201 protein-coding genes, 2 tRNA genes, 3 pseudogenes and 2 riboswitches (2 of these 208 only partly in view) are annotated in these 227,022 nt (G+C 66.1%); of the genes and pseudogenes, 103 read left to right on the top strand and 103 right to left on the bottom strand.

Annotation, left to right across the window (positions count from 1 at the left end; all coding sequences use genetic code 11):
• Positions 1-341 carry the 5' portion of a 5'-nucleotidase gene (locus tag AB3X98_RS08955; protein WP_368605982.1) on the bottom strand. It extends 580 nt beyond the left edge of the window, so the window shows 341 of its 921 coding nt (coding positions 1-341); the start codon lies at positions 339-341; its stop codon lies beyond the left edge, outside the window.
• A gap of 12 nt (positions 342-353) precedes the next feature.
• Positions 354-1,880, bottom strand: coding sequence for a threonine ammonia-lyase, biosynthetic (ilvA, locus tag AB3X98_RS08950; protein ID WP_368610233.1), 1,527 nt, complete (start codon positions 1,878-1,880; stop codon positions 354-356).
• Positions 1,881-2,429: 549 nt separating this feature from the next.
• On the opposite strand from ilvA, the gene AB3X98_RS08945 reads away from it, so the two are divergent.
• From AB3X98_RS08945 to AB3X98_RS08860, 18 genes and pseudogenes are all read left to right on the top strand, one after another.
• Complete coding sequence (locus AB3X98_RS08945) at positions 2,430-6,476, top strand: FAD/FMN-binding oxidoreductase (protein WP_069262914.1); 4,047 nt, start codon at positions 2,430-2,432, stop codon at positions 6,474-6,476.
• A gap of 41 nt (positions 6,477-6,517) precedes the next feature.
• Positions 6,518-6,943, top strand: coding sequence for an HIT family protein (locus AB3X98_RS08940; RefSeq protein ID WP_069262913.1), 426 nt, complete (start codon positions 6,518-6,520; stop codon positions 6,941-6,943).
• A 78-nt stretch (positions 6,944-7,021) separates the two neighbouring features.
• Positions 7,022-7,435 (top strand): gamma-butyrobetaine hydroxylase-like domain-containing protein, encoded by a 414-nt coding sequence (locus AB3X98_RS08935; RefSeq protein WP_069262912.1) that lies wholly within the window; start codon positions 7,022-7,024, stop codon positions 7,433-7,435.
• 90 nt (positions 7,436-7,525) lie between these two features.
• Positions 7,526-8,257, top strand: a complete 732-nt coding sequence (gene ubiE, locus AB3X98_RS08930) for a bifunctional demethylmenaquinone methyltransferase/2-methoxy-6-polyprenyl-1,4-benzoquinol methylase UbiE (protein ID WP_158758634.1) — start codon at positions 7,526-7,528, stop codon at positions 8,255-8,257.
• A gap of 36 nt (positions 8,258-8,293) precedes the next feature.
• A complete protein-coding gene (locus tag AB3X98_RS08925; protein ID WP_368605545.1) occupies positions 8,294-9,310 on the top strand; it encodes a Tim44 domain-containing protein in 1,017 nt (338 codons plus the stop codon).
• Positions 9,311-9,481: 171 nt separating this feature from the next.
• Positions 9,482-10,117, top strand: a complete 636-nt coding sequence (locus tag AB3X98_RS08920; protein WP_069262909.1) for an SCP2 domain-containing protein — start codon at positions 9,482-9,484, stop codon at positions 10,115-10,117.
• 18 nt (positions 10,118-10,135) lie between these two features.
• The gene (gene ubiB, locus AB3X98_RS08915) at positions 10,136-11,713 is read left to right on the top strand and encodes a ubiquinone biosynthesis regulatory protein kinase UbiB (protein WP_368605546.1); all 1,578 of its coding nucleotides are present in this window, start codon (positions 10,136-10,138) and stop codon (positions 11,711-11,713) included.
• 27 nt (positions 11,714-11,740) lie between these two features.
• Positions 11,741-12,391: a methyltransferase domain-containing protein gene (locus AB3X98_RS08910; RefSeq protein WP_368605547.1), complete on the top strand. Its 651-nt coding sequence runs from the start codon at positions 11,741-11,743 to the stop codon at positions 12,389-12,391.
• 228 nt (positions 12,392-12,619) lie between these two features.
• Positions 12,620-12,979, top strand: coding sequence for an FmdB family zinc ribbon protein (locus tag AB3X98_RS08905; protein WP_368605548.1), 360 nt, complete (start codon positions 12,620-12,622; stop codon positions 12,977-12,979).
• A gap of 97 nt (positions 12,980-13,076) precedes the next feature.
• Positions 13,077-13,718 (top strand): DUF502 domain-containing protein, encoded by a 642-nt coding sequence (locus AB3X98_RS08900; protein ID WP_042266455.1) that lies wholly within the window; start codon positions 13,077-13,079, stop codon positions 13,716-13,718.
• Between the two features lie 63 nt (positions 13,719-13,781).
• Positions 13,782-15,587, top strand: coding sequence for an aspartate--tRNA ligase (gene aspS, locus AB3X98_RS08895; RefSeq protein WP_069262905.1), 1,806 nt, complete (start codon positions 13,782-13,784; stop codon positions 15,585-15,587).
• A 148-nt stretch (positions 15,588-15,735) separates the two neighbouring features.
• Positions 15,736-16,212: a dihydroneopterin triphosphate diphosphatase gene (gene nudB, locus AB3X98_RS08890; RefSeq protein WP_069262904.1), complete on the top strand. Its 477-nt coding sequence runs from the start codon at positions 15,736-15,738 to the stop codon at positions 16,210-16,212.
• A gap of 103 nt (positions 16,213-16,315) precedes the next feature.
• Positions 16,316-17,608 (top strand): annotated as a pseudogene (locus tag AB3X98_RS08885) (phosphatidylserine/phosphatidylglycerophosphate/cardiolipin synthase family protein); the annotation flags it as partial.
• A gap of 241 nt (positions 17,609-17,849) precedes the next feature.
• Positions 17,850-18,449 carry a TetR/AcrR family transcriptional regulator gene (locus tag AB3X98_RS08880; protein WP_028206015.1) on the top strand — a complete coding sequence of 200 codons (600 nt, stop codon included), beginning with the start codon at positions 17,850-17,852 and terminating at the stop codon, positions 18,447-18,449.
• A gap of 69 nt (positions 18,450-18,518) precedes the next feature.
• The gene (locus tag AB3X98_RS08875) at positions 18,519-20,306 is read left to right on the top strand and encodes an acyl-CoA dehydrogenase C-terminal domain-containing protein (RefSeq protein ID WP_368605549.1); all 1,788 of its coding nucleotides are present in this window, start codon (positions 18,519-18,521) and stop codon (positions 20,304-20,306) included.
• 129 nt (positions 20,307-20,435) lie between these two features.
• Positions 20,436-22,877 (top strand): 3-hydroxyacyl-CoA dehydrogenase/enoyl-CoA hydratase family protein, encoded by a 2,442-nt coding sequence (locus tag AB3X98_RS08870; RefSeq protein WP_368605550.1) that lies wholly within the window; start codon positions 20,436-20,438, stop codon positions 22,875-22,877.
• Between the two features lie 34 nt (positions 22,878-22,911).
• Positions 22,912-24,111 carry an acetyl-CoA C-acyltransferase gene (locus AB3X98_RS08865; protein ID WP_368605551.1) on the top strand — a complete coding sequence of 400 codons (1,200 nt, stop codon included), beginning with the start codon at positions 22,912-22,914 and terminating at the stop codon, positions 24,109-24,111.
• A gap of 103 nt (positions 24,112-24,214) precedes the next feature.
• Positions 24,215-24,985, top strand: a complete 771-nt coding sequence (locus AB3X98_RS08860) for an enoyl-CoA hydratase (protein WP_368605552.1) — start codon at positions 24,215-24,217, stop codon at positions 24,983-24,985.
• A gap of 14 nt (positions 24,986-24,999) precedes the next feature.
• Here the strand turns inward: AB3X98_RS08860 and fdhD are convergent, their stop codons facing one another.
• A complete protein-coding gene (fdhD, locus tag AB3X98_RS08855; RefSeq protein WP_368605553.1) occupies positions 25,000-25,857 on the bottom strand; it encodes a formate dehydrogenase accessory sulfurtransferase FdhD in 858 nt (285 codons plus the stop codon).
• A 175-nt stretch (positions 25,858-26,032) separates the two neighbouring features.
• Here fdhD and AB3X98_RS08850 point away from each other — a divergent pair, with 175 nt between their 5' ends.
• On the top strand, positions 26,033-26,515 hold the full coding sequence (locus AB3X98_RS08850; RefSeq protein ID WP_342948415.1) for a nitrate reductase associated protein: 483 nt from the start codon (positions 26,033-26,035) through the stop codon (positions 26,513-26,515).
• 248 nt (positions 26,516-26,763) lie between these two features.
• Positions 26,764-30,279 carry an EAL domain-containing protein gene (locus AB3X98_RS08845; RefSeq protein ID WP_368605554.1) on the top strand — a complete coding sequence of 1,172 codons (3,516 nt, stop codon included), beginning with the start codon at positions 26,764-26,766 and terminating at the stop codon, positions 30,277-30,279.
• Positions 30,280-30,324: 45 nt separating this feature from the next.
• Here AB3X98_RS08845 and AB3X98_RS08840 read toward each other — a convergent pair whose 3' ends face one another.
• Positions 30,325-30,720, bottom strand: coding sequence for an acyl-CoA thioesterase (locus AB3X98_RS08840; protein ID WP_028206008.1), 396 nt, complete (start codon positions 30,718-30,720; stop codon positions 30,325-30,327).
• Positions 30,721-31,000: 280 nt separating this feature from the next.
• On the opposite strand from AB3X98_RS08840, the gene AB3X98_RS08835 reads away from it, so the two are divergent.
• Entirely contained in the window at positions 31,001-32,929 is a 1,929-nt protein-coding gene (locus AB3X98_RS08835; RefSeq protein WP_342948416.1) for an ABC transporter ATP-binding protein/permease, read from the top strand.
• Positions 32,930-32,976: 47 nt separating this feature from the next.
• On the opposite strand, the gene murU is transcribed toward AB3X98_RS08835, so the two are convergent.
• Positions 32,977-33,687, bottom strand: coding sequence for an N-acetylmuramate alpha-1-phosphate uridylyltransferase MurU (gene murU, locus AB3X98_RS08830; RefSeq protein WP_368605583.1), 711 nt, complete (start codon positions 33,685-33,687; stop codon positions 32,977-32,979).
• Positions 33,688-33,749: 62 nt separating this feature from the next.
• The gene (locus AB3X98_RS08825) at positions 33,750-34,823 is read right to left on the bottom strand and encodes an aminoglycoside phosphotransferase family protein (RefSeq protein WP_368605555.1); all 1,074 of its coding nucleotides are present in this window, start codon (positions 34,821-34,823) and stop codon (positions 33,750-33,752) included.
• Positions 34,824-35,071: 248 nt separating this feature from the next.
• Between AB3X98_RS08825 and AB3X98_RS08820 the strand changes: the two genes are divergently transcribed.
• The 4 genes from AB3X98_RS08820 (at position 35,072) to rsmA (ending at position 40,805) form a co-directional block, all read left to right on the top strand.
• Positions 35,072-37,456 (top strand): LPS-assembly protein LptD, encoded by a 2,385-nt coding sequence (locus AB3X98_RS08820; RefSeq protein WP_368605556.1) that lies wholly within the window; start codon positions 35,072-35,074, stop codon positions 37,454-37,456.
• Between the two features lie 94 nt (positions 37,457-37,550).
• A complete protein-coding gene (locus tag AB3X98_RS08815; protein ID WP_176732847.1) occupies positions 37,551-38,918 on the top strand; it encodes a peptidylprolyl isomerase in 1,368 nt (455 codons plus the stop codon).
• A 21-nt stretch (positions 38,919-38,939) separates the two neighbouring features.
• Positions 38,940-39,962, top strand: coding sequence for a 4-hydroxythreonine-4-phosphate dehydrogenase PdxA (gene pdxA, locus AB3X98_RS08810; RefSeq protein WP_069262893.1), 1,023 nt, complete (start codon positions 38,940-38,942; stop codon positions 39,960-39,962).
• A 15-nt stretch (positions 39,963-39,977) separates the two neighbouring features.
• Positions 39,978-40,805 (top strand): 16S rRNA (adenine(1518)-N(6)/adenine(1519)-N(6))-dimethyltransferase RsmA, encoded by an 828-nt coding sequence (gene rsmA, locus AB3X98_RS08805; protein WP_069262892.1) that lies wholly within the window; start codon positions 39,978-39,980, stop codon positions 40,803-40,805.
• A gap of 48 nt (positions 40,806-40,853) precedes the next feature.
• Here rsmA and panE read toward each other — a convergent pair whose 3' ends face one another.
• Complete coding sequence (gene panE, locus AB3X98_RS08800) at positions 40,854-41,804, bottom strand: 2-dehydropantoate 2-reductase (RefSeq protein ID WP_368605558.1); 951 nt, start codon at positions 41,802-41,804, stop codon at positions 40,854-40,856.
• A gap of 184 nt (positions 41,805-41,988) precedes the next feature.
• Here panE and gloA point away from each other — a divergent pair, with 184 nt between their 5' ends.
• Positions 41,989-42,375, top strand: a complete 387-nt coding sequence (gene gloA, locus AB3X98_RS08795) for a lactoylglutathione lyase (RefSeq protein WP_342948422.1) — start codon at positions 41,989-41,991, stop codon at positions 42,373-42,375.
• Positions 42,376-42,483: 108 nt separating this feature from the next.
• Here the strand turns inward: gloA and AB3X98_RS08790 are convergent, their stop codons facing one another.
• The 12 genes from AB3X98_RS08790 to AB3X98_RS08735 form a co-directional block, all read right to left on the bottom strand.
• The gene (locus tag AB3X98_RS08790) at positions 42,484-43,383 is read right to left on the bottom strand and encodes a M48 family metallopeptidase (RefSeq protein ID WP_368605559.1); all 900 of its coding nucleotides are present in this window, start codon (positions 43,381-43,383) and stop codon (positions 42,484-42,486) included.
• 169 nt (positions 43,384-43,552) lie between these two features.
• Positions 43,553-44,314: a 1-acyl-sn-glycerol-3-phosphate acyltransferase gene (locus tag AB3X98_RS08785; protein WP_069262889.1), complete on the bottom strand. Its 762-nt coding sequence runs from the start codon at positions 44,312-44,314 to the stop codon at positions 43,553-43,555.
• Between the two features lie 41 nt (positions 44,315-44,355).
• Positions 44,356-44,919: a D-glycero-beta-D-manno-heptose 1,7-bisphosphate 7-phosphatase gene (gene gmhB, locus AB3X98_RS08780; RefSeq protein ID WP_069262888.1), complete on the bottom strand. Its 564-nt coding sequence runs from the start codon at positions 44,917-44,919 to the stop codon at positions 44,356-44,358.
• Positions 44,920-44,969: 50 nt separating this feature from the next.
• Complete coding sequence (gene glyS, locus AB3X98_RS08775) at positions 44,970-47,069, bottom strand: glycine--tRNA ligase subunit beta (protein WP_069262887.1); 2,100 nt, start codon at positions 47,067-47,069, stop codon at positions 44,970-44,972.
• A 16-nt stretch (positions 47,070-47,085) separates the two neighbouring features.
• Positions 47,086-48,093, bottom strand: coding sequence for a glycine--tRNA ligase subunit alpha (gene glyQ / locus AB3X98_RS08770; RefSeq protein WP_083245137.1), 1,008 nt, complete (start codon positions 48,091-48,093; stop codon positions 47,086-47,088).
• A gap of 248 nt (positions 48,094-48,341) precedes the next feature.
• Entirely contained in the window at positions 48,342-50,033 is a 1,692-nt protein-coding gene (lnt, locus tag AB3X98_RS08765; RefSeq protein ID WP_368605560.1) for an apolipoprotein N-acyltransferase, read from the bottom strand.
• Between the two features lie 197 nt (positions 50,034-50,230).
• Positions 50,231-51,124 carry an HlyC/CorC family transporter gene (locus AB3X98_RS08760; protein WP_342948425.1) on the bottom strand — a complete coding sequence of 298 codons (894 nt, stop codon included), beginning with the start codon at positions 51,122-51,124 and terminating at the stop codon, positions 50,231-50,233.
• 184 nt (positions 51,125-51,308) lie between these two features.
• A complete protein-coding gene (locus tag AB3X98_RS08755; protein WP_342948426.1) occupies positions 51,309-51,998 on the bottom strand; it encodes a gamma-glutamylcyclotransferase in 690 nt (229 codons plus the stop codon).
• Positions 51,999-52,007: 9 nt separating this feature from the next.
• Positions 52,008-52,469: an rRNA maturation RNase YbeY gene (gene ybeY, locus AB3X98_RS08750; RefSeq protein WP_028205986.1), complete on the bottom strand. Its 462-nt coding sequence runs from the start codon at positions 52,467-52,469 to the stop codon at positions 52,008-52,010.
• A gap of 35 nt (positions 52,470-52,504) precedes the next feature.
• A complete protein-coding gene (locus tag AB3X98_RS08745) occupies positions 52,505-53,638 on the bottom strand; it encodes a PhoH family protein (protein WP_069262883.1) in 1,134 nt (377 codons plus the stop codon).
• A 45-nt stretch (positions 53,639-53,683) separates the two neighbouring features.
• A complete protein-coding gene (miaB, locus tag AB3X98_RS08740; RefSeq protein WP_342948429.1) occupies positions 53,684-55,057 on the bottom strand; it encodes a tRNA (N6-isopentenyl adenosine(37)-C2)-methylthiotransferase MiaB in 1,374 nt (457 codons plus the stop codon).
• 291 nt (positions 55,058-55,348) lie between these two features.
• Positions 55,349-56,332, bottom strand: a complete 984-nt coding sequence (locus tag AB3X98_RS08735; RefSeq protein ID WP_368605561.1) for a LysR family transcriptional regulator — start codon at positions 56,330-56,332, stop codon at positions 55,349-55,351.
• Positions 56,333-56,445: 113 nt separating this feature from the next.
• On the opposite strand from AB3X98_RS08735, the gene AB3X98_RS08730 reads away from it, so the two are divergent.
• The 4 genes from AB3X98_RS08730 to ribB all read left to right on the top strand — a co-directional run bounded on the left by AB3X98_RS08730 (position 56,446) and on the right by ribB (position 60,144).
• On the top strand, positions 56,446-56,850 hold the full coding sequence (locus AB3X98_RS08730) for a VOC family protein (protein WP_342948431.1): 405 nt from the start codon (positions 56,446-56,448) through the stop codon (positions 56,848-56,850).
• 57 nt (positions 56,851-56,907) lie between these two features.
• A complete protein-coding gene (locus AB3X98_RS08725; RefSeq protein WP_368605562.1) occupies positions 56,908-58,095 on the top strand; it encodes an MFS transporter in 1,188 nt (395 codons plus the stop codon).
• 203 nt (positions 58,096-58,298) lie between these two features.
• Positions 58,299-58,964 carry a helix-turn-helix domain-containing protein gene (locus AB3X98_RS08720; protein WP_069262878.1) on the top strand — a complete coding sequence of 222 codons (666 nt, stop codon included), beginning with the start codon at positions 58,299-58,301 and terminating at the stop codon, positions 58,962-58,964.
• Positions 58,965-59,077: 113 nt separating this feature from the next.
• Positions 59,078-59,251, top strand: a riboswitch (FMN riboswitch).
• A 164-nt stretch (positions 59,252-59,415) separates the two neighbouring features.
• On the top strand, positions 59,416-60,144 hold the full coding sequence (ribB, locus tag AB3X98_RS08715) for a 3,4-dihydroxy-2-butanone-4-phosphate synthase (RefSeq protein WP_069262877.1): 729 nt from the start codon (positions 59,416-59,418) through the stop codon (positions 60,142-60,144).
• Between the two features lie 11 nt (positions 60,145-60,155).
• On the opposite strand, the gene AB3X98_RS08710 is transcribed toward ribB, so the two are convergent.
• On the bottom strand, positions 60,156-60,842 hold the full coding sequence (locus AB3X98_RS08710; protein WP_368605563.1) for an HAD family hydrolase: 687 nt from the start codon (positions 60,840-60,842) through the stop codon (positions 60,156-60,158).
• A 140-nt stretch (positions 60,843-60,982) separates the two neighbouring features.
• The gene (glpK, locus tag AB3X98_RS08705) at positions 60,983-62,518 is read right to left on the bottom strand and encodes a glycerol kinase GlpK (protein ID WP_368605564.1); all 1,536 of its coding nucleotides are present in this window, start codon (positions 62,516-62,518) and stop codon (positions 60,983-60,985) included.
• Between the two features lie 209 nt (positions 62,519-62,727).
• Here glpK and AB3X98_RS08700 point away from each other — a divergent pair, with 209 nt between their 5' ends.
• A complete protein-coding gene (locus AB3X98_RS08700) occupies positions 62,728-63,105 on the top strand; it encodes a hypothetical protein (RefSeq protein ID WP_176732846.1) in 378 nt (125 codons plus the stop codon).
• 266 nt (positions 63,106-63,371) lie between these two features.
• On the opposite strand, the gene AB3X98_RS08695 is transcribed toward AB3X98_RS08700, so the two are convergent.
• The gene (locus AB3X98_RS08695; RefSeq protein WP_028205977.1) at positions 63,372-63,569 is read right to left on the bottom strand and encodes a hypothetical protein; all 198 of its coding nucleotides are present in this window, start codon (positions 63,567-63,569) and stop codon (positions 63,372-63,374) included.
• Between the two features lie 623 nt (positions 63,570-64,192).
• Here AB3X98_RS08695 and AB3X98_RS08690 point away from each other — a divergent pair.
• Entirely contained in the window at positions 64,193-65,026 is an 834-nt protein-coding gene (locus tag AB3X98_RS08690) for a ferritin-like domain-containing protein (protein ID WP_069262874.1), read from the top strand.
• A gap of 66 nt (positions 65,027-65,092) precedes the next feature.
• On the opposite strand, the gene AB3X98_RS08685 is transcribed toward AB3X98_RS08690, so the two are convergent.
• From AB3X98_RS08685 to AB3X98_RS08670, 4 genes are all read right to left on the bottom strand, one after another.
• Entirely contained in the window at positions 65,093-66,730 is a 1,638-nt protein-coding gene (locus AB3X98_RS08685; RefSeq protein ID WP_368605565.1) for a DEAD/DEAH box helicase, read from the bottom strand.
• A 257-nt stretch (positions 66,731-66,987) separates the two neighbouring features.
• The gene (locus tag AB3X98_RS08680; protein ID WP_069262873.1) at positions 66,988-67,608 is read right to left on the bottom strand and encodes a hemolysin III family protein; all 621 of its coding nucleotides are present in this window, start codon (positions 67,606-67,608) and stop codon (positions 66,988-66,990) included.
• 270 nt (positions 67,609-67,878) lie between these two features.
• The gene (locus tag AB3X98_RS08675; protein WP_368605566.1) at positions 67,879-69,174 is read right to left on the bottom strand and encodes a c-type cytochrome; all 1,296 of its coding nucleotides are present in this window, start codon (positions 69,172-69,174) and stop codon (positions 67,879-67,881) included.
• Positions 69,175-69,196: 22 nt separating this feature from the next.
• Positions 69,197-69,964 (bottom strand): c-type cytochrome, encoded by a 768-nt coding sequence (locus AB3X98_RS08670; RefSeq protein WP_069262871.1) that lies wholly within the window; start codon positions 69,962-69,964, stop codon positions 69,197-69,199.
• A 610-nt stretch (positions 69,965-70,574) separates the two neighbouring features.
• On the opposite strand from AB3X98_RS08670, the gene AB3X98_RS08665 reads away from it, so the two are divergent.
• Positions 70,575-71,501: a CopD family protein gene (locus AB3X98_RS08665; protein ID WP_368605567.1), complete on the top strand. Its 927-nt coding sequence runs from the start codon at positions 70,575-70,577 to the stop codon at positions 71,499-71,501.
• A gap of 17 nt (positions 71,502-71,518) precedes the next feature.
• On the opposite strand, the gene AB3X98_RS08660 is transcribed toward AB3X98_RS08665, so the two are convergent.
• Positions 71,519-71,818 (bottom strand): hypothetical protein, encoded by a 300-nt coding sequence (locus tag AB3X98_RS08660; RefSeq protein WP_368605568.1) that lies wholly within the window; start codon positions 71,816-71,818, stop codon positions 71,519-71,521.
• A 283-nt stretch (positions 71,819-72,101) separates the two neighbouring features.
• On the bottom strand, positions 72,102-73,250 hold the full coding sequence (gene dgoD, locus AB3X98_RS08655; RefSeq protein WP_069262869.1) for a galactonate dehydratase: 1,149 nt from the start codon (positions 73,248-73,250) through the stop codon (positions 72,102-72,104).
• 73 nt (positions 73,251-73,323) lie between these two features.
• On the opposite strand from dgoD, the gene AB3X98_RS08650 reads away from it, so the two are divergent.
• Positions 73,324-74,079, top strand: a complete 756-nt coding sequence (locus tag AB3X98_RS08650; protein WP_342948436.1) for an FCD domain-containing protein — start codon at positions 73,324-73,326, stop codon at positions 74,077-74,079.
• A gap of 174 nt (positions 74,080-74,253) precedes the next feature.
• Complete coding sequence (locus tag AB3X98_RS08645) at positions 74,254-75,270, top strand: sensor domain-containing diguanylate cyclase (protein WP_069262868.1); 1,017 nt, start codon at positions 74,254-74,256, stop codon at positions 75,268-75,270.
• 91 nt (positions 75,271-75,361) lie between these two features.
• On the opposite strand, the gene AB3X98_RS08640 is transcribed toward AB3X98_RS08645, so the two are convergent.
• The 4 genes from AB3X98_RS08640 to AB3X98_RS08625 all read right to left on the bottom strand — a co-directional run bounded on the left by AB3X98_RS08640 (position 75,362) and on the right by AB3X98_RS08625 (position 79,953).
• Positions 75,362-75,438: transfer RNA gene (locus AB3X98_RS08640), tRNA-Met, on the bottom strand.
• Positions 75,439-75,549: 111 nt separating this feature from the next.
• Positions 75,550-77,208: an MFS transporter gene (locus tag AB3X98_RS08635; RefSeq protein WP_342948437.1), complete on the bottom strand. Its 1,659-nt coding sequence runs from the start codon at positions 77,206-77,208 to the stop codon at positions 75,550-75,552.
• 321 nt (positions 77,209-77,529) lie between these two features.
• Positions 77,530-79,176, bottom strand: a complete 1,647-nt coding sequence (locus tag AB3X98_RS08630) for a sensor histidine kinase N-terminal domain-containing protein (RefSeq protein WP_368605569.1) — start codon at positions 79,174-79,176, stop codon at positions 77,530-77,532.
• Positions 79,177-79,188: 12 nt separating this feature from the next.
• The gene (locus tag AB3X98_RS08625) at positions 79,189-79,953 is read right to left on the bottom strand and encodes a response regulator transcription factor (RefSeq protein WP_069262866.1); all 765 of its coding nucleotides are present in this window, start codon (positions 79,951-79,953) and stop codon (positions 79,189-79,191) included.
• A 248-nt stretch (positions 79,954-80,201) separates the two neighbouring features.
• On the opposite strand from AB3X98_RS08625, the gene recA reads away from it, so the two are divergent.
• The 8 genes from recA to AB3X98_RS08585 all read left to right on the top strand — a co-directional run bounded on the left by recA (position 80,202) and on the right by AB3X98_RS08585 (position 88,837).
• The gene (gene recA / locus AB3X98_RS08620; protein WP_069262865.1) at positions 80,202-81,278 is read left to right on the top strand and encodes a recombinase RecA; all 1,077 of its coding nucleotides are present in this window, start codon (positions 80,202-80,204) and stop codon (positions 81,276-81,278) included.
• A gap of 32 nt (positions 81,279-81,310) precedes the next feature.
• Positions 81,311-82,219 carry a recombination regulator RecX gene (gene recX, locus AB3X98_RS08615; protein WP_368605570.1) on the top strand — a complete coding sequence of 303 codons (909 nt, stop codon included), beginning with the start codon at positions 81,311-81,313 and terminating at the stop codon, positions 82,217-82,219.
• 119 nt (positions 82,220-82,338) lie between these two features.
• Positions 82,339-83,034 carry a DUF2889 domain-containing protein gene (locus AB3X98_RS08610; protein WP_368605571.1) on the top strand — a complete coding sequence of 232 codons (696 nt, stop codon included), beginning with the start codon at positions 82,339-82,341 and terminating at the stop codon, positions 83,032-83,034.
• Positions 83,035-83,084: 50 nt separating this feature from the next.
• Entirely contained in the window at positions 83,085-84,251 is a 1,167-nt protein-coding gene (sucC, locus tag AB3X98_RS08605) for an ADP-forming succinate--CoA ligase subunit beta (RefSeq protein ID WP_321930262.1), read from the top strand.
• Between the two features lie 97 nt (positions 84,252-84,348).
• Positions 84,349-85,230: a succinate--CoA ligase subunit alpha gene (gene sucD / locus AB3X98_RS08600; RefSeq protein WP_069262862.1), complete on the top strand. Its 882-nt coding sequence runs from the start codon at positions 84,349-84,351 to the stop codon at positions 85,228-85,230.
• A 187-nt stretch (positions 85,231-85,417) separates the two neighbouring features.
• The gene (locus AB3X98_RS08595; protein ID WP_069262861.1) at positions 85,418-86,140 is read left to right on the top strand and encodes a TerC family protein; all 723 of its coding nucleotides are present in this window, start codon (positions 85,418-85,420) and stop codon (positions 86,138-86,140) included.
• Between the two features lie 126 nt (positions 86,141-86,266).
• A complete protein-coding gene (locus AB3X98_RS08590; RefSeq protein ID WP_069262860.1) occupies positions 86,267-86,878 on the top strand; it encodes a pilin in 612 nt (203 codons plus the stop codon).
• A 144-nt stretch (positions 86,879-87,022) separates the two neighbouring features.
• Complete coding sequence (locus tag AB3X98_RS08585; protein WP_368605572.1) at positions 87,023-88,837, top strand: PglL family O-oligosaccharyltransferase; 1,815 nt, start codon at positions 87,023-87,025, stop codon at positions 88,835-88,837.
• A 55-nt stretch (positions 88,838-88,892) separates the two neighbouring features.
• On the opposite strand, the gene AB3X98_RS08580 is transcribed toward AB3X98_RS08585, so the two are convergent.
• Together AB3X98_RS08580 and moaC are read right to left on the bottom strand one after the other, a co-directional pair.
• A complete protein-coding gene (locus AB3X98_RS08580; RefSeq protein WP_133182823.1) occupies positions 88,893-89,243 on the bottom strand; it encodes a nucleotide pyrophosphohydrolase in 351 nt (116 codons plus the stop codon).
• 4 nt (positions 89,244-89,247) lie between these two features.
• A complete protein-coding gene (moaC, locus tag AB3X98_RS08575) occupies positions 89,248-89,727 on the bottom strand; it encodes a cyclic pyranopterin monophosphate synthase MoaC (protein ID WP_368605573.1) in 480 nt (159 codons plus the stop codon).
• Positions 89,728-89,908: 181 nt separating this feature from the next.
• Between moaC and AB3X98_RS08570 the strand changes: the two genes are divergently transcribed.
• Positions 89,909-91,714, top strand: a complete 1,806-nt coding sequence (locus AB3X98_RS08570; RefSeq protein WP_368605574.1) for a M48 family metalloprotease — start codon at positions 89,909-89,911, stop codon at positions 91,712-91,714.
• Here the strand turns inward: AB3X98_RS08570 and AB3X98_RS08565 are convergent.
• The 6 genes from AB3X98_RS08565 to AB3X98_RS08540 all read right to left on the bottom strand — a co-directional run bounded on the left by AB3X98_RS08565 (position 91,711) and on the right by AB3X98_RS08540 (position 96,602).
• The gene (locus AB3X98_RS08565; RefSeq protein ID WP_368605575.1) at positions 91,711-92,343 is read right to left on the bottom strand and encodes a DUF2946 family protein; all 633 of its coding nucleotides are present in this window, start codon (positions 92,341-92,343) and stop codon (positions 91,711-91,713) included. The two genes, AB3X98_RS08570 and AB3X98_RS08565, sit on opposite strands and share 4 nt — an antisense overlap.
• Positions 92,336-93,406 (bottom strand): YheT family hydrolase, encoded by a 1,071-nt coding sequence (locus tag AB3X98_RS08560; protein ID WP_368605576.1) that lies wholly within the window; start codon positions 93,404-93,406, stop codon positions 92,336-92,338. The genes AB3X98_RS08565 and AB3X98_RS08560 overlap by 8 nt, the downstream gene beginning before the upstream one ends.
• A gap of 27 nt (positions 93,407-93,433) precedes the next feature.
• Complete coding sequence (locus tag AB3X98_RS08555) at positions 93,434-93,880, bottom strand: nuclear transport factor 2 family protein (RefSeq protein ID WP_368605577.1); 447 nt, start codon at positions 93,878-93,880, stop codon at positions 93,434-93,436.
• A 311-nt stretch (positions 93,881-94,191) separates the two neighbouring features.
• Complete coding sequence (gene waaF, locus AB3X98_RS08550) at positions 94,192-95,217, bottom strand: lipopolysaccharide heptosyltransferase II (RefSeq protein ID WP_069262852.1); 1,026 nt, start codon at positions 95,215-95,217, stop codon at positions 94,192-94,194.
• Between the two features lie 207 nt (positions 95,218-95,424).
• Complete coding sequence (locus AB3X98_RS08545; protein ID WP_028205950.1) at positions 95,425-95,619, bottom strand: zinc-finger domain-containing protein; 195 nt, start codon at positions 95,617-95,619, stop codon at positions 95,425-95,427.
• A 59-nt stretch (positions 95,620-95,678) separates the two neighbouring features.
• Positions 95,679-96,602, bottom strand: coding sequence for a branched-chain amino acid transaminase (locus tag AB3X98_RS08540; protein ID WP_083245133.1), 924 nt, complete (start codon positions 96,600-96,602; stop codon positions 95,679-95,681).
• Positions 96,603-97,095: 493 nt separating this feature from the next.
• Here AB3X98_RS08540 and AB3X98_RS08535 point away from each other — a divergent pair, with 493 nt between their 5' ends.
• From AB3X98_RS08535 to AB3X98_RS08505, 7 genes are all read left to right on the top strand, one after another.
• The gene (locus AB3X98_RS08535) at positions 97,096-98,295 is read left to right on the top strand and encodes a phosphoglycerate kinase (protein WP_069262850.1); all 1,200 of its coding nucleotides are present in this window, start codon (positions 97,096-97,098) and stop codon (positions 98,293-98,295) included.
• Between the two features lie 429 nt (positions 98,296-98,724).
• The gene (gene pyk, locus AB3X98_RS08530; protein ID WP_069262849.1) at positions 98,725-100,161 is read left to right on the top strand and encodes a pyruvate kinase; all 1,437 of its coding nucleotides are present in this window, start codon (positions 98,725-98,727) and stop codon (positions 100,159-100,161) included.
• 397 nt (positions 100,162-100,558) lie between these two features.
• Entirely contained in the window at positions 100,559-101,623 is a 1,065-nt protein-coding gene (gene fba / locus AB3X98_RS08525; protein WP_069262848.1) for a class II fructose-bisphosphate aldolase, read from the top strand.
• A 215-nt stretch (positions 101,624-101,838) separates the two neighbouring features.
• A complete protein-coding gene (locus AB3X98_RS08520) occupies positions 101,839-102,729 on the top strand; it encodes a phosphoribosylaminoimidazolesuccinocarboxamide synthase (protein ID WP_368605578.1) in 891 nt (296 codons plus the stop codon).
• 26 nt (positions 102,730-102,755) lie between these two features.
• Positions 102,756-103,274 carry a 5-(carboxyamino)imidazole ribonucleotide mutase gene (gene purE / locus AB3X98_RS08515; protein ID WP_028205944.1) on the top strand — a complete coding sequence of 173 codons (519 nt, stop codon included), beginning with the start codon at positions 102,756-102,758 and terminating at the stop codon, positions 103,272-103,274.
• A gap of 56 nt (positions 103,275-103,330) precedes the next feature.
• Positions 103,331-104,548, top strand: coding sequence for a 5-(carboxyamino)imidazole ribonucleotide synthase (locus AB3X98_RS08510; protein ID WP_069262846.1), 1,218 nt, complete (start codon positions 103,331-103,333; stop codon positions 104,546-104,548).
• A 14-nt stretch (positions 104,549-104,562) separates the two neighbouring features.
• A complete protein-coding gene (locus AB3X98_RS08505; RefSeq protein WP_368610232.1) occupies positions 104,563-105,615 on the top strand; it encodes an L-threonylcarbamoyladenylate synthase in 1,053 nt (350 codons plus the stop codon).
• 97 nt (positions 105,616-105,712) lie between these two features.
• On the opposite strand, the gene AB3X98_RS08500 is transcribed toward AB3X98_RS08505, so the two are convergent.
• From AB3X98_RS08500 to dacB, 3 genes are all read right to left on the bottom strand, one after another.
• The gene (locus AB3X98_RS08500) at positions 105,713-107,107 is read right to left on the bottom strand and encodes an SGNH/GDSL hydrolase family protein (RefSeq protein ID WP_069262845.1); all 1,395 of its coding nucleotides are present in this window, start codon (positions 107,105-107,107) and stop codon (positions 105,713-105,715) included.
• 181 nt (positions 107,108-107,288) lie between these two features.
• Positions 107,289-108,263: a sterol desaturase family protein gene (locus tag AB3X98_RS08495; RefSeq protein WP_368605579.1), complete on the bottom strand. Its 975-nt coding sequence runs from the start codon at positions 108,261-108,263 to the stop codon at positions 107,289-107,291.
• A gap of 355 nt (positions 108,264-108,618) precedes the next feature.
• Positions 108,619-110,301: a D-alanyl-D-alanine carboxypeptidase/D-alanyl-D-alanine-endopeptidase gene (gene dacB / locus AB3X98_RS08490; RefSeq protein WP_368605580.1), complete on the bottom strand. Its 1,683-nt coding sequence runs from the start codon at positions 110,299-110,301 to the stop codon at positions 108,619-108,621.
• Between the two features lie 430 nt (positions 110,302-110,731).
• On the opposite strand from dacB, the gene AB3X98_RS08485 reads away from it, so the two are divergent.
• The 6 genes from AB3X98_RS08485 (at position 110,732) to AB3X98_RS08460 (ending at position 116,581) form a co-directional block, all read left to right on the top strand.
• Positions 110,732-111,394, top strand: a complete 663-nt coding sequence (locus AB3X98_RS08485; protein ID WP_368605581.1) for a response regulator — start codon at positions 110,732-110,734, stop codon at positions 111,392-111,394.
• Between the two features lie 67 nt (positions 111,395-111,461).
• Complete coding sequence (locus AB3X98_RS08480; RefSeq protein WP_069262843.1) at positions 111,462-112,763, top strand: ATP-binding protein; 1,302 nt, start codon at positions 111,462-111,464, stop codon at positions 112,761-112,763.
• Positions 112,764-112,899: 136 nt separating this feature from the next.
• Positions 112,900-114,405 (top strand): DegQ family serine endoprotease, encoded by a 1,506-nt coding sequence (locus AB3X98_RS08475; protein ID WP_069262842.1) that lies wholly within the window; start codon positions 112,900-112,902, stop codon positions 114,403-114,405.
• 200 nt (positions 114,406-114,605) lie between these two features.
• Positions 114,606-115,112 carry a carboxypeptidase-like regulatory domain-containing protein gene (locus AB3X98_RS08470; protein WP_256094552.1) on the top strand — a complete coding sequence of 169 codons (507 nt, stop codon included), beginning with the start codon at positions 114,606-114,608 and terminating at the stop codon, positions 115,110-115,112.
• 320 nt (positions 115,113-115,432) lie between these two features.
• A complete protein-coding gene (locus AB3X98_RS08465) occupies positions 115,433-115,798 on the top strand; it encodes a DUF427 domain-containing protein (protein WP_069262841.1) in 366 nt (121 codons plus the stop codon).
• A gap of 33 nt (positions 115,799-115,831) precedes the next feature.
• Positions 115,832-116,581: a CoxG family protein gene (locus tag AB3X98_RS08460; RefSeq protein WP_069262840.1), complete on the top strand. Its 750-nt coding sequence runs from the start codon at positions 115,832-115,834 to the stop codon at positions 116,579-116,581.
• Between the two features lie 59 nt (positions 116,582-116,640).
• On the opposite strand, the gene AB3X98_RS08455 is transcribed toward AB3X98_RS08460, so the two are convergent.
• Positions 116,641-117,627 (bottom strand): helix-turn-helix domain-containing protein, encoded by a 987-nt coding sequence (locus AB3X98_RS08455; RefSeq protein WP_368610231.1) that lies wholly within the window; start codon positions 117,625-117,627, stop codon positions 116,641-116,643.
• Positions 117,628-117,766: 139 nt separating this feature from the next.
• Here AB3X98_RS08455 and AB3X98_RS08450 point away from each other — a divergent pair, with 139 nt between their 5' ends.
• Positions 117,767-118,408 carry a cysteine hydrolase family protein gene (locus AB3X98_RS08450; RefSeq protein ID WP_368607039.1) on the top strand — a complete coding sequence of 214 codons (642 nt, stop codon included), beginning with the start codon at positions 117,767-117,769 and terminating at the stop codon, positions 118,406-118,408.
• Between the two features lie 67 nt (positions 118,409-118,475).
• Here the strand turns inward: AB3X98_RS08450 and AB3X98_RS08445 are convergent, their stop codons facing one another.
• Positions 118,476-119,129 carry a TetR family transcriptional regulator gene (locus AB3X98_RS08445; RefSeq protein WP_069262837.1) on the bottom strand — a complete coding sequence of 218 codons (654 nt, stop codon included), beginning with the start codon at positions 119,127-119,129 and terminating at the stop codon, positions 118,476-118,478.
• A gap of 435 nt (positions 119,130-119,564) precedes the next feature.
• Between AB3X98_RS08445 and AB3X98_RS08440 the strand changes: the two genes are divergently transcribed.
• The 5 genes from AB3X98_RS08440 to AB3X98_RS08420 all read left to right on the top strand — a co-directional run bounded on the left by AB3X98_RS08440 (position 119,565) and on the right by AB3X98_RS08420 (position 126,911).
• On the top strand, positions 119,565-120,827 hold the full coding sequence (locus AB3X98_RS08440; protein WP_069262836.1) for an efflux RND transporter periplasmic adaptor subunit: 1,263 nt from the start codon (positions 119,565-119,567) through the stop codon (positions 120,825-120,827).
• Between the two features lie 15 nt (positions 120,828-120,842).
• Positions 120,843-124,121 carry an efflux RND transporter permease subunit gene (locus AB3X98_RS08435; protein WP_368607038.1) on the top strand — a complete coding sequence of 1,093 codons (3,279 nt, stop codon included), beginning with the start codon at positions 120,843-120,845 and terminating at the stop codon, positions 124,119-124,121.
• Position 124,122: 1 nt separating this feature from the next.
• On the top strand, positions 124,123-125,664 hold the full coding sequence (locus AB3X98_RS08430) for an efflux transporter outer membrane subunit (RefSeq protein ID WP_368607037.1): 1,542 nt from the start codon (positions 124,123-124,125) through the stop codon (positions 125,662-125,664).
• Between the two features lie 252 nt (positions 125,665-125,916).
• Positions 125,917-126,474: a nucleotidyltransferase domain-containing protein gene (locus AB3X98_RS08425; RefSeq protein ID WP_368607036.1), complete on the top strand. Its 558-nt coding sequence runs from the start codon at positions 125,917-125,919 to the stop codon at positions 126,472-126,474.
• On the top strand, positions 126,474-126,911 hold the full coding sequence (locus AB3X98_RS08420) for a hypothetical protein (protein ID WP_368607035.1): 438 nt from the start codon (positions 126,474-126,476) through the stop codon (positions 126,909-126,911). The genes AB3X98_RS08425 and AB3X98_RS08420 overlap by 1 nt, the downstream gene beginning before the upstream one ends.
• A 182-nt stretch (positions 126,912-127,093) precedes the next feature.
• On the opposite strand, the gene AB3X98_RS08415 is transcribed toward AB3X98_RS08420, so the two are convergent.
• On the bottom strand, positions 127,094-128,548 hold the full coding sequence (locus tag AB3X98_RS08415) for a nucleobase:cation symporter-2 family protein (protein WP_069262833.1): 1,455 nt from the start codon (positions 128,546-128,548) through the stop codon (positions 127,094-127,096).
• A 581-nt stretch (positions 128,549-129,129) separates the two neighbouring features.
• Here AB3X98_RS08415 and AB3X98_RS08410 point away from each other — a divergent pair.
• Entirely contained in the window at positions 129,130-130,638 is a 1,509-nt protein-coding gene (locus AB3X98_RS08410) for a xylulokinase (RefSeq protein ID WP_368607034.1), read from the top strand.
• A 68-nt stretch (positions 130,639-130,706) separates the two neighbouring features.
• On the opposite strand, the gene AB3X98_RS08405 is transcribed toward AB3X98_RS08410, so the two are convergent.
• Genes AB3X98_RS08405 through AB3X98_RS08395 form a run of 3 tightly spaced genes read right to left on the bottom strand, consistent with a single transcriptional unit; the run spans position 130,707 to position 133,455 of the window.
• On the bottom strand, positions 130,707-131,489 hold the full coding sequence (locus AB3X98_RS08405; protein WP_368607033.1) for a metal ABC transporter permease: 783 nt from the start codon (positions 131,487-131,489) through the stop codon (positions 130,707-130,709).
• Complete coding sequence (locus AB3X98_RS08400; protein ID WP_342948459.1) at positions 131,482-132,447, bottom strand: ABC transporter ATP-binding protein; 966 nt, start codon at positions 132,445-132,447, stop codon at positions 131,482-131,484. The genes AB3X98_RS08405 and AB3X98_RS08400 overlap by 8 nt, the downstream gene beginning before the upstream one ends.
• Positions 132,448-132,471: 24 nt before the next feature.
• Positions 132,472-133,455, bottom strand: a complete 984-nt coding sequence (locus AB3X98_RS08395) for a metal ABC transporter solute-binding protein (protein WP_368607032.1) — start codon at positions 133,453-133,455, stop codon at positions 132,472-132,474.
• A 327-nt stretch (positions 133,456-133,782) separates the two neighbouring features.
• Between AB3X98_RS08395 and AB3X98_RS08390 the strand changes: the two genes are divergently transcribed.
• The 6 genes and pseudogenes from AB3X98_RS08390 to AB3X98_RS08365 all read left to right on the top strand — a co-directional run bounded on the left by AB3X98_RS08390 (position 133,783) and on the right by AB3X98_RS08365 (position 139,818).
• Positions 133,783-134,586 carry an L-iditol 2-dehydrogenase gene (locus AB3X98_RS08390; protein WP_368607031.1) on the top strand — a complete coding sequence of 268 codons (804 nt, stop codon included), beginning with the start codon at positions 133,783-133,785 and terminating at the stop codon, positions 134,584-134,586.
• Between the two features lie 83 nt (positions 134,587-134,669).
• Positions 134,670-136,004, top strand: a complete 1,335-nt coding sequence (locus AB3X98_RS08385; protein ID WP_342948460.1) for a sugar ABC transporter substrate-binding protein — start codon at positions 134,670-134,672, stop codon at positions 136,002-136,004.
• Positions 136,005-136,237: 233 nt separating this feature from the next.
• Positions 136,238-137,095: pseudogene (locus tag AB3X98_RS08380) on the top strand (carbohydrate ABC transporter permease); the annotation flags it as partial.
• On the top strand, positions 137,092-137,961 hold the full coding sequence (locus AB3X98_RS08375) for a carbohydrate ABC transporter permease (RefSeq protein ID WP_069262826.1): 870 nt from the start codon (positions 137,092-137,094) through the stop codon (positions 137,959-137,961). The pseudogene AB3X98_RS08380 and the gene AB3X98_RS08375, both read left to right, overlap by 4 nt.
• Before the next feature lie 11 nt (positions 137,962-137,972).
• Positions 137,973-138,659 carry an HAD family hydrolase gene (locus AB3X98_RS08370; protein ID WP_368604078.1) on the top strand — a complete coding sequence of 229 codons (687 nt, stop codon included), beginning with the start codon at positions 137,973-137,975 and terminating at the stop codon, positions 138,657-138,659.
• A gap of 49 nt (positions 138,660-138,708) precedes the next feature.
• Positions 138,709-139,818, top strand: a complete 1,110-nt coding sequence (locus AB3X98_RS08365) for a sn-glycerol-3-phosphate ABC transporter ATP-binding protein UgpC (protein WP_342948463.1) — start codon at positions 138,709-138,711, stop codon at positions 139,816-139,818.
• 114 nt (positions 139,819-139,932) lie between these two features.
• On the opposite strand, the gene AB3X98_RS08360 is transcribed toward AB3X98_RS08365, so the two are convergent.
• The 5 genes from AB3X98_RS08360 to mutL form a co-directional block, all read right to left on the bottom strand.
• Positions 139,933-140,880, bottom strand: coding sequence for a sugar-binding transcriptional regulator (locus AB3X98_RS08360; protein ID WP_368604077.1), 948 nt, complete (start codon positions 140,878-140,880; stop codon positions 139,933-139,935).
• A gap of 43 nt (positions 140,881-140,923) precedes the next feature.
• Positions 140,924-142,405: a xylulokinase gene (xylB, locus tag AB3X98_RS08355; protein ID WP_069262822.1), complete on the bottom strand. Its 1,482-nt coding sequence runs from the start codon at positions 142,403-142,405 to the stop codon at positions 140,924-140,926.
• 122 nt (positions 142,406-142,527) lie between these two features.
• Positions 142,528-143,934 (bottom strand): D-arabinitol 4-dehydrogenase, encoded by a 1,407-nt coding sequence (gene dalD, locus AB3X98_RS08350; protein ID WP_368604076.1) that lies wholly within the window; start codon positions 143,932-143,934, stop codon positions 142,528-142,530.
• 239 nt (positions 143,935-144,173) lie between these two features.
• Positions 144,174-145,154 carry a tRNA (adenosine(37)-N6)-dimethylallyltransferase MiaA gene (gene miaA / locus AB3X98_RS08345; protein ID WP_368604075.1) on the bottom strand — a complete coding sequence of 327 codons (981 nt, stop codon included), beginning with the start codon at positions 145,152-145,154 and terminating at the stop codon, positions 144,174-144,176.
• Positions 145,151-147,289 (bottom strand): DNA mismatch repair endonuclease MutL, encoded by a 2,139-nt coding sequence (gene mutL / locus AB3X98_RS08340; protein WP_368604074.1) that lies wholly within the window; start codon positions 147,287-147,289, stop codon positions 145,151-145,153. The genes miaA and mutL overlap by 4 nt, the downstream gene beginning before the upstream one ends.
• A 222-nt stretch (positions 147,290-147,511) precedes the next feature.
• Here mutL and AB3X98_RS08335 point away from each other — a divergent pair, with 222 nt between their 5' ends.
• Positions 147,512-148,198, top strand: a complete 687-nt coding sequence (locus AB3X98_RS08335; protein WP_069262819.1) for a DedA family protein — start codon at positions 147,512-147,514, stop codon at positions 148,196-148,198.
• Between the two features lie 95 nt (positions 148,199-148,293).
• Here the strand turns inward: AB3X98_RS08335 and AB3X98_RS08330 are convergent, their stop codons facing one another.
• Positions 148,294-149,109 (bottom strand): mechanosensitive ion channel family protein, encoded by an 816-nt coding sequence (locus AB3X98_RS08330; protein ID WP_069262818.1) that lies wholly within the window; start codon positions 149,107-149,109, stop codon positions 148,294-148,296.
• Positions 149,110-149,383: 274 nt separating this feature from the next.
• Here AB3X98_RS08330 and AB3X98_RS08325 point away from each other — a divergent pair.
• Positions 149,384-149,998: pseudogene (locus tag AB3X98_RS08325) on the top strand (ParB-like protein); the annotation flags it as partial.
• Between the two features lie 205 nt (positions 149,999-150,203).
• Here the strand turns inward: AB3X98_RS08325 and AB3X98_RS08320 are convergent.
• Positions 150,204-151,133, bottom strand: coding sequence for a LysR family transcriptional regulator (locus AB3X98_RS08320; protein ID WP_069262816.1), 930 nt, complete (start codon positions 151,131-151,133; stop codon positions 150,204-150,206).
• Between the two features lie 112 nt (positions 151,134-151,245).
• Here AB3X98_RS08320 and AB3X98_RS08315 point away from each other — a divergent pair, with 112 nt between their 5' ends.
• The 3 genes from AB3X98_RS08315 to AB3X98_RS08305 all read left to right on the top strand — a co-directional run bounded on the left by AB3X98_RS08315 (position 151,246) and on the right by AB3X98_RS08305 (position 153,109).
• The gene (locus AB3X98_RS08315) at positions 151,246-151,815 is read left to right on the top strand and encodes a cytochrome b (protein ID WP_368604073.1); all 570 of its coding nucleotides are present in this window, start codon (positions 151,246-151,248) and stop codon (positions 151,813-151,815) included.
• A gap of 61 nt (positions 151,816-151,876) precedes the next feature.
• Positions 151,877-152,464, top strand: a complete 588-nt coding sequence (locus AB3X98_RS08310) for a YceI family protein (protein ID WP_342948592.1) — start codon at positions 151,877-151,879, stop codon at positions 152,462-152,464.
• A 54-nt stretch (positions 152,465-152,518) separates the two neighbouring features.
• Positions 152,519-153,109 carry a YceI family protein gene (locus tag AB3X98_RS08305; protein ID WP_069262814.1) on the top strand — a complete coding sequence of 197 codons (591 nt, stop codon included), beginning with the start codon at positions 152,519-152,521 and terminating at the stop codon, positions 153,107-153,109.
• 107 nt (positions 153,110-153,216) lie between these two features.
• On the opposite strand, the gene AB3X98_RS08300 is transcribed toward AB3X98_RS08305, so the two are convergent.
• From AB3X98_RS08300 to ydfG, 10 genes are all read right to left on the bottom strand, one after another.
• Positions 153,217-153,663 (bottom strand): hypothetical protein, encoded by a 447-nt coding sequence (locus AB3X98_RS08300; RefSeq protein ID WP_368604072.1) that lies wholly within the window; start codon positions 153,661-153,663, stop codon positions 153,217-153,219.
• 161 nt (positions 153,664-153,824) lie between these two features.
• Positions 153,825-153,900 (bottom strand) — tRNA-Lys (locus AB3X98_RS08295).
• Positions 153,901-154,075: 175 nt separating this feature from the next.
• A complete protein-coding gene (gene ybgF / locus AB3X98_RS08290) occupies positions 154,076-154,825 on the bottom strand; it encodes a tol-pal system protein YbgF (RefSeq protein WP_069262812.1) in 750 nt (249 codons plus the stop codon).
• A 23-nt stretch (positions 154,826-154,848) separates the two neighbouring features.
• Positions 154,849-155,355 carry a peptidoglycan-associated lipoprotein Pal gene (gene pal / locus AB3X98_RS08285; protein ID WP_042266217.1) on the bottom strand — a complete coding sequence of 169 codons (507 nt, stop codon included), beginning with the start codon at positions 155,353-155,355 and terminating at the stop codon, positions 154,849-154,851.
• An 18-nt stretch (positions 155,356-155,373) separates the two neighbouring features.
• Positions 155,374-156,666, bottom strand: coding sequence for a Tol-Pal system beta propeller repeat protein TolB (gene tolB / locus AB3X98_RS08280; protein ID WP_069262811.1), 1,293 nt, complete (start codon positions 156,664-156,666; stop codon positions 155,374-155,376).
• A gap of 136 nt (positions 156,667-156,802) precedes the next feature.
• A complete protein-coding gene (gene tolA / locus AB3X98_RS08275) occupies positions 156,803-157,789 on the bottom strand; it encodes a cell envelope integrity protein TolA (RefSeq protein ID WP_368604071.1) in 987 nt (328 codons plus the stop codon).
• Positions 157,786-158,232 (bottom strand): protein TolR, encoded by a 447-nt coding sequence (gene tolR / locus AB3X98_RS08270; protein ID WP_035513412.1) that lies wholly within the window; start codon positions 158,230-158,232, stop codon positions 157,786-157,788. Before tolR ends, tolA begins: the two co-directional genes overlap by 4 nt.
• 24 nt (positions 158,233-158,256) lie before the next feature.
• Positions 158,257-158,934 carry a protein TolQ gene (tolQ, locus tag AB3X98_RS08265; RefSeq protein WP_028205324.1) on the bottom strand — a complete coding sequence of 226 codons (678 nt, stop codon included), beginning with the start codon at positions 158,932-158,934 and terminating at the stop codon, positions 158,257-158,259.
• Positions 158,935-159,088: 154 nt separating this feature from the next.
• Complete coding sequence (gene ybgC, locus AB3X98_RS08260; protein ID WP_069262809.1) at positions 159,089-159,583, bottom strand: tol-pal system-associated acyl-CoA thioesterase; 495 nt, start codon at positions 159,581-159,583, stop codon at positions 159,089-159,091.
• Positions 159,584-159,651: 68 nt separating this feature from the next.
• Positions 159,652-160,398, bottom strand: coding sequence for a bifunctional NADP-dependent 3-hydroxy acid dehydrogenase/3-hydroxypropionate dehydrogenase YdfG (gene ydfG, locus AB3X98_RS08255; protein WP_368604070.1), 747 nt, complete (start codon positions 160,396-160,398; stop codon positions 159,652-159,654).
• A 197-nt stretch (positions 160,399-160,595) separates the two neighbouring features.
• Positions 160,596-160,733, top strand: a riboswitch (ZMP/ZTP riboswitch).
• A gap of 160 nt (positions 160,734-160,893) precedes the next feature.
• On the opposite strand from ydfG, the gene glyA reads away from it, so the two are divergent.
• The 7 genes from glyA (at position 160,894) to AB3X98_RS08220 (ending at position 165,534) form a co-directional block, all read left to right on the top strand.
• A complete protein-coding gene (gene glyA / locus AB3X98_RS08250; protein ID WP_069262807.1) occupies positions 160,894-162,141 on the top strand; it encodes a serine hydroxymethyltransferase in 1,248 nt (415 codons plus the stop codon).
• A 15-nt stretch (positions 162,142-162,156) separates the two neighbouring features.
• On the top strand, positions 162,157-162,636 hold the full coding sequence (nrdR, locus tag AB3X98_RS08245; RefSeq protein ID WP_069262806.1) for a transcriptional regulator NrdR: 480 nt from the start codon (positions 162,157-162,159) through the stop codon (positions 162,634-162,636).
• A gap of 157 nt (positions 162,637-162,793) precedes the next feature.
• Positions 162,794-163,330: a GspH/FimT family pseudopilin gene (locus tag AB3X98_RS08240; RefSeq protein ID WP_368610230.1), complete on the top strand. Its 537-nt coding sequence runs from the start codon at positions 162,794-162,796 to the stop codon at positions 163,328-163,330.
• Entirely contained in the window at positions 163,327-163,755 is a 429-nt protein-coding gene (locus tag AB3X98_RS08235; protein WP_368604068.1) for a hypothetical protein, read from the top strand. Before AB3X98_RS08240 ends, AB3X98_RS08235 begins: the two co-directional genes overlap by 4 nt.
• Positions 163,756-163,757: 2 nt before the next feature.
• Positions 163,758-164,549: a PilW family protein gene (locus AB3X98_RS08230; protein WP_368604080.1), complete on the top strand. Its 792-nt coding sequence runs from the start codon at positions 163,758-163,760 to the stop codon at positions 164,547-164,549.
• Complete coding sequence (locus AB3X98_RS08225) at positions 164,546-165,082, top strand: hypothetical protein (protein WP_368604067.1); 537 nt, start codon at positions 164,546-164,548, stop codon at positions 165,080-165,082. The genes AB3X98_RS08230 and AB3X98_RS08225 overlap by 4 nt, the downstream gene beginning before the upstream one ends.
• Positions 165,083-165,102: 20 nt before the next feature.
• On the top strand, positions 165,103-165,534 hold the full coding sequence (locus tag AB3X98_RS08220) for a type IV pilin protein (protein WP_368604066.1): 432 nt from the start codon (positions 165,103-165,105) through the stop codon (positions 165,532-165,534).
• Positions 165,535-165,566: 32 nt separating this feature from the next.
• Here the strand turns inward: AB3X98_RS08220 and AB3X98_RS08215 are convergent, their stop codons facing one another.
• The 3 genes from AB3X98_RS08215 to AB3X98_RS08205 form a co-directional block, all read right to left on the bottom strand.
• Positions 165,567-166,034: a DUF3318 domain-containing protein gene (locus AB3X98_RS08215; protein WP_368604065.1), complete on the bottom strand. Its 468-nt coding sequence runs from the start codon at positions 166,032-166,034 to the stop codon at positions 165,567-165,569.
• Between the two features lie 15 nt (positions 166,035-166,049).
• Entirely contained in the window at positions 166,050-166,436 is a 387-nt protein-coding gene (locus AB3X98_RS08210; protein ID WP_069262800.1) for a phage holin family protein, read from the bottom strand.
• Positions 166,437-166,641: 205 nt separating this feature from the next.
• Entirely contained in the window at positions 166,642-166,944 is a 303-nt protein-coding gene (locus AB3X98_RS08205) for a YqjD family protein (protein ID WP_007584918.1), read from the bottom strand.
• A 358-nt stretch (positions 166,945-167,302) separates the two neighbouring features.
• Between AB3X98_RS08205 and AB3X98_RS08200 the strand changes: the two genes are divergently transcribed.
• A complete protein-coding gene (locus AB3X98_RS08200; RefSeq protein WP_069262799.1) occupies positions 167,303-167,941 on the top strand; it encodes a peroxiredoxin in 639 nt (212 codons plus the stop codon).
• 105 nt (positions 167,942-168,046) lie between these two features.
• Here AB3X98_RS08200 and AB3X98_RS08195 read toward each other — a convergent pair whose 3' ends face one another.
• Positions 168,047-169,237, bottom strand: a complete 1,191-nt coding sequence (locus AB3X98_RS08195) for an acyl-CoA dehydrogenase (protein WP_368604064.1) — start codon at positions 169,235-169,237, stop codon at positions 168,047-168,049.
• A 127-nt stretch (positions 169,238-169,364) separates the two neighbouring features.
• On the opposite strand from AB3X98_RS08195, the gene AB3X98_RS08190 reads away from it, so the two are divergent.
• Positions 169,365-170,165 (top strand): IclR family transcriptional regulator, encoded by an 801-nt coding sequence (locus AB3X98_RS08190; RefSeq protein WP_368604063.1) that lies wholly within the window; start codon positions 169,365-169,367, stop codon positions 170,163-170,165.
• Between the two features lie 79 nt (positions 170,166-170,244).
• Here the strand turns inward: AB3X98_RS08190 and argF are convergent, their stop codons facing one another.
• Entirely contained in the window at positions 170,245-171,174 is a 930-nt protein-coding gene (gene argF / locus AB3X98_RS08185) for an ornithine carbamoyltransferase (RefSeq protein ID WP_069262796.1), read from the bottom strand.
• A gap of 625 nt (positions 171,175-171,799) precedes the next feature.
• On the opposite strand from argF, the gene AB3X98_RS08180 reads away from it, so the two are divergent.
• Positions 171,800-172,147: a DUF3579 domain-containing protein gene (locus tag AB3X98_RS08180; RefSeq protein WP_069262795.1), complete on the top strand. Its 348-nt coding sequence runs from the start codon at positions 171,800-171,802 to the stop codon at positions 172,145-172,147.
• Positions 172,148-172,287: 140 nt separating this feature from the next.
• On the opposite strand, the gene rpsT is transcribed toward AB3X98_RS08180, so the two are convergent.
• The gene (gene rpsT, locus AB3X98_RS08175; RefSeq protein ID WP_069262794.1) at positions 172,288-172,560 is read right to left on the bottom strand and encodes a 30S ribosomal protein S20; all 273 of its coding nucleotides are present in this window, start codon (positions 172,558-172,560) and stop codon (positions 172,288-172,290) included.
• A 436-nt stretch (positions 172,561-172,996) separates the two neighbouring features.
• Here rpsT and murJ point away from each other — a divergent pair, with 436 nt between their 5' ends.
• Together murJ and AB3X98_RS08165 are read left to right on the top strand one after the other, a co-directional pair.
• Positions 172,997-174,547 carry a murein biosynthesis integral membrane protein MurJ gene (murJ, locus tag AB3X98_RS08170; protein ID WP_069262793.1) on the top strand — a complete coding sequence of 517 codons (1,551 nt, stop codon included), beginning with the start codon at positions 172,997-172,999 and terminating at the stop codon, positions 174,545-174,547.
• Between the two features lie 5 nt (positions 174,548-174,552).
• On the top strand, positions 174,553-175,392 hold the full coding sequence (locus AB3X98_RS08165; protein ID WP_035513442.1) for a SirB1 family protein: 840 nt from the start codon (positions 174,553-174,555) through the stop codon (positions 175,390-175,392).
• Between the two features lie 78 nt (positions 175,393-175,470).
• Here the strand turns inward: AB3X98_RS08165 and AB3X98_RS08160 are convergent, their stop codons facing one another.
• From AB3X98_RS08160 to AB3X98_RS08135, 6 genes are all read right to left on the bottom strand, one after another.
• Positions 175,471-176,229: a 3-hydroxyacyl-CoA dehydrogenase gene (locus tag AB3X98_RS08160; protein ID WP_368604062.1), complete on the bottom strand. Its 759-nt coding sequence runs from the start codon at positions 176,227-176,229 to the stop codon at positions 175,471-175,473.
• Between the two features lie 201 nt (positions 176,230-176,430).
• Complete coding sequence (gene adk / locus AB3X98_RS08155; RefSeq protein WP_069262791.1) at positions 176,431-177,093, bottom strand: adenylate kinase; 663 nt, start codon at positions 177,091-177,093, stop codon at positions 176,431-176,433.
• A 300-nt stretch (positions 177,094-177,393) separates the two neighbouring features.
• On the bottom strand, positions 177,394-178,197 hold the full coding sequence (kdsB, locus tag AB3X98_RS08150) for a 3-deoxy-manno-octulosonate cytidylyltransferase (RefSeq protein ID WP_368604061.1): 804 nt from the start codon (positions 178,195-178,197) through the stop codon (positions 177,394-177,396).
• 162 nt (positions 178,198-178,359) lie between these two features.
• The gene (locus AB3X98_RS08145) at positions 178,360-178,563 is read right to left on the bottom strand and encodes a Trm112 family protein (RefSeq protein WP_042266182.1); all 204 of its coding nucleotides are present in this window, start codon (positions 178,561-178,563) and stop codon (positions 178,360-178,362) included.
• Entirely contained in the window at positions 178,544-179,623 is a 1,080-nt protein-coding gene (gene lpxK, locus AB3X98_RS08140; RefSeq protein WP_069262789.1) for a tetraacyldisaccharide 4'-kinase, read from the bottom strand. Before lpxK ends, AB3X98_RS08145 begins: the two co-directional genes overlap by 20 nt.
• A 195-nt stretch (positions 179,624-179,818) precedes the next feature.
• Complete coding sequence (locus AB3X98_RS08135) at positions 179,819-180,061, bottom strand: hypothetical protein (protein ID WP_368604060.1); 243 nt, start codon at positions 180,059-180,061, stop codon at positions 179,819-179,821.
• A gap of 117 nt (positions 180,062-180,178) precedes the next feature.
• Here AB3X98_RS08135 and xseA point away from each other — a divergent pair, with 117 nt between their 5' ends.
• The 3 genes from xseA (at position 180,179) to sodB (ending at position 182,520) form a co-directional block, all read left to right on the top strand.
• On the top strand, positions 180,179-181,555 hold the full coding sequence (xseA, locus tag AB3X98_RS08130) for an exodeoxyribonuclease VII large subunit (RefSeq protein ID WP_368604059.1): 1,377 nt from the start codon (positions 180,179-180,181) through the stop codon (positions 181,553-181,555).
• A complete protein-coding gene (locus tag AB3X98_RS08125; protein ID WP_368604058.1) occupies positions 181,524-181,841 on the top strand; it encodes a hypothetical protein in 318 nt (105 codons plus the stop codon). The genes xseA and AB3X98_RS08125 overlap by 32 nt, the downstream gene beginning before the upstream one ends.
• Positions 181,842-181,941: 100 nt before the next feature.
• Positions 181,942-182,520 (top strand): superoxide dismutase [Fe], encoded by a 579-nt coding sequence (sodB, locus tag AB3X98_RS08120; RefSeq protein ID WP_042266176.1) that lies wholly within the window; start codon positions 181,942-181,944, stop codon positions 182,518-182,520.
• Between the two features lie 106 nt (positions 182,521-182,626).
• Here the strand turns inward: sodB and AB3X98_RS08115 are convergent, their stop codons facing one another.
• Positions 182,627-183,202, bottom strand: a complete 576-nt coding sequence (locus tag AB3X98_RS08115; protein WP_069262787.1) for an isochorismatase family protein — start codon at positions 183,200-183,202, stop codon at positions 182,627-182,629.
• A gap of 63 nt (positions 183,203-183,265) precedes the next feature.
• Here AB3X98_RS08115 and AB3X98_RS08110 point away from each other — a divergent pair, with 63 nt between their 5' ends.
• Positions 183,266-183,916: a TetR/AcrR family transcriptional regulator gene (locus AB3X98_RS08110; protein WP_069262786.1), complete on the top strand. Its 651-nt coding sequence runs from the start codon at positions 183,266-183,268 to the stop codon at positions 183,914-183,916.
• Positions 183,917-183,941: 25 nt separating this feature from the next.
• On the opposite strand, the gene clpP is transcribed toward AB3X98_RS08110, so the two are convergent.
• Positions 183,942-184,586, bottom strand: coding sequence for an ATP-dependent Clp endopeptidase proteolytic subunit ClpP (clpP, locus tag AB3X98_RS08105; RefSeq protein ID WP_321930894.1), 645 nt, complete (start codon positions 184,584-184,586; stop codon positions 183,942-183,944).
• Positions 184,587-184,760: 174 nt separating this feature from the next.
• On the opposite strand from clpP, the gene AB3X98_RS08100 reads away from it, so the two are divergent.
• Positions 184,761-185,873, top strand: coding sequence for a sigma-70 family RNA polymerase sigma factor (locus tag AB3X98_RS08100; protein WP_368604057.1), 1,113 nt, complete (start codon positions 184,761-184,763; stop codon positions 185,871-185,873).
• A 24-nt stretch (positions 185,874-185,897) separates the two neighbouring features.
• Here the strand turns inward: AB3X98_RS08100 and AB3X98_RS08095 are convergent, their stop codons facing one another.
• The 3 genes from AB3X98_RS08095 to AB3X98_RS08085 all read right to left on the bottom strand — a co-directional run bounded on the left by AB3X98_RS08095 (position 185,898) and on the right by AB3X98_RS08085 (position 190,473).
• Entirely contained in the window at positions 185,898-187,169 is a 1,272-nt protein-coding gene (locus tag AB3X98_RS08095) for an EAL domain-containing protein (RefSeq protein ID WP_368604056.1), read from the bottom strand.
• Positions 187,170-187,448: 279 nt separating this feature from the next.
• Positions 187,449-188,891, bottom strand: coding sequence for a multidrug transporter subunit MdtD (gene mdtD, locus AB3X98_RS08090; RefSeq protein ID WP_069262782.1), 1,443 nt, complete (start codon positions 188,889-188,891; stop codon positions 187,449-187,451).
• A gap of 130 nt (positions 188,892-189,021) precedes the next feature.
• Positions 189,022-190,473 carry a PLP-dependent aminotransferase family protein gene (locus tag AB3X98_RS08085; protein WP_069262781.1) on the bottom strand — a complete coding sequence of 484 codons (1,452 nt, stop codon included), beginning with the start codon at positions 190,471-190,473 and terminating at the stop codon, positions 189,022-189,024.
• 226 nt (positions 190,474-190,699) lie between these two features.
• Between AB3X98_RS08085 and AB3X98_RS08080 the strand changes: the two genes are divergently transcribed.
• Entirely contained in the window at positions 190,700-191,080 is a 381-nt protein-coding gene (locus AB3X98_RS08080) for a DUF2917 domain-containing protein (RefSeq protein WP_342948487.1), read from the top strand.
• A gap of 24 nt (positions 191,081-191,104) precedes the next feature.
• On the opposite strand, the gene AB3X98_RS08075 is transcribed toward AB3X98_RS08080, so the two are convergent.
• Positions 191,105-192,355 carry a citrate synthase family protein gene (locus tag AB3X98_RS08075; RefSeq protein ID WP_069262779.1) on the bottom strand — a complete coding sequence of 417 codons (1,251 nt, stop codon included), beginning with the start codon at positions 192,353-192,355 and terminating at the stop codon, positions 191,105-191,107.
• Between the two features lie 144 nt (positions 192,356-192,499).
• On the opposite strand from AB3X98_RS08075, the gene AB3X98_RS08070 reads away from it, so the two are divergent.
• The gene (locus AB3X98_RS08070; RefSeq protein ID WP_368604055.1) at positions 192,500-193,927 is read left to right on the top strand and encodes a CoA transferase; all 1,428 of its coding nucleotides are present in this window, start codon (positions 192,500-192,502) and stop codon (positions 193,925-193,927) included.
• Between the two features lie 21 nt (positions 193,928-193,948).
• Here the strand turns inward: AB3X98_RS08070 and AB3X98_RS08065 are convergent, their stop codons facing one another.
• On the bottom strand, positions 193,949-194,695 hold the full coding sequence (locus AB3X98_RS08065; RefSeq protein WP_368604054.1) for a GntR family transcriptional regulator: 747 nt from the start codon (positions 194,693-194,695) through the stop codon (positions 193,949-193,951).
• Positions 194,696-194,853: 158 nt separating this feature from the next.
• Between AB3X98_RS08065 and AB3X98_RS08060 the strand changes: the two genes are divergently transcribed.
• Positions 194,854-195,699 carry an aldo/keto reductase gene (locus AB3X98_RS08060; protein ID WP_069262776.1) on the top strand — a complete coding sequence of 282 codons (846 nt, stop codon included), beginning with the start codon at positions 194,854-194,856 and terminating at the stop codon, positions 195,697-195,699.
• 237 nt (positions 195,700-195,936) lie between these two features.
• Here AB3X98_RS08060 and AB3X98_RS08055 read toward each other — a convergent pair whose 3' ends face one another.
• The 11 genes from AB3X98_RS08055 to AB3X98_RS08005 form a co-directional block, all read right to left on the bottom strand.
• Complete coding sequence (locus AB3X98_RS08055) at positions 195,937-196,776, bottom strand: hypothetical protein (protein WP_368604053.1); 840 nt, start codon at positions 196,774-196,776, stop codon at positions 195,937-195,939.
• Between the two features lie 543 nt (positions 196,777-197,319).
• Entirely contained in the window at positions 197,320-199,416 is a 2,097-nt protein-coding gene (locus tag AB3X98_RS08050) for a dipeptide ABC transporter ATP-binding protein (protein ID WP_368610229.1), read from the bottom strand.
• Positions 199,413-200,306: an ABC transporter permease gene (locus AB3X98_RS08045; protein ID WP_368604051.1), complete on the bottom strand. Its 894-nt coding sequence runs from the start codon at positions 200,304-200,306 to the stop codon at positions 199,413-199,415. Before AB3X98_RS08045 ends, AB3X98_RS08050 begins: the two co-directional genes overlap by 4 nt.
• Complete coding sequence (locus tag AB3X98_RS08040) at positions 200,303-201,325, bottom strand: ABC transporter permease (RefSeq protein ID WP_342948495.1); 1,023 nt, start codon at positions 201,323-201,325, stop codon at positions 200,303-200,305. Before AB3X98_RS08040 ends, AB3X98_RS08045 begins: the two co-directional genes overlap by 4 nt.
• Positions 201,326-201,357: 32 nt before the next feature.
• The gene (locus AB3X98_RS08035) at positions 201,358-203,034 is read right to left on the bottom strand and encodes an ABC transporter substrate-binding protein (protein WP_368604050.1); all 1,677 of its coding nucleotides are present in this window, start codon (positions 203,032-203,034) and stop codon (positions 201,358-201,360) included.
• 252 nt (positions 203,035-203,286) lie between these two features.
• The gene (locus tag AB3X98_RS08030; RefSeq protein ID WP_368604049.1) at positions 203,287-204,303 is read right to left on the bottom strand and encodes a HoxN/HupN/NixA family nickel/cobalt transporter; all 1,017 of its coding nucleotides are present in this window, start codon (positions 204,301-204,303) and stop codon (positions 203,287-203,289) included.
• Between the two features lie 48 nt (positions 204,304-204,351).
• Positions 204,352-204,858 (bottom strand): cupin domain-containing protein, encoded by a 507-nt coding sequence (locus tag AB3X98_RS08025; RefSeq protein WP_368604048.1) that lies wholly within the window; start codon positions 204,856-204,858, stop codon positions 204,352-204,354.
• Between the two features lie 140 nt (positions 204,859-204,998).
• Positions 204,999-207,107, bottom strand: coding sequence for an elongation factor G (gene fusA / locus AB3X98_RS08020; RefSeq protein ID WP_342948498.1), 2,109 nt, complete (start codon positions 207,105-207,107; stop codon positions 204,999-205,001).
• A gap of 312 nt (positions 207,108-207,419) precedes the next feature.
• Positions 207,420-207,938, bottom strand: coding sequence for a DUF192 domain-containing protein (locus AB3X98_RS08015; protein ID WP_368604047.1), 519 nt, complete (start codon positions 207,936-207,938; stop codon positions 207,420-207,422).
• Positions 207,939-208,171: 233 nt separating this feature from the next.
• Positions 208,172-208,372, bottom strand: a complete 201-nt coding sequence (locus tag AB3X98_RS08010) for a hypothetical protein (protein WP_028213393.1) — start codon at positions 208,370-208,372, stop codon at positions 208,172-208,174.
• 344 nt (positions 208,373-208,716) lie between these two features.
• Positions 208,717-209,298, bottom strand: a complete 582-nt coding sequence (locus AB3X98_RS08005) for a pseudouridine synthase (RefSeq protein ID WP_368604046.1) — start codon at positions 209,296-209,298, stop codon at positions 208,717-208,719.
• A gap of 343 nt (positions 209,299-209,641) precedes the next feature.
• On the opposite strand from AB3X98_RS08005, the gene icd reads away from it, so the two are divergent.
• From icd to AB3X98_RS07990, 3 genes are all read left to right on the top strand, one after another.
• On the top strand, positions 209,642-210,898 hold the full coding sequence (icd, locus tag AB3X98_RS08000) for an NADP-dependent isocitrate dehydrogenase (RefSeq protein WP_368604045.1): 1,257 nt from the start codon (positions 209,642-209,644) through the stop codon (positions 210,896-210,898).
• 93 nt (positions 210,899-210,991) lie between these two features.
• Entirely contained in the window at positions 210,992-211,420 is a 429-nt protein-coding gene (locus AB3X98_RS07995) for a hypothetical protein (RefSeq protein WP_368604044.1), read from the top strand.
• Between the two features lie 130 nt (positions 211,421-211,550).
• A complete protein-coding gene (locus AB3X98_RS07990) occupies positions 211,551-213,155 on the top strand; it encodes a multicopper oxidase family protein (RefSeq protein WP_368604043.1) in 1,605 nt (534 codons plus the stop codon).
• Between the two features lie 79 nt (positions 213,156-213,234).
• Here the strand turns inward: AB3X98_RS07990 and cspD are convergent, their stop codons facing one another.
• Positions 213,235-213,441: a cold shock domain-containing protein CspD gene (gene cspD, locus AB3X98_RS07985; protein ID WP_017776809.1), complete on the bottom strand. Its 207-nt coding sequence runs from the start codon at positions 213,439-213,441 to the stop codon at positions 213,235-213,237.
• Between the two features lie 608 nt (positions 213,442-214,049).
• Between cspD and clpS the strand changes: the two genes are divergently transcribed.
• The 3 genes from clpS to AB3X98_RS07970 all read left to right on the top strand — a co-directional run bounded on the left by clpS (position 214,050) and on the right by AB3X98_RS07970 (position 218,289).
• A complete protein-coding gene (gene clpS, locus AB3X98_RS07980) occupies positions 214,050-214,364 on the top strand; it encodes an ATP-dependent Clp protease adapter ClpS (RefSeq protein WP_028213389.1) in 315 nt (104 codons plus the stop codon).
• Positions 214,361-216,652, top strand: coding sequence for an ATP-dependent Clp protease ATP-binding subunit ClpA (clpA, locus tag AB3X98_RS07975; protein ID WP_069262762.1), 2,292 nt, complete (start codon positions 214,361-214,363; stop codon positions 216,650-216,652). Before clpS ends, clpA begins: the two co-directional genes overlap by 4 nt.
• 221 nt (positions 216,653-216,873) lie before the next feature.
• Positions 216,874-218,289, top strand: a complete 1,416-nt coding sequence (locus AB3X98_RS07970; protein WP_368604042.1) for an amino acid permease — start codon at positions 216,874-216,876, stop codon at positions 218,287-218,289.
• Between the two features lie 54 nt (positions 218,290-218,343).
• Here the strand turns inward: AB3X98_RS07970 and dut are convergent, their stop codons facing one another.
• From dut to AB3X98_RS07940, 6 genes are all read right to left on the bottom strand, one after another.
• Positions 218,344-218,790, bottom strand: a complete 447-nt coding sequence (gene dut / locus AB3X98_RS07965) for a dUTP diphosphatase (protein ID WP_342948503.1) — start codon at positions 218,788-218,790, stop codon at positions 218,344-218,346.
• A gap of 32 nt (positions 218,791-218,822) precedes the next feature.
• A complete protein-coding gene (locus tag AB3X98_RS07960) occupies positions 218,823-219,827 on the bottom strand; it encodes an LLM class flavin-dependent oxidoreductase (RefSeq protein ID WP_342948504.1) in 1,005 nt (334 codons plus the stop codon).
• Between the two features lie 67 nt (positions 219,828-219,894).
• Positions 219,895-221,124, bottom strand: a complete 1,230-nt coding sequence (gene coaBC / locus AB3X98_RS07955; RefSeq protein WP_342948505.1) for a bifunctional phosphopantothenoylcysteine decarboxylase/phosphopantothenate--cysteine ligase CoaBC — start codon at positions 221,122-221,124, stop codon at positions 219,895-219,897.
• 59 nt (positions 221,125-221,183) lie between these two features.
• Positions 221,184-221,699, bottom strand: coding sequence for a signal peptidase II (gene lspA / locus AB3X98_RS07950; protein WP_069262759.1), 516 nt, complete (start codon positions 221,697-221,699; stop codon positions 221,184-221,186).
• Complete coding sequence (ileS, locus tag AB3X98_RS07945) at positions 221,699-224,548, bottom strand: isoleucine--tRNA ligase (RefSeq protein ID WP_368604041.1); 2,850 nt, start codon at positions 224,546-224,548, stop codon at positions 221,699-221,701. The genes lspA and ileS overlap by 1 nt, the downstream gene beginning before the upstream one ends.
• 141 nt (positions 224,549-224,689) lie before the next feature.
• Complete coding sequence (locus AB3X98_RS07940) at positions 224,690-225,685, bottom strand: bifunctional riboflavin kinase/FAD synthetase (RefSeq protein WP_069262757.1); 996 nt, start codon at positions 225,683-225,685, stop codon at positions 224,690-224,692.
• A gap of 188 nt (positions 225,686-225,873) precedes the next feature.
• Here AB3X98_RS07940 and purN point away from each other — a divergent pair, with 188 nt between their 5' ends.
• The gene (purN, locus tag AB3X98_RS07935; RefSeq protein WP_368604040.1) at positions 225,874-226,533 is read left to right on the top strand and encodes a phosphoribosylglycinamide formyltransferase; all 660 of its coding nucleotides are present in this window, start codon (positions 225,874-225,876) and stop codon (positions 226,531-226,533) included.
• On the top strand, positions 226,530-227,022 hold the start of the coding sequence (locus tag AB3X98_RS07930) for an RsmB/NOP family class I SAM-dependent RNA methyltransferase (RefSeq protein WP_069262755.1). It continues 899 nt past the right edge of the window; only the first 493 of its 1,392 coding nucleotides appear in the window; the start codon lies at positions 226,530-226,532; the stop codon falls past the right edge of the window. The genes purN and AB3X98_RS07930 overlap by 4 nt, the downstream gene beginning before the upstream one ends.

Here is a 227,022-nt window from a genome sequence, read left to right as displayed (position 1 = left end):
GGCTTGAGGTAATGCCAGGGCTCGCGCCCGCGCGTGAACACGCCGCGCTGAATGTCGAGCCCGTGCTCGCGGCACGAACTGAACGCGCGCAGACCGCTGATGGGATCGCTGCGCGAGAGGATCACCACTTCCACGTGATGTGCGCCGTTATTGAGCGCGAGCAGCTTGCGGATCAGCGCGAACGCCACGCCTGGCCGCGCGGGCACGTTCAGGCGCTCGCGCTGGAGCGCCTCGTAGGCTCGCAGGTCGCCGGCCTCGAATACGTGGTTTTCCTCCTCGAAATCGAAGAGCGCACGTGACGAAATGGCGACGACGAGCTTGTCGGAAAGCGATACGGACACGATGGCCGCTCGTTACGCGAGGAACAACCGATACGCCGGGTTTTGCGTCTCTTCCCAGTGCGGATAACCGAGCGTGGCGAGGAAGCGGCGGAACTCGGCGTCTTCAGCGGCGGGCACCTGGATGCCCACCAGAATCGAGCTGTAGTCGGCGCCCTGGTTGCGGTAATGGAACAGGCTGATGTTCCAGTTCGGCGCCATCGACGAAAGGAAACGCATGAGCGCACCCGGGCGCTCCGGAAACTCGAAGCGGAACAGGCGTTCGTCGTGCGCGAGCGGCGAGCGTCCGCCCACCATGTAGCGGATGTGCTGCTTCGACAGTTCGTCGCCCGTGAGATCGACGCTCGGAAAGCCGTGATCGACGAAGGTCTTCGCGATCTGCTGCGACTCGCCGCGGTTGCGGATCTGCACGCCCACGAAGATGTGCGCGCGCTCGGCGTCGTCGATGCGGTAGTTGAACTCGGTCACGCTGCGCGTACCGACCAGCTCGCAGAAGCGCTTGAAGCTGCCGCGCTCCTCGGGGATCGTCACCGCGAACACCGCTTCGCGCGCCTCGCCCACCTCGGCACGCTCGGCCACGAAGCGCATGCGGTCGAAGTTCATGTTCGCGCCCGAGGTGATCGCCACCAGCGTCTGCCCCTCGATGCCCTCGCGCTCCGCGTACTGCTTCGCGCCCGCCACGGCCAGTGCGCCTGCGGGTTCGAGCACGCTGCGCGTGTCCTGGAAGACGTCCTTGATCGCGGCGCAAAGGGCGTCCGTATCGACCGTGAGCACTTCGTCGAGATACTGGTGGCACAGGCGGAAGGTTTCCTCGCCCACGAGCTTGACGGCCGTGCCGTCGGAGAACAGCCCGACTTCGGTGAGTTCCACGCGCTTGCCGGCCTTGATCGACTGCGCCATCGCGCAGGAATCGTCGGTCTGCACGCCGATCACCCTGATCTCGGGGCGCACGGCTTTTACGTACGCCGCCACGCCCGCAGCCAGGCCGCCGCCGCCGATCGGCACGAAGATCGCGTGAATCGGGGCCTGATGCTGGCTCAGCACCTCCATGGCCACGGTGCCCTGGCCGGCGATCACGTGGGGATCGTCGAACGGATGCACGAAGGTCAGGCCGCGTTCTTCCTGCAGGCGCACGGCGTGGGCGTAGGCGTCGCTGTACGACTCGCCGGCCTGCACGACCTCGACGGTGGCGCCGCCGTGGGCGCGCACGGCATCGACCTTCACCTGCGGCGTGGTCACCGGCACGCAGATCACGGCCTTCACGCCGAGCTTTGCCGCCGACAGCGCGACGCCCTGCGCGTGGTTGCCCGCCGAGGCGGTGATCACGCCGCGCTCGAGCTGCGCGGGCGAGAGATGCGCCATCTTGTTGTAGGCGCCGCGCAGCTTGAAGGAGAACACCGGCTGGTTGTCCTCGCGCTTGAGGAACACGGCGTTGCGCAGACGCGCCGAGAGGTTCGGAGCGCGCTCGAGTTCGGTTTCGCGGGCGACATCGTACACGCGGGCGGTGAGGATCTTCTTCAGGTAATCGTCGTGGGAGGCCATGCGAGGGCGCGCCGGGCGCGGGTTTAGGGCGGGAAAGCGTAAATGATAGCGCCAACCGCTCCAGCACTGGCGGCGCGGCCTGGCGGGTGGCGCCGGATGCGGCGGCGCGATTCGCCGACCGGCCGGAAGGCAAATCATCGTCAAAGCGCGTGCAATCGGGCGCGAATCGCCCGTCAACGCAAGTGAATCTTGCGTGTTCACCGGGTTCCCACGCAGCGTCAGCGCGGGTGCGGATCATGCGGTAAAATCCTTTTTCGAAACAAGGATCGGATGATGCACTGGCAACCTCGGACAGCCCATTTGATGCCCGCACGGCGCGTAACCCGCCCGGCGGCGCAGCGGCACGCCCGCCACGCACGATCGTGTCGCTAAATCCGAGCGCCGGGGAACCATCGGCGTGAGCGTTGCCGCCATGTGCCTCCCCACCCTTTTCGTCCGCAGCCTGCCACAGGCGGACACGATTTCAGAATAGCGCCCCACGCGCCCCGTCAGTATCCGTCGCAGCGGCCGCGAGCCGTGCACGGGACTGGCCCAAAGAGTCGTCCAACCATGAACGCACCTCAAGTTTTCGATCCTCACGGCGCCGCCGCCGCCGTGGCCGCCGACATCGAACCGCGCCTGCGCGAGATTCCCTATAACTACACGTCGTTTTCGGACCGCGAAATCGTCATCCGCCTGCTCGGCGAAGACGCATGGAACGCGCTCGCCGAGCTGCGCGCGGAGCGCCGCACCGGCCGCTCGGCGCGCATGCTCTACGAGGTGCTGGGCGACATCTGGGTCGTGCGCCGCAACCCGTATCTGCAGGATGATCTGCTCGACAATCCGAAGCGCCGCGCGCTCCTGATCGAGGCGTTGAACCACCGCCTCGCCGAAATCGAGAAGCGCCGCCGCGCCGATCTGCAGGAGCACACGGACAAAGAAGGCGTGGATCGTGCCGCGCGCGTCGAGAAACTGGTCGGCGCCACGCGCCGCGCCATCGACGCCTTCGCGGGCGAGTTCGAGAAGATGGCCGACCTGCGCCGCCGCGCGACGAAGGTGCTCGGCAAGCGCACGGCCAAGGACAACATCCGTTTCGACGGCCTCTCGCGCGTCTCGCACGTGACCGACGCGACCGACTGGCGCGTGGAATATCCGTTCGTCGTCCTCACGCCCGATACCGAAGCCGAAATCGCGGGCCTCATCAAGGCCTGTTTCGAACTCGGCCTCACCGTGATTCCGCGCGGAGGCGGCACGGGCTACACGGGCGGTGCGGTGCCGCTCACGCCGTTCTCGGCCGTCATCAATACCGAAAAGCTCGAGCAGCTCGGCCCCGTCGAGATGACCGACCTGCCGGGCGTGAACCGCAAGGTCGCGACGATTTTCTCGGGCGCGGGCGTGGTCACGCGCCGCGTAACCGAGGCCGCCGACGCGGCGGGCTTCGTCTTCGCCGTCGATCCGACTTCGCTCGATGCGTCCTGCATCGGCGGCAACGTCGCGATGAACGCGGGCGGCAAGAAGGCGGTGCTGTGGGGCACGGCGCTCGACAATCTCGCCTGGTGGCGCATGGTCGACCCGCAGGGCAACTGGCTCGAGGTCACGCGTCTTGACCACAACATGGGCAAGATTCACGACATTCCCGTGGCGCGCTTCGAGCTGAAGTGGTTCGACGGCGAATACGCGCCGGGCGAAAAGCTGCTGCGCTCCGAATCGCTCGATATCGAAGGCAAGCGCTTCCGCAAGGAAGGCCTCGGCAAGGACGTCACCGACAAGTTCCTCGCCGGCCTGCCGGGCGTGCAGAAGGAAGGCTGCGACGGGCTCATCACGTCCGCGCGCTGGGTGCTGCACAAGATGCCCGCGCATACGCGCACGGTGTGCCTCGAGTTCTTCGGCCAGGCGCGCGAGGCGATTCCGAGCATCGTCGAAATCAAGGACTACCTGTTCGAGACGTCGAAGCAGGGCGGCGCGATTCTCGCGGGCCTCGAGCACCTCGACGAGCGCTATCTGCGCGCCGTGGGCTACGCGACCAAGAGCAAGCGCAACGCGTTTCCGAAGATGGTGCTGATCGGCGACATCGTCGGCGACGACGCCGATGCCGTGGCCGCCGCGACCTCGGAAGTCATTCGCATGGCCAACGGCAAGAGCGGCGAAGGCTTCGTCGCGGTGTCCGCCGAGGCACGCAAGCGCTTCTGGCTCGACCGCAGCCGCACGGCCGCGATTGCCAAGCACACCAACGCGTTCAAGATCAACGAAGACGTCGTGATCCCGCTCAACCGCATGGGCGAGTACACGGACGGCATCGAGCGCATCAACATCGAGCTGTCGATCAAGAACAAGCTGCAACTGGTCGACGCGCTCGAAGCGTTCTTCAAGGCGGGCAAGCTGCCGCTCGGCAAGACCGACGACGCGAACGAGATCCCCTCCGCGGAACTGCTCGAAGACCGCGTGCAGCAGGCGCTCGACCTGCTCAAACGCGTGCGCGAGCGCTGGACCTTCGTGGGCGAGAAGCTCGATCTGTCGCTGCGCGAGGCGCAGCACTACCTCGTGCAGCTGGGCTACGAGGCGCTGGCGGAGAAGTTCGCCGACCGCGTGGACGTGCAGCCCGACGCCAACGTCTTCCACGTGACTCAGGACCGCACGGTGCGCATTTCGTGGAAGCAGGAGATCCGCGCGGAACTGCGCAAGATCTTCAACGGCGGCGAATTCAAGCCGATCCTCGACGAGACGCAGGCGATCCACAAGAAGGTGCTGCGCGGGCGCGTATTCGTGGCGCTGCACATGCACGCCGGCGACGGCAACGTGCACACGAACCTGCCGGTCAACTCCGACAACTACGAGATGCTGCAGGACGCGCACCATGCGGTCGCGCGCATCATGAAGCTCGCGCGTTCGCTCGACGGCGTGATCTCGGGCGAGCACGGCATCGGCATCACGAAGCTCGAATTCCTCACGGACGAAGAGATCGCCGAGTTCCGCGCTTACAAGCAACGCGTCGATCCGCAAGGCCGCTTCAACGCGGGCAAGCTGCTCGAAGGCGCCGACCTGCGCAACGCCTACACGCCGTCGTTCGGCCTGATGGGCTACGAGTCGCTCATTATGCAGCAGTCCGACATTGGCGCGATTGCCGATTCGGTGAAGGACTGCCTGCGCTGCGGCAAGTGCAAGCCCGTGTGCGCGACGCACGTGCCGCGCGCGAACCTGCTCTACAGCCCGCGCAACAAGATTCTCGCGACTTCCTTGCTGGTCGAGGCGTTCCTGTACGAAGAGCAGACGCGCCGCGGCGTGTCGATCAAGCACTGGGACGAGTTCAACGACGTGGCCGACCACTGCACGGTCTGCCACAAGTGCGTGACGCCGTGCCCGGTCAAGATCGACTTCGGCGACGTGACCATGAACATGCGCAATCTGCTGCGCAAGATGGGCAAGAAGAAGTTCAACGCGGGCAACGCGGCGGGCATGTTCTTCCTGAACGCCACGAACCCGCAGACCATCAATCTCGCGCGCACCGCGATGATGGGCGTGGGCTACAAGGCGCAGCGCCTTGGCAACGACGTGCTGAAGAAGTTCGTCAAGAAGCAGACGGCGCTGCCGCCCGCCACCACGGGCAAGCCGCCCGTGGTCGAGCAGGTGATCCACTTCGTCAACAAGAAGATGCCGGGCAACCTGCCGAAGAAGACGGCGCGCGCGTTGCTCGACATCGAAGACAACAAGATCGTGCCGATCATCCGCAACCCGAAGACGACGAACGTCGATTCGGAAGCGGTGTTCTACTTCCCCGGCTGCGGCTCGGAGCGTCTGTTCTCGCAAGTGGGCCTCGCCACCCAGGCGATGCTCTGGGAAGCGGGCGTGCAGACGGTGCTGCCGCCGGGCTACCTGTGCTGCGGCTATCCGCAGCGCGGCTCGGGCCAGTACGACAAGGCCGAGAAGATCGTCACCGACAACCGCGTGCTGTTCCATCGCGTCGCGAACACGCTCAACTACCTCGACATCAAGACCGTCGTGGTGTCGTGCGGTACGTGCTACGACCAGCTCGCGGGTTATGAATTCGACAAGATCTTCCCGGGATGCCGCATCATCGACATCCACGAGTTCCTGCTCGAGAAGGACATCAAGCTCGACGGCGTGACGGGCACGCGCTACATGTATCACGACCCGTGCCACACGCCGATCAAGACGATGGATCCGGTCAAGCTCGTCAATGAGCTGATGGGTGCTGAACACGACGGCTACAAGATCGAGAAGAACGATCGCTGCTGCGGCGAATCGGGCACGCTGGCCGTGACGCGCCCGGACGTTTCGACGCAGGTGCGTTTCCGCAAGGAAGAGGAAATCCGCAAGGGCGCGGCGAAGCTGCGCGGCATTCCGATCGTCGGCAACGGCGCGAACGGGGTGCAGCCGGCGACGCAGCAGGAAGCGGGCGGGCAGGGTACGACGCAGGACGTCAAGATTCTCACCTCTTGCCCGTCGTGCCTCCAGGGTCTGTCGCGGTACAACGAGGACGCCAACATCGAAGCCGATTACATCGTGGTGGAAATCGCCCGCCACATACTTGGCGAAAACTGGATGGCGGACTACGTTCAGAACGCGAACAATGGCGGAATCGAGCGCGTGCTGGTCTAATGGCTGCGCTCAATTTTCCGTGAACGGGTTCGAGGACGACGATGACATGCGTATTCTGCAGTGAGGAAGGCGGCGACGTGCTGTGGCAGGACGAGCGCATGCGCGTCGTGCTCGCGACTGCCGAGGCCGACTATCCCGGCTTCTGCCGGGTCATCTGGAATGCGCACGTCGCCGAATTCTCGGACCTGGGCGCGGCCGACCGGGAACATCTGATGCGCGCGGTGTACGCCGTCGAGCGTGCGCTGCGCCGCGTCATGCAGCCTTCGAAAGTGAATCTGGCGAGCCTCGGCAACCAGGTGCCGCACGTGCACTGGCACGTCATTCCGCGCTTCACGAACGATGCCCATTTCCCGCTGCCCGTCTGGGCACCGCGCCAGCGCACAGTGTCCGAGGCAATGCTGGGCCAGCGCCGCGCGCAGGCCACGCTGCTGCGCGACGCGGTGCGCCACGAAATGGAGCAGGCTTAAGGCCTGAGCGGGCGGGGGCGGTGAGCGTCCAATTGCGTCCAATACGCGTCCAACACGCATCCAACAGCGGGAACGATCATGAGTGGACTGAAATCCGATACGCCGGTGCCAAGCGGCGTCGTGGTGCACGCCGTCTCGCGCGTGCTGGAACTCCAGTATGCGAACGGGGAGAGCTACCGCGTGCCCTTCGAGCTGATGCGCGTGTATTCGCCCTCGGCGGAGGTGCGCGGGCACGGCGCCGGCCAGGAAACGCTGCAGACGGGCAAGCGCGAGGTGACGATTACGGCGCTGGAAGGTGTCGGCAACTACGCGCTGCAGCCCACGTTCTCCGACGGCCACAACACCGGCATCTACTCGTGGGACCAGCTCTATGAGCTCGCCACACGCCAGGACGAGCTCTGGGCGGAATATTTCGCCAGACTGAAGGCGGCGGGCGTCGAGCGCGACGCTCCGATGGCGGCGCCTCCTGCCGCGCATGGCCACTGCCACTGACGCTTCCTGTTACGATCCAGCCCCGCCGCATCTCTGACAGACGCGGCGCAGCACACCAATAGAACACCCTTCCGCGAAAGGACGAGCGCGATGAGCAAAACCCACTTCGGCTATCAGACAGTCGACGAACAGGACAAGGCGAAGAAGGTGGCCGGCGTGTTTCACTCGGTCGCCTCGAACTACGACCTGATGAACGATCTGATGTCGGGCGGGCTGCACCGCGCGTGGAAGGCGTTCACGATCGCGCAGGCGAACATCCGGCCCGGTGCGAAGGTGCTCGACATCGCGGGCGGCACCGGCGACCTTTCCATGGCGTTCGCGAAGAAAGCGGGCCCGACGGGCGAGGTCTGGCACACCGACATCAACGAGTCGATGCTGCGCGTGGGCCGCGACCGCCTCATCGACAACGGCGTGATCACGCCGGCGCTCCTTTGCGACGCCGAGAAAATCCCCTTTCCGGACAACTATTTCGATGTGGTGACCGTGGCTTTCGGGCTGCGCAACATGACGCACAAGGACGCTGCGCTCGCCGAGATGCGCCGTGTGCTCAAGCCGGGCGGTCGCGTGCTCGTGCTCGAATTCTCGAAGGTCTGGGAGCCGCTCAAGAAGGCGTACGACGTCTATTCGTTCAAGGTGCTGCCGTGGCTTGGCCGGCGCTTCGCCCAGGACGCGGACAGCTACCAGTACCTCGCCGAATCGATCCGCATGCATCCGGACCAGGAAACACTCAAGACGATGATGGAACAAGTCGGCCTCGACGCCGTCAAATATTACAATTTGTCAGCTGGCGTGGTAGCCTTACACGTCGGCACAAAGTATTAGTGTTCCCAACTCACTGTCTTTAAAGGAATTTTCGCCATGTCTGAGCCCTGCAACGTTGCTTCCAAAAAGCTTTCATCGTCATGGGCCAGACGAATCGGCGTCCTGGCCCTTGCCGGCGTGATGTTTGCCGGCAGCCTCGCATCGTTCGACGCAGAGGCTCGCCGCATGGGGGGCGGCCGCAGTTTCGGCAAGCAGTCGTCCACGGCTACGCAGCGCAGCACCACGCCGCCGCCGGCCCAGCCCACCCCCGCGAATCCCGCGCAGCAGGCCGGCGCCCAGCGCGCTCCCGGCACGCCGGCTCCCACGCCTGCGCCCGCACCGGCGCGCAATCGCTGGCTTGGGCCGATCGCGGGCCTCGCGGCCGGTCTTGGCATCGCCGCGCTGCTTTCGCACTTCGGTCTTGGCGAGGCGTTTGCCGGCATGATGGCCAACATGATCGTCATTGCGATCATCGCCTTTATCGCCGTCTGGCTGATCCGCAAGTTCATGAGCCGCCGCCGTGCCGCGGAACCCGCGTACCAGGGCGGGTATGCGTCGAACAGCATGAACCCGTCGTCGGGCGGGTATCAGCCGCAGGAGCCGCGCTACACCGCGCCGCCCACGGGGCAGTACCTCGCGCCTGAAGCCAATCCGCTGAGCACGCCGCAAATCGATACGCCGGCGGCGGCGTCGATTCCGGCCGGCTTCGACACGGAAGCCTTCGTACGCAATGCCAAGGTTTACTTCGTGCGCCTGCAGGCCGCATGGGACGCGGGCAACATGGACGACATCCGCGAATTCACGACGCCCGAGATGTTCGCCGAAATCCGCGTCGATCTCGCGGGCCGCGGCGCGCAGCCCAACCAGACCGACGTCGTGCAGCTCAACGCGGACCTGCTCGGCGTGGAAGACCGCGGCAGCGAATACCTTGCGAGCGTGCGCTTCTCCGGCCTGATTCGCGAAGCCATGGGTGAGCCGGCCGCGCCGTTCGTCGAGGTATGGAATCTCTCGAAGTCGCGCACGTCGGGCGAAGGCTGGCTGCTCGCGGGCATCCAGCAGGTCGAATCTCACTGAGCCGGTAGCCGGGCCGAGCGTCTCGTGACTTGATCCAGATCGCAGTGCGGTGCCTTCCAGGCGCCCCGCCGCATTCGACAGGGCAGGGCGGCGGCGCGATCCTGTGGCTCGAACGTTACAATAGGAACCCGCCCGGGCTTGTGCCCGTGCGGGTTTTCTTATTCCAAGCCGATGACTCTTGCCGCCAAGCCCTTCGCTGCCGCCGTCAATCACCTGCTCGCCCGCGAAACGTGGGCACGCGAGCGTCTCGCCCCCTATGCCGGCAAGACGGCCCGTCTCACCTGTGCGCCCATCGTGCTCACGCTGCTCGTGCAGCCGGACGGCTATCTGGGCGCGGTCGAGGACCACGATGCGGGCGACGTCGATGTGACGCTCTCGCTGCCCGCAGGCGCGCTCTCGTCGTTCATGCAGGGCGGCCAGGCGGCCGTGATGAAGCACGTGAAGATCGAGGGCGATGCCGAGTTTGCGCAGGTCATCGGCAAGCTCGCCGAGCATCTGCGCTGGGAGCCCGAAGAGGACCTCGCGAAGCTGATCGGCGACGCCCCGGCTTCACGCATCGCCACGCTCGCGCGCGCCGCGAGCGAGCAGGCCCTGCGCACCGGGCGCAACGTGCTCGGCTCGGTCACGGAATATCTGCTCGATGAAAATCCGCAGCTCGTGCGGCGCGCCGAGCTCGACGGCTTCAATGAAGAGCTGTCGCGCGCACGCGACGCGCTGGCGCGCGTGGAAAAGCGCATCGAGCGGCTCGAACAAAAATCACAGGCCGGCGGCGGGAGCCAAAGCGCTGCGCCGCGCGGCTCGCGCTAGTCAACAGGCCCCCCAGACATGCGTTTTCTGCGTTTCCTCAAGATTTTCTTCACCGTCATCCGCTTCGGCCTGGACGAGATGATGTTGAGCCGGATCAACGACCGGCGTGTCGCGCTGCTTCTGCGCATCACCACGATCGGCCGTCGCTTCGACGATCCGCCCGGTTTGCGTCTGCGTCTCGCGCTGGAAAGCCTCGGCCCGATTTTCGTGAAATTCGGCCAGGTGCTGTCCACGCGCCGCGATCTGCTGCCGCCCGATATCGCCAACGAACTGGCAAAGCTGCAGGACCAGGTGCCGCCGTTCGATTCGAACGTGGCGATCGGCCTGATCGAGAAGTCGCTAGGCGCACCGGTCGACACGATCTTCGACGAGTTCGAGCGTGTGCCGGTGGCGAGCGCATCGATTGCCCAGGTGCACTTCGCCAAGGTGAAGTCGGGCCAGCACGCGGGCAAGCCGGTGGCGGTGAAGGTGCTGCGCCCGAACATGCGTCCGGTGATCGACTCCGACCTCGCGCTGCTGCGCGACATCGCCGTGTGGGCCGAGCGCCTGTGGGCCGACGGCAAGCGTCTGAAGCCGCGCGAAGTGGTGGCAGAATTCGACAAGTACCTGCACGACGAGCTCGACCTCATGCGCGAGGCCGCGAACGGCAGCCAGTTGCGCCGCAATTTCGCGGGCCTTGACCTGCTGCTCGTGCCGGAAATGTACTGGGAATTCAGCACGGCCAACGTGCTGGTGATGGAGCGCATGGTCGGCGTGCCGATCAGCCAGGTGGACAAGCTGCGGGCGGCAGGCGTGGACATTCCGAAGCTCGCGCGCGAGGGTGTCGAGATCTTCTTCACGCAGGTGTTCCGCGACGGCTTCTTTCACGCCGACATGCACCCCGGCAACATTCAGGTGAGTCTCGATCCCGTGCATTTCGGCCGCTATATTGCGCTCGATTTCGGCATCGTCGGCGCGTTGTCCGACTTCGACAAGAATTATCTCGCGCAGAACTTTCTCGCGTTCTTCAAGCGCGACTATCACCGCGTGGCGACGCTGCATATCGAATCGGGGTGGGTACCGCCCAACACGCGCGTGGAGGAGCTGGAGAGCGCGATTCGCGCCGTGTGCGAACCGTATTTCGACCGGGCGTTGAAGGACATCTCGCTCGGCCAGGTGCTGCTGCGCCTCTTCCAGACCTCGCGGCGCTTCAACGTGGAAATCCAGCCGCAGCTCGTGCTGCTGCAAAAGACCATGCTCAACGTCGAAGGTCTCGGGCGCTCGCTCGATCCGGAGCTCGATCTCTGGAAAACAGCGAAGCCGTATCTCGAGCGCTGGATGACCGAGCAGATCGGCCTGCGCGGCTGGTACGAGCGCTTCAAGATCGAAGCGCCGCAATGGAGCAAGACGCTGCCGCAATTGCCGCGCCTCGTGCACCAGGCGCTCCTGCATCGCCAGGAACCGGGCGGTTTCGCGAACGACGAGACGATCCGCGCGATGCTCGCCGAGCAACGCCGCACGAACCGCCTGCTGCAGGGCCTGCTCCTGTTCGGCGTTGCCGTGGGCGTGGGCATGGTGGCCGCGCGCGTGTGGCTCGTGTTTGCCTACGGCGGCTGACGGACCACGTGAACAAGGAGTGAGACGATGAGCGACCCGACCCTGCCGCCGCAACCGGGCGAAGTGCCCGAGTTCGAAACCCGCGACCCGGCGTCGCCCTCGTTCTGGAATGAGCGCTTTGCGCGCGGCTTCACGCCGTGGGATCAGGCGGGCGTGCAGCGCCAGTTCGAAGCCTTCGCCACGGCGCACCCTGGCGCCGCGGTGCTGATTCCGGGCTGTGGTAACGCCTGGGAAGCACGTTGGCTCGCCGAGCGCGGCCGTACGGTGCGCGCCATCGACTTCGCGCCGGCCGCGGTCGCGAGCGCGCGCACGGCGCTGGGGCAGTACGCCGGTGTCGTCGAAGAGGCGGACTTCTACGCCTACACGCCGCCGTTCATGCCGGCCTGGGTGTTCGAGCGCGCGTTCCTGTGCGCGCTGCCCAAAACGCAGCGCGCGAGCTACGCCACCCGCATGGCCCAGCTGTTGCAGCCCGGCGCGTTGCTCGCAGGCTACTTCTTCATCGGCGAGACGCCCAAGGGCCCGCCGTTCGCGATCGCGCGCGACGAACTCGACGCCTTGCTCACGCCGTACTTCACGTTGGCCGACGATCAGCCCGTGGCCGACTCGCTGCCCGTGTTCGTCGGGCGCGAGCGCTGGCTCGTGTGGCGCCGCAACGACGTCGCGCCGTCGCCCGTTTGAGCGGGGTTGGAGCTGTCTCGGGCCGGCGCGCCGTGCGCTTGCCGCCTTGCATGGCCGCGCACGCTCTTGATGTGCGCGCAACCTGCCCTCATCTAAACCGAGGCGGCCGCAACCCTCCGACCTTCCCCGCTGGACGCCAACCCCGGTAAATGCCAGGGGCGATCCTGGTTTGCGGCTATAATTCAAGGCTTTGCAAGCAATTATCAGATTTTCATCAGGATAGAGATCATGCCGATCTACGCTTATCGCTGCGAGTCGTGCGGCTTCGACAAGGACGTGCTCCAAAAGATGAGCGATGCGCCCCTGACGCAGTGCCCGAGCTGCGGTGCGGACACGTTTCGCAAGCAGGTGACCGCAGCGGGCTTTCAGCTGAAGGGTTCGGGCTGGTACGTCACCGATTTCCGCGGCGGCAACGGCAGCAAGAGCGCGGCGGCGACCGGCGCGAAGGAGGCTGGCGAAAACGCGCCGTCGTCGGAAGCGGGCAAGCCGGCCGGCGAGGGCGCCGCGAGTGCTTCCAGCGATTCGGGCGCAGCCGCGCCCGCCGCGAGCACCCCAGCGAGTACGCCCAGCCCGGCAGCCTCGACCTGACAACCTGCGGCGCGATTCCTCTATTTCCGGGGACACGCGCCGCGCCGTAGCCGCGCCGGCAGCCCGTTTGCTGCGCACGGCCCGCATGGCGGTGTACATGACGATCAAGAAAGCGACGTTCAAATCGGTATTCCTGACCGGCCTGCTGGTGCTGGTGCCGTTGGCCATCACGCTGTGGGTGCTGAACCTCGTCATCGGTACGATGGATCAGACGCTGCTGCTGCTGCCCGAATCGTGGCGGCCGGAGCGCATGTTCGGCGTGCGCCTGCCGGGACTCGGCGCGGTGCTCACGCTCGCGTTCATCTTCGGGGTCGGTTTGCTCACCCACAACTTCATCGGGCAGAAGCTGGTGGAGTGGTGGAACGCGCTGGTGCGCCGCATTCCGATCATCGGACCGCTGTACGGCAGCATCCAGCAGGTTTCCGATACACTGCTTTCGAGCAACGGCAATGCATTTCGCAAAGCGCTCCTGATCGAATACCCGCGCAAGGGTTCGTGGACGATCGCGTTTCTCACCGGCATTCCCGGCGGCGACGTGGTCAACCACCTGCAGGAAGATCACGTGAGTGTCTATGTCCCGACTACGCCGAATCCGACGTCGGGCTTTTTCCTGATGGTGCCAAAGAGCGAGGTGGTCGAGCTGGACATGACCGTCGACGCCGCGCTCAAGTATATTGTTTCGATGGGCGTGGTCGCGCCGGCAACCTCACCACGCCGCCCCATCGATCCTCCGCTTTAATACCGGACGACGCGCTGCTGCGCGCCGCTCCCGTTCATTCATGCATAACGAAAGACGAACATCATGTCGATGAGATCTGAATACTGCGGTCTGGTGACCGAACAGCTGCTGGGCCAAACTGTTTCGCTGTGCGGATGGGTGCAGCGCCGCCGCGACCATGGCGGCGTCATCTTCATCGACCTGCGCGACCGCGAGGGCCTCGTTCAGGTCGTGTGCGACCCGGACCGCGCGGAGATGTTCAAGATCGCCGAAGGCGTGCGCAACGAGTTCTGCGTGCAGGTCAAGGGTCTCGTTCGCAATCGTCCGGAAGGCACGGTCAACGCGAACCTCACGAGCGGCAAGATCGAAGTGCTGTGCCACGAAATCGTGGTGCTCAACGCGTCGGTCACGCCGCCGTTCCAGCTCGACGACGACAACCTCTCGGAAACCACGCGCCTCACGCATCGCGTGCTCGACCTGCGCCGTCCGCAGATGCAGCACAACCTGCGTCTGCGCTACCGCGTGACGATGGCCGTGCGCAAGTATCTCGACGCGCTCGGCTTCATCGACATCGAAACGCCGATGCTCACGAAGAGCACGCCGGAAGGCGCGCGCGACTACCTCGTGCCGTCGCGCGTAAACGCGGGCCAGTTCTTCGCGCTGCCGCAGTCGCCGCAGCTCTTCAAGCAGCTCCTGATGGTGGCGAACTTCGATCGCTACTACCAGATCGTCAAGTGCTTCCGCGACGAAGACCTGCGCGCCGACCGTCAGCCCGAATTCACGCAGATCGACTGCGAAACGTCGTTCCTCGGCGAGCAGGAAATCCGCGACCTGTTCGAAGACATGGCGCGTCACGTGTTCAAGGAAACGATCGACGTCGAGCTCGACGCGAAGTTCCCGATCATGCCGTATGCGGAAGCCATGAGCCGCTTCGGTTCGGACAAGCCGGACCTGCGCGTGAAGCTCGAATTCACCGAGCTGACCGACGCCATGAAGGACGTCGACTTCAAGGTGTTCAGCGCACCGGCCAACACGAAGGACGGCCGCGTCGCGGCGCTGCGCGTGCCGAAGGGCGGCGAGCTGTCGCGCGGCGACATCGACGGCTACACGGAATTCGTGCGTATCTACGGCGCGAAGGGTCTCGCGTGGATCAAGGTCAACGAAGCCGCGAAGGGCCGTGACGGTCTGCAAAGTCCGATCGTCAAGAACCTGCACGACGCCGCGATCGCCGCGATCCTCGAGCGCACCGGCGCGCAAGACGGCGACATCATTTTCTTCGCGGCAGACCGCGCGAAGGTCGTGAACGACAGCCTCGGTGCACTGCGCCTGAAGATCGGCCACTCGGAGTTCGGCCGTGCCAACGGCCTCGTCGAGAAGGGCTGGAAGCCGCTGTGGGTGATCGACTTCCCGATGTTCGAGTACGACGAGGAAGAAAACCGCTACGTGGCCGCGCACCACCCGTTCACGAGCCCGAAGGACGAGCACCTGGAATACCTCGAAACGGATCCGGGCCGCTGCCTCGCCAAGGCTTACGACATGGTGCTCAACGGCTGGGAAATCGGCGGCGGCTCGGTGCGTATCTATCAGGAAGACGTGCAGAGCAAGGTGTTCCGCGCGCTCAAGATCAATGCGGAAGAAGCGCGCGCGAAGTTCGGCTTCCTCCTCGACGCGCTGCAATACGGCGCGCCGCCGCACGGCGGTATCGCGTTCGGTCTGGACCGCATCGTCACGATGATGGCCGGCGCCGATTCGATTCGCGACGTGATCGCGTTCCCGAAGACGCAACGCGCGCAGGACCTGCTTACGCAGGCCCCGAGCCCGGTGGACGAGCGCCAGCTGCGCGAACTGCACATCCGTCTGCGTCAGCCCGAGCAGAAGACGGCGCAGTAAGCCGCCCTCCTGCTGCGAAGGCCCGTCAGGGCTTTTGCATCGCAACAACAAAGAAGGCGCATCGTGCGCCTTTTTTGCTTTTTGCGTTAAATTACCTTTAGACGCGCCGCTGGCGCGCAGCGCGCGTTCCTCCCCACGCTCCATCACCATGCAGAAGCCGCCGAAGATTCCGGAATCCGTACTCGTCGTCATCCATACGCCGCAACTGGAGGTCCTGATCATCGAACGCGCCGACCGGCCGGGTTTCTGGCAGTCGGTCACCGGCTCGAAAGATCGTCCAGGCGAGCCATTCGCCGAAACCGCCGTGCGCGAGGTGGGCGAGGAGACGGGTATTGCTGTGGGCGCCGGGGACGTTCCGCAGGCGGCGCTGCTCGACTGGCATCACGAGATCGAGTACGAAATCTATCCCGTTTGGCGCCATCGCTATGCGCCCGGCGTCACGCGCAACACCGAGCACTGGTTCAGCCTGGAAGTGCCAACGGGCACAGTCGTCACGCTCGCGCCGCGCGAGCATACGGCTTATCTGTGGCTGCCTTACGAGCAGGCGGCGGCGAAGTGCTTCTCGTGGTCGAACCGCGAAGCCATTCTGCAACTGCCCATGCGGCTACGCGAAGGGCGTGGGTGAACGCGACATGAGCGAAACCAGTACCGATCCCGGCATTGAATCGCAGCGCGTGGTGCGGCTACGCGAGGCGCTGCTTGGCCGGCGCTATCGTTCGCGCTATCGCTTCACGAGCGGCAACGACGTGCGCCTGTTCGGCTCGAGCGCCGGTCTGTTCGGCGCGATGATCGAGCGCATCGACGCCGCCGAGCGGGACGTCGCGCTCGAAACCTATATCTTCTGCGACGACGACATTGGCCGCGCGCTCTCCGATGCGCTCATGCGCGCGGCGTCGCGCGGCGTGCGCGTGCGCGTCATCACCGACGGCATCGGCTCGCCGCGCATTGCGCTGTTCGAGACCTGGCCGGGCGCGGGGGTGGAGCACCGCGTCTACAACCCGCATATCTTCGGGCGCTTCGGTTTTTCGCGCACGCACCGCAAGCTCGCCGTGATCGACGACCAGTTCGCCTTCTGCGGCGGCATCAACGTGATCGACGATTTCGAGCAGGACGGCCACAGGCTGCCCTACGCGCGCTGGGATTTCGCCGTCGAGCTGTACGGTCCCGTGGTCGTGGACGTGCGCCTTGCGATCGAGCAGCAGTGGCGGCGTATCCGGCTCGGCTACCGGCCGCCGCTGCCCCAGCAACTCTCGCCAGGCGTGCCCGCGAGCGCGGGGTTCATGTCGCCGCATCCCACCGGCCACACGGTGGGGCGCCCCACGCAGATCGTCGACGACGCGCTGCGCGCGCTTGCACCCACTGTGAGCTCGCCGCGGGCGAAACGCTTCTTCACGCGTCTGCGCGAGCGCCTGCGCGCGAGCGTGCGCGATCCGCGCGCGGCGCAGGTGCCCTGCGTGGCGTTCGTCGCGCGCGACAACGTGGTGAACCGGCGCGCGATCGAAAAGGCTTATCTCGACGCCATCGGCGAGGCGCGCAAGGAAGTGCTGCTCGCCAATCCGTATTTCATGCCGGGCCGGCGGCTGCGTCGCGCGCTCGTGAGCGCCGCGGAGCGCGGCGTGGCGGTCAAGCTTCTGGTCGGACGAAAGGAATTCAAGGTACTCGACTACGGGGTGCCGTTCCTCTATCACCAGCTTCTCAGCGCGGGCGTGCAGATTGCGGAGTACGAGAAAACGATGCTCCACGGCAAGGTGGCCGTTGTCGATTCGAGCTGGGGCACCGTGGGTTCCTCGAACCTCGACGCGCTCAGCCTCGTGCTCAATAACGAGGCCAACGTGCTGCTCGTGCAGCATCCGCAGATCGAACAGCTGCGCTGCGAGATCCTCGCGGCGTTCGGCGACGCTGCACAGATCGACCGTGCGCGCTACGAGGCGCGGCCGTGGCACGTACGCGCCGTGAACTGGCTCGCCTGGGCGTTCTATCGTGCGCTCATGAAGCTCATCACCGTGGGCGGCTACGACTAGAAACAGAAAGCTGCCATACGAATCCCCGCTCGTGCAATCGAGAGAATGTCGGCTTGCGCGCGGCGCACGAACCTCGAAAATTAGAGTACCGGTTAGAAATCGGTTTCTAATAAAGTCCTTGTTTCGCGGACGGCCGTCCTCAACAATAGTACGGCCGTTCGATTTAATTCAGCCGAGATGTAAGCAGTTAATGAGCAGTTGACAGCGACATCGCGGCCACATCGTTACGGTAAAGAAAGCTATGCGTAAAGGCGAACAGACACGAGCCGCCATTCTGGATGCAGCACTCGACCTCGCAGGTCGCGATGGCCTTGAAGGCTTGACCATCGGCCTGCTCGCCGAGCGCATGCAGATGAGCAAGAGTGGCGTCTTCGCTCACTTCGGGTCTCGGGAAGACCTGCAGGTCGAGGTGGTGCGCGAGTACCACCGTCGATTCGAGGAAGAAGTCTTCTTTCCGAGTTTGCGCGAGCCACGCGGTTTGCCGCGTCTGCGTGCGATGCTGTCGCGATGGTTCGAGAAGCGCATTCACGAAGTCACGACCGGCTGCATCTACATCAGCGGCGCCGTCGAGTACGACGACCGCGCGGACAGCCAGGTGCGCGAGACGCTGGTCGCGAGCGTGTCGATGTGGCGCGCGGCGCTCCTGAGGGCCATTTCGCAGGCAATCGAAGAAGGCCATTTGCGCAAGGAGACCGATCCCGCGCTGATGCTCTTCGAACTGTATAGCGTGACGCTCGGCCTGCATCATGACGGCCGCTTCCTGCATCTGCCGGACGCGGTCGAGCATACGTGGGCTGCGTTCGAGAAGCTGATTGTTTCGTATCAGAGCGAGACCCAGTAGCGCCCGGCCGCAACATCGAAGTCGCGGCGGCGCGCGAGGGACCCGAAGCTCAAATTTTGGAGAGAAGACATGGGACAGTACACCGCGCCGCTGCGCGACATGCAGTTCGTTCTGCACGAACTGCTGAACGTGGAAGGCGAAGTGAAGCAGATGCCGAAGCACGCCGACCTCGACGCCGACACCATCAACCAGGTGCTCGAAGAAGCCGGAAAATTCTGCTCCGAGGTGCTGTTTCCGCTGAACCAGGTCGGCGACCGTGAAGGCTGCACGTACGCCGGCGACGGCGTCGTCACCACGCCTGCTGGTTTCAAGGAAGCGTACAAGCAATACGTCGAAGCGGGCTGGCCCGCGCTCGGCTGCGATCCCGAATACGGCGGCCAGGGCCTGCCCGCGTTCGTGAACAACGCGCTCTACGAAATGCTGAACTCGGCGAACCAGGCGTGGACCATGTATCCGGGTCTCTCGCATGGCGCCTACGAGTGTCTGCATGCGCACGGCACGCCCGAACTCCAGAAGGCTTATCTGCCGAAGCTCGTCGAAGGCGTGTGGACCGGCACGATGTGCCTGACCGAGCCGCACTGCGGCACCGATCTCGGCATCCTGCGCACGAAGGCCGAGCCGAACGGCGACGGCTCGTACGCGATCACCGGCACGAAGATTTTCATCTCGAGCGGTGAGCACGACATGGCCGAGAACATCATCCACCTCGTGCTCGCTCGACTGCCCGATGCGCCGCCGGGAACCAAGGGCATCTCGCTGTTCGTCGTGCCGAAGTTCATCCCCACGGCAGCGGGCGAAGTGGGCGAGCGCAACGGCATCAAATGCGGCTCGATCGAACACAAGATGGGCATTCACGGCAACGCGACCTGCGTGATGAATCTCGACGGCGCGAAGGGCTGGCTCGTCGGCGAACCGAACAAGGGCTTGAACGCCATGTTCGTGATGATGAACGCGGCGCGTCTGGGCGTCGGCATGCAAGGCCTCGGCCTTACTGAAGTGGCTTACCAGAACTCGCTCGTCTATGCGAAGGAGCGCCTGCAGATGCGCTCGCTGACGGGCCCGAAGGCGCCCGAAAAGGCCGCTGACCCGATCATCGTGCATCCGGACGTGCGCCGCATGCTGCTCACGCAGAAGGCCTGGGCCGAAGGCGCGCGCGCCTTCACATACTGGTCGGCGCTGCAGATCGACAAGGAGCTCTCGCACGGCGACGAAGACGAGCGCAAGGAAGCGGCCGACCTCGTCGCGCTGCTCACGCCGATCATCAAGGCCTTCCTCACCGACAACGCGTTCGAGAGCACCAACCTCGGCATGCAGGTGTTCGGCGGCCACGGCTTCATCTCCGAGTGGGGCATGGAGCAGTACGTGCGCGACGCGCGTATCAACCAGATCTACGAAGGCACGAACACGATCCAGTCGCTCGACCTGCTGGGCCGCAAGGTGCTGGGCGATATGGGCGCGAAGCTCAAGAAGTTCGGCAAGCTCGTGACGGATTTCGTCGAAGTCGAAGGCGTCAAGCCGGAAATGCAGGAGTTCGTGAATCCGCTCGCCGACATCGGCGACAAGATGCAGAAGCTCACGATGGAAATCGGCATGAAGGCGATGCAGAACCCGGACGAAGTGGGCGCGGCCGCGGTGCCGTATCTGCGCACGGCGGGCCACCTCGTGTTCGCCTACTTCTGGGCACGCATGGCGCGCATCGCGCTCGACAAGGAAAGCTCGGGCGATCCGTTCTACAAGTCGAAGCTGGCCACGGCGCGTTTCTATTTCGCGAAGCTGTTGCCCGAAACGGCCACGTCGATCCGCCAGGCGCGCGCGGGTTCGAAGACGCTGATGGAAGTCGACGAAGCGCTGTTCTAAAAGCCAACGGGCGCGCGCTTTTCAAAGGCGCGCGCGCCGTCAACACGATGTCCGGAGGCGGCCCACGTTGAAACGCGCCGCCCTCACACCTCAATCCGCTCGACATTGCATACCCGCTGGAGGAACAACGTGAGCAACCTCAATATTCGCAAGGTGGCCGTGCTCGGCGCCGGCGTGATGGGCGCGCAGATCGCCGCGCACCTGATCAACGCCCGCGTGCCCGTGCTGCTGTTCGATTTGCCCGCGAAAGAAGGCCCGAAGAACGCCATCGCGCTGAAGGCGATCGAGACGCTCAAAAAGCTCTCGCCCGCGCCCTTCGGCATGAAGGACGACGCGCAATACATCACGCCCGCGAACTACGAAGACGACATCGCAAAGCTCGCGGAATGCGACGTGGTGATCGAGGCGATCGCCGAGCGCATGGACTGGAAGCACGACCTCTACAAGAAGGTCGCGCCGCACCTCGGCCCGAACGCGATTTTCGCGACCAACACCTCGGGCCTGTCGATCACCGAACTCTCGCATGGCTTCGACGATGCGTTGAAGGCGCGCTTCTGCGGCGTGCACTTCTTCAACCCGCCGCGCTACATGCACCTCGTCGAGCTGATCCCGACAACGCAAACGAAGCCCGAAATCCTCGACCAGCTCGAATCGTTCCTCACGAGCGTGGTAGGCAAGGGCGTGGTGCGCGCGAAGGACACGCCCAACTTCATCGCGAACCGCGTGGGTGTGTTCTCGATCCTCGCGGTGATCGCCGAGGCGAAGAAGTTCGGTCTGCGTTTCGATGAAGTCGATGACCTCACGGGCGCGCGCCTTGGCCGCGCGAAGTCGGCGACGTTCCGCACGGCCGACGTCGTGGGTCTCGACACGATGGCGCACGTCATCAAGACGATGCAGGACAACCTGAAGGACGACCCGTTCTTCCCTGTGTATGAGACGCCGGCCGTGCTCGCGGGTCTCGTGGCGAAGGGCGCGCTCGGCCAGAAGACGGGCGGCGGTTTCTATCGCAAGGAAGGCAAGGCGATCAAGGTGCTCGACGCCAACACGGGCGAGTACGTCGACGGCGGCGGCAAGGCCGACGAACTGGTGGGCCGCATCCTCAAGCGTCCGGCCGCCGAGCGTCTGAAGCTGCTGCGCGAAACGCAGCATCCGCAGGCGCAGTTCCTGTGGTCGATCTTCCGCGACGTGTTCCACTACATCGGCGTGCATCTGCAGTCGATCGCCGACAACGCGCGTGACGTCGATCTCGCGATCCGCTGGGGCTTCGGCTGGAACGAAGGTCCGTTCGAAGGCTGGCAGGCCGCGGGCTGGAAACAGGTCGCAGAGTGGGTGAAGGAAGACATCGATGCAGGCAAGGCACTGTCGAATGCACCGCTGCCCGCCTGGGTGTTCGAAGGCGCGGTCGCCGCGAATGGCGGCGTGCACGGCGCGGAAGGTTCGTGGTCGCCCGCTGAAGCGCGCTTCGTGCCGCGCTCGACGCTGCCGGTGTACGAGCGTCAGGTGTTCCGTGCGGCGCTGTTCGGTGAAACGAGCGCACGCGATCCGAAGACCTACGGCAAGACGCTGTTCGAGAACGACAACCTGCGCGCCTGGGTGGACGACCGCGCGGGCGAGGACGACGTCGTCATCGTCTCGTACAAGAGCAAGATGAACACGATGGGTCCGGGCCTGCTCGACTCGCTCGTGAAGGCCATCGACATCGCGGAAGACGGCTACAAGGGCCTCGTGATCTGGCAACCGACGTCGCTCAAGCTCGGCGCGCCGGGCGGCCCGTTCTCGGCAGGCGCGAACCTCGAAGAGGCGATGCCCGCGTTCATGATGGGCGGGGCGAAGGGCATCGAGCCGTTCGTGAAGAAGTTCCAGGACACGATGCTGCGCGTGAAGTACGCGAACGTGCCGGTGATCACGGCGGTGTCGGGCATCGCGCTCGGCGGCGGCTGCGAAATCATGCTGCAAAGCGCGAAGCGCGTGGCGCATGTCGAGAGCTATGTCGGCCTCGTGGAAGTGGGCGTGGGTCTCGTGCCCGCCGGCGGCGGCCTGAAGGAAGCGGCGATTCGTGCAGCCGAAGGCGCAGCGGCGATCGGCGCGGCCCCGAGCGATCTGCTCCGGTTCCTGCAGAAGTCGTTCGAAAACGCGGCGATGGCGAAGGTTTCGGCCTCGGCGCACGAAGCCCGCGCAATGGGCTATCTGAAGCCGTCGGACACGATCGTCTTCAACGTGTTCGAACTGCTCGACACGGCGAAGAAGGAAGCGCGCGCACTCTCCGCTGCGGGCTACCGCCCGCCGCTGCGCGCCACGCAGATTCCGGTGGCGGGCCGCTCGGCGATCTCGACCATCAAGGCATCGCTCGTGAACATGCGCGACGGCCGCTTCATCAGCGATCACGACTTCCTGATCGCGAGCCGCATCGCGGAAGCGGTATGCGGCGGCGACGTCGAGGCGGGCAGCCTCGTCGACGAAGAATGGCTGCTCAAGCTCGAGCGCCGCGCCTTCGTCGATCTGCTCGGCACGCAGAAGACGCAGGAACGCATCATGGGCATGCTGCAAACCGGCAAGCCGGTGCGCAACTAAGCGGCACGACGCACACCAGATACTGGAGTAAGAGATGAGCAAACAGTTGCAGGACGCATACATCGTCGCCGCGAGCCGCACGCCCATCGGCAAGGCGCCGCGCGGCGTGTTCAGGAATACCCGCCCGGACGAGCTGCTGGTTCACGCGATCAGGTCGGCCGTGGCGCAGGTGCCCGGCCTCGACACGAGCGTGATCGAAGACGCCATCGTCGGCTGCGCGATTCCCGAAGCCGAGCAGGGCCTGAACGTCGCGCGTATCGGCGCGCTGCTCGCGGGTCTGCCGCAAAGCGTAGGCGGCGTGACCGTCAACCGCTTCTGCGCATCGGGCCTCACGGCGCTCGCCATGGCCGCGGACCGCATCCGCGTGGGCGAGTCCGACGCGATGATCGCGGGCGGCTGCGAGTCGATGAGCATGGTGCCGATGATGGGCAACAAGCCGTCGCTTTCGCCGCATATCTTCGATCGCAATGAAGACGTTGGCATCGCCTACGGCATGGGCCTCACGGCCGAGAAAGTGGCGGAGCGCTGGAAGGTGAGCCGCGAGGCGCAGGACGCGTTCTCGGTCGAATCGCATCGCCGCGCGCTCGCCGCGCAGCAGGCCGGCGAGTTCAAGGACGAAATCTCGCCGTACACGATCGTCGAGCGTTCCCCCGATCTCGCTTCGGGCGAAGTGAAGGTGAAGGAGCGCCTGATCGAGCTGGACGAAGGCCCGCGTGCCGATACCACGCTCGAAGGCCTCGCGAAGCTGCGCGCGGTGTTCGCCAACAAGGGCTCGGTCACGGCCGGCAACAGCTCGCAGACGTCGGACGGCGCGGGCGCGTTGATCGTCGTCTCCGAGAAGATCCTCAAGCAGTTCAACCTCACGCCGCTCGCGCGTTTCGTGAGCTTCGCGGTGCGCGGCGTGCCGCCGGAGATCATGGGCATCGGTCCGAAGGAAGCGATTCCGGCGGCGCTCAAGGCTGCGGGCCTGAAGCAGGACGATCTCGACTGGATCGAGCTGAACGAGGCGTTCGCCGCGCAGTCGCTGGCGGTGATCCAGGACCTCGGCCTCGATCCTGCGAAGATCAACCCGCTTGGCGGCGCGATTGCGCTGGGCCACCCGCTCGGCGCGACGGGCGCGATCCGCGCCTCGACGGTCGTCCACGGCCTGCGCCGCCGCAACTACAAGTACGGCATGGTGACGATGTGCGTCGGCACCGGCATGGGTGCGGCGGGCATCATCGAGCGGCTGTAAGCGTTCATCTGATTAGCGCATTGGCGTTATCGACACGGTTCGCAGACTTCGCGGTCTGCGGACCGTTTTTCGTATCACGATTGGGATGCGAGGAGACAGGTTTATGAGCAACGAAATTTTGGTAGCACACGAAAACGGCGTGCTCACGATCACCATCGACCGGCCCGCGCGCAAGAACGCGCTGACGCCCGCGATGTATCAGGCGATGGCCGACACGCTCAACGGCGCGAACAAGGACACCTCGGTGCGCGCGGCGCTGCTGCGCGGCCACGCCGAGATCTTTACGGCCGGTAACGACATCGAAGACTTTCTGAAGGGGCCGCCCGCGGGCGCCGATTCGCCCGTGATCCGCTTTCTCGATGCCATCGCGGCGTTCGAAAAACCGCTCGTCGCCGCGGTGAAGGGGCCGGCGATCGGCGTGGGCACGACGCTGCTCCTGCATTGCGACATGGTCTATGCCGCCGACAACGCGCGTTTCGCTGTGCCGTTCTCGCAACTCGGGCTGTGCCCCGAAGCGGCTTCGTCGCTGCTGCTGCCGCGCATTGCGGGCCACCAGGGCGCGGCGGAAAAGCTGCTGCTCGGCGAGACCTTCGACGCGGCGGAAGCGCACCGCATGGGCTTCGTGAACCGCGTGCTGCCGGCGGCCGAACTCGACGCGTTCGTTAGCGCGCAACTGGCGAAGCTCGTGGCGCTGCCCGCGTCGTCGCTGCGCGTGACGAAGTCGCTCATGAAGCGCGCGGACACGCACGAGGTCAAGACGCGCATGAGCGAAGAGTTCGTGCACTTCGGCAAGATGCTGCTCGCGCCCGAAGCGCGCGAGGCGTTCACGGCGTTCCTCGAAAAGCGCAAGCCGGATTTCCGGCAGTTCGATTAAGCGCTAACGGTGCTTCAGGCCGTTTCGTAATCGACGTACCCGGACTCGCGGCAAAAGCTCACGAGCCGCAGTCCGGCGCGCCTGGCGATGGCGATGGCAAGCGAGGAGGGCGCCGAGATCGTCGCGACCATCGGAATGCCCACGCGCGCGGCCTTGCGCACCAGTTCGTAGCTCGCGCGGCTCGAGAGGAAGACGAAGCCCTGCTGCGTGTCGGCGCGCTCCATCACGAGCTGGCCGATGAGCTTGTCGAGCGCGTTGTGGCGTCCCACGTCTTCGAAGGCGCGCAGGATCGCGCCGTTTTCGTCGCACCACGCGGCCGCGTGCAGGCCTCCGGTGAGCTTCGTGAGCGCCTGATGCTGCGGCAGTTCGCGTGCGGCGCGCGCGATGGCGTCGGGAGCCAGGCGCGCAACGAAGCCCGTATGGGGCACCCGTTCGGGCTCGAGATCGAGCAGGTCGATGCTCTCGATGCCGCACACGCCGCAGCCGCTGCGCCCGGCGAGCGCGCGGCGCTTTTCCTTGAGCTCGACGAACGCCTGTTGCACCACGGTCAAGTGGACTTCGGCGTGCGGCAGGTCCGCATCCTCGTGCCAGTACACCTCGATGTCCTGAATGTCGGCATTGCGCCCGACGATGCCTTCGGAGATCGCAAAGCCCACGGCGAACGCTTCGAGGTCGCGCGGCGTGCACATCATGACGGCGTGCGAAATGCCGTTGAAGACGAGCGCGACGGGCCATTCCTGACCCACGTGGTCCTCACGCGTTTGCACGGCGCCGCCGCGGTGCCGATGCACGCGCAATTCGATGGCGCCGGGCTGGCCTTCGGTTTCGAGGGGATGCGTCGTCGCGATCTGCGGCCGGTCTGCGGTGCTCATTGGCGTGCGGGTAGGGGGGCGAGTTGAGGGGGACAAGCGCAAAACTCCATCGGTCCTTGTGCGGCGCGGTACCGCAGCGCCGCCGGGAGACAGCGGGGCCGCGCCGCGCGCGGAAGGTTCTAAAATACCTCAAGCGGGCCGCCCGCGCTTATGCCCGCCTCGCGAGGACACCGTCATGGCATTGAACGAAGCTCCGCTGCTTTTCCGGTTCGAGGTCGACTCGTCGGAAAATCTCACCTTTATCCCGATGTGCGTGCGCTTCAACCTGGATCGCTTTGGTCTGCGCATTTCGCTCGCGCAATGGCAACTGCTGCCCTACGAGGACCGCCGGCTGCTGGCGTGTTTCCCCGTGGACGAGGACACGCAAATCGAGCCCAATTTCGACCACGCGCTCTTCGAGATGATGCGCACGCACGCGAACGTCGAACCCGAATGGTTCGCGCCCGAAGAAGCGCCGGCCTGGCGCGACGTGAACGCGGTGCCCGGCGGCGTTGCGCTGCAGTCCGAGCTTGCCAGCCTGCAGGCGCCCGACCTCGAAGACTGGGCGCAGCTCGACCCGTTCCAGCGCTACGTGCTGGCAAAGCTCGCGCGCAAGCCCGAGAGCAATCACGACTTCGCGCCGGCGATGCACGAGTTCGGGCTGGCGGTGCCGCGGTGATTTTGACCCGCTGTTTCCCGCCGCGCCTGCCCGCCACGATTCATCGCCGATCCCTACCCGATTCCCGCTGACCGCGGCAGCCTCGCGCCGCCGCGCGTCGTTTTCCGCTTCTTTCTCCACATTGACCCTCAAGACCCGGCCGGCCCTGCCGTTATTTCGGGTTGGCGCGTCAGGCGCCGACCGGTCGCGCGCAGTCGTGACCCATCATCCCGCGCTCACGGCGCGGGCGCGAACGACGCTCGGCATTCATGAACCTTCTTTTTTCGAAGCGCCAACTCATCAATCTGGCCGTCGTCGCGGCGGCCGTTGGCGCGAACGCTTTTGTCGCGTGGACGCAGATCGACGGTCAGCGCGAGATCGACCGGCGCGCGAGCCAGGCGGCGACGATCCGTCACAACCTCGACCGCTATCGCGATGCGCTTGGCAGCGGCGTGAGCGCGCTGGGCCGTTTCGCCGTGCGGAGTCAGCCGGAGTCGGCCGCCGCGCACGACGCGCGCGCCGCGATGCTCGACGAAACCACCCGCGCCCTGCGCGCTGAGCTGGCCGGCAACGCCGACCTCGCAGCCCGTTTCGACGCGCTGGCGCGGCAGGCCAGTGCCATTGTGAGCGAGATCGACGTGACGCTTGCGCGCGCCGAGCAGCGCGTTGCCGACGAGCGCGGGCAGGTTGCCGTGGCGGCGGGGGCAAGCGGGACCGTGGCAACGCAGGCTGTGCCGGCCGACGGTGCGGCCAGCCAGGAATTCGGCACCGCAACGCCCGCAAATGCCGCGCGTTCGCCCGCAGCGCCGTGGGGCGACCGCGTGGCGCTCGCCCGCAACGTCGCGGCAGCGAAGACGATGCAACCCGGGAACCCCGCCGACGCGCGCATGGCCGGTCATGTCGTGACCGGCACCATCTTGCCGCTGCACGCCGCGGCGGATGAGGCGGCGAGCGCCGTGACGCTGGATACGCTAACAGTCGCACCGGCTGTCACGAACGGCGCCCAGAACCCCATCACGCCGACCGCTGCGCTGCCTGACACGGCAATGCCGTCGCCCGCCACTGCCGCGTGGCTCGCCGGCGAATACATCCGCATCGACAACCTCGTGGACCAGCTCGACGGGCAGCTCGCGGCGCTGCAACGCGCCCAGGATCTGGCGCTCGCCGCCGCGCTCGCCGACTCGGCGCGCTCGGGCGGCCGCGCGCTGTTGCTGCTGATCGTGACGATGCTCGCGGGCGGGACGCTCCTCATCTACACGTTCGGCGCGCGCGAGAGCGCGGCCCGCGAGAAGCTGCGCGCCGTGAGCGGCATGCGCCTGCGCAGCGAGCGCTTTCAGGGTCTGTTCGACGCGCATCCGGTGCCGATGTACGTGTTCGACCGCGAGACGCTGCGCTTTCTCGCCGTGAACGCCGCCGCGATCCAGCAGTACGGCTACAGCGAGGAAGAATTCCTCACGATGACGATCCGCGAAATCCGTCCCGCCGAGGACGTCTCGCGGCTCGAGCAGCACCTCACGCGCTCGGACATGGTCACGCAGAACGTGCGCATGATGGCCGGCATCTGGCACCATCGCCGCCGCGACGGCTCCATCATCAGCGCCGACATCTCGCATCACTCGCTCACCTTCCTCGGCCGCGACGCCGTGTTCGTGCTCGCCGACGACGTGACCGAGCAGATCAAGGCCGAAGCGGAGGCGCAGCGCTCGAACCAGATGCTCGAGTCGGTGATCGACAACATCCCGCAGCGCATCTTCTGGAAAGACGCGCAGTCGCGCTATCTGGGCTGCAACATGACCTTCGCGCGCGACGCGGGCCTCGCGTATCCCGAGCAGATCATCGGCAAGTCCGACGACGACCTGCCGTGGCGCGCCTACGCCGACGGCATGCGCGAGCAGGACCGCGAAGTCATCGAGTCGGGGCTGCCGCGCATCAACTACGAGGACAACCACACGATCGACGGCCTGCACCGCACGACGCTCACGAGCAAGCTGCCGCTGCTCGACGGCGACGGCCGCGTGATCGGCGTGCTCGGCTCGTACTCGGACACCACCGAAAGCAAGCGCGCCGACCTCGCGCTGCGCCTGCAAAGCCGCGCGCTCGACGCGTGCGTGAACGCCATCCTGATCACCGCGCCGGGCCCGGGCGGCAGCAATCTGATCGAGTACGCGAATCCGGCGTTTCGCCGCATCACGGGCTTCGATCCGGCCGAGGTGATCGGCCAGGACTGCCGCCTCCTGCAGCGCGACGACCGCGATCAGGACGGACTCATCGCGGTGCGCAAGGCGCTGCTTTCCAATCGCGAAGTGAGCGCCGTGCTGCGCAACTACCGCAAGGACGGCGCGCTCTTCTGGAACCAGCTGCTGATCGCGCCGGTGCCCGATCTCGATGGGCGCATCACGCATCACATCGGCATCATCAACGACGTGACCGAGCTGATCCGCTATCAGGAGCAGCTCGAATACCAGGCGAACTACGACAGCCTCACGCTGCTGCCCAACCGCAACCTGCTGCGCGACCGTCTCCAGCACGCGCTGCTCGCGGCGCAGCGGCACGACACGGGCGTGGCCGTGGTCTTCATCGACCTCGACGGCTTCAAGAACGTGAACGACAGTCTCGGCCACAGCGTGGGCGACCGGCTGCTGGGCGTGGTGGCCGAGCGGCTCCAGCGCTGCACGCGCACGACCGATACGGTCGCGCGCCACGGCGGCGACGAGTTCGTGATCGTGCTCACCGACACGATCGACGAAAAGTCGCTGATCGGCTGGATGGAGCGGGCGCGTTCGCTGATCTCGGAGCCCGTGTGGATCGACGGCACCGAGCTGTATGTGGGTTGCAGCATGGGCGCGAGCGTCTACCCGCAGGACGGCAACGACGCCGAAACGCTCATGAAGAAGGCCGACGTCGCGATGTACCGCGCGAAGGACATGGGCCGCAACACGTTCCAGTTCTTCGAGCCCGAAATGAACGCGAATGTGGGCGCGCGCCTGAATCTCGAGCGGCGCCTGCGCCGTGCGCTGCGCGACAGCGAGTTCCTGCTGCACTACCAGCCGCAGGTGGAGATCGAGGGCGGGCGCATCATCGGCATGGAGGCGCTCGTGCGCTGGCGCGATCCGGAGGTGGGGCTCGTCTCGCCCGCGCAGTTCATTCCCGTGGCCGAGGAGAGCGGCCTGATCGGCCCGCTTTCCGACTGGGTGCTACGCGAGGCCTGCCGGCAGAATCGCGCGTGGCAGCTCGCGGGGCTGCCGCCCGTGCGCGTGTCCGTGAACTTCTCGGCGAAGACGTTCCACCAGCGCGACATTGCCCAGCTCGTGAAGGACGTGCTGCAGGAAACCGGCCTGGAAGCCTGCTGGCTCGAAATCGAGCTGACCGAGAGCACGCTCATGCGCAACGCCGAAGAAGCCGTGTCGATGTTGAATGAGCTGCACGCGCTGGGCATCGGCATTGCCATCGACGACTTCGGCACCGGCTATTCGAGCCTGAGCTACCTGAAGCGTCTGCCAGTGGACCGGCTCAAGATCGACCGCTCGTTCGTGGCCGACATCGGCACGAGCGGCGACGACGAAACGATCACGGCAGCCATCATCGCGCTTGCGCACGAGCTGCAGTTGCAGGTGATCGCGGAAGGGGTGGAGACCTCGGCGCAGTTCGCCTTCCTGCGCGAGCGCGCGTGCGACGAGCTGCAAGGCTACTTTTTCGCGCCGCCGCTGCCTGGCGACGAGGCGGCGGCGCTGTTGCGCGCGAGCGCGACCTACGAGGAAACGCCCGGGCTCGCGTGGACGGATTGAGCACCGCGCTCCGGCCGGGCGTTCGCGATGGCCTCGGCGTTGCCGTTATTCGATCGGCGGCAACTGACGCGGGCGGCGGTCCGCGCCGGTGGCGACATAGGTAAGCGTGGCTTCCGTCACCTTGACGACTTCCTCCTGGAGGCGCATGCGCTGCGCGTACACCTCGACCTCGACGGTCACCGAGGTGTTGCCGGTCTTCACGATGTCGGCGTAGAAACTCAGCAGATCGCCTACGAACACCGGTTGCTTGAACACGAACGAGTTCACCGCGACGGTCGCGACGCGTCCGTTGGCGCGGCGGCTCGCCGGAATCGAGCCGGCGATGTCGACCTGCGCCATGATCCAGCCGCCGAAGACGTCGCCGTGAACGTTGGCGTCCGAGGGCTGCGGCACGACGCGCAGCGCGGGCGATTTTTGGGGGAGCGGGAAGGAGTCGGTCATCGGGCTTCCATGAAAAGGGATCGAACGGCGCAAGGCGTTGCGGCGCGGGGCGCCCAGCGGCGCGTGCCGCCTTCTGCGACAATACGTTGATCAGGAATTGTACGGGAAAGCCTGAGGCGCGGCGGGCGGTCGATTAGAGCCCTCCACCTTCGCGAAACCCGTCGCCAGGAACCTCACATTCGCCCCACATGACTCGCCGGGCCGTTTGCGCCGCGCCAGCTTCCGGTCCCCGAACCGGCCTTGGCGCGCCGCACGGCGCTGGCATCTCGCCGCTCGCCCCATGCGCCGCTTTCCCGCTTCCAACGAACCCGCGCTGCCCGCCACCGGGCCGCGCAACGACTGGCAGACGATCGTTTCGCTACTGCCTTACCTCACGGCCTACAAATGGCGCGTGGCGTTCGCGCTCACCTGCCTGATCGGCGCGAAGGTGGCCAACCTCGGCGTGCCGATCGTGATGAAGCACATCGTCGACGGTCTCGCCTCGGTGCGTCATCTCACGGCGCTCGGTCGTGCGGAGCACGCACCCGGCATCGTGCTCGCGGGCGGCATCGGACTGCTCGTGGTGGCGTACGCCATCGTGCGTCTGTCGACGTCGCTGTTCACCGAACTACGCGAAATCCTCTTTTCGAAGGTGACCGAGAGCGCCGTGCGCCAGCTCGCGCTCAAGGTGTTCCGCCATCTGCATGCACTCTCGCTGCGCTTTCACCTCGAGCGGCAGACGGGCGGCATGTCGCGCGACATCGAGCGCGGCACGCGCGGCATCACGCAGCTCATTTCATACTCGCTCTACAGCATCCTGCCGACGCTCGTGGAAGTGGGCCTCGTGCTCGGCTTCTTCGTGGTGAAGTACGAGGCGTACTACGCGATCGTCACGCTCATCGCGCTCGTGGCGTACATCGTGTTCACGGTGAAGGTGACAGAGTGGCGCACGCATTTCCGCCGCACGATGAACGAGCTCGATTCGCGCGCCAATGCGCGCGCGATCGATTCGCTCATCAACTACGAGACCGTGAAGTACTTCGGCAACGAAGAGTGGGAGACGAAGCGTTACGACGAAAACCTGCACCGCTACCGCCAGGCCGCGATCAAGTCGCAGCACTCGCTTTCGGCGCTCAACTTCGGACAGCAGGCGATCATCGGCACCGGGCTCGTGTTCATCCTCTGGCGCGCCACCCAGGGCGTGATGGCGGGGCGGCTCACGCTCGGCGACCTCGTGCTCATCAACACCTTCATGCTGCAGCTCTACATTCCGCTGAATTTTCTCGGCGTGGTGTATCGGGAGCTCAAGCAAAGCCTCACCGACATGGACCGCATGTTCACGCTGCTCACCGTCGAGCGCGAAGTGGCCGACGTGCCCGGCGCGCAGGCGCTTGCGGTGCGCGGCGGCGAGGTGCGCTTTTCTCACGTGAACTTCGCGTATGAACCGTCGCGCCAGATTCTGCACGACCTGAGCTTCACGATTGCTGCGGGCACGACGACGGCCGTGGTGGGGCATAGCGGCTCGGGCAAGTCCACGCTCGCTCGGCTCCTGTTCCGCTTCTACGATCTCGACCGCTCCGATCCTGGCAAAAGCGGCGGTGCGATTACGATCGACGGCCAGGATATCCGCGACGTCACGCAGGATTCGTTGCGCGCCTCGATCGGCATCGTGCCGCAGGACACGGTGCTGTTCAACGACTCGATCTACTACAACATCGCCTATGGACGGCCCACGGCAAGCCGCGAGGAAGTAATCGCCGCGGCGCGCGCGGCACACATTCACGCGTTCATCGAGAGCCTGCCCAAGGGCTACGACACGTCCGTGGGCGAGCGCGGCCTCAAGCTTTCGGGCGGTGAGAAGCAGCGCGTGGCGATCGCGCGCACGCTGCTCAAGAATCCGCCGATCCTGCTGTTCGACGAGGCGACGTCAGCGCTCGATTCGCGCTCGGAGCGCGCCATCCAGCACGAGCTCGACCAGATCGCGCGCGAGCGCACCACACTCGTGATCGCGCACCGGCTGTCGACCGTCGTGCACGCGCAGCAGATCATCGTGATGGATCATGGGCGCATCGTCGAGCGCGGCACGCATGCGCAATTGCTGCAAGCGGGCGGACACTATGCGCAGATGTGGGCGCTTCAGCAGCAGAAGGCGGGTGAAGCGCCCCAGTCGCAGTCACAGTCCCAGGCACAACAGGGGCAGGTGGAGTTGCCGGCGGCGGGAGGAAACTGACGAAGCGCGCCGCGCCGGCGTTGGCGCGGCGCTTTGCGTTGCCGGTCTCAGCCGTGGTGCGCGCTCGTCGAATCTCGCAGCGCGGCGTCGAGCGCCTCGAGCTGCGCGGGCGTGCCGACGTTTTCCCAGACGCCTTCGTATAGCTCGCCGCTCACGCGTCCTTGCGCGATCGCCTCGCGATAGTACGGCGTGAGCGCGCGCTTCGTGCCGGGCGCGAGATCGCGGAACATACGCGTGTCATAGAGGCCGATATTGCCGAACGTGTAGCGCGGCGCGCCGTCGAGCGCGAGCCGGCCGTCGGCGCCCAGCGCGAAGTCGCCCTTCGGGTGGAACGGCGGATTCGGCACCATCACGAGATGCATGCCCGGCTGTTCTTGCGCCGCAAGCGCTTGCGCGTGCGTGTTCAGGCGCGCGAAATCGTAGGCGCTGTAGACGTCGCCGCTCACCGCGAGGAACACCTCGGGCGCGCCAGTCGACTCGATGAGCGGCAGCGCCTGGGCAATGCCGCCCGCCGTTTCGAGCGCGTCGTGCTCGGGCGAATAGTGGAGCGTGACGCCGAAGCGCGCGCCGTCGCCGAGCGCGGCTTCGATCTGCGCGCCAAGCCATGCGTGATTGATGACGATGCGCGTGTAGCCCGCCGCGGCGAGCCGCTCGATCTGCCACACGACGAGCGGTTTGCCGCCCACGGCGAGGAGCGGCTTCGGGCAGGTGTCGGTGAGCGGACGCATGCGTTCGCCGCGTCCGGCGGCGAAGATCATGGCGGTGCGGCCGTGGCTCGCCCTGGCCGGCGTGTGATTCGATTGGGTCATGACGGCCCGTTTCAGAAGGTGTAAGCGACTTCGACGGCGCTGCCCTGCAGCTCGTCGATGAGCCGTGCGAACGGCGCGAGCGGGCGGTAGCGGTGCGCGACCTTGCTCGCGTAGGCGAGAAAGCGCGGCAGGTCGGCCATGTAATGCGGTTTGGCGTCGCGATAGTTGATGCGGCAGAAGAGGCCAAGCACCTTGATGTGGCGCTGCAGGCCCATCCACTCGAGCTGGCGGTAGAACTCGCCGAAGTCGGCATCGACGGGCAGTCCCGCCTTCTTGGCGCGCTCCCAGTAGTGCGCGAAGCAGTCGAGCTCGAACGCCTCGTCCCAGCTCAGGAACGCGTCGCGCAGCAGCGAGACGACGTCGTACGTGATCGGGCCGTACACGGCGTCCTGGAAGTCGAGCACGCCGGGGTTGGGCGTGGCGATCATCAGGTTGCGGGGCATGAAGTCGCGCAGCATGAAGCTTTGCGGCTGCGCGCGGGCGCTCGCCACGAGCAGGGCGAAGGTGCGATCGAGCACGCCGCGCGTGGCTTCGTCGACCTTGCGGCCCAGATGGCGCTCCAGATACCACTCGGGCATCAGCTCCATCTCGCGGCGCATGAAGGCTTCGTCGAAGTCCGGCAGCACGCCCGGCCGCGAGCTGAGCTGCCAGCGGATCAGCGTGTCGATGGCGTCGCGCATCAGCTCGCGCGAACGCGTGCCGGGGCCGGCTTCCTGCAGCGCATTCAGGTAGGGCGCCGTGCCGAGATCGGTCACGAGCATGAGGCCCGCGTCGAAATCGGCTTCGAGCACGCGCGGCACGTGCACGCCGGCCGCCTCGAGCAACTGCGCGATCTGGGCGAATTCGCGGCTCTTTTCGGGCGGCGGGGCGTCGACGGCGATCAGCGACGCGCCGTGCGCGCCCGCGCTCGCGAGGCGGAAATAGCGCCGAAAGCTCGCGTCGGCCGAGGCCGGGGCGAGCGTCGCGAGGTCGAGGGCGTACTGGCCGGCGTGGCTGCCGAGCCAGGCGGCGAGCAGGTCGCGGCGATTGTCGGTCGGAGCGGCGCCAGGGGAAGCGGCGGGAGAATGCGCGGCAGAAAAGGTCATGAAAGCCAGAGGCAAAATCAGTGGATCAACGTCTTGCCATATAATACCCCACGACTTTTTTGACGCGACTCGCGCCAAAGCCCGCATGACGGTTCGCTCGCCGCATTCATCGTCGCTCCAGGGGGGCGATGAATTGTAATTATTTGTTTGCAGCCCGGCCTCGATCCGGTTCATCGGGAGGCGGGTGCCCAGGCGGGCCACCATCATGGAGAGGGCAGGCGGCCCGGGCCGATTCGCCAAAACCATACATGCCGCCCAGACAGTTTTTCCAGACGATCTCCCCTAGTGACGACGGCGTGCCGGGCAAGCGGCGGCTCATCGCGGCACTCCTGGCCGTACCGGGTCTGGTGCCCGCGCTCGCGCACGCCCAGCTCTCGGGCGCGGCCGCGCAGCCCGAGCAGCTCGACGGCCCGTGGAGCCTGCGGCTCGCGCCGCAACTCGAGGATCACCCCAATGCGTCGGGCCAGCACCCGGCAACGTTCGTGCTCGGCGATTCGACGACCGGCACGGTGGATACCGACCTCGCCGTGAAAGGGGCGGGGGAGTTGCGTCAGGGTTCGAACGTGGTGAAGGGCGACGCCCTGCATTACGACCAGGACACCGACATGGCCAATGCCTACGGCAATGTCACGGTCGTGCAGAACGGCACGACGTTCTCGGGGCCCGAGGCGCATTTGAAGGTCGAGGCGAACGAGGGCTTCATGCCCGCGCCGAAGTACCATTTCACGCTCACGGGCGGCTCGGGCAGCGCCGCGCGCGCCGACCTGCTGGACAGCGAGCGCTCGGTGCTCACGACCGGCACCTACACCGCGTGCCACTGCTCGACCAATCCGGCGTGGTACATCAAGGGCAGCGAGTTCGATTTCGACACCGGCAACGACGAAGGTGTCGCGCACAACGCCGTGCTGTTCTTCCAGGACGTGCCGATCTTCGCGAGCCCGTGGCTGTCGTTCCCGCTTTCGGGCGACCGCCGCAGCGGCCTGTTGCCGCCGACGTTCTCGGTCAGCTCGACGAACGGCTACGAAATCTCGCTGCCGTATTACTTCAACATCGCGCCGAACCGCGACTTCACGTTCACGCCCGAGATCATCTCGAAGCGGGGCGTGTTCCTGCAGGGCAACTACCGGTATCTCTCGACGAATTACTCGGGTTCGATCACCGGAACGTTCCTGCCGGACGACGCGATCACGAAGACGAACCGCTACGCGCTGTTCATCCAGCACAACCAGAACTTCGGCAACGGCTTCGGCGGTTACGTCTACTACAACAAGGTCTCGGACAACACCTATCCGTCGGACCTGTCGTCGCCGGCCAACCAGTTTCTGAACGGCACGCAGACGCTGTACCAGCAGGAAGCCGGCCTCACGTACAACAACGGGCCGTGGTCCGTGCTGGGCCGCTACCAGCACTGGCAGACGGTCGAGTCGTCGACGCCGCCGTATGGCCGCGAGCCGCAGTTGAACGTGAAGTACGCGAAGTACAACGTCGGCGGCTTCGACTACGGCATGGAAGCCGACTACTCGCGCTTCCGCATCACGGAAGACAATGCGACCGAAGGCGACCGCGTCGTCTTCAATCCGTACGTGTCGTACTCCTTGATGGGGCCGGGTTACTTCGTCACGCCGAAGGTTCAGTGGCACTTCGCGTCGTACAACCTGAGCAACATCGGCCCGGCGGGCACGACCTTCGGCTCGCCTGTGGGCACGCCGAAGAGTTTCACCGAATCGATCCCGACCTTCAGCTTCGACACGGGCCTCGTGTTCGACCGCTCGGTCCATCTGTTCGGTCAGGACTACATCCAGACGCTGGAACCGCGCCTGTACTACGTGTACACGCCATATCGCAACCAGCAGTTCGCGCCCCTGTTCGATACCGCCGAGTCGGACTTCGGCCTCGCGGAAATCTTCACGCCGAATACCTTCGTCGGCAACGACCGCATTGCCGATGCGAACCGCCTGACGGCCGCGCTCACCACGCGCTTCATCGACCCGGCTTCGGGCGACGAACGCGCGCGCTTCGTGATCGCGCAGCAGTACTACTTCCAGGATCAGCGCGTCACGCTCAACTCGGGCGAAAGCACGAGTCAGGCGACGCATTCGGACCTGATTGCGGGCGCTGCACTGAAAATCGGGGCCGGTTTCGCTTCGGAAACGGCGTTCCAATATAATGCCGACAGCAACCAGCTCACCAAGGCGAGCATCGGTTTCGGGTACAGCCCGGGAACGAGCCGCGTGCTGAACGTGGCTTACCGCTACACGCGCGCGAACACGACGCTCGACTTCCAGCCGATCAATCAGGTCCTGATCTCGGCTCAATGGCCGTTCTCGCACCGGGTGTACGCCGTGGGCCGCTTCAACTACGATCTGAACGGCCATCGGATCGTCGACGGCCTGGTCGGCATGCAGTACGACGCCGACTGCTGGGTGCTCGGGGTCGGCCTGCAGCGTTACGCGAACGGGCTCAATACGTCGGGCACGCCGAATTCGTCAACGCGGTTTCTCGCGCAGCTTACGCTCAAGGGACTGTCGAACGTCGACAACGGGCTGGTGGCGGCGTTCCGCACGGCAGTGCCGGGGTACACGCAGCTGCCGGCTCAGTCGCCGCCGGACTCGCGCTTCACTGATTATCAATAACGCGTGATCCGGAGCGCATTGCTTGCGCATCGGGGCAACGCGGTGTCGGTTGCATAGAGACGGGCGAAGCGTGCCCGCCAACATTGGAGTATCTGTGGGAATCATGAAAAAGCTTCGCCTGGCAGCGTACGCTGCGAGTCTCTTCGCCGTTGCAGGCGTGTTGCCGGCCGCGCCGGCGCAAGCTCAAGGTCTCCCGGCCGGCAACGGCCAGACGGTCGATACGATCGCCGCAGTCGTCAATGACGGCGTGATCACGCAGCGCGAGCTCGACAGCCGCGCCGAAATGATCGCTCACCGGCTGCAGCAGCAAAACGCGCCGGTTCCGCCCGATGAGCAGTTGCGCGCGCAGGTACTCAACCAGATGGTGCTCGAGCGCATTCAGCTGCAGAAGGCCAAGGAAGACGGCATCACCGTAGACGACGCCGCCGTGCAGCGCACGCTGGAGCGCCTCGCCCAGGCCAACGGCATGGATCTCGCGACCTATCGCGCGCGCATCGAGGCGGCTGGGGTGCCCTGGACCACGTTCCAACGCGACGCGCGCACGGAGCTCACGCTCTCGAAGCTGCGCGAGAAGGAAGTGGACAGCAAGGTCACGGTGACGGACGCCGAAGTCGCGAACTACATCGCGAGCCAGCGCGGACCGAACGCGGGCCAGTCGAACGACCTGCATTTCCAGCACATCTTCATCAAGGCGCCGCTGAACGCCTCGGAAACCGACATCGAAGCGGCGCAGGCGAAGGCCAATGCGCTGCTCAAGGAAGCCCAGTCGGGTAGCAAGTTCGAGAGCCTCGCGAAGTCGAACTCGCAGGCGAGCGACGCGGGCAAGGGCGGCGACATGGGCTTCCTGCCGCAGTCGAAGCTGCCGCCCGAATTCGTGACCGCCGCTGCCACGCTGCGTCCGGGCGAGGTGAACCCCTCGGTGATCCGCACCAACGACGGCTTCGAGATCGTGCGCCTCGTCGAGCGCCGCCAAGGCCAGGGCACGGCCGCCGACGCGCCCAAGCTCGTGCAAACGCACGTGCGCCACATCCTGCTGCGCGTGGGCGACGGCATGTCCGAGCCCCAGGCGCGCCAGAAGCTGCTCGAGATCCGCCAGGAAATCGCAGCGGGCGGCGACTTCGCCAAGTTCGCGCGCACTTACTCGCAGGACGGCTCGGCTTCGCAGGGCGGCGACCTCGGCTGGATCAGCCCGGGTGAAACCGTGCCTGAATTCGAGCGCGCCATGAATACGCTACAGGACGGCCAGCTGAGCGAGCCGGTACGCACCGAGTACGGCTACCACCTGATCCAGGTGCTGGGCCGCCGCGACGCCGAAGGCTCGATCGCGCAGCAAATGGAACTCGCGCGCCAGGCCATCGGACAGCGCAAGGCGGAGCAGGCCTACGCCGACTGGCTGCGTCAGCTGCGCGACAGTGCCTACGTCGATTACAAGATCGCGGGCATGACGCCGCCGCACAACTAAGCGTCACCAGGGGATCGAGCCATGAACGCCTCCGCATCGTCGTCGCCGGCTCCGCGGAGGGCGGGGCCGATCCGCATTGCCATCACCACGGGTGAGCCGGCCGGCGTCGGCCCCGAGCTGACCGCCGCCGCACTGGCGGGTGCCTCGGCGCACTGGCCCGACGCGCAGTTCGTCGTGCTCGGCGACAGTGCGCTACTCGAAGCGCGCGCGCAGGCCGCGAGCGTCGACTGGGCCGCCGTGCTGGCGAACCAGCCCGTGCAGGTCGAGCATGTGGCGCTGGCTACGCCCGCGAAGCCAGGCAAACTCGACGCCGCCAACGGTCGCTATGTGCTGGCGCTGCTCGACCGTGCCATCGACGGCGCACTGGCAGGCGAATTCGACGCCATCGTCACCGCGCCGCTGCAAAAGAGCACGATCAACGACGCCGGCGTGCCCTTCACCGGCCACACCGAATACCTCGCCGAACGCACGCACACGCCGCGCGTGGTCATGATGCTGGCGGGCACCGGCGCTCGCCCGCTGCGCGTGGCGCTCGCCACGACGCATTTGCCGCTCAAGGACGTGTCGGCGGCGCTCACGGTCGAGGGGCTCGTCGAAACCCTGAGCATCATCGACCATGACCTGCGCCATCATTTCGGCGTGCCCCTGCCGCGCATCCTCGTGACCGGCCTCAACCCGCATGCGGGCGAGAACGGCTACCTGGGGCGCGAGGAAATCGACACGATTTCGCCGGCACTGGCCGCCGCCGCCGCGCAAGGCATCGACGCGCGCGGCCCGTACCCCGCCGACACGCTGTTCCAGCCGCGCTACCTCAAGGACGCCGACTGTGTGCTGGCGATGTTCCACGACCAGGGCCTGCCGGTCCTGAAATACGCGACGTTCGGCGAAGGCATCAACGTCACGCTCGGCTTGCCGATCGTGCGCACGTCGGTCGATCATGGCACCGCACTCGACCTCGCCGGCACTGGCCGCGCGGACGCGGGCAGCCTGATCGCCGCCCTCGACACCGCCGTTTCGATGGCGCGCCACCGGCGCGCCATCTGATTGATTCCAGAGAAGATGTCCAACAGCAGCAGACAGCACCAGGGCCACTTCGCGCGCAAGCGCTTCGGCCAGAACTTCCTCGTCGATACGGGCGTGATCGATTCGATCGTCGACGTCATCCGCCCGCAGCGCGGCGAGCGCATGGTCGAGATCGGGCCGGGTCTCGGCGCGCTCACCGAGCCGCTCATCGAACGGCTCGCCACGCCCGAATCGCCGCTGCACGCGGTCGAGCTGGACCGCGACCTGATCGCGCGCCTCACGAAGAAGTTCGGCCCGCTGCTCGAACTCCACGCGGGCGACGCGCTCGCGTTCGACTTCGGCTCGCTCGCGGCGCCGGGCGAGAAGCCCTCGCTGCGCATCGTCGGCAACCTGCCGTACAACATTTCGAGCCCGCTGCTGTTTCACCTCACCACGTTCGCCGAGCGCGTGATCGACCAGCACTTCATGCTGCAGAACGAAGTCGTCGAGCGCATGGTGGCGGAGCCGGGCAGCAAGGCGTTCGGCCGTCTCACGGTGATGCTCCAGTACCGCTATGTGATCGACAAGCTGATCGACGTGCCGCCCGAATCGTTCCAGCCGCCGCCCAAGGTGGATTCGGCGATCGTGCGCATGATTCCCTACGCGCCGCACGAACTGCCGAAGGTCAACGACGCCGTGCTCGGCGAACTCGTGACGGCCGCCTTCTCGCAGCGCCGCAAGATGCTGCGCAATACGCTCGGCGATTACCGCGAGCGCCTCGACTTCGACGCGCTGGGCTTCGATCTGGCGCGCCGCGCCGAGGAAGTGCCCGTCGAGGAGTATGTGAGCCTCGCGCAGGCGCTGGAAGCGGCTGGCGGCGCGTGATATGCGCGTGGCGCGCCGCCGCCTTGCCGGTGCACCAAGCGTCGTCGCTCAGGCAGCCTCGGCGCGCTGCGCCTCGTAGGCCTTGAGCTGGCTGTAGACGACGCGCAGCACCGAAAGCTCGGCCGACGCCTGCTGCGCCGCGCCGCCGCGCTGGATGAGGTCGCCGAGCACGTGATCGGCCTCGATGCGCGAACCGTTCTGCACGTCGCGCAACATCGAGGCGGTGAGCGCCGATCCCTTGGCGAACAGCATCGCGCGCGAGCGCTCGAGGAAGCTGTCGCGCACGGCATGGCCGTGTGCGGCTGCGATCGCGCGGCATTCGGCGAAGAGTCGCTCGATGATCGTGGCGCCGTCGGGCGTGGCGAGAATCACGCCAATGGGCGCGCGGAAAAGACACGTGCTGCCCGCGAGCGACGCGAGGAACACCCACTTCTCCCACATCTCCTGAAGGATGTGATCGCTCGCCTTCACGTGAAAGCCGGCATTGCCGAACTGATCCGCCACGGCTTGCGCGCGCGCCGAGACGCCGCCGCCGAGTTCGCCGAACGTGATGGCCTGCACGTCGTTCAGATGGACGATTTCGCGCTTGTCGTTGAGCGTGGACGCGATCAGGCAGACACCGCCCAGCACCGCCTGCGTACCGAAGCGCGCCTGCAGGACTTCGAGATGATGCATGCCGTTGAGGAGCGGCAGGATCAACGTGTTGGGACCGACGGCCGCGGCGAACGAATCGATGGCATTGTCGAGGTCGTAGGCCTTGCAGCTCAGCAGGACGAGATCGAACGGCTGGCCGCCTTCTGATTCGAGCGCTTCGCGCGTGACGGTCTTGACCTCGCGCAGCGTGAGATCGCCCGCCGGACTGCGGATGACGAGGCCCGCTTCGCGCAGTTGCGCGGCGCGCGCCTCGCGTACCAGAAACGTCACGTCACGCCCCGCAGCGGCAAGCCGGCCGCCGAAATAGCCGCCCGTCGCACCCGCACCGACTACCAGAATTCGCATGTCTCCTCCTCGGTTCTCACGTTCATTGCTCGCACGCTTTGCTTACGCGTGGCTGGGGAAATTGCCGCGGCAATTTCGCGATGGCGTCCATGCTAGAGCAAATCGGCGTATCTTGCCGGCGCCGGCAGGGCTGGCCCGTTTTTGGTACAGTCCGTTTTTTGACGACGGCAAAACGGAGTACACCATGCGCCTGCTGCACACGATGATCCGGGTCGGCGACCTCGATCGCTCGATCAAGTTCTATACCGAACTGCTCGGCATGAAACTGCTGCGCCGCGAAGACTACCCCGATGGCAAGTTCACGCTGGCCTTCGTCGGGTACACGGATGAGCGCGACGGCACTGTGATCGAGTTGACCCACAACTGGGATACGGCTTCCTACGATCCTGGAACGGGCTTCGGCCATCTGGCGGTCGAGGTGGAAGATGCCTACGCTGCCTGCGCGAAGATCAAGGAACAGGGCGGGACGGTGGTGCGCGAAGCCGGCCCGATGAAGCACGGGAGCACGGTGATCGCGTTCGTGACCGATCCGGACGGATACAAGATCGAGTTCATTCAGCGCAAGAAGTAAGGACGTTGGTAGTACAGGCTGGCAATCCAGCCTGTTTCTTCGGTGAATTGTTTCGAACTGCGAATGAATTGAAATTCAGCTGGAATTCGCGAACTCGCAATGGGGATATCACATCCCCGGCACCATCTCCGGCGGATGCTGCTTAAGCTGCTTTCTCGCCTCGCGAAACTCCGGAAGAATCGACTCCACCGTCTGCCAGAACCTTGGACTATGGTTCATCTCGCGCAAATGCGCGAGCTCATGCGCCACCACATAGTCCACGACGGAGAGCGGAAAATGAATCAGCCGCCAGTTCAGGCGAATTCTCCCTTCGCTTGAACAGCTGCCCCATCGCGTCGCTGCCGAAGAAAGCGCGTAAGACCGGAACGAGACGCCGAGCTTCTCGGCATACACCTCGAGCCGCTCGCCGAAAATCCGCGTCGCTTCGCCCTGCAGCCACCCCGTCACGCGGTCCTTGATCTGCTGCGCGTCGGCATGCGGCGGCAGCGGCAACGCAAGCACGCGCGTCTCCTGATCGAACGCGAGCAAGGAAGCCCCCAGCTTCACCGTAATCGGCTTGCCAAGATAAGGCAGCTCGGCCCCATCGCTCCATTCCACGCGCGGCAAGGCGCGCTGCTCCGTGCGCGTCTGCCATTCGGCGAGCTTGGCGAAGATCCACCGCTGCTTCTCGGCGATAGCGGTCTCGATATCGGCGATCGCGACCCACCTGGGCGCCGTGATGCTGAGCCCGGTGCCGTCGATCACGAACCCGATCGATTTGCGCGACGAGCGCTTGAGCCGGTAATGCAGCGTACGCGCGCCAAGCGCGACAGAACGCAGCCGCGTGCCATCGGGTGCAAGCGGTGCCTTGCCGGGCTTTTCAGGCGAGGGCGGAGTCCCGCGCTGCGGTGTGAGGGAGGGAGAGGATGCATCGGGCGCCACGACAGGCGCCGGTTCAGCAAAGAGCGGCAAGTCGAGTTGCCGGTTGTCGAGTGCCGCGGTTGGGCGCGGCGCGGGGGACTTCTGCATCGTCAGGCCTGGTGCGGATGGGCGTGCGCGGCGTGGACGTGTGCCGTTCGCGGGGCGTTTGCGCGGAGCTTCTGGCGCAGTGTTGCGCGGCGCGCCCAGCCGTGCAGCGAGCAGCGCCCACATCCGCGCCACCACGCTTCGCGCGGCGTGAGCGAGCCCGCTCTGTGCCTCAAATCCGTGCCGCCTTCGCCGCTGCGCCATCCGTTCCGCGATAAGCCTCAGGATCGATCCGCCGCATTTCCGTTTCGATCCACGTTTGCACGCGCGTGTTCACTTCGTCGGGCGTGAGTCCGGTCGTCTCGATCGGCTTGCCGATCGACACCGTGACTATACCCGGATATTTGATGAACGAGTTTCGGGGCCAGACGTGGCCCGCGTTGTGCGCGATCGGCACCACGGGCGCGCCCGTTTCGATGGCGAAGCGCGGGCCGCCGGTCTTGTACTTGCCTGTCTTGCCCACCGGGATGCGCGTGCCTTCGGGGAACATGATCACCCAAGCGCCTTCGGCCATGCGCTGCTTGCCCTGGCGGATCACCGAGGTGAATGCGTTCTTGCCTTCCTTGCGGTTGATGTGAACCATCTTCAGCATGCCCAGCGCCCAGCCGAAGAACGGCACGAACAGCAGCTCGCGCTTGAACACGTAGCACATGGGCCGCGGCATGAGCGCGGGGAACGCCAGCGTCTCCCATGCGGACTGGTGCTTCGAAAGCAGCACAGCCGGCCCGTCGGGCAGGTTCTCCATGCCCTCGATGCGGTAGCGAATGCCACAGAGGTGGCGCGCAACGAAGAGCGTGGAGCGGCACCAGCCCACGGCCATCCAGTAGCGCCGCGTCGCGTTCAAGAATGGGAACGCGATAAAGCACGCCGTGGCGTACGGCATCGTGTAGACGATGAAATAGATGAACAGCAGCAGGGAGCGGAGAAAGCGCATCGGTCGAGCCGGTTTAAAGTTCGCGTAAGCCGCCTGCGCCTCTACGCAGTGACGTTCGCGAGAAAGTCGAGCGCGAAAGCGCGCAGGTCGTCGTGGATCAGCGTGCCTTCGGGCAGGCCGCCGGCGGCGAGCGTCTTCTCGCCCTTGCCCGAACGCACGAGGTGCGTGCGAAAGCCGAGCGCCGCGCCTGCCTGCAGGTCACGCAGCGAGTCGCCCACCACCGGGGTACCGGCCGGATCGATCTCGAAGCGTTCCGCAATCATCTTGAGCAGGCCCGGTTGCGGCTTGCGGCACTCGCAGTGGTCCTGCGCCGTGTGCGGGCAGAAGAACACGGCGTCGATGCGGCCGCCCACGGCTGCCGCCTGGCGGTGCATCTTCGCGTGCATGGCGTTGAGCGCGGCCATGTCGAATAGTCCGCGCCCGATGCCCGACTGGTTCGACGCCACCGCGACGCGATAGCCCGCCTGATTCAGGCGTGCGATCGCTTCGAGGCTGCCGGGTATCGCGACCCATTCGTCCGGCGACTTGATGAACGCGTCGGAGTCGACGTTGATCACGCCGTCGCGGTCGAGGATCACGAGTTTTCTGGTGGTGCTGGTCGGCATGGCGTTTCGCTCAGTTCCCCTTGTTTCCGCTTGTTTCCGCTTCTTTGCGCTTATGCAGCGAGTCGCGAGATGTCCGCGACGCTGTTCATCTGGCGATGCAGCGCCTTGAGCAGCGCGAGACGGTTCGCACGCAGCGCCGGGTCTTCGGCGTTGACCATCACGTCGTTGAAGAACGTGTCCACGGTTTCGCGCAGCGCCGCGAGCGCGGTGAGCGCGCCCGTGTACTCGCGTGCGGCGAGTTGCGTTTCCACGCGCGGCGCGACCTGTTCGAGCTGCGCGAAGAGCGCCTTCTCGGCGGATTCGACGAAAAGGGCGATCTGCACGCCGGCGTCTTGCGCACCCTCGGACTTCTTGAGGATGTTCGAGATGCGCTTGTTGGCCGCCGCGAGCGAGGCCGCTTCCGCGAGCGCTGCGAATTCGCGCACTGCGTCCAGACGCGAGACGATGTCGTCGAAGCGCGTGGGGTTCAGTGCGAGTACCGCGTCCACTTCGGTGGCCGCGAAGCCGCGTTCGCGCAGCATGCCGCGCAGGCGGTCCATGCAGAACTCGTAGATGGCCTGGGTCGACTCCGTCACGGCCTCGATGCCGGCAAATTGCGCGGAGGTAGCGCGCAGCAGCTCGACGAGGTCGAGCGGCAGCTGCTTCTCGACGAGAATACGCAGCACGCCCAGCGCGTGACGGCGCAGCGCGAACGGATCCTTTTCGCCCGTGGGCGCGAGGCCGATGCCCCAGATCCCGACGAGCGTTTCCAGCTTGTCCGCGAGCGCGACGATCGTGCCCGTCGTGGTGGCGGGCAGGGCGTCGCCGGAGAAGCGCGGCTGGTAGTGCTCGGAGCACGCAATTGCCACGTCTTCGGGCTCGCCGTCGTGGCGCGCGTAGTAGGTGCCCATGGTGCCTTGCAGCTCGGGGAATTCGCCCACCATGTCGGTCAGCAGGTCGGCCTTCGCGAGGCGCGCGCCGCGTTCCGCGAGCGCGATATCGGCGCTGCACATCAGGGCGATTCGACCGGCGAGCGCTTCGAGGCGCTCCACGCGTTGCAGCTGCGAGCCGAGCTTGTTGTGATACACCACGTTCGCGAGCAGTGGCACACGGTCGGCCAGCGGCTTCTTCTTGTCCTGCTCGAAGAAGAACTTCGCGTCGGCCAGACGCGGGCGCACCACGCGCTCGTTGCCCTCGACGATCTCGTCGGGCGCTTGTGTCGCGATGTTCGAGACGATCAGGAAGCGCGAGCGCAGCCGGCCCTGGTCGTCGGTGAGCGCGAAGTACTTCTGGTTCGTCTGCATCGTGAGGATCAGGCATTCCTGCGGCACTTGCAGGAATTCGTCCTCGAACTTGCACGCGTAGACGACCGGCCATTCGACGAGCGAATTCACTTCGTCGAGCAGCGACTCGGGCATCACGACCTTATCGCTGCCAGCCTGTTCGATCAGTTGCGCGCGGATCGACTCGCGGCGGTCGGCGTAGCTCGCGATCACGAAGCCCTTGTGCTGGAGCGTGTGCGCGTACTCGTCGGCGTGCTGGATGGCGATCAGGCCTTCGGATAGGAAGCGGTGGCCGCGCGTGGTGTCGTCGGCGTCGACGCCGAATGCCGTGACCGGCACGATCTGGTCGCCGTGCAGCACCGTGAGGCGATGTACCGGGCGCACGAACTGCACGTTGCTGCCGTCCGGGCGCTGGTAGGTCATGACCTTCGGGATCGGCAGCTTGCCGAGCGCTTCGTCGAGCACGGCCTGAAGCCCGTCGGCGAGCATGGCGCCCGGCGCCGAGTAGCGCAGGAAGAACGCTTCGTTCTTGCCGTCGCTCGCGCGTTCGAGGTCGCTCACGGGGAAATCGGGGAAGCCGAGCGCCGCGAGCTTTTTCGCGAGCGGCGCGGTGGGCTGGCCGTTGGCGTCGAGGGCGACCGAAACGGGCAGCACTTTTTCGCGCACCTGCTTTTCGGGCGCGACGCTGCGCACGTTCCTGATCGTGACGGCGAGGCGGCGCGGCGTCGCGTAACGTTCGAACGAGAGATCGCCTTCGATCAGGTCGCGCGCGGCGAGGCGCTGCGCGATGCCTTCGGCGAACGCGTCGCCCAGGCGCGCGAGGGCCTTCGGCGGCAGCTCCTCGGTCAGCAGTTCGACGAGGAGAGTGGCGTGATGAGCTTGCGTCATTGTTCTTGAGATCCGGTCATGCCTCGTCGAACTTGCGTTCGACCTTCAGCGGCGGCGCCCAGGCGGGCATCGCGGCGTCCTGTTCGTCGGTGGTCAGGCCTGGCACGCCGTGCACGGGGTTGCCGAGCATCGGGAAGCCGAGCTTCTCGCGCGACTCGTAGTACGACTGCGCCACGCTGCGCGACAGCGCGCGAATGCGGCCGATGTAGGCTGCGCGCTCCGTCACGGAGATCGCGCCGCGCGCGTCGAGCAGGTTGAACGTGTGGCCGGCCTTGAGCACGAGTTCGTACGCGGGCAGCGCGAGCTGCAGATCGATCATGCGCTTCGCTTCGCTTTCGTACGCGTTGAAGAACGTGAACAGCAGGTCGACGTTCGCGTGCTCGAAGTTGTAGGTCGATTGCTCGACTTCGTTCTGGTGGTAGACGTCGCCATAGGTGAGGCGGCGCATTTCCGGGCCGTTCGGGCCCGGCTCTTCCCACTCGGTCCAGACGAGGTCGTAGACGTTCTCGACCTTCTGCAGATACATCGCGAGACGCTCGAGACCGTAGGTGATTTCGCCGAGCACCGGCTTGCAGTCGATGCCGCCCACCTGCTGGAAGTAGGTGAACTGCGTGACTTCCATGCCGTTGAGCCACACTTCCCAGCCGAGGCCCCAGGCGCCGAGCGTGGGGTTCTCCCAGTCGTCTTCGACGAAGCGCACGTCGTTCTGCTTCAGGTCGAAGCCGAGCGCCTCGAGCGAGCCGAGGTACAGGTCGAGAATGTTCTCCGGCGCGGGCTTGAGCACCACCTGGTACTGGTAGTAGTGCTGCAGACGGTTCGGGTTCTCGCCGTAGCGGCCGTCCTTCGGGCGGCGCGAGGGCTGCACATAGGCCGCGCGCCACGGCTCGGGGCCGATTGCGCGCAGGAAGGTGTGGACGTGCGAGGTGCCGGCGCCGACTTCCATGTCGATCGGCTGGAGCAGTGCGCAGCCCTGCTTGTCCCAGTAAGACTGGAGCGTCAGGATGATTTGCTGAAACGTGAGCATGTGTGCCTGCAGTGTCTTTCGGGCTTTCGGGGGCGGAATGCGGCGGTCGGAGCCAGGCGAGCGCGCCGGCGGGGCGGCGATGCTCCGCTTTGCCCCTTCCCCTTGCGTGGCCCGGGCCGGGAGGCGGCCAGGTGCTAAAACGTTGAATTTTACCGGATTGCCGGAGCCTTGAGACCTGGACGGGGTTCGGGCGGCCGGCAGCGGTGTGGTTGCGTCTTCAGCGCGAGGTTTCGTGTGCTTTGCGCGGCTTATTTTCCGTTGGTCGGCTTGCGTTCCTTCGCGCCCTTGAAAGCCGGTCCGAACGCAAAGCCGAGCGCCAGCAGCAGCAACGAAATGGCGATCACGGTGTTGTTGCCGCTCGTCACGTAGGGCGTGAAGCCGCTCGTGCCTTCAACCTTCACGTCGAGGGAACCGACCGTGAACGTCGGCAGGCGTGCGATCACGCGGCCTTTTGCGTCGATGGCGGCGGTGGCGCCCGTATTGGTCGCGCGCAGCATGGGGCGGCCGGTTTCGAGCGAACGCATGCGCGCGATCTGCAGGTGCTGGTCGAGCGCGATGGTGTCGCCGAACCACGCCAGGTTCGTCGAATTGATCAGGATGCCCGGCGAGGTCGGGCTCTCGCGCACGGTGCGCGCGATCTCCTCGCCGAAGATGTCCTCGTAGCAGATGTTCACGGCCACGAGCTCACCGTGCACATGGAAGGGCGGCTGCACGGGCGCCCCGCGCGCGAAGTCGCCGAGCGGGATGTTCATGAGATTGACGAACCAGCGGAAGCCCCAGGGCACGAATTCGCCGAAGGGCACGAGGTGATGTTTGTCGTAGCGATAGAGGCCGTTCTGGCCCGGCGTGATGCCCAAGAGGCTGTTGGTGTAGTCGATCACGCGCCCGTCGGACGTGATCGTGCCGCCCACGGCGCCGAACAGGATGGCCGTGTTGGTGCCGTCGGCGAAGGCGCGAACATCGCGGCCGAACTTCTGGGGAATTTCCTCCACGAGCACCGGCACCGCGGTTTCGGGCGTGACGACGAGATCGGCGGCCTTTTCGGTAATCAGCTTCTGGAATTCGTTGAGGGCGTCGATCGTGCCCTGCTCGGAGAACTTCATGTCCTGCTTGACGTTGCCTTGCAGCAGCCGCACGTTGAGCGGCGTGCCGGAGGGTTGCGTCCACGAAACGAGCGAGAGCAGCAGGCCGGCGGCGATCACGGCGAGTGCAAGCAGCGCCGGCGTCGCCACCGCGCCGCGCCGGGGCGACGTGCCGCCTTGGCCTTTTACGTCGCTCGCACGCAAAACCGCCTGAGCGATGAGCGCCGCGACGAGCGCGAGCACCCAGCCCACGCCAATTACGCCCAAGATCGGCGCAAAACCGGCGAGTGGACCGTCCACTTGCGCGTAGCCGCTCGAAAGCCAGGGAAAACCGGTGAACACATAGCCGCGCGCCCATTCGCCGAGCGCCCATGCACTCGCGAACGCGAACGCGCCGTGCCAGGTGGGCGAGAACGGCAACTCGCCGCTGCGACCGTTCTTCGCATGCCCCGCGCAAAACGACCAGACGAGCGAGGCGAGCGCCGGATATAGACCGAGGTAAAGCGAGAACAGCACGAGCGCGGCGCCCGCGAGCACCGCGGGCATGCCGCCGTAGAAGTGCATGCTCACGTAGAGCCACCACACGCCGCTCACGAAGTTGCCGAAGCCGAACGCCCAGCCCGTAAAGAGCGCGCTTTTCCAGCCGGTGGTGCGCGTGAGCCAGAAGTAGAACAGCGCAAAGATCGCAATGGCGAGCCAGCCGCCGTGCGGCGTGGGCGCGAACGACAGCGTGTTGAGCGCGCCCAGCGCGGCGGCGGCGAGATAGTGCCAGAAGGGCAGCGCGCGGCGCGCGGCGCCGTTGGTGGTTTCGCTCGCGCGCGTCTCGGTGTGCGTGCGGGTATCGATCGGTTCGGCCATGCGGTGCGGTGGAATGCGATGGAAAGCGCGCTGAAAAGCGCGAGCGCGGATTGCGCGACGAGCGCAACGATAGCACTTTCGTGCGACGGTACCGGGATGGTCTCCTGGGGACGGATCGGAGCGTCGGCGCGCCTGAAGCAAAAACGCCAGCCGCAAGGCTGGCGTCGTCTAAGCGTAGGCTGCGCGCTCGCGCTTCCTCAGGTGCCCGGCGGCTGCAGCGCGGCTTCGCGCTGTCCTGCCATCGGGTCGCGCCGCACCAGCAGCATGTGAACCTGACGTGCGTCGGCGCGCAGCACCTCGAAGATCAGGTCGTCGATGCGCACCTTCTCCCCGCGATGCGGCACGTGCCCGAAGTGATTCGTGACGAAGCCGCCGATCGTATCGACTTCTTCATCCGGGTAATGGGTGCCGAACGCCTCGTTGAACTGCTCGATTTCGGTGAGCGCGCGCACGCGGAACCGCCCGTCGGGCGAGGCGATGATGTTGCCGCTTTCCTCGTCGAAGTCGTACTCGTCCTCGATGTCGCCCACGATCTGCTCCAGCACGTCCTCGATCGTGATGAGACCGGCCACGCCGCCGTATTCGTCCACGACGATGGCGATGTGATTGCGGTTCTGGCGAAAGTCGTGCAGCAGCACGTTCAGGCGCTTGGACTCGGGGATGAACACGGCCGGGCGCAGCATGCCGCGCACGTCGAATTCCTCTTCGGCGTAATAGCGCAGCAGGTCTTTCGCGAGCAGCACGCCGATCACGTTGTCGCGGTTGCCGTCGTACACGGGGTAGCGCGAGTGCGCTTTCTCCAGCACGTACGGAATGAATTCGTCAGGACTGTCGGCGATGTTGATCGCGTCCATCTGGGCGCGCGGGATCATGATGTCGCGCGCGCAAAGCTCGGAAACCTGGAACACGCCTTCGATCATCGAAAGCGAATCGGCGTCGATCAGGTTGCGCGCGTGCGCGTCCTGGAGGATTTCGAGAAGCTCGCTGCGAGAGTCGGGCTCGGGCGAGATGAAGTCGGTCAGCCGCTCGAGGAGCGAGCGCTTTTCCTGCGGTTTGTCGGTCTGGCGTCGACTGGGATAAGAGTCGTTCATGGTGGTGCGCCCTTTGCCGCTGGGGGCAGGGCGCGCTGTTGCGGAGGGTTAAGGATACAACATGCCTGTGGCGCGACCGTGTAATGCCACACACACACCGGCAGATCCATCCTAACGCAGATGCGGCGTGGCCGCCCGGTGGACGAAAAAGCGGCGCGCCGTGACGTCACCCGTGACGCCGACCTCAAGCGCAGCGCGCGAGCAGCCGCTCCAGGGCGCGGTCGCGCATGCCGCTCTCGCGCAGCGCATCGACGGTGCGGCGCACGTAGTCGAGTGTTGTGCCATAGCGCCCCGACGCGCAGCCGAACACGGTGCGCACCGTGGCTTCGGAAAGCTTGCCGGTGTAAGTCGCCACATCACGGCGCATGACGAAGGCGAGCGCGTCGACGCGGCGGCCGTCTGCGAGCACACAGGGCAGCCAGGCGGGGCGGTACGAGCCCATCGGCATCTCGCGGCGCCAGAGCGCTTCGAGGTGCGGCATCACGCCCTCGGCGGCGAGGCGGAACGCGACGCCCGCGCACGAGCCGCCGCGGTCGAGCGCGAGGACGAGGCCGGGCTGCTCGGGCGTGCCGCGGTTCACGCGCGACCACAGGTACAGCCCGCGATGGTAGCCGTGCACGCGCGAACGCACGTTCTCGACGGTGGGCAGCCCTGGGTTCCAGATCAGCGAGCCATAGCCGAACAGCCAGATGTCGCTCGCGCCGTCCCAGCCTTGCGCCTTTAGCGTGCAGTCGAGCGAGGCGCTCAACTCGTCTTCGCTCAGGAGCCGCGACTCGCCGAGCGCCGGCGGGTAGCCGGGGCAGGGCACGCTCGCATCGCCCGCCTCGGGCAGTGCTGAGGGTTCGGCGAAATCGGGCGTGCGTTTGTCGTTCATGGCGGGGGCTTACTTGTACGGATCAGGAAAGCCTAGCGAGTTGAGCACCTCGGTCTCGATGCCTTCCATCTCTTCGGCTTCGGTCTCGTCTTCGTGATCGTAACCCTGCGCGTGCAGCGCGCCATGCACGAGCAGATGCGCGTAGTGCGCGGCGAGCGGCTTGCCCTGCTCGGCGGCTTCCTTTTCCACCACGGGGCAGCACAGGATCAGATCGCCCGTGACCGGGTCGTCCTCGCTCTCCGCGTACGCGAAGGTGAGCACGTTGGTCGCGTAGTCCTTGCCGCGATAGGTGCGGTTCAGCGTGCGGCCTTCCTCGGCGTCGACGAAGCGCACGGCCAGTTCCGCGTCCGCGAAGAGCGCGGCCTTGAGCCACGCCGCCACGGTGGCGCGCGGCAGCGCGGCCTTGTGCTCGGGGAACGCCTTCGCGGCGGGGAACTGCACGGTCAGTTTGAGTTTTGGTGCGCGGGGCATGGGGCTCGAGCTATGAAGCGACGCAGGCGGCGGCGTTAGCGCGCGTCGCCAACGCCTTCGTCCTTTTTCGAATGCGCGTCATACGCCTCGACGATACGCGCGACGAGCGGATGGCGCACGACGTCCGCACTCGTGAAGTGCGTGACGGCGATGCCGCGCACGTCCTTCAGCACATGCTGCGCTTCGATCAGGCCGCTCTTGTGGCCGCGCGGCAAGTCGATCTGCGTGGTGTCGCCGGTCACGACCGCCTTCGAGCCGAAGCCGATACGCGTGAGGAACATCTTCATCTGCTCGGGCGTGGTGTTCTGCGCCTCGTCGAGAATGATGAACGCGTGATTGAGCGTGCGCCCGCGCATGTAGGCGAGCGGCGCGATTTCGATCATCTGGCGCTCGAACATCTTCGCGGTCTTGTCGAAGCCGAGCAGATCGTAAAGCGCGTCGTAGAGCGGACGCAGATACGGATCGACCTTCTGCGACAGATCGCCGGGCAGGAAGCCGAGACGCTCGCCCGCTTCCACGGCCGGACGCGTGAGCACGATGCGCTTGACCTGGTCGCGCTCGAGCGCGTCCACGGCGCAGGCCACGGCGAGATAGGTCTTGCCGGTGCCCGCGGGCCCGATGCCGAACGTCACGTCGTGCGAGATGATCTGCTTCAGATATTCGCGCTGCGCAGGCGTGCGGCCGCGCAGGTCGGCACGGCGCGTGTAGAGCTTCGGGCCCAGTTCCTCGACGTCGACGCCTTCGCTCGCCGGCTCGTCGAACGGATGATCGGGGTCGCCGCGAAAACGCGGGTCGATCTCGGAAGCGTCGTTGCCGCCGCTATTGCCGCCATTCACATTGCCGCGCATGCCGCCGCTGCCGTTGCCACGCGGATCGTTCGCCGAGTTGCCGCCAAAGTTCGCAGGGTGCCGGGCTTCGACGAGCGCGAGCTGAATGTCGTCGACGGAGAGCGGATCGCGCGCCTGGTTGTAGAAGTTTTCGAGCGCCGCGAGCGCCAGCTTGGCGCCACGCCCGCGAATCGTGATGCGATGGCCGCGCCGCGCGAGCGTCACGTCGAGCGCTTGCTCGATCTGCCGCAGGTTTTCGTCGAGCGGGCCGCAGAGGTTGGCGAGCCGCGCGTTGTCGTCGCGCGGCGCGGTGAATTCCAGATGCTGCTGATTGGGCTTCAAGGTGTCTCTGAACTCCTGAATTCCTGGCTGGGTGCGCCGAGCCGATTAGTGCGCGAGCGTCGATGCGTCTTCGTGCGCGAGCACGAGTTCGCCGCGCAGCGAGTGGGGGTAGGCGTGGTTGATCTTCACGTCGATCATCTGGCCGATCAGGCGCGCGTGCGAAGCGAGCGGCGCCGGGAAGTTCACCACACGGTTGTTCTGCGTGCGGCCCGAGAGTTCGCTCGGGTCCTTGCGCGAAGGGCCTTCCACGAGAATGCGTTCGACATTGCCGACCATCGACTGGCTGATGCGCGCCACGTTCTCTTCGATCGTGGCCTGCAGGTGCTGCAGGCGCTTGAGCTTCACCTCGCGCGGCGTGTCGTCTTCGAGATTCGCGGCGGGCGTGCCCGGGCGCGGGCTGTAGATGAACGAGAAACTCGTGTCGTAGCTCATCTCCTCGACGAGCGCCATCATCTTCTGGAAGTCCTCTTCGGTCTCGCCGGGGAAGCCGACGATGAAGTCCGTGGAGAGCGACAGGTCCGGGCGGATCGCGCGCAGCTTGCGGATGATCGACTTGTACTCGAGCACGGTGTAGCCGCGCTTCATCGCCATGAGCACGCGGTCCGAGCCGTGCTGAACCGGCAGATGCAGGTGGCTCACGAGCTTGGGCACCTTCGCGTAGGTGTCGATCAGGCGCTGCGTGAATTCCTTCGGGTGCGAAGTCGTGTAGCGGATGCGCTCGATGCCGGGGATTTCGGCGACGTATTCGATGAGCGTCGCGAAGTCGGCCACGTCGTGCGCGCCATTCGTGAGCGCGCCACGATAGGCGTTGACGTTCTGGCCGAGCAGCGTGACTTCACGCACGCCCTGGTCGGCGAGGCCCGCGATTTCGGTGAGCACGTCGTCGAGCGGGCGCGAGACTTCCTCGCCGCGCGTGTAGGGCACGACGCAGTAGCTGCAGTATTTCGAGCAGCCTTCCATGATCGAGACGAACGCGCTCGGGCCTTCCACGCGCGCGGGCGGCAGATGGTCGAACTTCTCGATTTCGGGGAAGCTGATGTCCACCTGCGCGCGGCCCGAGGCGCGGCGCGCGTCGATCATCTGCGGCAGGCGGTGCAGCGTTTGCGGGCCGAACACGAGGTCCACATACGGCGCGCGCGCGACGATCGCCGCGCCTTCCTGGCTCGCCACACAGCCGCCTACGCCGATCAGCAGGTTCGGGTTCGCTTCCTTGAGCTCGCGCACGCGGCCCAGGTCGGAGAAGACCTTCTCCTGCGCCTTTTCGCGCACCGAACAGGTGTTGAAGAGGATGACGTCCGCGTCTTCGGGGGTGTCGGTCTTCACGAGACCTTCGGCGGCGCCGAGTACGTCGACCATCTTGTCGGAGTCGTACTCGTTCATCTGGCAGCCAAAGGTCTTTACATAAACTTTCTTGGTCATCGGGTTTCGCCGTTCGCAGTGGTTGACCTGGGGGCGTCGTCCGCTTGATGCACGCGCGTGATGCACGGTCTGCACGTCAGGACTACGGTGTTTTATGAGGGCCGAATCGGGATGCGAGGAGACCGGCTATGAGGCCGGCGTTGGCATCCTGCTTCTGGCAATGCGTTGGGGACGATCCGCGTTGCTTTTCACTTCTTTTTCGCTTTTTTGCCGGCACCGCCGCATTGGCCAATATTTGCAATATGGGTCAACGCGTATGCGGCTGCGGATCGCTTTCTGCGCAATCCAACATTATATCCGTTTGCGTCTGCGGCTTTGCGTCGCTTCGGCCGGATCCGTGCAGGGGACGAGCGCCTCCAGTTCGCCCGAAGTCTGCGCGAAACGCTCGGTGAGGAAATCGAGCAGCGCCCGCACGCGCGGCGCGAGAAAGCGGTTGCGGTGATAGAGCGCGTGCAGCGGCGCGTCGGGGTAGCGCCACTCGGGCATCACGGTCTTGAGCCGCCCGGCGCGCAGATCGTCCGCGACGTCCCAGATCGACTTCACCGCGAGGCCGTAGCCGCACAGCGCCCACTGGCGCGCCACTTCGCCATCCGTCGATTCGAGCGCGGCGTCGAGCGGCACCGTATAGGTTTGCGTTTCCGTCTGCGATCCGCTGCCGCGCGTGAAGCGCCATTCGTTTACCGGCCCCGCCGCCGAGCCGATCACGATGCAGTCGAAACGGGCCAGATCGTTCGGCTCCCGCGGTTCGCCGCAGCGCGCGAGGTACTCGGGCGAGGCGCACAGCACACGGCGGTTCGGCGCGAGCCAGCGCGCCACGAGCGAGCTGTCCTGCGGCGTGCCGAAGCGGATCGCGAGATCGATGTCTTCGAGCACGAGATTCGAGAGCGAGTCGGTCAGCATCAGCGCGAAACGCACGTCGGGATAAAGAGCGCGGAACTCGTCGAGCCAGGTCATCAGCAGATTGCGGCCAAAATCCGAGGTCGCCGATATGCGCACCTTGCCGCGCACCGCGTTCTGGCCCTCCTGCAAGGCCGCTTTGGCGTCGTCGAGCGAGCGCAGCGCGTGCTCGCTGCAGGTGAGATAGACGCGGCCTTCGTCGGTGAGGCGCAGCTGGCGGGTGGTGCGGTCGAACAGACGCGCACGCAACTCCGCTTCGAGCCGCGCGAGCCGGGCACTGGCCGCCGCGGGCGTGAGGCCGAGCTTGCGGCCCGCCGCGGAAAGGCTGCCGAGGCGTGCCGCCTCCACGAACAGGCGCACGTCGCCGAGGTTGTCCATCGCGATTATTAGAAATGAATTGAAAATGATTCAAATGCTACGCCAATTATCAAATTCGAGCGTAGCCGCGACAATGCGCGTGTTTTCAGGACAACGGCCTCGGCTCGCACGCCATGCACCTCGATCACGTCACCCTCGTCACGCCCGACCTCGAAGGCACATGCCGCTTCTTTCGCGACATCGTCGGCCTCGAAGACGGCACGCGTCCGCCGTTTCGCGTGGGCGGCCACTGGCTCTACGCGAACGGCCGCCCGGTCATCCATCTGGTCGAGGCGACCGAGCCGGCCCGGTTGCCAGGCGGATCGTCTGCGCTCGTGGCGCCGCGCATCGACCACGTGGCGTTTCGCGTGGCCCCCGGTGTTGAATGGCGCGCACTCGTCGAACGGCTGGCCGCGCGCCGCGTGCCGTACCAGCTGGCGGAGGTGCCCGCGAGCGAGGAAGTGCAGTTGTTCGTTGCGCTTGCGCCCGGTGTCGTCGTCGAGTTCGTGACGTCGCTGGCGGCTGGCGCGGCGGCTTGATGGCCGCGCGTTGCCACTGAAGCCCATTTGAATCCAGGCTGATTTTCGGAGATTTCGATGCCTATCCCCTTGCTCGCATTGGCCATCAGCGCCTTTGCCATCGGCACCACCGAGTTCCTCATCATGGGCCTGTTGCCCGATGTGGCGCGCGATCTGCACGTGACGATTCCCGCCGCGGGTCTGCTCGTGACCGGCTATGCGCTCGGCGTGGCGGCCGGCGCGCCGCTGCTCGCCGCGCTGACGAGCCGCATGCCGCGCAAGCTCGCGCTGCAACTGCTGATGGGCGTGTTCATCGTCGGCAACGTGATGTGCGCGGTCGCGTCGAACTATTCGCTCTTGATGGTCGCGCGCGTCGTCGCTTCGTTCGCGCACGGCTCGTTCTTCGGCATCGGCGCCGTGGTGGCCGCCTCGCTCGTGCCGCAGGAAAAGCGCGCGAGCGCCATCGCGCTGATGTTCACGGGCCTCACACTCGCCACCGTGCTGGGCGTGCCGTTCGGCACCGCCATTGGCCAGCAGTTCGGCTGGCGCGTGGCGTTCTGGATCGTGAGCGGCTTTGGTGTGATTTCGCTCGCCGGCGTGACGGCTCTGGTGCCCAATCATCACGACAGCGGCCCGGCCGGGCTCGGCCACGAAGTGCGCGTGCTGCGCGACCCGCAGGTGTGGCTCGCCCTCGGCATGACGGTGCTCGGCTTTGGCGGCGTGTTCGTCGTGTTCACGTATATCGCGCCGATTCTCGAACAGGTGGGCGGTTTCTCGCCGCGCGGCGTGACGCTGATGCTCGTGCTGTTCGGCGTGGGCCTGACGCTTGGCAACACACTGGGCGGCAAGCTTGCGGACCGCGCGCTGATGCCTTCGCTCATGGGCATTCTCGTGGTGCTCGCCGTGGTCATGGCCATCTTCACGAAGACGAGCCACGTCATGTGGCCGGCCGCGATCACCGTCTTCGTGTGGGGCATCGCCGCGTTCGCGACCGTGCCGCCGTTGCAGATGTGCGTGGTCGCGAAGGCCGCGGCGGCGCCGAATCTCGCCTCGACGCTGAACATCGGCGCGTTCAACGTGGGTAACGCAATGGGCGCGTGGATGGGCGGGCTCGCCATTGCGCACGGCGCGGCGCTCGACTCGCTGCCGTGGGTGGCTGCGGCCGTCTCGGTGGCGGCGCTCGTGCTCACATGGGCGGCGGCGCGGCTCGATACGCGTGCCGTAACGCTGCGCGACGCGCACGTGGCGGCGCGGCAGAGTACGTGAGCGCCTGACGAGGGCAAGGGCGCAACGCCGTGCAGATGGCAATGCGCCTTATGCGCAGGGCGCGAAAGCAATCCACGATTTGCGCTCTGCAATGCTGATAACAGTGTGAAGATAACTTCGTTGGGCGCGGCAAATCGCGATGCTAGTCTTGCCTCCATTCATGCTCTTGCGCCGCAATGACGCGGCGCTGCCTGGAGGCAGCCATGCATTCACCCCTCGCGCTCGTACGCGATGCACAACCCGATATTGCGCACACCGAAGGATCTTACGAGACGCTTGAACATCTCGTGGGCGTCAACCTCGCCCGGCTGCGCGCCGAACGCCAGCTTTCGCTCGATGCGCTCGCACGCGCCTCCGGTGTCTCGCGCGCGATGCTCGCTCAAGTCGAGTCGGCGCGCAGCGTGCCGTCGATCAAGGTGCTGTGCAAGGTGGCGGCGGCGCTCAAGGTCTCGGTTTCGGCGTTCCTGCGGCGGCATGCCGTGAACGGTTTCGAGCATTTGCCCGCCGAGCGGGCATCGCGCCTCGTTTCCGCCGACGGTCGTTATTCGGCGCGCGCGCTCTATCCGGAAGGCGAGCCCGCCGCCGCCGAATTCCACGAACTGCGCATCGCGCCGCTGCATACCGAGTCCGGCGTGCGCCGCCCGCCCGGCACGACGGTGAACCTCGTGGTGAGCGAGGGCACGCTCGAAGTGAGCGTGCACGATCGGCGCCAACTGCTCGCCACCGGCGACGCGATCGTCTTCGACGCCGACCAGCCGCACAGCCTGCGCAACCCGGGCGACACCGAGGCGCGCGTGTTTCGCGTGACGCTCAACGCCGAGACGCCGCCGCGCTGGGACGTGCCGGCCGGGACGGCGCAGCCGGCATGAGCCGCGTCGCGCCTTCGAGAACATCGTCTAGTCGCAAGTTTTCGCGCTGCACAGTTGCGCAGCCTGTTGTATCCTTTGCCCGCCGGTCAAGTCAGGTAACAAGCCGGTAATCAGTGCGTCTTCAGGGCGGGGTGAAATTCCCCACCGGCGGTATGCCGGCCGCGCCGCAAGGCAAGGCCGACGAGCCCGCGAGCGCCTGCGCGAGCTTCAGTGTGTCGTGCGCAGGGTCAGCAGATCTGGTGCGAAGCCAGAGCCGACGGTCATAGTCCGGATGAAAGAAGATGTGCAGATGGTCATGTTTGCCCATCCGCCGCGGCGTTTCGGCCGGTGCGTGTGCGTCTCCGTTTTCGAGGCGCGCCACGTCACTGCCGAATCACGCGTGCCGGGGATTCCTGCCTGTTTGCAATGCCCTGAAACGTTTTTCGCCTAACTCTCGCGAGGAGCGTTTCACATGTCCCTTACTGCCAGTACCCCTCTCGCTTCATCCCAGGGCGCGCCGCTCGACGCCGCCGCCGATCTCCCGTTCATCGATTCCGAGCCGGTGCCGCCGCGCATTGCCGCCGCGTTGCAAGCCATGCGCGAAGGCCGCCCGGTCGTGCTGCAGGACGACCACGACCGCGAGGATGAGGCCGACCTGATCGTCGCCGCCGAACGCCTCACGCCCGAAACGATGGCGCTCTTCATCCGCGAATGCAGCGGCATCGTATGCCTGTGTCTCTCAGACGAAAAAGTGCGCGCGCTCGAACTGCCGCCGATGGTGGCCCACAACGAGAGCCGCAACCGCACCGCGTTCACGGTCTCGATCGAAGCGCGTGACGGGGTGAGCACGGGCGTGTCGGCCGCCGACCGCGTGACGACGATCCGCGCCGCGATCGCCCCGGACGCCAAGCCTGCCGATATCGTGCGCCCCGGCCACGTGTTCCCGCTGCGCGCGCAGAGGGGCGGCGTGCTGGCGCGCCGCGGCCATACTGAAGGTACCGTCGATCTGGCGGTGCTCGCGGGCCTCGCGCCCGCCGGCGTGCTGTGCGAGCTGATGAACCCGGATGGCACGATGGCGCGCGGCAAGCAGGTCGACGACTTCGCCAGGCTGCACAATCTGCCGGTGCTTTCGATTGCCGAGCTGGTGGCGTTTCGCGAGTCGCTCGCCGTGGCGCGCGAGCGCTGCGCCGAGCCGGCCTGAGGCGCGCAGTCTTACGACTGCACGTCGCCGAATTCGCCGCGCACGCCGGCCTCGACGAGCGCCGGCAGTTCTTCCATGTGGGCCATGATGCGCGTGATGCCCATCTCGCGCAGCACGTCGGCGTAGCCCGAAGGAATGTGGCTCGCGCCCACGAACGCAATCGTCTTCATGCCTGCCGCGCGCGCGGCGTTCAAACCCGAAATGCTGTCTTCGACGACGATGCAGCGCGCCGGCTCCACGCCGAGCTGCTTCGCCGCATGCAGGTACACGTCCGGATAAGGCTTGGGCCGCGCAACCTGCTCGGCGCTGAAGATGCGCTCGCCGAAGATCGTGTCGTGGCCGGCGCGCCGCACCGAAGCGTGCACGCGCGTGAGCCGGCTGTTCGAGACGACGGCGGCAGGCAGCGTCACCCGGCGCAAGGCGTCGCGCACGCCGTTGATCGGGCTCACCGATTCGGCAATGGCGGCTTCGCAACGATGTTCGATGGTCTCGAGAAAGTCCTCGGGCATCGTGAGGTCGAAGCGCGCGGCGACGTCGGCGAGAAAGCGCGAGGTCTGCTGGCCGAACGCCGCATTCACGGCGGCGTGAAAATCGATGCCGGGAAAGGTGCTGCTGAGCGTATCGAACAGAACGCGGTCGGCGATGACTTCGCTGTCGACGAGCACGCCGTCACAGTCGCAGATGAGATGGTCGATCATGCGTGAAACGAGAGGCCGGGCAGCGCGCGGCCAGCGGTCGGCGGCCGTGCATGCGCCTGAGCCAGGCAGGGGACAAGGTGGAAACCCCAATCATACGTGCTTTTGCTTTTTGAAAGCAGCGCACACGCGGCCTGGGATGCTCAGCCGGCGTCTGCTGCGTTTGCCTCGCGGGTGTCGGCCCACGCCTTTGCTGCGCCAATCGCGCGCTGCCAGCCGGCGAGGCACCTTGCCGCCTCGTCGCGCTGCAACGAGGGCGTGAAGCGGCGCTCGAGGCTCCAGTGCCGCTGGAGTTCCTCGATATCGCGCCAGAACCCCACCGCGAGCCCGGCCAGATATCCCGCGCCCAGCGCGGTGCTTTCGCTGGAGCGCGGCCGCAACACATCCACGCCCAGCAGATCGGCCTGGAACTGCATGAGCAGATCGTTCGCGCTGGCGCTGCCATCCACGCGCAGCTCGTTCACGCGCATGCCGGAGTCGGCCTCCATGGCGGCGAGCACGTCGAACGACTGATAGGCAATCGAATCGAGCGCCGCGCGTGCGATATGCGCCGCGGTCGTGCCGCGCGTGAGCCCGAACAGCGTGCCGCGCGCATGCGCGTTCCAGTGCGGCGCGCCGAGGCCGGCGAACGCGGGCACGAGGTACACGCCGTCGCTGTGCGGCACGCTGGCCGCGAGCGGTTCGATTTCCGCTGCACTGCGAATGATGCCGAGTCCGTCGCGCAGCCATTGCACCACCGCGCCCGCGATAAAGATGCTGCCCTCAAGCGCGTATTGCGTTTGCCCGAGCGCTTGCCACGCGATGGTCGTGACGAGGTTGTGGCTCGATTCGACAGGCTGCGCGCCGGTATTCATCACGAGAAAACAGCCGGTGCCGTAGGTGTTCTTCACCATGCCGGGGCGCATGCACATTTGCCCGAAGAGCGCCGCATGCTGGTCGCCGGCCACGCCGGCAAGCGGGATTTCGGCCGCGAAAAGCGACGCCGCCGTGCGCGCATAGACCTCCGACGACGAACGCACCTCCGGCAGCATGCTGCGCGGAATCTCGAAGAGCGCGAGCAGGTCGTCGTCCCAGCGCAGCGTGTGGATGTCGAAGAGCATGGTGCGCGCGGCATTGGTGACGTCGGTGGCGTGCAGCGCGCCGCGCGTGAAGTGCCACAGCAGCCAGCTGTCCACGGTGCCGAACGCGAGACGGCCTGCGCGCGCCTTATCGCGCGCGCCCTCGACATGATCGAGAATCCAGCGGATTTTCGTGGCCGAAAAGTACGCGTCGATCGGCAGGCCGGTTTTCGTGCGCACCGTCGGCTCGAGGCCGCGCGCTTTCAGCTCGTCGCAATAGCCGGCCGTGCGGCGGTCCTGCCAGACGATCGCGTTGTACACGGGCTGACCTGTTGCCCGGTCCCATACGAGGGTCGTTTCGCGCTGGTTCGTGATGCCGATGCCCGCAATCGCGGCGGCCCCGACGCCCGCGCGCGTGAGCGCTTGCGCCGCGACGCCTGCCTGGCTCGACCAGATGTCGCGCGGGTCATGTTCGACCCAGCCGGGTCGCGGGTAGCGTTGCGCGAACTCCTTCTGGGCGAGCGCGACGATTGCACCGCTGCGCTCGAGCAGCAAGGCGCGCGAACTCGTCGTGCCCTGGTCCAGCGCGAGGATGTACGACTCGGCGTGCGACTGAGGCATCGTGCAGTCTCCCTGGAGGGTGTGCGGGGTACGCGCGTCGACCGGCGCGCAACGAGGCGCGTGCCATCGGTCCCAGCATAGCCCGAAAGCGATTTGCGCTCGATTCGGCGCAACGGAACGGTCAAGGTGTCGCTCGCACGGCGCGGTGCGACAATAATCGAGTCGGGATGCAGTCGTTCCAACCAGTCGAAAACGATAACGAGGCAATCATGCGTGCAATTGCGATGATCGGTGCAGCCGTGCTGCTCACGGGGTGCGTGGGCGCGCCGCCGGGCCCGGAAGGCGGGGGGCGCGCGCCGTCGCTCGCCGCTTTGCAGCAGATGTGCGGCGGCCAGGCGGTCGATTTCGGTGCCTATGCGCCGGGCGTCTACGCGGCCATTTTCGACGCGTGGGTCGCCAATCGCCGCGGCAGGCTGCCCCAGGACCAGTTTTGCGGTTTCCAGGCTCAGCTCGCGCAGCAATACACCACGCTCGGCAAGAGCGGCAACGGCGAGGCGCGGGGTGAGTGGGTGAACTTCCTCAACGCACAGCGCGCCCAGGCGCTGAGCTGGCGGTCGGCGGTCGACCCCACGTTGAGAGCCGGGTAGGCGAATAGGCGAAGGGTGCCGCGGCAGGGTGCGCGCATTCGCGCGTGCGAGCAGTGCAAACAGGCATGCGCAAAAAAATGGTCACGCGGGCATGAAGCGCGCGGGTCCGCGTGACCATGCACTGCAGGCGCGTACGTCTACTGCCGTGCGCCTGCATCGGGGACGTGCCCGACAAGCCGGGCTCGCGGACGACCCATGCGTCCGCGCAAATCGATAAAGGGCAATGGAGCCTGTGGCTGCGCGGGTACTCGGCCCGCGGGATCAGGCTACGAACACCGTTTGATGGCGCGCAACGCAGAGTCGCCGATTTCGGTTAGTCGCCATTGCTGAAGGCCGGATGCAAGGCGCTCCAGTTGGACGAGCTGTCGTTCGAGCAAGGCGTCCAGTTCTTCTCGCTCCATGTCGAGCTGGTTGGGGGCGTCCTGCACTAGCAGCAGGGTGGCGAATTCATGCGGACTCAGCATCGTTCTCTCCGTGTTGCCGCATCAGAGGTCGCCGGTTGCGGCCCGCAGGGCGGCGCAGCGACAGGAATGCGGTGGTATGAGCGAAAGCCTGCGACCGGGCAGATCGACTGGCTGGAGGGACCGGCCATCAGGCCCGCCTATGCGCGGCCCAAACGGCATCCAGCCCGGGATCTACCTCGGGGAACTGGAGTGTAGTCAACGCCGCTGCGTTGTACAAACCACGCCCCGAAAATTTTCCCTTTGACATTCGAGCCCGCACGCAGCGGTGCTGCGAGCCGCCTGGATTCGCGAAATCACTTGAAGTTCGTGCCGCAGCGCGGCACGCAGCGAGCGAATGCGCTTCGATACGCTACGCATCAAACGCACGGTATGCCCGTGGGTATTGCGTTTGCGCGTCGGTTAGTGATCGTCACATGACGTAACGCGAAGAGGTCGTCAATTTCCGGAACTGCGGGAACTGGGCCCGGTCTGTGCTTTGTGACTGCAGCTGCGCGAAAGTACAGCTAAGATGGAAATAGGGATGGCTGGTAACGTTCACTGCACGTGACTGGCGCAGTTCGCCGGGCCTCCGGCCGGACGCCGCGCGTCGTGAGCGTAAAACGCCGCTTCGGGAGTAGGACACAATGCGTAACGACAATGAGCCTCGCCATGTGATGCCCTGGCGCATCGAAGACATCGATCTCACACGTATCGACCGTCAACGCGCCGCAGCCAACGAAGATCTGCTGCTGCTCCTCGCCGCCTCTTCGTTCATTGAAAGCGGCTCCGACCTCTACACGAGCAACCTGAACGTGTTCTTCAAAGGCGACCCCGAGGTCTCCGAGTGGCTCGTTCGCGAATGGGAGCCCGAAGAGCTTCAGCACGGACGCGCGCTGAAGACGTACATCCAGTACGTGTGGCCCGAGTTCGACTGGGACGCGGCGTTTCAGACCTTCATCGAAGAGTATTCGAAGACCTGTTCGTTCGAGGAGTTCGAGAAAACGCGCGCGCTCGAAATGGTCGCGCGCTGCGTGGTCGAAACCGGCACCGCCACGCTCTATCGCGCGATCGGCGAGTATTCGGATGAGCCCGTGCTCAAGGAAATCACCGACAACATCCGCAGCGACGAAGTGCGCCACTACAAGCACTTTTTCCGCTATTTCAAGAAGTACAACCAGATAGAAGGGCACGGGCGTCTCGCCGTGCTCGGCGCGCTCATGCGCCGCGTGATGGAGATCAAGAACGAGGATTCCGAGATCGCGCTGCGTCATGTCTACGCGGGCCGCTATCCCGAGCGCGTGCGCGACGAGGCCTATAGCCGCGAACTGACCGCGCGCGTGAACAGGCTGGTACGCCACAATCTGTCCGCCGACATGTGCGTGAAGATGCTGCTCAAGCCGCTCAACCTGCCCGCGAAGATCCGGCCCGGCGTGCACTATCCGCTCGCGAAGATCACGCAACACGTGTTCTTCCGCTAGGACATCGGCGCACGAAAACAAAAAGCCCGCTGCGGGAGCGGGCTTTTTCGTTTCTGGACGCGAAGATCAGCGATCGCGCTGGCCGTTGCCGTCGCGGCGCGAATTGCCGCCTGGGCGGCCGCCGAGCAGCGCGCCCGGGTTGCCTTGCGGCTTGCGTTGTTGCGGGCGGCCCAGTGCGCTCTCGTGCGAAACGCCGCGCTGGTTTTCGCGACGCGTATGCTCGCCGCGCGCGCCTTGTGCGCCGTGATTCGCGCCTTGCTGTTTCACGGGCTTGGCGGTGCGCACGCCGCCGTTCGAAGCCGGCTTGGCCGGGCGCTGACCGACGTTGCCGCCTCCGTTGGCTGCTGCCTGCGCGCGGTTGCCGTCGCGGCCGCCTTCGCGCTTGCCTTCGCGGCCACCTTCGCGACTACCGCCGCGCGATTCACGCGGTTCACGCGCCTGCGCGGGCCGTCCGCCGTTCGTGGCATTGGCGCCATTCGACGCACCGCGGCCCTGGCCTTGCCCTTGGCGCGGCGAGCGCCCTTGGGGCTGGCTGCGGCGCTGGATCGGCTCCGGCTTCGCGTTCGGGTCTGGCTCGAAGCCCGCAATGACCTCCTGGGGCACCGCACGCTTGATGAGCTTCTCGATGTCCTTGAGCAACTGATGCTCGTCCACGCAGACGAGCGACACGGCTTCACCCGTCGCGCCCGCGCGGCCAGTGCGGCCGATGCGGTGCACGTAGTCCTCGGGCACGTTCGGCAGATCGTAGTTGACGACGTGCGGAAGCTGGTCGATATCGATCCCGCGCGCGGCGATGTCGGTCGCGACGAGCACCTGGAGCGTGCCGTCCTTGAACTCGCTCAAAGCGCGCGTGCGCGCCGACTGGCTCTTGTTGCCGTGAATCGCGAGCGCGCTGATGCCGTCCTTCGTGAGCTGCTCGGCGAGGCGGTTCGCGCCGTGCTTGGTGCGCGTGAACACGAGCACCTGAAACCAGTTGTGCTGGCGGATCAGGTGCGTGAGCAGATCGCGCTTGCGGTCGCGGTCGACGGGATAGATCTTCTGCGCAACGGTTTCGGCCGTGGTGTTGCGGCGCGCGACTTCGATCAGCGCGGGCGAGTCGAGCAGGCTGTCGGCGAGCGCCTTGATCTCATCGGCGAAGGTGGCCGAGAAGAGCAGGTTCTGGCGCTTGGGCGGGAGCTTCGCGAGCACGCGCTTGATGTCGTGGATGAAGCCCATATCGAGCATGCGGTCGGCTTCGTCGAGCACGAGAATCTCGAGCTGCGACAGATCGATCGTCTTTTGCTGCATGTGATCGAGCAGGCGACCCGGCGTCGCGACCACGATATCCACGCCGCGCCTGAGCGCGTCGATTTGCGGATTGATGCCCACGCCGCCGAACATCACCGTGGACTTGAGCTTCAGATACTTGCCGTAGGCGCGCACGCTCTCTTCGACCTGCGCGGCGAGCTCACGCGTGGGCGTGAGGATCAGTGCACGCACCACGCGCTTGCCGTTCGCTGCCGGCGGCATGTCCGTGAGGCGTTGCAGGATCGGCAACGTGAAGCCGGCGGTCTTGCCGGTGCCGGTTTGCGCGCCGGCGAGCAGGTCGCCGCCGCCGAGCACGGCGGGAATCGCTTGCGCCTGGATGGGCGTGGGCGTGCTGTACCCCAGTTCGTTGACTGCGCGGACCAGCGGTTCGGACAAGCCGAGAGAATCGAAAGACATAAACACCTGTTGTATTGCAGTAGCGCGGGCGTCGCTTCGCGGCCCGAAGGCGCGCTGCGCAGCCAAAGCGGTGTTGCCGGGTTCGAATGCGCCCGGTGAAGCCGCCTTTTCGCGTTGTTCGGACGGCGCGCCAGTGCGCGCGCCGCGTTTTTTCTTCATGGAACGGACAAGTCTATCGAGACCCGTCGTCTGGCGTTAAGTTGCATCACGCGGCCGCGGACACTGCGGCGGCCGTACGATGTCTTCGCATTGACGCGTCACGCGACGTAGCGCGCGACGCTCACGAATTGACAGACGCTCCCGGCGAGCACGAACAGATGCCAGATTCCATGTCCGTGCCGGATGCGCTCGTCATTGATGAAAAAATAAATGCCGACGCTGTAAATGACGCCGCCGGCCAGCAGCCACGCCGTGCCCGCGGCCGGCAAGGCTTCGACGAGCGGGCGAACCGCCACCACCGCGAGCCAGCCCATCACCACGTAGAGCGCCATCGAAAGCATTCTCGTGCGCCGCCCGAGCGTGAGTTCCTGGACGATGCCAAGGGCCGCGAGCCCCCAGCTCACGCCGAAGAGCGACCAGCCCCAGGGTCCACGCAGCGTCACCAGCGTGAACGGAGTATAGCTGCCCGCGATGAGCAGATAGATCGCGGCGTGGTCGCACTTTTGCAGCACGGCCTTCAGGCGGATGCCGCGCACGCCGTGATACAGCGTCGAGATCGTGTACAGCGCGCACAACATCGCCCCGTATACCGCAAAGCTCACGACCTTGTACGCGTCGTGATCCAGCGCCGCGAGCGTCACGAGCGAGACGAGCCCCGCTACCGACAACATCGCGCCCACGAGGTGAGTAATGCTGTTCAGACGCTCACCGGCGTGCATGACGACCACTCCTTGTTCTTCCTGAGCGCAGCGCGCGCCGGCGGAACAGTGTTCCACCGCGTGCGGCGCCGTGCTCGAGCGCAGCGTTCAAAACCAGGCCTGACGGGCCACGGAGCCGCTTTCACCGCACGGCCCCGGCGCCAAATAGCGAAGGGCGCAGCCCGCGCACCGCGGACTGCGCCCTTATCAGGCAACCGTCACTATAACAGTAACCACTTGCGTGGGACCGCCGTAAGGGCGGAGGCCCTTACGGCGGTGGGCTGCTTTGCGTCAGTCGAGCGGAGACGAGCGCAGGTCCGCGACCTGTTGCGGGGACACCGGCGTGCCCTTGTTGCCCCAGGACATGCGGATGAACGTCACCACCGCCGCGACCTCCTGGTTCGAGAGCGACTGTCCAAACGGCGGCATGCCGTACGGGCGCGGATTGCCCCCCGTGCTTGGCGGATAGCCGCCGTTGAGCACCATGCGGATCGGGTTCACGGCCGAATGCATCTGGATCGACTGGTTGTTCGCAAGCGGCGGGAAGTTCGGCGGCATGCCGAGACCGTTCTCCGCGTGGCACTTTGCACACTGGTCATGGTAGATCTTCTGACCTTGCTGCAAGAGTTCGCCGCCGAACGCTTCCGACGTCTCCATCTGCATCGTTTCGGGCGCTTCCTTCTTCTGCGGGATGGTCTTCAGATACGAGGCCATCGCGTGGATGTCGTCGTCCGAGAGGTATTGCAGGCTGTTGTGGATCACGTCCGCCATCGGGCCGAACACGGCGCCGCGCTCGGAAACGCCGGTCTTCAGGAGGCTTGCGATGTCCCTGATGTCCCAGTCGCCGAGGCCGCCTTCACTGCCCGTGAGCGACGGCGCGTACCAGTTCTGCAGCGGGATCAGGCCGCCGGCGAAGGCCGCCGAGTTGACCGGGCCGCCCACCGCGTTGATCGACGTGTGGCACATGCCGCAGTGGCCGAGGCCTTCCACGAGATACGCGCCGCGGTTCCATTCGACCGACTTGGTCGGATCGGGCTTGTATTCGCCTTCGCGGAAGAACAGCGTGCGCCAGCCGATCAGCAGGTTGCGGTTGTTGAACGGGAACTTGAGTTCGTGCGGGCGGCTAGGCACGTTGACCGGCGGGACCGAGCGCAGATAGGCGAAGATCGCGTCGGCGTCGGCGCGCGTGACCTTGGTGTAGCTCGCGAACGGGAACGCCGGATAGAGCAGGCTGCCGTCCTTCGAGCGGCCCGTGTGCATGGCGCGATAGAAGTCGTCGGCGCTCCACTTGCCAATGCCGTACTGGTCGTCGGGCGTGATGTTCGGGGTGTAGAGCGTGCCGAACGGCGTGGCCATCGGCAGGCCGCCCGCGAACATCTGGCCGCCGCGCACGGTATGGCAGGCGATACAGTCGCCGGCGCGCGCGAGGTACTCGCCCTTCTTGATGAGATCGGCCTGGTCGACGGGCGTCGCGGCCTGCGCCGCAGCGTTGTGCAGATAGTGGGTGCCCGACCAGAGCACTGGTACGAGGGCCGCGGCGGCGGCCACGATCACGGCGGAAAGTGCGAACAGGGACTTGCGGTTCATATTGGCTGTCTCCCCCGGCGCCTTATTGCGGTTCGCTGCCGCAGGCAAGCGGCGTCTTGAGTGAGCCAGCCGGCGCCGGCACGGGGTTCTGCGGCGCGCTCTGCGTGGAGAGCCAGGCCGCGACCGCGTTCACGTCTTCGTCGGTGAGACGCGTGGCGATCTCATGCATGCAGTCGGGCGCCTTCGCATGCCGCGAGCCCGAGCGCCAGGCGCCGATCTGCGCACTGATGTAATCCATGTGCAGACCGACCAGACCTGGAATGGCCGGCTCCATGCCGGTGAGCTTCGCGCCGTGGCAGGCCGCGCAGGCGGGCACCTGTTTGGCCGGGTCGCCGTGCAGGACGATCTGCTGACCGCGTGCGAGCGTGTCGCTGCCGACCGAAGGTTTCGCGGGCGGCGGGTAGGGCGGCCGCTGCTGCGAGAAGAACGTTGCGATCTCGTGCAGGTAGTCGTCGGAGAGATAGGTGACCAGATAATTCATCGGAGGGTACTTGCGGCGCCCCTCGCGAAAGTTCATTAGCTGGTTGAACAGGTACTCGGCCGGTTTGCCGGCGAGACGCGGGAAGTAGTCGTTGTCGGTGCCCTGCCCATGCGAGCCGTGGCACGCGGTGCAGCCCTGCACGCGTGCGGCGATCGTGTCCGGGGCTTTGGCCTGCGGCGCGGAGGCCGCCGTCTGGGCATGTGCAGCGCTGAGAACGCCTGTCGTCCCGAGCAAAAGTGCTGCTGCCAGAGGCGCGACGAGCGGAATGAGCGGTCGGAAGATACGTCTTGGGGACACGCGTAACTCCATCTTTATCGTGGACCTGACCAGGCTTCGAACGGCCCGGCTTCCAGGCTGCGCGCGATGAAAGCAGCAGACCGTGCGCGCTGCGGCGACGCAGCAGATTCTAGCATCGGGAACTCATAGTGACCATTTGCCGCATGCACCACAAACGCTCTCCGATGGCTTCGAGGCGCCACCGCGACGTGCTTGCGGCCGATCGTCGCGTCGGTGCCGGTTATGATTCTGCACCTGTTCGCCAATCGGTGACACGGGGTTGTCCCGCACCCGCGCCCCATTCGGCGAGCCGCTCGTTGCCCGGTGCATGCATGTCATCATGCCGGGCGCATGCCGCCGCCACTTCCGGTCTCGTGCCTCGGCTCGATGCTCGCGCATGGAATGCGCGTTGAAGCCGCATCGAGCCCGCATTGAACCGAATGGCGCGGCGGCTATCGAAGCAGGCACCCTTGCGGGTCACGCGACGTGATGCTTGCGCGTGCTGCTGTTGCCGTTTTCATGTTGTTTCCTTGCCACTTGTCTCGATGACTCCAATTGCACTTTCCCTATCGTTGCATCCAGCCGACCGATCCCCTTCGCGCGAAGTCCGTGCGACCCGCAACACGCGGGAGGGCGAGGTCCGATGAAAGCTGACTGGCTCTGGATCGGGCAGGTCGCCATGGCGGCCATCGTCAACATCGCCTACGCATTCGCGCTCGGCTCGGCGTTCTATGGCGCCTGGCTCGACAAGGACGGCCGCACGCACGTCGCGCCCGCACGCCTCGCATGGCTGCGTGCGCAACGCTCGCTGCGCGCCGCGGCGTTCGTGCTCGTGGCGGCGCTCATCATGTGGATGCTCTACGAGAGCGCGTCGGTCAGCGGCGAACCGTTGCCCAGCGCGTTCGGCGTGGTCGGCACGGTGCTCTCGCAAACGCACGTCGGACACGCGTGGACCGTCGCGTTCGTCGGTGCGCTCGTGCTGCTCGGCTGCGCGTTCGCGGCTTCGAGCGTGGCGCGCGACGGTGTGCTGTGGCTCGCGCTCGTCGCCATCGCCGCGGGGCGCGCGGGGCTCGGACACGCCGCCGATGCGGGCTTCGCCTCGGCTGCGCTCGGGCTGCATACCCTCCACTTGCTCAGCGCGAGCGCGTGGAGCGGCGTCGTCATGGCGGGAGGGCTTGCCGTGCTGCCGGCGCTCGGCGCATCGACGGCACGCGGCGTGCTGATCCGCACGGCGGGCCAGATTTCGAATGTGGCGTTCTTCGCAGTGGGCTTCGTGATCGCGACGGGCGTGTTCGATGCGCTGCGCGGCAGCGGCGGCTCGATCGACGCCATCGTCGGCAGCACCTGGGGCCGCGTGTTGATGCTCAAGGCTGTGCTCGTGCTGCTCGCGCTCGCGATGGGCGGCTTCAACCGGCTCGTGGCGATGCCCGAGTTGCGGCGCGCGGCGTCGACGGCGGCGGCGCGCCGGTTCGTCAACGTGATCCATCTCGAAGCCATCGTGATGATCGGCGTGCTGGTGGCCGCAGCCGCGCTCGCGCACAGCGTGCCGGCCTACGTGTTGCAGGGCTGAAACGTCGTCGCCGCAACTTATTCGTAGCCGAGCCGGTGACTGAGGATCGGTGAGAAGAAGAGGGCGAGGGCGCAGCCCGTGGCGTTGCCTTCGAGCTCCGCGAGCGCAGCCACGGAGGTTGGATTAGCGATCAGCGCGATCAACTGCGGCGCACACCATAGCGCCGCGGCGCCGATCGCGGCGTACTCGACCCAACGAATGCGCCAGCCGCGCGTGAAGGCGATTGCGGCAGCGAGCACGCGCAGGAAGCCGAAGGCGACGAGTGCGCCGACGGCGGCTTGTTCGCGGATCAGATAGTCGGGAAGCGACGCGTCCATGGAGTCCTTTGCAACACCGAGGTTGGGTTGCAAAGGAATCTGCAAGGAGCAGGCCAGTGGCTGGCGTTCGCGTTCGGCGCGTGTCTTCGATGATGGCCGCGCCTTGCGCGGCGCGGCATTCCATGAACTGGCTGTGTGCGCAAACGACATAAGGCGTGCGCGCGTCTCGCGAGCGCGCGCGCCGAAGCCCGCAAAGCCACGCGAAATGTTACGTCGCCGAAACGCGCAGCATCGAGCGCGTCACTTCATGCCGCGCGCCGCGCGTTCGGCGTTCATTTGCGCATCACCATTCGGCGACGCTGCCATCTTCGTGACGCCAAACCGGATTGCGCCAGCGGTGACCGGTCTTCGCCATCTCGCGCACCTTCTCCTCGTTCACGTCGATGCCGAGACCCGGGCCCTGCGGAATCGAGACGAAGCCGTCTTCGTACTTGAAGACTTCGGGATTCCTGATGTAGTCGAGCAGGTCGTTGCCCTTGTTGTAGTGGATGCCGAGGCTCTGCTCCTGGATGAACGCGTTGTAGCTCACGGCATCGATCTGCAGGCAGGTGGCGAGCGCGATCGGTCCGAGCGGGCAGTGCAGCGCGAGCGCGACGTCATAGGCTTCGGCCATCGCGGCGATCTTGCGGCACTCGGTGATGCCGCCCGCGTGCGAGGCGTCGGGCTGGATGATGTCCACGTAGCCGCCCGCGAGAATGTGCTTGAAATCCCAGCGCGAATACAGACGCTCGCCCAGCGCGATCGGCGTGCTGGTCTGGTTGACGATGTCGCGCAGCGCCTCGACGTTCTCCGAGAGCACGGGCTCTTCGATGAACATCAGCTTGAACGGATCGAGTTCCTTCGCGAGCACCTTGGCCATCGGCTTGTGCACACGGCCATGGAAGTCCACGCCGATGCCGACGTTCGGGCCCACGGCCTCGCGCACGGCCGCGACGTTGTTGATGACGCCCTGCACCTTGTCGAAGGTGTCGATGATCTGCAGTTCTTCCGAGCCGTTCATCTTCACGGCCTTGAAGCCGCGCTCGACTACGGCGCGCGCGTTGTTGGCGACGTCGCTCGGACGGTCGCCGCCGATCCACGAATACACCTTGATCTTGTCGCGCACCTGGCCGCCGAGCAGCGCGTGAACGGGCACGCCATGATGCTTGCCCTTGATGTCCCAGAGCGCCTGATCGACGCCGGCAATGGCGCTCATCGAGATCGGGCCGCCGCGGTAAAAGCCCGCGCGATACATCACCTGCCAGTGATCCTCGATGAGGAGCGGGTCCTTGCCGATCAGATAATCGGCGAGTTCATCGACGGCGGCGGCTACCGTGTGCGCGCGCCCTTCGACGATCGGCTCGCCCCAGCCGACGATCCCCTCGTCCGTTTCGATCTTTAGAAAGAGCCAGCGCGGCGGGACGACGAAGGTTTCGAGCCTGGTGATTTTCATGCGGTGTCTCCATGACCTTGAGCGGTAGGGCGGCGCTCGCATCACGCGCGAGCGGCAACGTCTTCATCCGCCCATGCTACTGCAAAATTCGCCTTTAAGTGCTATTAATAGTATTATTTCGCAACGCTTCCCAATATCCAGGAGAACGGCGATTCAACGCGATCTGCACGGCACGGTGGCCTACGAACTCGGCAGCGCGATCCTGCGTGGCGACTACCCGCCCGCGACGGTCCTGCCGCGCGAGGCCGAACTCATGGCAACGTTCGATGTGAGCCGAACGGTGCTGCGCGAGGCGCTGCGCACGCTCACCTCGAAAGGGCTCGTGGAGTCGCGTCCGCGCGTGGGCACGCGGGTGCGTGCGCGCGAAGCGTGGAATCTGCTCGATGCCGACGTGCTCGACTGGTACGCGCGCGTGGCGCCGCCGCTTGCTTTTGCGCTCAAGCTCCAGGAAATGCGCGAGATGATCGAGCCGTTTGCGGCAGGGTTGGCCGCAAACGCGCATGATTCCGATGCGCTTGCGTCGATCGCCGCCGCGCACGAGGCCATGGCACAAGCGCGCAATGTGGACGAATGGGTGCGCGCCGACCTGCGCTTTCATCTCGCGGTGCTGGGCGCTTGCCGCAACGAATTGCTGGTGCCGCTCGGCACGCTGATCGAGCGCACGCTCGAAGGCCAGTTGCGCGTGAACGCAAAGCGCGCCGAGGTGTTCAACGCCGCGCTGCCCGACCACACCCTCGTGTACGAGGCGATCGTGCAACGCGACGCCTATGCGGCGAGCCGCGCAATGGCGGCGTTGCTGCGCCTCACGCGCGAGCGCATCGAGCGATGAACGCGTATGCCGGATGGGTGTCTTCGCAACGAATCGCGAAAAACGCAGCGAATTGCAGATGTAAAACGATTGCGCTGGCGCATGCAATGACGTTTGCTATGCTTTAGCTCGATCGAACGGCGCCGTAGCTTTCAGTGCCGTCAGCAAGTCAAAGGCAACGCTAACGGTTAAGCGATGAAGAAGAGCGAAGCGAAGGACACCCAACTGGACAACGCAACCCTGCTGGAAATCATCAAGGCGCAGTCGGACATCGCGAAGCTCGGGCTCGATCTCGGCGGCGTGATGGCCTACGTGGCGGAGCGCACCGAGCAGCTCACGCGAGCCCAGGGTGCGGTCGTCGAACTCGCCGAGGGTGAGGACATGGTCTACCGCGCGGCCTCGGGCAACGTCGCGAACCTCCTCGGATTGCGCCTCGCGCGTGAAACGAGCCTGTCGGGCCTGTGCGTGCGCGAGGGCGAGATCCTGCGCTGCGACGACTCGGAAACCGACCCGCGCGTGGACCGTGAAGCGTGCCGGCGCGCCGGCCTGCGTTCGATGATCGTCACGCCGCTCAAGCATCTCGAGACGACGGTCGGTGTTCTGAAAGTCACGAATTCGGAAGTCGACGCCTTCAAGGACGAGGACATCCGCACGCTCTCGCTGATGTCCGAACTCATCGCCGCAGCCATGTTCCACGCCGCGCGGCACGAGACGAGCGAGCTCTATCTGCGCGCGACGCATGACGCACTCACCGGTTTGCCCAATCGCGCGCTCTTTTACGATCGCCTGCGCCAGTCGGTGGACCTCGCGCTGCGCTCGTCGGGCGGACTCGGCGTGCTCAATCTCGACATGGACGGCCTCAAGCCGATCAACGACCGCTACGGGCATCGCGCCGGCGACGCGGCGATTCGCGAGACCGCGACGCGCATTGCGCGCCACAGCCGCCGCGTGGACACGGCCGCGCGCGTGGGCGGCGACGAGTTCGCCGTGATCCTGCCCGGCATCGCGGGGCGCGGGGACGCCGAGGCGTATAGCCGCCGGCTCGTGGACACTGTGGGCGAGCCGTTCGAGTTCGAAGGACATCGCATCGATCTCGGCGTGAGCGTGGGCGTTGCCATCCTGCCCGACGACGGCACCGAGATGACGGCGCTGATCGAATACGCGGATCGTTCGATGTACGAAACGAAGCGGGAGCGCAAGCAGATCAGGTGAATGCCGTGCGGTCCGGCGGACTCCGGTTCGCCACGCACGCGGCAATGAAAAAAGCCGCTGTCCTTGTGGGACAGCGGCTTTCTTTTGCAACTGGTGGCGAATCAGGGATTCGAACCCCGGACCTGCGGATTATGATTCCGTCGCTCTAACCGGCTGAGCTAATTCGCCGAAGAAAAGAATTATCGCGGTACAGCCGGAGGCTGTCAACCCCCTTCGTCATCTTTTTTGCAGGGAAGGCGGCCGCCGGGCGAGAAGCCCCACCCGGCAGCGCTCACAGCCTCAATCCTGCGCGTAAATATCCGAGTCCTTGGTTTCCTTCACGAACAGCATGCCGATCACGAAGGTGCCCAGCGCGATGATGATCGGATACCAGAGGCCCGAGTAGATATCGCCGCGCGCCGCCACGATCGCGAAGGCCGTCGCCGGCAGGAAGCCGCCGAACCAGCCGTTGCCGATGTGATAGGGCAGCGACATCGAGGTGTAGCGGATGCGCGTCGGGAACATCTCCACCAGCATCGCCGCGATCGGCCCGTACACCATGGTCACGAAGATCACGAGGATCGTGAGCATCACCACCGTCATCGGCCAGTTGAGCTGCGCGGGATCGGCCTTGAGCGGATAGCCCGCCGCTTTCAGCGTAGCCGCGAGCGTCTTCTCGAACAGCGCGCCGGCTTCCTTGGCGCCGGGCGCCCGGCCGTCAAACGTGTCGATGGTCGTGTCGCCCACCTTGATTTGCGCGAGCGTGCCTGCCGGGGCGGCCACGTTCTCGTAGTTCAGGCCGGCCTTTGAAAGTGCGCTCTTGGCGATGTCGCACGAACTCGTGAATTTCGAGGTGCCGACCGGGTTGAACTGGAACGAGCATTCGGCCGGATCCGCGATCACGACGATGGGTGCGCGTGCGGTCGCGGCTTCGAGCGCGGGGTTCGCGTAGTGCGTGATCGCCTTGAAGATCGGGAAGTAGGTGAGCGCCGCGATCAGGCAGCCAGCCATGATGATCGGCTTGCGGCCGATCTTGTCGGAGAGCGCGCCGAAGAACAGGAAGAACGGCGTGCCGATCAGCAGCGCCACCGCGATCAGGATGTTGGCGCTGGCGCCGTCCACCTTGAGCGTCTGCGTCAGGAAGAAGAGCGCGTAGAACTGGCCCGTGTACCAGACCACGGCCTGGCCGGCCGTGACGCCGAAGAGCGCGAGCAGCACGACCTTGAGGTTCTTCCACTGGCCGAACGCTTCAGTAAGCGGGGCCTTCGAGACCTTGCCCTCGGCCTTGATGCGCTTGAACGCCGGCGATTCGTCGAGTTGCAGACGGATCCACACCGAAACCGCGAGCAGCAGGATCGAGGCGACGAACGGAATGCGCCATGCCCATGCGGCGAACTGCTCTTCGCCGGTGAAGGTGCGCACGCCGAGGATCACGAGCAGCGAGAGAAACAGGCCAAGTGTGGCGGTCGTCTGGATCCACGAGGTGTAGAAACCCCGTCGTCCGGCCGGCGCGTGTTCCGCGACGTAAGTCGCGGCGCCGCCGTACTCGCCGCCGAGCGCGAGGCCCTGCAGCAGCCGCATGCCGATGAAGATCACCGGCGACGCAATGCCGATCGACGCATAGCCGGGCAGGAAGCCGACCACGAAGGTCGAGATACCCATGATGACGATCGTGACGAGGAACGTGTGCTTGCGGCCCACGAGGTCGCCGAGGCGACCGAACACGATCGCGCCGAACGGACGCACGGCAAAGCCCGCAGCGAAGCCGAGCAGCGTGAAGATGAAGCCGGCAGTGGGATTGACGCCGGAAAAGAAGCTCTTGCTGATGAAGGCCGCGAGCGATCCGGCCAGGTAGAAGTCATACCACTCGAACACGGTGCCGAGCGACGACGCGAAGATCACGCGTTTTTCGTCGCTGGTCATCGGCGCGTGCGAGACTTGTCCGCCAACGGTTGCCATAGATGTCTCCAGTATTGATATGCGTGTGGTCCGTCGGGCAGGCGACTCGTAGACCCGCGGTCCTGCGGAGCATTATTGGAATGGAAACTTACGGGCTTCTGACGCGGGTGTGGGTTTTCGAGTGTAGCGTCGGTGTGGGGTGGGGTCGGCTAACGTCGCTGAATTCGCAATCAAAATACTGCATTTATGGGTAAATATATTCTAACGTGCAGATTTTGACTCGCTCGAAGCGTATCGGGTAAGGGTAAGTCCCATCCCGGTTTTCTGACGCGGTCCGTCAGTTTCGCGGTGGTTTCGCCGCCAAAGCGCCGGCAATGCCGCTCAGGCCTGCGTACGCAAGCGCAGCGTCACGCGCACGAGCGTGCCGGCGAGGCGCGGCGTGTCCTGATAGACGTGATCCTCGATGGCGAGCATGCCGCCGTGCATCGTGGCGATCTCGCGCACGATCGCGAGCCCGAGTCCGCTGCCTTCGCCGTCGCGCCCGAGAATGCGGTAGAAGCGCTCGAGCACGCGTTCGCGCTCGGCGCTCGGAATGCCTATGCCCGTATCTTCCACCTCGAGATGGACCATGCCCGCCGAGGGCTCGGGCCGCACGCGCACGGTGATGCGCCCGCCCGCGGGCGTGTAGCGGATCGCGTTGTCGATGAGGTTCGAGAGCATCTCGCGCAGCATCACCGGGTTGCCGTCCACTTCGATGCGCGCCCCCGCTTCGCCATCGTCTTCCTCACTGCCGCCGGCCGTTTCGGGGCCTTCGTAGCCGAGGTCCATCTGCTTGGCGAGCGCCGGCTGCACCCAGTCGCGCACGGCGTGGCGCGCCACGTCGGCCACGTCCACCGAGGTGAAGACCTGTCCGGACATGCGGTTCTCCGCGCGCGCGAGTGCGAGCAGCTGGGTGACGAGCCGTGCGGCGTGCTCGGAGCTCGTCGCGATCTGCTCGAGCGAGCGGTGCACTTCGGCGGGGGCGTCCTGGCGCAGCGCGAGCTCGGCTTGGGTGCGCAGGCCCGCGAGCGGCGTTTTCATCTGATGCGCGGCGTCGGCGATGAAGCGCTTTTGCAGCTCCATGTTCTGTTCGAGGCGCGTAAGCAGGTCGTTGAACGAGGTGACGAGCGGCTCGATTTCGGGCGGCGCGCGGCGCGCTTCGAGCGGCGAAAGATCGTCGGGGCGACGCATGCGGATGTTCGACTGCAGCGCGTGCAGGGGAGCGAGGCCCCGCGAGAGCCCGAACCACACGAGCAGGATCGCGAGCGGCAAGATCACGAACTGCGGCAGGATCACGCCCTTGATGATGTCGTTGGCGAGCTGGCGGCGCTTGTCGAGCGTTTCCGCGACCTGCACGAGCACGGGTTGACCTTGCCGATCGCCGACGCTCGGATGCGTTGGCTCCACGGTCGTATAGGCGACGCGGATGTCGATGCCACGCAGCGTGTCGTCGCGGAATTCGACGAGGCCCGGCGGCGGGCGGTCGTCGTCGTGCGGCAGCGGCATGTCGCGATCGCCGCCGATCAGCTCGCCACGGCTGCCGAGCACCTGATAGAACACGCTGTCGACGTTATCGGCGCGCAGGAAGTCGCGCGTGGAGGCGGGCAGTGTCAGCTCGGCCACGCCGTTGACGGGCTGGATCTGGCGCGCGAGCACATAGGCGTCGGTTTCGAGCGCGCGGTCGAACGGGGCGTTGGCGATCGATTTCGCCACGAGATACGTGACCGCGATGCTCATCGGCCAGAGCAGCAGCAGGGGCGCGAGCATCCAGTCGAGAATCTCGCCGAAGAGCGAGCGCGGGCGGGCCTCGGCGGCGGCTTCGGCTTCGTCGGGCGGGGCGAACGGATTGGCGTAGCGGGCGTCGCGCGCGTCGTCGTCGAGGGCGTCGGCCGCGGATGCGGTCGCGCCCGAGACGCTGTCGGCCGGGCCGGCCACGCCTGCGGCGCCCTTGGGCGGCACGGCGCGCGCGATGGGAGGACGCCCGGCCATCGTCGATCCTGCCTACTTGAAGTGGTGGCTGGCGGGCATCGCCGGCGCGGCGTCGGGCGTGCCGGCCTCGGTCCGGGCGGGCGTCTGGCCTGCGCCGGCCTGCGCTTCCTTCGCCTCCTTTTCGAGGCAGTAGCCGAGCCCGCGCACGGTCACGATGCGCACGCCGCCCGCTTCGATTTTCTTGCGCAGCCGGTGCACGTAGACTTCGATGGCGTTGTTGCTGACTTCTTCGCCCCATTCGCACAGGTGGTCGACGAGCTGCTCCTTCGAGACGAGCCGCCCGAGCCGCTGCAGCAGCACTTCGAGCACGCCCAGTTCGCGCGCGGAAAGATCGAGCACCTGGTCGTTGATGCGCGCAATGCGCCCCACCTGGTCGAACGCCAGCGCGCCGTGCCGCACGACGGTCGGGCCGCCGCCCGCACCCCGCCGCGTGAGCGCACGCACGCGCGCTTCGAGCTCGTTGAGCGCGAAAGGCTTGGCCATGTAGTCGTCGGCGCCGAGGTCGAGGCCTTTGACGCGCTCGTCCACGCTGTCGGCGGCGGTGAGGATCAGCACGGGCAGGTTGGAATTGCGCGCGCGCAAACGGCGCAGCACTTCGAGGCCCGGCATTTTCGGCAGGCCCAGATCGAGGATCAGGAGGTCGAACGACTGCATCGACAACGCGGTATCGGCATCCACGCCGCTACGCACGTGATCAACGGCATAGCCCGATTGGCGGAGTGATCTCACGAGTCCATCCGCGAGTATGCTGTCGTCTTCGGCAATGAGGATTCGCATGTTGCGCCAGCGTCGCCTTCGAGGCTTTTAGACCTCGTAGTCAGGCTCGTAACACCCGCGCCGCGCCGCGTCCTTGAAGGCGCGGCCAGGCGACGCGCGGCGGTCTCCCGAAATTCGCGGTTCTGGATAGCCAGAAAGGCTTGCCAAAACCACTGTTTTTTTATACAGTGTCTGCGTTCGTGTGCATTAGCCCGAATGAGGCGTGCGCATGGTCACGAGACGCCGTTCATCATAGCAAAGGACGATTCATGGAAGATAGCAAGAAAGGCTCGGCTGGGCTGACTGCTGAAAAGAGCAAGGCGCTGGCCGCCGCGCTCGCGCAGATCGAAAAGCAGTTCGGCAAGGGGTCGATCATGCGACTCGGCGACGGCGAGGCGGTCGAGGACATCCAGGTAGTCTCCACCGGTTCGCTCGGCCTCGACATCGCACTTGGCGTGGGTGGTTTGCCGCGCGGCCGGGTGGTCGAGATCTACGGTCCGGAATCGTCGGGTAAGACCACGCTCACGCTGCAGGTCATCGCCGAAATGCAAAAGCTCGGCGGCACGGCGGCGTTCATCGACGCGGAACACGCGCTCGACGTGCAATACGCCGCCAAGCTCGGCGTGAACGTGCCCGAACTGCTCATCTCGCAGCCGGACACGGGCGAGCAGGCGCTCGAAATCACCGACGCGCTGGTGCGCTCGGGCTCGATCGACATGATCGTGATCGACTCGGTCGCGGCGCTCGTGCCGAAGGCCGAAATCGAAGGCGAAATGGGCGACTCGCTGCCGGGTCTGCAGGCGCGTCTGATGTCGCAGGCGCTGCGCAAGCTCACCGGCACGATCAAGAAGACGAACTGCATGGTGATCTTCATCAACCAGATCCGCATGAAGATCGGCGTGATGTTCGGCAACCCGGAAACCACCACGGGCGGCAACGCGCTCAAGTTCTATTCGTCGGTGCGTCTGGACATTCGCCGCATCGGTTCGATCAAGAAGAACGACGAAGTGATCGGTAGCGAAACGCGTGTGAAGGTCGTGAAGAACAAGGTCTCGCCGCCGTTCCGCGAAGCCGTTTTCGACATTCTCTACGGCGAGGGCATCTCGCGTCAGGGCGAAATCGTCGACCTCGGCGTGCAGGCCAAGATCGTCGACAAGGCGGGTGCGTGGTACAGCTATAACGGCGAGCGCATTGGCCAGGGCAAGGACAACGCACGCGAATTCCTGCGCGAGAACGCGGACATTGCTCGCGAGATCGAAAACCGCATCCGCGAGTCGCTTGGCGTGAGCACGATGCCGGACGGCGTCAAGGACTCCGGCGAAGTCGAAGTCGCTGACGAAGAGTAAGTCCACCAGGCTCTCGTAGATAAGGCAAGCTGATGCGCAAGGGCGGGTCACCCACGTCCTCGCCTTCCGGCGAGCAGGCGAACCCGCATGCGGGTTCGCCTGCGGACAGGGGCGTCGAACGGCGCTCCGCCGTCAAGCCTGCCGACTCGCGCACGAGCCGTTCTGGCCATTTGAGCCGCGACGCCCAGGCGGGCGATCGCGGTTTTGCGCATTCTGGCGCCGCGTTTTCTTCGCCCGCCGATCTCAGCGACGATGGCGGCGCGGTCTTCGAAGTCCCGTTCGAGGCGTTCTTCAGCGGGGCGGATGAAGAGGCGGCAAACGTGCCGCCAGAACCGCTGTCCGAACCCACATTCAAGCGATCGCGTCGCGCGCCGCTCGAAACAGCGCGCGAATCCAGCGCGCCGCAAGCCGACCAATACGAGCGCAGCTCGGCCAGCCGCGCCGCACGCGCCAGCGAGCGCGAAAAGTCGTCCACGGCGAAGCAGCGCCCCGAGCGCTCCCTCAAGGGCCGCGCGCTCGGCTATCTTTCGCGCCGCGAATACAGCCGCGCCGAACTCTCGCGCAAGCTCATGCCGTACACCGAGGACGCCGACGCACTCGAAGTGCTGCTCGATTCACTCGAACGCGAGGGCTGGCTCTCCGACGCGCGCTTTGCCGAAAGCGTCGTGCACCGGCGCGCGTCGCGCGTGGGGGCAGGGCGTATCGTCAGCGAACTCAAGCGCCACGCGGTGGGCGAAGCGCTCATCGAAGAGGTGAGCTCGCAACTGCGTGAGACCGAGCTCGTCCGCGCCCGCACGGTCTGGCAGAAGAAGTACGGCCAGTTGCCCGAGACGCCCGCCGAACGCGCGCGCCAGGCGCGCTTTCTCGCGGCGCGCGGCTTCTCGATGTCGATCATCGGCAAGATCCTCAAGGGAATCGACGAAGACTGGTCCGATAACTGAGCCGGCCGTCTCGAAAAATCCGCTCAGGCAAGTCCCCGCCCGGCCTGTGTGTTCGCGGCTGTCTCAAATACTCGGTATGTTAAAATCACGAGGTTTTCCAATCCGGTCTTACCTTTAGCATGCCGCTTTCTCCGCCCGTGCCCCGCCAGTTGCGCCATCAGCGCGCCATCCGGGCGGTTGCCTATGAGCGCGAAGACGGCCTGTGGGACATCGACGCGTGCCTGACCGACCACAAGCCACGCGACGTGCCGCTCGCCGCCGGTGTCCGGCCCAATGGTCTGCCGATCCATGAACTCTGGCTGCGTATTACGATCGATCGCAAGCTCAATGTCGTCGACGCCGAAGCGTCGTCCGACTGGGTGCCTTACGACGGTCAGTGCCAGAACGCCAATCCCGCCTATCGGGCCCTTATCGGGCTCAATCTCCTCGACAATTTCCGCCGTGAAGCGGGCCGGCTCCTCGCCGGCACGGTCGGCTGCACACACCTCACAGAAATGTTGGGCGTTTTGCCGACCGCTGCGATCCAGGCGTTCGTCGGGGCAGTGTGGGACACATCGAATGGCTCGCCGGGTGAAGCGCCCGGACCGGAACTCGGCAAGACCGCCGGAGGCAACGAGGCCGCCGGTGAAAAGCCGCCCTTCCAGCTTGGCCGCTGCCACGCGCTGCGGTTCGACGGGGAGGCGGTGAAGCAGTTTTATCCGCGCTGGTATGGCCATGTGCCGCGTTCGATAGAGCGTGGCGCGGAAACCCCCGGCGTGCGCGACAGCCGGAGCCCGGGCCAAGAGGGCAGGGCCGACGCCGTCTCGCATGAATAACAACAGCGGAATCGAAGTTCACTCCAACTCTCAGACTGAAGGAATCACGCATGAAGATTCACGAGTACCAGGGTAAGGAAATCCTGCGGAAATTCGGAGTCGCGGTCCCGCGCGGCATCCCGGTGTTTTCGGTGGATGACGCGGTCAAGGCCGCTCAAGAGCTGGGCGGTCCGGTTTGGGTCGTCAAGGCGCAGATCCACGCTGGCGGCCGCGGCAAGGGCGGTGGCGTGAAGGTTGCCAAGACGATCGAGCAAGTCCGCGAATACGCGAACCAGATCCTCGGCATGCAGCTCGTCACGCACCAGACCGGTCCGGAAGGCCAGAAGGTCAACCGTCTGCTGATCGAAGAAGGCGCCGACATCAAGCAGGAACTGTACGTCAGCCTCGTCGTCGATCGCGTGTCGCAAAAGATCGTTCTGATGGGTTCGAGCGAAGGCGGCATGGACATCGAAGAAGTCGCCGAAAAGCACCCGGAACTGATCCACAAGGTCATCGTCGAGCCGTCGACGGGTCTGCTCGACGCTCAGGCCGACGACCTCGCCGCGAAGATCGGCGTGCCGGCTGCTTCGATTCCGCAAGCCCGCGCCATCCTGCAAGGCCTGTACAAGGCATTCTGGGAAACCGACGCATCGCTGGCTGAAATCAACCCGCTGAACGTCTCCGGCGACGGCAAGGTCATCGCGCTCGACGCGAAGTTCAACTTCGACTCCAACGCGCTGTCCCGTCATCCGGAAATCGTCGCTTACCGCGACCTGGACGAAGAAGATCCGGCTGAAATCGAAGCCTCGAAGTTCGACCTCGCATATATCTCGCTCGACGGCAACATCGGCTGTCTGGTGAACGGCGCAGGCCTCGCCATGGCGACGATGGACACCATCAAGCTGTTCGGCGGCGAGCCGGCGAACTTCCTCGACGTGGGCGGTGGCGCCACGACCGAGAAGGTCACGGAAGCGTTCAAGCTCATGCTCAAGAACCCGGGCCTGAAGGCGATCCTCGTGAACATCTTCGGCGGCATCATGCGCTGCGACGTGATCGCAGAAGGCGTGATCGCTGGTTCGAAGGCCGTGAACCTGAACGTGCCGCTCGTCGTGCGCATGAAGGGCACGAACGAGGACCTCGGCAAGAAGATGCTGGCCGAATCGGGCCTGCCGATCATTTCGGCAGACAGCATGGAAGAAGCCGCGCAGAAGGTCGTCGCGGCTGCCGAAGGCAAGTAATTCTCACCGGACACGAATGGCGGCGTGCCGGCGCGAAATCCGCAACGCAAGGCGCGGATGACGCGACGCGCGGCGCCAAACGAAAAGAGGTCAATACATGTCGATTCTGATCAACAAAGACACCAAGGTCATCACGCAGGGCATCACCGGCAAGACCGGTCAGTTCCATACCCGCGCGTGCCGTGAGTACGCAAACGGCCGCGAAGCGTTCGTCGCTGGCGTGAACCCGAAGAAGGCCGGCGAAGATTTCGAAGGCATTCCTATCTACGCGAACGTGCGTGAAGCGAAGGACGCCACCGGCGCGACCGTTTCGGTCATCTACGTGCCGCCGGCAGGCGCTGCTGCTGCGATCTGGGAAGCCGTCGAGGCCGACCTCGATCTCGCGATCTGCATCACGGAAGGCATTCCCGTCCGCGACATGATCGAAGTCAAGGACCGTATGCGCCGCGAAGGCCGCAAGACGCTGCTCCTCGGCCCGAACTGCCCCGGCACGATCACGCCGGACGAGCTGAAGATCGGCATCATGCCGGGTCACATTCACCGCAAGGGCCGCATCGGCGTCGTGTCGCGTTCGGGCACGCTGACGTATGAAGCGGTTGCCCAGCTGACCGCGATCGGCCTCGGCCAGTCGTCGGCAGTCGGTATCGGCGGCGACCCGATCAACGGTCTGAAGCACATCGACGTCATGAAGATGTTCAACGACGATCCGGATACGGACGCCGTGATCATGATCGGCGAAATCGGCGGTCCGGACGAAGCGAACGCCGCTGAGTGGATCAAGGACAACATGAAGAAGCCGGTGGTTGGCTTCATCGCGGGCGTCACGGCGCCTCCGGGCAAGCGCATGGGCCACGCCGGCGCGCTGATCTCGGGCGGTGCGGATACGGCCGACGCGAAGCTGGAAATCATGGACGCGTGCGGCATCAAGGTGACGCGCAACCCGTCGGAAATGGGTCGTCTGCTGAAGGCGATGCTGTAAATTCGAAATGCGCCTCCACTCGTGCATCATGTATGCGCGGGCGGCCGGCGTTTTTTGATATGCTTGCGGAATCCTTTCACGAGGTTTCCGAACAAAGAGCGAGGGAGCCAGTCATGGCCTCCTCGCTTTTTTATTTGGCTCGCCGTATGAGCCGCCTATCCTGAGTCACGGCTGAGTCTTCGTCTCCATGCTCGAGTTTTTCGCGACGCTCCACTGGGGCGCTGTCATCCAGATCATCGTCATCGACATCCTGCTCGGCGGCGACAACGCCGTGGTGATCGCGCTCGCCTGCCGCGACCTGCCTTCGCAGCAGCGCATGCGCGGCATTCTGTGGGGCACCGCGGGCGCGATCGCGCTGCGCGTGGTGCTGATCGCCTTCGCCGTGGTGCTGCTCAACGTGCCGTTCCTCAAGTTCACAGGCGGCCTGCTGCTGCTGTGGATCGGCGTTCGGCTGCTCGCGCCCAGTCAACTCGAGCACGCCAACGTGAAGCCTGCCGAAAAGCTGATGGGCGCGATCAAGACGATCGTCGTTGCCGACGCGGTGATGAGCCTCGACAACGTGGTCGCGATTGCGGGCGCTGCCGAAGCGGCCGATCCGCGCCATCGCATCGCACTCGTGATCTTCGGGCTGATGGTGAGCATTCCGCTCATCGTGTGGGGCAGCCAACTCGTACTCAAATTGCTCGACCGCTACCCGGTGATCGTGACGCTCGGCGCCGCGCTGCTCGGCTGGATTGCGGGCGGGCTCATCGTCAACGATCCCGCCGGCGACCGCTGGCCGCTGCTCGATACGCCAGCGGCCGAATACGGCATGTGCGTGGCGGGGGCCGTGTTCGTCGTCGCGCTCGGCACCTGGCTTCGGCGCCGCAACGCGCAGCGCAGCGCGACGCAGGGGCCGCAGTCGCACTGAGCGCGCATGGCTGTGCCATAGCGCCTGGGCCATCTGGCCGACTGCTGCGCGGCACGGGCCGCCGATACGATCAAGACGCCTGTTCACGACTGTGAGCAGGCGTTTCTTGTTTCAGGAGCCCTGACGATGATCGTATCCGCACTTCCCATGAGCCCGCCGCCGCGCAACGGCTGCGCGTGTTTTGCCAGACTCTCGCGCCTCGCGAGCATTGCCGGGCGCTGGACCGCGCGCGGCTTCACGCTGATCGAACTGATGATCGTGCTCGCGATCGTCGGTGTGATCGCGGCCTACGCCATTCCCGCGTACCAGGATTACCTCGCCCGCAGCCGCGTGGGCGAGGGCCTTTCGCTCGCGGCTTCCGCGCGCCTCGCCGTGGCGGAGAACGCCGCGAGCGGCAACGCGTTCGGCGCGGGCTACACGGTGCCGCCCGCCACGCGCAACGTGCAGTCGCTGCATATCGATGACACGACCGGTCAGATCACGGTCGCTTTCACCTCGCGCGTGGCGCCCGAGGGCAGCAACACCATCGTGCTCGTACCCTCGGTGCCCGACAACGCCGATGCGCCCACCGCGCGCGTCGTGCTCGCCCAGGGCAGTGTGCAGGGCGGCACGCTCACGTGGGAGTGCTTCGCAGCGGGCAAGACGGCTTCGTCCCTTGGCGCGCCCGGCACGGGCCCATCGCCCACGGACGCCGCAACGCTGGCGGGCAACCTCGCACCGCCGGAGTGCCGCGCATAAGGTTTGCGCATCGGTGCGGGGGCAACCGTGAGCGCTTTCAAGCCCACTCGCGCAGCGCACGCGGATGCGACCCGACCGGCCGCACCCGCACAGCGGGGGAAAAGTTTTGTATAGTGCCCCGTTGCTGAACGCCCCCGCCCAACCATGCCTTCCAATTTTGCGCGTTACCTTACGTTCGTCTTGCTGGCCCTCGCGTTGACGCTGCCCTATGCGGTCGTCAACCACACCTATCCGATTCCGACTTTCTACGCGGAATTCGTTGCACTGACACTTTATGTGCTGATGGGCGCCGCGACGTTGCTGCTCATTCGCCCGGCGCGCGCAGGCGAGGGCTTCGCATCGCCCACGGTCGCGCTCGTGCCGCTCTTCTTCGGTCTGTTGCTGATCGTGCAGACGTTCGCACTGCCGCTTGCCGAGCCTTCGATGAACTGGCTCGGCGCCGGTTATCTGCTCGCCGCGTTCCTCGCGACGCACGCGGGCTACACCATCACGCGCGCGCGCCTCATGCAATCGGCGCTCGTGTGGGCGGCTTTCGCGCTGCAGTTCGGCGGCCTCTTCGCCGTATTCACCCAGGTGATCCAGCTCTTTCACCTGGAGACGAAGGTCACGCCGCTCGTGGTGGCGTACAACATCACGGTCGATCGCCGGCCGTTCGGCAACATGGCGCAGGCCAATCACCTCGCCACCTATATCGCCTTTGCGATGGCGGGTGCGATGTACCTCGTCCTCACACGGCGTTTGAACATCCTGCTGTGGGGAGTGCTGACCGTGATCTATTCGGGCGGTCTCGCGCTCACCGTGTCGCGCGGGCCGTGGCTGCAGATGGGCGTGATTTTCGTCGCGGGTCTGTGGATCGCGCTCACGGGCTGCCGCAGCGAAGGCGACGAGGGACGCGGTGCGGGTGCGGGCCGCAAGGCCGGCGGCGTGCGCGCCTGGGCCATCCCGTTCGTGCTCGTGCTGATCTTCTTCGGCATGAATGCATTCGTGCGCTGGGCCAACGTCCACTACGGCCTGGACCTTGCGCAGTCCGCCGCCGAGCGCATGAAGGACGCCAGCCAGATCGCGCCGCGCCTCGCACTGTGGCGCTACGGCTGGACGATGTTCAAGTCGCATCCGGTGCTAGGCGTCGGCTGGGGCGATTTCCCGGTGCACCAGTTCGAGCTGGCGCGCTCGCTTGGCGGCGTCGAGATCGCCAACAACGCGCACGACATCTTCCTCGACCTGCTCGCGAAGACCGGCCTCGTCGGTCTTGCCATCGTCGTGATCGGGCTCGTCGCGTGGTTCGTGCGCGGGCTGCGCGCGCCGCATACCGCCGAGCGCGTGTTCGGCTTCATGCTGATCGGCGTGCTCGTCATGCATGCGCTCGTCGAATATCCGCAGCAGTACATGTTCTTCCTGCTGCCGGCGATGTTCGTGTTCGGCCTGCTGGAGACGAAGCCGCTGCGTGTCGTGCCGCCGCGCGTCTCGCTCGGCGTGTATGCGGTGGTCGTGTTCGGCGGCGTCGCGGCGCTGTACCCGGTGCTGCGCGACTACAACCGCGCCGAGGTGCTGTATTACGGTCAGCACCCGGCGCGCGACTACGGCGACGATCCTTCGCGCCTGTTCGGCGCTTGGGGCGACTACGGTATGGCCACGCTGTTGCCGATGAACGCTGCGAGCCTGCCGAGCAAGCTTTACGCGCACCAGCGCGCCATCGCGCTGCTGCCCGGCGAAACGGTGCTGCGCCGCTACGCGGTCTTGCAGGCGCTGGATGGCGATGCGGCGGGCGCTTTCGATACGGTGGAGCGTCTGCGCATTTTCGCCACGGAACTGCACGACTGGCAGACGCAACTCGCTTCGCTCTACGGCCTGCTCGACGAGCAGCCCACGCTCGCGGACTTCAAGGCGCAACTCGTCAAGAAGTACGGGACGCCGGCGAAATCGGTCGAACAGGACGACGAGGACGATTCGGACGATTGAGTCTCACAGCGCGCGCGTGAAGGGGCGGTGAGTCAGCTCGCCGCCGCTCCGGCAATCAAAGCTCGGAGTACTTCGCGGCGCTGCCTTTTGCCTTCTCCACGGGATAGCGCTGCGCGTTCAGCTTGAGCTTTTCCGCCGCCGCTTCGACCAGATCGATCCCGGCGGTATGGGCGACCAGCAACAGGTAGATGAACACATCCGCGCATTCGTGCTTGAGATGCGTGAGCTGCGCGGGATCGGCGAGCTGTGCGTCGATCTGCGCGTCGGTCTTCCACTGGACCGTTTCCAGCAGCTCGCCTGCCTCGATGCTGGTGGAGACGATCAGGTTGCGCAAGGTGTGAAACTGCTTCCAGTCGCGCTCGTCGCGAAAGGCCAGAACCTGCGCGAGCAGTTCGTCGAGCGTCATGGCATCAGCGCTCCGCCACCCAGTCTCCCGACTTGCCGCCGTGCTTTTCCAGCACGCGCACATCGGTGATCGTCATGCCGCGATCCACTGCCTTGCACATGTCGTAGACGGTCAGCAGTCCGACCTGCACGGCGGTCAGCGCTTCCATTTCCACGCCCGTGCGGCCGAGCGTTTCCACCTGCGCCGTGCAGTGAACCCCGGGCAGCGCTTCGTCGAGCGCGAAGTCCACTTTCACGCGCGTGATGGCGAGCGGGTGGCACAGCGGAATCAGATCCGAGGTGCGCTTCGCCCCCTGGATCGCGGCGATGCGCGCAACGCCGATCACGTCACCTTTTTTCGCGTGGCCGTGGCGGATCAGCGCGAAGGTTTCCGGCAACATGCGGATCGTGCCGCTCGCGAGCGCGATGCGCTTCGTCTCTGCCTTGCCGCCGACATCGACCATATGGGCGTCGCCGGCTGCGTCGAAATGCGTGAGTTCAGGCATGGTGGTTCTTCCTTGAGGGGTACCTATCTTAACAGTGCGGCACGCCGCGCTTTCTACGCGTCTTGCCGTGTCGCAAGTGTTGTAAGGCGGGCTACAATCGATGGATTGGCGCAAGGGCGCGGGCGGTCCTCACCGGGCGCGCCGCCGCGCCGGTGTTCCGCATTCCCCGATCCTGTCATCAATGCGTCTGAAACGGCTGCTTGCTGCATGGTTGTGCGCGTCGCTTACGGTTTCGCCGCAAGCGTACGCGCAGGCGTCGAATGCCGCCGTCCTCAAGCCCGGCGCGGCCCCGCCGATGGCCGCGCAGCCGGCACCGGCCCCCTCCAGCCCGGCACCGAACGCGGCCAATGCGGCGCCCGCACTCGTCAGCGGCCCGTTCGACGACTCGGCGGACCCCGTCGTCCCCGCCTCGATCGCGCAGGGCGTGTTCGGCACTTACGGCGGCGCGCAGAGCCGCTTTTCGGCCCAGGGCCAGGCAGGCGCAGCTTCCTCGTCGTCGAGCGGCAATACCAGCGTGCGCGCCCCCGCCTGGGTGCCGCAACTGCCCGACCTCGGCGACGGCTCCGGCGGCGCGCTCACGCCGCAGGCCGAGCGCCGTATCGGCGAGCGCGTGATGCGCGAGATTCGCCGCGACCCCGACTATATCGGCGACTGGCTCGTGCGCGACTACCTCAATTCGGTGGCCGCGCGCCTCGCGGCGGCCGCCAGCGCGCAGTTCATCGGCGGCTATCGGCCCGACTTCGATCTGTTCGCGATCCGCGACGGCCAGATCAACGCCTTCTCGCTGCCGGGCGGCTTCATCGGCGTGAACTCGGGGCTCATCGTCGTCACCCAAACGGAGTCCGAACTCGCCTCCGTGCTCGGTCACGAAATGGGCCACGTCTTGCAGCGGCACATCGCACGCATGCTTTCGCAGAGCGAGCGCACGGGCCTGGCCGCGCTGGCCGGCGTGCTGTTCGGCATTCTCGCGGGCGTGCTCGCGCATAGCGGCGATCTCGGCGCCGGGATTGCGCTCGGCAGCCAGGCGTATGCCGTGGACAGCCAGTTGCGTTTCTCGCGCGCCGCGGAGCACGAGGCCGATCGCGTGGGCTTCCAGCTGCTCACGGGCGCGGGCTACGACCCGTGGGGCATGGTGGCGTTTTTCGAGCGGCTCGAGCGCGATTCGATGGAAGACACGGGCGTGCCGGCCTACGCGCGCACGCACCCGCTCACCGGCGAGCGCATCGCCGACATGCAGGACCGCGCGCGCCGCGCCGCTTACCGTCAGCCGCGCCAGGCGCCCGAGTACGGTTTCGTGCGCGCACGCGTGCGTGTGCTTCAGGACCGCACGCGCAACGAGTACATCGACGAGGTTTCGCGTCTGCGCTCGGAGCTCGAGGACCGCACGGCGCTCAACGTCGCCGCGAACTGGTATGGCATTGCCTACGCGCAGTTGCTGCTGGAGCGCTACGACGACGCCACGGCGTCGCTCGCGAACGCGCGCGCGGCGTTCGCGAAGTTCGAGGCCGCGGATGGCAGCAAGACGCGCAGCTCGCCGAGCCTCGACGTGCTCGCCGTGGATATCGCGCGCCGCTCAGGCCGTACCGACGACGCCGTGCGGCTGGCCGAGGCCGCGCACAAGGCGTGTCCAGGCTCCCACGCGGCTACCGATGCGCTGCTGCAGGCGCTGATCGCGGCGCGGCGCTTCAAGGAGGCGCAGACGCTCGCGCGCAGCGAAACCGAGGCCGAACCGCAGCAGGACGCCTGGTGGCTCTATCTGGCGCAGGCGAGCGCCGGACTCGGCGACGCGCTCACTCAGCATCGGGCGATGGCGGAGAAGCTGGCGCTCGACGGCGCGTGGCCCTCGGCTATCCGTCAGCTCAAGGAGGCGCGCGACATGAAATCGGTGGGCTACTACGATCTGTCGACGATCGAAGCGCGCCTGCACGACTTCGAGGCGCGCTACCAGCAGGAGCGCCAGGACGAGAAGGATGAGGGCCGCGGCTAAGTCGGGCTCAGTCCGCGGATGCAGGCGGCGTGCCCCGCGGCCTGCGCTTCGCGCTCGGCGCGCGCCGGGCTCGCCACGAAGGCGAAGCGCGTGCTTACGTCGGCGCGCTTGACCGGCTGCAGCGGCAGCGCGGCGCCGGCGCGCCAGTGGAAGGTGCCGCTGTGGGCGTCGTCCGCGAGCGTGGCGTGGTCGGTGAAGAGGTCGAGGTCGTGGTCGTGCAGCAGCGCCGCGCGCGGCGGCGAACTCGCATCGGCGAAGATCACGCTGCCCGCTTCGTCGAGGTAGGCGGCCACGGGCTCGAACGCTTGACCGCCCTGATCGGTGAGCGTCAACGCGTCGTCGCCCTCGTGAGCCGCGGCGAGACGCACGATCCACGGCGTGTATTCGAGTTCGACGTACACGCGCTGCGGCCCGTTCTGGAAGTACCACTGGCCGTGTTCATCGCGCTCGTAATTGCGGTTGATGAAGCCGAGCAGCGCTTCGTGGCGGATCGCGGTGCCGGGTGCGTTCTGCGCCTGGGCGGCCTCGTCGCGCATGCGCCAGTTGCCGCGTGCGTCGAGCAGCAGCCAGCCCGTGCAATGCGGGACGTTGGGCCAGCGCGCGAGCGCCTGTTTGACGATGTCATCCATGAGAGACGAAAGGCGAGAGATAAGCGAACACGCGCTGCGAAAGCCAGTCGCTGCGGCCAGGGAACGGTCCCGTCATGAAGCCGACGTGGCCGCCGTGCGCGGGCTGATCGAGCTCGACGGCGGCGCTCACTTCGTGGCGCGCGGGCAGCGCGCGGCCCGGCAGGAACGGATCGTTGCGCGCGTTCAGAATGAGCGTGGGGACGGCGATTTCGCCGAGCTTCGGGCGGATCGTCGCCTGCGTGTAGTAGTCGTGGGTGTCGCGAAAACCGTGCAGCGGCGCCGTCACGACATTGTCGAATTCGTACATCGTCCGGCTGGCGAGCACGGCTTGCGCGTCGAACAGGCCGGGGTACTGCTCGAGTTTCTGGAGCGCCTTCACTTTCAGCGTCTTCAGGAAGCTGCGCGTGTAGATCATGCCGAAACCCTGCGTCAGCATCTCACTGCCTGCATGCACATCGAGCGGCGTGGAGATCGCCGCGGCGGCCGCGACGATCGCGGCATCTTCCCGACGCTGGGCAAGCCAGTGCAGCAGCACGTTGCCGCCGAGCGACACGCCCGCGACCACGAGCGGCCCCGCGTGGCGGGCAGCGAAGCGGCGCAGCACCCAGTCGACTTCGGCGGAATCGGCCAGATGGTAGAAGCGCGGCAGCAGGTTCAGCGGTCCGCTGCAGCTGCGAAAGTGGGGGATCGCCGCATGCCAGCCGCGCGCCTGCGCGGCGGCAGCGAGCGCGCGCGCGTAGTGGGAGCTCGAGCCGCCTTCCAGGCCGTGGAACAGGACGAAAAGCGGGGCGTTGTGTGAATCCGCACCGGCACGCTTGCCGTCCAGCCAGTCCACTTCGATGAAGTCGCCATCCGGCGTGTCCCAGCGCTCGCGGCGGTAGGCTGGCGCGGGCAGGCGCGAGAACAGCGCCGGCACGATGGTCTGGATGTGCGCACCGGGCAGCCAGAACGGCGCGCGGTAGTCGTTGTCGTAGTGGGGGCCGAGCAGGGCGGTCTGGGCATCGAGCGCGGCCGCGACGCGGGCTGCGTCGCCGGGCCTGCTGGTGTCGTCGGTCGTACTCATCACTGCCCCCTGCTTTGCGCCCTTATGTCAGTGCAGCGCGCCCTGGCCGTGGCGCAATCTGGCCGAGAACTGGGTGGCTGCGTCGTCGGGCATGCGGCTCGCGTGAATGTGCGCAATGCGCCACTCGCCGCGCTCGTGAACCATCACGTAGGTCGTGAAGACCATGGTGGGAATCGCACTGGGATCGACCGGGCGGTGCGCTTCCACGATCGCGTAGACCACGGTGCCGAGGCTGTCGTACACACGGATGTCGAGCGGCTCGATCGACACCGGCGCCGCTTCGAGCTGTGCGGCGAGGCCCACGCGGATGCTCGGCAGGCCGTGCAGGTGCGCGCCTTCCGCCGTGATGCAGCTCACGAACTCTTCATCGATCCACAGACCCATCAAGCTGTCGATGTTGACTTCCGCGACGGCCTGGTAGTACGCGTTGAGGGTGTCCGCGGCGGCTTCGAAGATGTGGGCAAAACGTGGCATGGCTCGTTGGTCTTGTGCGCTCGGTGTCGCATTCGGCGTCTACCTGGGCGCGGGTTGGCGATTGATCGGTCGCGTCGTTGTGCGGCTGTCGCTGCGTGCCGCGCGTTTGCCGCGAGCATGCCGCTTTCGCGAGACAGGCCTGTGACGTGCTCCGATGCGGCGCATGGGTCCCTCCCGCGCCTCGTTGCCTCTATTGGGCGCGCGCAACGCGCATGGCGTCCGTTGCGTGGCGCACATCCATTTGTGTGCGCGATGTTTTCAGCGTGGCGGGCGGCACATAGCCGCCCAACGCTGCTGGCGATGCCTGTTGCTTATCGCTGCCCGAGCAGCATGCCGCGTAGATCGCCGAAAACCTGCTCCGGGCTCAGTTCGCGCAGGCAGTTCAGATGCCCGAGCGGACACTCTCGCGCAAAGCAGGGACTACATTCGAGATGGAGCCATTGTACCTTTGCAAGCTCGGACAAGGGCGGCGTGTGGCGCGGATCCGTCGAACCGTACAGCGCGACGAGCGGCCGACGCAGCGCGGCGGCCACGTGCATCAGGCCCGAATCGTTGGTCACTACGGCGTTCGCGCGCGAGATCAGTGCGCACGCCTCGCCGAGCGCGGTCTGCCCGCACAGGTTGCGCACGTTCGGCGCGCGATCGGCAATCGCCTGGGCGAGCGGGGCGTCCTTCGGCGAGCCGAGCGCGACGATCTGCGTGTACGGGAACGACTGCCCCACCATCTTCGCGAGCGCCGCGAAATGCTCGGGCGGCCAGCGCTTGGCCGGGCCGTACTCGGCGCCGGGGCAGAACACGAGCAGCGGCACGCGCGTATCGAGATTGAAGCGCGCCGACACGCGCGACGCCTCGTTCGGGTCCGACTCGAGGCGCGGCATCGGCAGGTCGTCGGGCACGCTCGCGCCGGGCGCGTAGGCGAGCGCGGCGTAGTGGCTGACCATCGGCGGGCGCTCGTCCTTGGGCGGATTCGCATGGCGCACATTCAAGAGGCCGTAACGGTTCTCGCCCGTGTAGCCAATGCGCAGCCCGATATTGGCGAGCCACGGGATCAGTGCGGACTTGAGCGAATTGGGCAGCACGTAGGCGGCGTCATAGCGCTCGGCGCGCAGATCGCCCGCCAGTTGCCAGCGGCGCAGCAGTTGCAGCTTGCCGTGGCCGAGGTCGGTGGCGTAGACGTCGCGGATCTCGGGCATGCGCTCGAGCACGGGCGCAACCCAGGTTGGCGCGAGCGCATCGATCTGAATGCGCGGGTGCAGTTTCACGAGCCGCGAAAAAAGCGGCTGCGCCATCAGTGCGTCACCGATCCAGTTCGGTGCGATTACCAGCGCGCGGCGCATCGGGAGTCAGGGTCCGGAGAGGGTAAAGGTTGCACGTGCGGCTTGCCCGCCTCGCGCCGGCTCGGGCCGGCATGGGGGCGGATTGGGCCGCGCGCGAAACACGGTTGGGAAAATGGCGAGAAGCCGCGCGCCGGTGAACGGGCGGCGGCAGCACGTAGAACGCGCCGCCGCATGCGCGACGGCGCGCCGCGAGTGAGGCGAAACGCGTCAGTGGCCGTGGACGACCTCGCCCGCGCGCAGCTTGTAACGCGTGCTGCAGTACGGGCACTTCGCTTCGCCGTGCGTCACGTCGAGGAACACGCGCGGGTGGTTGCTCCAGCGCGGCATCGACGGATTCGGGCAGTAAGCGGGCAGATCCTTGGCCGAAAGTTCGACCAGCGGCATTTCCTTGATTTCGCTCATGAGGACGATTCTCTGTGTAGCTGTGGGGGCCAGGCGTTGGCGCGCCCGGACCTTTTGTCTTAGACCTTCGCGAGCCAGCGCGCGTACTTGTCGTTCTTGCCCGAAACGACGTCGAAGAAGGCCGATTGCAGCTTCTCCGTGACCGGGCCGCGCGAGCCGCTGCCGATGGTGCGGTTGTCGAGCTCGCGGATCGGCGTGACTTCGGCGGCGGTGCCCGTGAAGAACGCTTCGTCGCAGGTGTACACCTCGTCACGCGTGATGCGTTTTTCGATCACGGGAATGCCCATGTCGCGCGCGAGCGTGATGACCGTGTCGCGCGTGATGCCGTCGAGGCACGACGCGAGGTCCGGCGTGTACAGCTTGCCGTTGTTCACGAGGAAGAAGTTCTCGCCCGAGCCTTCCGAGACATAGCCGTCCACGTCGAGCAGGAGCGCTTCGTCGTAGCCGTCGGCGGTGGCTTCCTGGTTGGCGAGGATCGAGTTCACATACCAGCCCGAAGCCTTGGCGCGCACCATCGACACGTTCACGTGATGGCGCGTGAACGACGACGTCTTCACGCGGATGCCCCGGGCGAGGCCGTCTTCGCCGAGATAGGCGCCCCACGGCCATGCGGCGATGGCCACGTGGATGGTGTTGCCCTTGGCCGAAACGCCGAGCTTTTCCGAGCCGACCCAGATGATCGGGCGGATGTAGCACGACTCGAGCCTGTTCGCGCGCACGACTTCGAGCTGCGCGTCGGCGAGCGTCTTCGCGTCGAACGGCACGTCCATCTGGAAAATCTTGGCCGAGTTGAGCAGACGCCTGGTGTGCTCGGCGAGGCGGAAGATCGCGGTGCTGCCGTCGGCGGTCTGATAGGCGCGTACACCTTCGAAGACACCCATGCCGTAGTGCAGCGTGTGGGTCAGCACGTGAATGTTGGCGTCGCGCCAATCAATCAGCCTGCCGTCCATCCAGATCTTGCCGTCGCGGTCGGCCATTGACATACGAATCTCCAGACAAGTGCAGTAAATATCGGGCTTATATAGGGTTTCGCCGCGCGCCGCGTGGCTGCGGTTGGCAAAGACGATTATTTTAGCGTCATTTGACGCCTTCCAGCGCGCCCGCGGGCGCTTGGGGCGGGGATTTCGGGCGATTTTAGGGTCGTTTCGCGCGCGTTCCGCCTGAATATTTTTTGGGTTTAGCCCATGCTGCATCGCAGCAAATCGCGCGAACGCCCGCCCGGCGAGCAGCGTCTGCCCAAATACGGGAGATTCGCCTGGACACGTCTCTGATCGTCCTGGCTATCAGCTAAAATACCGATCTCGCAATCGATGCCGGCTCGTGCCAGCGACGAGCAGCGACATGGAGCCGCGACCCGAAACAGCGTTCAAACCGGATCCCGCGCCGTGCCGTCCCGCACGTCTTGCCGCGCCAGAATGAGGCCCGCGGCGCCGCATCGCCTTGCCACCGCCTTCCCACCATCAAGATGACATGCCCATGAACAAGGTTCTGCGTCTTTCCGATCTGATCTCCGAAGGCAAATTGAAGGGCAAGCGCGTATTCATCCGCGCCGACCTGAACGTGCCGCAGGACGACCACGGCAACATCACCGAAGACACCCGCGTGCGCGCCTCCGTGCCGGCCATCAAGGCCGCACTCGACGCCGGCGCGGCCGTCATGGTCACCTCGCACCTGGGCCGCCCGACCGAAGGCGAGTTCAAGCCCGAAGACTCCCTCGCGCCGGTCGCGAAGCGTCTGGCCGAACTGCTCGGCCGCGACGTGCCGCTGGTCGCGAACTGGGTTGAAAACGGCGTGAACGTCGAGCCGGGCAACGTGGTGCTGCTCGAAAACTGCCGCGTCAACAAGGGCGAGAAGAAGAACTCGGACGAGCTTTCGCAAAAGATGGCGAAGCTCTGCGATATCTACGTGAACGACGCGTTCGGCACCGCCCATCGCGCCGAAGCCACGACCTACGGCATCGCGAAGTACGCGAGCGTCGCCTGCGCGGGTCCGCTGCTCGCGGCTGAACTCGACGCGCTCGGCAAGGCGCTCGGCGCGCCCAAGCGTCCGCTGGTGGCCATCGTGGCGGGCTCGAAGGTTTCGACCAAGCTCACCATCCTCAAGTCGCTGGCCGAGAAAGTCGATCAGCTGATCGTCGGCGGCGGCATCGCCAACACGTTCATGCTGGCCGCGGGCCTGAAGATCGGCAAGTCGCTCGCCGAAGCCGATCTGGTGGACGATGCGAAGGCCATCATCGACGCGGCGCGCGCGCGCGGCGCCTCCGTGCCGATCCCGACCGACGTCGTGACCGCCAAGGAATTCTCGCCGACGGCCAGGGCCGAGACGAAGAACGTGGCCGACGTGGCCGACGACGACATGATCCTCGACATCGGTCCCGTCACCGCCAACGCGCTCGCCGCGCAGCTCGCGCAGGCCGGCACGATCGTGTGGAACGGCCCGGTCGGCGTGTTCGAGTTCGACCAGTTCGGCAACGGCACGAAGACGCTCGCGGATGCGATCGCCAGTTCGGGCGCGTTCTCGATCGCGGGCGGCGGCGACACGCTCGCAGCCATCGCGAAGTACAACATCGCCGACAAGGTCAGCTATATCTCCACCGGCGGCGGCGCCTTCCTCGAGTTCCTCGAAGGCAAGAAGCTGCCGGCGGTCGAAGTGCTCGAAACGCGGGCGGCTGGTTAAGTGGCGCCGCGCGCCCCGGCCGGGAAGGCCATGAGCAAACTTCCTCGTGCAGGCGCACAGAAGTCGCGCAGCGCAGCCGGGGCCGCAGCAAAACAGAAGGGGCGCGCAGCGCCCCAGGCAGAGACGGACCAGGCGGGGGCCGACGCGACCCCCGCCGCCGCTGCCGAAAAGGACCTTGCGGCGACGCAGTCGACTGCTGAATCGACAGCCGCACAGAATCCGACAGGGCGCACAGCCACGCCCGCATCGAATACGACTACGCATGTAGACAGCGCCGTAGCGGCTCATGTGAGCCCTGCGGTGTCCTCCAAGAAAGCGACGCCGGGTACACCCGGTGCGCGTTCCGGCGCATCCGCACCCGCGGCGCAGCCGGCCAGCACTTCTCGCAGCAACGGTTTTCCCAGCGATCCTATCCAGACGAGGAGACTCATGCATCGCGCCACCAAGATTGTCGCCACCATCGGTCCGGCTTCCAGCACGCCGGACATCCTGCTGAAAATGATCCGCGCAGGACTGGACGTGGTGCGCCTCAACTTTTCGCACGGCACCGCCGACGACCATCGTCAGCGTGCTGAAATGGTGCGGGACTGCGCCCGCCAGGCTGGCCGCGAAGTTGCGATCATGGCGGACCTGCAAGGCCCGAAGATTCGCGTCGGCAAATTCGAGAATGGCAAGACGACGCTCGAGCCGGGCCATCCGTTCATCCTCGACGCCGAATGCGAGCTCGGCAATGACGAGCGCGTCGGTCTCGACTACAAGGATCTGCCGCGCGACCTGAAGCCGGGCGACATCCTGTTGCTCAACGACGGCCTGATCGTGCTCGACGTCGCGCGCGTGATCGGCAGCGAGATCCACACGATCGTGCGCGTGGGCGGCGACCTGTCGAACAACAAGGGCATCAACCGCCAGGGCGGCGGCCTGACGGCGCCCGCGCTCACCGCGAAGGACATGGAAGACATCCGCACGGCCATGTCGCTGGGCGCGGACTTCGTCGCCGTGTCGTTCCCGAAGAACGCCACCGACATGGAAATGGCGCGCCAGCTCGCGAACATCGCGGGCGCGCCGTACGGCATCAAGCCGAAGATGATCGCGAAGATCGAGCGCGCCGAGGCGATTCCGGCGCTGCAGGAAATTCTCGATTCGTCGGACGGCATCATGGTCGCGCGCGGCGACCTGGCCGTGGAAGTGGGCAATGCCGCCGTGCCGGCGCTGCAAAAGCGCATGATCCGCATGGCGCGCGACTCGAACAAACTCGTCATCACGGCCACGCAGATGATGGAGTCGATGATCCACGCGCCGGTGCCTACGCGCGCCGAAGTCTCGGACGTCGCCAACGCGGTGCTCGACGGCACGGACGCCGTGATGCTCTCGGCCGAATCGGCCGCGGGCAAGTACCCGGTGCAGACCATCGAGGCCATGGCCGCGATCTGTCTGGAAGCGGAGAAGTCGGAGCAATCCGAACTGGACAAGGACTTCCTCGACCGCACCTTCACGCGCATCGACCAGTCGATCGCCATGGGCGCCTTGTTCACGGCCTATCACCTGGGCGCGAAGGCGATCGTCGCGCTTACCGAGTCGGGCTCGACCGCACTCTGGATGTCGCGTCACTGGACCCATGTGCCGATCTTCGCGCTCACGCCGCGTGCAGGCAGCGAGCGCGCCATGTCGCTCTATCGCAATGTCACGCCGCTGCACCTCGATACGAGCAGCGACCGCGACACGGCGCTCCAGCAAGCCATCGAAGTGGTGGTCAGCAAGGGCTACGCGTCGCACGGCGACATGGTCGTGCTGACCGTGGGCGAGCCGATGGGGCAGCCGGGCGGCACGAACACACTGAAGATCGTGCGCGTCGGCGACGTGCTCTAACTTCGGTGCGGTAACCTCGCGGCGATTTTTTTCGCTTTATTTTCGCGACTCCCGAAAATAAATGCGGACGGCTTCGACTGGTACCACACTGGTATCAGATCGACGCCAAATCGGTGCCGTTTAGACGCTTTTTCCCCGCAATTGAAGCCCGTACGCCATAGAAACGGCGCACGGGCTGTCAACGCTTTTTGCATCTTCTCGCGGTTCTGACGCTCCGATACGCCAATTTCATGCCAGTTACGTGCCTGGTGCCGGGATCGGACGCGCTTCGCGATAAAATCACGCCATCGAGCCCGCGGCAGGTCACGCGGGCGGCGGCTGCCAGGCCGCCCTCGACCGGCTGCGCAAGACAGTCGGCGGCAGAAGCATTTCGTTTCAAATCAAAGGAGTAGCAACAATGCCTCTCGTATCAATGCGTCAACTGCTGGACCACGCGGCTGAACACGGTTATGGCCTGCCCGCGTTCAACGTGAACAACCTGGAACAGGTCCAGGCGATCATGGAAGCCGCGAACCAGGTCGGTTCGCCGGTGATCATGCAGGCATCGGCCGGCGCGCGTAAGTACGCGGGTGAGCCCTTCCTGCGCCACCTGATCGAAGCTGCGGTCGAGTCGTATCCGCATATTCCGGTCGTGATGCACCAGGACCACGGCCAGTCGCCGGCGGTCTGCATGGCAGCGATCCGCAGCGGTTTCACCAGTGTGATGATGGACGGCTCGCTCGAAGCCGACGGCAAGACAGTCGCATCGTACGAGTACAACGTCGAAGTTTCGCGCAAGGTCGTCGAAATGGCGCACTCGATCGGCGTGACGGTCGAAGCGGAACTGGGCGTGCTCGGTTCGCTGGAAACGATGAAGGGCGACAAGGAAGACGGTCACGGCGCCGAAGGCACCATGACGCGCGAGCAGCTCCTGACGGACCCGGAGCAGGCCGCCGACTTCGTGAAGCTCACGCAGTGCGACGCGCTGGCCATCGCCATCGGCACCTCGCACGGCGCGTACAAGTTCTCCAAGAAGCCCACGGGCGACATTCTGTCGATCCAGCGCATCAAGGAAATCCACGCGCGCATTCCGAACACGCACCTCGTGATGCACGGTTCGTCGTCGGTGCCGCAGGAACTGCTGGCCGAGATCCGCGAATTCGGCGGCGACATGAAGGAAACGTACGGCGTGCCGGTGGAAGAGATCCAGGAAGGCATCCGTCACGGTGTGCGCAAGATCAACATCGACACTGACCTGCGTCTGGCGATCACGGGCGCGATCCGTCGCTATATGTATGAAAATCCGTCGAAGTTCGACCCGCGCGACTACCTGAAGCCGGCTCGCGAAGCCGCGAAGAAGGTGTGCCTGGACCGCTTCCTCGCGTTCGGCTGCGAAGGCCAGGCCGGCAAGATCAAGCCGGTTTCGCTCGACAAGATCGCCGAGAAGTACAAATCGGGCGAACTCGCGCAGATCGTTCGCTAAGCGAGCTTCTGTGCCGGGCGCTGTGCGCCTCGAGTAGCAAACATCGCCGTTTCCGCTTGTTTTGGGGGAACGGCGATGGGCTTTTCCGGGAAATTTGCCGGTTTTTGGTTTACCCTCGCATTACCTTCGGTTTTACGGTTTCCGCGCGCGGTTGCAACCGCGATTCTGGACCGAACCCGCCTCCGTTTCGATTGTCCTTTTAGCGAATCACGACGATGTCTACCCTCTACGAATCCACGCTCCGCTCGCTGCCGCTTCTCGGCCGCGGCAAGGTCCGCGACAACTATGCCGTGGGCAATGACAAGCTGCTGATCGTCACCACCGACCGTCTGTCGGCGTTCGACGTCATCATGGGCGAGCCGATTCCGCGCAAGGGCGAGGTGCTCAACCAGATGGCCGACTTCTGGTTCGAAAAGCTCAAGCACGTCGTGCCGAACCACCTCACGGGCGTCGCGCCTGAAACGGTGGTGGCCGTCGACGAAGTCGAGCAGGTCAGGGGCCGCGCCGTCGTGGTGAAGCGCCTCGAGCCGATCCTCGTGGAAGCCGTGGTGCGCGGCTATCTGGCCGGCAGCGGCTGGAAGGACTATCAGGCAACGGGCGCCGTGTGCGGTGTCGAACTGCCGCCGGGCCTGCAGAATGCACAAAAGCTGCCCGAGCCGATCTTCACGCCGGCAGCCAAGGCCGAAATGGGCCACCACGACGAGAACATCACGTACGAAGAGATGGAGCGCCGCATCGGCACCGAGCTCTCGCGCACCATCAAGGATATTTCGATCAAGCTGTACAAGGAAGCCGCCGACTACGCGGCCACGCGCGGCATCATCATCGCCGACACGAAGTTCGAATTCGGTCTCGACAACCACGGCCAGCTGTATCTGATGGACGAGGCGCTCACCGCCGACTCGTCGCGCTTCTGGCCGGCCGACCAGTACCAGGTGGGCTCGAACCCGCCGTCGTTCGACAAGCAGTTCGTGCGCGACTGGCTCGAAACCCAGGACTGGAAGAAGGAGCCGCCGGCGCCGAAGCTGCCCGACGAAGTGATCGCCAAAACGTCGGCAAAGTATCAGGAGGCGCTCGAGCGTCTTACGGGTCAAAAGCTCGCGTGAGCGAGAAGAGGGAAAAAGGAAGCACAATGAGCGAAGTTCAGACGGCTCACCAGCATGCGGCGCCGCTCGTCGGCGTGTTGATGGGCTCCAGCTCCGACTGGGACACGATGAAGCACGCGGTCGCGATCCTGCAGGAGTTCGGCGTCGCGTACGAGGCCAAGGTGGTCTCGGCGCACCGCATGCCCGACGAGATGTTCGAGTACGCGGAAAAGGCGCGCGAGCGCGGCCTGCGCGCGATCATCGCTGGCGCGGGCGGCGCGGCGCACCTGCCGGGCATGCTGGCGGCCAAGACCACGGTGCCCGTGCTGGGCGTGCCGGCGGTCAGCAAGTATCTGAAGGGCGTGGATTCGCTCCACTCGATCGTGCAGATGCCCAAGGGCGTCCCGGTCGCGACCTTCGCCATCGGCGAGGCGGGCGCGGCCAATGCGGCGCTCTTCGCCGTCTCGATCCTGAGCGTGACCAACACCGAATACGCGAACAAGCTCGCGGCCTTCCGTGTGCGCCAGAACGAAGCGGCGCATGCCATGGTGCTGCCCCCGCTTTGATCGTCCCGCTTTGATCGTCCCCACGCGCCGCGGCCACCCCGCGGCCGACCACGAAGATGACTCCTGACAATTCACCGGTTTCACCGATCCTGCCCGGCGCCTGGCTGGGCATGGTGGGTGGCGGCCAGCTCGGCCGCATGTTCTGCTTTGCCGCCCAGGCGATGGGCTATCGCGTCGCCGTGCTCGATCCCGACGCGACGAGCCCCGCGGGCACCGTGGCCGACCGCCACATCTGCGCCGCGTACGACGACGAAGCGGCGCTCACCGAACTCGCGCGTCTGTGCGCGGCCATCTCGACCGAGTTCGAGAACGTGCCCGCGGCGAGCCTCGACACGCTCGCGAAGTCGACCTTCGTGAGCCCGGCTGGACGCTGCGTGGCGGTGGCGCAGGACCGCATCGCCGAGAAGCGCTTTATCGCGGCGGCCGGCGTGCCGGTCGCGCCGCACGTGGTGATCGAGTCGTCGCAGGCGCTCGCCGGCATCGACGACAAGACGCTCGCCGCCGTGCTGCCGGGCATTCTCAAGACCGCGCGCATGGGCTACGACGGCAAAGGCCAGATTCGTGTCTCCAACGCCGAAGAAGTGCGCGAGGCGCATGCGTCGCTCGGCGGCGTGCCGTGCGTGCTGGAAAAGCGCCTGCCGCTGAAGTTCGAGGTGAGCGCGCTGATCGCTCGCGGCACGAACGGCAAGGCCGTCGTTTATCCGCTCGCGCAGAACACGCACCGCAACGGCGTGCTCTCGCACACCATCGTGCCCGCGCCGGACGCAAGCCCGGCGCTCGTGCAGCAGGCCCAGCAGGCGGCGATCCAGATCGCGGCGAAGCTCGGCTATGTGGGCGTGCTGTGCGTGGAGTTCTTCATCCTCGAAGACGGCTCGCTCGTCGCCAACGAAATGGCGCCGCGCCCGCACAACTCGGGCCACTACACGACCGATGCGTGCGCCACGAGCCAGTTCGAGCAGCAGGTGCGCGCCATGACGGCCATGCCGCTCGGCGACACGCGCCAGCACTCGCCGGCCGTGATGCTGAACATTCTCGGCGACGTGTGGTTCCCCTGCGCCGTGGGCGAGGCGAAGCCCCAGAAGGGCGCCGCGCCCGTCACGCCGCCGTGGGACCAGGTGGCCGCGATGCCGGCCGCGCGCCTGCATCTGTACGGCAAGGAAGAAGCGCGTGCGGGCCGTAAGATGGGCCACGTGAACTTCACTGCGCCGACGCTCGACGAAGCGCGCACGGCCGCACGCGACTGCGCGCGCCTGCTGCACATCGCCACGAGCTGAGGTTGAGCCGCATCATGTCTGATCAGCAGAACGCGCCGCACGATGGCGCGCCGACTCTGACCGATGCCGACATCGAGCACGCCGCCGCGCTGCTCGACGCGGGCGAGCTGGTAGCGTTCCCGACCGAGACCGTCTATGGTCTGGGCGGCGATGCGGCGAGCCCCGAGGCAGTCGCGCGCATTTACGCGGCCAAAGGGCGGCCGGCGAACCATCCGGTGATCGTGCACTTGCCGCCGGGCGGCGACCCGCAGTACTGGGCAGCGGAGTGGCCCGAGGCGGCGCAAAAGCTCGTCGATGCATTCTGGCCCGGCCCGCTCACGCTGATCGTCAAACGCCACGAACGCATTCCCGATGCCGTGAGCGGCGGTCAGGACTCGGTGGGGCTGCGCTGCCCGTCGCATCCGGTCGCGCAGCAGCTGCTGGCGGCGTTCTCCGCGCGTCGCGGCGGTCATGGCGGCGTGGCGGCGCCGTCGGCGAACCGCTTCGGCCACGTGAGCCCGACCACGGCGCAGCACGTGCGCGACGAATTCGGCGCGGCGGTGCATGTGCTCGACGGCGGCGCATGCGACGTGGGCATCGAATCGACGATTCTCGATCTCTCCCGCGGGTTCCCCGCGTTGCTGCGGCCCGGCCACGTGACGCCGCACGACATCGCGCGCGTGCTGGGCGAGGCGCCGCGCTTGCCCGACGGCTCGGACGCCACGGCGCCGCGCGCCTCGGGTACGCTCAAGGCGCACTATGCGCCGCGCACGCCGCTCGCGCTGCTGCCGTTCGAGGCGCTGGAGCCGCTGCTGGCGGCAGCGCGCGATGCGGGCGAAACGGTGGCGCTCGTGGCGCGCGCCTCGCGCGCGGGCGATTGGGCGCAGGCCAAGGGCGTGCATTTCGTCGCCGCGCCGGAAGAGCCGCAGGAATATGCGCGTGAGCTGTATGGCTTGCTGCGCGCGCTCGATCGCGCGAATGTCTCGCGCATTCTCATCGAGAAGCTGCCGGAGACGATCGAGTGGATCGCGGTCAATGACCGGTTGGGGCGGGCGGCGGCGGCGTTCGAGGCGCAGCAGCAAGGCTGATCATCTTCTTGCGCGTTCAATGAAAAACACCCCACGAGCCTGACGGTTCGTGGGGTGTTTTTTCTTGCACCGGGAGGCCCGGTGCAAGCGACGCTTATCAGGGCGCCTTGCCGATGCCCGCAGCAGCCAGCTGCTTTTCGACGTACGTCGCGAACTGCGAGTGCAGCGCCGTGGTCGGGTGCACGAGATCCGCGAACATGTAGGTCGTCGGCGCGTTGGCCGTCGTCAGCGTTTGCGGCGAGCAGAACAGCGAGCTGCCGAAGTTCTGGCCGTAGGCCGCGGCGTACGCGTTGATGGTGGCTTGCGGCGTCGTGGCCGGGTCCAGCCCCAACGTAGCCTTCGGATTGGCGAGCGCGTAGTTGGTCGCGCTGTTCGTCATGGCCGTGAGGTTACAGGCCGTATCCGTGTTCGTCACGGTGAAGCCGAGGCTGGCCGCGTTCGCGATCGACTGATCGAGCCACGAGAACGTATCGACCAGCACGACCTTCTTCGCCTGCACGTCGGCTGCGGTCGCCTTGATCAGCGTCAGGTTGTACATCGCCGAAATGAGCGAGAGCGCCTGGTCGGCCGAGCTCGCGGAGCCGGGCGTTGCGCCGATGGCGGCATCAGCCTTCAGCGCCGCCGGCGTCTTGCCGATGTCGGGCACCGTGACGACCGCGATCTTCGGATTGCCGGGGACGATATCCGCATGGACGAGCGCGCCCAGCGTGCCCGCTGCTGTGAGGACCGGGGCGATCGAGGCGAAGCTGGAGGCGTAGTTCGGGTTCGTGACGATACCGAGCGCGATGGCGGCGGGCACCAAGGCTGTTGCCTGCGCTTGGGTGAAGCCCGACTGCATCAGGCTCGCAACCGTGCTCTGCTGCGTCGCGGGATCGTTGACGAGCGTCGAAAACGGAGTGGCCGCGAGCGCCGCGCCGAACAACGCCAGGCCCGTGGGGCTGCCGTTAGTGGGCACGTTCAGCAGATTCAGGATTTCATTCGCGCCGCCTTCCACGAGCACGAGCTGATTCGCATTGAAGCTGCCGTGCTGCGCCAGGTACTGCTGGAGCTGCCACGTGACCGGCTGCTCGCTCGCGGCGGAGATCACGGCGCTGGTATTCGCCACGCCGCCGCCCGTCACCAGCGCGCCGCCTTGCGCGTAGTCGAGCCCGCCCGTGGCCGTGAGCGGCAGACCGAAGCCGCCTTCGAAGGCGGGCGATAGCGTGTTGCCGAAGTACTCGGACACATGCTGCGCCCAGACCTCGCCCGGGTTGGTCGTGAAGCGGCCGCCGCCGAAGCCCGGCAGAATCTGCTCCGAATACGTGCCCGCGTCGGTCAGGCTCGTGCCGAACGCCACCACCTGCATGTTGACGCCCGAGGGCGGCGGCGTGCTCGCGTTGTTGTTCCCACTGCTGCCACCACCGCAGGCGGCGAGCAGCGCAAAGGCGGCGCTCGCGGCAGCGATCTGGGTGGCGCGCAACAGCTTACGGTGTCTCGGTCCTTGATGCTTCATATTCACTTCATCTCCTCTGTGTGTGGCCTTTGATGCCATGCCTGCCTACTCATGCAACGGGTGCTCGTGGCACGAGCAGCTGCCCCGTTGTCGATGTTTTTCTCGATCGCCGGCCTTGCATGCACCCCCTGTGTGCTGCTGTCCCAGGGTCAGGGCCAAGGCCGACAGACTACGCAATCTCTCAGCTATTGCGCGACCCGAACTCACCCTCGGTGTTGTTTTCCGGCACGCCGTAGCGCGTTCCCACGGGTGTCGCCGGCGCCGTCACGGATGCGAGGCCGAGCGCGTCGTGGCGCTCGCACCAATCGGGCGGTGCGAAGAGCGCGGCGAGGCGCGAACGCCAGTCGGGCATGCGCGCGAAGTCCCGCGCCATCGCGAGCCATTCGTGAAACGTCGCCTTGAGCGGATTGCATGACGCAAGCGGCTTGACGATGCCGTAATCGGGCGCGTCGTGTGCGTCTTCCTCGACATAGCTGCCGAACAGGCGGTCCCAGATCGCGAGCACGCCGGCGTAATTGCGGTCGATATAGCGTGCGTTACGCGCGTGATGGACGCGATGCATCGACGGCGTGTTGAATACGTATTCGAGCCAGCCGAGCTTGCCTACGGCCTGGGTATGCACGAAGAACTGAAACGCGAGATTGACGAGCACGATCGCGACGATCTGCTCCGGCGTGAAGCCGAGCATGGCGAGCGGAACCCAGAACAGCCACATGCCCGCCACGGGGTACATGAGGCTCTGGCGAAACGCCGTGGAAAGGTTCAGGCGCACCGACGAATGGTGGACGACGTGCGCGGCCCAGAGCCAGCGCACGCGATGGCTCGCGCGGTGAAACACGTAGTAGAGCAGGTCCTGCGCGATAAAGAGTGCGAACCATGCGACGAGCCCCGGCTGCCACGAAACGAGCCGGAAGTGCCGGTAGACGTAGGCATAGACGGGCACCGCGACGAGCCACGCAAGTTTGTCGGCGCCCTGGTGCATGAGCGCGAGCGCGGCGTTGCACAGCGTATCGGGCCAGGCGTAGCGGGCGCTGTCGGGGGTGGCGTTCGATGCAGTGCGCGGCCGCGTGTGGGAGAGATGCCACGCTTCCCAGCCGATGCAGGCGAGAAATACGGGGGCGAGGGCGAGCAGCAGCCATTGCGCATCGAACTGCACGAACGTCGTCCTCCTTGTCCCGTGGGCGGCGCTGGTGGACAGCGCGGCGGTTGTAGTCTCATGTCTTGTCGGCCGCGTTAGTGCGCGTTCTTACGGGCGCGCGGCTCGATTGGCGGGCGCGTATGACAGATTTTTATGACGCGCCTTCGGCCTTTGCCCGTCAGGGTACACGCCTCGCGCCCAGGACGGGCGGCGCTTTGCTAGAGGAAAGATTCGAGCCCGGCGCGCGGCGGCGCGCTCGGGTGAGGCGCACGGGGACAGGTCCGCGGCGCCCGCCGGGCGTGCACACAGCGTGCTCGCCGGGTGCAATCAGCGTGCTCCCGGCACGTGGTCAATGCGTGGTCAATGCGCGTGGTCAATGCGCGCCGCGTCGTCTGGCCGGAGTTTTGTGCGTGGCCTTCTCGGCCTTCGACGCTTTCGCCGCGCGCTTCGGATGCGGCTCGACATACACGGGTTTTTCTTCGGGCATGCCCTTGTAGACCCACTCGAGCAGCGCGTCGTGCGCGGCGCGTGCGGCCTCGGCGCGCGGATCGTTGATGAGGCTCACCACGATCCAGCTCTCGCCATTCTCGGCCGCCACGTAACCGGCGATCGCGCGCACGTCGCGCAGCGTGCCCGTCTTGATATGCGCGTTGCCTTCCACGCCTGCGTTGGTGAGGCGGTTGCGCATCGTGCCGTCCACGCCGACGATCGGCAGCGAGTCGATGAACACCTGCGCGACCGGGCTCGCGTTCGCGTTCTGCAGCAGGTTGGCGAGCGAGAGCGCGCTGACGTGCTCTTCGCGCGAGAGGCCGCAGCCGTTGTCGAGCACGAGTTCGGGCATGTTCAGGCCGCTGCGCCGCAGGTACGTATTGACGGCCGTGGCGGCCTTGGCCGTAGTCGCAGGCGCTTTGCCCTCGACGGCGCCGAGCGTGAGGAACAGGTTGCGCGCCATCACGTTGTTGCTGAACTTGTTGATGTCGTGCACGACGTCCGAGAGCGGCGGGCTCTGGTGCACGGCGAGCAGACGTGCGCGCGGCGGCACGACGCCTTCGCGCACCGCGCCAGGCGGCGTGGCGAAGAGGCTGCTGCCCGTTTGCTGCCAGAGGGCGAGCAAGCCGTCCGCGAAGAACGTGCTGTGGTCCACGGGCGCGGCCATGTTGAGCGTGCGCTCGCCGCAGCGCATGGCGTAGCTGCCCGCGAAGCTCGCGGTGACGACGCCGTTGCCGCCCGGCGAAACCTGCGGGCTCGGCAGCATGCCGCCGCACGCGCCGGCGCGCTCGCGGATCTGGTTGTCGATCTGCCACTGCGCAACGGGCGGCACCACATCGATCGACACCCCCTCGCGGGAGGGCGAGAACGTGAACGAGACCGACTTGAACGCGTACATCAGCGGATCGGGGCCGACGTTGTAGGGCGCGCTGTCGTCGCCGTCGAACGAGGGCAGGTCGCGCGTGGACGGATCGAACTCGCTCTTGTCGAGCACGAGTGCGCCGTCGATGCGCGCGACGCCCGCGGCGCGAATCTTCTGCACGAGGTCGATCAGCTCTTCGGGCACGAGCTTCGGGTCGCCGGTGCCCTTGATATAGAGGTTGCCGTGCAGCGTGCCGCTCGCATCGACTTCGCCGTCGGTATAGGCGCTCGTTTTCCAGCGATAGTCGGGACCGAGCATCGCGAGGCCGCTCCACGTCGTGACAAGTTTCATCGTCGAGGCGGGCATCATCGGCTGGCCGGCATTCACGGCGACGCTCGGCTGGCGGTCGCCGACCTTTTCGATCACCACGCTGACCGACGAGAGCGGCACGTGTGCGCGTTCGAGGCCTGCCATCACGGTGGGCGGCAGCACCGTGGTCACGTTGACCGTGGGAATGCGCGCGCCTTCGGGCTGCGCGTACGCGGCCGGCGCGGCGGCGAAGCCCGCGGCGAGCGCGGCGCAGGCGAGCGTGAGGGCGAGCGGTCGAGGCAGGCGCGCAGTGGCGGCGGTGCGATGCGTGCGGTCGGAGCGCGAGGCAGGCAGTCTGAGCAAAGAGCGTAGGCGGGACAGCGAAGCGGGCAGCATGAAAAGCGTTCGGGCGAGTGCAGGGGCGGTGCTTGGGCCGGGCGCGGCGCACGGAAAGAGGGGACTCACCGGTGCTGCGCGCGGGCGCGAAAATCAGGGCGGCGTGTGATTCTCGGTGCGCGCGCGATGCGCTCGCTTGAACGTACTGTACAAGCCTGCACGCGCGCATCGCGGCCGAATCACGAGTGGAGCGCCGCAAAAGCGCACATTGTAAAGACCTCGCGCCGCGTGCGCGCATTGCCGCAAGAAAACGTTGCACATTGCGTGGCGTGATTCAAACACTGCCCTTAATGTGCCCATGCCGCGCGCCATTGCCTCGCGACCGGCTGCGTGCCGCAGCGGCGCGGCGCCCTTGTTCAGGCGCTAGAATGCTCGCATCCTCATCCACTCACGCAGCGTGGCGCAGCAGCGCCGCCCGGCCAATATTACGATGCGCATACTGCTAGTCGAAGATGACCGCATGATCGCCGAAGGCGTGCGCAAGGCGCTGCGCGGCGAAGGCTTCGCGGTCGACTGGGTCGAAGACGGCGAAGCCGCCCTCTCGGCCGCGAGCGCGGATTCTTACGATCTCATGCTGCTCGATCTCGGATTGCCGCGGCGCGACGGTCTCGACGTGCTGCGCACGCTACGCGCGCGCGGCGCGGCACTGCCCGTGCTGATCCTCACGGCGCGCGACGCCGTGGCCGATCGCGTGAAGGGTCTCGACGCCGGTGCGGACGACTACCTCATCAAGCCCTTCGATCTCGATGAACTGGGCGCACGCATGCGAGCGCTGATCCGCCGCCAGGCGGGCCGCAGCGATTCGACCATCCGCCACGGCTCGATCACGCTCGATCCGGCTTCGCACCAGGTCACCCAGGACGGTTCGCCCGTCGCGCTCTCGGCGCGCGAATTCGCGCTGCTCGAAGCGCTGCTCGCGCGACCGGGCGCGGTGCTCTCGAAAACCCAGCTCGAAGAGAAGATGTACGGCTGGGGCGAGGAGATCGGCAGCAATACCGTCGAGGTCTATATTCACGCGCTGCGCAAGAAGCTCGGGGCCGACCTGATCCGCAACGTGCGCGGCCTCGGCTACATGATCTCCAAAGACGCATGAAGCAGGTAATCAAGTGCGTAAGCGCCAAAGCGCTAGCTCCGGATCGACAGGGAGACCCCGTTAGCCGATGAGTTCCATCCGACGACAACTGCTGTTCTGGCTGCTCGCGATCGTCGTCGCGGGCGTTGGGCTCGCGGGCTGGCTGATCTATCGCCAGGCGCTCGCCGAAGCCAACGAGCTGTTCGACTACCAGCTGCAGGAAATCGCCGAGGCGCTGCCCTCCGAGCCATTCAACGAGATCCTCAGTTCGCGCGATACGGGCGACGAAGGCATCGTGCTGCAGATCTGGAATCGCAACGGCGTGCTCATGTACTACTCGCATCCGCGCGCGCCGCTCGCGCCGCGCGCGGAACTCGGCTTTTCGACGGAGCGCACCGACCGCGGCGACTGGCGCGTGTACGGCGCGATCGTCGGCGACAACGTCGTGCAGCTCGCGCAGCCCGTTTCCGTGCGCAACCGTCTCGCCGCGAACGTCGCGTTGCGCACGCTCTGGCCGCTCATCGTGGTGCTGCCGTTTCTCGGCATCGCGGTCTGGATCATGGTGGGGCGTGGGCTCAGGCCGCTCTCGCGCGTCGCGCGCGCGCTCGACACGCGTCATCCCGAAGCGCTCGATCCGCTGCCCGAAGAGCGTCTGCCGCGCGAAGTCACGCCGCTCGTGCATGCGTTGAACGCGCTGCTCGAACGCCTCGCGCAAGCCATCGACACACAGAAGGCCTTCGTCGCCGACGCTGCACACGAGTTGCGCACGCCGCTGGCGGCCGTGCAGATCCAGGCGCAACTCGTTGCGCGCGCAAAGGATGACGAAACGCGTCGCGAAGCGCTCGTCGATCTGCAGGCGGGCGTGACGCGCGCCACGCGTCTTGCCGAGCAGCTGCTCGCCCTCGCGCGCTCCGAACCCGACGGTCACGCGCGCGCGCAGAACGTCGATCTGCATGCGCTGCTCGATGATTGCGTGCTCAACCATGCGCCGCTCGCGCAGCAGCGCGGCGTCGATCTCGGCATCGAGGAAAGCGCGGCGGCGAGCGTGCATGGCGATGCCGATGCATTGCGCGTGATGCTCAACAACCTGCTCGACAACGCGACCAAGTACACGCCCGCGGGCGGCCGCGTGGACGTGAGCCTCGCCGTCGTCGACGGGCGTGCGCACGTGCGCATCGCGGACAGCGGGCCGGGCATCCCGGAAGAGGAGCGCGCGCGCGTGTTCGATCGCTTTTATCGCGTGGGCGCAGGCGCGAATCGCGCGCGCACCGATATCGCCGGCACGGGACTCGGGCTCGCTATCGTGCGCCGAATCGCGGATCAGCACGACGCGACCATCACACTCGGCGATTCGCCCGCAGGCGGCCTGCTCGTGGACGTGCGGTTCTGACTCCGAATCGCCCGCAAATGCCCGCCGCGCGGGCGTTTGCGCGATTATTGCGATTTCCGCGTACTTAAGACTCCTTTAAGCGACACGGCTTACTCTTCGGTACGTCGTGATGAGTACCCCGCGCAAGGAGTCCGCAATGAATACAAAAGTGCTTTCCCGCAGTGCCGTGGCAGCCGCCGTGGTCGTCGCATTGTCGGCGGGCTATGTAGCAGGGCACCGTGATCTGCCTGCTCCGCAGGTCATTTCGCAGGCCCAGGCCGCGGCGATGATGCCCGCCGAAGCCGCAGCCAAGACTGGCATTCCCGACTTCTCGGGTCTCGTGGAAACCTACGGGCCCGCGGTGGTCAACATCAGCGCCAAGCACGTCGTGAAGCAGACGGCGCTGCGCAGCGGCGGCAGCGGCTCGCAGCAACTGCCGATCGATCCGAGCGATCCGTTCTACCAGTTCTTCAAGCACTTCTATGGCGGCGCGCCCGGCATGGGCGGCGGCGACAATGGTCCGCAGGCCGACCAGCCGAGCGCGAGCCTCGGCTCGGGCTTCATCGTCAGCCCGGACGGCTACATTCTCACGAACGCGCACGTCGTGGACGGCGCCAACGTCGTGACGGTGAAACTCACCGACAAGCGCGAATACAAGGCGAAGGTCGTGGGCGCGGACAAGCAGTCGGACGTCGCTGTGCTCAAGATCGACGCGAAGGATCTGCCGACCGTGAAGATCGGCGACCCGCGTCAAAGCAAGGTCGGCCAGTGGGTGGTGGCGATCGGCTCGCCGTACGGCTTCGACAACACGGTGACCTCGGGCATTATCAGCGCGAAGTCGCGCTCGCTGCCGGACGAAAACTACACGCCGTTCATCCAGACCGACGTGCCGGTCAACCCCGGCAATTCGGGTGGCCCGCTGTTTAATCTGCAGGGCGAAGTCATCGGCATCAACTCGATGATCTATTCGCAGACGGGCGGCTTCCAGGGCCTTTCGTTCGCAATCCCGATCAATGAGGCGATCAAGGTCAAGGACGAACTCGTCAAGACCGGCCACGTGAGCCGCGGACGTCTCGGCGTCGCGGTGCAGTCGATGAACCAGACGCTCGCCAACTCGTTCGGCATGGACAAGCCGCGCGGCGCGCTGGTGAGCTCGGTGGACGCGAGCGGTCCGGCCGCGAAGGCGGGTTTGAAGCCCGGCGACGTGATCCTGTCCGTGAACGGCCAGGCCGTGGATGATTCGTCCGCTTTGCCGTCGCTCATCGCGGGCATGAAGCCGGGCACGAAGGCCGATGTTCAGGTGTGGCGTGACAAGAGCACGAAGGACCTCACCGCAACCATCGGCGCGCTGGGCGACGCCAAGGTGGCTTCGAACGACGCTCCGCAGGCGCAGATGCAGGGTCGCCTCGGCGTCGCGGTGCGCCCGCTCACGCCGCAAGAGAAGAGCAACGGCTCGCTCGATCACGGTCTGCTCGTCGAGCAGTCGGGTGGCGCGGCCGAAAATGCGGGTGTCCAGCCCGGCGACGTGATTCTCGCCGTGAATGGCCGCCCGGTGACGAGCGCCGATCAGCTCAAGCAAATGGTTTCCAAGGCTGGCAACAGCATTGCGCTCCTGATCCAGCGAGACGACGCACAGATTTTCGTGCCCGTCGATCTCGGCTGATCCCTGCTGTCGCGAATCCGGCTCCGTGCGCCGGATTCGCGGCGAGAGCAGGTTTCATTACGTTGTACTTGCGCTGCCCCCGTTGGCCTTTGGCCTCGGCGGCGGCGATTTTTTTTGGGGCGCACAAAACCTTTTACGCGCGCTGCCCGGGCACGCGTCTTGCGCGAGCATTACATCGGACAAACTGAAAGGAGCGATCGATGAAGCGTTTCCGCAACTCGCGCCCCATCCATACGACCGCTTACGCGACGATTCTCGCGGCCACGCTTGCTCTCGGCTACGCGGGCGGCGCGGCGGCGCAGCAGGCCGATGCCTCGGGCACCGTCGGCGGCACGACCACCGACAACACGAGCGCCGGCAACACGAATGGCGGCGGCATGCCGCAAGTCCAGCAGCAGGGCGACGTGTCGTTCGTTTCTGGCGGCGTGGGTCTGGACGAATCCAGGGCGCTGCTCGGCGCGGAACACCAGTGGCCGCTTGCGTTGCGCTTTACCCAGCGCAGCGGTGAGTACGTCGCGGACGTGCACGTGCAGATCACCGACTCGCACGGCGCGAGCGTGCTGGATACCACTTCGCGCGGGCCCTATATGCTCGTGAGGGTGCGTCCTGGCCGCTACAGCGTGCATGTGAGCCATGCGGGCGTCGACAAGACGAGCGCCGTGACGGTGGGCTCGAACGGCAGCGCGCGGGCGGCGTTCATCTGGTAAGCCGCGTGGCCGGGCCGGCCGTGTTGGGGCGCTCCCGCACGCGTGCCGCGCATAAGATTCACGCAGCCAGGACGAGTTTGGCCGATAATGAAGCCGATGGGAGGCTGCGATCGCTCAGGCGTTTCGCGAGCGGGTTGGCGCGTTGCCGTCGGTCGCCGTCGATTGCGTGACCGGTACGGCGGCAGGCGACTGGCGAGCGGCCATCCCGTGGGACTGCACGGCACGCGCCTTCCTGGCGGCGTGCCACGCGAACCGGTGCGGCCTGCCGCCCGGTGAGCGCAGGGCGCCGCAGGCGCCGCCAACCAACAGGGGAACCGAACATGGCGGTCGAACCGGATGCGGACCATCGCATCGAACTCGTTGCGAACCGTCACCGCGTGCGCGTGATTCATGGCGGCATCACCATTGCCGATACGCTGCACGCCGTCACCCTTTGCGAAACCGGCTACCCCGACGTCTTCTACTTTCCGCGCGCAGACGTGAACATGGCACGACTCGAACGCTCCGGACAGACCTCGCATTGCCCGTTCAAGGGCGAGGCGACGTATTTCCATTTGCGTACCGAAGACGGGCGCGTCGACGACGCGGCCTGGAGCTACGAAGCGCCGCTCGATGACGCAAGCGGCATCAAGGGGTATCTGGCTTTCTACGCGACTCGCGTGGACCGGATCGACCAGACCTCCTGAAATGGCCCGGTAGCTTGCATAGGGGGAGCCGCCATGGAACTGAACGACGCGTTGAGAATTCCGCTCGAACCGGCCGCCGTCTGGGCGGCGCTGCAGGACGTCGCGCTCGTGCGCGCGAGCATGGAGCATTGCGAGTCGTTCAGGCGGCTCGGCCCCGGCGAATACGCGATCACCCTCACGGTGCCGCTCGGGCCGCTGCGCGCACGCTATGAAGTGCGCGCCCACATTGCCAATGACACGGCGCAGGTGCCCCTCACGCCCCGGCGCGTGCTGAGCTTTCGCGCCCGCGCGGACGGCATCGGCTCGCTGCGCGGCCAGATCGACGTCGCGCTGCGCCCCGAAGAGCGCGCCACGGCGCGGGAGCCGGGTACGGGCAAGGATGTGAGCACGCGGATCGACTACTCGGTGTGGGCCACGCTCACGGGCCCGCTTTCCGAGTTGCCGCCGCGCCAGATCGAGAACGCGCTGCACGAACTGGCCGACGACTTCTTCACGGAGTTCTGCGCCGTGGTTGCGGTCAAGCACGGCCAGGCGCCGAACCGCGTGGCGGGCGAGCAGCCGCGCCGGCAGCATGTGTTCCTGCGGCCGATCAACCTCGCCGGTCTCGCCCGGCGTGCGCATATCCTGCCACAGCACCACGCGGGCGGAACGCTCTCGGGCCGCGCCGCAAGCACGCTGAATCACGAGCCGCCGCAGCACGCCATGCCCTATTGGGCGTGGGCTGCGATGATCTTTTTCGTGGCGTTGCTGCTTTATGCTGCGCGCTGGTTCACCGGGACCTGAATTCGGCGCTGCCCGGCGCGCGCAAGGTGCGCCGAGCGTCGAACCGCTCATCGAACCGCTTACACCCCCCGAAACTCCCGCCGCCACGCCGACGGCGAAATCCTGAACGCTTCCACGAAATGCTGACGCAGCGACGCGGCCGAGCCAAAGCCCGCGCGCTGGGCGATCGCGTCGATCGGCTGATCGGTGCTTTCGAGCAACTGCTGCGCGCGGGCGAGGCGCTCGCCGAGCAGCCACGCGCTCACCGTCGTTCCCGTCGTCGAACGAAACTGGCGCGTGAAGGTGCGCCGGCTCATCAGGGCGCGCTGCGCGAGCGAGTCGAGCGTGTGGGGCGCGTCGAGGTGGGCGCGAATCCAGTCGAGCAGACCCGGCAGCCGCTCGCCGCGCCCGGGCGCCGCAAGCGGCTGTTGTACGTACTGGGCCTGGTTGCCCTGGCGATGCGGCGGCACGACGAGCCGCCGCGCCACGTAGTTCGCGGCGCCCGAGCCGCACAGCCGCCGCATGAGATGCAGGCAGCAATCGAGTCCCGCCGCGGTGCCCGCCGAGGTCAGCAGGTCGCCGTCGTCGATGTAGAGCACGCCGGGATCGAAGCGTACGGCCGGAAAGCGCTGCGCGAAGTCGTCCGCCGCGGCCCAGTGCGTGGTGCCCGGGCGGCCGTCGAGCAGGCCCGCATGCGCGAGCACGTAGGCGCCGAGGCAGAGCCCGACGAGGATCGCGCCGCTCGCGTGCGCGTCACGCAGCGCGTCGCAAAGCGCGGCGGGTGGCGCCTCGTGGGTGTCGCGCCAGCTCGGCACGACGATCACGTCCGCGCCGCGCAGCCCCTCGAGGCCCTGCGGCGCGCCGATCGTGAAGCCTGCCGTGGTGGTGAGCGTGCCGGGCTCCGCCGCGCAGACTGCGAGTTCGAACGGCGGCACGCCGCCTTCGCTGCGGTCTTCGCCGAACACGACGCAAGGCACCGAGAGATGGAACGGACTGATGCGGTCGAAGGCGATCACGGCGACGCGCAAGGGGGCCGGTGACGGAGCCTGACGAGTAGCGGTGGCCATGACGAGTCCCGAAGAGGAATGGCCCGATTCTAGCGAAAGTTGTCGTCCGGGCCACTGTCGCGTGGGCGCTCGCGGCGCCACAATCCCGCCATCGACTTCGCGTCTTCGGACCGGTCGGTTCCTTTCAAACCCAGGAGGCATGGCCATGTCCGCGAATCCGCGCCGGGCGCTCGTCGTCATCGACGTGCAGAACGAATATGTCAGCGGCGATCTGCCGATCGAATATCCCCCCATCGAGACGTCGCTTGCCAATATCGGCCGCGCGATCGACGCTGCGCGCGCGGCCGGCGTGCCGGTCGTGGTGATGCAGAACTTCGCCCCGGCGGACTCGCCGCTCTTTGCGCGCGGCAGCGTGGGCGCCGAACTGCATCCGGTCGTGGCCTCGCGCGAGCGCGATCACTACGTCGAAAAAGCGCTGCCGAGCGCCTTCGCGGGCACCGATCTCAAGGCCTGGCTGACCGATCGCGGCATCGACACGCTCACGGTAGTGGGCTACATGACGCATAACTGCGACGCCTCGACGGTGTTCGAGGCGACCCACGCGGGTCTTGCCGTGGAGTTTCTCGCCGATGCGACCGGTTCGGTGCCGTATGCAAACGAGGCGGGAACGGCGAGCGCCGAGGAGATCCACCGCGTATTCAGCGCAGTGATGCACACGCGTTTCGCTGCGGTCGTGAACACGGATGCCTGGCTTGCCGCCGTCGAACAAGGCGTGCCGCTCGCGCGCGACAACATCTACGCGTCGAATCAACGGGCCCGGGCGACCCGCGTGCCGGCCTGAGCGCTCAAGAAAAAGGCGGCCCGTCGGTGGGCCGCCTGGTTCGATCCGGGAACTGCGCGCGTAGGCGTCAGGCTTGCGACGCGCTCGCGCCGATGCGCAGCGACGGGCTGAAGCGCAGCGCGTCGAGCATCGCGTCGACGTGCAGTTCGGCGTTGCTCGCCACGTCGAACGCGTCCGGCAGGATCGCCATATCGCGCAGCGCGCCGCCGATGAACGAATGGAGCACGCGCGAAGCGCGCTTGGCGTCGAGGTCGGCGGGCAGCTGGCCCTTCGACATCGCATTGCGCAAACCCTGTTCGATGCTCGCCAGGCCCTCGCGCATATCGGTCTGATGGCGCGCCATCACCGGGCCCATCTCCTCGACGAACTCACACTTCAGGAACAGGATCTCGAACACGCGGCGGCGGCGCACGTCGGTCGCCGTATTGCGCAGACACAGAATGCAGAGATCGCGCATGCGCCCGAGCGGGTCGGGCTCGCCGGGATCCGTCGATGCCACCTTCAGCTCGTCGAGCGGCAGCACCACGCGGTCGAACATGGCCGTGAACAGGTCGCCCTTGTTCTCGAAATGCCAGTAAATCGCGCCGCGCGTCACGCCCGCGGTCTGGGCGATGTCGGCCAGCGAAGTGCGCGACACGCCCTTCTCGTAAAAGACGTGTTCGGCGGCGTCGAGGATCCGGTTGCGCGTCTCCAGCGCTTCCTCTTTCGTGCGGCGGGCCATTTTGTAAAGTCGGTGCGTTGCAGCAGGTTGGGGGTGAATGAACGTATTTGGGGTGCGAACCGTAATGTATTGATTTGTAATATGGAGGTGATGCGCGGATCGCTCCTGAAGCACCCCTCAACGGTTAAGTAACGTCCTTTTACATTCGTTCGCGAATGTATCTATAATAGCACCCCACCACCTGGGTGCCTCAAATGGTGATGTCCGGTTAATATCCGTCCTTGGCCAAGTGGTCGTAGAAACCCCAATGCGCGACGCCTCTCGCGGCGGCGCGTGGCAGTATCGCCCGGACGGATGTGCAGACCGGAACGCGCCTTCTAGAAGAAGTACCGGGTTTATCCGTCAGGTATTTGCCAGATGCTGGCGTGCGTGGTCGTCCTCCTCGTTGCAGGACGCCGCACGCTTTTATTGTCAGTTATAGACAGAGGTCGCTCCATGCGCGTCGAACGGGTTCCATTCCGCCTAATCAGTGTCGCGACGGCTGCCATCGTGCTCGCAGCCTGCGGGCAAAAGCAGTCGGCGCCGCCGCCGCAAACCCCCGAAGTGGGTATCGTCACCGTCCAGCCGTCCGCCGTGCCGGTCGTCTCCGAGCTTCCCGGCCGCACCAGTGCCTATCTCGTCGCGCAAGTGCGCGCACGGGTGGACGGCATCGTGCTGCGCCGCGAATTCACCGAAGGCGCGCTCGTCAAGGCCGGTCAGCGGCTCTACAAGATCGATCCGGCGCCGTACATCGCTGCGCTGAACAATGCCAAGGCCACGCTCGCCAAGGCGCAGGCCAACCTCGTCACGCAGAACGCGCTGGTCGCGCGCTACAAGGTGCTGGTGCAGGCCAACGCGGTGAGCAAGCAGGACTACGACAACGCCATTTCCGCCCAGGGCCAGGCCGCAGCCGACGTCGCCGCCGGCAAGGCCGCCGTCGACACGGCACAGATCAACCTCGGCTACACCGACGTCACTTCGCCGGTCTCGGGCCAGGTCGGCATCTCGCAGGTCACGCCGGGCGCGTACGTGCAGGCGAGCGCGGCCACGTTGATGTCGACGGTGCAGCAGCTCGATCCGATGTACGTGGACGTCACGCAGTCCAGCCTCGAAGGCCTGAAGCTGCGCCGCGAGATCCAGGAAGGACGCCTGAAGACCAACGGCCCGAACGCCGCCAAGGTCTCGCTCGTCCTCGAAGACGGCCGCACCTATTCGGAAAAGGGCAAGCTCCAGTTCTCCGACGTCACCGTCGACCAGACCACGGGCTCGGTCACGGTTCGCGCGATTTTCCCGAACGCCGACCGCGTGCTGCTGCCGGGCATGTTCGTGCGCGCGCGCATCGAAGAAGGCATCAACAACAACGCGTTCCTCGTGCCGCAGGTCGGCGTACAGCATGACCAGAAGGGGCAGGCCTCGGTGTACGTCGTCAACCAGGACAACAAGGTCGTGCCGACGCCGATCACCACGGCGGGCACGCAGGGTCAGGACTGGGTCGTTCAGAGCGGTCTGAACGCCGGCGACCGCGTGATCGTTCAGGGCACCGACAAGGTCAAGCCGGGTGCGCAGGTCAAGCCGGTTCCCGCGCAGCTGCCGCCGCCGCCGCCGCAGGGCGCGCCTTCGGCCGACATGGCAACGGCTTCGGGCTACGCGAACGCCGCCAGCGCCGCATCGGGGCCGAAGGCTGCCTCGGCTGCACCTGCCGCCTCCGCAGCGCAATAACGGGGAGCCTGCTTCATGGCAAAGTTCTTTATTGATCGCCCAATCTTTGCATGGGTGATCGCCATCATCCTGATGCTGGCGGGTGTGGCCTCGGTGTTCACGCTGCCGGTCGCGCAGTATCCGACCATCGCGCCGCCTTCCATCCAGATCAGCGCGAACTATCCGGGCGCATCGGCCAAGACGGTGGAAAACACGGTCACGCAGGTGATCGAGCAGCAGATGAGCGGTCTCGACCACCTGCTGTACATCTCGTCGACTTCCGATGACTCGGGTACGGCTACGATCACGCTGACTTTCGCGGCGGGCACCAACCCCGACATCGCGCAGGTGCAGGTGCAGAACAAGCTGCAGCTCGCCACGCCGATCCTGCCGCAGGTGGTGCAGCAGCTCGGCATCAGCGTCACGAAATCGAGCAGCAGCTTCCTGCTGGTGCTCGCGTTCGTGTCCGAAGACGGCAGCATGACCAAGTACGACCTCGCGAACTACGTGGCGTCGAACGTGAAAGACCCGATCAGCCGTATCGACGGCGTGGGTACGGTCACGCTGTTCGGCTCGCAGTACGCGATGCGCGTGTGGCTCGATCCAAACAAGCTCACGAACTTCCAGCTAACGCCAACCGACGTCACAGCGGCAATCACCGCGCAGAACGTGCAGATCGCGGGCGGTCAGCTGGGCGGCACGCCGGCGGTGGCGGGGCAGGCGTTCCAGGCGACCATCACCGAATCGACGCTGCTGCAGACGCCCGAACAGTTCGGCAACATCCTGCTGAAGGTGAACCAGGACGGCTCGCAGGTGCGCTTGAAGGACGTGGCGCGTATTGGTCTGGGTGGCGAAAACTACAACTTCGACACGAAGTACAACGGTGCGCCGACGGCCGGTCTGGGCATTCAGCTCGCGACGGGCGCCAACGCGCTGCAGACCGCGAAGCTCGTGCGCCAGAAGATCGACGACCTCTCGAGGTACTTCCCGCACGGTCTCGTCGTGAAGTACCCGTATGACACGACGCCGTTCGTGCGCCTGTCGATCGAGGAAGTGATCAAGACGCTGCTGGAAGGCATCGTGCTGGTGTTCCTCGTGATGTACCTGTTCCTGCAGAATCTGCGCGCGACGTTGATTCCGACGATCGCGGTGCCGGTGGTGCTGCTGGGCACGTTCGCGATCATGGCGGCGGTGGGCTTCTCGATCAACACGCTGTCGATGTTCGGTCTCGTGCTCGCCATTGGCCTGCTGGTGGACGACGCGATCGTGGTCGTGGAGAACGTCGAGCGGGTGATGGTGGAAGAGGGGTTAGGGCCGAAGGAGGCCACTCGCAAGGCGATGGGCCAGATTACCGGCGCACTCGTTGGCGTGGCGCTCGTGCTTTCCGCGGTGTTCGTGCCGGTGGCGTTCTCGGGCGGCTCGGTCGGCGCCATCTACCGGCAGTTCTCGCTCACGATCGTGGCGGCGATGGTGCTGTCCGTGCTCGTCGCGCTGATTCTCACGCCGGCGTTGTGCGCGACCATCCTCAAGCCGATTCCGAAGGGTCATCACGAAGAGAAGAAGGGCTTCTTCGGCTGGTTCAACCGTACGTTCGAGACGAGCCGCGACAAGTATCACTCCGGCGTGCACCACGTGATCAAGCGCTCGGGCCGCTGGCTCATCATCTATCTCGCGGTGATCGTCGCGGTTGGCCTGCTGTTCGTGCGCCTGCCGAAGTCGTTCCTGCCCGATGAAGACCAGGGCACGATGTTCGTGATCGTGCAGACGCCCGTGGGCTCGACCCAGGAAACGACGGCACGCACGCTCGCCAACATCCAGAACTGGCTGCTCAAGGACGAAGGCAGCATCGTCGAGTCGGTGTTCACGGTGAACGGCTTCAGCTTCGCGGGCCGTGGCCAGAACTCGGGTCTCGTGTTCGTACGGATGAAGGACTACAAGCAGCGTCAGAACGCGGACCAGAAGGTCCAGGCGCTGGTGCGGCGTATGTTCATGCACTATGCGGGCTACAAGGACGCGATGGTGTTCCCGGTGAATCCGCCTTCGATTCCTGAACTCGGCACCGCGTCGGGCTTCGACTTCGAATTGCAGGACCGCGGAGGTCTCGGTCACGAGAAGCTAATGGAAGCGCGCAACATGCTGCTCGGCATGGCTGCGAAGGATCCGACGCTCGCACTCGTGCGCCCGAACGGCCTGAACGACACGCCGCAGTTCACCGTGGACATCGACCGCGAAAAGGCCGAGGCGCTCGGTGTGACGGCGGCCGCGGTCGACCAGACCTTCTCGATCGCGTGGGCGTCGGCGTACGTGAACAACTTCCTCGACACGGACGGCCGTATCAAGAAGGTGTACGTGATGGCCGATGCACCGTTCCGCATGACGCCGGAGGACATGAACCTCTGGTACGTGCGCAACAGCGCGGGCGGAATGGCGCCGTTCGGCTCGGTCGCGAAAGGCCGCTGGACCTTCGGTTCGCCGAAGCTCGAACGCTACAACGGCATTTCCTCTCTGGAAATCCAGGGTCAGGCGGGGCAGGGCAAGTCGACCGGCCAGGCCATGACGGCCATGGAGCAGATCGCGGCGAAGCTGCCCGCGGGTATCGGCTACGAATGGACGGGGCTCTCGTATCAGGAGCGCCAGTCGGGCTCGCAGGCGCCGATCCTGTACGGCATCTCGATCCTCGTCGTGTTCCTGTGTCTCGCGGCGCTGTATGAAAGCTGGTCGATTCCGTTCGCGGTCATCATGGTGGTGCCGCTCGGCGTGCTCGGTGCGCTGCTGGCGGTGACCTTGCGCGGCCTCGAGAACGACGTGTTCTTCCAGGTGGGCCTGCTAACCACTGTGGGTCTGTCGGCGAAGAACGCGATTCTGATCGTGGAGTTCGCGCGCGACCTGCAGGCCGAAGGGAAGATGGGACCGATCGAGGCAGCGCTCGAAGCTTCGCGACTGCGTCTGCGGCCGATTCTGATGACGTCGATGGCGTTCATTCTCGGCGTGCTGCCGCTCGCGATCAGTAACGGCGCGGGTTCGGCTTCGCAGCACGCGATCGGCACGGGCGTGATCGGCGGGATGATCACGGCCACGTTCCTCGCGATCTTCATGATCCCGATGTTCTTCGTGGTGATTCGCGCGAAGTTCGCCGGCGAGAAGGAGGACGCGGACGTCGCGCTCCAGCACTACGAAGAGCACCACGCGCACGACCATGACCAGGAGCAGGGCGGCGGCGCGAATGGTGGTGGCGCTCAGGGTGGCAATGACCGTGGCGGTGAAGGCGGCAACGACGGCAGCAACGGCGACGGCCCGGGCAAGGAAGGACATTGAGATGCATAAACTATCCGTAATTGCAGCGGCCGCTGCGCTCCTCGCGGGTTGCACGATGGAGCCGTGGTACCACCGGCCTGAAGCGCCGGTGTCGCAGAGCTTCCCGCAAGGCGGCGTGTACGCGACGCAGCCGGTTGCCGGGGGCGCGAATGGCCAGAACGGCCAGGCCGCCCCGAGCGCCAATGGCGCCGCGGCTACCGACATCGGCTGGCGCGAGTTCTTCGTCGATCCGCGTCTGCAGCAGCTCGTCGACATCGCGCTGAAGAACAACCGCGATCTGCGCGTGTCGGTGCTCAACGTCGAGGCGGCGCGCGCGCAGTATCAGATCACGCGCGCGGAGCTGTTCCCGGCAATCAACGGCGTGGCCACGGACACGCGCACGCGCACACCGAGGGATCTGCTGACCACACCGAACAGTCCGAACCCGTACAGCGTCTACAACGTGGGCGTGCAGGCGTCGTGGGAGCTGGACTTCTGGGGGCGCATCCGCAGCCTGAAGGACCAGGCGTTGGCGCAGTACCTCTCGACGGCGTATGCACGCAAGGCAGCGGAAATCACGCTGGTTTCGGAAGTCGCGGACCAGTACCTGACCATGCTCTCCGACGACGACCTGCTCAAGGTCACGCAGGAAACGCTCAAGACGGCGCAGGACTCGTACAACATCGCGAAGGCGCAGTTCGATACGGGCACCGGCACCGAGCTCGATTTGCGTCAGGCGCAGACCGTGGTCGAGAACGCGCAGGCCAACATGCAGGCGCAACTTCGCGCACGCGCCCAGGCCGAAAACGCACTCGTGCTGCTGATCGGCGAGCCGCTGCCGGCGGATCTGCCGCAAGGCCTGCCGCTCGACGGCCAGCCGCTGGTCAACGACATTCCGGCAGGCCTGCCTTCTGATCTGCTCACGCGTCGTCCGGACATCATGCAGGCTGAGCAAACGCTGCTTGCGGCAAACGCCAATATCGGCGCGGCGCGTGCGGCGTTCTTCCCGAAGATCTCGCTCACGGCGGCGTTCGGCACCGAAAGCCTCTCGCTCGGCGGCCTCTTCAAGGCGGGCACGGCGGCATGGAGTTTCGTGCCGCAGATCACGCTGCCGATCTTCGAAGGCGGCTCGAACATCGCGAACCTGCAACTCGCGAACGTCGAGAAGCGCATCGAGATCGCCAACTACGAGAAGTCGATCCAGTCGGCGTTCCGCGAAGTGGCCGACGGCCTGGCTGCACGGGGCACCTACGACGAGCAGATCGCCGCGCTCGAGCGCAGCACTTTTGCGAACCAGCGCTCGCTCACGCTATCGGAACTGCGCTACAAAAACGGCGTGGACAGCTATCTGCCGGTGCTGGCCGCGCAGACCAGCCTCTACACGGCGCAGCAGTCGCTCGTCACGGCGCGCCTTGCGCGCCTGACCAACCTCGTCGATCTGTATCGCGCGCTGGGCGGCGGCTGGATCGCGCATGCAGGCGAGACGCCGCGCGAGCCCGATGCGCCAGCCGATTACGGCGCGGCCAGCGCGCCGGCGGCGGCTTCGGCGGCTACGGCGGGATGATGCCCTTCGTCGCGTGTTAAACGCGTAAGCGCGTGAAGTAGCAAACGGACGCCTCAGTCAATGACTGGGGCGTTTTCTTTGGTTTCTCCAGAAGCCAAGGCGCTACGCGCACACGTTGTCGAATACCACGACGCTGTGGGTGCTGATCGGAGTCCTCGCGAATCCTTATTTTAGGGATTTTTGTCCCTGTATTGGGGATTTTCCTGTTAATCCCTATAATGGGGTTATATATACCTAATAAGAGGATCTGCTGTGGGCCTTGCCGACTTTCTCCTCACACCGGGCCTGCAACGAGTTCTCGGTGCCACGCTGCTGCAGCCCGACCGCAGTTTTACGCTCCAGGAACTGCTGCGTCTTGCCGATAGTGGGCGCGGTAGCGCCCAAAAGCAGGTGGACCGACTGGTTGCGGTCGGTGTACTTCAGGAAGATGCTCGACGAGGTCGGCAGAGAAGCATCCGCGCGAATACCGAATTTGTTCTCTATCCCGAGTTGCTTAGCATCGCGCGCAAGTCATTCGCCGTTGCGGAGCCGCTGAAAGAAGCCCTCGCGCCTTTTGCCGAACACATCACGTCGGCGTTCGTCTTCGGCTCCGTGGCCAAAGGCACCGACGGAGGTCGAAGCGATCTCGACCTGATTGTTATCGGGAGCGTTCCGCTCCTCGAGCTATCCGAGGCCCTGCATGCGGCCGAGCAACGTTTGTTGCGCCCCGTCAATTTCTCGCTGTATGAGCCTTCTGAATGGGCTGCGTTGGTAGCTTCTGACGCTATCGTTGCGCAAATCGCACAAGGTCCCACTCTGAGAATACTGTGATGCCGCGCCCTGCTGAATACGAGAACCTCATCAAGACAAAAGCCTTCGAGGCGGTCACCCCCACGCCCGGGGCGATCACCAGTTTCCTGCGTAACGCGGCCGACTATAAGGCCGCAGCGGATGGACTGGATCCCAGCCGACATCTGCAAGTCTTCACCTTGGCCTATGAAGGCTATTTCCAGTTGGTCCACGCCATTCTGGAATGCTACGAAGTGCGCATCAAAGACGCTGGCCGTAACCTGGCCATCCAGCGCGTGTCCACATCGCTGGGCGTGACCACGCAGGAATTTGCCTTCATCACGAAAGCCCACGAACGTCGCAACGGGACCTCCTACGTTTCACCATTTCCGCCGGTGTCGAAGGCTGAGGCCGCTGCCATGCTGAGCATCCTGGCCAGGTACTTGCCCGTTGCGCACGCCTTGACCAGGACGCCGTGAGGTCCACGTTTGCAGAACGGCCTGGCAATGCTTTAGCAAAAAAAAAGCGCCATGGTTTCCCATGGCGCCGAACCAGCAAAAGACCCCGCCCGCCTGTGTATGGATGGGCACCTGCGAGCGGGGCACCTCTCGCGTCAACTCAATACATTCAAACCCGGTTCGATCAGTGCAGTGAGATCGACTCAGTGCGCGGCCGAGCGCGGCATTTCGTGGCCCGTATCCGGCGTCGGCGCGGCATCGGGGCGGCCTTCGAAATCGTGCCCGGCGCGGCGGATGGCGCGCTCGGCGGCTTTCTCGCTCTTCGCACCGTTGAAGATCAGGTTCAGCACCACCGCCGAAACCGAAGCGAGCAGGATGCCGCTATGGAGCAGCGGCGAAAGCGCGGGCGGCAGCTTGGCGAAGAAGTGCGGCGACACCACCGGCACGAGGCCGAAACCCACGCTCACGGCCACGATGAAGAGGTTGTGCTGGTTCTTCACGAAGTCCACGCGAGAGAGCACCTTGATGCCGTTCGCCGCCACCATGCCGAACATCACGATGCCTGCGCCGCCCAGGACGAAGGCGGGCACGGAGGCGACCATCTGCGCCATCTTCGGAAAGAGGCCGAGCAGCACGAGAATCACGCCGCCCATCGCGCACACATAGCGGCTCTTCACGCCCGTCACGCCGATCAAGCCCACGTTCTGCGAGAACGACGTATGCGGGAACGAGTTGAAGATGCCGCCGATCATCGTGCCGAGACCGTCGACGCGCAGGCCGCGCACGAGCGTGGCCTGATCGACGGGGCGCTCGACCATGTCGCCCACGGCGAGGAACATGCCCGTCGATTCGATGAAGGTGACGAACATCACGATCACCATCGTCGCGATCGGCAGGATGTGGAACTTGGGCATGCCGAAGTGGAACGGCATGACGATGCCGACCCACGGCGCGCTGGCCATGCCTTCGAGGTTCACGCGACCGAGCGCAAGCGCGATGGCGAAGCCCGCGACGATGCCGAGCAGCACCGAGATATTGGCGATGAAGCCGCGCCCGAACTTGTTGATGAGCAGGATCAGCATCAGCACGAGCAGCGAGAGGCCGAGGTAGATCGGGTTGCCGTAGTCGGGGTTGCCCACGCCGCCCGCGGCCCAGTTGATGCCCACTTCCATGAGCGAGAGGCCGATCACTGCGATCACGGTGCCCACCACAACAGGCGGGAAGAAGCGCAGCAGCTTGCCGATCATCGGCGCGATCACGATGCCGATTGCGCCCGCCGCGATGGTCGAGCCGAAGATGTCGAGCAGGCCGAGCGACGGATTGGTGCCGATGGCGATCATCGGACCCACCGAGGCGAACGTGCAGCCCATGATCACGGGCAGGCGGATGCCGAAGATCCACAGGCCGAGCGTCTGGATCAGCGTGGCGATGCCGCAGGCGAACAGATCGGCGCTGATGAGGAAGGCGACCTGGTCCTTCGGCAGCCCGATCGCGCCGCCGACGATGAGCGGCACGGCCACCGCGCCTGCGTACATCACGAGCACGTGCTGGATGCCGAGTGTCAGCAGCTGGCTGAACGGCAGGCGCTCGTCGCAGGGGTGGACCTGCTTCTGGCCAGACCGCTGGGCGGCCTGGTCCTCAATGCCCTTGGCTTGCATGTCGTCTGTCTCCGTCTCTTGGTTTAAGGGTATGGCCTCCAAGGTATGCGGTAAGAAAATATGCAACAAGACCACTGGAGACTATTCCGCGCTTTCCGGCGACGATATGCGCCCGTCGGGACGGGCCGGCGACATAAGGGTGGGATCGGCGCGCGTGGCGGCATCATGGCGGCGTCGTGAGGCGCCGGTTCGGACCGCGCGTACGGCGGCTCAAGGCGGGGAGCCCCCTGTTTGCGGCGATTGGGCGGCTTCGCGCTGTGGGTGCCGCGGCGCGGCGTGGCGGTACGGCGCCATGGCGGAGCGCGTGCAGGTGGCTCGAAGTGAGGCCGGCGATGCCCAGCGGGTCATGTCATCTATGGCAGCGTCGTTATGATCTCTATTTCGAATGCGCAATGTGAGCCATTTTGCATCCCGCGAACACCCACCGGGTTAACCCGCAAATGGGCATGATTCGCGTCGAAATCGGCTGCGTTGCACGCGGGTTCGCGGCAGGTTTGAATCCCCGCTCAACGCACATTCGGCGGCGTGCTCGCCGGTATGATCGTTCTTCCCGTCCTCACCCACCTCGCACATCGTTGCCCATGAGCCCATCGCAGACGCGTTTTCTCGGTATCGACCTCGGCACCGGTTCACTCAAGCTCGGCATCATCGATGGCGATGGCGTCGAGCGTGCCGCCGCGAGCGTGGCCTATGCGCTCGAAACACCGCAGCCCGGCTGGGCCGAGATCGCCGTGGATCGGTGGTGGGACGCGCTCGTCGTGGCCTGCGCGCGACTGCCGGAGAGCGAGCGCGCCGCGGTGCGTGGCATCGGCTTTTCCGGACAGATGCACGGCGTCGTGCTCACCGACGAAGCGGGCCGCGCGTTGCGCCCCGCGATGCTCTGGCCCGACACGCGCGCGCATGCGCTGCTCGATGCCTGGCCCGACGACCCCGAACATCCGCAGTCCAACCCCGTGGCCCCTGGCATGGCGGGGCCGCTGCTGCGCTGGGTTCTGCAGCACGAGCCGCAAGTCGCACAAGCCGCGCGCTGGGCGCTGCAGCCGAAAGACTGGCTGCGCGTGGCGCTCGGTGGCGCAGTCAAAGCCGATCCGTCGGATGCGTGCGCGACGGCGCTCGCCGCACCCGACGGCACGTGGGACTTCGCGCTGATCGAGCGCCTCGGACTGCCGGCGCGGTGGTTTGCGCCGCTGGCCGCGTCGCATGAAGCGAGCGGCGCGCTGAGCGCGCAAGCCGCGCAGGCGCTCGGGCTGCCCGCCGGCATCGTGCTCGCGACGGGCGCGGGCGACACGCCTTGCGCCGCGTTCGGCACCGGCCTGGCCGACGAAGGCGACGCGCTCCTCACGACGGGCACAGGCGGCCAGATCGTCGTGACCGCGCGCAGCGAGCCGCCCGCACGGCGCGGGCTGCATCGCTACCGCTCGGCGACGGGCGGCTGGTACACCATGGCCGCCATGCAGAACGTGGGCGTGGCGCTGGAAGCGGCACGCGGCTGGCTGGCCTACGACTGGGCTTCGGCTTACGCGGATGCGTTCGCCGTGCCGCCGTCGGCGACGCTCGCGTTCCTGCCTTACCTGAGCGGCGAGCGTTCGCCGTGGCTCGACCCCGCGGCGCGCGGCGGCTGGCTGGGCGCTGCGCTCGGCGACTCGCGCGGCACGCTCATGCGCGCGGCGTTCGAGGGCGTCGCGTTTGCGTTGCGTGCAGGCCTCGATGCCGTGCGCAGCACCCGTGAAGCCGCCGATGGAGACACGCGGGATGCGCGCAGTGTGCCGACGCTCAAGCTCGCGGGCGGCGGCTCGGTGGATGCGCGCTGGCGGCAGTTGCTCGCCGACACGCTCGACGCGGACCTCTACGCGATCGACTGCCCGAACGCAGCGGCGCGCGGCGCCGCGATGCTGGGCGGCCTCGCCTGTGGACACTGGCGCATGAGCGACCTCGCGGTGCTTGCGCCGGCCGCGACGCAAGTGGCGTCGCCGCGCGAAGACGCCGCGCTCGCGCAGCGCTATGCGCGCTTCATCGATCTATACGGCCGCGTTCGAACCTGGTTCGCACCGGCATCGGTCCGCGCGCCGGCGAGGTGCTCATCGAGGTGAAGCCGTAGAAGCAAAAAAGGCGTTGCCACCGCGAGGGGCAACGCCTTTTTCCTGGCGCATCCAGCGTCCTAGCGACGCCCGATCAGACTCGCGCCGTAGACGAGCGCGGCGAGCGCGGTGATCCAGAAGCTGGTGGGCCAGTCGGTGTAGAACGCGAGCGTCACGCCGAGCCACGCCTGCACGAGCGCGAGCAGCGCGGCGAGCACGAGGCCGGTGGACAGACGCGTGGTGAGATTCTGCGCGGCGGCGGCCGGACCGACCATCAGCGTAAAGACGAGCAGCACGCCGACGATCTGCGTGCACGCGGCCACCGCGAGCGCGGCGATGGCGAGGAACAGCATCGAGACCGCGCGCAGCGACACGCCCTTCGCTTCGGCGAGTTCGGGCTGCAGCGAGGCGAACAGCAGCGGCCGCATGATGGCGGCCAGCGCCGCCAGGCTCGCCGCGGCGAGGGCGGCCAGCACGCCGAGCGTCTCGCGATTCACGCCCAGCACGTTGCCGAACAGCAGCGCCGTGACCTGCGTGGCATACGACGTGAAGAAGTGCAGAAACAGCAGGCCGAAGCCGAGCGCGAGCGAAAGAATCACGCCGATCGCGACATCGCGACCCGCGAGCTTTTCGCCGAGCGCGCCCATTGAAACGCCGGCGGCGAGCGTGAAGCCCACCATGCCCCACATCGGCGAGACGCCGAGCAGCACGGCGCCCGTCGCGCCCGTGAAACCGACGTGCGAGAGCGCGTGGCCCGCGAAGGTCTGACCGCGCATCACGAGGAAATAGCCGACCACGCCGGCGAGCACCGCGACGATGCCCGACGCCGCGAAGGCGTTCACCATGAAATCGTATTCAAGCATCGTGCGTGTGGCCGTGTGTGTTGTCGTTGTTGTCGCCGTGGGCATGTCCGTGCGCGTGGCCATGGCCGCCGTGGTCGTGGCCATGGTCGTGCTCATGCTCGTGGTCGTGCTTTTCGACTTCCACGTCGCCCGACATCACGAAGATGCGGCCCTTCATGCGCATCACTTCGATCGGCGAGCCGTAGAGGCGCGAGAGCACGGGCGCGGTGATGACTTCATCCACGCTGCCGAGCGCGGCCACGCCGTTGCCGAGATAGAGCACGCGATCGAGCGCGTTGAGGAGCGGGTTGAGTTCGTGCGCGGAGAACAGCACCGCGATGCCGAGCTCGCGCTGCACGCGGCGCACGAGTTCGACCACGCCGCGCTGGTGGTTGGGGTCGAGGCTGATGAGCGGCTCGTCGAGCAGCAGCAGCTTCGGGTCGCCGAGCAGGCATTGCGCGAGCAGCAGGCGCTGGCGTTCGCCGCCCGAAAGCTCCGAAAGCGGGCGGTCCGCCAGTGCTGTCGCCCCCACGAGATCGAGCACGCGCGCGACGTCGGCGCGCGTGGCGGCGTCGGCGCGCGGCAGGCCCCAGCGGTGGCCGTCGGCGGCCATCGCCACGAAGTCGCGGCCCCGCACGCGGCGGCTCGCGAGCGCCGTGCGCGTTTGCGGCATGTAGCCGATTTTTGCGTTGCCGCGCGCGACCGGCTCGCCCAGCACGCGGATCGCGCCGTGCGAGGCCGGCACGAGGCCGAGAATCGCCCGCATGAGCGTGGTCTTGCCCGCGCCATTCGGGCCGAGCACGCCGATGAATTCGCCCTGGTTCACCGCGAAGTTCGCGTCGCGCAGGATCGTGCGCTCGCCGAGCGTCAGCGTCACGCCCGCTAGCGTGAGCACAGGCGTGGGCGCGCGGTGCGCGCCGTTATGCTGTGCGTTGCGCGATGAAGCGATATCGGTGGGCGAAGAGCCGGCCCCGGTCATGACATCTGTCCTTGCTGAATACGGTTAGTGTTGCCCTGCTGTTCCCGCTGCCAGCGCCTTGTCGAGCGCGTCGAGCTGCGCGAGCATCCATTGCTGGAAGGTCACGCCGGCCGGCTGCGTCTCGGTCACGCTCACGGACGGCACCTTCGACTGCTTCGCCAGCGCCAGCATGCGCCGCGTGAGCGCCTCGGTCGCCTGGCTGTTATAGATCAGCACGTGCACGCGGTGCTCGCGCAGGTCGCGCTCGAACGCGGCGATGTCCGAGGCGCTTGCCTCGGTGTCGTTCATCGCCGCGAGCTGGAAGCGCAGGTTGCGCATGTCGAGGCCGATCGCATCCGACATATAGCCGAACACCGGCTCCGTCGCCGTGACGGGCTGCCCCTGGTAGTGCGCGCGCAGCGCCGCGACCTTGGCGTCGACCGGCTGCAGCGAGGCGAGGAACGTTGCCAGGTTGGCATCGTACACGCTCTTGTGCGCGGGGTCCGCTGCGCCGAGCGCGGCGCTCACGGCGCGCGCCACGGCGGGCATCGTCTTCGGGTCGTACCAGAGGTGCGGATTGTCGCCCGCTTTCTTGCCGACGAGGTCCGCCGCGACGATCGTCGTGCGGTTGGCGCCGTTCTTGCCGGCGCCGGTGGCGCCGAGCAGCTTGGTCATCCACGGGTCGTAATCGGCGCCGTTGTACACCACTACGCGCGCATTCTGAAGCGCGCGCGCGGTCTTCGGGCTGGCCTCGAAGAGGTGCGGGTCCTGGTCGGGGTTGCTCAGGATGCTCGCCACGTCCACGTAATTACCGCCGATCTGCTTGACGACATCGCCATAGAAGTTCTCCGCCGCGACAACCGGAATCGTGGCGCTGACAGCCTGCGCCGCCAGGGCGGCGCTCGCGCCGCCGAACGCGCCGACCAGCGCGAGCGCGAGCCCGCCCGCGAGGCGCGCGAGCGTGACGCGACGGCGCGCGTCTGTGGTGGCAGCCCGGGGCGTGCAGTTGGCGCGGCTGAACGTGATCATGGTTCTATCCTTGTCTATAGGGAGCCTGAAAGCGGACGCGGTCGCGTCGGCGTCGCGAAGGCGAGATGATATAACGTATCACTTCGATTGGCGAGTCAGCTCGTCGTCCGGTCAGGGGGCCGGTTCTGCAGGCCGCAGCGAGTGGAGGCTTGCGCGTCGCACCATCGAAATCTCGGCCAATCGCGTTTGTTCGCCTTGACAGTCTCCAACTCGTATCCGATCATTCGATCAACGACAGAGCAAATGCTCACATGTCGGGCGATCGCTCAGCTGCTCCTCTGGAGCGTCTGCCGGGCGCGCCCCGCACGAACGAAATTGGAGACACCTGTGGCACACACCGCGACCCCGGCGGCCGGACGTTTGCAGGACAAGGTAGCCGTGCTGACTGGCGCGGCGAGCGGGATTGGCGAGGCGGTCGCGCAGCGTTATCTGGACGAAGGCGCGCGCTGCGTGCTAGTGGACGTGAAGCCCGCCGGGTCCGTCGCGCCAACGCTGGCCGCCGCGTACCCCGAGCGCGTGCTCGCGATCTCCGCCGACGTCACCCGCCGTGAGGACATCGATCGCATCGTGGAGAGCGCGGTCGAACGCTTCGGCCGCATCGACATCCTCTTCAACAACGCGGCGCTCTTCGACATGCGCCCGCTCCTCGACGAATCCTGGGACGTGTACGACCGTCTTTTCGCGGTGAACGTGAAGGGCATGTTCTTCCTCATGCAGGCCGTGGCGCGCCGCATGGTCGAGCAGGGCCAGGGCGGCAAGATCATCAACATGTCGTCGCAGGCGGGCCGCCGCGGCGAAGCGCTCGTCTCCCACTACTGCGCAACCAAGGCCGCCGTGCTGAGCTACACGCAGTCGGCGGCGCTGGCGCTCGCGCCCCATCGCATCAACGTGAACGGCATCGCGCCGGGCGTGGTCGACACGCCCATGTGGGAGCAGGTCGACGCGCTCTTCGCACGCTACGAGCATCGACCGCCCGGCGAGAAGAAGCGCCTCGTGGGCGAGGCCGTGCCGCTCGGGCGCATGGGCCTGCCCGAGGACCTCACGGGCGCCGCGCTCTTTCTCGCTTCCGCCGACGCCGATTACATCACCGCGCAGACCCTCAACGTCGACGGCGGAAACTGGATGAGCTGAATTTCCCGCAACCCTTGCCCAACGCATCACGACAGCAGCCCGGCTGCAGCAAGACATAACGCAACGAACAAGGAGACAACGTCATGAAGCCAGCAATGAAGACCGCCGCAAAGTGCATAAGTCGAGCGGCGAGCGTGGGTGCACTCGTCGCGGCGGCGAGCGCCGCGCACGCGCAGACCGTCACGATCGCGATGTTGAACAACCCGGACATGATCGAGCTGAAGAAGCTCTCGCCGGCCTTCGAAAAGGCCAATCCGGGCATCAAGCTGAACTGGGTGATTCTCGAAGAAAACGTGCTGCGCCAGCGTGCCACCACCGACATCACGACCAACAGCGGCCAGTTCGACGTGATGATGATCGGCACCTACGAGGCGCCGCAATGGGGCAAGCGCGGCTGGATCGTGCCGATGACGAACCTGCCCGCGAGCTACGACCTCGACGACGTGGTGAAGACCGCGCGCGATGGCCTCTCGTACAACGGCACGCTTTACGCGCTGCCGTTCTACGTCGAAAGCTCGATGACGTATTACCGCAAGGATCTGTTCGACAAGAAGGGCCTCAAGATGCCCGAGCAGCCGACCTATGACCAGATCAAGGACTTCGCCGACAAGCTCACCGACAAGTCCGCCGGCACCTACGGCATCTGCCTGCGCGGCAAGGCCGGCTGGGGCGAGAACATGGCGTATGTGACGACGGTCGCGAACACCTTCGGCGGCCGCTGGTTCGACGAAAAGTGGCAGGCGCAGCTCACTTCGCCAGAGTGGAAGAAGGCGGTGAACTTCTACGTCGACATGCTGAAGAAGGACGGCCCGCCGGGAGCCAGCTCGAACGGCTTCAACGAAAACCTCACGCTGATGTCGTCGGGCAAGTGCGCGATGTGGATCGACGCGACGGTGGCAGCCGGCATCCTCTACAACAAGCAGCAGTCGCAGGTGGCCGACAAGATCGGCTTCGCGGCCGCGCCGACTGAAGCCACGCCCAACGGCGCGCACTGGCTGTGGTCGTGGGCGCTCGCGGTGCCGAAGTCGTCGAAGTCGCAGGACGCCGCGAAGAAGTTCATCGAATGGGCCACCTCGAAAGAGTACGTCCAGATGGTCGCGCAGGACGAGGGCTGGGCTTCGGTGCCCTCGGGTACGCGCATTTCGACCTATCAGAATCCCGAGTACAAGAAGGCCGCGCCGTTCTCCGAGTTCGTGCTGAAGGCGATCCAGACCGCCGATCCGACGCATCCGACTGCGAAACCGGTGCCGTACACGGGTATCCAGTTCGTCGGGATTCCTGAGTTCCAGTCGTTCGGTACGGTCGTGGGCCAGAGCATTGCGGGCGCCGTGGCAGGGCAGATGAGCGTCGATCAGGCGCTGACTGCCGGTAACGCCGCTGCCAACCGTGCCGTGGCGCAAGCCGGGTATCAGAAGTAACTGCGGGAAGTCGGGCTGCGCCGTTCAGGCAGCCAGCGTAGTAGCGCGAGTGCGCGCGCCGGGCGACCCGGCGCGGCGCGCGCACTCGCGACAGCCGATGCCGCGCCGTGTTCCATAGAGGCGCGCAACCGAGAAGGGTGGTCCTCATGCGTCATCTCCATCTCCCCATGCCTATATTCAATCGAGCGCGCACGCCACAGAAACCGCAGCAGGTCGAATCGCGCCGCTCGGCCTCACGCTGGCTCGTGACGCCGTCCGTGGCGGTGCTGCTGCTGTGGATGACGATCCCGCTCGCGATGACGATCTGGTATTCGTTCACGCGATACAACCTGCTGAACCCCGATCTCAAGGGGTTCGCGGGCTTCGACAACTACAGGTTCCTTGCTACCGATCCCTCGTTCGTGCCGTCGATCGTGCACACCATCGAGCTGATCGTGGCGGTGCTCGTGATCACCGTGGTCGGCGGCGTGCTGATGGCGGTGCTGTTCGACCGCAAGTTCATCGGTCAGGGCGTGGCGCGCCTGTTCGCGATCGCGCCGTTCTTCGTGATGCCCACGGTGAGCGCGCTGATCTGGAAGAACATGATCCTGCATCCGGTGTACGGCCTCGTGGCCATCGCCATGCGCTCGATAGGCATGACGCCGATCGACTGGTTTGCCGTCTATCCGCTCACCGCGGTCATCATGATCGTGGCGTGGCAGTGGCTGCCGTTCGCGTTCCTCATTCTCTTCACGGCGATCCAGTCGCTCGACCAGGAGCAGAAGGAAGCCGCGAAGATCGACGGCGCAGGCCCGATCGCCTTGTTCTTCTACATCACGCTGCCGCACCTGCGCCGCGCGATTGCCGTCGTCGTGATGATGGAAACCATCTTCCTGCTGTCGATCTTCGCCGAGATCTACACGACCACGGGCGGCGGTCCCGGCAACGCGACCACCAACCTCACTTACCTGATCTACTCGATGGGCCTGCAGCAGTTCGACGTGGGCATCGCTTCGGCTGGCGGCATTCTCGCCGTCGTGCTGGCGAACATCGTGTCGTTCTTCCTCGTGCGCATGCTCGCGCGCAACCTCAAAGGGGAGTACGAAAAATGAGCCAGATTACCGCTACGCCCGCGCAATCGCCCGACGCGGTCAAGCATTCGTCGCCGATGCAGTTCATCGGGCGCGTGCTGCCGGGGCTGCTTGCCTGGCTGATCGCGATCGCGCTGTTCTTCCCGATCTTCTGGATGACGATCACGGCGTTCAAGACCGAGCAGCAGGCCTATATCCCGACGATCTTCTTCCTGCCCACGCTCGACAGCTTCAGAGAGGTGTTCGCGCGCAGCAACTACTTCGCATTCGCGTGGAATTCGGTGATGATTTCGGCCGGCGTGACGATCGTCTGCCTGATCCTTGCCGTGCCCGCGGCCTACGCGATGGCGTTCTTCCCGAACAAGCGCACGCAGGGAATTCTGCTATGGATGCTCTCCACCAAGATGATGCCTTCGGTGGGTGTGCTCGTGCCGATCTACCTGCTGTGGAAGAACTCGGGGCTCCTCGATACCGTGAGCGGGCTGGTGATCGTCTACACGCTCATCAATCTGCCGATCGCAGTGTGGATGGCGTACACGTACTTCAACGAGATTCCCAAAGACATTCTCGAAGCCGGACGCATGGACGGCGCGGCCACCTGGCAGGAAATCGTCTATCTGCTCATGCCGATGGCGGTGCCGGGGCTCGCATCTACCGCGCTGCTGTTGATCATTCTTTCGTGGAACGAAGCGTTCTGGAGCATCAACCTCTCCAGCTCGAACGCCGCGCCGCTGACGGTGTTCATCGCGTCGTACTCGAGCCCTGAGGGGCTGTTCTGGGCGAAGCTCTCCGCGGCGTCGCTGCTCGCGGTCGCGCCGGTGCTGATCGTCGGCTGGCTGTCGCAGAAGCAACTGGTGCGCGGCCTTACCTTCGGGGCGGTCAAGTAATGGCCAATGCGATGTCCAGTCAAGCCCTGATCTGCGATTGCGACGGCGTGCTGATCGACAGCGAAGCCGTAGCGGCCCGCGTGCTGGTGCGCGAACTCGAAGCGCGCTGGCCCGGCGTGGACGCGGCGCCCGTCGTCATGCCGCTGCTCGGCCAGCGCATCGAGCGCGTGCTGGGCGGCGCGGGCGAAGCGCTCGGGCGCAGCCTCACCGCCGCCGACGTCGATGCGATCCGCACCGTGGCCGAAGCCGAAGCGCGCGAAGCGCCGCTATTTCCGGGCGTCGTGGCGGCACTGGAAGCCGTGGCGCTCACCAAGGCCTGTGCGAGCAACAGCTACACGGCGGTGGTGCGCGAGGTGCTGGCGCGCAACGGACTCGATCGCTTCTTTGGCGCGCGCGTGTACTGCGCCGATATCGTCGCCCGGCCGAAGCCCGCGCCCGACGTCTATCTCGCGGCGGCGCAGGGCATGGATGTCGCGCCCGCCGCGTGCCTCGTGGTCGAGGACAGCGTGACGGGCGTGAGCGCGGCGCGCGCGGCCGGCATGACGGTGCTCGGCTTCGTGGGCGGCACGCACGTGGGCGGCGACGCGCACGCGCACGAGTTGCGCGAAGCGGGTGCAAGCGAAATCTTCGACGACATGACGACGCTGCCCGCGCGGGTGGCGTACTGGATGAACCAGGCGCAAACGCGTTCGAACTGAACCGGCTTAGGCAGGCTTAGGCAGACTCAAGCAGAAACGGAGACACATCATGGCAAGCGTGATCCTCAGAGACGTACTGAAGCGCTACGACGACAACGAAGTGCTGCGCGACGTGAACCTCGACATCGGCGACGGCGAGTTCGTCGTGTTCGTGGGCCCGAGCGGCTGTGGCAAGACCACGCTCATGCGCATGATCGCGGGGCTGGAGGACATCAGCGGCGGCGACCTGATGATCGACGGCACGCGCATGAACGACGTGCCGCCGGCCAAGCGCGGCATTGCGATGGTGTTCCAGTCGTACGCGCTGTATCCGCACATGACGCTGTACGACAACATGGCGTTCGGCCTGAAGCTCGCGGGCGCGAAGAAGCCCGAAATCGACGCGGCCGTGAAGAACGCCGCGAAGATCCTCCACATCGACCATCTGCTCGACCGCAAGCCCAAGCAGCTCTCGGGCGGCCAACGCCAGCGCGTGGCGATCGGGCGCGCGATCACGCGCAAGCCGAAGGTGTTCCTGTTCGACGAACCGCTCTCGAACCTCGACGCCGCGCTGCGCGTGAAGATGCGCCTCGAATTTGCGCGCCTGCACGACGAACTCAAGACGACGATGATCTACGTGACGCACGATCAGGTCGAAGCGATGACGCTCGCCGACAAGATCGTCGTGCTCTCGGCAGGCAATGTCGAACAGGTCGGAAGTCCGAACCGTCTATATCACGCGCCGGCGAACCGCTTCGTGGCGGGCTTCATCGGCTCGCCGAAAATGAATTTCCTCGACGGCACGGTGCAGCAGATCGGCAGCGACGGCATCGTCGTGCGCTACGAAACGGGCGATACGCAGAAGGTGGGCGTCGAGCCGGGCAAGGCGCGCGAGGGCGACAAGGTGACGGTGGGCATCCGCCCCGAGCATCTGCACATCATGACGGGCGCGGAGGGCGTGAGCGCGAAGGCGATGACGGTCGAGTCGCTCGGCGACGCCGCCTATCTGTACGCCGAATGCCCGGTCGCGCCCGATGGCCTGATCGCGCGCATTCCGCCGCTGGAGCGTCACGATCGCGGCGAGGCGTTCAAGGTGGGCTCGACGCCCGACCATTGCCATCTCTTCGACGCGAACGGCCAGGCGTTCGAGCGCCGCTTCGCGCAGCAACTGGCTGCGTGAATTCACTGGCTTGCCGGACGCACCGCCTCGGAGGAGGGTGAGACGGTGTCTTGTGTGGCGAGGTACCTGAGGTTGCCTTTGTTAGCCCGCTTCGTGCGGGCGCTTTTTTGGGGCTTAACGTTCGATCGCGGCGCGCGCGCACAGCTCGTCGGTGACGAGCCCGGAGAGCCAGCCGCCGTTGAGCGCCGCGATCACCGCTTCGCGCTTGCGCGCGCCGCCGGCGAAGCCGATGGTCGGGCGGCGCGGCGGCGAATCGAGGTACACGCTCGTCACGCGGCGGCCCGTGGGCGAATCGACGCGCTTGCCGGCGGCGTCGATCGGCAGCCCGAGCATTTCGGCCACGGCGCCCTGGCCCATCAGTTCGCGCACTTCGTCGGAGGTGATGAAGCCGTCCTCATGCAGCGGGCAATGCTCGCCGATGTTGCCGATGCCGACGAACGCGACATCGGCCTCGCCCGACAGCGACTCGACGATGCGATAGAGCCGGTGATTGCACCATTGCGCGCGCTCGGCCTCGCTATCCGCGATGAGCGGCGCGGGCAGCAGAAAGTGCTTGCCGCCCGTCTTCTCGGAGATATGCAGCGCGACGTCGTAGCGGTTCGACGAACCGTCCTGGGCGATCGCGCCCACCATCGATACCAGCCGATGCTGCGGCCGCTCCAGCTGCGCGATCTGATCGACGGCGGCCTTGAGCGTTCGACCGCTGCTCACGGCCACCACCATCGGCCGCTCTTCGCCCAGATAGCGCTCCATCACCTGCGCCCCTGCCACGGCGAGCTTGCGGTCGATTTCCTCGGGCGTGTCGTTGTCCACGGGCACCACTTCGCAAACCGAAAGGCCGTAGCGCTTCGAAAGCGCGTCGGCGAGCGCGAGGCAGTCGGCGAGACGATGATCGACGCGCACGCGAATGAGGTTCTTCTCGACCGCGAACGCGACGAGGCGCTGCGCGACCGGGCGCGACACCTGCAGCTTCTCGGCGATTTCGTTCTGGGTGTTGCCGGCCACGTAGTAGAGCCAGGCGGCGCGGGTCGCGAGATCGAGTTTTTCGGTGGACTTGGGCACGATGGGGGTCGGGGGGATGCGGGGCCGAAGTGTACTGCACGCGTTACGCGAGGCGTTCGCGCGAGGGCTCGAAGAGCGGGCGCACGTGGCGGTACAGCGCGCGGTAGGCAGTGAGCCGCTCGCGCAGCGCCGCGTGGCGCGCCGCATTCGGCGCGTACTCGGCCACCACGGGCGGCTTGGTCAGCACTTCACGCGCGTTGCCGCCTGCCGCGAGCCAGCCAAGGCGGGCCGCTCCGAGCGCCGCGCCCGTCTCGCCGCCGCCGTGCTGGCGCGTGGGCGTGTCGAATGCGTCTGCAACCAGTTGCGCCCAGTAGCCGCTGCGCGCGCCGCCGCCCAGCATCGACAGCGCGCCCACTTCGGTGCCCGCGGCCGCGAGCGCGTCGAGGCCGTCGGTGAGCGCGAGCGTCACGCCTTCGAGCACGGCGTAGCCGAGCAGTGCGCGGTCGGTCGCGTGCGTCATGCCGAAGAACACGCCCTGCGCATACGGGTCGTTGTGCGGCGTGCGCTCGCCCGAGAGATACGGCAGGAAGAGCGGGGCTTCGGCGAGGGTTGGCGCGTTGAGCTGCTCGACTTCGGCGAGCAGCGTGGGCTCGTTCGTGCCCGTGAGCTTGCAGACCCAGCGCAGGCAGCTCGCCGCCGAAAGCACGACGCTCATCTGGTGCCAGCGGTCCGGAATCGCGTGGCAGAACGCGTGCACGGCAGAAGCGGGATTTGGCCGGAAGCGGTCGCCCACCACGCAAAGCACGCCAGAGGTGCCGAGCGAGACGAAGCCGTCGCCGGGCTGCGTGGCGCCAATGCCGATGGCGCTCGTCGCGTTGTCGCCGCCGCCCGCTGCCACGACCACGTCCTCGCGCAGACCGAACTCGCGTGCGAGCGCAGGCAGCAGCGTGCCGGAGGGCGCGCTGCCTTCGGCGAGCGCGGGCATTTGCGCGCGCGTCATGTTGCAGGCGTCGAGCAGCGCATCGGACCAGTCGCGTTTGGCCACGTCGAGCCAGAGCGTGCCCGCGGCATCCGAAGGATCGGAGACCTTGCCGCCGGTGAGCTGCAGGCGCAGATAGTCCTTCGGCAGCAGCACACAGGCCGTCTCGCGAAAGATCTGCGGCTCGTGGCGCGCGACCCACAGCAGCTTGGGCGCGGTGAAGCCCGGCATGGCGAGATTGCCCGCAATGCGATGCAGCTGCGGCGCACGTGCGGTGAGTTCGGCGCATTCGTCCACCGCGCGCATATCGTTCCAGAGGATCGCGGGGCGCAATACGTTGTCGTGCGCGTCTAGCAGCACCGCGCCGTGCATCTGGCCGGAGAGGCCAATGCCGCGCACCTGCGCGAATTCGTGAGGATGCGCCTCGCGCAGCGCGGCGAGCGCGCGGCGCGTGCCGTCCCACCAGTCGGCGGGATTCTGCTCCGACCAGCGCGGGTGAGGGCGCGAGACGACGAAGGGCGTGCCGGCAGTGCCGATCACGCGGCCGTCGGGCGCGAGCAGCAGGACTTTCACTTCGGAGGTGCCGAGGTCGATGCCGAGATACATAGGCGCGCTGAAGTCGTGAAGAGAGTTGCGCTACTTTAGCCTCGCGCCGGGCGCGACGCCATGCGCGCCGACCCGGAGGGCGCGCGTGGCGCAGGTGTTGCGGATTGCGCTGCGATCTTTTTTCAAACGCTGCAGCCGCGAGAGGCGAGCCACTGGTCCACGCGCGCGAGCGCGCCGCGCACCGCGCCGCCCAGAGTCGGGTTGCCGGCGAGGCCGCCCCACAGCAGCTTGTCGCCGAGAAACGTCGAGACGGGGTCGCCGGTTTCGAACATGCGGTGCACGGCCGCTTCGTCCATCACGCCGTCCTGGTAGCGGTAGGGCAGCGTGCCCTTGTGCCAGCGTTCCAGAAAGCGCAGGAAGAGCGCGGGCAGCATGGCCGTGGCGGCGGGCGTCGCGCCCGCGGCGATGCGTTGCGCGAGCGTGGGCGCGATGAAGCCCGGGAGCTTCGAGTAGCCGTCGGCGGCCACGCGCTGGTTCGTGTCCTGGATGTACGGATTGCTGAAGCGTTCGAGCACGACGTCGCGATACTTCGCGAGATCGAGCGGGCTGGGCGTGAGGCAGGGAATCACGTCTTCGCTCACGTACTCGCGCGCGAAGGTACGGATGTCGGCGTCGTGGGTGCCTTCGTGGATGAAGTCGAGCGCGATGAGCGTGCCCGCCCACGCAATGCAGCTGTGCGTGGCATTGAGGATGCGGATCTTCGCTTCCTCGTAGGGCATCACCGATTCGACCAATTCCGCGCCAGCGCGCTCCCAGGCGGGCCGCCCCGCGCAGAAGTGATCCTCGATCACCCACTGGATGAACGCTTCGCCCATCACCGGACAGGCGTCGTCCACGCCGGTCGCCGCTTTTACGCGCTCGCGCACGTCGGGCGTGGGGCGCGGCGTGATGCGGTCGACCATGGAGTCGGGGCACGCCGTGTTGGCATCGAACCAGTCGCGCAGATCCGTTGCACCGCGCAGCGCGAGGAATTCGCGCATGCCCGCGTGAAAGCGCTTGCCGTTGCTGCGCAGGTTGTCGCAGGTCTGCAGCGTGACGGGGCCGCCGTCACGTGCCATGCGCGCTTCGAGGATCGCGGCGAGCGCGCCGTAAATCGTCGTGCGGTCGCCCTTGAGGTCGGCGGCGAGGTCGGGGTTCGCGGTGTCGAGGCGGTCGTGCTCGTCGAGGTAATAGCCGCCTTCGGTCACCGTAAACGCGATGATCCTGCAGTTCGCGTCGGCGCCTGCATCGATCAGGCTCGCAAGATCGGCCGACCACGGCAGCACGCGCGTAATCGAGCGGATCGTCTCGTAGGCGCGCTCGCCCTGCGGCGTGACTGTTTCGAGCGTGTAGACGCCGTTTTGCGCGGCCAGCGCGTCCATCACGGCGTTCATGTCGGAGCGGATGTTGCCGACGGTGAGCGACCATGCGGCCTCGTCGGGCTTGCGCGCGAGGTTCACGCGATGCAGGTACCACGCCTGATGCGCCCGGTGAAACGACCCGGCGCCGATGTGCAGGATCACGTTCGCATTGCTGCGTTCGGTGTTCATTCGGTGTCTCCTTACTCAAAGCGGCCGATCGGCTCAAGCCTGAGCAATTGCTCTAGTGATGAACGAATGATCGTATCCGGTCGGTCGAAAGTCAAGCGGGCGAGGGCGGTTTTCGGTAGCGCGCTGCGGCGGGCGATGGCGCGCGGGCAACGCACGCACGTGCGCCGCCTGCGGACGGAACGGGGATGTTGTGGCGCACAAAGCGCCCGGGAGCCGAAGCGGGGAAAGGGGACGCGGCTTCAGCCGCCGATCTGCGCTACGGCCGCGACGGCCTGATCGGTCGCATCCTGCGCGCAGCAATCTACGACGATGCGCTCCGGCATGGCGCGCAGCCACGTGAGTTGACGCTTGCAGAGCTGGCGGGTGGCAAAGACGCCCTTGTCGCGCATGGTGTCATAGTCGACTTCGCCATCGAGGTATTCCCAAACCTGGCGATAACCCACGCAGCGCATGGATGGCAGGTTGGGGTTCAGGTCCCCGCGCGCACGCAGCGCCTTCACCTCGTCGATGAGACCGCCGGCGAGCATCGCATCGAAGCGCGCTTCGATACGCGCGTGCAGCACGCTGCGATCGGACGGTTCGAGCGCGACGGGCACGAAGCGGTAGCGCGCGGCTTCATCTTCGCGCGTGGACGGCGTGGCGAGCAGCACCGACATCGGCTGCCCGCTCAGCATGAAGATTTCGAGCGCGCGCTGGATGCGCTGCGAGTCGTTCGGGGCGAGGCGTGCAGCCGTGGCCGGATCGACCCGCGCGAGGCGGGCATGCATGGCGGGCCAGCCGTCGCGCGCGGCTTCGGCGTCGAGTTGCGCGCGCACGGCCGGATCGGCCGAGGGCAGGTCGTTCAGGCCTTGGGTGAGCGCCTTGTAGTAGAGCATCGTCCCGCCCACGAGCAGCGGCACGTTCCCGCGCGCAACGATTTCGCCCGTCACGCGCAGCGCGTCGGCACGAAAGTCGGCGGCGGAATAGGCATCCAGCGGATCGACGATATCGATCAGATGATGCGCGGCGGCCGCACGCTCCGCGGCGTTCGGCTTCGCCGTGCCGATGTCCATCTCGCGGTACACGAGCGCCGAATCGACGCTCACGATTTCCACCGTGCGCCCGCGCGCCGCCGACTGCGCCGCATACGCGAGCGCGGCCGCCGTCTTGCCCGAGGCCGTGGGGCCGAGCAGACACGCGACGGGCAGCGCTGCGCCTTCCTGTTTGGTGGACTGCGTCATTGACCGCGCATGAAGAGCCGATCGAGATCGGCGAGCGTGAGCTGATACCAGGTCGGCCGGCCGTGATTGCACTGGTCGGCGCGCTCGGTGGCTTCCATCTGGCGCAGGAGCGCGTTCATTTCGTCGAGCGTGAGACGCCGGTTCGCGCGCACCGCGTGATGGCAGGCGAGCGTGCCGAGCATCTCGTGCTGGCGCTCGGTGAGCACGCGCGAGCCGCCGTACTCGTGCAGGTCTGTGAGCACGGCGCGCGCGAGCGCCTGGAGATCGGCGTCCTTGAGGAGCGCGGGCACCGCGCGGATCGCAATCGAGGTCGGCGAAAGGACGGCGAGATCGAAGCCCAGCGCTTCGAGCGTGGCCTTTTCTTCCTCGACGGTGCCGGTTTCGACGGGATCGGCCGTCATCGAGATCGGGATCAGCAAGGGCTGCACGGCGAGCGAGCGTTCGGCGAGGGCCTGCTTGAACTGCTCGTACAGGATGCGTTCGTGCGCGGCGTGCATGTCGACGATCACGAGGCCGCGCGCGTTCTGCGCGAGCACGTAGATGCCGTGAACCTGGCCGAGCGCGAAACCGAGCGGGTGGTCCTCGCCGGCTTCGAAGGCGGCGTGCGGCGCGCCGGTGGCGAATGCATCCACTGCGCCGTCTTGCGCCTGCAGCACGGTCGAACCTTGCGCCGTGCCGGCGCCGACATCTTTGCGGCCGAACAACGCGTCATATAGCGCGAGCGGCTGCGCGACAGGCAGGCTGCCTTGCGTCATGCGCGACTGGCGCAGCCAGGTGTTGCCGCTGCTCGCGCCTGCACCGCCGCCGCCTGGCTGACCGAAGCCCGACGCGCGCGAAGGCAGGCCACTCCCGCCGCCGCCGAAGCTGCTCGCCACGCTCGCGGTGCCGAACTTGCCGTCCGCGCCGAAGCCGGGCGCTGCGCCTGCGCGCGCGGAGTCGGCCGCGCCCGAAGCCAGCCCGACCGAGGCGCCCAGCACCCCGGCCCCCGGCAACGCCCGCGGCTCGATGAGCGCCGCGGCATGGCCGCCCGAGGTCGTCTCGGGCGAGGCGCCCGCGTGGCGCGCTAGCGCGCGCTGCACGGCATGGAACACGAACTGGTGAATCGAGCGCGAATCGCGGAAACGCACTTCGATCTTCGAGGGATGCACGTTCACGTCGACGGCTTCGGGCGGCAGGTCGAGGAACAGCACGTACGACGGGTAGCGTTCGCCGTGCAGCACGTCCTCATACGCCGAGCGCACCGCGTGCGTGAGCAGCTTGTCGCGCACGAAGCGGCCGTTCACGAAGAAGTACTGCTGGTCGGCGCGGTTGCGGCTCGCCGTCGGCAGCCCTGCACAACCGTAGACGGCGAGCGGCCCGGCGCGCTCGTCGAGCGGAAGATGCGCCGTGGCGAACACTTCGCCGAGGATCTTCGAGACGCGCGTGGCCGGATCGCTCGCGTTCCAGTGCTCCACCGCGCGGCCGTTGTGCAGCACCGAGATCGCGACGTCCGGGCGTGCGAGCGCGCTGCGGCGGATCATCTCGAGGCAATGGCCCAGTTCGGTCTGCTCGCTCTTCAGGAACTTGCGGCGCGCGGGCGTGTTGAAGTACAGCTCGCGCACTTCGATGGTCGTTCCCTGGCCGCCCGCAGCCGGCGAGATCGCGCCGGTGTGCCCGTCGATCTTCACGGCGTGCTGCGCGTCGGCGCTGCGGCTCGTGATCGACATCTCGGCGACCGAGGCGATCGACGCCAGCGCTTCGCCCCGGAACCCGAGCGTCGCGACGCTCTCCAGTTCGGCGAGCGAGCGGATCTTGCTCGTGGCGTGCCGCATGAGCGCGAGCGGGAGTTCGGCTTCGGGGATGCCGCAGCCGTCGTCGGCGATGGAGATGCGCTTGACGCCGCCCTCGTCGAGCAGGATGCGCAGCGTGCTCGCGCCCGCGTCGAGCGCGTTTTCGAGCAGTTCCTTGACGACGGAGGCAGGCCGCTCGACCACTTCACCCGCGGCGATCTGGCTGATGAGCTGGTCGGGCAACGCCTGGATCGCGCGCGCGGGCTGCGCGGCACGCGACGCGACTGCGGCGCCGGTCGTGGCGCCAGTGTCGGCGGCGCTGGCGGAATCCGGCACGGCGCCGGTGGGTTCGGAGTTCGAAGACATGCGCGCAATTATAGCGAGTCGGCGCTAGCCGACCCGACGCGCTTCAGCGCCCGCGAAACCTCATGTAGCAGCGCTTTGTGCGCAAATTCACCGAAATTGACGGGAAATTTTCGTGGCGCACGGGCACTTTCGGTATCATGGCGCGATCAATTTGGCTACTCGCGCAACGCAGGGCGAATGCGCTTTTTCAGGCGCGCGGCCCACGATCAATAAGGGACACTTTTGGATACGCTTCTGCAGTTCGTCAATCTTGTCTTGCACATCGACAAGTTTCTCGGTGTCTTCATCCAGCAATACGGCGGCTGGGTCTACGCGGTGCTGTTCCTGATCGTGTTCTGCGAAACCGGCCTCGTGGTGCTGCCGTTCCTGCCCGGCGACTCGCTGCTGTTCATCGGCGGTGCGTTTGCCGCGACGCATGAGATGAATCTCGGCGTGCTGATCGTGCTGCTGCTCGTGGCTGCGGTCCTCGGCAATACGGTGAACTTTCTGATTGGGCGCGCCATCGGGCCGAAGGTGTTCAATACGCACATTCCTGTGCTCGAACGCTTCCTCGACCGCGCCGCGCTGCAGAAAACCCACGAATTCTACGAACGCCACGGCGGCAAGACCATCGTGCTCGCGCGCTTCATTCCTGTCGTGCGGACGTTCGCGCCGTTCGTGGCGGGCGTCTCGCAAATGCCTATGCGACGCTTTCAGTTTTTCACGGTCACGGGGGCGCTGTCCTGGGTGTTGCTGCTCGTGCTGCTCGGCTACTTCTTCGGCAACATTCCGTTCATTCGCCAGTACCTCAACGTGATCGTGCTCGTCGGCATCGGCGCGGCGATCGTGCCGATCCTGATCGGCGGCGTGTGGAAGATGCTGCGCAAGGACTCGCGCGGCGGCGCGGTGCGCAAGCCCAACGGCGGTTGAGCGTCCGGCGCCTTCGGGCCGCAACGCAAGGAAAAACGGCATCGCCTGCGAAGGCGATGCCGTTTTGCTTTAGCGCTCGCGTCGAACGCGGCGCGCTAGGTGCCCACGCGGCGAATGATCGAGGGCGTTTCGGGCGTCGGGTAGCCCGCGTCCTTGAAGGTCTCGACAATCGTGCGGTTGGTGTCGAAATACACCTGCCAGTAGGAGTCGTTGCTGGTGTAGGGACGTACAGCCAGCAGCGGGCCTTCGGGCGTGAACGAGAGAATCTCGACGTTGGGCGGCGGCTCCTGCGAAACGTTCGGAATTTTGGCGATGGCCGTGCGCAGACGGCTGGCGGCATCGACGGGATCGACGCCGTTGGCGATCTTCGCGGTCAGCTCTACGCGGCGCACGGGCGTCGCGCTGTAGTTCGAGATGGTGTCCGAGAAGATCTTGTTGTTGCCGACGATGTTGACCACGTTGTCCGGCGAGATGATGGTCGTGCCGAAGATGCCGAGTTCCTTCACGGTGCCCGTCACGCCCCCGGCCGTCACGAAGTCGCCCACCTTGAACGGGCGCAGCACCTGCATGAACACGCCTGCCGCGAAATGCGCGAGCAGCCCGCCCCACGCCGTACCGATGGCGAGGCCGAGACCGGCGAGGAGCGCCGCGAACGAGGTGGTCTGCACGCCGAACACCTGCAGGATCGCGAGGACCAGGAGCAGGTTCAACACGGCGGCGAGGATCGAACTGAGGTAATGCGCGAGCGTGGGATCGACGCGCTCGTTGCGCGCGAGCACCTTGCGCAGCACACCGGCGACGAGGTTGATGGCCCAGCGTCCGATGATCCACAGGACGATCGCCGCCACGACCTTGGTCCCGAAGTCGATGCCCCGGGTCATGATGAATACGCGGATGGTTTCGAGATCCAAAATGCCCTCGCTTGTGTCGTTGGTTGAGCCTGGAAGACGTGCAACTGACAGCGGCGGGAGCATGACGGGCGCGGTGGTGCGCGCCGTCTGTCCCTTGGCGCATTTATAGGCGAAGCGGCGAAAGCGTGCATCCAGCGTGCCCGCCCGTCTCAGGGTTGACCCTGCGCACGGGGCGCGCGGCGTTCGTTCGATTGAACCGGCGTGCATGGCCGTTCGGCTGTATCGTTGCGCGATCGACCCCGACACGAACCGACACTAAAACAGGAGGCCCGCCATGAACCTGCCGAACACCGATCTCCATCTCATCACCGTGAAGCTCGACGAGTTGCGTCCCACGCAGATCACAGTGGGCTTTCGGGAGGTGAACGCCAAGCGCGCGCACTGGCAGACGCTCGACAAGAAGGGGCGCGCGGCGGCCATCGACTCGCACTGGTTTCCCGCCGTGCTGGGGCCGAAGTCGCGCTACTACGTGGTCGATCATCACCACCTTGGCCGCGCGTGGCTCGAAGAGTCAGTGCAGAGCGTGCGGGTGACGGTGCTCAAGGATCTCTCATGGCTCGAGCCCACCATCTTCTGGCGCATGATGGAGCACGACCAGTGGGTGCATCCGTTCGATGCCGCGGGCGAGCGCTGCGAATTCGACCAGTTGCCGAAGCAGCTTCTCGGCCTTGCCGACGATCCGTATCGCAGCCTCGCGGGCGAGTTGCGCACGTCGGGCGGCTACGCGAAGGACACGACGCCGTTCAGCGAATTCCTGTGGGCCGACTATCTGCGCCGTAAGGTATCCGAAACGCGCCTGCGCAAGGACTTCGACGCTGCGCTCGCCGAGGCGCTATCGCACGCGCACGATGCCGACGCGCGTTATTTGCCGGGCTGGTCGGGCGTGGTGCCACCCGCGGCGGCGGCGCCAGCGCCAGCGGCTGCGCCGGCCAAGGCGGCCAAGGCGGCCAAGGCGGCCAAGGCGGCCAAGCCAGCCAAGGTCAAGAAGGGCTGAAGCGGGCGGCGCACCCTACCTCGCCAGGGGCAGACTCAGGCGTGCGCGGGCTTGCGTTCGTACAACCCGCACGCGCTTCGCTCCCGCGCCAGTTCAGCGTTCAGCGCGCGTCGGGCAACGGCGCCTGCGGCGGCGTACCTTGCGTGAGGTAGTGGCAGAGCCACTCGCTGGCGGGGCCGCGCGCCGCGTCGGTGCGATGGATCAGCGAGATGTTGTAGTTCACCGAGCGCCGGTCCGCGAGCGCGACGCGCACGAGCCGACCGGCTTCGAGATCGGCTTCCACGAGGTGCTTCGGCATCGACCCCCAGCCGAGGCCCGCGAGCAGCAGCCGGTGCTTGGCGCCCAAGTCGCCGAGTTTCCACGCGCGATTGCTGTACACGCCGAAATTCTGGCCTTCGGTAAGGCGGCTGCGGTCGGTGAGCACCAGCTGCGTATGCTCGCGCGCATCCGAAATGCGCACGGGGTGCTCCGCCTTGGCGAGCGGATGGCAGGGGGCGGCCACGAGCACGAGTTCCACGGTGCCGATGGACTGGGCTTCGATCACGTGCGGCCAGTTGTGGTTCGGCCCGCTGATCCCCACCGCGCAGTCGCCGTCGAGCACGAGCTTGAGCACGCCGCCAAGCGCTTCCATCGTGAGATTCAGCGCGACGGTGGGAAACGTGAAAGCGAACGCCTGCAGGGCCTCGACGAGCCGCTGGGACGGAAACATCACGTCCACGGCCAGCGAAACCTCGCCCTCGAGCCCCCTCTGCAGGCCGGCCGCCTTGGCGTTAAGCTGACCCATGAGCAGATCGAGGCGGCGCGCGTCGGCGAGGATCGCGCGGCCCGCGGCCGTGAGTTCCGGCTTGCGCTTGCCGCGCTCGAACAGCGCGACGCCCAGCAGCGCCTCGAGATTGGCGATCGTATAGCTGACCACCGACTGCGCGCGGTCGAGCTGGCGCGCCGCCGCCGAGAAGCTGCCGGTTTCGGCGACGGCGATCAGCGCGCGCAGCTGCTCGAGGCTAGGGGAGCGGTCCGAGGTGCGGTCCACGAGGTACGGTCCTTTTCGACCTATCGAAAAAATGGATGATAACCATCCATTTTAGACGATTGTTTGAATAGGTTTGGCCGGGTAAAGTGCACACCTCGAATAATGGAGTCGTATGCCGATGAACCCCACCGTCAAGCCCGCCGACCGCTATAACGGCGTTGCCATGCTGCTGCACTGGCTGATCGCCGCGCTGATCGTCTGGGGCTTTGCGCTCGGCTGGGTCATGACCGACATTCCGGGCATCACGCCCACGAAGCTGCGCTACTTCTCGTGGCACAAGTGGATTGGCGTGACCGTGCTCGCGCTCGTGCTCGTGCGCATTCTCTGGCGCGTGACGCACACCGCGCCCGCGCTGCCCGGATCCATGCATGGCTGGGAACGGCTCGCCGCGCACCTGGGCCATACCGCGCTTTACTTGCTGATGGTCGCGATTCCGGTCACGGGATATCTCTACAGTTCGGCGGCCGGCATTCAGGTCGTGTACCTCGGCATCTGGCCGATGCCCGTGCTGATCGGCCCCGACACCGCGCTCAAGGGCGTGCTGCGCGTCGTGCATATCTCGCTGAACTACACCCTGCTCACCGTGGTCGTGCTGCACGTGCTCGCCGTCATCAAGCACCAGTTGATCGACCGCCAGAACATCCTCTCTCGCATGCTGCCGTTCGGCACGCCGCGCGACTGACTTCGCGGCGCGCATGCGCCATCTCCATTTCCCGATACCTTCCACCTTGGACCGACTGCCCATGATCCAGCGTCTTGCCCATACTGCTTCCGTCGTCGCGCTCGGCGCGGCGCTCGCCGCCGGCGCGGCACTTGCCACGACCTTCGCCACGAACGCCAACGCCGCGGCCGAAGCCGCGAAGAACTCCGTGAGCGCCGTGTTCAAGCAAATGAATGTGCCGGTCGAAGGGCGCTTCAACCACTTCACCGCCGACGTGCGCTTCGATCCGGCGAACGTCGCGGCATCGAGCGCGAAGCTCGACGTCGAGGTGGCGAGCTTCGACCTCGGCGCGCCGGAATACAACACGGAAGTCGCCGGCGACGAATGGTTCGACGCTTCGCATTTCCCGCACGCGACCTTCGTCTCCACACAGATCAAGCCCGCCGCGAACGGCGCGTTCACGGTGACCGGCAAGCTGACCATCAAGGGCAAGACGACCGACGTCGTCGTGCCGGTGCAGTACCGCAAGGACGGCGCCACCCAGGTGTTCGACGGCACGCTGCCGATCAAGCGTCTCGCTTACGGCATCGGCTCGGGCGAGTGGAAGGACACCTCGATCGTCGCCGACGACGTGCAGATCAAGTTTCACATCGTGTCCGCCGCGCACTGACGCGCGTACGGCACCGCTTTTTCATCCCGTTTCTCCCGCACCAGGAATCGATTCATGAAGACCACGATTTTCGCCGCGGCCGTTGCCGCCTCGCTCGCAGCCTTCGTCGCCACGCCGGCGCTCGCAGCCGCCACGACCTATAACCTCGACCCGATGCACACCTATCCGAGCTTCGAAGCCGATCACTTCGGCGGCGTCTCGGTGTGGCGCGGCAAGTTCACGAAGAGCTCGGGCACGGTCACGCTCGATCGCGAGGCGAAGACGGGCACGGTGGACGTGACGATCGACGCATCGTCGATCGATACCGGCAACGCGAAGCTCGACAAGCACGTGAGCTCGGCCGAATTCCTCGACACCGCGAAGTTCCCGACGGCCACCTACAAGGGCACGTCGATCCGCTTCGAAGGCGACAAGCCCGTGGAAGTGATCGGCACGTTCACGCTGCATGGCGTGACCAAGCCGCTGAACCTGAAGATCGACTCGTTCAAGTGCTTCCAGAACCCGATGCTCAAGCGTGAAGTGTGCGGCGCGGACGCATCGGCGCAATTCGACCGCGCGGACTACGGCGTGAACTGGGGCCAGTCGTATGGCTTCAAGACGGCGACGACGCTGCAGATCCAGGTCGAAGGCGTCAAGGCGGACTGAGTTTGCGCGCGGCATGGGCCGCGCGTCGCTCGATGCGAAAAAGCCCGTGCGCTGTCAGGCGCGCGGGCTTTTTTGTTGCGGGAAGCGATAAGGATGACGAAGTGTCGTCAGTGGATCGGCGACGTTGCGTGCGTGCCGCGCGGCGACAGCGCGACGTCGACGACGTGCGAATGCCAGATCCCGCAGGTGGCCTTCACGGGCACCCAGGCGTACTTGCCGCGGACCTTGGCGAAGGCGCGCAGATGGACCAGTGTGTCGATGGACGGGGCAGGCGAAAGTGCGTCGCTCGCGACGGGCGTGGGCGTGGCATTCGCGGGCGCGGGCTGCTCGATTTTCGCCGAGAGCGCGCGCCGATCGGGCACGAGCAGCGAATCGTAACGCTGCGCCTTATGCACCCACTGGTCGAGCGCGGCAACGCAATTGACGACGGCGTCCGGCACGCGTATGCGGCGCAGGTATGCGTAGTCTTCGGGTTGCGGTTGAATTTGCGCCTGAACGCGCAGACTGAGCCAGAAAAGCGCGAGCAGGGCGCAGGCAAGGGTCGTGAACTTCATGATGACGTGGCCTGTGCAGCGGGGATGGGACGGCGGGGGAGGAGGGAGTATACATGCTGGACGCATGCTCGCGCGCCGAGTCACTCAAGACGCTTGAGCCTGCGCCGTACGCTGCAAAGCAAAAAGCCCAGTCCGGAGACTGGGCTTTTTGTTTGATGCTTTGGTAGGCCGTACGGGATTCGAACCTGTGACCAACGGATTAAAAGTCCGCTGCTCTACCAGCTGAGCTAACGACCCAAAAGAGAAGCGGGATTATAGCGGCGTCTGGTCAACGCGTCAACTTTTGCCGTCATAAAACCGATGGAAGCGCCCGGAGCACGCCGTGCCCCGGGCCTTCCCTGTATGCGAGAGGCGCATTTCGCGGCATTGGCATTAGCCAGCGCCACGTCACGCCAAAACCATCCAGCAGCGCTTATTTGAGCTGTGAAAGCTTGCTCTGCGCCGTCTGGGCGACATCCGAGTTGCCGTATTGCGAAACGACCTGCTCGAGCGTGCGTTTGGCCGCAGCCTTTTGCCCCTGCTCGATCTGATTGTTTGCAATGGCCAGCAGTGCCTCGGGGGCACGCGGATGTTGCGGGTATTTGTTGACGACGTTCTGCCACGTCGCGGTCGACCCCTTGTAGTCCTTCAGCGCATACAGCGCGTTGCCGAGCCAGTACTGCGCGGTCGGCTGGTAAGGACTCTGCGGGAACTTCGCGATGAAGCTACGGAACGATGCCGCCGCGTTCTTGAAGTCGCCGTTGCGGAACTGCTGCGAAGCGGCGTTGAACGCGTCCATCTCACCCGGCTGAACCGTGCCTTGCATGCCGTCCACGGTCTCCTGCTGCGGCTCGAACTTCTTGAGTCGCGTGTCGAGATCCGTGTAGTAGTCCTTCTGTTGCTTCTGCAGGGTCGCCAACTGGTTCGCCATATCCTCGTTCTGTCCGCGCAACGTCGCGACCTGCTGGTTGAGCTGGTCGAGGTGGTTGGACTGGTCGAGGATCGTGCGTTGAGCGGCGGACAGCTGGCTGGACAGGCTGTCCGTTTTCGCGCGCAGGTCGAGAATCGCCTGGCGCGCCTGATCGTCATCGAAGATACCCGCGTGGGCCGGCAGCGCCGCAAAGGCGACGCCAGCCACGCAAGCGGCTGCGGCTACGCGCAGCGGGGAGAAACGGTGCGACATACGCCCCTTCATCCAATGCTCAATTACTGTTGATACACGAGGTCAGCACGGCGGTTCTGCGCCCACGATGCTTCGTCGTGGCCCGTTGCGACCGGCTTTTCCTTACCGAGGCTGACGGCTTCCATTTGCGAATCGGGCACGCCCATCAGCGAGAGGGCGCGACGGACCGCTTCAGCACGCTTTTGACCCAGCGCCAGGTTGTATTCGCTCGTGCCGCGCTCGTCGGTGTTGCCCTGGATCAGGACGTGACGTTCCGGGTGCGTCTTGAGGTACTGTGCGTGAGCTTGCAGCAGCGACTGGTAGTCGTCCTTGACGGCGTAGCTGTCGAAATCGAAGTACACGCTGCGCTTGGCGAGCGGGCTGTTCGGATTGTTCAGCTCATCGACGTTCACCTGGGCGACCGCGTTCGGGTTCGGCTGGGTGTTCATCGCACCGGCGTTCGGGTTCGTTTCCTTGACACCCGACTTACACGCTGCCAGTGCACCGATCATCAAGACGGCCAAGGCCAGGCGTACTTTCTTCGACATCATTATTTCTCTCCTGAAGTGTTATTGCATAAAAGGACCCCAGGACGGCTCGCGTACGCTGCCGCCCTGAACGGACAGGATTTGCCGCGTACGACCGTCGGTCGATACAGCAGCCAGCACGCCACGGCCGTTCACCTGTGTGGCGTAAAGAATGTACTGACCGTTCGCCGCGAAGCTGGGCGACTCGTCATGTGTCGTGTCAGTGAGCGCCGTGGCGACACCGGACTGCAGATCTTGAATGTACAGCTTAAATCCGCCGCCCGTGCGTGAGATGTACGCCAGTTGCTTGCCGTCCGGGCTGGCCTTCGGGCTCGTATTGTAGTTGCCGGTAAACGTCACACGCTGTGCCGCTGCGGCGCTTTCGCCCTGGGCCGGCATCTTGTAAATCTGAGGCTGGCCGCCGCGGTCGCTCGTGAAATAAATCCAGCGTCCGTCAGGAGAGTAGTTGGGTTCGGTGTCGATCGTCGTGCCTTGCGTGAGGCGGTGCAGGCCGGAGCCGTCGGCATTGACGGCGAAGATCTGCGTGTTGCCCGTGCGCGACAATGCTACTGCGAGCGTGCGGCCGTCGGGAGACCAGGCCGGCGCCGAATTGTTGCCCTTCTGGTCCGAAATGATCACGCGGCGACCCGTCGGCAGGTCGTGCACGTAGACGATCGGCTTCTTCTTTTCGAAAGATACGTAAGCGACCTTGGTGCCGTCGGGCGACCAGGCCGGCGAGATGATCGGCTCGGGGCTCGACAGCGCGATATGCGCGTCTTGTCCATCGGAGTCCGAAACCTGCAGCTGGAAGCGGCCGCCCGTCTTGATCACGTATGAAAGACGCGTGGCGAACACGCCGCGATCGCCGAGCAGCTTCTGATAGATGTAGTCCGCAACCTTGTGCGCGCTCATGCGCAGGCCGCTTGCCGGGCTCGTGAGCACGAGGCCGCCGAGGCTTTCGCCCTTCACGGTGTCGTAGAGCTTGAAGCGCACTTCGTACTGGCCGTTGGCGAGCTTGTTCACGCTGCCCGCAACGAACGCGTTGGCGCCCTTGGCCTTCCAGCTGCCGAGGTCGACGGAGTCGTTTTCCGAGATCGGTGCGCTGCCGGCATCGATATTCGTAAATTTCCCGCTGCGTTGCAGGTCGGCGCGCACGATGGCCGCGACCTGCTCGGGCGAATTCGCTTCACCGGCAAAGTTAGCCGTGGCGATGGGGAACTGGGTGGAGCCCACGCCGGTGACGAGGACGTTGAGTTGTGCGTTCGCCGCGCCGCCCGCCGTGATCAGGCAGGACGCGACGAGGGTTCGCAGGCCAAGCTTCGTCATCAATGTCATGCTGTGATATTTCCTGAAAAAAGCAATTTTGTCATAACGCGCAACAGCAGACTGACCCGAAAACGTTCGAATCGTTCCTTATTAGCCACTGTTGCGCGGCGGCTTTCCTCAACCTTTCTGCGCCTTGCGCTCGCCATCAACCAGCCGGGCGCAAGGTGATCTTGAAGCTCGAAGGCGCCTTGCCGTCGGTATCGACCGGCATCGGATCCGAGCGCTGAACTGCCCGCAACGCGGCGTCGTCCCACGACGCGTTGCCGCTGCTGCGCGAGATCGTCGCCGAAAGCAGCGTGCCGGTCGGCGAGCAACGCACCGCGATCTCCGTTTCGAGACCCGACGTTTCGCCCGCCCACACGATGTTCGGACGCACGCGGCGGCGCACCTTGTCGGCGTAGCCCGGCGACGTCGCGTTGCCGCCCGAGCCGCTGCCCGTGCCGCTCTTTGCGAGACCGTTGCCGCTCGTGCCTTCGCCGCCACCCATCGAGCCTTGCATCTGCGCGATGCGAGCGCGGCGTTCCGCGTCGAGCTTCTTCGCCTGGGCGTCGGCTTGCGCCTTCGCCTTGGCCGCCTTCTCGGCGTCGGCCTTCTTCTGCGCGTCGAGCTTCGCCTGCTTCTGCTGCTCTTCTTCCTGCTGCTGCTTCTTGAGCGCGTCCTGCTGCTGCAGCTGCTTTTGCTTCTCCGCCGCGGCTTGCTGCTGTTCCTGCTGCTGCTTGAGCTTTTCGGCCTTCTGCTGCGCGGCCTGCTGAGCCGCGAGCTGCTGCTGACGCTTCGCTTCGGCTTCCTGCTGGGCTTTCAGACGCTGCTGCTCGGCCAGTTGCGCCTCGCGCTGCGCTTCCTGCTGCTTACGCTTTTGCTGTTGCAGCGCAATGTCGGCTTCCTCGGTTTGAGGCGGCGGCGGGGCAGGGGCGACCGGCGCGGGCGGCGGCAGCGGCTTCGGTGTCGACAGGTCCGGCACCTCGGTCCACAGTTCCGCCTCTTCACCCGCCGGCGTGCTGTTCTGCCAGCGGATGCCGTGATAGAGGAACAGACCGAGCAGCACGTGCATGAGCACCGCGAGGGCGATAGCACGTCCCGTGCCACGCTCTCGCGGAGGCTGCAGCGGATACGAATCGTTCTTGCGGATCATTGCGATTTGACGAGCAGTCCGACACGTTTGACGCCATGCGACTTCAGGTCGGACATCACGTTCATCACCGTCTCGTATTTGACGGACTTGTCGGCCGCGATCACGACGGGCTGGTCGGGATGGCTCTGCTCGCGATCGGCGACGAAGCCGTTGAGATCGGCGCGCGTCATGGTCTGTTGCTGCGTGGCGCCGGAGTCATCCTTGTAGCGTACGCTCAGATTGCCGTCGGGGCGAATATTGACCACGACGGGCGGCACCTGCTGCTGCTGCGACGCGCCGCCGACGGTCGGCAGGTTGACAATGGACGGCGCCACGAGCGGCGCGGTCACCATGAAGATCACGAGCAACACCAGCATCACGTCGATGTACGGCACGACGTTGATGTCGGCCATCGCACGGCGCGAGCGGCTGCCTCGCATGCTCGAACGGACTGAGCCTCCCATCTTCGACTCCTTGCTTCGTGAAGATTAGTGGGCCTGACGCTGCAGGATGTTCGAAAACTCTTCGATGAAGGTTTCGAAGCGGATCGCCAGACGGTCGATGTCGTGTGCGTAGCTGTTATACGCGACCACCGCCGGAATGGCGGCGAACAGACCGATCGCGGTCGCCGTCAGCGCTTCGGCGATGCCGGGCGCGACGTTCGCGAGCGTTGCCTGCTGCACGTTCGCGAGACCGCGGAACGCGTTCATGATCCCCCAGACCGTGCCGAAAAGACCGATGTACGGACTCACCGAGCCGACCGAAGCGAGGAACGAGAGGTTCGCCTCGAGCGCATCCATTTCGCGCTGGAAGGCGGCGCGCATCGCGCGGCGGGCGCCGTCGAGCACAAGGCTCGGATCGTTCAGGCGCTTCTCTTTCGCCTTCAGGAATTCGCGCATGCCCGACTCGAAGATACGCTCGAGCGCGCCGATCGTGTGACGGTTGTTGGCTGCGCTCTGGTAGAGCGCCTGCAGGTCGCCGCCTGACCAGAAGTCGCGCTCGAAGCGCTCTGTCTGGGACCGCGCCCGGCGGATCGCAAACCACTTGCGGAAGATGAAAGTCCAGGAAATCAGCGACATGAGCAGAAGAAGCCCCATCACCGCCTGTGCCAGTATGCTCGCATTAAGAACGAGAGAAATGATCGACAGATCTTGTGTAGTGTTCATATAGGTTCGTTGTGACGTCCCGAAAGGGGCGAGCGGCTGCAAGACAACGCAAGGCTTCCCGTAGGCGGTTGGGAAGTTCTCGTGCCGTCGCGGCCGAACCCTGCTTGGTCCTGCATTGACCGGCGCGAGTTCACTGGCGTCGTATCAACGGTAATTACTGCACTGCCGTTGACACGGCGTACAGGTCTTTCTGGGGTCCACGTTGCAAGGCTTCATGAACGGGGGCCGGAATGGGGGCGGGCCGCATGGCCGTGCTGTCGACGCAGGCAACGCGAATGGTGCCCGTGGCGAGCAGCGTGTTTTCGCGCCACGCTTCCTGCATGAAGTCGACCGAGGCGCGGCCCAGCTTCTCGACGCGGCTGACGGTGGTGACGACGTCGTCGAGGCGCGCGGGCGAACGGTAGTCGAGCGCGGTGCTGCGCACGACGAAGAGCACGCCCGTTTCCTCGGCGAGCCGACGCTGATCGACGCCGCACGCGCGCAGCCATTCGGTGCGTGCGCGTTCGAAGAACTTCAGGTAATTCGCGTAAAACACGATGCCACCGGCGTCGGTGTCCTCGTAGTAGACGCGCACCGGCCACGTAAAGCCGCGCCCGGCCGGTGACGACGCCGCGTCCGGCTTGCTGGTGGAATTTTCCATGCCGCGCATTCTACCGGAACGCGAGGCCCCCACGTCTTTCGTACGACTGACGTAAGTATTAAATTTGTAAGGTATTTTTAGCCGCGGTGGATACTGGTACCGGCGAATGTCTGGGCAACGGGCATCAGTTCGATCGTGTTGATGTTGACGTGCGCGGGGCGCGTGGCGATCCAGTAGATCGAATCGGCGATGTCCTCGGCCGTGAGCGGCTGCACGTCCTTGTAGACGCTGGCTGCCCGGGTGTCGTCGCCGCGAAAGCGCACGTTCGAGAACTCGGTGCCGCCGCACAGGCCCGGCTCGATGTCGGTCACGCGCAGTGCCGTGCCCGCGAGGTCAGCGCGCAGGTTCAGGCTGAACTGACGCACGAACGCCTTGGTCGCGCCATAGACGTTGCCCCCCGCATACGGCCAGCGGCCCGCCACCGAACCGATATTGAAAATGTGGCCGCGGTTGCGCTCGACCATGCCGGGCAAGAACGCGTGAGTGACCTGCACGAGACCGGTGCAGTTGGTGTCGATCATGGTTTCCCACTCGTCGAGGTCGGCCTTCTGTGCCGGCTCCACGCCCAGCGCGAGGCCGGCGTTGTTGACCAGCACGTCGACGCCGGCGAACCCGGGCGGCAGCGCGCCGGGCGCGGCTTCGACCGCCGCGCGGTCGCGCACGTCGAGCTCGATGGGCAGGAGGGCGTCGCCGAGTTCGGCGGCGAGGGCGTCGAGGCGGTCCTTGCGGCGAGCCGTGGCGACGACGCGATGTCCGCCCTTCACGAAGGCGCGAGCGATGGCGGCGCCGAATCCTGCGGACGCGCCGGTGACGAAAACGATCATGGTGGCTCTCTGGTCGGTAGAAGGCGGGAAAAGGGGAGAGCCTACTTGCAATGCCGCATTGCGGCAAGAAAGGGACAGTACGCGCGCGGATCGCATGGCCGGCGCCGCCGCACGGCGCGTCGCAGCCCGCGGGACGCCCGAGCGCACTGGGGGCGGGCGGTTGCCTATTCTCTGCCGTTCCAATAAACTAACGCGCTCAATCCCTGCGTGACTGGCGATAGGGTTCCGAAATGGCGGCATTGGCGGTAGCCATGCGCTCGTTATTGGGGACTCAAGGTGGAACGACCCACCGTGAAGCGCAGGGTGCCGTTTTGCCGTTCGCCTGGGCAGCCTGATTTCGCGCGCTTTCGTTTGCGCTGCGGGGGCTGTCCTGCCTCGCGTGTGCGGCACCTCCTTCCGCCACGTCAAGGCTGGCCTCTTCGCCAGCAGCGCCGCGTACCCGCTACGCGTTCCGCGCGAGACCCGGTCAACCTGAACACACTTAACGGAATCCGTATGTTTGACAGAGCCGAAAGCACCATCGCCAACGTCGATCCCGAACTCTTCAAGGCGATCGAACTCGAGAACCGCCGCCAGGAAGAGCACATCGAGCTCATCGCGTCGGAAAACTACACCTCGCCCGCGGTCATGGCCGCGCAGGGTTCGCAGCTCACCAACAAGTACGCCGAAGGCTACCCCGGTAAGCGCTATTACGGCGGCTGCGAAAACGTGGATATCGTCGAGCAGCTCGCGATCGACCGCGTGAAGCAGCTGTTCGGCGCCGAAGCCGCGAACGTTCAGCCGAACTCGGGCTCGCAGGCCAACCAGGGCGTGTTCTTCGCCGTGCTCAAGCCGGGCGACACCATCATGGGCATGAGCCTCGCCGAAGGTGGTCACCTCACGCACGGCATGGCGCTGAACATGAGCGGCAAGTGGTTCAACGTCGTGAGCTACGGCCTCGACGCCAAGGAAGACATCGACTACGACGCGCTCGAAAAGCGCGCGCACGAAACCAGGCCGAAGCTGATCATCGCCGGTGCGTCGGCTTTCGCACTGCGTATCGACTTCGAGCGCATCGCCAAGGTTGCCAAGGCGGTTGGCGCGTACTTCATGGTCGACATGGCGCACTACGCCGGTCTGATCGCCGCGGGCGTCTACCCGAACCCGGTGCCGCACGCCGACTTCGTCACCACGACCACGCACAAGAGCCTGCGCGGCCCGCGCGGCGGTGTGATCCTGATGAAGGCGGAGTTCGAGAAGCAGATCAACTCGGCCATCTTCCCGGGCATTCAGGGCGGTCCGCTCATGCACGTCATTGCCGGCAAGGCCGTGGCGTTCAAGGAAGCGCTCTCGCCGGAGTTCAAGACCTACCAGCAGCAAGTGGTCGACAACGCCCGCGTGTTGGCGGAGACGCTGGTCAAGCGCGGTCTGCGCATCGTTTCCGGCCGCACGGAAAGCCACGTGATGCTGGTGGACCTGCGCGCGAAGAACATCACCGGCAAGGCGGCGGAAGCCGTGCTGGGCACCGCTCACATCACGGTCAACAAGAACGCGATCCCGAACGACCCGGAAAAGCCGTTCGTGACGAGCGGTATCCGTCTCGGTTCGCCGGCCATGACGACGCGCGGCTTTGGCGTGAAGGAAGCCGAGCAGGTCGGCAACCTGATCGCCGACGTGCTCGACAATCCGGAAGACGCCGCCACGATCGAGCGCGTGAAGGCGCAGGTCGCCGAGCTGACGAAGCGTTTCCCGGTTTACCGCTAAGCCACGCGATAACCCATGCGCTGCCCCTTCTGCCGGCACGAAGACACGCAGGTCGTCGACTCGCGCGTGTCCGAAGACGGCGCCGCGATCCGGCGCCGCCGCCGCTGCCCGGCCTGCGACAAGCGTTTCACGACGTACGAGCGGGTCGAGCTGGCGATGCCTTCGATCGTCAAGAAGGATGGCAGCCGCACGGAATTCGACCGCCGCAAGATCGTGGCGAGCATGCAACTGGCGCTGCGCAAGCGCCCGGTTGCAGCCGATGCGATCGACGCGGCGGTTGCCCGTATCGAGGACCAATTGCTCGGCAGCGGCGAGCGCGAAGTGCGCAGCGAGCGCCTTGGCGAACTTGTCATGGGCGAATTGCGCGAACTCGACAAGGTGGCGTTCGTACGGTTTGCTTCGGTGTACCGACGCTTCGAGGACGTCTCCGAATTCGAAGACGTGATCGAGGAATTTCGCCGCGCGGGCGCCAACAACCCCGCGAAAAAGCGCTGAGCGCATTCCCATTTTTCTTCCCTCCTGCCAGGCCGCTGTCGTAACGCTTGCATTCTCGCGAGCCGACGTTGCGCGCACCAGCTAGCCGTTCGGCTAATTGTTTCGTTTCGTTTTCGTCCGTAGATTGATGGCAATCCGCTCGAACTAAGGATTGCTCATGAAGTCCGGAGGATTCACGCTCATTGAGACGATGGTCGTCATCGTCCTGCTAGCGATCTGCGCAACGGTTTCCACGCCTGTTTTCACCGCGTGGCGCGTGCGCGATCAGGTCGACGCGCGCGCCAACGCCATGCTCGGCACGCTCGCCTATGCACGCAACGAGGCCATACGGCGCAAGGCGCGCGTCACCGTTTGCCGCGTCGACGCCGCGCGCCATTGCCTCGAGGCGGCCAAAGCGTGTCTGTCCGGAATTGCCGACTGGTCCTGTGGCTGGGCCGTCATGATCGAGCGCGCCGGAGCGTCTATCCCGTTGCGCATCCAGCCGGCGCTCGATGCGATCTCCGTGGCGTCGGGCCTCACCGCCATCACGTTTTCGCCGCCGGCGGGGCAGACCATCGGCAGCTTGCGCAACTTCGAGATTGCCCCGCGGGTCCCGTCGGCGGCACAACGCGGTGCGGGCTGGCGTCGCTGCATACGCATCGCACAGGGGGGGCGGGCACGCATCAGCGACGGCGCATGCACGGGGGCGTCATGAGCCGGGTGAGCGAGCGCGGCGAGCGCGGGTCGACGCTGCTGGAGGTCGCCATTGCGCTCGGCATCATGGCGATGTGCGGGCTCGGCCTGATGAGCACCCAGCTCGGGCTGGCCCGGCACGCGCAACTGGCAGCGGCGCGCGAGCGCGCGGCCTTTGCCGCTGACGCCGTGGCCGAAGCGGCGCGCGTGGCGCGGGCAACGCCCGCCACGACCGATCGATGGCAGGCGCTGGCGGCGAGCGTCGTGCCCGAAGGGCGGCTGACCATGTCGAGCGCGGGCGGCGACGCATCGATCGCGTCCGTGAGTTGGGCGGCGACACCGCACGGCGCAGCGTCGGGATCGACGCCGGTTTCGCGGGTTGCGCGGTGTCTCGATGCCACGGCTTCCTCCGGGCGCGCCTGCGTCGCCCTGGCGTTTCTGCGATGAACATGCGCTGCGCCCACGGGGTCCAGGAGGCTGGCCACACGCTGCTCGAACTGACGATCGCCGTGGCGCTGGGCCTGGTGGTGACGCTTGGCGCGCTCTCGGCTTATCGCACGCAGCGTCTGGCTTACGCACAGGCGAACGACGCCGCGCGCATCCACGACGCCGGCATGAATGCGCTGATGCTGATCGGCGAGCAGATCCAGATGGCCGGCTTCGTTGCCGCGGACGCACGTTCGCCGCCTGGCGGCCGAGCGATTTTCGGCTGCACGGCGGGGCGCCCGGTCGGCACCGATGTGGCGCTTGCCTGCGAGCTGCTGCCGAGTCGCTCCGATGGGTTGGCCGTGCGCTATCAAGGTGACAGCGTATCGACCTGGCCCGTCGCAAACGGCCAGGTTACCGACTGCCTTGGGCAGGCGGTTGGCGTGGCAGGCGTGGAAATCGTGAACCGCTATCACGCCAAGGTGAGCGGGTCGACCGGCGAGAGCGAGCTCTACTGCGAGGGCTCCGGCAAGGTCGGCACGGCGCAGCCGCTCGTCGAGGGCGTTGAGCGTTTGCGCCTGCGCTACTGGACGGCGGGCGCGGCGCAAGCGGTCGAGGCTTCGGCGCTGGCGCGCGATCAGTGGGCGTCGGTCGTCGCGGTCGATCTGTGCGTGCTGGTGCGCGGAGCGGCCTTTGCGCGGCGCACGCGCTACGTCGATTGCGATGGCGTGCAGGCGCTCGGCGCGGATGGGCGAGCGCGACAAGCGTTCTGGCGGCACATCGTGCTGCGTAACGTTTTGCCGGCAGCGTCATGAAAATGAGCCTGCGCGGGAAGCGTCGCACACTGGCCACGGCTCGCGGCGTGGCGCTCCCAGTCGTGCTGCTTGTCGTCGCGATGATGCTCGCGACCTCGGCGGCGTGGTTCGAGGCCGCGCTGCTGGCGCGGCGCAACGCGGATGCCGTCGCCGATCATCTGCAGGCCTTCCATGCCGCCGACGCCGCGCTCGTGTTGTGCTCGCGTGCGCTGACGAATGGCTTGCTGGCCCCACCAGCGGCGGCCACGCAGTCAGGCGAGCCGCAAGCCTGGCGGCGGCAGGACAGCTTCGAGCGGCAGACGGTTGCGCCCCTTGCTGCGTGGCCGGGGTCTGTGCGCACGCCGCAATGCCTCGTCGAGGCCTGGCGCATCGATAGCCGTCCGCTGGTTCGCGCGTATCTCGTCACGGCGCGAGGGTTCGGCGCATCGGAAGACACCCAAAGCTGGCTGCAGGACCAGTTGGTCATCGAAGCCGAGGGCGACGCGACACGCGTCGAGCATCACTGGCGCTACGTCGTCGCGAGGCCCTTTTGACGAGGCAAACGGGAGGTAAGGTGAAGAGCAACCGGTACAACGCGTTCACACTGCTCGAACTGGTCATCGCGCTGGCGGTGGCCGCCATCGTCGCCGCCTTCGCGATGCCGGGGTGGAGCGCGCAGATCGCGCGGGGACATCGCATCGACGCCGTGGCCGCGCTCTATCGCGCAGCGCAACTCGTCGATACGCAGAGCGCGTCGATGGCACTTTTGCCCACTGGGTTCGACCAGGCTCCGCCGACGGGAACGCCCGTCTACCGCCTGCGTCTCATGCCCGCCGACGATTCCAACGGCGGCTACGCCCTCGTAGCCGATCCGGTGGAAGCCGGGCCGATGCGTGGCGATGCGTGCGGCGCCTTCGTACTCGACGCAATCGGCGCGCGCAGCAATCGTGCTGCAGGCAGCGGCGTTGTCCCGGCGGCTACGCAGATGTGCTGGAGGGACCGGTGAACGGCCTGGAGGGCTGCCGCGGGCGGCGGCGATCAGCCGGTGAGGTCGTCTTCGTCGGACCTGTCGCGGGCAGGCCGGTTCGCAGAGGTGCCGCGCTGGCGCCGCACCTGCTGCCAAACGCGATACGCTTCCCACGCCGTAAAAGCGAGGCCGCCCCACTTGATGACGGGGCGCACAGCCGAGACGATGCTCGTACGCAGCGGCTTTGCCACGATGAGCGAGATGAGCGAACTGACCAGCGGATATTCCTTGAGCAGGCTGCCGAGGCCGGAAGCCACGCCGCCGCCTGAGCGACTGAATCCGGGCACGACGAACCGCAGCCAGCTGAAGTTCGTAACCGTCGCGCGGATGTCGACGAGCGCTTCGGCCATTTCGGCACGCTCGACGCTCGCTCGCACGAGCAGCAATTCCTTGCGCAGGGCGCGCAGCTGCGGCGTCGACAGATCGTGTGCGCGGCCGCGGCGGGGGCGAAAAGCAGTGTCCGGTCGAGGTTGATTCATGGCGTCGGCTCGCGGCTAGGGGTTGCGCAGGGCGTCTCGGTCTTTCTCGAATTCCTCGAGCGTCGCCTGGAAGACGAGTGGCGCGGTGTGCAGCCCGCGGCGCGCCTTCAGGCCGCAGAAAATGGCCGCGATCGCGTAGACGACTGTGAGACCGGCGAGCGCCTCCCAGCGGTACGTGTCCCAGAAGGCGATGGCAACGAGCGCCGTGAGCGCGATCAGGGCAAGCATCGCGAACATCATCCCCGCGAGGCCAAGAAAGAGCACGCCGATGAGGCGGTCCTTCTCCTCGGCGAGTTCGATGCCGATCAGTTCTAGCCGCGTCTGTAGCATCGCGGACGCGGAGCCGAGCAGTCGGCGCAACGGCCCGTGTTCGTGTCGCTGCGAGTGGGTGTCTGTCGTCATGGCGATGGCAGGTGGCGCAAGCGGATGCCCGAGCAATGCGCAAGAAAAAACGCAACAAAAGACAGCGGGCTGAATTGCCCGGCGAGACCAAGCGGTGCGGTGGGCCGCGCCAACGAAAAGCCGTCAGGCAAGCGCTGCCAGCGCCTGGTCGAGCGCGCCGCGCGAGGGGCCCGGAGCCCACTCGCGTAGCGCGGCGAGCGCTGCTTTATTTGCGGTTGATCAGCAATCCGACCAGCACGCCCACGCCGGCGGCGATCCCGATCGACGCCCACGGATGCTCGTGGACATAGTCGTCGGTGGCGCGGGCCGCTTTCTTGCCTTTCTCGACCACGACCACCTGGACGTCGGCGGCCTTCTCTTTTGCCTGCTTCAGACGCGAGAGTGCCGTTTCGCGCAATTCCGAAGCGCGCTCACCCGTAGCGCTCGCAGCCTGCTTGAGCAGGTCCTCTGCGTCCGCGAGGACGGTTTTGATATCGGACATCAGCCTCTCCTTGTTGACTTCTGACATTGACTGGCTCCCATCGTGTCACATCACGCGTGAATCGTAACAAAGATACGGGCGCTGGCAAGCATGACGCGCCGCCACGACCTGCGAGTTCGCACGATCCGTTCCCGCGAGCGTGTATGGACGGGGCTCTGGATCCCGCTCACAAATAATCGCGAGGTGAGTCATTGATTTGATCCGGCACCTAAAGTTTCCTCCAATCGGCTCAAAATTACAAAAACTCATACCGGTGTGAGCCGATGTTCGTTCGCGGGGCGCAACCTGGGCATGTATGCTTGAGTGTTGTAAACGTCTACTGGATCAACGGGCAGCGCGCGCCGGTTCGATCAAACCCGTTCACTTCGTTCAGAGGAACCGCACCATGAGTCTACGTCTTGGCGATATCGCACCCGACTTCGAGCAGGATTCGAGCATTGGCCGCATCAAGTTTCACGAGTGGCTCGGCAATAGCTGGGGCGTGCTGTTTTCACACCCGGCCGACTTCACGCCGGTCTGCACGACCGAGCTTGGCCTGACCGCCAGGCTCAAGGACGAATTCGAGAAGCGCAACGTGAAGACGATTGCGCTTTCGGTGGATAGCGCCCAGTCGCACAACGAGTGGATCAAGGACATCAACGAGACGCAAGCCGCTAACGTCGGCTTCCCGATTCTCGCGGACGGCGACCGCAAGGTGTCCACGCTATACGACATGATCCATCCGAACGCGAATGAGACGCTCACTGTGCGCTCGCTCTTCGTGATCGACCCGAACAAGAAGGTGCGCCTCATCATCACCTATCCGGCGAGCACGGGCCGCAACTTCGACGAGGTGCTGCGCGTGATCGACTCGCTGCAGCTCACCGACAACTATCAGGTCGCGACGCCCGGCAACTGGAAGCAGGGCGACGACGTCGTGATCGTGCCGTCGCTGAAGGACGAGGAAGTCCTCAAGCAGAAGTTCCCGAAGGGCTACAAGGCCCTGCGTCCGTATCTGCGCATGACACCGCAGCCCAACAAGTAAGCCGTTCGGCCAGCGTCCGCGTCACGGGCGCCGAAACAGAAACGCCGCACGAAACGAATCGTGCGGCGTTTTTTCATGCGCCGGCGAAGCCGGGCAGGGCGGCGATCAGAAGAACGCCTGAATGCCCGTTTGTGCGCGGCCGAGGATCAGCGCGTGGATGTCGTGCGTGCCTTCGTACGTGTTCACCACTTCGAGATTCACGAGGTGGCGCGCCACGCCGAACTCGTCGGAAATGCCGTTGCCGCCCAGCATGTCGCGGGCGAGACGCGCGATGTCGAGCGACTTGCCGCACGAGTTGCGCTTCATGATCGACGTGATCTCGACGGCCGCCGTGCCTTCGTCCTTCATGCGGCCAAGACGCAGGCAGCCCTGCAGCCCGAGCGTGATTTCCGTTTGCATGTCGGCGAGCTTCTTCTGGATCAGCTGGTTCGCGGCAAGCGGGCGGCCGAACTGCTTGCGGTCGAGCACGTACTGGCGCGCGGTGTGCCAGCACGATTCCGCGGCGCCGAGCGCGCCCCAGGCAATGCCGTAGCGCGCCGAGTTCAGGCAGGTGAACGGACCGCGCAAGCCCTTCACGCCCGGCATGAGGTTTTCTTCCGGCACGAACACTTCGTCGAGCACGATTTCGCCGGTGATCGAAGCGCGCAGACCCACCTTGCCATGGATAGCCGGCGCCGACAGACCCTTCCAGCCCTTCTCCAGAATGAAGCCGCGGATGTCGTCCTTGCCGTCTTCTTCGAGCTTCGCCCAGACGACGAAAACATCGGCGATCGGCGAGTTCGTGATCCACATCTTCGCGCCCGAGAGCGCGTAGCCGCCGTTCACCTTCTTCGCACGCGTGACCATGCTGCCCGGGTCCGAGCCGTGGTTCGGCTCCGTGAGGCCGAAGCAGCCGATCCATTCGCCGCTCGCGAGCTTGGGCAGGTACTTCTGCTTTTGCGCTTCCGAGCCGAATTCGAAGATCGGCACCATCACGAGCGACGACTGCACCGACATCATCGAGCGATAACCGGAGTCGACGCGCTCCACTTCGCGCGCGATCAGGCCATAAGCTACGTAATTGAGGCCGGGGCCCCCGTATTGCTCGGGAATCGTCGGGCCGAGCAGGCCGACTTCGCCCATCTCGCGGAAGATCGAGGCGTCCGTCTTCTCGTGGCGGAACGCTTCCAGCACGCGCGGCGCGAGCTTGTCCTGGGCGTACGCGGCGGCGGCGTCGCGCACCATGCGCTCCTCTTCGGTGAGCTGCTGGTCGAGCAGAAGCGGGTCTTCCCAATGGAACTGGGCGTGTGCGGCCATGGTGTCTCTCCTTTCCTCAAATCCTTGAAATGGGCAGATTTGCGCTTGACGTGAGTTCCGCTATGCGGAACAATGTTTTGCAAATTGACTTTAGTGTAGCACCAGGGCGACCATGTCTGCATCCGGAATGACTACGACTTCCTCTTTTTCTGCTTCGCTGGCCGAGGGGCCGGTCGACGAGCGCAAGTTCGTCGTGGCGCTCGCCCGCGGGCTCGACCTGCTGCGCGCATTCCGTCCCGGCGAGACGCTGCTCGGCAACCGCGATTTCGTGGAGCGCACGGGCCTGCCCAAGGCGACCGTGAACCGGCTCGCATACACGCTCACCGTGCTCGGTTATCTGCGCTTTGACGAATCGCTAGGCAAATATGCGCTCGACGCCGGGGTGCTGTCGCTCGGCTTTGCGCTGCTTTCCGGCACGGACACGCTCGAACTCGCCCGCCCGCATATGCGCGCATTCGCGCGCGAGGTGGGCGCCGCGGTGTCGCTGGGGTGCCGTGACGGCCTCGACGTGATCTATCTGGAGACGATCCGCAGCGAGACGGCGCTCACGCTCGGCCTCGCGTCGGGCTCGCGGCTCTCGATGCTGACGAGTTCGATGGGCCGCGCGTATCTGGCCGTGCAGCCCATCGATGTGCGGATGGCGTTGTTCGCGGAACTGGAGAAGGCAGCGGGCGCCGAAGGGCCGGCGTTGGTTGCGGCCGCGAAACACGAGATCGAGGTGTTCGGCAAGGAGGGGTGCTGCTATTCGTTTCGCGACTGGCACGAAGACGTCAACGCGGTGGCGGTGCCGTTTCGCGAGCCGCGCGAGCGTCGCTGGCTCGTGCTCAGCTGCAGCGGGCCGGCTTCGTCGATGGGCCCCGAGGTGTTTCGCGAGCGCGTGGCGCCGCTTCTGAAGTCGCTGGCGCGCCGTCTTGGTGAAACGGTCTGATGAACGAGGCGCGCGCCGCAGCGCGCACAAAAAAAGCCGACTTTCAGGTCGGCTTTCTTCTTGGTGATGTGCGCGAGGCTCAGTGGTTCAGGCGGCCGAGCAGCAGGAACTCCATGAGCGCCTTCTGCACGTGCAGGCGGTTTTCCGCCTCGTCCCAGACTACGCTCTGCGGGCCGTCGATCACCTCGGCGCTCACTTCCTCGCCGCGGTGCGCGGGCAGGCAGTGCATGAAAAGCGCATCGGCGTTGGCGCGGGCCATCATCGGCGCGTCCACGCACCAGTCGGCGAAGGCCTGCTTGCGCGCTTCGTTTTCGGCCTCGAAGCCCATGCTGGTCCAGACGTCGGTCGTGACGAGGTCGGCGCCGTCGCAGGCGTCGTGCGGGTCGTCGAACACTTCGTAGAACGGTTTGCTTTCCGGCGCGACCAGCGCCGGATCGAGCGGATAACCCGGCGGCGTGGAGATGCGCAGCTTGAAGCCGAGGATCTGCGCAGCTTCGATCCACGTGTAGAGCATGTTGTTGGCGTCGCCGACCCACGCCACGGTCTTGCCGCGGATCGGACCGCGGTGCTCGTAGTACGTGAAGATGTCGGCCAGCACCTGGCAGGGGTGGTACTCGTTCGTGAGACCGTTGATGACCGGCACGCGCGAGCTTTCGGCGAAGCGCTGCAGGATGTCCTGGCCGAATGTGCGGATCATGATGATGTCGACCATGCGCGAGATGACCTGCGCCGAATCTTCGATCGGCTCGCCGCGGCCGAGCTGCGTGTCGCGCGTGTTCATGAACACCGCGTGGCCGCCCAGCTGGAAGATACCCGCTTCGAACGAAAGGCGCGTGCGCGTGGAGCTCTTCTCGAAGATCATCGCCAGCGTGCGGTCGTGCAGCGGGTGATAGGTCTCGTAGTTCTTGAACTTGCGCTTCAGGATGCGCGCACGCTCCAGCACATATTCATATTCGTCAAGGGAGAAATCCTTGAACTGCAGGTAATGGCGTATGGTCCGGGAGGTCATGAAACAAAAACGGCGCCCGATCCGGCCTCGAACTACAGGATTGGGCCGGCGACGCCGCTGCGGTTGGTGGTAAGTCAAAGCAGCATAAAGGATTTTACGCATTTTGACGAGTTGCCCAAAATATAGGCAGGGCGCCCCGGCGTACGGTGGGTGGCACTTTTGCGACGGCTTTCGTGCCTGTTTTGCGGGCATCGCGAGAGCCCGGATCCAGCCTTTCAAGTGCCTTGTGTGCACTGCGTCAAAACGGTCAGTGCGCTATAATCCCAGAGATTTCTTAGGCACGACAAACGGGCCCTGAACGTGTGTGACGGCAAGGTGGCAACACCTCGCGGCCGCGCCAGGCAAGCCCGCTGGAGCGGCCTGTGCGCCGACTGGCAGTGCGCCGCGAAATCGTCCTGTCGATCCCGTTGCGAGACCTGCTTGCGACACGCGTCGGCGGCGATTATCGAGACTTTACGCCAGGCGGGATGCGCGGCAGCCGTTTCCTATCCATCGGACTGTCCATGCGTGTGGCGGCGGGCGACCCCCGCGGCCGGCGTTCCGCGGTACCCGCGCGGGCGCAGCGCTCGTGCCGCCGTTACACGCTGCAAACGCACCCAGCAGCTACACACACAGGTACTCCTGCATGGCCGACGAAGCTCCAACCGAATACTTCATTCAAGGCATCACCAGCGCGGGGAAGAAGTTTCGTCCGAGTGACTGGTCGGAGCGCCTCGCCGGGGTGATGTCGAGCTTTGGTCCGAAAGCGTCGGCCAATGCTCGCGGCCCGAATGCGTATCTGCGCTACTCGCTCTATGTGCGCCCGACGATGATCGGCGACCTCAAGGTCGTCGTGCTGGACTCGCGCCTGAAGGACATCGAGCCCATGGCCTTCAATTTCGTGATGAACTTCGCGAAGGACAACGACCTCGTCGTGACCGAGGCGTGCGAACTGCCTCACGACCACGCCACGCAGCAAGCCAACGTGCGCTGACGGCGCGGCGCAGGCAACGGACGGACCCGCCTCGGCGGGTTTTTTTGCGCCCGACAGAAACAAAAAAACCCGCCGAGGCGGGTTTTTTGTGGTGCAGCTCAAAGAGGGGATGCCAGCCGTGGCCGGCAATCCGGACCTCTTTACTGCGCGGCTTGCATTGCCTTGACGGCAGCAGCCAGGCGGCTCTTATGGCGAGCGGCCTTGTTCTTGTGAACGATCTTCTTGTCGGCGATGATGTCGAGCGTCTTGCCCGATGCCTTCAGAACTTCAGCAGCCTTAGCCTGGTCGCCGGCGTCGATTGCCTTGCGAACAGCCTTGATGGCGGTGCGGAACTTCGAGCGCAGTGCCGAGTTGTGCGAGTTTGCTTTCGCGGCCTGACGGGCGCGCTTGCGTGCTTGTGCGGAGTTTGCCATTGCGATTCCTTGTGATTGCGGAGCGTGGTGCGACCGACGCTCTTTGCCTGGATTTGAACGACCGGCAGCGATGCCTGAAACGTTCAAAACGGTATTTGCCAGCTGAGTTTCGCTCAACCAGCCGCGCCTTTTGTGCCAGAGCGGGTTGCTGACGCCGGGTTGCTGACGCTTTCCTGCTCTCTTTCCAAGACGCGTTTCGAGCCCTCTGGGAGAACTCGAATCGATGATTATAGCAACAGAATCATGATGGTGGCAATCACAGTGCGATAGCGAAGACAAGCGCCGCCGGACGTGAACGCCTTTCACGCGACACGGTCACAATCAGCGCGCCTGGTCTTTGCCTCCCGCTCGCCTGCGGCGTCGTGCGGGGTTTTGCGCCGACCTTTGCGCTGCGCATCCGCGATGGAGCGGACGACGCCCGTATAATGACCGCCCCATGAATCTATTCCGAGCCCTGCTGACAGTCAGCGGCTTCACGCTGCTGTCGCGCGTGACCGGTCTGGCCCGAGAAACGCTGATTGCGCGCGCCTTCGGTGCGAGCCAGTACACCGACGCTTTCTACGTCGCGTTTCGTATTCCCAACCTGCTGCGCCGCATCTCGGCGGAGGGCGCCTTTTCGCAGGCGTTCGTGCCGATTCTCGCGGAGTTCAAGAACCAGAAGGGCCACGACGCCACACGCGCGCTCGTCGACGCCACCTCGACCGTGCTTGCGTGGGTGCTCGCCGTCCTCTCGTTGCTCGGCATTTTCGGCGCATCGTTCGTCGTGATCGTGGTCGCGTCGGGCTTGAAGAGCGACGGGCAAGCGTTCCCGCTTGCCGTCACGATGACGCGCATCATGTTCCCCTATATCGTGTTCATCTCGCTGACGTCGCTCGCGTCGGGCGTGCTCAACACGTACAAGCAGTTCTCGCTGCCCGCGTTCGCGCCGGTGCTGCTCAATGTCTCGTTCATCACGGCGGCAGTGGCCTTCGCGCCGCACATGAAGCAGCCCGTCTACGCGCTCGCGTGGGCCGTGATCGTCGGCGGCGTGCTGCAGTTCATTGTGCAGTTGCCGGGCTTGAAGCGCATCGACATGATGCCGCGCATCGGCCTGAACCCGCTCAAGGCGCTCGCGCACAAAGGCGTGAAGCGGGTGCTCGCGAAGATGGTGCCCGCCATGTTCGCCGTCTCGGTCGCGCAGATCAGCCTCATCATCAACACCAATATCGCCTCGCGGCTCGGACCGGGCGCGGTGTCGTGGATCAACTACGCCGACCGCCTGATGGAGTTCCCGACGGCGCTGCTCGGCGTGGCGCTCGGCACCATCCTGCTGCCGAGCCTCTCGAAAGCGCACGTCGATGCCGATCCGCACGAGTACTCGGCGTTGCTCGACTGGGGCCTGCGCGTGACGTTCCTGCTTGCCGCGCCTTCGGCCGTTGCGCTCTTTTTCTTCGCCGAGCCGCTCACGGCCACGCTGTTTCACTACGGCAAGTTCGACGCCACGTCCGTCATCATGACGGGCCGCGCACTCGCGGCGTACGGGGTGGGGCTCGTCGGCCTCATCCTCATCAAGATCCTCGCGCCCGGCTTCTACGCGCGTCAGGACATCAAGACGCCGGTCAAGATCGGTGTGGGCGTGCTCATCGCCACGCAGATCAGCAACTACCTCTTCGTGCCGATCTTCTCGCACGCGGGCTTGACGCTCTCGGTCGGCCTCGGCGCCTGCATGAACGCGCTGCTGCTGTTCATCGGGCTGCGCCGCCGCGGCATCTATATGCCGTCCTCCGGCTGGGCGACGTTCTTCGTGCAGTTGCTCGGGGCATGTCTCGTGCTGGCCGGGGCGATGCACTGGTGCGCCATCAGCTACGACTGGATCGCACTGCGTCATGCGCCGCTCGAGCGCATCGCGTTGCTCGGTGCGTGCCTCGTCCTGTTCGCGGCGCTATATTTCGGTATGCTTTGGCTGATGGGCTTCAAATACGCGTACTTCAAGAGGCGGGCGAAGTGACGACGATGACTACGCGGGTTCTGGATTATTTCAGCGCGCTCGTTGCCGACGACGAGAGCCTGCCGCTCACCGAGGCGGCGCTCGCGATCGCGCAGGACGCTTATCCCGATCTCGATCTGCAAGGCACGCTTGCCGAGATCGACGAACTCGCGCTGCGTGTGCGCCGCCGCATGCCCGAAGGGGCGGACGTGCGCCAGCAGGTTGCCGTGCTCAACCGCTGCTTCTTTCGCGAGATGGGTTTCGCGGCCAACCTCAACGACTTTCTCGACCCTGAAAACAGCCATCTGAACGCCGTGCTCAAACGCCGGCGCGGCATCCCCATTTCGCTCGCGGTGCTGTATCTGGAAATGGCGACCCAGCTCGGCCTGCCGGTGAAGGGCGTGTCGTTTCCGGGACATTTTCTGCTGCGCGTGGCGTTGCCCGAAGGCGACGAGATGCTCGATCCCACCACGGGCCGCACGCTCACCGAATCCGACATGGTGGAGATGCTCGAGCCGTTCGTGGCCAACGCCGGCGATTCCGTGGCGCGCGCGCTGCGCATGCTGCTCGAGCCGGCCACCCGTCGCGAGATCGTCGCGCGCATGCTGCGCAACCTGAAGTCGGTCTATCTGCAGACCGAGCGCTGGCAGCGCCTGCTGGCCATCCAGCAGCGGCTCGTCATCCTGCTGCCGGAGAACATCGAGGAAGTGCGCGACCGCGGCTTCGCTTATGCTCGGCTCGACTATCTGCGCCCGGCGCTCGAAGACCTCGAACACTATCTCGACGAGCGCCCCGACGCGGAAGACGCGACCGTCGTCGAGTCGCAGCTGCACGAGTTGCGCCAGCGCACGCTCGATAACGACTGAAACCCGCGGCCTGGCCGCAGAAAAAAAGCCCGCGACAAAAATCGCGGGCTTTTTTTCGCGCGGGGAGAGCGCGCGCCGTTACTTCGGCTGCATGCGGATCGCGCCGTCCAGACGGATCACCTCGCCGTTGAGCATCGGATTCTCGACGATCTGCTTGACGAGCATCGCGTACTCATCCGGCTTGCCGAGGCGCGGCGGGAACGGGACCATCGCGCCGAGCGCATCCTGCACCTCCTTGGGCATCCCGAGCAGCATCGGCGTTTCGAAGATGCCGGGCGCGATCGTCATCACGCGGATGCCGCTGCGCGAAAGGTCGCGCGCGATCGGCAGCGTCATTGCGACGACGCCGCCCTTCGACGCGGCGTAGGCCGCCTGGCCGATCTGGCCGTCGTAAGCGGCCACTGAAGCCGTGTTGACGATCACGCCGCGCTCGCCGCACTCGCTGGGCGCGGTCTGGGCGATGGCGGCTGCACCGAGGCGGATCATGTTGAAGGTGCCGATCAGATTGACCGAAATGGTCTTCGAGAACGTGTCGAGCGGATGCGGGCCGTCCTTGCCCACGGTCTTCACGGCGGGCGCGATGCCCGCGCAGTTCACGAGGCCGCGCAGCGTGCCGCGCGCAGTTGCCGCGGCCACGGCGCGCGCGCCGTCGTCCTCGCTCGCGACGTTGCACTTCACGAACGTGCCGTCCAGTTCCTTCGCGAGCGCGTTGCCGGCGTCCTCGTTGAGGTCGGCGATGACGACCTTGCCGCCTTCGGCCGCGATCAGACGCGCGCTGGCCGCGCCGAGCCCCGACGCGCCGCCGGTGATGAGAAATACGTTGCCGCGGATTTGCATCTTTCGTCTCCTGTCGTTATGGCCGTGCTGTCCCACGCAGAGAGGCAATGCGCGCGAGACTCACCAAAAAACAAAACGGGCCGGCTGGCGTCGCGTCCCGAATCACCTCGGGAGTGCGGCGCCAGCCGGCCCGCAGGCAAACCAGCAAGTATGCCGAAACCGGCTCCGGGGCGGACTTTGACCCGGCGGACTTTGGCCCGCTTACTTGAGCGCTTCGAACGCGCGCTCGCGAATTTCGTCGACGCTGCCGAGGCCCGAGATGGCGCGATACTGCGGCGCCTGCAGGCCGTTTTCCTCACCGCGCTTCGCCCAGTCGCTGTAGTACGCGATGAGCGGCTTGGTCTGGGCGACGTACACGTCAAGGCGCTTGCGCACCGTTTCTTCCTTGTCGTCGTCGCGCTGGACGAGCGGTTCGCCCGTCACGTCGTCCGTCATGTCCACTTTCGGCGGATTGAACTTGACGTGATACGTGCGGCCCGAAGCCGGGTGCATGCGGCGGCCGCTCATGCGCGTGATGATCTCGTCGAACGGCACGTCGATCTCGAGCACGTAGTCGATCGCGACGCCCGCCTGCTTCATCGCTTCGGCTTGCGGCAGCGTGCGCGGGAAGCCGTCGAACAGGTAGCCGTTCTGGCAGTCGGGCTCCTGAAGGCGCTCCTTCACGAGATTGATGATGAGCTCGTCGGTCACGAGTTCGCCGGCGTCCATGAATCGCTTCGCTTCGAGGCCAAGCGGCGTACCGGCCTTGACTGCCGCGCGCAGCATGTCGCCCGTCGAGATTTGCGGAATGCCGAACTTTTCCTTGATGAAGGTTGCCTGGGTTCCCTTGCCCGCGCCCGGGGCGCCCAACAGGATCAAACGCATGTGAACAATCTCCGATCTGTGTGAATTCTTGCGGCGCGGCGGCTGCCCCGCACGCGCGGTGGGGCGGCATCGTCAGCGTCGTGCGTCTCCTCGCCCGTTCGCTCACGGCCGTCGAGGCAGTGCTGGCGGGGGCGACGGCATGTCCCGCGCGGCTTTCGCCCGGTGTTCATGAGTGGCACTGGACACGGGGCGGCGCTGCAAGACGGTGCCGAAAAGCGGGGAAACCCCGACGCACAAAGGCTTTAGACGGCTCGCGCAAACAATTGATTATGCCATGGGATTTTTGCCCCACGGACGGAATTAAGGCCGGTATAACGCCTGCACACGGGCGAGGTCGGCGGGGGTGTCGACGCCCGGCGCGGGTGCCTCGGTCGTCACGAGCACCGCGATGCGCTCGCCGTGCCACATCGCGCGAAGCTGCTCCAGCGCCTCGACCTGCTCGATCGGCGAATGCGCGAGCAAGGGGTAGCTGCGCAGGAATTTCGCGCGGTACGCGTACAGGCCGATATGGCGATAAACGGTCGCGGGAGCCGGCGGGGCGGGCATTGCGCCGAGATCGAGGCGCGCCGGCGACCAGTGGGGCTGCCAGGCGTCGCGGGCCCAGGGAATGGGCGCGCGCGAGAAGTAGAGTGCAACGCCGCGTGCGTCCAGCACGACCTTCACGACGTTCGGGCTGAAGATTTCGTCGGGCGCCGTGATGGGATGCGCGGCGGTGGCGATCGCGCATTCGGGGTGCGCGGCGAGGTGCGACGCAACGTCGCACACGAGCGCGGGGTCGATCAGCGGCTCGTCGCCCTGCACGTTGACCACGATCGTCTCGTCGCTCCAGCCGTAGTGCTCGGCGACTTCGGCTAAGCGGTCGGTGCCCGACGGGTGGTCGGCGCGCGTGAGCACGGCCTCGAAACCGTGGGCGCGGGCGGCGTCGAGTACGCTCTGGGCGTCCGAGGCGATCAGCACCTGCTGCGCGCCCGAAGCGCGCGCGCGCTCGGCCACGCGCACCACCATGGGCTTGCCGCCGATGTCGGCGAGCGGTTTGTTCGGCAGCCGCGTGGACGCGAGACGCGCCGGGACGACGGCGATGAAGGGTTGCACGGGTGCGGTCATGGCCAGTTCGAGCTAGGACAGGAAAGGGGGATTGGGGAAACCGGTTCGGGAAACCGCCTTGGGAGACGACAGTGCGCCGGGGGGCGGCGCGCGTGACCCGGTTTCGAGCCGGTAAGACGAGATGAGCGGAGTGAGCGGCGCGGGTGCCGCCGCCCGCGCGCCTTACGCGGCGCTCGGCCCGTGCGGATCGACCGGCGTGCCTTCCACGGTTTGACGCGCTTCGTCGACGAGCATGACTGGAATGCCGTCCCGGATCGGGTAGGCGAGCTTGTCGGCGTTGCAGATCAGCTCCTGCGCGGCGCGGTCATAGCTGAGCGGGCCCTTGCAGATCGGGCAGACCAGGATTTCAAGCAGACGAGCGTCCACGAAGTTTCTCCACAACCAGGGTAATGAGGCGATGATCGAGCGCGGCTTCAACGGGGACGACCCAGATGCGCGCGTCGTTCCAGGCCCCCAATTTTACTGCATCCTTTTCGGTGACCAGGATCGCGTCGGCGGTGACGTCGGCGAACGGGTTGGTTGCGTAGGCGTAGTGGTCCGGCAGCGGCAGCGTTTGCGGCGCGAGGCCGGCCGCGCGCAGCGTCGCGAAAAAGCGCTCCGGCGAACCGATGCCGGCCGCCGCCACGAGGCGCAGCGCGCCCGGCGATCCCTGTGTGCCTGCGTCTTGCCCCACTGCGGCCGCGCCGGCGGCAAACTGCGCGAGCGGACGCCGCAGCGCCGGATTGGCGAGATGCCAGGCGTCGGCGGGTTCGAGCTTGAGCGCGAACGTATTGGGCCAGGCCGGCAGCGTGCGCTCGAACGGATTGTTCACCAGCGTGGCGTCGCGCCGGCGCGAGAGCGGCTCACGCAGCGGGCCCGCCGGCAGCAGAAAGCCATTGCCGCCCAGGCGATGGTCGAACACCACGATCTCGACGTCGCGCACCAGGCGGTAGTGCTGCAGGCCGTCGTCGCTCACGATCACGTCGACATCGCCGTGAGCGCCGCACAGCGCCGTGGCCGCGGCCACGCGGTCGGGCGAGACCCAGACGGGCACGCCCGTGCGGCGGGCGATCAACAGGGGTTCGTCGCCGCAAAGGCGCGCGGGCGTATCGGCCGTGACGGGCGTGGGGCGGGCGATTTTCGCGCCATACCCGCGCGAGACCACGCCCGGCGAGAAGCCCGCGGCGCGCAGCGCCTCGACGAGCGCGATCACCGTGGGCGTCTTGCCCGTGCCACCCACGGTCACGTTGCCGACCACCACCACGGGCACGCCCACACGAACGCTCTTGAGCCAGCCCGCCGCGAAGGCGGCGCGGCGCGCACCGCTCACGGCGGCGAACGCGGCGGCGAGCGGCGTGAGCCCCCAGGCGAGTGCGCCGCGGCGTTGCCAGGCGTGCGCAAACTGCGCTTCGAGGCGTTCCTTGAGACTGGAGACGGGGCCGCTCATCGGCAATATGCGCGGTAATTTGCGCGCGAAGCGCCGCACGCGGTATGCGGGAAGCAGACAGGCAGGGCGGGCATCGGGTCGGTTCTCCGGTTCCAGGTGAGCTGAGCGACAAACAGGACGGCAGACGAATGACCTGCGCATGCGAGTGATGCGGCACAGGCGTTCGTGAACCCGGCACTCTAGCGCGGGTAGGCGTTACGCGGCAAGTTGCCGGGCCGCACGCAACTGTCGGTTGCCTGCAAGCCGCGCGAAACGCCCGAAAAATCGACGCCTGTGGATAACTTTGTGGAGAAGCACATCCCGGGAAGGCGCGAAAGCCCATTCCTCGGCCTCTCCATCGGCCTGTAAGGATGTGATATCGATAAAAAACGTATAGAAATCAATGGCGTGAGCGATTTTTTCAGCGTTTGCGGGCCGGCTGCGGTCAGCATGCCGCATGACAGCGCCGATGTGGACACTTCGCGGGGCTTGCGGGCCGGGTCTCATTCGTGCTGGACTATCGCCCCCCGAACGGTCTATCGTCTGTCCGGCCAAGGTTTCTCCACACCCTTACGCATGCTATCCGACCGCTTCTCCGCTTCCTCCGCGCCTTCGGGCGACGTCGTCGTGCCGGTCTCGGCGCTCAACCGGGCGATCGCCTCGATGCTCGAGCGCACGTTCCCGCTTGCATGGATTTCCGGCGAAGTTTCCAACTTTACGCGCGCCGCGAGCGGCCACTGGTACTTCTCGATCAAGGACGCCCAGGCGCAGATTCGCTGCGTGATGTTCCGTGGCCGTGCGCAGTACGCCGAATTCACGCCGCGCGAAGGCGACCGTATCGAAGTGCGCGCGCTCGTCACGATGTACGAGCCGCGCGGCGAGCTCCAGCTAAATGTCGAGGCCGTGCGGCGTACCGGCCAGGGCCGCCTTTATGAAGCCTTCCTGCGGCTGAAGGCGCAGCTCGAAGCTGAAGGGCTCTTCGACCCAGAGCGCAAACGCGCGCTGCCCTCGCATCCGCGCGCCATCGGCGTGATTACGTCGATGCAGGCCGCCGCGCTGCGCGACGTGCTGACCACGCTGTGCCGCCGCGCGCCGCACGTGCCGGTGATCGTCTACCCCGCGCCGGTGCAGGGCGCGGGCTCGGCGGAAAAACTCACGGCGATGCTGGAGACAGCGAACGCGCGCAACGAGGTGGACGTGCTCGTGCTGTGCCGCGGCGGCGGCTCGATCGAGGACCTGTGGTCGTTCAACGACGAGGCGCTTGCCCGCGCGATCGCGGCCAGCGCCATTCCCGTGGTGAGCGGCGTGGGGCACGAAACCGATTTCACGATCGCCGATTTTGCCGCCGACGTGCGCGCGCCGACGCCCACTGGCGCGGCGGAACTCGTCAGTCCGCAGCGCACGCTGCTGCTGCGCGACCTCGACCAGCGCCATGCCACGCTCGCACGCGATTTCGGCCGTCTGCTCGAGCGGCGCGCGCAGCAGCTCGACTGGCTGGCGCGCCGGCTCGTTTCGCCCGTCGAGCGGCTCGCGCAGCAGCGCACGCACCTGCGCCAGCTGACGATACGGCTCGCTTCGGCCGGCTCGCGTGCCAGCGCCGAGGCGCGTGCGCGCCTGAACGTCATGCAGATGCGCTGGCAGCGCGCGCGGCCCGACGCCGCCGCGCAGCGCGCCCAGCTGGAGTCGCTCGGCCGGCGTCTGGACGGCGCCTTCGCGCGCCAGCGCGAGCGCGAAGCAGCGCGCGTTTCGGAGCTCACGGCCCGCCTCGAAGTGCTGAGCCCGCAACGCACGTTCGAGCGCGGCTACGCGGCGCTGCTCGATGCGCAAAGCGGTGCAGCGGTGCGCTCGCCCGCCACGCTCAAGCCCGGCAAGCGGCTCACCGTGCATCTCGCGCAGGGCAGCGCTGACGTCGCGCTCGCCGATGTCCAGCCGCGTCTCGCCGACGGTTTCTGATCTGGGCTCGCAGCCGGCCTGCCGGGCCCGTTGCTTGCTGCTCAGCGAGGCACCGGCGCAATCGCCCGATCGCTTCGCCGCGACGAAATATCGTCGCGGCAAGCGATTGTTGCAGTCTCGTTGCAGGAAGTTTGCACACCGGTTGCGTGAAGATTGCAACGCGATTGCAGCCGTCTCGCCTGCGCGCCAAGCAGGCATGGAAAGCGTTGTTCGAGCGTCGTTGCATCGGCGCAAAACGCATCGCGGTTCATTCGGAAAAGCCCTGCGCAAACGATATCCGGCATAAAGGCCGCTCGTTTGCGGGGTTATTCCAACTCGCCTACAATCGAGTGCTCCATGCCGGTTATCACGCAGAACTCCCCATAACACGACGAAGGAACCGCATCATGTCATTTACGCTCCCGCCGCTGCCGTTCGCGAAGAACGCCCTCGCTCCGCACATGTCGGAAGAGACGCTCGAGTTCCACTACGGCAAGCACCACCAGGCTTACGTCACGAATCTGAACAACCTGATTCCGGGCACCGAGTTCGAAAAGCTCTCGCTCGAAGAGATCGTCAAGAAGTCGTCGGGTGGCGTGTTCAACAACTCGGCGCAGATCTGGAATCACACGTTCTTCTGGAACAGCCTCTCGCCGCAAGGCGGCGGCGCACCGTCGGGCGCGCTCGGCGACGCGATCAACGCCAAGTGGGGCTCTTACGACGCGTTCAAGGAAGCCTTCACGAAGGCTGCCGTGGGCAACTTCGGTTCGGGCTGGACGTGGCTCGTGAAGAAGGCTGACGGCTCGCTCGACATCGTGTCGACCAGCAACGCCGCCACCCCGCTCACGACCGACGCCAAGGCGCTCCTCACGATCGACGTGTGGGAACACGCTTACTACATCGACTACCGCAACGCGCGTCCGAAGTTCGTCGAAGCGTTCTGGAACATCGTGAACTGGAACTTCGCAGCACAGAACTTCGCGTAATACGAAGCCCTGCTGAATGCGCCGCACTGGCTGCGGCACATGCAAAAGCCCTCGATGCGAGTCGAGGGCTTTTTTGTTTTGTGCGAAGCGTTTTATACAAACGAAATTACGCAAACGCGGCGATGGTTTCCTGCGTCGAGCGCACGTGGCCCATGTGGCGGAACAGTTTCTCGAACGAAAAGTGATGCATCTCTTCGTTCAGACCCGAGGTGGCATCTTCGACGAACACGAGCTTGAAGCCGAGATCGAACGCCGCGCGCGCGGTGGATTCGACGCCGAAGTTCGTGGCGATGCCGCCGATGACGATGGTGTCGATGCCGCGGCGGCGCAGTTGCTGCTCGAGGTTCGTGCCGTAGAACGCGCCCCACTGGCGCTTGGCGACGATCACGTCCTCGGGTTGCGCGCCGATCTCGGGCACGAGTTCCGAGGCTTCGGCCGGTGCGGGCGGCGTGTCGGGCGTGCGGCCGGGCGCGTCGGCGGGCAACGCGAGCAGTTCGTTCAGGAGCACGTGCACCCAGACGACGGTGCCGCCCTTGGCGCGCAGTGCGTCGGCGAGCGGTTTGGCGTTGGCGACGACCTGCGCGCCGCTATAGGGCGCGATCTGGCGGCCTACGATGCCGTGCTGAAGGTCGATCATCACGAGCGCCGTGGTGCGCGCATTCAGTGAAAGTGCTTGCGTCATGGTTCACCTATATGTGAGGATGGCTTCACATAATCATACACGAATGTGAAGGAGGCTTCAGATATGGCGGCAGACCCGCTTGCGCGCAAAGAGGCGCAAAAGGAAGAGGCACGCGCCAACGCCCGGCGCGTGCCGCGTCAGGAACGCGCGGCGCGCACGGTCGACGCGCTGCTCGAAGCCGCAGGCGAAGCCTTCGCCGAGCGCGGCTTCGAAGCGGCGACGATGACGCAGATCGCGCAGCAGGCGGGCGTTTCGGTGGGCGCGGCGTATCAGTACTTTCCGAACAAGGAGGCACTGGCCCTCGCGCTGCGCAAGCGCTATGGCGACGAAATGGACGCGCGCTGGAGCGCGCTCATCGCCGCGCACGACGATGCAGGCAAGCTGCCGCTCGCGCAACTCGTCGAGCGGCTGTTCGACTTGATGGTCGATCTGATGCACGACTATCCCGCGTATTTGCCGCTGCTATCCGTGCCGCTCGGCTTCAAGCGCGATGCGGCCGTGCGCAATCTGCTGCGCCAGCGTTTCACGGCGCTCTTCCTGCGTTATCAGCCGGCGCTTGCGTCGGACGAGGCCTATCGCGTGGCCGAAGTCATGCTGCAGGTCATCAAGAGCCTCAACCCACTATACGCCGCGGCGAAGCCGAAGGAGCGCAAGCTGCTGGTCGCCGAGTACAAGGGCGTGCTGGCGGCGTGGCTCGCCGTGCGGCTCGCGTGAGCCCGCGAGCCGCGGACACAGCGCTTTAGCGCAGCAACGGGTCGTCGCGCGACTCGAGCACGCGGTCGATCAGGCCGTACTCGGCGGCCGCGTGGGCCGACATGAAGTTGTCGCGGTCGCTGTCGTGCGCGATCTGCTCGATGCCGCGTCCGGTACGCGCGGCGAGTATCGCGTTCAGGCGCTCGCGCAGGTACAGGATCTCGCGCGCCTGCAGCTCGACATCGGCGGCGGTGCCCTGGCCGCCTCCCGAAGGTTGATGGATCATGATGCGTGCGTTCGGTAGTGCGAAGCGTTTTCCCTTTGCACCCGCGGCGAGCAAAAACGACCCCATGCTGGCGGCGAAACCCGTGCACAGCGTCGAGACATCGGGCTTGATGAATTGCATCGTGTCGTAAATGGCGAGTCCGTCGTAGACCGAACCGCCCGGCGAGTTGATATAGAAGCTGATGTCCTTGTCCGCGTTTTCCGCTTCGAGAAAGAGCAGTTGCGCGACCACGAGGCTCGCGCTTTGTTCGGTCACCGGCCCGACGAGGAACACGATGCGCTCGCGCAGGAGGCGCGAGTAGATGTCGTAGGCGCGTTCGCCGCGCCCCGAGGTTTCGATCACGGTCGGGACGAGATTGAGCGCGCTCGGCGGCAATGCTGCATGATTCAGTGCAAAGGATGGCATGACGGGCCTCGTGTTTTTTCCGTAGGCGGCGCGATTGCGCCACTGCTGCCATGACGCCCGCCGCGGGTCGCCCGTGACGAAAATATTTTTGCGTGAGGCTGTCACGCCGGCCGCGTGCCGGACGTCATGAGGGAAAGGGCGGCAGCGAGCACGCATGGCGAAGGAGCGAAGCGAATGACGCAGGCGATCGACACATTCGAAGGAACGAGTCCGGAAGGCACCGGGTGTAATGAGGCAGCGACCCCAGTGAGCGACGAAGCCGATCCGGCACCGGCAGCGTGGACCGACGCGCGCCGCGCCGCCGCCTTCGGCGAGGCGCGCGCTCGGCTCATTGCGCTGGCCGCACGCGTGCTGGGCAGCCGTGCGGAGGCCGAGGACGTCGTGCAGGACGCGTGGTTCCGCTGGCGCGACGCGGACGCACAAGCCCTGCGCGTCCCGCAGGCGTGGCTCGCCACGGTCACCGTGCGCCTTGCGATCGACCGGCTGCGGCGTTTGCGTCGCGAGCAAGCGGGCGAGCACGAGGCCGCGTGGCTCGACGACGCGGCGCCTTCTGCGGAAGAGGCGGGCTTGCGCGCGCGGCGCTTCTCGGACGCGCTGCTGCTGCTGCTCGAAAGGCTGGGACCGCTCGAGCAGGCGGTGTTCGTGCTGCGCGAGGCCTTCGACTGCGACTATGCGCAGATCGGCGCGCTCACCGGCTGCACGAACGAGCATTGCCGGCAGATCGTGCGGCGTGCCCGTGTTCGGCTCGCTCGCGAGGCCGTGCCGCAAGCGGCGCCAGCAGACAAAGTGCGGCACGCGCGCACGGTCGAGCGCTTGCGTGACGTACTGCAAGCACAGGATCGCGTGGGATTGATGGATTTGCTGGGGGTGACGGCAAACGCGCTGGTCGTGGCGAGCGCGGCCGAAGAGTCTCGCAGCGAGGTCCCGCAAGAAGCGCCCGTTGCGCGCGTTCTGCGCGCCGAAGCGCTTGCGCTGGACGGCGAGCCGGGCGTGGCGCTCGTCGCGCAGGACGGCGCGCTCGCCGCCTGGCTGCATGTGCGCGACGACCGCGACGGGCTGCCCGAGCCGGTCGTTTGTGTCGCGGCAACGGAAGGGGGAAGCGCGGGGCCGGCCAACCGGCTTCAGGCCGCCGACCGCGCTTTCGGCGGCGAGGCGGTGCGCAAGATGCTGGCCCGGCTCGCCTCGAGCGACGGCGCGGCGTGCGTGTCCACGCTTACCGTCACCGCTCGCGCGTCCACCACACACGGCTGCGCGACGCTGCTCACCGAGCCGCTCGTCCTCGCGTAAGCCAGGCCTCGGCCTGAATGGGCGCTAGCCGCGCAACGCGGCGTCCCAGTTGATATCGACGCACAGTACCTGCACGCCGTGCTCCGTTTGCAAGGCGACCGAGGCCGTGACGCACAGGTGCGCCTCGTTGATCGACAGATAGGGCGGCGTGAACTGCACGCGGCCTGGCGCCTTCCTTGCGCCGATGAAGTAAGGCCGCCGTTCCCAGCTTGCGCCTTCAGAATGCAGCAGCGGCCGGAAGCGCTTGGCGCGCTGCGACGTGCGGCCGTCGGGCAGCACGTTGTCGCCGATCTGGCGGCCCGACGCGTCGAGCAGGAAGCAGCGCGCCGTGTCGTCGAGGCCGAGCAGCGGCAGCGTGGCGTCGCTCATGGTCGCGCCCTCGGCAAGCTGCTTTGCCGCCGCTTCGATGGCGCTCACGTACGGCGCGAGACGCGCCGACTGCGAACGCTCGCGCGCGGCCACGCGCTCGCGCAGGCGCGCCGAAAGATCGTCCATGAGCTGCGCGGCCTTGGCCGGCGGCACCGGCTCGACGTCGGGCCGCGCGAAATACGCGCCCTGCACGAAGTCGGCGTTGCTTTCCAGCGCGATCAGCGCGTCGCGCTCGGTCGAAAGGCCGCCCACGAGCACGAGCTGACCCGACTCGTGCAGCATCGAGACGAGCCCCGGCAGCACGCGCTCGATATGCGCGTGGCGGCTCGCCTGGGCGAGCAGGCTGCGGTCGAGCGTGACGATGTCGGGCCGCACCTGCCACACGCGGTCGATGTTCGAATGCTTCGCGCCGAAGCCATCCAGCGCGATCACGAAGCCCGCCTTGCGCAATCCGTCGATGATCTCCGCGAAGCGCGAATTCTCGCCCCCTGCCTGTTCCGACACTTCCAGCACCACGCGTTGCGGCTGCAGGCCGAGCGCCTTGAGGCCGGCGAGCAGGGCGTCGCCGTAGCTCGTGTCCATGAGCGCGGCCGGGTGCAGGCTCAGAAAGAGCCATTCGTCATGCGAATCGAACGCGTTGAAGTTGCCCAGATGCAGCGATTCCGCGAGACGCCCCAGTTCGAGCAGGTCGCCGCGGCGCGCCGCCTGCGTGAACACCTCCTGCGACGGCGCCTGCTGGCCTTGCTCGTCGTGCGCGCGCAGCGACGCGTGATAGCCGATCGCGCGCCGGTGCGCGACCGAAAACACCGGCTGGAACACGCTGAAGACGGTGTAGCCGCCGTATAGCACGGTGCGGCGGGCGCCTTCTTCGCCGGCGATGGGGCGAGACTGGAAACCGGGGGGATCGATGTCGATCATGCTGGTCATTTCGTTTCGATGGCGCTCGGGACGGACGTGACGGGCGGGACGCGTGAGCGTCAAGTTTACAGGATAGAACAGCAAAAAGTATGCGAGTGCCGGGTCCAGCGGCCGTTCACCCGTGCAATGGCGCACGTGCTATTTCGGGATGGTGTGCGGGATGGTGCGTGAATTCGGCGCGAAACCAGGCGACGCACAGCCACGAGGCGCGCCGCACCTTTGCGGTGCGCGCGCCGGCGGTGAGGATGCGACCGCAACGACCCCGGGCCCGGCTTGTCAGGCGCGCTGTCAGGTCCGCTCGGACGGATCGGTCTTCTTCGCGGTGCGGCGCAGGTCCGACGAGAGCTGCGCGAAGATCCACGACGAGCCCGCCGTGATGATGCCCACGCAAATGAAGGTGGCGTGGAACGCCGGAATCACGTTCTCGCCCGTCTTGTGACCCATGATGCCCGTGAAGGTGGTGAGCAGCGCGCCCGCGACGGTCACGCCAAGGCTCATCGAGAGCATTTGCACGAGCGAGAAAAGGCTGTTGCCGCTGCTCGCGCCGCCCGTGCCGAGGTCCTTGAGCGTGAGCGTGTTCATCGCCGTGAACTGCATCGAGTTCACGGCGCCGAAGATCGCCAGTTGCGCGATGCGCATCCATAGCGGCTCGTGGGGCGTGGAAAGCGCGAAGCTCGCCATCATGAGGCCCACGAGCACCGTGTTCGAGACCAGCACGCTGCGGTAGCCGTAGCGCATGATGAGATACGTCACGAGGCGCTTGGAGAACATGCCCGCGGCGGCCGTGGGCAGCATCATGAGGCCGGCCTCGAACGCCGTGTAGCCGAGCGCCACCTGAAGCAGCAGCGGAATCAGATACGGCATCGCGCCGCTGCCGATGCGCGCGAACAGGTTGCCGAGCAGCCCCACGCTGAAGGTATGGATCTTGAAAAGGTCGAGCGAAAAGATCGGCTGTGGCGTGCGCACCGCGTGCAGCCCGTAGGCCACGAACGCGGCGAGCGAAAGGATGAAGAGCACGAGCACGGTGGCGTGCTGGATGCCGAATTCGCTGCGCCCGTCGAGCGCGAACGAGATCGCGAGCATGCCGATCACGAGCAGCAGGTAGCCCGGCAGGTCGAAGCGCGGCGTGTCGGGGTTGCGGCTGTCGGGCATGAAGATGAAGGTGGCGATGCAGCCCACCACGCCCACCGGCACGTTGATGAGAAAGATCCAGTGCCACGAGGCGATCTGCACGAGCCAGCCGCCGAGCGTCGGGCCGATGAGCGGGCCGATCAGCCCCGGAATCGCCACGAACGAGAGTGCGGGCAGATAGCGTTCCGCGGGAAACGTGCGCAGCACGGCAAGACGGCCGACCGGCAGCAGCATCGCGCCGCCCACACCCTGTGCGACGCGCGAGGCCACGAGCTGGTTCAGTGTATGGGCGCTCGCGCACAGGAGCGAGCCGACCGTGAACACGAAGATCGCGCCGAGGAACACGCGCCGCGTGCCGAGCTTGTCCGCGAGCCAGCCCGATACGGGAATCATCACCGCCATCGTGAGCGAATACGCGATCACGACTGATTGCATGCGCAACGGTAGTTCGCCGAGGCTCCTCGCCATCGCCGGCAACGCCGTGTTGACGATGGTCGAATCGAGGGTCTGCATGAAGAAGCCGGTGGCGACGAGCCACAGCATCACGGACAGCGAGCGGGGCGACGCAGTGGTGCTGGACGCAGCGGTGGATTCGGACATGGGCGAGGAGAGGGGCGCGCAGGCAAGCGCCATTGTAGGGAAAACGGCGCGCGCACGCAGACGGCCGGGCCGGCTGCCGCAAATGTGGCGTAAGCGGCCGAGGCGCCGGGGCGTGCGGCGCCTCGCGCGTTTATCCGTCGAGGCGCGCCGCCGCCGCGAAGAAAGCCTGGGCGCGCGGGTCGAGCGTGAGCGCCACGTTGATGCGAATCCACGGGCTCGCCTCGCCTTGCGGGCGGAAGTGGCTGCCCGGCGAGACCGCCACGCCGAGCGGCTCGCCGCAGGCAGCGAGTCGGGTGGAATCCTCCACGTGCGGCACGCGCGCCCAGACGAACTTGCCGCCCGTTTGCGCATAGCCGCGCGCCGCGCTCGCCGCGGCGGTCGACGCCGCCGCGCTGCCGAACAGCTCCCACCCATGCGCTTCGAGCGTGCGCGTGGCCGATCCTTGCGCCTCGGCGATGCGCCGGCGCAGTCGTTCGAGGTATTTGCGATACGCGCCGCGCTCGAGCAGCGTGGCGGCCACGGCCTGCGAGAAGCGCGAGCCGCTGATGCTGGTGAGCGCCTTGATGGCCGCGAGATCGCGCACGATCGCCGGGTTGGCGACCACGTAGCCCACGCGCAGCGCCGAGGAGAGCGTCTTCGAAAGTCCGCCCACGTACACGACGTGCTCGAACTGGTCCAGCGCCGCGAGCCGGTCGGTGGGATCGGCCTGAAAGTCGGCGTAGATGTCGTCCTCGACGATCGTGAAGCGGTGCTCGCGCGCAAGCTGCAGCAGGCGGAACGCGACAGGCGGCGAGATCGTCGAGCCGGTCGGGTTGTGGAACACCGTGTTGACGAAGAACGCGCGCGGATGGTGCTCGGCGAGCATCGCGTGCAAATGGTCGAGGTCGGGTCCGCTCGCCGTGCGGCGGATGCCCACGAGGCGCACCCCGTGCAGTTTCAGCAGACCGTACAGGTTGTAGTAGCCTGGGTCCTCGACGAATACCGTGTCGCCGGGCTTGAGCATGTAGCGCATGAGCAGGTCGAGGCCTTCGCTCGCGCCTTCGGTAATGAGGATCTGCTGCGTCTCGGCGACGATGCCAAGCGGCGCGAGCCGGTTGCGCAGATGCTCGCGCAGCGTGGCGTCGCCCGTTGGCGTGCCGTAGTCGACGAGGCTCGCGGGGTCGCTGCGCGACACATGGCGGATCGCCTGGCCGAGCGCGTCGATGTCGCGCCACGCCTGCGGGATCGAGCCGCTGTCGAGCTGCAGCAGCTCGCCCTCGCGTTCGAGCTGGCTGAGCAGGTGACCCGATTCGTCGGCGGCGTTCGAGAGGTCGCAGGTGCCCATGCCGGAGAGTCCCGAGCGCGCGTGCTCGCTCACGTAAAAACCCGAGCCGTGGCGCGAGTCGAGATAGCCGAGCGAGACGAGCCGGTCATAGGCCTCGATCACGGGAAAGCGGCTGATGGCGTAATCGGCGGCGAACTGGCGGATCGACGGCAGGCGCGAGCCCGGGTGCGCCGCGCGCGAGCGGATCCACGTCTGCACGCCGGTGACGATCTGGTCGGTGAGCGGCACATCGCTCGCGCGGTCGAGTTCGAGTTTCATCTGGGTCTCGCTGGGTAGGCCGCTTGAGGCTGCGGTTTGAAACGGCAGTGACTGTTCGGTTTTTTGACTGCACAGTTCCAGATGAACTGTTCGGAACTGTACATGGGATCGTGCGTCGCTGATCGCAATAATGCTCCTACCGGGAAGGCGCTTCAAGTCCTTGTCAGCCAGCCTTCCCACGGCCATCCGAGGGTGACTCGGCGGCCAGTCTGCAAGGAGCACGGCAATGCGCGAAATCCGAATCTTCGAACTGGAACATGGCGAGCCCGTCGAAACCTGGCGGCTCGGCGAGGCAATTCAATTGCATGTGAGCGAGGGCGAACTGTGGCTCACGATCGCGGGCGACGCCGGCGACTACTGGCTGCGCGCCGGCGAGTCGATCGGACTGGCCGCGGGCGTGCGCGTGCACGTGAGCGCGGGCCGCGAAGGGGCGCGTTTCGTGCTCGCGCTGGGCGGCGCAAGCGCCGCTGCGCCGGCGTGGACGGTGGCGCCGGTCGACATGGAACGCGTGCGCGCGGCGGGTGCGAGCGGTGTCGCGGCGCGCATCGGAGAGGCGTTGCGCGGCTGGGTGCAGCGCGGGCAGTGGGGCGTCCGGGCGGCGGGTTGAGCCGGGTTGGCGTCGTTGCTCGTCCTACGCGATGTGCCGGGCGGCAGGCGTCGTATCGCCTGCCATTTCCCCCACGTAGCGCGCGCGCGGACGGATCAGCCTGCCGTCGGCGGTCTGTTCGAGCGCATGCGCGATCCAGCCCGTCACGCGGCCCGCGGCGAACAGCGTGAACGCCGCGCCGCGCGGCAGCCCCAGCACGCGCTCGATGGCCGCGAGCGCGTAGTCGAGCGTCGGCCGCGCGCCGCTCGTCTCGGCCACGGCCTGGGCGAGCGCGTCGACTTCGTCCATCGGCGAGCGCGCCGGCGCGCGTTGGGCGAGCAGGTCCAGCAGGAGGCGCGCGCGCGGGTCGCCATCGGGATAGAGCGGATGGCCGAAGCCGGACAGCGGCACGGCTGCGCCGAGTTCGTCGGGCGCGAGACGGTCGGCAAGATAGCGATGCAGGTCGTCGGCGCGCGCGGCTTCGTCGAACAGCGCAGCCACGCGCGTGGTTTCGCCGCCGTGGCGCGGCCCGGCCAGCGCGGCCAGGCCGCCCGTTGCCGCGCCGAACAGATGCGTGCCGGTGGAGGTGATGCAGCGCACCGTGAACGTCGAGGCGTTCAGTTCGTGGTCCGCGCACAGCACGAGCGCTGCGCGCAGCAAGTCGGTTTGCGCGCGCGAGCGCACGCCCCACGCCTCGCCTAGCTGGCGGTGCAGCGGTTCGTTCGACGGCGCGGTGGAAACGAGCGCCGCCGCGAGCAGGCGCATGAGCATCGCAGCGGTGTCGATTTGCGCGTCGCGGCCTTGCGCCCAGATGCGCGGCATCTGCGCGGCGGCGGCGGGCAACAGCACGAGCGCGCGTTCGAGCGGTGTGTGCCCGCTCCAGATCTTCAGCCATGCGGACCATTGCGCGGCCGCGATGGGCGCCTCGGGCGCCTGCAGCACGCGGCGCGGCGCGCATTGCCACAGCAGCGCCGCGACCTCTTCGAGCGAGGCCTGACGCGCGAGCGCGATGGCGTCCTCGCCACGATAAAAGAGCTTGCCGTCGGCGATCAACGTGATCGACGATTCGAGCACGGGCACGCCCCAGTCGAGCACCTTCTGCGCGACCTTGCCCGCGCGCTTGCCATCGGCCTTGCGGCGCGCGAGGCGGCGCACCTCGGCGGCGTCGTAGCGGTTGTGGCGGCCATGGGGCGAGGGTGCCGAGGCGATGAGTCCGCGGCTCACATAGGCGTAGAGCGTGGCCCGGCTGATGCCGAGTTCGATAGCGGCTTGTTCCGCGGTCATATAGCTGGACATGGTGGCTCGCCTCCTGGAACCGGAGAAATCAATCTATGTTGATCATCATAATCAAGATTGATCCGGGATTCGAGCGGCGCGACGATGCGTGACATCACTACGGCCCGTTTTCTCCACGCTTGCCTAGCAAAAGGACTGCACGCCATGACGCCACGCGACGCGCTCGATCACCTCTGGATGCTGGCGGGCTGCGACCCGTCCGCGCTCGACTGGCTCGACATCGAAGGCGCCGATCCGGGCTTGCCGTCGATTTTTCGCGTGGGCACGCTCGCGGCGGCGAGCATCGGCGCGGCGGGGCTCGCGGCCGCGCAACTGCACGCGCTGCGCACGGGCCGGATGCAGCGCGTCGCGATCGACGTGCGCCGCGCGCTCGCCGCGTTTCGCAGCGAGCGCTATTTGAGTGTGGACGGCAAGCCGCCCACGGAGCTGCGTCATCCGGTGACGGGCCATTTCCCGACCGGCGACGGCCGCTGGATCCAGCTGCACGCGAACTTCCCGCATCACCTCGCGGGCATCCTGCGCGTGCTCCAATGCGCGGACGACCGCGACGCCGTCGCGCGCGCGATTCTTGGCTGGGAAGGTGCGGCGCTCGACGAAGCGCTCGCGCAAGCGGGCCTGTGCGCCGCGCTCGTGCGCGAACCGCGCGAATGGGCCGCGCACGAGCAGGCGAAGGCGGTGGCGAGCCTGCCGCTGTTCGAAATCGAGCGCATCGGCGACGCGCCCGCCGAGGCGCCGCGAGCGGGTGGCGGCGCGCGTCCGCTGGAAGGCGTACGCGTGCTCGACCTCACGCGCATCATCGCGGGGCCGGTGGCGGGGCGCACGCTCGGACAGCATGGCGCGGACGTGCTGCTCATCAACGGCCCGCATCTGCCGAACATCGCGCCGCTCGTAATCGACAACGGCCGCAGCAAGCGCTCGGCCACGCTCGACCTGCGTGACGCAGCCGCGTGCGAGCAGTTACGCGCACTCGCGCGCGACGCCGATGTGTTCATGCAAGGGTACCGGCCAGGCGCGCTCGCCGCGCACGGCTTTGCGCCCGAAGCGCTCGCGCAGGTGCGGCCCGGCATCGTGTGCGTGTCGATCGGCGCGTATGGGCATCGCGGGCCGTGGCGCGAGCGGCGCGGCTTCGACAGCCTCGTGCAGTCGGCGAGCGGCATCGTGTGGGCCGAGAGCGTCGCCCCGGCAAAACACGGCAACGGCGCAGCCGGCGCGCAGCCATTCACCACGGCCCGCCCGTTGCCGTGCCAGGCGCTCGATCACGCCACGGGCTATCTCGCCGCGTTCGGCGCGATGGTGGCGCTCGCGCGGCGCGTGCGCGAAGGCGGCAGCTGGCACGTGCGCCTTTCGCTCGCGCAAACGGGCCGCTGGCTGCAGACGATGGGCACGCTCGAAGACGGCCAGCAGGCACCCGAGGTGGGCGCCGCCGATCTCGCCGATTGCCTGGAGGAAATGGACTCGCCGTTCGGGCGCGTGCGCGCGGTGGCGCCCGCCGAGCGGCTCGAACTCACGCCTGCGTTTCATGCGCGGCCGCCGGTGCCGATCGGCAGCGATGCGCCGGTCTGGAACGACTAGATGCTGTCGCGTTTTCGCGCGCTACTTGCGCAGTTCCGCGACGAAATCGTAATAATCGTTGCGGCAGTAGGTATCGGTGAGTTCGATGGCGCGCTGATCGGCCGTATAGCCCACGCGCGTGATGAGCAGCAGCGCCTCGTTGGGCGCGATGCTCATCTGCCGCGCGATTTCGTCGCTCGCGTTCACGGCGCGAAAGTGTTGCAGCGCGCGCACGATCGAAAGCCCGCGCTGTTCGAGAAAGCTATAGAGCGAATCGCCGATCGCGTTCGGGTCGGGAATCAGCGCGGCGGGAAAGGTGGAGTTTTCGACGGCCATGACGATGCCGTCGGCCAGACGCAGGCGCTTCAGGCGCGTGACGGCCGCCGCCGGCGAGAGCCCGAGCTGGATCACTTCATCGCGGCTCGCGGGCTGGATTTCGCGCGAGAGCCAGCGCGAGCTCGGCGTGAAGCCGCGCTGGCGCAGCATCTCGCTGAAGCTCGTGAGGCGCGAGAGCGGGTCTTCGATGCGCGGCGTGATGAAGCTGCCCGCGCCTTGCGTGCGGCGAATCAGGCCCTGCTCGACGAGCAGCGCGATCGCCTTGCGCGCCGTGATGCGCGAAACGCCGAGCGACTCCGCGAGTACGCGTTCCGAGGGCAGGGCTTCGCCCGCGTTCCAGCGATTGTCGTGGATCGCGAGGCTCAGCTTGCGCGCGAGCTGCAGATAGAGCGGCGTGTCGTTGTCCGGGTCCGGGCGCAGGTCGCGCCAGCGGTCTTCCGTGGGTGCGTTCATGGGAGGCAGGCATGAAAGGCGAACGGCAATTTTATGTCATCGATGCGCAATCGCGGAAATGAACGGCTTGCGAGAGTGCGTATGACCGCATTGCGCGCGAGGCGATACACTGGCCGTTCTTTGCCAGTGGGCGCCGTTGCGGCGCGCAAAGGGAGATCATGACGACCGATATTGCAAGCGTCGCATTGCCGGACGGCGAACGCATTCCGAAGCTGGGGCAGGGCACGTGGGAAATGGGCGAGCGCAGCGCGCATCGCGCGGCGGAAATCGCCGCGCTGCGCGAAGGCGTGGCGCTCGGCATGACGCTCATCGACACCGCCGAGATGTACGGCGACGGCGCGACCGAGCGCCTCGTAGGCGAGGCCTTGCAGGGCCTGCGCGACGAGGTGTTTCTGGTGAGCAAGGTGTATCCGCACAACGCGAGCCGCAGCGGCGTCGCGCGCGCGTGCGAGGCGAGCCTGAAACGTCTCGGCACCGACCGGCTCGATCTCTATCTGCTGCACTGGCGCGGCGGGGTGCCGCTCGAAGAGACGGTCGAAGGGTTCGAAGCGCTCGTGCGCGCGGGCAAGATCCGTCACTGGGGCGTGAGCAACTTCGACACCGACGACATGGATGAGCTGTTCGCTACGCCCGGCGGCGACGCGTGCGCGACCAACCAGATTCTCTACAACATCGCAAGGCGCGGCGCGGAATTCGACCTGCTGCCGTGGAGCGCCGCGCATCGCATGCCGGTGATGGCGTATAGCCCCGTCGATCACGCGCGCTTGCCGAGGCGCTCGCCGCTCGACGACATCGCTCACGCACACGGGGTGTCGGTCTATCGCGTGGCGATGGCGTGGGTGCTGGGTCAAAGCGGGGTCTGTGCGATTCCGAAGGCGGGGCGCGTCGAGCACGTGCGCGACAACCGCGCGGCGCTCGATCTCGTGCTCGGCGAGCAAGAGCACGCGGCGCTCGACGCGTATTTCAAGCCGCCGCGCAGCAAGCGTCCGCTCGAGATGCTGTAGGGCGCGAATGGGGTAGGCGTTTGCATGCGCGGTCATACCAGGCATCGGCGTATGGCGAGCAGACAGCCGGTGTGGCCGCCTGGGAACGCCACGCGCATCGCGCATCCGGCGACCGGCCCACGGCGGCGGTGCCCGGCCGGGGGACCGGGACGCCGCCGCCGACGCCAGGACTGGCGCGCCTGGCCGTCGCGCCAGATCGGAGTGGCTGCGGCGGTCTGCCTGCACCGCCGTACAGGTTCAATGACCGCTGCCATGGCCGCCACCGTGTCCGCCGCCGTACCCGCCGCCCGGGCCGCCCGACGGTCCACCTTTGCCGAATCCACCTCCGAAGCCACCGCCGAATCCGCCGAAACCCCCGCCAAAGCCGCCGCCGAATCCGCCTGCTGGGCCGCCCGAAGGGCCGCTAGCCGATCCGCCGTGGCTGCCGCAGCCACAGCCGCCTGAACTGCCGCCGCTGTTGCTACCGCCGCTGCTTCCGCCACCGTTGTTGGCACCGCCGCTGTTGCTGCCACCGCTGTTACTGCCACCGCTGTTGCTACCGCCGTTGCTTCCACCGCCGCCTTTCCCACTGCCGCCTTTCCCGCCGCCGGAGTTGCTGGAACCGCCTCCCGAACCGCTCGGTCCCGTCCCTCCGACGCTAGAGCTGCCGCTGCGGCCAAGCCCTCCCGTACTGGCCGTCGCGGCGCCCGCACCGCCGCCGCTGCCGCTCGATGAACCCGGGCCGCCACGGCCGCCGCCGTTGCCCCGGAAACATGCGCTGCCCGTCCGGCTAATGCAATCGTTCGGCGCGAATACCGTGGAAACGTCGCTCGCCAGCGCAGCCGAATCGGACTCCGAATCAGTTTTCGACGAAATGCTGGCAGCAGGCGAATCGGCAGCAACCGGTGCGCCGAAAGCCCCGAAGCCCTCGGCCCCGCTCGCCGGCAAAGGTGCGTCGGCGAGCAGGATCACGGGATTGATGGCATCGCCTGCAGCGTGCGCAGAGATCACGGCAAATAAAACCCCCGCGCCCACCGCGCACATGCCAGCTCCCCGGCTTATCCAATCGCAGTACTGATGAATGTTGATCTTTTTCATCTTGTTCTCCCCGCAAGGCGGCAGCGTGATGCGCTGTCGTCTCCCATGCCCCCGTGCAGGCCGCACGCCTCGTGCGCGTGCGCCGACTCCGTCAGGCTCGCAACCCGCTTCGCGCCGGCGTATTGGGTTCGATCCGGCTGGAGCGGTACTCGCCAAACAAAAGGCACCCGGTCAGGCCGTGCGCAGGATGACCGGTTTGCGCAGGACTGCTTGTGGATTGTCGGGACCCATTGGCGTGGGACGGCAGATTACAAGCGCGTCGAGCGACCGGTCATTCGTCCGCCCGGTGCGACGCCCCGCGCGTGTCGGGGCGGATTGCACTGGATTGCAGCGGCCGGATGCCTGGTGGCGATATAGCCAGTTTTGTGCCATCGGCCGGGGAGAGGCGTGTGGGGTGGACTTGACAATTGATGTGTCGCCCGCGTGGCGGAAAAAACGCGGAAAACGTTACGGCGATGAAACGCGCGCGCTGAATGGCGCGAATCGCGTTGCGAAAGCGGACAGCGCAACGAAGCCGGATGCGATATGCGCACTATCGCGCCGTCAGGTCGCCGCTTGTGTGGCCGCGGTGGCGCTCTGTTGCGCGCGCAATTCGTCTACGGGAATGTGGCAGAGAATGCGATGGCCGCCGCCCGCGTCGGCGAGCGGTGGAGGCGCTTCGTCGCAAATGGCGCCGAGCTTGCGCGGGCAGTGCGCGCTGAAAATGCAGCCGCGCCCCGCGGCGTTCGCGCCGTTGGCCGTTGCCGCACCGAGCGCGCGCGCAGCCAGCAGCGTTTCTGTATACGGATGCCACGGGCCGTCGAAGACTGCGCCGGCCGGGCCGCTTTCCACGACACGGCCCGCATAGAGCACGACGATGCGATCGGCGAGATAGCGCACGACATCCAGGTCGTGCGAAATGAACAGGTAGCTCACGCCGCGTTCGCGCTGCAGGCGTGCGAGCAGGTTGAGAATCGCGGCCTGCACGGAGACGTCGAGCGCCGAGGTGGGCTCGTCGCAGATCACGATGCGCGGCTCGCCCGCGAACGCCTGGGCAATCGCCACACGCTGCTTGAGCCCGCCCGAGAGTTGCCGCGCGCGTGCCACGAGATAGCGTGCCGGTACGCGTACGGCCTCGAGCAGTCCCGCGATGCGCGATTCGTCTGAGGCCTGGTGAACTGCCGGCGTGTCGTCGCGCGGCCGGGACAGCGCGCGCTCGATCAGCCGTTTCACGGGCAGCGCGCGATTGAGCGAGGCGTCCGGATGCTGGAACACGACGCGCAGCGCCGCGCGCTCGTCGGCGCGACGCCGCGCGACGTGGGCGTGCAGGCGCTTGCCGTCGAGTTCGACGGCGCCGCCCGCGTCGGGCGCATGCAGGCCGAGCAGCATGCGCGCGAGCGTCGTCTTGCCGCTGCCCGATTCGCCCACGACGCCGAGCGTCTCGCCCGCATGCAGCTCGATCGATACGCCGTCGAGTGCGCGCACGGCTTGCGCGCCGTGTCCGAAGGTGCGCGAGACGTCGAGCGCGCGCAATACGACGCGCGGTTCGTCTTCGCCATTCGACGGACCACCGCTCGAAGTCTGCGAACCGTCGCCGCCTCCGATCAGATTCCCGAACGGCAAGTCGATCGCGCGTTCGTGATAGTGGCAGCGCGACATCTGCTCGCCGTGCGGCGAGGCCATGCGATGCGGCGGCGGCGCTTCCACGCGGCAACGCGCGTCGGCGAGGCGACAGCGCGGTGCGTAGATGCAGCCGGGCGCACTTACGCCAGGCGCCGGCAACTCGCCCGGTATCGTGTCGAGCGCGCCCGCATGCTTGTTGCGGCCCTGCGCCGGCAGGCAGCGCAGCAGGCCGACCGTGTACGGATGCCGCGCGCGCTCGAACACGTCGCGCGTGGCGCCTTCCTCGACGAGCCGCCCCGCGTAGAGCACGCCCACGCGTTCGCACATGCGCCCGATCACCGCGAGGTCGTGGCTGATGAGCAGCACCGCCATGCCCAGTTCCGCACGCAGCTTCGCGATGAGGTCGAGCACCTCGGCCTCGACGGTGGCGTCGAGGCCCGTGGTCGGTTCGTCGAGAATCAGGAGCGTGGGGTTCGACGCGAGCGCCATCGCGATCACCACGCGCTGCTGCATGCCGCCCGAGAGCTGATGCGGATAGCTCGCCAGCACGCGGCCCGGATCGGCAATGCGCACACGTTCGAGCATCGCGTGCGAGCGCGAGCGGGCCACGCTCGCGTCGGCGCCCGCGGCTTCGAACGCTTCGTTCAGCTGGCGGGCAATCGTGAGCGTGGGATTGAGTGCGCTGGCGGGGTCCTGATAGACCATCGAAACGGCGTTGGCGCGCAGCGCGCGCAGGCCGTCGGCGTCGAGCGCGAGCACGTCGTCGCCCGCGATCGCGATGCGCCCGGCCTTCACGCGGCCGTTGCGCGGGAGATAGCGCAGCGCGGCGAGCGCGACCGTCGACTTGCCACAGCCCGATTCGCCGACGAGCCCATACGCTTCGCCGCGCCGGATGCGCAGCGAGACGTCGGTGAGCACGTCGCGGTCGCGCCCGCGCACGCGGTAAGCGACGGTGAGGCCGACGAGCGCGAGCGCGTCGTCGTCGCGCGGCGCACTGAAGGTGGCGAGAGCGGGGCGTGAAGAAGCGGGGCGGTTCACGATTGGAGCACCTCGCGCAGGCTGTCGGCGATCAGGTTCACGGCCACCACGAGCGAGGCGATGGCGAGCGCGTCGAACGCCACGGTCCACCATGCGCCGCCCGCGAGCAGCGTGTACGACTCGGCGAGCGCGAGCCCCCAGTCGGCGGACGGCGGCTGGATGCCGAAGCCGAGGAACGAGAGCGTCGCCACCGCGAAGATCGCATAGCCGAGGCGTACCGTCGCCTCGACGACGATGGGCGGCCAGACGTTGGGCAGAATCTCCGTGAACATCACGGCGAACGCGCTCGCGCCGCGCAGGCGAGCCGCCGCCACGTAGTCGAGATGGCGCTCGGCGAGCACCGCCGCGCGCACCGTGCGCGCGATGAGCGGTGCAAACGTGATGCCGATGACGAGCACCACGGCGAGATTCGAGGCGCCCACGGCCGCGAGCACGAGCAGCGCGACGATCACGAGCGGCAGCGCGAGCACGGCGTCGAGCGTGCGCGCGACGAGCGTGCCGACTGCGCCTTCGAAATAGCCCGTGATCAGCCCGAGCGCCGCGCCCGCGAGCGTGCCGACGAGCGTGGCGAGCGGCGCGATCGTGAGGATGTCGCGCGCGCCCACGATCACGCGCGAGCAGATCTCGCGGCCGAGCTGGTCGGTGCCGCACCAGTGCGTATGGTCCGGCGGCAGGAGCGAGCTGAGCGGATCGGACGCGTAGGCGTCGTGCGGCGCGAACCACTGGCCCGCGAGTGCGCAGACGATCCACCATAAGAGGATCAGCGCACCCGCGACGAACGAGGGCGAGCGCAGCAGCAGATGCAGCGTGTCGCGCAGACGCGTGTCGGCGAGCGCTTCTTCGCCCGGTTCGCCGCCCGGGAGAATTGCTTCGGATGCCGTATCGTTCATGTGCCTCCCGGCGCGCGCAGGCGCGGGTCGAGCAATGCGTGCAGGGCGTCGGCGGCGAGATTGGCGAGTGTATAGACCGCGCCCACCGCAAGCACGCCCGCTTCGAGCAACGGGAAGTCCTTGGCCTTCGCGGCGTTGAAGATGAGGGAGCCTACGCCAGGATAGCGGAACAGCGATTCGACCACGACGAGCCCGCCAATCAGATAGCCGAGCTGCGTGGCCGCCACCGTCACGCTGGGCAGCAGCGCATTGCGCAGCACGTGCCGCACGATCACGACGTGGCTCGGCAGCCCCTTGAGAATCGCGGTGCGCGTGTAGTCGGCATCGAGCGCCGTGATCGTGCCCGCACGCGCGATGCGTGCGAGATAGCCGAAGAACACGAGCACGAGCGGCAGCACGGGCAGCACGAGGTGCCGCAATTGTTCGAGCGCGCCCGCGCCGCTGGGCGCGGTGGCCTCGATAGGCAGCCAGCGCAGCCACACGCCGAAGATGAGGATCAGCACGATCGACGAGACGAATTCCGGCACTGCGCTCGCGCACAGGCCGCCCGTGCTGATCGCGCGGTCGATCAGGCGGCCTTCGTGGAGCGCCGCCCATACGCCGCCCGCAATGCCGAGCGGCACCACCACGACGAATGCGAGCAGGCCGAGCCTGGCCGACTGCAGGAGCGCGTCCCCCACGAACGGCGCGACGGGCTGCTTGTAGCTCCACGACATGCCGAAGTCGCCGCGCAGCGCATGCGTGATCCACGAAACGTACTGGTCGAGCACCGGCCGGTCCGCGCCCAGTTCGTGATTGAGGGCGGCCACGGCGCGCGCGTCGGCGAGCGGGCCCAGCACGGCGCGGCCGATATCGCCGGGCAGCAGCTGGCCGCCCGCGAACACGAGTACCGAGAGCAGCCAGAGCGTGAAGATCGCCCAGGCGGCGCGCCGGCCGAGAAAGCGCCCGACGCCCGCGCGTGGGGCGAATGCGCGCGCGGTGCGGGCCGGATTCGATATGGGCGGGAGCGGAGTAGCCATCGGACCTCCGTTTCGGGTGCGCTTGGGCCGGTTCAGGCGGCGAGCGTCGCGCGGTCGAAATAGAGCTGGGCGAGCGCCGTGAAGCGCACACCCGAAAGCACGGCGCGCTGTGCGATCAACTGGTCGTAGAAGTACGGGATGATCACGGGCGTCTCGTCGAGCAGCAGCGTCTGAATCTGCCTCGCCACCTGCTTCTGGGCCGCTACGTCGAGCGTCGCCGCGAACTGCGCGACCAGCTTGTCGTACTGCGCATTGCGAAAGTGCGCAGCATTCCACGTGCCGCCCGAGGTGAGTGGCGCGTTGAGAAACACGTTCGGCACGCCGCGGTGCCCATAGTCGGTAATGCCGAGCGGCGAGTCGAGCCAGTCCGATTTGCCGAACGTGCCCGCGCCGTAGTACTGCGACTGGCTTTCCACCTTGAGCGCGATGCGGATGCCGACCGCCTTCGCCGCGTTCTGCACGACCACGGCGAGGTCCGGTATCTCCATGTACTTCTCGGTGGTGAGCGTCACGTCGAAGCCGTTGGGCACGCCCGCCTGCGCGAGCAACTGGCGTGCCTTCGCGACGTCGATCTTGCGCTGGGGCACGTCGGTCGCCGTGGACGGGAAGATGGGCGCGAACGGGCTGTCGTTGCCCACCACGGCGCGGCCCTTGAACAGCCCGCGCACGAGCACGTCGCGATCGAGCGCAAGCGCGAGCGCCTGGCGTACGCGCTTGTCACTGAACGTGGGCGAGTCGTTGCGCATGTGGATCTGGCGATGCGCGCTCGAGCGCACGCCGATCACCTTGAAGTCGGGATTGTTCAGGATGCCGATGCCGCCCTGCACGGTGAAGGTGCCCATCACGTCGGCCTGGTGGCCTTGCAGCGCGAGCAACTGCGCCTGCTCGTCGGCGTAGAAGGCGAACTCCACGCGCGCGGGCAGCGCCTTGTCGCCCCAATAGTCGGGATTGCGCACGAAGCTCACGCCGCGCCGCGCTTCGAATTTGTCGAGCTTGAACGGCCCGGTGCCGATAAAGCTCTTTTCGTAATTGCCCGCATAGTTGGCGGGCAGCATCACGGCGTTGTAGTTGTCCGAAGAAACGTAGTAGGCGAAGTTGCCGTTGGGCGCGTCGAGGTGGAACTCGACCGTGTGATCGTCGACGGCCTTCGTGCCGCCTTTCGAAAGCACGCCCTTGAGCACCGAGAGCGCCGCCGAGCCGCTTGCGGGGTCGGCGAGGCGATCGAAGGTCGCCACCACGTCCTTCGCGCCGAACGGCTGGCCGTCGTGGAATTTCACGTTGGGGCGCAGCTTGAACGTCCAGACGTCTGCTTTGGCGTTGGCTTGCCAGGAGAGCGCGAGGGCGGGTTGCAGATGGCCTTGCGCGTCGTCGTTGGCGAGGAATTCGCCGGTCTGGTTCAGGAGACACAGCGCGCCCGCATCGGTCACGGTGAGCGGATCGACCGCGCCCGCGGGCATCAGGTGCGCAACGCGGATGGTCTGCTCGCCGGGCTTTGCCGCGCCCTGGGCATGCGCGCCGCGCGGCACGGCGAAGCCCGCAAACGCGGGCAGTGCCGTGAGGCCTACTGCGCTGGCATAGCGCAGCAGCTCGCGGCGCGTGAGGCGGCCGGCAGCGAATTCGTCGAGTGCGTGGTTGCCGTGATCGCCGGCCTGGGGGCGCAGCGCTTCGAGGCTGGGGAGGAGCGGACGGCGGGACTGCGGTCGTTTCATCGGTGCGGGATTCCGTGCGTTTTCCGTTCAGGGGGCGCGCGAGGCCCGGGGGCGTGCGCGACGGCGGGATGCGGTACGGCAGACGACGAATGGGTGCAGCAAGGTGAAACGATTGACGGGGCTATCGGGCGCACCAGGCGCGCAATAGCAGGGCCTAGTTTACGCGCTTTCGGCAAACGAGGCGAAGGGTAGGGTTTCGCGGGGTTGCGCGCGCGTGGCGCGCCGTGCAGTCGTGAGAGGGGCGCGAGTGTCCTAGCGGGCCGCGGCGGGCCGGCGCCAGCGATGGAACAGCACCGAGCCGATCCAGCAGGCGATGAATGCCGCAACGATGCCGTAGCCCAGTTCGCCGAAGCGCTCGTTCAGACCTGCGATGAGCGTCCACGCGCCGCCGCTCGCGCCGAGCTTGTCGGCGATGAGCCCGAGCGCTTCCACGCCGCCGATCACGATCGCCACGAGCGCCGAGACGAACGTGATGCTCGCGTTGTAGTAGAGCTTGCGCCTGGGATCGTCCATCGCCCAGCCGTAGGCGTGGACCATCAGCACGTTGTCGGTGGAATCGACGAGCGTCATGCCCGCCGTGAAGAGCGCGGGGAACACGAGAATCGAATACATCGGCAGGCCCTTGCCCGCTTCGGCGGCGGCGATGGCGAGCAGGCCGATTTCGGTGGCCGTGTCGAAGCCGAGGCCGAACAGCACGCCCACGGGGTACAGATGCCAGCTTTTCGTGACGAGCGCAAAGAGCGGCCTGAGCGCGCGCGAGAAGAGGCCGGCTGGCGCGGGTGTATTCGAGGCGGCGGCGAGCGCTGCGTCGTCGCCTTGCTGCGCGCGGCGGTAACGCATCCACACGTCGCGCAGGATCACGAGGTTCACACCCGCGAGTACGAGCAGGAACGTCGACGAAACGAGCGTGCCGATGGTCGAGCCGATCTCGTGGAACTGCTCGAAGCGGCCATGCAGCGAGAGCGCCGTGAGCGCGATGCCGAGCGTGGCGACGATCACGACCGTCGAATGGCCGAGCGAGAACGCGAGTCCCACGCCGAGCGGGCGCTGGCCCTGCTGCATGAGCTTGCGCGTGACGGCGTCGATGGCGGCGATGTGGTCGGCGTCCACCGCGTGACGCAGGCCGAAGCCGTAGGCGAGCAGCGCCGTGCCGAGCAGCAGCGGATAGTGGCGAAACGCGATCAGCGCCCACGCCCACGCGCCGAGGTTGGCGGCGATGAGCGCGGCATAGAGCGGAATCAGGCGGGCGCGGAGCGAGGCGGCGGGCATCGTCAGTGGATCATTGCGTCGTGGTAGGCGGAACGGGCTGCCGCGCGCTCAATGGTCGTGCGGATGACGGTGGATGGGATCGACCCAGTACACGGTTTCCGGCGCTTCGACGGCGTCGATGTTCAGGTTCACCACCACGGCCTCGTTGTCGCTGCGCACGAGCACGCATTCGAGCGGATCGTCGGTGCTGGCGTTGATCTCCTGGTGCGGGACGTAGGGCGGCACGAAGATGAAGTCGCCCGGGCCCGCCTCGGCCGTGAACTCCAGATGTTCGCCCCAGCGCATGCGCGCGTGACCGCGCACGACGTAGATCACGCTTTCCAGCGCGCCGTGATGATGCGCGCCGGTCTTCGCGTTCGGATGGATCGTCACCGTGCCCGCCCAGATCTTCTGCGCGCCCACGCGCGCCGCATTGATCGCGGCCGCGCGGTTCATGCCGGGCGTTTGCGCCGTGTTCGTGTCGAGCTGGTCGCCGCGTATCACCTTGACGCCGTTTTCGCGCCAGTCGATCGGTGCGTCGTCGTGAGGATGCTCATGATCGTGTTCGTGACTCATCGTCGTGTCTCCTTGACTGTGACGGCGCAGCGTCATCGCCGCATTGTGGCATGGTCAAAATTGCGCCGCGCGCAAGCAAAAAAGCCCGTCCGCAGGGGACGGGCTTTCGTGTGCACAGCAACGCCTGCACGTCGCCGACTTTACGTCTTCTTCGCGTTGATGACCGCTTCGGCCACGTTCTGCGGGGTTTCTGCGTAGTGCTTGAACTCCATCGTGTAGGTGGCGCGGCCTTGCGTGAGCGAGCGCAGCGACGTGGAGTAGCCGAACATCTCCGAGAGCGGCACTTCGGCGCGCACGATCTTGCCGCCGCCGCCCGCGATGTCCTCCATGCCCTGCACGATGCCGCGACGGCTCGACAGGTCGCCCATCACGTTGCCCATGAAGTCCTCGGGCGTCTCCACTTCCACGGCCATCATCGGTTCGAGCAGGATCGGCTTCGCCTTGCGCATCGCTTCCTTGAAGGCCATCGAACCGGCCATCCGGAAGGCGTTTTCGTTCGAGTCCACGTCGTGGTACGAGCCGAACGTGAGCGTGACCTTCGTGTCGACCACCGGGTAGCCCGCGAGCACGCCTGCCTTGAGCGTTTCCTGAATGCCCTTGTCGACCGCCGGGATGAACTCGCGCGGAATCACGCCGCCCTTAATGGCGTCGACGAATTCGTAGCCCTTGCCCGGCGTCTGCGGTTCGAGCGTGATGACGGCGTGACCATACTGGCCGCGCCCGCCCGACTGCTTGACGAACTTGCCTTCCACATCTTCGACCTTGTTCTTCACGGTCTCGCGATACGCGACCTGCGGCTTGCCGACGGTCGCCTCAACGCCGAACTCGCGTTTCATGCGGTCGACGAGAATTTCGAGGTGCAGCTCGCCCATGCCCGAGATGATGGTCTGGCCGGACTCTTCATCGGTCTGCACGCGGAACGACGGGTCTTCCTGCGCGAGGCGATTGAGCGCGATGCCCATCTTCTCCTGATCGGCCTTGGTCTTCGGCTCGACGGCCTGCGAGATCACCGGCTCGGGGAAGATCATCCGTTCGAGCACGATGGCATGCGCCGGATCGCAGAGCGTGTCGCCCGTCGTCGCTTCCTTCAGGCCCACGGCCGCGGCGATGTCGCCCGCCCGCACCTCCTTGATTTCCTTGCGCTCGTTCGCGTGCATCTGCAGGATGCGGCCCAGGCGCTCCTTCTTGTCCTTGGTCGCGTTGAGCACCGTGTCGCCCGAATTCACCACGCCCGAATAGACGCGGAAGAAGATCAGCTGGCCGACGAACGGGTCGGTCATGATCTTGAAGGCGAGTGCGGAGAACGGCTCGTCATCGCTCGGGTGGCGCTCGATCTCCTTGTCGTGGAGGTCGTGGCCGAGAATCGCGGGCACGTCCACCGGCGAGGGCAGATAGTCGATCACAGCGTCGAGCATGGCCTGCACGCCCTTGTTCTTGAACGCGCTGCCACAGAGCATCGGCACGATCTCGTTGGCGATCGTGCGCTTGCGCAGGCCGCCCTTGATTTCCTCTTCGGTCAGGCTTTCGTGATCGTGAAGGTACTTTTCGAGCAGCGTTTCGTCGGCTTCGGCGGCGGCTTCGACCATCTTCTCGCGCCACTCGTGCGCGAGCTCGACGAGATTCGCGGGAATGTCCTCGTACTCGAACTTCACACCCTGGCTCTCGTCGTCCCAGACGATCGCCTTCATCTTCACGAGATCGACCACGCCCTGGAAGTGATCTTCCGCGCCCACCGGAATCTGGATAGGCACGGCCACGCCCTTCAGGCGCTCGCCGATCTGCCGCTGCACGCGGAAGAAGTCCGCGCCCACGCGGTCCATCTTGTTGACGAACGCGATGCGCGGCACCTTGTACTTGTTCGCCTGACGCCACACGGTTTCCGACTGCGGCTGCACGCCGCCCACGGAGTCGTACACCATGCACGCGCCGTCGAGCACGCGCATGGAGCGCTCGACCTCGATCGTGAAGTCCACGTGCCCCGGGGTGTCGATGATGTTGATGCGGTGTTCGGGGTAATTGCCGGCCATGCCCTTCCAGAACGCAGTGGTCGCGGCCGAGGTGATCGTGATGCCGCGTTCCTGTTCCTGCTCCATCCAGTCCATGGTCGCCGCGCCGTCGTGAACCTCGCCGAGCTTGTGATTCACGCCGGTGTAGAAAAGGATGCGCTCGGTCGTCGTGGTTTTGCCGGCGTCGATGTGAGCGCTGATCCCGATGTTGCGATAGCGCTCGATGGGGGTCTTGCGAGGCACGGTGATCTCCTTGGAATGACGCGCCATGGAAGCTGCCGGGCGGCACGCGGCGCGGCCAGCGCGCGGCCCGATGCGCCGCATGAGCGCGCCCTGGTGGCACGCGTCATGCGGGGGATTTATAGGATAGCGCTTGCGCGCCGGTTTTGCAGGGCGTATGCCGCGGCGCGGGAAGCGGCGACAGCGCTGTACAGCGGCGCCAGTCGGTGCGCCGGCGGGCAGGCGGGCGCAAAAAAAGCCGGCGCCGCGTACGTGCGGGGCCGGCTTGCGCTTTTCGCGCAGCGCGCGAATGGCGCGCGCTGGGACAACGCGCGCTTACTGCAGCGGCGGCAGTCCCTGAATCTTCATGCCGGGCTTGATGCCCTTCGCCGTGAACCAGCCCTTCGGCATTTCGAGCGCGAAGACGCCGTTGTTGCGCGGGCAGTGGTTGTTGGTCGTTTCGGCCTGCATCTCGTCGATGTCGGTGATCGTACCGTCGGCGCGAATGAACGCGATCGACAGCGGGATCAGCGTGTTCTTCATCCAGAAGCAGTGCACGGCGTTTTCGCCGAACACGAACAGCATGCCTTCATTGGGCCCGAGCTGCGAACGGTACATGAGGCCTTGTTCACGGTCCGCGTCGTTGGCGGCGACCGCTGCGTCGATCACGAACATGCCTGCCGTGAGCTTCACGCGCGGAAATTCGCCCGGCTGCCTGGCGCCCGGCGGCATCTGCTGCGCCTGCGCGATGCTCGACGTGGCTGTCGCGGTGAACATGAGCGCCGCGAAAGCGGCCAATGGCAATGCGACGACAAGCGCGCAGCGCACGAAGAACGAGCGCAGGGAAAATCGCACGAGAGACTCCTTGCTGTAGGTTAATCCGCGCATGTTACGCGACCAGGTCAGAGCGGGTCAAAATGCGCGGCGCGGTTCACGTCATCGACGTGATACGGCGAGCGTGCGTGACGAAAAAATGGCTAAAAAAACAGGCAGCCAAACAAAAAGGCAGAACGCCTTGCAGCGCTCTGCCTTTCGTCGCGCTGAAGAACGGCAACGCGTGCCGCTTCTTCATGCGTCTTACAACAAGCTTACTCCGAAGCTGCCGAAGCGGCTTCAGCCTTCGCTGCCTTCTTGTGCGACGACTTCTTGTGGGCCTTCTTGTGCGACGACTTGTGAGCAGCCGAAGCAGCAGCAGCCGGAGCAGCCGAAGCAGCTTCCGGAGCCGAAGCTTGTGCGAATGCAGCCGATGCGAAGAGACCAGCGACCAGAGCAGCGATCAGTTTGTTCATGTTGTGAATCCTCAAGCTTGAGTTAATTAACCAAGTGACCCGGTTTTTGGAGTCAGGTCGGTAAACGTGCCATCCACCTTTCGGTTGACAGTCGCTTTCTACAAATTCGCGTGAATTTGATTCTTGCGTCTGCCAGCGGTCGGGACCGCACATTGCTGCGAGGACCCTGAAGGCTAAATGCCGGATAGCTTCTGGCGGCATCTGCGTCGAATAACGCATGGTCTCGCGAGACGGTTGACGCAATCTTTTCATTTGCTTCGTAACGAGACGCAACAGAAAGGTGCGGGACGTGCCGCGTCATTCGGAAAAAAATGATCAGCACGCGAAAAGTGCTTGCACAACAATCACTTGTGTTTGTGAGGGGTGGTTTGCCAGGGCGCATTGGTGGGCACGTCGATGCTTTCGCCGGGAGCGAGGCCAAGCGAAAAAATATCGAGCGCGCCAATCGCGACGCGTACGAGCCGCAACGTTGGATAGCCCACTGCCGCGGTCATGCGTCGCACCTGCCGGTTCTTGCCTTCGCTGATCGCAATCTCGACCCACGTGGTGGGTATCGACGCGCGATAGCGAATCGGCGGATTACGCGACCAGAGATTGTCGGGCTCAACAATGATTCTTGTTCGACACGGCTGTGTCACGAAGTCACCGAGATCGACGCCGCGTTCGAGTGCGGCAAGCGCACCCGCATCGGGTTCGCCTTCCACTTGTGCCCAATAGCGCTTCACGAGCTTGCGTTTCGGTTCGGCAATGCGCGCTTGCAAGGCGCCGTCGTCGGTGAGCAGCAGGAGACCTTCGCTATCGGAGTCGAGCCGGCCCGCGGGATAGACGCCCGGTACCTTCACCCAGTCTGCGAGAGACTGACGTGTTTCGTGCGGCGAAAACTGACAGATGGTGCCGAACGGTTTATTGAGGGCGATTAAACGCATGACAGGGCGACGGGGACGAATAGATGACGGGCTGGCGCCGAGATCTTAATGCATATTACGTTACGCGGTTTGCTATGTCTTATATAAGATATAAGACACGAGCGGAACCGATCACCCATCGGGGCGCAAGCGGCTTGCCTTGCGCCGGCGGTCGTGTGAAGGGCGCGCCACGCATGCGCGAGGCGTGGGCTAGAATAGCCGCCAGATCCTCACGCCGACGGGCTGTTCGCGCCACCAAGGCAAGCCGCCCGCTCTCGCCGGGCGAACAGGCTTCGCCGCCGCCGCGAGCCGCCGAGCGCGCGTCACACCCGCTACAACAGCCTTGCCCTTACTGGAGTCGATCATGCCGTATCAGCACATCGTGGTTCCGACCGGCGGTGAAAAGATCACCGTCAATCCGGACTTCTCGCTCAACGTCTCGGACCAGCCGATCATCCCGTACATCGAAGGCGATGGCACGGGCGTGGACATTACGCCGGTCATGCTGAAGGTGGTCGATGCGGCAGTCGAAAAGGCCTACGGCGGCAAGCGCAAGATTCACTGGATGGAAATCTACGCGGGCGAGAAGGCGACCCGCGTCTACGGTCCCGACGTGTGGCTGCCCGAAGAAACGCTCGACGTCGTGAAGGAATACGTGGTGTCGATCAAGGGGCCGCTCACGACGCCGGTGGGGGGGGGCATCCGCTCGCTCAACGTCGCGCTGCGCCAGCAGCTCGATCTGTACGTGTGCCTGCGTCCCGTGCAGTACTTCAAGGGCGTGCCCTCGCCGGTGCGCGCGCCGGAGAAGGTCAACATGGTCATCTTCCGCGAGAACTCGGAGGACATCTATGCGGGCATCGAATGGCCTGCGGAGTCCGAAGGCGCGAAGAAGCTCATCAAGTTCCTGCGCGAAGAGATGGGCGTGGCGAAGATCCGCTTCCCGGAGAGTTCCGGCGTCGGCGTCAAGCCTGTGTCGCGCGAGGGCACGGAGCGTCTCGTGCGCAAGGCGATCCAGTATGCGATCGACAACGAGCGCCGCTCGGTCACGCTCGTGCACAAGGGCAACATCATGAAGTACACCGAAGGCGCGTTCCGCGACTACGGCTATGCGCTCGCGCAGAAGGAGTTCGCAGCGGAACTGATAGACGGCGGCCCGTGGATGAAGATCAAGAATCCGAAGACGGGCGGCGACATCGTGGTCAAGGACGTGATCGCCGATGCTTTCCTGCAGCAGATCCTGCTGCGCCCGGCCGAATACGACGTGATCGCCACGCTGAACCTGAACGGCGACTACATTTCCGACGCACTGGCGGCCCAGGTGGGCGGCATCGGTATCGCCCCGGGTGCGAATCTTTCGGACTCCGTGGCGATGTTCGAGGCGACGCACGGCACGGCCCCCAAGTATGCGGGCAAGGACTATGTGAATCCGGGCTCCGAAATTCTCTCGGCGGAAATGATGCTGCGTCATCTCGGCTGGTTCGAAGCGGCCAACCTCATCATTGCTTCGATGGAGAAGTCGATTCTGCAAAAGCGCGTGACCTATGACTTTGCGCGTTTGATGGAAGGGGCGACGCAGGTGTCGTGCTCGGGCTTCGGGCAGGTGATGATCGAGAATATGTAGGCACAAGACGGTTCATCGCTGTCCCGGCAGAAAAAACCGGCAGACCGAAAGTTCTGCCGGTTTTTTATCCGGCTCGCCGCAAATTCGTCACGAATGGACGGGCTAGCCGACTTCGATCAGTCCGTGCGCTATCATGGCATTGGTCAATCGAGTCACTCCGCGGTTTCGTTCATCGTGCCAGTCGTCTATCGCTTCCTTCTCGTCTGCCTGCTCGCGCTGCTTTCCATGCGCGGCGCGATGGCGTGCGAGCACACGCAGCACGATGCAATGGCCGCGCACGTCGCACTCACGCCGCACGTCGTCGCGGATCGTTGCGCCGCGACGAGCAACCGTCGTCACGGCTCGCATTCCAGTTGTGGCGCGAGTTGCTGTGTCGCGGGCTGCTGCGCGCATTGCAGCGTGCCTTCTGCCGTGACTGCATTCGACGCGCAAACCGGCGCCCGTTCCACGCTTGTCGTGCTTCCCGCGGCCTTGCGTGCCGGCATTACGCACGCGCCTCCTTTGCCTCCTCCCATCGCCTGAGCCGGGCCGCTCGCTACGGGCGGCGTACTGCGCTCGCGCTTTTTCGCGAGCAAAACGACTCCCGCGCGCCAGGCGTGCGTGTTATCGCGCGTCGCGTGCCAGGCATGAACGAGGTATGAGGATTTCATCGATGAAACGAAGAGCATTTCTATCCGGCGCGTTGAGCGCCGCCACCGCGACCCTGTTCGCGCGCCGCGCATTCGCACAAGATGCGGGCGATGCGATGCACGCCATGCACGGCATGACGGACATGCCGTCGATGTCGGGCGGCATGATGCACGCGCAAGGGCCGCTTGCGCCTGCCGATGCGTTGCCCGCCGGCGCGCCGCTTGCCGCGCTGCGCACGCTCGCCAATCAGAGCCGGGAGCCGGGCCTGTTTCGCGCGACGCTCGTTGCGCAGCCCGCGGCGCGTGCGCTCCTGCCCGGACAGCCGCAAACGGTCTTCTGGCAATACGACGCGCTCGCAGCGGCCGAAAACGACGGCCCGGTCATCGGCCCGATGATCAACGTACGCGAAGGCGACACTGTCGAAATCACCTTCGTGAACCGGCTGCCGCAGCCTTCGACGATTCATTGGCATGGCTTGCCCGTGCCGCCCGATCAGGACGGCAATCCCTCGAAACCGGTCGCGCCGGGTGAGCAGCACGTTTATCGCTTCACGCTGCCGCAGGGGAGCGCGGGCACCTACTGGTATCACCCGCATCCGCACATGCTGAGTTCGGAGCAGGTGTTCCGGGGACTGGCGGGCCCCTTCGTCGTGCGCGCCGCCGATGATCCACTCGCGTCGTGGCCCGAGCGGCATCTGTTTGTGTCCGACCTGAAGCTCGCGGCAGACGGCGCGATTGCCGCGAACGGCATGATGGACTGGATGAACGGTCGCGAAGGTCAGTACGTGCTCGTCAACGGCGCTCGTCAGCCGCACATCGAGGTCGTGCGCGACGAGCGCTGGCGCGTCTGGAATGGCTGCAACGCGCGCTATCTGCAACTCGCCTTCGACGACGGTCGCGCCTTCACGCAGGTGGGCACCGACGGCGGGCTGCTGGGCGCGCCGCGCGAGGGCGTCACCTCGCTGTTGCTCGCGCCGGGCGAGCGCGCGGAGCTGATCGTGCGCGCGGGGCAGGGCGCCTCGCGTGCGTCGCTGATTGCCGCGCAGTACGACCGCCACAAGATGGCGATGACGCACGGCAGCTTGCCCGCGGGGCCATCGCTGATCCTCGCGAGCGTTGGCTTCGCACCGGCGAGCGCGACGCAATCGGCACTGCCGTTGCGCCTGCGCGAGATTGCGCCGCTCGTATCGTCAGGTCTTCTAACGGTCCCGAAAAAGAGCGTGGTGTTCAGCGAAGCGATGGACATGAAAGCGATGCACGCACCGGGTGCCTCAGCGCAGCCCATGCCGCGCGGCATGCGATTCATGGTGAACGGGGCGGTATTCGATCCGGCGCGCGTGACGCTGGCGAGCCGGCGCGGGGAAGTCGAGCACTGGACGATAGCAAACGGCACGGACATGGATCATCCGTTTCATCTGCACGGTACGCAATTTCAGGTGCTGGCGCGCGAGCGTGGCGGTGTACGCAATGAGGAGGAACTGCTGGCATGGCGCGACACCGTGAACGTGCGGCGCGGCGAAACGGTGCACATCGCGACCGTCCAGCACGAGGCGGGAGATCGCATGTTTCATTGCCACATCCTCGAGCACGAGGATCTCGGCATGATGGGTACGTTGCGGGTGAGCTAGCACGCGAACGTTAAAAAACCATGACACCAAAAAGAAACCCGGCCGAAGCCGGGTTTCCAAGGTACGGGTACCGAACAGATCAGGCTGCTGCCTGAATGTTCGATGCCTGTTTACCCTTCGGGCCTTGCACGACCTCGAAGCTCACCTTCTGCCCTTCTTTGAGGGTCTTGAAGCCATTCATTTGAATAGCCGAAAAGTGAGCGAACAGGTCCTCACCGCCTTCATCCGGCGTAATGAACCCGAAACCCTTCGCGTCGTTGAACCACTTGACCGTACCGGTTGCCATACCAACTTCCCCTGTAACTCATGTCACTACCACGAGCAGTTCGAAAAGCTAAACGATCGCGGTGCGATCGCCCCCTCCTCACAAGCTCACCAACGGCATTTTTTCGAATTTAAGGCGGTTGAAAAAAGTGCCAGCTTGATTGTTGAGGGTCTTTAATCTGCTGTCAAGAATATTTTGAGACGGTCCTTGACACGTTGTAAAGAGCGCATTTCCAGGGTTTTTCCTGCTTTTCGCCGACGCTGAGCACCGGTGCATAAAGCAGGTGCAGGACAGCGTCTTGAAAAATCGCGCAGGTGACGCATATGCGATGCACCGCACCATGTAATCTGACACTGAGCGTGCGGGCGCCTACAGTCTGAGCGTGCGGGCGCCTACAGTCGCTTCCCACGGCAACGGCAAGGTTGTGCGATACTCGATTCAACGGTGGCGTGAAAGCTGCTGAGAGCAGGATTGTGTACCGGCCCCGCAGCCGGTCCAAGGGATCGGAGCCGGGCCAGGGCGCATGAATTGCTTGCAGCGGGTCGCAGGTCGGGAGCGCCGGGTTCACCGGCCGGCCGGTCAGGTTACGGCAGGATTGCGGGCCTGTCCGAGTTGTTTAGAATGGGTGTATGGCGATTATCCCGGACAAGCAGGATTCAACCGTACTGGAGCGGCAGGAGCAAAAGGTCAAACCGCCCTCCATGTACAAGGTCGTGCTAATGAATGACGACTACACGCCGATGGAATTCGTCGTGATGGTCGTGCAGGAATATTTCAATAAGGACCGCGAGACCGCAACGCAGATCATGTTGAAGGTCCATCGCGAGGGCAGGGGTGTTTGTGGGGTCTATACGCGGGACATCGCGTCGACCAAGGTTGAGCAAGTCGTTACCCACGCACGGCAGGCCGGGCATCCGCTGCAGTGTGTGATGGAGGAAGCATGATTGCCCAGGAACTGGAAGTCAGCCTGCACATGGCGTTCATGGAAGCACGTCAGGCACGGCACGAGTTCATAACGGTCGAGCATCTGCTGCTGGCGCTGTTGGACAATCCAACAGCGGCGGAAGTGCTGCGCGCGTGTGCCGCCAATATCGAAGACCTGCGACAGAACCTGCGCAACTTCATTCACGACAATACCCCTACGGTGCCCGGCACGGATGACGTCGATACGCAGCCGACGCTCGGGTTCCAGCGCGTGATCCAGCGCGCGATCATGCACGTTCAGTCCACTTCCAACGGCAAGAAGGAAGTGACGGGCGCGAACGTGCTGGTCGCCATCTTCGGCGAGAAGGACTCGCACGCGGTGTATTACCTGCAGCAGCAGGGCGTCACACGTCTGGATGTCGTGAATTTCATTTCGCACGGTATCGCGAAGACGGGCAGCGGCGAAGCCGCCAAGGCCAGCGACGCGAATGCCGAAGCCGAAGACGCCGCCGGCCAGAAGGAAACCCCGCTCGCCCAGTTCACGCAGAACCTGAACCAGATGGCGAAGGACGGCCGGATCGATCCGCTCATCGGTCGCGAACTGGAAGTGGAGCGCGTGGTGCAGGTGCTGTGCCGCCGCCGCAAGAACAATCCGCTGCTCGTGGGCGAGGCCGGTGTCGGCAAGACCGCGATCGCGGAAGGGCTCGCCTGGCGCATTACGCGCGGCGAAGTGCCGGATATTCTCGCGGATGCCCAGGTCTACTCGCTCGACATGGGCGCGCTGCTGGCGGGCACGAAATATCGCGGCGACTTCGAGCAGCGCCTCAAAACGGTGCTGAAAGAACTGAAAGAGCGTCCGCACGCCATTCTGTTCATCGACGAAATTCATACGCTGATCGGCGCGGGCGCCGCGTCGGGCGGCACGCTGGATGCGTCGAACCTGCTCAAGCCGGCGCTCTCGTCGGGCACGCTCAAGTGCATCGGCGCGACGACGTTCACGGAATACCGCGGCATCTTCGAGAAGGACGCGGCGCTGTCGCGGCGCTTCCAGAAGGTCGACGTGGTCGAGCCGACCGTCGAGCAAACCGTGGCGATCCTGCGCGGACTGAAGTCGCGTTTCGAAGAGCATCACGGCGTGAAATATTCGTCGGGCGCGCTGAACGCGGCGGCTGAACTGTCGGCGCGCTTCATCACCGACCGTCACTTGCCCGACAAGGCAATCGACGTGATCGACGAAGCGGGCGCGGCCCAGCGCATCCTGCCGAAGTCGAAGCAGAAGAAGACCATCGGCAAGAGCGAGATCGAGGAAATCATCTCGAAGATCGCGCGCGTGCCGGCGCAAAGCGTGTCGCAGGACGATCGCAGCAAGCTGCAAACGCTCGACCGCGATCTCAAGGCCGTGGTGTTCGGCCAGGACCCGGCCATCGACGCGCTCTCGGCTTCGATCAAGATGGCGCGCGCGGGTCTCGGCAAGACGGACAAGCCGATCGGCTCGTTCCTGTTCTCGGGCCCGACCGGCGTCGGCAAGACCGAAGTGGCGCGCCAGCTCGCGTTCACGCTCGGCATCGAGCTGATCCGCTTCGACATGTCGGAGTACATGGAGCGCCATGCGGTGAGCCGTCTGATCGGCGCGCCGCCGGGCTATGTCGGGTTCGACCAGGGCGGTCTGCTCACCGAAGCCGTCACGAAGAAGCCGCACTGCGTGCTGCTGCTCGACGAAATCGAGAAGGCGCACCCGGACATCTTCAACGTGCTGCTGCAGGTGATGGACCACGGCACGCTGACCGACAACAACGGTCGCAAGGCGGATTTCCGCAACGTCATCATCATCATGACGACGAATGCGGGCGCCGAGGCAATGAACAAGTCGACGATCGGCTTCACGACCCGGCGCGAGCAGGGCGACGAACTGGCCGATATCAAGCGCCTGTTCACGCCCGAGTTCCGCAACCGGCTCGATCAGACGATCAGCTTCCGTGCGCTCGATGAGGAAATCATCATGCGCGTGGTCGACAAGTTCCTCATGCAACTGGAAGACCAACTGCACGAGAAGAAGGTCGACGCGGTCTTCACCGACGCGCTGCGCAAGCATCTGGCCAAGCACGGCTTCGACCCGCTCATGGGCGCGCGGCCGATGCAGCGCCTGATCCAGGACACGATCCGCCGTGCGCTCGCCGACGAACTGCTGTTCGGCAAGCTCATGAACGGCGGCCGCGTGACCGTGGACGTCGATGCGGAAGACAAGGTCCAGCTCACGTTCGACGAGCAGCCGGCGCCGCGCAATCCGGAAGCGGTGGAAGTGGAGTAAGCGGCAGCGCTACGGCGCCAACAGCCTTCAGGTAAGACGGCGCAGTCCGAAAGGACTGCGCCGTTTTTCTTTGGCGCCGGCGGGTAGAGACGTTGCGCCGTGACGCACAGGCGCGCCCGCCGTTTGCCGGCAATCAGCCGGTAAAATGCACGTTTGTCCGCCGTCGGCGTCTTTTGATGCGCGGCGCTGAGTAGCGTCTCGCGCGTAGCAGGGGTGTAACAGTGGTACCACGTAAATCGGGCGCGTTCGAAGCCATCGTCGAGCGCGAACAAGGGCTGCGTCAGGGCTTGTCCGCCGGGCAGATGACAATGATCGCCATCGGCGGCGCAGTCGGCACCGGACTCTTTCTCGGCAGTGGCTTCGCGATCTCTTTTGCCGGTCCGGGCGTGCTGATCTCCTACGCGATCGGCGCGCTGATCGCCTTGCTATTGATGGGCGCGCTCGCCGAGATGACCGTCGCGCATCCCGTATCGGGCTCGTTCGGCGCGTATGCCGAGCACTACATCGGGCCGCTCGCCGGCTTCGTCGTGCGCTATGCGTACTGGTCGGCGTACGTGCTGGCGGTGGGCACCGAGGTCGCCGCAATCGCCGTCTACATGAAATTCTGGTTTCCCCACGTGCCGGGGCTCTACTGGATCGTCGGATTTTCAGCAGCGCTGATCGTTGTGAACGCAATGAGTGTGCGCGCGTACGGAACGATCGAATATCTGTTTTCGAGCCTCAAGATCGCGGCCATCGTTGCGTTCATCGTGCTGGGCGCATGGTTCGTATGGCGCGCGCCAGCCGGCTCCGGCGTGGGCTTCGCGAACTACACGTCGCACGGCGGCTTGCTGCCGCGAGGCTGGTGGGGCGTGTGGGTGGGGACGATCGTCTCGCTCTTCAGCTACCTGGGCGTAGAGACAATCGCCGTGGCGGCTGCCGAGGCGCAGGACCCGCAGCGCGCCGTCACGCGCGCGTTTCGCGCGACCGTGCTGCGCCTCGTGCTGTTCTACCTGCTCACGCTCGCGCTCATGCTCGCCATCGTGCCGTGGACCCAGGCGGGCGGCAACGAGAGCCCGTTCGTGAAGGTCATGGCCGCAACCGGCGTGCCTTACGCGGCGGGTGCGATCAACTTCGTCGTGCTCGTGGCGGCGCTCTCGGCCATGAACAGCCAGCTCTACATCACCACGCGCATGATGTTCAGCCTCTCGCGCGCGGGTTACGCGCCGGCGGCGTTCGGGCGCCTCACGCGTCACGGCGTGCCGACGGCAGCGCTTTCGCTGTCCACCATCGGCATTGCGGTGGCGGCCGTGCTCAACGCGCTCTGGCCGCAGGCAGCGTTCGCGCTGATGATGTCGATCGCGATGTTCGGCGCGATGTTCACGTGGTTCATGATCTTCGTCACGCAGATCTTTTTCCGCGTGCGCCAGGCGCGCGAAGGCGGCGCGCCGCTCGCGTTTCGCATGTGGGGCTTTCCGTTCACGAGCGTGCTGGGCGCGCTGTTGATGCTCGGCATTCTCGCCGGCACGGCCTTCACGCGCGAATTCCGCATGACGCTCGCCTATGGCCTCGCGTTTCTCGCGGTGCTCGTCGTGGTGTATGCGCTCTGGTATCGTCGGCGTCCCGGCGCGGCGCAGCGAACCGAAGCCTCCGTCTAAACGCAAAAAAGCACGCCAAGGCGTGCTTTTTTGTTGTCGGCGCAGCCGCCTGGATCAGTGCTTGCCCGTGCTGCCGAAGCCGCCCGCGCCGCGCTCGCTCGCCTCGAAGTCGTCGACGACGTTGAACTGCGCCTGCACGACCGGCACGATCACGAGCTGCGCAAGGCGCTCGAGCGGGTTGAGCGTGAAGGTGGTGTGGCCGCGGTTCCAGGTCGAAATCATCAGTTCGCCCTGGTAGTCCGAGTCGATCAGGCCGACCAGATTGCCGAGCACGATGCCGTGCTTGTGGCCGAGGCCCGAGCGCGGCAGGATCAGCGCCGCGTAGCCGGGATCGGCCACGTGGATGGCGAGGCCCGTCGGCACGAGCTTCGTTTCGCCCGGTTCGAGCGTGATCGGCGCGTCGAGGCACGCGCGAAGGTCGAGGCCGGCGCTGCCCGGCGTGGCGTAGTGGGGCAGCTGGTCGCGCATGCGCTCGTTCAGGATCTTGATGTCGATTTTCATGAAGTCAGGATGAGGGGGCGGTGGTGGATCGCTCAGGCGCGAGGTAGCTGGAAGGCCTCGGCGAGCAGTTCATAAGAGCGCAGACGAGCCTTGTAGCTGCCCGCAACGGTCAGCACGATCAGTTCGTCGGCGCGAAAGTTGTCCTTGATCGCGAGAAGGCGCTCCGTGACGCTCTCGGGCGTACCGATGACGCTGCGCGGCTTCTCGCGGTCGATCACGATCTGTTCGCGCTCGCCGTACTCCTGCGCGCGCCCCTGCTCGAGGCTCGGGATCGGCGCATTCAGTCCGTAGGCCATTTGCACGCGCCGCAGATCGACGGCCTTTTCGAGGTCGGCGGCTTCCGCTTCGGTGTCGGCGCAGATGGCGAACACGGCGCACGCGAGATACGGCTTCGCTTCGTGGCCCGGCTTGAAGCGGTCGAGATAGGCCTCGGCCACGAGATGCCCGAAGTGCGCGTTGATGAAGTGCGCGAACGAGAAGCGCAGCCCGAGCTTCGCGGCGAGGTTGCCGCCGAAATCGCTCGAGCCGAGCACCCAGAGCTGCGGGCGCGTCTGGATCTGCGGCTGCAGCACGACGCCGCTCGCGAGATGATCGGCGGGGAGCGTGCCGTCCATCAGGCCGACGAGATCCTGCACTTGCTGCGCGAACTGGTCGCCGCGGTTGTACGTGCCCGCGGCCACGGCCTGCGCCGTGCGCATGTCGCCGCCCGGCGCGCGTCCGACACCGAGATCGACGCGTCCGGGAAAGAGCGCTTCGAGCATCATGAACTGCTCGGCGACCTTGAAGGGGCTGTAATAGGGCAGCATGATGCCGCCCGAGCCGATCCTGATGCGCTTCGTGACGCTGCCGAGGCGCGCGAGCATGACTTCTGGGCAGGGGTTGCACACGCCCAGCAGGCCATGATGCTCGGCGCACCAGTAGCGCGTGTAGCCGAGGTCGTCGGCGAGCTGTGCAAGCTCGATGGTGGCGGCGATGGCGTCCGCCGCACTGTGCCCGGCGATGACGGGCGACTGGTCGAGTACGGAAAGCAGTGTCATGGCAGTACTGCTCCTTGCCTGGGTTCGCGGCGCCGCACGCCGGCACGCGGGTGCGCCGGCGCGCGCGTCACGAGATGATGCTCGGGTCCGGCAGACGCCGCGCGATTTCGGCGACGAGCGTCTGCGCGAGCGCCTGCTTGGCCGCGCGCGGCAGCGGCTTGCGGCCACCCGCCTCGAACAGCACGACTTCATTGTCGTCCCGACCGAAGGTGAGCGGGCCGAGATTGCCGATCAACAGCGGCACCTTCTTGCGCGCGCGCTTTTCTTCGCCATGCACGTCGAGGTCGCCGCTTTCGGCGGCGAAGCCCACGCAGTACGGCGGATTCGGCAAGGCCGCGACCGAGGCGAGGATGTCCGGGTTCTCGACGAACGTGAACGTCGGCATGCGGTGCTCGGCCGTCTTCTTGATCTTGTGTTCGGCGACGTGATCGACCCGCCAGTCGGCCACGGCCGCCACGCCGATGAAGACATCGGCGTCGGTCGCGGCGCGCATGACCGCGTCGTACATCTGCTGGGCGGTCTGCACGTCTTCGCGATACACGCCCCACGGCGTTTCCAGCGCGACCGGGCCGGCGACGAGATGCACCTCGGCGCCCGCCTGCTGTGCGGCGCGCGCGAGCGCGAAGCCCATCTTGCCGCTCGAGCGGTTGGTGATGCCGCGCACGGGATCGAGCGGCTCGAAGGTCGGGCCGGCGGTGATCAGGAGCTTGCGGCCCGCGAGCACCTTCGGCGCGAAGAACGAGACGATCGCCTCGTACACGGCCTCGGGTTCGAGCATGCGCCCGTCGCCGATCTCGCCGCACGCCTGCGGACCGGAATCGGGGCCGAGCGTTTCGATGCCGTCCGCGCGCAGTTGCGCGACGTTGCGCTGCGTGGCCGGGTTTTGCCACATCTGCCGGTTCATCGCGGGCACGACCAGCAATGGACAGTCGCGCGCCACGCACAGCGTGGAGAGCAGGTCGTCGGCGAAACCGTGGGCGAGTTTGGCGAGGAAGTCGGTCGAGGCCGGCGCGATGACGATGGCGTCCGCTTCGCGCGAGAGGTCGATGTGCGCCATGTTGTTGGGCACGCGGCCGTCCCACTGGCTCGTGTAGACGGGGCGGCCCGAGAGCGCCTGCATGGTGACCGGCGTGATGAACTGCGTGGCGGCCTCGGTCATCACGATCTGCACGGTCGCGCCGGCCTTGGTCAGCAGGCGCGTGAGCTCGGCGATCTTGTAGCAGGCGATGCCGCCCGTCATGCCGAGCACGAGGTGGCGGCCGGCCAGTTCGCCTGGGTTTGCAGCGGACGTGTTCAAGTCACAGCTCCTATGTCGACCAGAGTTGGCGCTTTAGCGCCCGACTGCAGCCCGCACGCTCAGCGCGCGCCGCGCACGCGCCGCAATTCGTCGAACACCAGCAGCGCCGCGCCAATGCAGATCGCGCTATCGGCGAGGTTGAACGCCGGCCAGTGCCAGCCGCCCACGTGGAAATCGAGAAAGTCGATCACGTGGCCGTACAGCAGGCGGTCGATCACATTGCCGAGCGCGCCGCCCATGATGAGCGCGAGCGCCGTGCAAAAGAGCTTCTGCGTAGCGTGGCGCTTGAGCAGATAGCAGATCACGAGCGCCGCCACGACGCCGAGCAGCGTGAACGCCCAGCGCTGCCAGCCGCCCGCAGCCGACAGGAAGCTGAATGCCGCGCCCTTGTTGTAGACCAGCACGAGGTTGAAGAACGGCGTGATCACGCGGCCTTCCCCGTAGCTGAACACCTTGTTGATGGCGATTTTCGTGAGCTGGTCGGCGAGGATCACGATCACCGCGACTCCGAGCCACGGCGCGAGCGTGCCGCCCGCGCCATTCGACCTGGACTGCTTCGGCAGGGTTTTTGCCATTATGCCGCGCTCCGCTTTTCACCGTCGCCGAACAGATTCGCGGTGCAGCGGCCGCACAGGCCCGGATGCTCCGCGTTCGCGCCCACGTCTTCGCGGTAGTGCCAGCAGCGCTCGCACTTGAGGTACTTCGAGGTGACCACTTCGACGCCTTCCTCGGCTTCGCTATCGACCTTCACGATTTCCGCCGCCGAGGTGATCAGCACGAATTTGAGGTCGTCGCCGAGCGAGGCGAGGGCATCGTAGCGCGCGCCGCTCGCGAGAATGCGCACTTCGGCCTGCAGCGACGAGCCGATCTGGTTCGCCACCCGCGCCTCTTCGAGCGCCTTCGTCACGTTGCCGCGCACTTCGCGCAGCAGCGTCCATTTGGCGATCAGTTCCGGCGCGCCTTCGACGTCCGGGAAGGCGTGGAAGGTTTCGGTGAAGATGGTTTCGCTTTGCGGCTGGAACACCTTCCACGCTTCTTCGGCCGTGAACGAAAGGAACGGCGCGAGGATGCGCAGCAGGCTGTGCGTGATGTGATGCAGCGCCGTTTGCGCGCCGCGGCGGGCCTTCGAATCCGCCGCGCTCGTGTAGAGGCGGTCCTTCAGGACGTCGAGGTAGAAGCCGCCCAGGTCTTCCGAGCAGAACGTCTGGAGCTTGGCCACGACCGGGTGGAACTCGTAGCGGTCGTAGTGGGCGAGCACGTCGTTTTGCAACGTATGCGTGAGCGCGACGGCATAGCGGTCGATCTCGAGCCATTCGCTTGCGGGCAGCGCGTGCTTCTCGAAGTCGAAGTCCGAGAGGTTCGAGAGCAGGAAGCGCAGCGTGTTGCGAATACGGCGATAGCCTTCCGTCACGCGCTTGAGAATCTCTTCGGAGATGGCCAGTTCGCCCGAGTAGTCGGTCGAGGCGATCCACAGACGAATGATTTCCGCGCCCAGACGGTTCGCCACTTCATGCGGATCGACGCCGTTGCCGAGCGATTTCGACATCTTGCGGCCTTCGCCGTCGACGGTGAAGCCGTGCGTGAGCAGCGCGTTGTAGGGCGGCCGGCCGTCGAGCATCGATGCCGTGAGCAGCGACGAGTGGAACCAGCCGCGGTGCTGGTCCGAGCCTTCCAGGTACAGGTCGGCCGGGAACTGGAGTTCATCTTTGTGCGAGCCGCGCAGCACGTGCCAGTGCGTCGTGCCCGAGTCGAACCACACGTCGAGCGTGTCGCGGTTCTTTTCGTACAGGTTGGCGTCGTCGCCGAGCAGTTCGCGCGGGTCGAGCGTCTGCCACGCTTCGATGCCTTCTTTTTCCACGCGCTGCGCCACCTGCTCGAGCAGCTCCAGCGTGCGCGGATGCAACTCGCCGGTTTCCTTGTGCACGAAGAACGCCATCGGCACGCCCCATTGGCGCTGGCGCGAGAGCGTCCAGTCCGGGCGGTTGGCGATCATCGAATACAGGCGCTGCTTGCCCCACGAGGGGTAGAACGCCGTCGCCTCGATGCCTTCGAGCGCCGTTTCGCGCAGCGTCTTGCCGCCGTCCTTGGGCGTCACGTCCATGCCGGCGAACCATTGCGAGGTCGCGCGGTAGATGATCGGCGTCTTGTGGCGCCAGCAGTGCATGTAGCTGTGCAGGTACTTCTCGCTGCGCAGGAGCGTGCCGGCGGCGTCGAGTGCGTCGACGATCTTCGGGTTCGCGGCCCAGATCGAGAGGCCGCCGAACAGCGGCAGCGATTCGATGTAGCGGCCGTCGCCCATCACCGGGCTGATGATGTCGGAATCGGCCATGCCGTGCACCTTGCACGACACGAAGTCTTCCACGCCGTAAGCGGGCGCAGAGTGCACGATGCCCGTGCCGGTGTCGGTCGTGACGTAGTCGCCGAGGTAGATCGGCGCGGTGCGCTTGTAGCCCGGGTGCGCCGAGGCGAGCGGGTGATTGAAGCGCAGCAGCGAGAGCTTCTCGCCCTTCGTCGTGGCGACGATCTTGCCCTCTAGCCCGAACTCCTTCATGCACGCCTCCACGCGCTCGACGGCGAGGATCAGCAGGCCGCGTTGCGTGTCCACGAGCGCGTAGTCGATTTCCGGATGCACGTTCAGCGCCTGGTTCGACGGAATCGTCCAGGGCGTGGTGGTCCAGATCACGATGCCGCCTTCCTCGCGCGGCAGCGCAGGCAGGCCGAACGCGGCCGCCGTTTCGGCAGGTTGCGCGAACGTGAACAGCACGTCGATGGTCGGATCGGTCTTGTCCTTGTACTCGACTTCGGCCTCGGCGAGCGCCGAGCCGCAGTCGAAGCACCAGTTCACGGGCTTCAGGCCCCGGAACACATAGCCGTTCTCGATGATCTTCGCGAGTGCGCGGATCTCGCCGGCCTCGTTCGCGAAGTTCATCGTCTTGTACGGGTTGTTCCAGTCGCCGAGCACGCCCAGGCGCTTGAAGCCCTTCTTTTGCGTCTCGATCTGGCCGGCCGCGTACTCGCGCGCCTTCTGCATCACTTCCTGGGCGGGCAGCGACTTGCCGAACTGCTTTTCGATCTGGATTTCGATCGGCATGCCGTGGCAGTCCCAGCCCGGCACGTAGACCGCGTCGAAGCCCGCGAGATTGCGCGCCTTGACGATCATGTCCTTGAGGATCTTGTTCACCGCGTGGCCGAGGTGGATGTCGCCGTTCGCATACGGCGGGCCGTCGTGCAGGATGAACTTCTTACGGCCCTTCGAAGCCGCGCGGATCTTCTCGTAGACCTGGTTCTCTTCCCATTCCTTGACCCATTGCGGTTCGCGCCTGGGCAGGTCGCCGCGCATCGGGAACGGGGTGTCGAGCAGGTTGACGGGGTACTTCGATTCGGACTTCTGCGGCTTGCCGGAGGATGCTTTCTTGTCGCTCATGGTGAGATCACGTGGAATTCGGGGGATGCATGGCGTCAGCGTTGCGGCCGATGCCGCGCAACCGTCGCCTCGGGCGCTGCATGCCGTGCTGTGGGCACGCGGCGCCTGGGGGCGGGGCAGCCCGCGCGTGCGGGCCGCAGGTCACCTAATTCGGTCGGTGGCCGAGGTGGCGAAGCCGGTGGAGGCGCCGCCGGCCACGTCTGCGCCCACGGCGGCGAACCACGCGCGGGTGTTCGCCACGTCGCGAGCAATCGCGGCGGTGAGCGTTTCGAGGTCGGGAAACTTCTCCTCGTCACGCAGCTTCTTGAGAAACTCGACGCGCACGAGCTTGCCGTAGGCGTCGCCGTGCCAGTCGAGCAGATGCACTTCGAGCAGCACGCGGCCCGAGTCGTCCACGGTCGGGCGCAGGCCGAGGCTCGCGACGCCGGGCAGCGGATGATCGGCAATGCCATGCACCATCACGACGAAAATGCCCTTGAGCGCCGGCCGCTTGTGGCCGATCAGCAGGTTCATCGTGGGGAAGCCCAGGTCGCGCCCGAGCTTCAGGCCGTGCGTGACGTGTGCGCTGATGTGATAGCCGCGGCCAAGCGAAGCGCGCGCGGCGTCGAGGTCGCCCGCGTTCAGTTGCGCACGCACCGCAGAGCTGGAAATGCGCACGCCCGAAGGGTCGGCCACGGTCGCCATCTGCTCGACTTCGAAGCCGTGATGCGCGCCCGCGGCCCGCAGCGAAGCGAAGTCGCCCGCGCGCTTCGCGCCGTAGCGGAAGTCGTCGCCGATCATCATCCAGCGCGCGTGCAGCCCGCCCACGATGATGCGCTCGACGAACGCCTCGGGCGACTGGCTCGCGAACGTGTGGTTGAAATGCTCGACCACGACGCGGTCCACGCCGTTCTCGCGCAGCGCTTCGAGCTTGTCGCGCAACATGGCGATGCGCGGCGGGGCGCTGGCCGGGTTGAAGAATTCGCGCGGATGCGGCTCGAAGGTCATCACGCAGACGGGCAGGCCGCGCGCGTCGGCTGCCGCGCGCACGCGCGCGAGCAATGCCTGATGCCCGCGGTGGACACCGTCGAAATTGCCGATGGTCAGCGCGCAGGGCGCGCGGCTTTCGGCATTGGGAAGACCGCGGAAGACTCTCACGATAGCGGAACCTGGTGGAACCTCGAAAAGCGCGCTGGCGCAGCACGCGTGCTAATGATCGACTGCTGACCGGGTGACTGGCCACTCGCGGCCCAAGGACCGCGACGAAACAGAAGATTATAAACGCACGAGGCGACGATCGCCGCCGCACGAGCGTTGAGCCGGCCCCCCGATGATAAAATCCGCGGATGAAAAATCTCGTCATCCTGATTTCGGGGCGGGGCAGCAACATGGAAGCCATCGTGCGCGCTTGCGCGCAGGAAGCTTGGGGCGCGCGCATCGCCGCCGTGATTGCCAACCGTCCTGACGCCGCGGGCCTCGCGTTCGCGGCTTCGAACGGCATTGCCACGGCGGTCGTCGATCACCGCCAGTTTCCCGATCGCGCCAGCTTCGACACGGCGCTCGCTCAAGTCATCGACGGCTACGCGCCGGACCTCGTCGTGCTGGCGGGCTTCATGCGCGTGCTGACCGAATCGTTCGTCGGCCATTATGCGGGTCGGATGCTCAATATCCATCCCTCGCTGCTGCCGATGTTTCCGGGCCTCAAGACGCACCAGCAGGCGCTCGACGCCGGCTGCCGCGTGCACGGCGCGACGGTGCATTTCGTCACGCCTACGCTCGATCATGGTCCGATCGTCGCACAGTCGGTAATTCCGGTGCGCGCGGGAGACGACGCCGCGGCACTCGCTGCGCGCGTGCTCAGGACCGAACATTTGATGTACCCGCGCGCGGTGCGCTGGTTCGTCGAAGGGCGCCTCGCGCTCGACGGCGAACGCGTGACGCTCACGCCGGCCGAGCCACAGTGGCTCTTCTTTGACGACTCGCAAGCCGCCGGGGAGGGCGCATGAGACTGCATGGATTTCTGATTGGACAGACCGAAACGTTGCTCGCCGACGTCCTCAAATTTACGGGCCCGGCCGACGCCGTGACGAGCCGCTTCTTCCGCGAGCATCCGAAGCTCGGCCACGCCGAGCGCGGTGTGATCGCCGAAGCCGTGTTCGCGGTGCTGCGCCGGCGCATGGAGTTCGCGCACCTGGCCGAAAGCGGCACGGGCAGCCCGACGCGCCGCCTCACGCTGCTCGGCCTCATGGCGACGGCGGGCCGCTCGGCGATCCGGCCCTTCGTATCGGACGCCGAGGCGACCTGGCTCGAGCACGTCGCGAAGATCGACCCGGCGAGCTTGCCGCTGCGCGTGCAGCTGAATCTGCCGGAGTGGATCATGAAGGCGCTGGAAACGCGCTTTGAGCCCACCGAACTCGCGCAACTGGCCGCCGCGCTCAACTATCCGGCGCCGCTCGATCTGCGGGCCAATCCCATCAAGGCGAGTCGCGAGGAGC

The organism is Paraburkholderia sp. BR14312 (genome assembly GCF_040948675.1).
Classification (GTDB): domain Bacteria; phylum Pseudomonadota; class Gammaproteobacteria; order Burkholderiales; family Burkholderiaceae; genus Paraburkholderia; species Paraburkholderia nodosa_A.
Note: the sequence above shows the minus strand (reverse complement) of the source record. Positions and strands in the feature narration are given on the sequence as shown.

Coding starts and splice junctions, on each gene's coding strand:
- AB3X98_RS08945 (WP_069262914.1), top strand. CDS start 2,430: ATGAACGCACCTCAAGTTTTCGATCCTCACGGCGCCGCCGCCGCCGTG.
- recA (WP_069262865.1), top strand. CDS start 80,202: ATGGAAGATAGCAAGAAAGGCTCGGCTGGGCTGACTGCTGAAAAGAGC.
- AB3X98_RS08005 (WP_368604046.1), bottom strand. CDS start 209,298: ATGCGTTTAATCGCCCTCAATAAACCGTTCGGCACCATCTGTCAGTTT.
- lpxK (WP_069262789.1), bottom strand. CDS start 179,623: ATGAGCGGCCCCGTCTCCAGTCTCAAGGAACGCCTCGAAGCGCAGTTT.
- purN (WP_368604040.1), top strand. CDS start 225,874: ATGAAAAATCTCGTCATCCTGATTTCGGGGCGGGGCAGCAACATGGAA.
- AB3X98_RS08790 (WP_368605559.1), bottom strand. CDS start 43,383: ATGCAGAAGTCCCCCGCGCCGCGCCCAACCGCGGCACTCGACAACCGG.
- AB3X98_RS08905 (WP_368605548.1), top strand. CDS start 12,620: ATGCCGATCTACGCTTATCGCTGCGAGTCGTGCGGCTTCGACAAGGAC.
- AB3X98_RS08825 (WP_368605555.1), bottom strand. CDS start 34,823: ATGACCTTTTCTGCCGCGCATTCTCCCGCCGCTTCCCCTGGCGCCGCT.
- glyQ (WP_083245137.1), bottom strand. CDS start 48,093: ATGCTCACGTTTCAGCAAATCATCCTGACGCTCCAGTCTTACTGGGAC.
- mutL (WP_368604074.1), bottom strand. CDS start 147,289: ATGTCTTCGAACTCCGAACCCACCGGCGCCGTGCCGGATTCCGCCAGC.
- AB3X98_RS08560 (WP_368605576.1), bottom strand. CDS start 93,406: ATGAGTACGACCGACGACACCAGCAGGCCCGGCGACGCAGCCCGCGTC.
- AB3X98_RS08720 (WP_069262878.1), top strand. CDS start 58,299: ATGCATTCACCCCTCGCGCTCGTACGCGATGCACAACCCGATATTGCG.
- AB3X98_RS08505 (WP_368610232.1), top strand. CDS start 104,563: ATGTCTGATCAGCAGAACGCGCCGCACGATGGCGCGCCGACTCTGACC.
- ubiE (WP_158758634.1), top strand. CDS start 7,526: ATGAGCAAAACCCACTTCGGCTATCAGACAGTCGACGAACAGGACAAG.
- tolQ (WP_028205324.1), bottom strand. CDS start 158,934: ATGAACACTACACAAGATCTGTCGATCATTTCTCTCGTTCTTAATGCG.
- AB3X98_RS07995 (WP_368604044.1), top strand. CDS start 210,992: ATGGACGGGCTAGCCGACTTCGATCAGTCCGTGCGCTATCATGGCATT.
- ybgF (WP_069262812.1), bottom strand. CDS start 154,825: ATGTCGCACCGTTTCTCCCCGCTGCGCGTAGCCGCAGCCGCTTGCGTG.
- AB3X98_RS08010 (WP_028213393.1), bottom strand. CDS start 208,372: ATGAACAAACTGATCGCTGCTCTGGTCGCTGGTCTCTTCGCATCGGCT.
- AB3X98_RS08785 (WP_069262889.1), bottom strand. CDS start 44,314: ATGCGCTTTCTCCGCTCCCTGCTGCTGTTCATCTATTTCATCGTCTAC.
- AB3X98_RS08080 (WP_342948487.1), top strand. CDS start 190,700: ATGCGCGAAATCCGAATCTTCGAACTGGAACATGGCGAGCCCGTCGAA.
- ubiB (WP_368605546.1), top strand. CDS start 10,136: ATGCGTTTTCTGCGTTTCCTCAAGATTTTCTTCACCGTCATCCGCTTC.
- AB3X98_RS08065 (WP_368604054.1), bottom strand. CDS start 194,695: ATGAACGCACCCACGGAAGACCGCTGGCGCGACCTGCGCCCGGACCCG.
- AB3X98_RS08500 (WP_069262845.1), bottom strand. CDS start 107,107: ATGAAGCATCAAGGACCGAGACACCGTAAGCTGTTGCGCGCCACCCAG.
- glyS (WP_069262887.1), bottom strand. CDS start 47,069: ATGACGCAAGCTCATCACGCCACTCTCCTCGTCGAACTGCTGACCGAG.
- clpA (WP_069262762.1), top strand. CDS start 214,361: ATGATTGCCCAGGAACTGGAAGTCAGCCTGCACATGGCGTTCATGGAA.
- AB3X98_RS08910 (WP_368605547.1), top strand. CDS start 11,741: ATGAGCGACCCGACCCTGCCGCCGCAACCGGGCGAAGTGCCCGAGTTC.
- ilvA (WP_368610233.1), bottom strand. CDS start 1,880: ATGGCCTCCCACGACGATTACCTGAAGAAGATCCTCACCGCCCGCGTG.
- adk (WP_069262791.1), bottom strand. CDS start 177,093: ATGCGTTTGATCCTGTTGGGCGCCCCGGGCGCGGGCAAGGGAACCCAG.
- AB3X98_RS08045 (WP_368604051.1), bottom strand. CDS start 200,306: ATGAACGATACGGCATCCGAAGCAATTCTCCCGGGCGGCGAACCGGGC.
- ileS (WP_368604041.1), bottom strand. CDS start 224,548: ATGAGCGACAAGAAAGCATCCTCCGGCAAGCCGCAGAAGTCCGAATCG.
- AB3X98_RS08370 (WP_368604078.1), top strand. CDS start 137,973: ATGTCCAGTCAAGCCCTGATCTGCGATTGCGACGGCGTGCTGATCGAC.
- AB3X98_RS08435 (WP_368607038.1), top strand. CDS start 120,843: ATGGCAAAGTTCTTTATTGATCGCCCAATCTTTGCATGGGTGATCGCC.
- cspD (WP_017776809.1), bottom strand. CDS start 213,441: ATGGCAACCGGTACGGTCAAGTGGTTCAACGACGCGAAGGGTTTCGGG.
- AB3X98_RS08760 (WP_342948425.1), bottom strand. CDS start 51,124: ATGAACGACTCTTATCCCAGTCGACGCCAGACCGACAAACCGCAGGAA.
- AB3X98_RS08625 (WP_069262866.1), bottom strand. CDS start 79,953: ATGCGAATCCTCATTGCCGAAGACGACAGCATACTCGCGGATGGACTC.
- miaA (WP_368604075.1), bottom strand. CDS start 145,154: ATGACGCAGTCCACCAAACAGGAAGGCGCAGCGCTGCCCGTCGCGTGT.
- glyA (WP_069262807.1), top strand. CDS start 160,894: ATGTTTGACAGAGCCGAAAGCACCATCGCCAACGTCGATCCCGAACTC.
- AB3X98_RS08485 (WP_368605581.1), top strand. CDS start 110,732: ATGCGCATACTGCTAGTCGAAGATGACCGCATGATCGCCGAAGGCGTG.
- AB3X98_RS08085 (WP_069262781.1), bottom strand. CDS start 190,473: ATGAAACTCGAACTCGACCGCGCGAGCGATGTGCCGCTCACCGACCAG.
- clpP (WP_321930894.1), bottom strand. CDS start 184,586: ATGCCATCCTTTGCACTGAATCATGCAGCATTGCCGCCGAGCGCGCTC.
- AB3X98_RS08700 (WP_176732846.1), top strand. CDS start 62,728: ATGCGTGCAATTGCGATGATCGGTGCAGCCGTGCTGCTCACGGGGTGC.
- AB3X98_RS08410 (WP_368607034.1), top strand. CDS start 129,130: ATGAGCCCATCGCAGACGCGTTTTCTCGGTATCGACCTCGGCACCGGT.
- AB3X98_RS08310 (WP_342948592.1), top strand. CDS start 151,877: ATGATCCAGCGTCTTGCCCATACTGCTTCCGTCGTCGCGCTCGGCGCG.
- rsmA (WP_069262892.1), top strand. CDS start 39,978: ATGTCCAACAGCAGCAGACAGCACCAGGGCCACTTCGCGCGCAAGCGC.
- AB3X98_RS08055 (WP_368604053.1), bottom strand. CDS start 196,776: ATGAAAAAGATCAACATTCATCAGTACTGCGATTGGATAAGCCGGGGA.
- AB3X98_RS08300 (WP_368604072.1), bottom strand. CDS start 153,663: ATGAAGTTCACGACCCTTGCCTGCGCCCTGCTCGCGCTTTTCTGGCTC.
- AB3X98_RS08190 (WP_368604063.1), top strand. CDS start 169,365: ATGACTACGACTTCCTCTTTTTCTGCTTCGCTGGCCGAGGGGCCGGTC.
- AB3X98_RS08650 (WP_342948436.1), top strand. CDS start 73,324: ATGCTACTGCAAAATTCGCCTTTAAGTGCTATTAATAGTATTATTTCG.
- AB3X98_RS08430 (WP_368607037.1), top strand. CDS start 124,123: ATGCATAAACTATCCGTAATTGCAGCGGCCGCTGCGCTCCTCGCGGGT.
- AB3X98_RS08400 (WP_342948459.1), bottom strand. CDS start 132,447: ATGACCGGGGCCGGCTCTTCGCCCACCGATATCGCTTCATCGCGCAAC.
- xseA (WP_368604059.1), top strand. CDS start 180,179: ATGCTATCCGACCGCTTCTCCGCTTCCTCCGCGCCTTCGGGCGACGTC.
- AB3X98_RS08160 (WP_368604062.1), bottom strand. CDS start 176,229: ATGCAAATCCGCGGCAACGTATTTCTCATCACCGGCGGCGCGTCGGGG.
- ybeY (WP_028205986.1), bottom strand. CDS start 52,469: ATGCCCCGCGCACCAAAACTCAAACTGACCGTGCAGTTCCCCGCCGCG.
- AB3X98_RS08690 (WP_069262874.1), top strand. CDS start 64,193: ATGCGTAACGACAATGAGCCTCGCCATGTGATGCCCTGGCGCATCGAA.
- AB3X98_RS08030 (WP_368604049.1), bottom strand. CDS start 204,303: ATGCCCGCCGCCTCGCTCCGCGCCCGCCTGATTCCGCTCTATGCCGCG.
- tolA (WP_368604071.1), bottom strand. CDS start 157,789: ATGATCCGCAAGAACGATTCGTATCCGCTGCAGCCTCCGCGAGAGCGT.
- ribB (WP_069262877.1), top strand. CDS start 59,416: ATGTCCCTTACTGCCAGTACCCCTCTCGCTTCATCCCAGGGCGCGCCG.
- gmhB (WP_069262888.1), bottom strand. CDS start 44,919: ATGCCGACCAGCACCACCAGAAAACTCGTGATCCTCGACCGCGACGGC.
- AB3X98_RS08665 (WP_368605567.1), top strand. CDS start 70,575: ATGAAAGCTGACTGGCTCTGGATCGGGCAGGTCGCCATGGCGGCCATC.
- AB3X98_RS08820 (WP_368605556.1), top strand. CDS start 35,072: ATGCCGCCCAGACAGTTTTTCCAGACGATCTCCCCTAGTGACGACGGC.
- AB3X98_RS08610 (WP_368605571.1), top strand. CDS start 82,339: ATGCCGCTTTCTCCGCCCGTGCCCCGCCAGTTGCGCCATCAGCGCGCC.
- ybgC (WP_069262809.1), bottom strand. CDS start 159,583: ATGCGCGGCATGGAAAATTCCACCAGCAAGCCGGACGCGGCGTCGTCA.
- AB3X98_RS08590 (WP_069262860.1), top strand. CDS start 86,267: ATGATCGTATCCGCACTTCCCATGAGCCCGCCGCCGCGCAACGGCTGC.
- pal (WP_042266217.1), bottom strand. CDS start 155,355: ATGATGTCGAAGAAAGTACGCCTGGCCTTGGCCGTCTTGATGATCGGT.
- argF (WP_069262796.1), bottom strand. CDS start 171,174: ATGACCTCCCGGACCATACGCCATTACCTGCAGTTCAAGGATTTCTCC.
- icd (WP_368604045.1), top strand. CDS start 209,642: ATGCCGTATCAGCACATCGTGGTTCCGACCGGCGGTGAAAAGATCACC.
- AB3X98_RS08070 (WP_368604055.1), top strand. CDS start 192,500: ATGACGCCACGCGACGCGCTCGATCACCTCTGGATGCTGGCGGGCTGC.
- rpsT (WP_069262794.1), bottom strand. CDS start 172,560: ATGGCAAACTCCGCACAAGCACGCAAGCGCGCCCGTCAGGCCGCGAAA.
- AB3X98_RS08880 (WP_028206015.1), top strand. CDS start 17,850: ATGCGTAAAGGCGAACAGACACGAGCCGCCATTCTGGATGCAGCACTC.
- AB3X98_RS08395 (WP_368607032.1), bottom strand. CDS start 133,455: ATGATCACGTTCAGCCGCGCCAACTGCACGCCCCGGGCTGCCACCACA.
- waaF (WP_069262852.1), bottom strand. CDS start 95,217: ATGCGCCGCGCGCTGGTAATCGCACCGAACTGGATCGGTGACGCACTG.
- moaC (WP_368605573.1), bottom strand. CDS start 89,727: ATGCCTGAACTCACGCATTTCGACGCAGCCGGCGACGCCCATATGGTC.
- AB3X98_RS08730 (WP_342948431.1), top strand. CDS start 56,446: ATGCACCTCGATCACGTCACCCTCGTCACGCCCGACCTCGAAGGCACA.
- AB3X98_RS08440 (WP_069262836.1), top strand. CDS start 119,565: ATGCGCGTCGAACGGGTTCCATTCCGCCTAATCAGTGTCGCGACGGCT.
- AB3X98_RS08900 (WP_042266455.1), top strand. CDS start 13,077: ATGACGATCAAGAAAGCGACGTTCAAATCGGTATTCCTGACCGGCCTG.
- AB3X98_RS08645 (WP_069262868.1), top strand. CDS start 74,254: ATGAAGAAGAGCGAAGCGAAGGACACCCAACTGGACAACGCAACCCTG.
- AB3X98_RS08595 (WP_069262861.1), top strand. CDS start 85,418: ATGCTCGAGTTTTTCGCGACGCTCCACTGGGGCGCTGTCATCCAGATC.
- AB3X98_RS08545 (WP_028205950.1), bottom strand. CDS start 95,619: ATGAGCGAAATCAAGGAAATGCCGCTGGTCGAACTTTCGGCCAAGGAT.
- AB3X98_RS08315 (WP_368604073.1), top strand. CDS start 151,246: ATGCCGATGAACCCCACCGTCAAGCCCGCCGACCGCTATAACGGCGTT.
- AB3X98_RS08875 (WP_368605549.1), top strand. CDS start 18,519: ATGGGACAGTACACCGCGCCGCTGCGCGACATGCAGTTCGTTCTGCAC.
- AB3X98_RS08110 (WP_069262786.1), top strand. CDS start 183,266: ATGGCGGCAGACCCGCTTGCGCGCAAAGAGGCGCAAAAGGAAGAGGCA.
- AB3X98_RS08415 (WP_069262833.1), bottom strand. CDS start 128,548: ATGCAAGCCAAGGGCATTGAGGACCAGGCCGCCCAGCGGTCTGGCCAG.
- AB3X98_RS08480 (WP_069262843.1), top strand. CDS start 111,462: ATGAGTTCCATCCGACGACAACTGCTGTTCTGGCTGCTCGCGATCGTC.
- AB3X98_RS08680 (WP_069262873.1), bottom strand. CDS start 67,608: ATGCACGCCGGTGAGCGTCTGAACAGCATTACTCACCTCGTGGGCGCG.
- AB3X98_RS08555 (WP_368605577.1), bottom strand. CDS start 93,880: ATGCCACGTTTTGCCCACATCTTCGAAGCCGCCGCGGACACCCTCAAC.
- AB3X98_RS08225 (WP_368604067.1), top strand. CDS start 164,546: ATGAAAATGAGCCTGCGCGGGAAGCGTCGCACACTGGCCACGGCTCGC.
- tolR (WP_035513412.1), bottom strand. CDS start 158,232: ATGGGAGGCTCAGTCCGTTCGAGCATGCGAGGCAGCCGCTCGCGCCGT.
- AB3X98_RS08475 (WP_069262842.1), top strand. CDS start 112,900: ATGAATACAAAAGTGCTTTCCCGCAGTGCCGTGGCAGCCGCCGTGGTC.
- AB3X98_RS08025 (WP_368604048.1), bottom strand. CDS start 204,858: ATGAGTCACGAACACGATCATGAGCATCCTCACGACGACGCACCGATC.
- sucD (WP_069262862.1), top strand. CDS start 84,349: ATGTCGATTCTGATCAACAAAGACACCAAGGTCATCACGCAGGGCATC.
- miaB (WP_342948429.1), bottom strand. CDS start 55,057: ATGACCAAGAAAGTTTATGTAAAGACCTTTGGCTGCCAGATGAACGAG.
- ydfG (WP_368604070.1), bottom strand. CDS start 160,398: ATGATCGTTTTCGTCACCGGCGCGTCCGCAGGATTCGGCGCCGCCATC.
- dut (WP_342948503.1), bottom strand. CDS start 218,790: ATGAAAATCGACATCAAGATCCTGAACGAGCGCATGCGCGACCAGCTG.
- aspS (WP_069262905.1), top strand. CDS start 13,782: ATGTCGATGAGATCTGAATACTGCGGTCTGGTGACCGAACAGCTGCTG.
- tolB (WP_069262811.1), bottom strand. CDS start 156,666: ATGACATTGATGACGAAGCTTGGCCTGCGAACCCTCGTCGCGTCCTGC.
- AB3X98_RS08385 (WP_342948460.1), top strand. CDS start 134,670: ATGAAGCCAGCAATGAAGACCGCCGCAAAGTGCATAAGTCGAGCGGCG.
- dacB (WP_368605580.1), bottom strand. CDS start 110,301: ATGCTGCCCGCTTCGCTGTCCCGCCTACGCTCTTTGCTCAGACTGCCT.
- AB3X98_RS08040 (WP_342948495.1), bottom strand. CDS start 201,325: ATGGCTACTCCGCTCCCGCCCATATCGAATCCGGCCCGCACCGCGCGC.
- AB3X98_RS08305 (WP_069262814.1), top strand. CDS start 152,519: ATGAAGACCACGATTTTCGCCGCGGCCGTTGCCGCCTCGCTCGCAGCC.
- fdhD (WP_368605553.1), bottom strand. CDS start 25,857: ATGAGCACCGCAGACCGGCCGCAGATCGCGACGACGCATCCCCTCGAA.
- panE (WP_368605558.1), bottom strand. CDS start 41,804: ATGCGAATTCTGGTAGTCGGTGCGGGTGCGACGGGCGGCTATTTCGGC.
- AB3X98_RS08510 (WP_069262846.1), top strand. CDS start 103,331: ATGACTCCTGACAATTCACCGGTTTCACCGATCCTGCCCGGCGCCTGG.
- AB3X98_RS08865 (WP_368605551.1), top strand. CDS start 22,912: ATGAGCAAACAGTTGCAGGACGCATACATCGTCGCCGCGAGCCGCACG.
- AB3X98_RS08920 (WP_069262909.1), top strand. CDS start 9,482: ATGACTCTTGCCGCCAAGCCCTTCGCTGCCGCCGTCAATCACCTGCTC.
- AB3X98_RS08585 (WP_368605572.1), top strand. CDS start 87,023: ATGCCTTCCAATTTTGCGCGTTACCTTACGTTCGTCTTGCTGGCCCTC.
- AB3X98_RS08075 (WP_069262779.1), bottom strand. CDS start 192,355: ATGTCCAGCTATATGACCGCGGAACAAGCCGCTATCGAACTCGGCATC.
- AB3X98_RS08520 (WP_368605578.1), top strand. CDS start 101,839: ATGTCTACCCTCTACGAATCCACGCTCCGCTCGCTGCCGCTTCTCGGC.
- fba (WP_069262848.1), top strand. CDS start 100,559: ATGCCTCTCGTATCAATGCGTCAACTGCTGGACCACGCGGCTGAACAC.
- AB3X98_RS08845 (WP_368605554.1), top strand. CDS start 26,764: ATGAACCTTCTTTTTTCGAAGCGCCAACTCATCAATCTGGCCGTCGTC.
- xylB (WP_069262822.1), bottom strand. CDS start 142,405: ATGTATCTCGGCATCGACCTCGGCACCTCCGAAGTGAAAGTCCTGCTG.
- AB3X98_RS07990 (WP_368604043.1), top strand. CDS start 211,551: ATGAAACGAAGAGCATTTCTATCCGGCGCGTTGAGCGCCGCCACCGCG.
- AB3X98_RS08455 (WP_368610231.1), bottom strand. CDS start 117,627: ATGGCCACCGCTACTCGTCAGGCTCCGTCACCGGCCCCCTTGCGCGTC.
- AB3X98_RS08685 (WP_368605565.1), bottom strand. CDS start 66,730: ATGTCTTTCGATTCTCTCGGCTTGTCCGAACCGCTGGTCCGCGCAGTC.
- mdtD (WP_069262782.1), bottom strand. CDS start 188,891: ATGTCCGAATCCACCGCTGCGTCCAGCACCACTGCGTCGCCCCGCTCG.
- AB3X98_RS08195 (WP_368604064.1), bottom strand. CDS start 169,237: ATGGCCGCACACGCCCAGTTCCATTGGGAAGACCCGCTTCTGCTCGAC.
- AB3X98_RS08465 (WP_069262841.1), top strand. CDS start 115,433: ATGGCGGTCGAACCGGATGCGGACCATCGCATCGAACTCGTTGCGAAC.
- AB3X98_RS08405 (WP_368607033.1), bottom strand. CDS start 131,489: ATGCTTGAATACGATTTCATGGTGAACGCCTTCGCGGCGTCGGGCATC.
- AB3X98_RS08230 (WP_368604080.1), top strand. CDS start 163,758: ATGCGCTGCGCCCACGGGGTCCAGGAGGCTGGCCACACGCTGCTCGAA.
- AB3X98_RS08470 (WP_256094552.1), top strand. CDS start 114,606: ATGAAGCGTTTCCGCAACTCGCGCCCCATCCATACGACCGCTTACGCG.
- glpK (WP_368605564.1), bottom strand. CDS start 62,518: ATGCCTCAGTCGCACGCCGAGTCGTACATCCTCGCGCTGGACCAGGGC.
- AB3X98_RS08365 (WP_342948463.1), top strand. CDS start 138,709: ATGGCAAGCGTGATCCTCAGAGACGTACTGAAGCGCTACGACGACAAC.
- AB3X98_RS08165 (WP_035513442.1), top strand. CDS start 174,553: ATGACTACGCGGGTTCTGGATTATTTCAGCGCGCTCGTTGCCGACGAC.
- recX (WP_368605570.1), top strand. CDS start 81,311: ATGCGCAAGGGCGGGTCACCCACGTCCTCGCCTTCCGGCGAGCAGGCG.
- lspA (WP_069262759.1), bottom strand. CDS start 221,699: ATGGCAAAAACCCTGCCGAAGCAGTCCAGGTCGAATGGCGCGGGCGGC.
- AB3X98_RS08670 (WP_069262871.1), bottom strand. CDS start 69,964: ATGGAGTTACGCGTGTCCCCAAGACGTATCTTCCGACCGCTCATTCCG.
- AB3X98_RS08660 (WP_368605568.1), bottom strand. CDS start 71,818: ATGGACGCGTCGCTTCCCGACTATCTGATCCGCGAACAAGCCGCCGTC.
- sodB (WP_042266176.1), top strand. CDS start 181,942: ATGTCATTTACGCTCCCGCCGCTGCCGTTCGCGAAGAACGCCCTCGCT.
- AB3X98_RS08725 (WP_368605562.1), top strand. CDS start 56,908: ATGCCTATCCCCTTGCTCGCATTGGCCATCAGCGCCTTTGCCATCGGC.
- AB3X98_RS08755 (WP_342948426.1), bottom strand. CDS start 51,998: ATGAACGACAAACGCACGCCCGATTTCGCCGAACCCTCAGCACTGCCC.
- AB3X98_RS08210 (WP_069262800.1), bottom strand. CDS start 166,436: ATGACGACAGACACCCACTCGCAGCGACACGAACACGGGCCGTTGCGC.
- kdsB (WP_368604061.1), bottom strand. CDS start 178,197: ATGACCGCACCCGTGCAACCCTTCATCGCCGTCGTCCCGGCGCGTCTC.
- AB3X98_RS08180 (WP_069262795.1), top strand. CDS start 171,800: ATGGCCGACGAAGCTCCAACCGAATACTTCATTCAAGGCATCACCAGC.
- pyk (WP_069262849.1), top strand. CDS start 98,725: ATGCATCGCGCCACCAAGATTGTCGCCACCATCGGTCCGGCTTCCAGC.
- AB3X98_RS08135 (WP_368604060.1), bottom strand. CDS start 180,061: ATGCGGCATGCTGACCGCAGCCGGCCCGCAAACGCTGAAAAAATCGCT.
- purE (WP_028205944.1), top strand. CDS start 102,756: ATGAGCGAAGTTCAGACGGCTCACCAGCATGCGGCGCCGCTCGTCGGC.
- lnt (WP_368605560.1), bottom strand. CDS start 50,033: ATGGCCGAACCGATCGATACCCGCACGCACACCGAGACGCGCGCGAGC.
- AB3X98_RS08860 (WP_368605552.1), top strand. CDS start 24,215: ATGAGCAACGAAATTTTGGTAGCACACGAAAACGGCGTGCTCACGATC.
- sucC (WP_321930262.1), top strand. CDS start 83,085: ATGAAGATTCACGAGTACCAGGGTAAGGAAATCCTGCGGAAATTCGGA.
- AB3X98_RS08460 (WP_069262840.1), top strand. CDS start 115,832: ATGGAACTGAACGACGCGTTGAGAATTCCGCTCGAACCGGCCGCCGTC.
- AB3X98_RS08035 (WP_368604050.1), bottom strand. CDS start 203,034: ATGAAACGACCGCAGTCCCGCCGTCCGCTCCTCCCCAGCCTCGAAGCG.
- AB3X98_RS08735 (WP_368605561.1), bottom strand. CDS start 56,332: ATGGACAACCTCGGCGACGTGCGCCTGTTCGTGGAGGCGGCACGCCTC.
- AB3X98_RS08565 (WP_368605575.1), bottom strand. CDS start 92,343: ATGGATGACATCGTCAAACAGGCGCTCGCGCGCTGGCCCAACGTCCCG.
- AB3X98_RS08835 (WP_342948416.1), top strand. CDS start 31,001: ATGCGCCGCTTTCCCGCTTCCAACGAACCCGCGCTGCCCGCCACCGGG.
- AB3X98_RS08850 (WP_342948415.1), top strand. CDS start 26,033: ATGGCATTGAACGAAGCTCCGCTGCTTTTCCGGTTCGAGGTCGACTCG.
- nudB (WP_069262904.1), top strand. CDS start 15,736: ATGCAGAAGCCGCCGAAGATTCCGGAATCCGTACTCGTCGTCATCCAT.
- AB3X98_RS08240 (WP_368610230.1), top strand. CDS start 162,794: ATGAAGTCCGGAGGATTCACGCTCATTGAGACGATGGTCGTCATCGTC.
- AB3X98_RS08925 (WP_368605545.1), top strand. CDS start 8,294: ATGTCTGAGCCCTGCAACGTTGCTTCCAAAAAGCTTTCATCGTCATGG.
- AB3X98_RS08695 (WP_028205977.1), bottom strand. CDS start 63,569: ATGCTGAGTCCGCATGAATTCGCCACCCTGCTGCTAGTGCAGGACGCC.
- AB3X98_RS08235 (WP_368604068.1), top strand. CDS start 163,327: ATGAGCCGGGTGAGCGAGCGCGGCGAGCGCGGGTCGACGCTGCTGGAG.
- pdxA (WP_069262893.1), top strand. CDS start 38,940: ATGAACGCCTCCGCATCGTCGTCGCCGGCTCCGCGGAGGGCGGGGCCG.
- AB3X98_RS08125 (WP_368604058.1), top strand. CDS start 181,524: ATGTCCAGCCGCGTCTCGCCGACGGTTTCTGATCTGGGCTCGCAGCCG.
- AB3X98_RS08570 (WP_368605574.1), top strand. CDS start 89,909: ATGCGTCTGAAACGGCTGCTTGCTGCATGGTTGTGCGCGTCGCTTACG.
- murU (WP_368605583.1), bottom strand. CDS start 33,687: ATGATCTTCGCCGCCGGACGCGGCGAACGCATGCGTCCGCTCACCGAC.
- murJ (WP_069262793.1), top strand. CDS start 172,997: ATGAATCTATTCCGAGCCCTGCTGACAGTCAGCGGCTTCACGCTGCTG.
- AB3X98_RS08710 (WP_368605563.1), bottom strand. CDS start 60,842: ATGATCGACCATCTCATCTGCGACTGTGACGGCGTGCTCGTCGACAGC.
- clpS (WP_028213389.1), top strand. CDS start 214,050: ATGGCGATTATCCCGGACAAGCAGGATTCAACCGTACTGGAGCGGCAG.
- AB3X98_RS08635 (WP_342948437.1), bottom strand. CDS start 77,208: ATGGCAACCGTTGGCGGACAAGTCTCGCACGCGCCGATGACCAGCGAC.
- AB3X98_RS08630 (WP_368605569.1), bottom strand. CDS start 79,176: ATGGCCGGGCGTCCTCCCATCGCGCGCGCCGTGCCGCCCAAGGGCGCC.
- AB3X98_RS08535 (WP_069262850.1), top strand. CDS start 97,096: ATGAACAAGGTTCTGCGTCTTTCCGATCTGATCTCCGAAGGCAAATTG.
- AB3X98_RS08200 (WP_069262799.1), top strand. CDS start 167,303: ATGAGTCTACGTCTTGGCGATATCGCACCCGACTTCGAGCAGGATTCG.
- AB3X98_RS07960 (WP_342948504.1), bottom strand. CDS start 219,827: ATGACACTGCTTTCCGTACTCGACCAGTCGCCCGTCATCGCCGGGCAC.
- AB3X98_RS08100 (WP_368604057.1), top strand. CDS start 184,761: ATGACGCAGGCGATCGACACATTCGAAGGAACGAGTCCGGAAGGCACC.
- AB3X98_RS08445 (WP_069262837.1), bottom strand. CDS start 119,129: ATGGCCCGCCGCACGAAAGAGGAAGCGCTGGAGACGCGCAACCGGATC.
- AB3X98_RS08060 (WP_069262776.1), top strand. CDS start 194,854: ATGACGACCGATATTGCAAGCGTCGCATTGCCGGACGGCGAACGCATT.
- gloA (WP_342948422.1), top strand. CDS start 41,989: ATGCGCCTGCTGCACACGATGATCCGGGTCGGCGACCTCGATCGCTCG.
- AB3X98_RS08580 (WP_133182823.1), bottom strand. CDS start 89,243: ATGACGCTCGACGAACTGCTCGCGCAGGTTCTGGCCTTTCGCGACGAG.
- dalD (WP_368604076.1), bottom strand. CDS start 143,934: ATGAACACCGAACGCAGCAATGCGAACGTGATCCTGCACATCGGCGCC.
- AB3X98_RS08095 (WP_368604056.1), bottom strand. CDS start 187,169: ATGACCAGCATGATCGACATCGATCCCCCCGGTTTCCAGTCTCGCCCC.
- AB3X98_RS08540 (WP_083245133.1), bottom strand. CDS start 96,602: ATGTCAATGGCCGACCGCGACGGCAAGATCTGGATGGACGGCAGGCTG.
- AB3X98_RS08420 (WP_368607035.1), top strand. CDS start 126,474: ATGCCGCGCCCTGCTGAATACGAGAACCTCATCAAGACAAAAGCCTTC.
- AB3X98_RS08215 (WP_368604065.1), bottom strand. CDS start 166,034: ATGAATCAACCTCGACCGGACACTGCTTTTCGCCCCCGCCGCGGCCGC.
- AB3X98_RS08935 (WP_069262912.1), top strand. CDS start 7,022: ATGAGTGGACTGAAATCCGATACGCCGGTGCCAAGCGGCGTCGTGGTG.
- dgoD (WP_069262869.1), bottom strand. CDS start 73,250: ATGAAAATCACCAGGCTCGAAACCTTCGTCGTCCCGCCGCGCTGGCTC.
- AB3X98_RS08450 (WP_368607039.1), top strand. CDS start 117,767: ATGGCCATGTCCGCGAATCCGCGCCGGGCGCTCGTCGTCATCGACGTG.
- AB3X98_RS08375 (WP_069262826.1), top strand. CDS start 137,092: ATGAGCCAGATTACCGCTACGCCCGCGCAATCGCCCGACGCGGTCAAG.
- AB3X98_RS08940 (WP_069262913.1), top strand. CDS start 6,518: ATGACATGCGTATTCTGCAGTGAGGAAGGCGGCGACGTGCTGTGGCAG.
- AB3X98_RS08205 (WP_007584918.1), bottom strand. CDS start 166,944: ATGTCAGAAGTCAACAAGGAGAGGCTGATGTCCGATATCAAAACCGTC.
- AB3X98_RS08840 (WP_028206008.1), bottom strand. CDS start 30,720: ATGACCGACTCCTTCCCGCTCCCCCAAAAATCGCCCGCGCTGCGCGTC.
- nrdR (WP_069262806.1), top strand. CDS start 162,157: ATGCGCTGCCCCTTCTGCCGGCACGAAGACACGCAGGTCGTCGACTCG.
- AB3X98_RS08115 (WP_069262787.1), bottom strand. CDS start 183,202: ATGACGCAAGCACTTTCACTGAATGCGCGCACCACGGCGCTCGTGATG.
- AB3X98_RS08675 (WP_368605566.1), bottom strand. CDS start 69,174: ATGAACCGCAAGTCCCTGTTCGCACTTTCCGCCGTGATCGTGGCCGCC.